The organism is Pseudomonas sp. MYb13 (genome assembly GCF_002980075.1).
Taxonomy (GTDB): Bacteria; Pseudomonadota; Gammaproteobacteria; order Pseudomonadales; family Pseudomonadaceae; genus Aquipseudomonas; species Aquipseudomonas lurida.
Genome location: NZ_PCQI01000003.1, coordinates 227,437 through 458,122, shown reverse-complemented (window position 1 = coordinate 458,122; position 230,686 = coordinate 227,437). Strand labels below are relative to the sequence as shown.

The window sequence follows — 230,686 nt, the reverse complement described above, 5'->3', positions numbered from 1 at the left end:
TGCAAAGCTGCGCGCCGGGGGCCGCAAGCGACGAAGTGCTGCAGCGCGCCGGGGTTGACCCGCACCTGCTGGCCGAGCCCACCGCGCGTGTCTCGGCCACTGCCTACGCACGCTTGTGGCGCCTGTTGGCACGGCGCATGGATGATGAGTTCTTTGGCATGGACCCGCGCAAGCTCAAATCCGGCAGCCTGGCCTTCCTGTGCCGCACCGCGATGGCGCAACCGACACTCGTCACCAGCCTGGAAAGCGGCCTGGGGTTCCTGTCACTGATGCTGGAGCGACTGCCCGCGCAACTGGTGCGCCAACAGAGCCTGGCGGAGATCGTGTTGCTTGAGCCCGAGTCTGAGCCCAACCGAGCGTTCACGTACTTTACCTACTGGATGATCGTGCACGGCGTCGCCTGTTGGCTGGCAGGGCGACGCATCCCGATCCTGGCGATTGAACTGCGTTGTCCAAAACCGGCCTTCTGCGACGACTACCAGGTGATGTTCTCTGACAACCTGCGTTTTGATCGGCCGCGTACCCGCATGATCTTCTCCGCCGACTGCCTGGACCTGCCGATCAAGCGCAGCACTGAAGAACTCAAGCGTTTCCTGGCCCACGCGCCCGCCAACATCCTGGTCAAATACCGCGACCCCGACAGCCTCGCTACCCGCATCAAGCACGACCTGCGCCAGATGCCTCCCGATACCTGGCCGGAAACCGACGGCCTCGCCGCCAGCCTGTGCATCTCCGCCTCCACCCTGCGCCGCCGCCTGGCGGAAGAAGGGCAGACCTACCAGGGCCTCAAGGACAGCGTGCGTAAAGAACTGGCGATTGTCTGGCTCGCCGAGCCGCAGATCAGCTTTGCCGAGATAGCCGAGCGATTGGGCTTTGCCGATACCAGTTCGTTTTATAAGGCGTTTCGTAAATGGGTCGGGTCGAATCCCGGGCAGTACCGTAGTTTGATTTTGAACGAGACAAATCGGTTGTAATGGCGTGAGTGGGCTGGATTAGGAAATAACTTACCGAGTGCTTCTCGCGTACTACAGAACAGTCCTTCATGTTTTTGGGAAGTTTGCGGCTTACCCACAGTGATAATTCGTGCATAGTCAGTGGCACGGTTCCTAATACTTCTATTGAACAGTTCGATTCATGTGCAGTGTATCTGCGTCGGCAGCGCGGCACGGCTAAGTCGAGGGCGGCTTATGGAGAAATAACAAAACGATAGGTAAATAGTCGCAAAAAAATCTTGAAGGTTCGACATTTAAGGTGAAGATCATGAAAAGTCTTTTTGCACTGCCTTTTTTAGTGTTGACGTTGCTGTCTGCGTCCGTGTCCGCGGTGTGCTTGAATATCACGGATAGCTACAGTGGGATAATCCAACCTGACTCCGAGGCCATAGCGCTCGGTCCATTTACTATCGCAGGGACTAACGGCTGCTCTAATGCAAACATTGATGCGATGGTGTCTGCTGCAGGAAGCGGTAGAGCACCCCATATCTACATTCAACAGCAGGTCGGTGGCGCTTGGAAAACAGTCGCTCACAATCCTTTGTCAGCCTATGCCTCATGGCTTGGCCCCTTGGGTACCTACCGCGTGATGCTGGACAACCGCGAACCGGTCTCCAAGTCCTATTGGGGGACGGTCAGGTTTGGTCGGTGATGCGCTGATAGACCAGGGTGTCAAAAGGCGGGTTGGCACCCTGTATGACATGGCCAGGTTCAGGCACGCTCCTCTATCGAGAGATCACTTCGGGAAGAGTTGACAAAATACGCGAGTGCATTTATTGCGTGATTGGCAGCGATCATGCCCTGGACATATTCTGGGATACCTTGTGAACGCTTCACGTCGGGACGACTTTCAAGAAACGAAAGGTAGTCTTCCAGTGTTTCGTTAAATAAAGCGATTGCATTGTATTTGACGTCGGTTTCGGCTTGCTGGCCGTTGGCATCAAAAGCGCCAAGGCCAGAGATGAACACATGAAACGCCTCGCCATCAATGACGTTATCCTCATACAGCCGCCTGCCGACTTTCTTTAGTTCGTTGGTGGTAATGGATGTCATGTCGTAGTCTTTCAAGAATGCTTTCAGATCATCGATTGACTCTTGTTTGCGAAGCTTCAACGTGTCCGCAGCGTTTGCCTCCTCTGTTATCGTGAATTTATTGACCACCTGTTCCGGGTTTTTTATCTGGAACGGGTTAGACGCCTTGGTATGCCTCATTTGTTCTGCAGTCAATAAAACGGCCATGATCGGATACTCCTTTAGTCGAACGTTATACCTGCTTGTCGACAGCTGGATAAGTTTCTTGAGAGCTGAAACCGGCCCGTCAGAGTTTGGAAATATTGTTGGCCTTGAATGAAATGGCGAATTCATAAAGGCAGAGTTTGAGATTAGGAGCTTTCCTACATGGGACTGCTTCTATATCCGACGGAGTCGTCTGCATTTCTTTAAAGAAAAGACCTACAAGTTTTCCATAAAAAAAGCCCCGTGACCGAATGGACCACGGGGCAAAAAATTGGCTGGATGCGACCAACCAAAGGAGCTCTTTACATCACTTGGCGGTAGCGACCACCGTGTCCGGCTGCCAGCCACCCCCCAGTGCCTTGTAGATCGCGACGATGCCGCGATACAGGTCGACTTCGGCCTGGGCCTGGGAGTCTTCGGCGGCCAGGCGCTCACGTTGGGCGTCGAGCAGGACCAGGAAGTCCACAGTGCCTTCGCGGTAGCGGATCGCGGCCAAATCGGCGGCGGCGCGGCTGGATTCGCTTTGGCGGATCAGCGAGACCAAACGTTGCTGGCGCTTGCCGTAGTCGCTGAAGGCGTTCTCGGACTCTTCCAGGGCCAACAGCACTTGTTGCTCGTAGGTTGCCAACGCGCCATCGGCCTCGGCATCGGCGCCGCGCAAACGGGCGCGCACACTGCCCAGGTCAAATGCTGCCCAAGTGATGCTCGGGCCAAGGGCCCAGGCATTGGCGGCGGACGAGCCGATCTGCGAACCGCGCCCGGCGGTAAAGCCGAGGAAGCCGCTGAGGCTGACCCGTGGGAACAGGTCGGCCTTGGCTACGCCGATGCGTGCAGTGGCGGCGGCCAGTTTGCGTTCGGCGCTGAGGATGTCCGGGCGGCGTTGCAGCAGTTGCCCCGGGTCGCCAATCGGCAACGCCTTGGCAATCGCCGGCAGGTCTTTCGGGCTCAGGTCTACGGTGAGCTTGTCGGGCCGCTGGCCGAGGAGGGTGGCGATGCGATTGCGCTCGCGCACTTGCTCGGCCTGCAATTGCGGCACGCTGGCTTCTACCGCCGCCAGGCGCGCATCGGCACGCTCCACGTCGAGTTGGTCACCCACACCGGCATCCCGCAGGCTGATGGTGATGGAGCGAGATTCCTGCTGGTTCTTCAGGTTGTCCAAGGCAATGCGTTCACGCAGTTGCGCGCCACGCAGTTGACCGTAGGCGTCCACCAGTTCGGCGATCATGGTGACTTGCAGCTGGTACAAGTCCGCCTCGGCGGCCTGCTGGTCGGCGTCGGTGGCTTCCAGGTTGCGCTGGATGCGACCGAACAGGTCCAGTTCCCAGGCCATGTCCAGGCCGAGGTCGTAACGCTCACTGTTGACGCGCTTGGTGGTCTGGCCCGGGATTTGTCCCTTGGCCAGGTCACTGCTGGCGCGGCTGGTGATGGTCGGCATGGCGTCATTGCTGGCGTCATCGCGGATCGCCCGTGCCGCCCGCAGGCGGGCAAAGGCGACGCGCAGATCCCGGTTACCTTGCAGCGACTGGGTCACCAGTTGGTTGAGGGTCGGGTCCTCGAACTGCTGCCACCAGATGCCTTCGAACTTGGCATGGTCATACTGCTTCGCATCGGCAGCGGCCGTGATATTGGCCGCCTCCGGCGTCTGGGTTTTATAGTCCGGGCCTACGGCACAGGCGCTTAGCGCCAGTACCAGCAAGCTCGGCAGAAAGACTTTCACACTCATTGCAGTGTCTCCAGCTTCAAGGCCTTGGCCGCTTTGCGCGCGTCCTGGCGCTCCACATAGCGACGGATCAGTACGTAGAACACTGGCGTCAGCAACAGACCGAAGAAGGTCACACCGATCATCCCGGAGAACACCGCCACGCCCATGGCATGACGCATCTCGGCACCGGCGCCGCTGGACAACACCAGAGGCACCACACCCATGATGAAGGCGAACGAGGTCATCAGGATCGGCCGCAGACGCAGACGGCAGGCTTCCAGTACCGCGGCGAGCGGGTCGAGGCCTTCTGCCTGTTTATCCTTGGCGAACTCGACGATCAGAATCGCGTTCTTGCACGCCAGGCCCACCAATACGATCAAGCCGATCTGGGTGAAGATGTTGTTGTCGCCGCCCGAGATAATCACCCCGGTAATGGCCGACAGCAGGGTCATCGGCACGATCAGGATCACCGCCAATGGCAGGCTCCAGCTTTCGTATTGGGCGGCCAGTACCAGGAACGCCAGCAGTACGCAGAGCGGGAATACGAACAGCGCGGTGTTGCCCGAGAGGATTTGCTGATACGTCAGGTCGGTCCACTCGTAGGTCATGCCGTTGGGCAGTTCTTCTTTCAGCAGTTTCTCGATCGCCGCTTCAGCCTGGCCCGAGCTGTAGCCCGGTGCCGCGTTGCCGTTGATTTCGGCGGTGATGAAGCCGTTGTAGTGCATCACGCGGTCCGGGCCCGAGGTGTCGCTGACCTTGATGAAGGTCGCCAGGGGGATCATCTCGCCTTTGTTGTTGCGCACTTTCAGCTGGCCGATCTGGTCTTCATCCAGGCGGAACTGCTGCTCCGCCTGCACGTTGACCTGGTAGGTCCGGCCGAAGCGGTTGAAGTCGTTGGCATACAGCGAGCCCAGGTAGATCTGCAGGGTGTCGAAGATGTCGCTGATCGCCACGCCGTGGGTCTTGGCCTTTTCACGATCGATGGCGGCATCGACCTGGGGCACGTTGACCGTGTAGCTGGTGAACAGGCCGAACAACTCCGGCGTGGTACGGCTCTTGGTGATGATGTTCTGCACTTCTTTGTACAGCTCGTCGTAACCCAGGTTGCCACGGTCTTCGATTTGCAGGCGGAAACCACCGATCGTACCCAGCCCCTGCACCGGCGGTGGGGGGAAGATCGCCATGTAGGCTTCCTGGATGTTGCTGTATTTGCCGTTCAAGGCACCGGCAATCGCACCGGCGGACATGCTCGGGTCTTTACGCTCGTCGAACGGCTTCAGGGTCACGAACACGATGCCGCTGTTCGGGCTGTTGGTGAAACCGTTGATCGACAGGCCAGGGAACGCTACGGCGCTTTCCACGCCTGGTTGTTTCAACGCGATGTCGGACATGCGCTTGATCACATCTTCAGTGCGGTCCAGGCTCGCGGCGTCCGGCAACTGGGCGAACGCCACCAGGTATTGCTTGTCCTGGGCCGGTACGAAACCGGTCGGCGTGTGGGCAAAGCCCAGCCAGGTCAGGACCATCAGGCCGGCATAAAGGAACAGCGCGATGCCACTGCCACGGATCACGCGGCGTACGGTGCCGACGTAGCCATGGCTGGCCTTGTCGAAAAAGCGGTTGAACGGTCTGAACAACCAGCCACCCAGCAACTTATCGAGGAATTTGGAGAAACCATCCTTCGGCGCGTTGTGGCCTTTGAGCAAGACTGCAGCCAGGGCAGGGGACAATGTCAGCGAGTTGAAGGCCGAAATCACCGTCGAGATCGCAATGGTCAAGGCGAACTGCTTGTAGAACTGCCCGGTCAAGCCGCTGATGAACGCCGCTGGCACGAACACCGCACACAGCACCAACGCCGTGGCGATGATCGGGCCGGTCACTTCGCTCATGGCTTTTTCAGTGGCCGGGAACGGTTCCAGGCCCAGTTCGATGTTCCGTTCGACGTTCTCCACCACCACGATGGCGTCGTCCACCACGATACCGATGGCCAATACCAATCCGAACAAGGACAGCGCGTTGAGCGAGAAGCCGAACAGGTGCATCACCGCAAACGTACCGATCAACGATACCGGCACCGCCACCAATGGAATGATCGAGGCGCGCCAGGTTTGCAGGAACAGGATCACCACCAGGACAACCAGGATCAGTGCTTCGAACAGCGTGTGCACCACCGCTTCGATGGAGCCGCGCACGAAGATGGTCGGGTCATAGACGATGCTGTAGTCCATGCCCTGGGGGAAGCTCTTTTTCAGCTCTTCCATCTTGCCGCGCACTTCGTTGGAGATCTCGATGGCGTTGGAGCCAGGGCGCTGGAAGATCGGAATCGCCACGGCCGGCTGGTTGTTGAGCAACGAACGCAGGGCGTACTGGCTGGAGCCAAGCTCCACCCGTGCGATGTCTCGCAGGCGGGTGATTTCACCGTTGTCGCCGGAGCGAATGATGATGTTCTCGAACTCTTCCTCGGTTACCAGGCGACCCTGGGTGTTCACTGACAACTGGAACGCGGTGGCCGTCGGTGCAGGTTGGGCGCCCAGGGTACCGGCGGCGACTTGACGGTTCTGCTCACGGATCGCCGTCACGACATCAGTGGCGGTCAGATTGCGTGAAGCGGTCTTGTTCGGGTCCAGCCACACGCGCAGCGAGTAGTCGCCCATGCCGAACAGCTGTACGTCACCCACACCGCCCAGGCGCGCCAACTCATCCTTCACATTGAGCAGGGCGTAGTTGGACAGGTACAGCATGTCGTAGCGCTGATCCGGGGAGGTCAAGTGCACCACCATGGTCAGGTCGGGGGAGGCCTTGTCCACGGTGATACCGATGCGTGTCACTTCCTCAGGCAGCTTCGGCTGAGTACGGGTCACGCGGTTTTGCACCTGCACCTGCGCATTGTCCAGGTCGGTGCCCAGGGCGAAGGTGATGGTCAAGGTCAGCTTGCCGTCGGCGGTCGACTGCGAGGACATGTACAGCATGTTCTCGACGCCGGTGATAGCTTGCTCCAGCGGAGCGGCCACGGTTTCACCGATGACTTTGGGGTTGGCGCCCGGGAAGTTCGCGCGCACCACCACGGTCGGCGGCACCACTTCCGGGTATTCGCTGATCGGTAGTTGGAACAGCGAGATCGCACCGGCAATCAGGATCAGCAGCGAGAGCACCGCTGCGAAGATCGGCCGCGAAATGAAGAACTTGGAAAAATTCATCTTGAGTCGTATCCCTTAACCGCGTGGAGTCGCAGCGCTGGCAAGTTTGGGCGCGGCTTTATCCGGCGCCACTTGTTCCAGGTTGCTGGCTTCAAGCGCTTGTCGTTGTTGGGCCAAGGCGGCGAGGGTTTCCTTGCTGGCCATCGGAATGGTTTCCGGGGCGACCGGCGAGCCAGGGCGCACGCGCTGCAGGCCCTTCACGATAATGGTGTCGTCCTTGTTCAGGCCGCTGCGCACGATGCGCAAACCTTCGATCTTCGGACCCAGCTCCACCGCGCGATAGGCCGGCTTGTCACCGTCCATCACCAGTACGAATTTCTTGCCCAGGTCGGTGCCGACGGCTTCATCGTTGATCAACACGGCGGAGTAGGTGCCGCTGCCCACCAGCTTCAGGCGTGCGTACAGGCCAGGGGTGTATTCGCCCTTGCTGTTATCGAACACGGCGCGACCACGGATGGTGCCGGTGGCGGGGTTGACCTGGTTGTCGACGAAGTTCATCTGGCCCAGGTGTGGGTTGCCGGTCTCGTTGGACAGGCCCAGGTAGACCGGGGTCGTCGCACCGCGACGGCCTTGGCGAGCCAGTTCGGTGTACTTGAGGAACACGCGTTCATCGGCGTCGAAGTAGGCGTAGACCTTGTCGGTGGAGACCACGCTGGTCAGCGCGGTGACGTCGGCGGTCACCAGGTTGCCGGCGGTGATTTCGGCACGGCTGACGCGGCCGCTGATTGGCGAGGTCACGCGGGTGAAGCTCAGGTTCAGCTTCGCCAGGTCCAACTGCGCCTGGATCCCGGCGACGGCGGCGCGGGCTTCCTGGGCAGAGGTGGTGCGCGAGTCTGCCAATTCGGCGGAGATCGCGTTGCTCTGGCGCAGGCGCTCGCCACGTTGCGCTTCGTTATCGCTGCGAGTGGCGGCGGCTTTGGTCTGGGCAAGCTGGGCCTCAAGGCGGCGCACTTCGGCCTGGAACGGACGCGGGTCGATCTGGAACAGCAGGTCGCCTTTTTTCACCAGGGCGCCTTCGGTGAACGCTACCTGATCGATCTGGCCGGACACGCGCGGACGGATCTGCACGGTTTCCGGGGCTTCCAGGCGACCGGTGAATTCATCCCACTCGTTGACCGGTTGTTCCAGCACCTTGGCCACGCTGACTTTGGCAGCTGGCATGGCGGCCGCTTGTTCCGGGGTCTTGCCGCACGCGCTCATCACCACCACGGCCAAAATCGCCAGGGGGAAGCGCAAATGTTTGAGTGACTGTTCCATGAGGTGCATCCGCCAATGTATTTGAGATGGGCGGATCATGCGCGGCGATGTGCTATGTCACGAATCGAATGAAGCAAAGGTAACTATCATTCGGAATGATATAAGCGAGCGATTAGCCCTCTAGCATGGGGGTTTCGTTAGGGGGCTATCAATGGGCTTAATGGCAAAGGACTGTTGCTGAGCGTGCAAGGAACCTGCGTCGCCTCATGAAGGTCTCGAAACCTACCCTTGGTTATCGGGGCGGCGGGTAGCTCGTACGCCGTGCCGATGCCACCAGGACTGGCCCACCGGCATCGGACTTGAAATGGACTCCCAAGGCGATTCCTTGCACATCGTCGGCCGCTGCTGTCGCAACTCAAAGTGACCTGCGCTGTAATTGGGACAGCGCCTGCGAAGAGGTTCGATGTGTTCTTTGGCGGTTTGTTGCAACTGTCGCAGTTGCAAATGGGTGATCACGCCGCCGTTGCCGTGACCTGCCGCCCTGGAATCGCCGCAATCAGTTCCCGCGTGTAGTCACTCGCCGGCTGGTTGAATATCCGCTCCACCGAACCCTGTTCAATCACCCGGCCATTGCGCAGCACCAGCACGGCATGGGCGAAGTTGGCCACCACCGACAGGTCGTGGGACACCAGCACATAGGCGATGCCCATCTCCCGTTGCAGCTCTTGGAGCAGATCAAGAATGTGCGCCTGCACCGAGACATCCAAGGCGCTGACGGGCTCATCCAGCAGCAACAGGTCAGGTTTCAACGCCAGGGCCCTGGCGATGGCGACGCGTTGGCACTGGCCGCCAGACAGTTCACGCGGCAGGCGGTCCAGGTAACTCACCGGCAGGTGCACACGGCTGATCAACTCCCGCGCCGCCTGTTCCAGGGCCGGCCCCTTGAGCAAACCGAACGACACCAGTGGCTCGACAATGCTGTCGAACACCGTGAAGCGTGGGTCGAGCGCGGCAAACGGGTTTTGTTGCACCAGTTGCAGGCGCTGGCGCAGCGGACGGAATTCGCGCCAGCTCAGGTCGGTGACGTCCTGCTGTTCGAACCAGACCCGACCCCGTGTGGGTTTTTCCAGGCCGAGTGCAATGCGCAACGCGGTGCTCTTGCCCGAGCCGGACTCGCCCACAATCGCGAGTGTCTGGCCGGGATAAACCTGCAGGTTGAGGTCCTCAAGGGCCACGAACGTCGAGTCCTCCCCCTTGACCTTGGGCAGCACGAACGTCTTGCCCACATTGTGCAGGCTCAGTATCGGTTCCTGCGCCGGGTCAATGCGCACCAACGGCTCGCGACGCTTGGCGAAGGCCGGAGCCGCGGCAATCAGCGCGCGGGTGTAGTCATGCTTTGGCGCGCCGAGGATCTGGCCTGGCGGCCCTTGCTCGACGAGTTCGCCTTGCTGCATCACCAGGATCCGGTCGGCGCGGTCGGCAGCCACGCCCAGGTCGTGGGTGATGATCAACAGCGATATCCCACGCTCACTGACCAGGCGTTGCAGGTGGTCGAGGATCTTGCGCTGTACCGTAACGTCGAGGGCACTGGTAGGCTCGTCGGCGATAATCAGGCGCGGGTTGCCCGCCAACGCGATGGCGATCAGCACCCGCTGGCGCATGCCGCCGGAGAGTTCATGGGGATACTGGCGGGCGCGCAGCACGGGTTTGTCGATGCCCACCTGTTGCAGCAATTCGACAATGTCGGCATCCACCGCAGGGTAACGTTTGCCCTTGGCCAATATCAGCGCTTCGGCGATTTGCTGGCCGATGCGCAGGGTCGGGTTGAGGCTGACCATCGGGTCCTGGGGCACCAGGCCGACGGTACGACCACGCAGGGTGCGCTTCTGGCGCTCGTTGGCGTGCGTCAGGTCGTTGCCGTCCACCCACAGTTGCCCCGCGCTGATCTGCGCGGTGTCCGGCAGCAGGCCGAGGATGGCATTGGCCAGGGTCGACTTGCCGGAGCCGGACTCGCCGACGATCGCCGCCGTCTCGCCCTGGGCGATGGCGAGCGACAGCGTGCGTACCGCGTGATTGACGTGCCCGCCGGAACCGTAGGTGACACTGAGTTGGCGAACGTCCACTAAAGCGCTCATCGCTGGATCTCCTCGAAAGTGCGGGCGATATGGTTGAGGCTGAACACCACGGCGACCAGGAACAGACCGGGCAACAGTGACACCCACGGGGCTGTGATCAGGAAGTGCCGACCGTTGGCAATCAAGGTGCCCCATTCGGCTGCCGGTGGCGCGGCACCGAAACCGAGAAAACTCAAGCCGGCCGTGGCCAGGATGGCCGCGCCAAAGTCCAGGGTCGCCAGCACGGCCACCGGCCCCCAGGCATTGGGCAGGATATGCCGCAGCAAGGTGCGCCCCCAGCTTGCGCCGCCCAATCGCGCGGCCTCGACGTAGGGCAGGGTCTTGACCCGCAGCACTTCGGCGCGAGTGGTACGAGCAAACCCCGGGATGATGCCGATGCCCACGGCGATGGCCACCGGCACAGTGCCGAAGCCGATTGCCGTGACGATGGCCAGCGCCAGCAACAGTCCGGGCAGGGCGAGCAGCACGTCGACGAAGCGCATGATCACTGCATCGATGCGGCCACCGGCAAAGCCCGAGAGGATGCCCAGGCCCAGGCCGCCCAACAGCGCGATACCGACAGCCAGGACTGCCGCGAGCACCGACAGGCTGGAGCCAAATACCACCCGAGTGTACAGGTCGCGGCCCAGCTCATCGGTGCCGAACCAGTGGCTCAGGTTGGGGGCGCGCAGCTTGTCGATGGGAGACGTGGCATAGGGGTCGAAGCTGCTCAACCAGTGCGGGGCCACGGCCGCCACCAGCGCAAACAGCACCACCAGCAGGGCCAGGCTGAACCCCGGTCGACGCAGCAGTGGCAACACCACTGCCGTCGCACGTTGCAGGCGGCTGCGGCGCTGCCATAGGGCAGGACTTGCCGGGCGGGCGTTGCGCCCCAGGTTCTGCTCAAGGATGGTCATGATCTAGGACACCTTTGGCGTGTGAGAGATACGCGGGTCGAGCCACGGATAGAGCAGGTCGACCAGCAGGTTCACCAGTACGAATGCCGCCGCCGACACCGCGACGATTGCCAGCACCACCGGAATGTCCTGGCGCAACACCGCTTCCTGGGCGAGGCGACCGATGCCGGAGCGGGCAAAGATCGTCTCCACCAACACCGCGCCGGACACCGTATTGCCGACCTGCAAACCGATCAGGGTAAGGACCGGCAGCGCAGCATTCTTGAAACCATGGCGCGCCTGCACCTGGCGCCGGCTGAGGCCCTTGGCGTAGGCAGTGGCGATATAGGACTCTTTCCAGACCCCCTGGAAACTGCGTTGCAGCACCTGGGCGTACACCGCCGCGCTGGGAATCGCCAGGGTGATAGCCGGCAGCACAAGGCTCTCAACGCCCCGGCTGCCGGTGGCGGGAAACCAGCCGAGACCGAAGGCAAAGACCTGGATCAGCAGCAACCCCATCCAGAACACCGGCACCGAGAACCCCAGCGATGGCAGGCGCGCCAAGGCTTTTTTCAGCGGTTGCCAACGGATGTAGGCGGTCAGGTAGGCCAGGCCGATCCCGCCCAGCAGTGACAGCACAATGGCCAGGCCGGCCAGGGACAAGGTCTGCGGCAGCCGTTCGGCAAGCAGCTCGGCCACCGGGCGATTGAGCGAGAGTGACTGGCCGAAGTCACCACGCAGCGCCCCTAGCAGCAGGTCGACATACTGTTCGAACAGGCCCTTGTCCAGGCCGTAGTAAGCCCGCGCCTTGGCCAAGTCCTCTACCGACAGCGAGTCGGCCTCCATGCCCGACGCGCTGAGCATGATCGACAAGGTGTCACCCGGCAGCAGATACAGGATGAAGTACGTGATGCTATAGGCCCCCCACAGCACCAGCAGGGCCTGGCCAACGCGGCCAATCAGATAGCGGCTCATGGTGTGCCGATCTCGATGTCGCCCAGCAGCGCGAAGCCCTCGGCGGTCCAGCGGAAGTTCTTCACCTTGGGCGAGGTCGCGGCTTGCCACACGCGCTCATACACCGGGAAAGCCGAGCTTTCGTCGATCAGCAGGTCCTGCAGGTCACCATAGGCCGCCGCGCGCTGTTGCCCTTGGGTCGCGGTGATGCCGGCATCGAACAAGCCCTTGGCTTTTTCCAGCACCGCCGGCTCATAGGTGTTGGTGGCGACCGTGGAGCTGTTGGCACTGCGCGGATCGAGGATGGTTTGCAGGATGATCGGGTCGGCGCGGGTCATGTAGTTGATGGTCAGGTCATAGTTGCCCGCAGCGTTGTTAGCGACCCATTCGGCGCGAGTGACCACGCTGAGCTTCAACTCGATGCCGACCTTGCGCAGTTGGTCCTGGATCAGCACGTCGCCGGCGGTTTCGGCCGGGGTGATGTTGTAGCTCAGTGTCAGGCGCTTGCCGTTTTTCTGTCGGTAACCGTCCGCGCCCTTGGCCCAACCGGCTTGATCCAACAATTGCTCGGCACCGGCCGGGTCATGGGCGAGCTTGTCGCCCTGGCTTTTGAAATACGGGGTGGTCACATCGAAGATGCCGTCTACCACCGGGAACTCGGCGTTGTAGACGGTGCTGGCGTAGCTCTTGCGGTCGAGGGCCTTTTGCACCGCTTGGCGCACGTGCTGGTCCGCCAGGATGCGCTCGCCACGGGTGTTGGGGTACAGATTGAGCGCAGGCCCCGGCAGCGAACGGCTCTGGATGGTCGCGCCCTTGGACTGGAACAGCTTCAGGTCGACTTCCGAGAACGGGTTGCGTGGCCACAGGATGTCGGCCTTGCCTTGCAGGAACAGGCCATTGCGCACGCTCTCTTCGGGGATGTAGCTGATGTCCACCGCGTCCAGGTGCGCTTCGCCCTGATTCTTCATATTGGCCGAGGCCCACACGTAACCCTTGCGCTTGGTCAGGTGGGCGCCGACTTCCGGCGTGTAGCTGGCCAGCACGAAAGGCCCGGTGCCGATGATCTTGCCCAATGAGCGCTCTTTCACAGTCAGTGCGTAGGAGGCGGGCGCCAGGATCGCCAGGTTAGTGGTCGAGGTGGCTTGCAGGAAACCCGCGTTGGGCTTGGACAGCACCAGCTTGACGGTGAAGTCGTCCACCACCTCGGCATGGTCGAAGCCCGCCAGGTAGGTGGCGCCGAAGGTGGCCGGCAGCTGCGTAGCCAGGGCCTTGTCGCTGTCGAATGCGGTTTTTACCGCCTTGGCATCGAAGCGTTCGCCATTGCTGAAGGTGACGTCATCGCGCAGGTGGAAGGTGTAGGTCAGCGCGTCGTCACTCACTTCCCAGCTCTTGGCCAGCCAGGGAATGATCTTGCCGGTGTCCGGGTCCTGGTCGGTCAGGGATTCGGCGACGTTGCGCAGCAGTACCCGGTGCTCCAGCCAATAGACCTGGAACGGGTCGACGCTGACCAGGGTGGTGTTGTCGCCGAAGAACGCGATGTTCAGGGTCTTGCCAGCCTGGGTGTCATTCCCGGGCGAGCAAGCGGCGAGGCTGAGCGCCAAGACGCAAGGGGCCAGCAGACGGCTCATCAAGTTGGAGGTATTCAATGGGGTGCCCTCATGTGGCGTTTCGGGTGCATGCAAGGTGTGGATCAGAAGTCGTAGGCCAGCTTGGTGTACCAATAGCCGCCGCCTGGATAGAACGGCGGGTTGCCGTACGCCGCGAGGCCGAGGTTGCTGTACACCGCATGTTTGTCGGGGCGTACGTCGAAGATGTTGGTGCCGCCGATGCTGACGGTGACGCTGTCGACGAAGGTGTAGCTAATGTCCAGGTCGGTGATCCATTTGGCGCCGAAGCTACGGTCGCCCGTCGGGTTGACGGCCAGGGTCTTCACCGCGCCGTAGCGGGCGGTTTGCAGGTTCACGGCCAAGTCCTGGACCTTCCAGTTGGCGCCCAGGATCCACTTGGTCTTGGGTGACGCGTCGGTCAGGTCGCCTTCGCGGTCGCGGCCTACCAGGGTCACGCCCGAACCCGCCAGCGCACCCGGCGTGTCGCGTGTGCCTTCGATAGTGGTTTTGTTCCAGTTGAAGCCCAGGCTCCAGCGCACATCACCCCAGGCGTCCAGCGGCGTGGTGTGGTCGGCGACCACGTCGAGGCCCTTGGTGCGCGTGTCGAAGGCGTTGGTGTAGTAGTTGACCCAGGTGCCGGTGGGCACGCCCTGGGCGGCAAGAATGGCGTTGATCGCACCGTTGCCGCGGTCATAGAGGTTGCTGGTCAGGGCGATGCGGTCGTCGATGTCGATCAGGTAGGCATCGGCGGTGATGCTGGTGCGTGGCGCTGGCTGCCAGGTGAGGCCCAGCCCCAGGTTGCGGGATTTCTCCGGCTTGAGGTCGTCGCCACCGAGGGCCTTGGCCAGGTTGCTGCCGGACGGCGTCAAGCGTGTAACCGCCGGCACCACGTTGCCATTCACATCGGTCGCCACACGGTTGTCGGCCACGGTGTAGCCGATCTGGGTCAGGGAGGGCGCCCGGAACCCGGTGCCCACCGTGCCGCGCACCGCCACGGTGTCGGTCAATTCGTAGCGCGAGTTCACTTTCAGGCCGAAGGTATTGCCCGAGTCATCGTCGTAATGCTCGACCCGGCCGGCCACGTCGAGAAACCATCGCTCGGTCAGGTCGAAGCCCAGGTCCAGGTAGCCGGCGTAGTTGTTGCGGATCAGGCTCACTTCATCTTCCGGGCGAATCGTCACGGCGGCCTGCGCGCCGGAAGCGGCGGGGTAGGTGCCGGTGATGTACGCCTCAGGGTCGCCCGCGAACGTGCTGAAATGCTCCCAGCGATGCTCCAGGCCCGCCGATACCTGCACCGGCGGCGTCAGGTTGAACAGGCTGTCGTAGCGGCGGGTGAAGTCCAGGTTATTGACCCACTGCTCAAAGCGAAAGGTCGCCAGGTTGTCGAATTTGGTCGGTGATGCGGTGCCCAGCGACGGGTTGATATTCAGGTCGCTGGAGTGGTGCACGTTGTTGCGGCCGTAGGTGGTGCTCAGGTCCCAGTTCCAGTCCGCCAGCAGGCCCTTGCCGCCAAACAGGAACTGGTAGTCGCGGTCCTTGATGTTGTTGAGCGGGAAGTACCCGTCGGGGAACACCTCGGGCACCGCTGCCGTGCCGGTGGGTAAGCGAAAGTAGTTGGCGGCCTCGGCATCACGCTCGCCGTAGGTAGAGAACGAGTACAGCGTCAGGTCTTCCAGGGGCAATTCGGCGTTGTAGGCGAGGTTGAAGGCCTTGAGGTCGGGGTCGCCGTTCTTGATCGCCACCCGGTCCCAGGCCGCTTGCTTGGCCGGGTCGGCGAACGCTCGCACGGTGTTGTCGGCCTTGTCGTTCCACGAGGCACTGCCGCGTTTGCGCGCGTCGGCCGAGAAATGGAAGAAGCCGCCTTGGCCGAGTTCGAAGCCCTGGTCACCCGCCACCTTGATGGTCTCTCCCTGGCCGGAATACAGCTGGCCGTAGCTGGTTTCCAGGTGTCCGCCACTCTTGGTGTTCTTGAGGATGATGTTGATCACCCCCGCTACGGCGTCGGAACCGTACTGTGCCGCAGCGCTGTCCTTGAGCACTTCGATGTGGTCCACGGCACTGACCGGGATCAGGTCGATATCCACCGCATTCGCGCCGCTGTTGTCGATGGAACCGCGCTGGCCCGTGGCGCCGTTATGCCGACGTTTGCCGTTGACCAGCACCAACGTGTAGGCCGGTCCAAGGCTGCGGTTGCTCAATGGGCGGGTAACCGAGTTGTAGCCGGCGATGTTGGTGCCGAAGTTGAACGAGGGCAACAGCTTGGCAATCGCCTCCGACAACTCGGCGCGGCCGGTCTTGAGCAACTGGTCGCTGTTGATCACATCGATCGGTGCCGGGCTGTCGGCCACGGTGCGCTGCTGGCCACGCAGGCCGGTGGAAATCACGGTGACGGTGTCGAGCTTGGCGTCTTCGGCAGCGGTCTCGGCGAAGGAGGGCGCGGCGGCCAATAGCAGGGAGCTGGTCAGCAGTGACAGGTGAAATTTCTTGATAGGGGCGGGGAATGCGATGTCTGGCATGGAGGCAACCTGGAGGCTAGGGGGTACGTCCTCCGCCAGGCATGGGGTCGGTCTGTGATATGAAGATATCTCTATAAAAAATCGCGGGGAAAGTCTTTTTTGGAATAAGCTAATTATTAGAAATTGTTATTTTGAGATTTAATAAGATCAGCTGTTTTTATTATGTTGGTGGTGTTCGTGCTGCATGACCAGCGCGGGTCACTCTATCGGCACCGAGGTGGATACGTATCAAGACGTTTCGCTGCACACGGCGCCGATGCGCGGCCTAGTGCGTATCATTGAGCGGCGTTGTAGCACCATACCTCCAGGGTATCCCTTCAGACCTTATCCATATTGGACGGTCGCCACACCAGGCGTCAGCCTGAGGCCAATAACTATAAAAGAGGCGCAACCATGACCGTGCTATTGAGTGAGCGCAGCCAGATTTTCCAGCGTGCCGATGCCTATGCCGTGTCCGACTACGTCAACCAGCATGTCGGCAGCCATTGCATCCGCCTACCGCCCAAGGGCCGACCGCAGGCGAGCATCAGCCACCGTACCTTTTCCAGCCTGGACCTGTGCCGCATCAGCTATGGCGCGCCGGTGCGGGTCACCTCGGTGGCGCTGGAAACCATCTACCACTTGCAGATTCTGCTGACCGGGCATTGCCGTTCCAACGCCCGTGGCGTGGAGTATGTGTTCGGCCCGGGCGAGATCCTGCTGATCAACCCGGATGACCCGGTGGACCTGACTTATTCCGCCGACTGCGAAAAATTCATCATCAAACTGCCGGTGCGCCTCCTGGAAAATGCGTGCCTGGAGCAGCAGTGGGCCCTGCCGCAGCCGGGCATCCGCTTTGCAACCGGCCGTCACGCGCTCAGCGAAATGGGTGGGTTCGCACAGTTGCTGGGGCTGATCTGCCATGAGGCGGAAAACGCCGCCGAGCCGCATATGCAGGGCCTGTACGAGCGCATCGTGGCGAACAAGCTGCTGGCATTGTTGGGCAGCAATGTGCGGCGCGTGGTGGCCCAGCCGGCCCAGGGTGGCGGCTTCGAGGCTGTGCGCGAGTTCGTCGAGCAGCACCTCACCGAGGACATCAGCCTCGAACAACTGATGGCAGTGGCCAAGGTCAGCGAGCGCTCGTTGTACAGCCTGTTCGAACGCCAGGTGGGCTTGTCACCCCGCGACTACGTAAGGCGGCGCAAGCTTGAGCGGGTGCACGCACGCCTGCAACTGGGCACCGCGCGCAGCGTCACCGAGGTGGCGCTGGACCATGGCTTCATGCACTTGGGACGCTTCTCCGAGGCCTATCGCCAGCGCTTTGGCGAGTTGCCTTCGCAGACCTGGAAACGCCACCGATAAGCGGCGTGCGCCCGGCGGATAGTGATTTGCAGAAAAGGGATATTGGCCAGTAGGACGGCCACGTACGGTGAGGGCGCCTGATACAAGAACAACGGAGGGCCTGCCCCATGACCAGTACACTCGACCGACTCGCCCGGCAACTGCGCGAGTCCGTTCAGGAAGATCCCGCCACCGGGGTGTTTCGCTGCCGCCGCGACATCTTCACCGACCCCGAGCTGTTCGCCCTGGAGATGAAGCATATCTTCGAAGGCGGCTGGCTCTACCTGGCCCATGAAAGCCAGGTGCCCGAGATCAACGACTACTTCACCACCTGGATCGGCCGCCAGCCCGTGGTCATCACGCGCGACAAGCACGGCAGCCTGCATGGCCTGGTCAACGCGTGCGCCCATCGCGGCGCCATGTTGTGCCGGCGCAAGCAAGGCAACAAGGGGTCGTTCACGTGCCCCTTCCACGGCTGGACCTTCAGCAATGCGGGCAAGCTGCTCAAAGTCAAAGACGCCAAGACCGGTGCCTACCCGGACAGCTTTGACTGCGACGGCTCCCACGACCTCACGCGCCTGGCCCGTTTTGAAAACTACCGGGGTTTCCTGTTCGGCAGCCTCAGCGACAACGTGCCGGAATTGAGCGATTACCTGGGCGAGACCCGCGTGATCATCGACCAGATGGTCGACCAGGCACCGTTGGGCCTGGAGGTGTTGCGCGGCAGTTCGGCCTACGTCTACGACGGTAACTGGAAGCTGCAGATCGAGAACGGCGCCGACGGTTATCACGTCAGCTCGGTGCACTGGAACTACTCGGCAACCATGGGCCGGCGCAACTACGAGGCCGAAGGCACACGCACCGTAGACGCCAACGGCTGGTCGAAAAGCCTGGGCGGCGTCTACGCCTTCGAGCATGGGCATATCCTGCTGTGGACGCGCCTGCTCAACCCGGAGGTGCGCCCCGTGCACGCCCACCGCGAGGCGCTCGCCGAACGCCTGGGCCAGGCGCGTGCCGACTTTATCGTCGACCAGACCCGCAACCTGTGCCTCTACCCGAACGTGTACCTGATGGATCAGTTCTCCACCCAGATCCGTGTGGTGCGGCCCATCGCGGTCGACAAGACCGAAGTGACGATCTACTGCATGGCCCCGATTGGCGAGAGCGCCCAGGAGCGCGCCACGCGTATCCGCCAGTACGAAGATTTCTTCAACGTCAGCGGCATGGGCACCCCGGATGACCTGGAAGAGTTCCGCGCTTGCCAGACCGGCTACCAGGGCGCGAGCACCTTGTGGAACGACCTCAGTCGTGGCGCCAAGCAATGGGTTGAAGGCGCGGATGAAAATGCCAAGGCCATGGGCATGCACCCGCAGCTCAGCGGGGTCAAGACCGAAGACGAGGGGTTGTTCGTACGCCAGCATGCGCATTGGGCCCAAAGCCTGCAGCGCGCAATCGAACGCGAGCAGCAAGGCCTGATCGCCAGCGACCGGGAGGTGTTGTGATGAGCCAGTCCCGTGACCGCCTGCTGGATTTTCTCTACCGCGAAGCGCGCCTGCTGGACGACCGCCAGTGGGATGAGTGGCTGGCATGCTACTCATCCAAAGTCGAATACTGGATGCCCGCCTGGGACGATCACGACACCCTCACCGAAGACCCGCAACGTGAGATCTCGTTGATCTATTACCCGAGCCGCGACGGCCTCGAAGACCGCATCTTCCGGATCAAGACCGAGCGCTCCAGCGCCAGCACACCGGAGCCGCGCACCGTGCACATGATCAGCAACCTCGAAGTGCTCGCCGACGATGGCGCGCAGGTGGAGCTGCGATTCAACTGGCACACCCTCAGTCACCGCTACAAGACCACGGACAGCTATTTCGGTACCTCGTTCTACCGCCTCGATACGCGCGCCGAACAGCCGCTGATCACGCGCAAGAAGGTGGTGCTGAAAAACGACTATATCCACCAGGTCATCGACATCTACCACATCTGAGGACACTGCCATGACGTACGCCATTGCCCTGAACTTCGAAGATGGGGTCACGCGTTTCATCGATTGCAAGGAGGGCGAGAAGGTACTCGACGCGGCCTTCCGCCAACGCATCAACCTGCCCATGGACTGCTCGGACGGCGTGTGCGGCACCTGCAAATGCCATTGCGAAACCGGCACCTATGACTTGGGCGACGATTACATCGAAGACGCCTTGAGCGCGGATGAGGCGCAGGCACGCCAGGTGCTGACCTGCCAGATGGTGCCGCAGTCCGATTGCGTGATCGCCGTTCCGGTGCCGTCCAGCGCCTGCAAGACCGGCACCACGCATTTTGCCGCGACGCTGACCGGAATCACCCGCCACGCCGATGCCGCACTGGAGGTCAGTTTCGAACTGGATCAGGCGCCGGTGTTCCTGCCCGGCCAGTACGTGAACATTGGCGTGCCCGACAGCGGGCAGACGCGCTCGTATTCGTTCAGCAGCGGCCCGGGTGAGCGGCGCACGAGTTTTCTCATCAAGCACGTGCCGGGCGGGTTGATGAGCGGCTGGCTGCAACGCGCCCAGCCGGGTGACAGCGTGCCGATGACTGGGCCACTGGGTAGTTTCTTCCTGCGTGAAGTGGCGCGGCCACTCCTGTTGTTAGCCGGTGGCACCGGGCTGGCGCCGTTCCTGTCGATGCTTGAAGTGCTCGCACAGCGTCGGGAAACCTGCCCGATCACGCTGATCTACGGCGTCACGCGGGACCAGGACCTCGTGATGGTCGAGGCACTGCAGGCGTTCAGTGCGCGGTTGCCCGGCTTCAACTTCGTGACCTGCGTGGCCGACCCACAGACCGCGCATCCCCGCCAGGGCTATGTCACCCAGCACATGGCCAGCGAGGTGCTCAATGACGGTGATGTCGACGTGTACCTGTGCGGGCCGCCCCCGATGGTCGATGCGGTGCGCCAACACTTCAGGACGCACGGCGTGAGCCCGGCCAGTTTCCATTACGAGAAATTCACCCCCAACGCCATTGCCAGCAGCGATGCCGCCTGAGGACCTGCCCATGACTCAACGTTTCAACAACAAAGTCGCGCTGGTCACCGGCGCCGCCCAGGGCATTGGCCGTCGCGTCGCCGAGCGCTTGCTGGAGGAGGGCGCCTGGCTGGTGGCAGTGGATCGCTCCGAGCTCGTGCATGAGTTGCAGCATGCACGCGCACTGCTGCTGACTGCGGACCTTGAACAGCACGCCGAGTGCGCGCGGGTGATGGCCGCGGCCCAGGCGCAGTTCGGGCGTATCGACATTCTGGTCAACAACGTCGGCGGGACTATATGGGCCAAGCCTTTCGAGCATTACGCCGAACGAGAGATCGAAGCTGAAGTGCGCCGTTCGCTGTTCCCGACGCTGTGGTGCTGCCATTGCGTGCTGCCGTACATGCTGGCACAGGGCAGCGGCGCCATCGTCAATGTGTCGTCCGTCGCCACCCGTGGAGTTAACCGCGTGCCCTACGGTGCGGCCAAGGGCGGTGTGAATGCACTCACTGCCTGCCTGGCCCTGGAAACCGCCGGCAGCGGCATTCGCGTCAACGCCACCGCGCCTGGTGGCACCGAGGCACCACCACGGCGCATCCCGCGCAACAGCCAGCCGCAGAGCGAGCAGGAGCGCGTGTGGTACCAGCAGATTGTCGACCAGACCCTCGACAGTAGCCCGATGAAGCGTTACGGCAGCATCGACGAACAGGCCGGCGCGATCCTGTTCCTGGCGTCCGACGAAGCTTCCTATATCACCGGCGTGACCTTGCCGGTAGGCGGTGGCGACCTCGGCTGAAGCGCGTTCTACCTGCAGACACTGACTCACAACAACAATAAAGAGAGCACTGCCATGCGTACCCATGATGTCCATTCGATTATTGATAACGCTCCGTTCAACCGCTTCCACTGGTTGATCGTGAGCCTGTGTGCGGTGCTGTTGATCTTTGACGGCTATGACTTGTTCATCTACGGCGTGGTCCTGCCCTCGATCATGCGCGAGTGGGGGCTCACGCCCTTGCAGGCTGGCGCCCTGGGCAGCTACGCGTTGTTCGGCATGATGTTCGGTGCGCTGATTTTCGGCACCCTGGCGGACCGTTTCGGCCGCAAGAAAGGCATTGTGTTCTGCTTCGCGCTGTTCAGCGTCGCCACCGTGATCAATGGCTTCGCCAGCAGCCCCACCGAGTTCGGCATCTGCCGGTTCATCGCCGGGCTAGGCTGCGGCGGGCTGATGCCCAACGCCGCCGCGCTGATCAATGAATACGCACCGAAAAAAGTCCGCAGCACCCTGATGGCGTTCATGTTCAGCGGTTACTCCCTGGGCGGCATGCTGGCCGCCAGCGTAGGGATTTTCATGCTGCCGCACTTCGGCTGGTCGTCGATGTTCTTTGTCGCGGTGATCCCGCTGCTGCTGTTGCCGCTGATTGTGTACTGGCTGCCGGAATCCATTGGCTTCCTGATCCGCCAGGGCCGCACGGAACAGGCCCGCGCTCTGCTCGCTCGCCTGTCGCCGGGCACCCTGATCAACGCCGAAGATGAGTTGGTCGTCACCGGCATCAAGGGCAAAGGCGCCTCGGTGGTGGAGCTGTTTCGCCATGGCCTGGCGGTGCGCACGGCAATGATCTGGACGGCGTTTTTCTGCTGCCTGCTGATGGTCTACGCACTGAGTTCTTGGCTGCCCAAGCTGATGGCCGGCGCCGGTTACAGCCTGGGGTCGAGCCTGTCGTTCCTGGTGGCCTTGAACTTGGGGGGCATGGCGGGCGCCCTCATAGGCGGGCGCCTGGGCGACCGCATGAACCTGGTGACCGTGACGATCGCGTTCTTTATTGCCGGGGTTATCTCGATCAGCCTGCTGGGCATCAACAGCCCGATGCCGGTGTTGTACCTGCTGATCTTTGTTGCAGGGGCGACCACCATCGGTACGCAGATCCTGTTGTATGCGGGGGCGGCGCAACTGTATGGCTTGTCGATACGCGCCACGGGCCTGGGCTGGGCCTCCGGCATCGGCCGCAACGGTGCGATCGTCGGACCGCTGCTGGGCGGTGCGCTGATGGCGATCGAGCTGCCGCTGCAACTGAACTTCATGGCCTTTGCCATTCCTGGTGCCATGGCGGCACTGGCGATGACGGTGTTCGCCCTGAATGAGCGACGCAACCGCGTGGCCTTTCCGACCGCACAGGCGCTGTGACCTGCACCCACCGTCGATAACAATAACTAAGAGCAACGACATGCACACACAACGTATCTGGCTTGCCCTGCTGGGCATGCCCCTTGCGGCGACGGCTGGCGAGGGTGGTTTCTTCAAGGATTCCACGGCCACCTTGCAAGCCCGCAACTATTACTTCAGCCGCGACTTCTCCGACATCGTCGGGGCCAACAAACAATCCCGGGCAGAGGAGTGGGGCCAGGGTTTCATCCTCACCTACAAGTCCGGTTATACCGCAGGCCCGGTAGGCTTTGGCCTGGATGCACTGGGCACCCTGGGCCTCAAGCTCGACAGCAGCCCCGATCGCGTCAATACCGGCTTGCTGCCGGTGAAGGACGACGGGCGCGCCGCCGACGACTACAGCCGGCTGGGCCTGACCTTCAAGGCGCGCCTGTCCAAGACCGAGCTGAAGGTCGGCGAACTGCAGCCCAACCTGCCGGTGCTTGCCTTCAGCGACATTCGCCTGCTGCCGCCGAGCTACCAGGGGCTGAGCATCAGTTCCAGCGAGATCAGCGGCCTCACACTGCAGGCCGGGCACTTGACCAGTACCCGCCTGCGTAACGAGGCCGGGGACGAAAAGATGATCGCCATGCTCGGTCATGTGCCGCAACGCACGGCCGACAGTGATGCCTTCAACTACCTGGGCGGCGACTACGCCTTCAACAGTAACCGCACCAGCGTCAGCCTCTGGCACGGCCAACTGAAGGACATCTACGCCCAGGACTTTGTCGGCTTCAAGCACAGCCAGCCGATCGGATCGTGGGTGCTGGGGGCCAACCTGGGCTACTACGATGCCCGGCAGGACGGTGACCAATTGCTTGGCAAGATCGACAACCAGGCGTTTTTCTCGCTGCTGTCGGCCAAGCGAGGCGGCCACACCTTCTACCTCGGTTATCAGGCGATGTACGGCGACAGTGCCTTCCCGCGTGTGTTTGCCAACATCACCCCGCTGGGTAACGAGGTGCCCACCTACGAGTTTGCCTACACCGACGAGCGTTCGTGGCAAGTGCGCTACGACTATGATTTTGTCGCGCTGGGCCTGCCGGGGCTGACCACCACCGTGCGCTACATCACCGGCGACAACGTGAACACGGGGGCTGGCTACGAGGGCAAGGACCGCGAGCGTGACCTCGACATCGGTTACGCGGTGCAAAGCGGCGTGCTCAGCGGCCTGGGGATTCGGATTCGCAATGTGATGGCGCGTTCCAACTACCGCAGCGACATCGACGAGAACCGGCTGATCCTCAGCTACACCTGGAAGCTGCTTTAAACCCCGCCCTGGCAGGTGCCCATCACCGTGTATTCCACGGTGTGGCTTGTGCCCTGGCTGTCGAGGTAAACCAGGGTGGCGGGCTCCACCTGGCAACTGCCGGGCACCGCTGTGATGGAAACGATGTGCTGGATATCCAGCGGCTGGCTGTCATTGCTGCCGGCGGCGAAAGCCCCGGTGGCGGTGAACAGCAGGATAAGGCTGAGAAATCGAATATTCATGCTGGGGTCCTCTGTCAGTAGGCTCCAGTGTAGTGGCTGCAGCGCCGCGTTAAAGACAGGAACCGGTAAATGACCCGTACGCATTATGTAGCAATAAAGGCCCGCCGCTGATGGACCTGTTCAACGGCATGCGGGTATTTGCCCAAGTGGTCGACAGCGGCAGTTTTGCTGCAGCGGCAGAGGTGTTGAACCTCTCCGGAGCGCAAGTCTCACGACTGGTCGCCGACCTCGAACACCATCTGCAGGCGCGCCTGCTGCAGCGCACCACCCGGCGCCTGAGCCTCACCGAGTCCGGCGAACGCTTCCTGCTGCGCTGCCGTGGCATCCTCGACGACGTCAGGGACGCCAGCGCCGAAGCCAGCGGTGCCCACCTCAACCCCCGCGGGCACCTGCGCGTGCACTGCATGAGCGGCCTGGGCGTACTCATCACCCCCTTGATCGCACGGTACAGCGAACTCCACCCCGACGTATCCCTGGAACTGACCCTCTCCCAACACACCCCCGACCCCCTCGAAGAAGGGCACGACGTCGTCATCTCCATCGCCCACGCACTCCCGGATTCCGCCCTGGTCAGCCAGACTATCGGCCAACTGTTCAGTGTGCCCTGCGCAGCCCCCGGCTACTTGGCCAAGCACGGCGTACCGGAACATCCCCGCCAACTGCTGGAGCATCGACGCCTGCACCTGCAGGACTTCCAGGAGGATGAATGGCTGTTCCAGGACGAGGCGGGCGCCATCAGCATTCCGCCCGGCACCACCTTCAGGACCAACGTTGCCGATGCGATGGTCAAGGCTACGCAAGAGGGGATGGGGGTCAGCCTGCTACCGTTTTTCAGCGCGTACCCGGCGCTGAAGGACGGCTCGCTGGTGCGGCTGCTACCGGAGTATCGGCTGCGTGAGCGGACGATTTTCGCGGTGTACCCGTCGCGGCGGTTTTTGGATGCGAAGGTGCGTACTTGGGTGGTTTTTTTGCAGGAGAGGTTGCCGGTGGTGTTGGGTGGGTGTATTGGGGTAGATAACTAGGAGGGGTGGGCTGGTTTAATTGGCTCCTATCGGCCAATAGTTGACGTTCAAAGCAGGGTAGAGAAATCCGTTCCCTTTCTTCCTTTGGTCTCGTTTCCTGTCATCAGACTTCAGGTTGCTCACCGAGCACTTCGATAGAATCAGGCAATACTAAAATCCAATTCGGCATAGTCCCCAACCCCTCTCCGCCCTAGCATGGCCTCACCTTATATCTTCAGGAGTGCGTCCCATGAGTGCAGAAAAAACCATTTTTATCACCGGCGTGAGTAGCGGCTTTGGCCAGGCCCTGGCTAAGGAAGCTCTCGCCCAAGGCCATCGAGTGATCGGCACTGTCCGCAGCGAATCATCTTTGGCAATCTTCCAGGCGCTCTCGCCTGGTCGGGCCCATTGTGTGGTGCTGGACGTTACCCACTTTAATGCCATTGACGCAGTGGTCGCCGCTGTTGAGGATCAGTTTGGCCCTGTGGATGTGCTGGTTAACAACGCGGGGTATGGCCACGAGGGGATTTTCGAGGAGTCGTCGTTGGCGGAAATGCGCCGCCAGTTCGACGTCAATGTATTCGGCGCGGTGGCGATGACCAAGGCATTCGTGCCGTATTTTCGCCAGCGGCGGGCGGGGCATATCCTTAATATCACGTCCATGGGCGGGTATATCACCATGCCGGGCATTGCTTATTACTGCGGCAGCAAATTTGCGCTGGAGGGCATCTCTGACACGTTGAGCAAGGAGCTTGCACCCTTCAATATTTTTGTCACGGCTGTGGCGCCGGGGTCGTTCCGAACGGACTGGGCAGGTCGTTCGATGCAGCGTACGCCGCGCAGCATCAGTGACTACGATGCGACTTTCGACCCGGTACGAAAAGCCCGTGAGGAAAAAAGCGGCCATCAACTGGGCGATCCACAAAAAGCTGCACGCGCGATGCTGACGATTATCGCGAGCCCCAACCCACCGGCTCACCTGCTGTTGGGCAGCGATGCCCTGGCTCTGGTGCGTGACAAGCTGCACCGGACGGCGGAGAGTATTGAGCAATGGGAGACGCTTAGCTGTTCTACGGACGGCTGAGCATGAAAGGGGAGGACGTATAGTTGATGCAGAAACCCGAGAACCCGAGCACAGCGCGTATCGTGCAGTTGATGAGCCAGCTTGCACCGTTGGAGGGTTACAACCTGAGCCCGCTGGATGATGTGCGTTTTCTGCGTTCCAACCGGCCGCTGACGCGCACGCCGGTTTTGTATGAGCCGGGAATTGTCATTCTCTGTCAGGGGCAGAAACGCGGTTATCTGGGTGATGAAATTTACGTCTATGACGCCCAGCATTATCTGGTGGTGTCGGTGCCAGTGCCTTTTACAATGGAGACCGATGCTAGCGAGGCGGAGCCAATGCTGGCGATTTACCTGCGTCTGGATTTCGCCCTGGCCGGCGAGCTAATTGAGCAGGTAGATAACGTATTCAACATAAGAGTGGCTCAGCCTATGGGCATGTACGCCTCGCCCATGGATGAACCGCTACGCCAGTCCACCCTGCATTTTCTGGAAGTCATGGGCGACCGCACCGACGCGCAAATCCTTGGCCCGGCGATGTTGCGCGAACTCTACTACCGCATCCTCACCGGCGAACAAGGCGGCACCCTACGCGCGGCCATCGCCCAGCGGGGTCAATTCGGCAAGGTGACGCGTGCCATTTACAAAATCCACCGCTGTTACCACGAGCATCTGGATGTAGAAGCCCTGGCCCAGGAAGCGCAGATGAGTGTGCCTAACTTTCATCTACATTTTCGTAAGGTGACGGATTCCTCGCCTATGCAGTACCTCAAGTCGACGCGGTTGCATCAAGCGCGATTACTGATGCTGCGTAATGACCTGACAGCGGCCAAATCGGCATTTCTGGTGGGATATGAAAGTGCTTCGCAATTTAGCCGCGACTTCAAGCGCCTCTTCGGCCGCACACCGATAGCGGAGGTGGTATGGATGAAACAGACTTATGCGTTGCCGGCACCGACAACCCCGTCGCCATTCGTGTCATCACACTGAGCCTTAATCAATCCTGTCTTGCCCGGCGCCAGTAGGCTTGTAAACGCCGTGCTGTTTCAGTCTGCGGAGAAAGGGGAGGAATTTATTTACCCTGCTCTAACGTCTGCTAAGGGTCGTTTCCTGCCCCTAGGGACAGACAGAAAACGTCCCATTGCTGACTGTCGTAACAGTTGCCTGCCTAGCGTGGATATCTTTGCCAGCGCTATTGTGCGCACCATTTACCCACAAAAAAATGGAGCCCAATGATGAGGGCAAAACGCTATCGAGTTCGCTTAATGTTCGAATGGGGCGGAGGCTGCCTTTGGTGTGGAAACACTATTTCCCGGGAAAAATTTTCTGTAGGGCCTATTGAAGAGAGGCTACCACTCAGTAACGAAGTCCAGGCAATGCTTAACGAACTTTCACAGTGGCATGACACCTCGCTGAACTGGGACTATCCACCTGATCCCGGCCCTTGGAGTGCAGACGATTACGCAAGATTTGACGAGGCCGCCGCTAAATTACTGAAATCCGTCCAACAGGAATTGGGTGAAGAATTCGAGGTGGTGTACGAAAAACTTTAGCTTATCGGTGTGAGCCTTCGACCTGATTCTGATAACGAAAGGATGCAGCTATAGATCGGTAGCTCACCTTTGCAACAGGCCGCCACAACCCAAAGCAGACATATTAGCTTCTTGATCAGTAGGTAGCCCCCGCCAGTCCTAAAATCGAGACGGCGGTTCATTTCCAGCTTTGATCTGTGAAAAGACATGGTCTGGATCTGCCTGGCACCAATATCTGAACAGAAGGCGAGGTTCGGTATCCCCAAAATACTGACTCAGGAAGCTCTCGGCGGGGATTAACAATTTAGTTTCTGGCCATTGCTGAGCTAAAACACCTATGTGTTTGCCAGACGAACAAATAATCCACGTCGCCTTGCCTCCACTGATGCCAGGCAGGTAACCCATACCTTGGATCGTTTCGAACAAAGCGCGCAGTGTTACTGCTGGATCAAGCCTGATTGAAGTCCTACGACTTTCCAGATCATCCCCTGCATGCACGCTATCCCGATCAATTTGAATGACCAACATGAATGTTCCTTTTCAGCGTTGTGTGATTACTAGAATGCCAGCGTAGGAATGCCAGCAGCTATCTGTCTACAGTCCGCTTTGGGCCGGTTGCTGCCTTTCGCGACCGGCAGCAATCGACCCAAACCAGTCAGTCGAAACAGACCGGAATCGACCCACAGCGGCCTTTCGGAAACACTGACACCACGGTCGTCACCCCGCCCATTTTCGCTTATGCACTGCTCAACGTCAGAAGTTCTCGAGACTGACTTTAATGCCCGCACGGCTGGCCAACTCAATGGTCTCTTCCACCCGGTCAGCGTCAACAATAAAACCATCGTAATTTTCACCACCGGAGTCCAAGTGAAGATAACGTTTACCAAACCGAACCAACCATCGGTCGAATTCATCAAGCACCTCTGGCATTGATGAGGCACCGTTTCGCACGTAGACGTAGGGCTCTTTCAATTGGTTGGCGCTAACCAGATAAGGAACCTGATATTCAAACCCATCAAAACCTTTCCAATCCAGGCTCATTAAAACGAGGTGTTCAAGTTTTTGTGCCTTTGAACCATCCAACAATCCATCTGTGAAAGCACTGCATGCGTCATCTCCCATCGCGTATCTGCGCATGACGCGCCTGACAAGTCTGGCGCCTTCTTTTTCTGGAACCACCGCCAACAGCGCCAGGGCAAAAGTCTCGAGTGCCTTTTTCTGTGCGGGATCGGGTGGGCCGGGCCGTAATTCTTTCATGATCGCTGAAGCGCTAAGGTTAGTTTCCTCGGGTGGAGGCATGGTAAAGCGCCCACCAAACAACCGATCCAAAATGCCCATACCACTCCTTGGAATACCTTGGGGCAAGCGACTTTTCTTTTACCGGCGACAGTCGCTGCTTGTTTTAAGATTTGTGTTGTAGTTGAGCCTAAGGCTCCAGGTGAGGTTTGTCGATCGACCGCCTTTTTTAGTGCCAAACTGGACCTGATCCGACCGTCCGCTTTTGGCCGATTGCTGCCCCTCACGACAGACAACAATCGGCTACCTGCCGCCAAGCGCCAAATGCGCCCGACTCGGGTACAGCAACGCCAAAGGGCGAGGGGCTGGTCTATGCGGCCTCAGAATCTCTACCAGGCTGACACTGTCCAAATGCTTGGCCACGGTGATCCCAGCGTTACTCTCAAACGCCCGATCCTGGCCCTTTATCGAGAAATGCCAGGGCAAGGTCCTGTTGCTCTGACCGGACAAGAAGTTGACGCCGTGATGGGAGGCCAGGTCGTCGAGTGTCTGTGGTTCGCCATGCCGTACAGGTACTCGAACGCTGCACACGTCACCACGGTGGCCATCGCGATAGGGCGTGCGATCGATGTTGAATCCGGTAGCTCGCCAATACGCAACGTAAAGTCGATACCTTCACCGACAAACTCGACAGCCCGGTCGGTCACGCCAAGAATCATGTTGATGCCCGGATAGGCGGCGGTGAGTGCGACCTTTTAGAGCTGCATGACGGCCAGCGCCCTGCGCAGGGGCTCGTCGGATATCTGGATGGGGCCATGGAAGGGCACATCCATGTCCAACACCAGGTAAACAGACGCTGCGATCAGCAATGACGAGATGATGAACATCCCGATGACCATCGGGTTCCTGGGGGCGCGGTAGCCAAAACTCGCGAAGATCAGCGTCAACCAGGCGGCCAGCATCCCGATCAATGGGCCGGGAATCGCACCCTCCGACTGCTCGACGATCCTCCAGCGTTGCTCGATGAGCGAACGGTATTGCTGGCGAATATCCTGGAGCATCGTTTCGTGAAAACGATCCGGGGGTTTTATACCGGTCAATGACTTCCCGATGTCGTCCAGGTATTTAGCCGCCTCACTGTTACGGTGCTGCAATGCTTCGTCACCGCGATAGGGGGTCTCGATCGCTCGCTCAAGATAAGTGACCAGGCGGCTCCTTGTGTCTTGTGTCGCTTCTCCGTAGGCACGTAGCGTCCGGTCAAAAATGATCAGGCTGGTTGCGTACCCGTGGAAATTCGCATCAATGGACTCAAAGGTGTTCTTGGCGGAGTTGATCATCAGCCCGAAGACCAGTGACGTCATGACCACAAAAATATTCGCGACCAGACGAATGACCGTGTTGGTCTCGTCATCCCTGTGGTGGGCCGCCAGCTTGGGGTACCACTGCATCATGAGCAGTGAAGCAGCAACCAGGCATCCAAAAATGGCCAGTGCGATCCAGAGTGAGTTCATGCGTCAGCGCCCCGATCAAGAGGATTCAAGTCTTGCAGAATAGACTGTCGACGGTATCCTTGTTCTCGATACGTCCGTACAGGTGCGCGTGGCACGCAGTGCAGGCGTGGCGCGGAATGGCTGCGTTCTTGTCCACAATGGCGAGCTTGTCGGCATGTGCCGTGATGCTGACAGCATCGCCCGAGGGATTTGCCGCCCCCGGACCTCACATCAGTACTTGATGACGGTGCGGATCGACTTGCCTTCATGCATCAGGTCGAACGCTTCATTGATGCGTTCCAGTGGCATGGTGTGGGTGACAAAGGGCGCCAGCTCGATTTCGCCTTTCATGGCGTGCCGCCAGCGTTGAGGAAGTGGCTAACATGATCGTGTATGTCTGCTCCACGCAGGCATCGGCGACCACCGGCGCTTCGTTAAGAGTCGACGGTGGCGTAGTGGACGATATCGTCTAGCCGGCCTTCAGGGCTGGCGGGATACGTACAGGTTCACCCCGATACAGACCAGCAAGGCGAACGCAGACAACAGCATTGCGTTCGCCATCCCTTGCGAGAACGACGCCACGTCATCATGCGCAATCAATATTCCCGAGACGGCAACGCCTAACACGCCGCCCAACTGCCTGGCAGAAGCCATCAACCCCGAGGCGATCCCTGCATCGTGCTGGGATACAGACGACAACATCGAATTGGTAATGGACGGCACCGACATTGCGCTGCCAATGCCGACCAGCATCAGTGCGCCATTGAGCAGCCATGGGGAGGCTTGCGCCGTGATTTGCGACAGTACGAGAAAACCTGCGATCTGAACGCTAAAGCCCGTGGTGATGATGCGTGTGGCGCTGAAGCGTTTGGCGAAGCGTGAGGAGAGCAGGGTTGAAAGGGTCAGCACCGCCGTCAAGGGGATGAATGACACCCCGGTTTTGAACGCGTCGTAGTGCAGGAAGGTTTGAAAGTAGATACTGAACACGAACACTGCGCCATAAAACGTCAAATTAATCGCAGCACCGGCCAGCGCCATGCTGCCGAGCACTTTATTGCGGGCAAGGCGTGTCGGTAGCATGGGATCCTTGACGTGACGTTCGATCACAACGAACGCTGCCGCACAGGCCAGCGCAACAGCCATGGCTGTCAGCGTCTCAGCGCTCCAGCCTTGCGCACTCGACTCGGTCAAGCCGTAGGTTAAGGATGCAAGGCACACAGCAATACTGATCTGGCCCGGAATATCGATGTGTTTATCGACCCGAGGGGATGCGGGTGCGTAGCGCAGGATCAGCATGATCGCCAGCAGACCGATTGGAATATTCAGCAGAAAGACACTTCGCCATCCAAAGTACTCGATCATCAAACCACCGATTACCGGCCCGGCAGCCAGCGCTATTCCGCCGCAAGCCCCCCAGAGCGCGACGGCAGATCGACGTCGGTCCGGGTCTTGAAATGACACACGGATCAGCGTCAATGAAGTGGGGATCAGCAACGCGGCTCCGATGCCCTGGATCACCCGCATCGTGATCAGGACACTCATGCTGTTGGCCAAGCCGCAGCCGATGGAGGCTAGGGTAAATATCGCAAAACCCGCCGCGAAGACGGTTTTTGCACCCCACTTGTCACCCCATGCGCCGCCCAGAATCAGCAAGGCAGAGAAGGGCAAGGCATAGCTGTTAATGACCCACTGAAGGCCGGTGAGGTCGGCGTTAAAGGCGGCTTTCAGGGCTCCCAGCCCGACGTTCACTACGCTGACGTCGAGTTGCACGACAAGAAAGCCCAGGCAGGCAGCGATTAAGATGGCGCGTAACGAAGCAGGGGTTTGAATCATGGCATTTGTGTTTCACAGCCTGTGGCAGGTCAGGGTTGAGGCGATTGATCCAGGCCATGGCATGCCTGGCGTGAACCAGGCACGCACAGTGGCGAGGGCTTACACGAACTGCAATACGTCGTTCACGGCTTTACGCGGTTTTTGTGGCCAGTTGGCCGAGCCCGGGTAGCCAACGGTGATCAACATCACAGGTACTTCTTCCTCCGACAGACCGAACTCCTTGGCCACCGCAGCCTGATCGAACCCGATCATGGGGGTCGATACCAGGCCTTGGCCCTTGGCGGCCAACATCAGGGTCATCGCGGCGAGCGAGCCAGAGCGAATGGCTTCGTCGCGCTGCAATTGGGCGTTTTCCTGGTACATGCCTTGGGCCGCACCCAACCACATGTCGTAGATCGACTGGTCAATGATTCCGGCATCCAGGGTCGGCTTCAATGCGGCGGGCAGGGTGACATGCGGGTTCAGGGTGCCGCAGACAATAAACGTCACGGCGGCGTCCATGATCTTTTGCTGGCCGAATGCCAATGGCAGCAGACGCGCTTTGGCTTCGGTGCTGCGTACGGCCAGGAACTTCCAGTTTTGCAGGTTGAAAGCGGAAGGGGCGTGGGTGGCCAGGTTGACCAGCTCGGCGACCTGGGCGTCCGTCAAGGAGCGTTCAGTGTCGTAGCTGTTGGCGGAAATGCGGGACTTAATTACTTCGGCGATAACGGACATGGTGATCTCTGTGCGGGCGGGTGATGCGCAGGACACGGTTGTCACTCTTGAGCCTGCGCCCTGTTTCAACTCAGCGGCTGAAGCCGTCGAATGGCGTCATGTAGACGGCGCCGAACGGGTCCAGGCGCTTGCGGATTTCAGCGTCGGGGGTGCCGTACACCACCAGGCTCTTGATGGTGCACAGCTCCAGGAAACGCTGGCCGAAAGGCGCAAACGTGGTGTCGACGTGGCTTACCACGGCATCGACGTTATAACGCTCAAGGATGTGCACGGTGCTGTTGTCTTCGTTGACGCTGTATTCGTAAACCAGTGTGCCCGGCTCAGCCTTGGTGGCCGCAACGATCGTAGCAATCAGTCGTTTGAATTCAGCGAACTCGGCGGGTTTTACCGCAAGTGAGAACAGGCAGGAAATATAGGGATGCATGATAGTGGTCTCCGGCAGAGGGATGACAAAAACCTGCAAGGCAGCATCGGTGGATTAGCCAGAGCATGCGGTGCAGGTCGGGGCGTCAGGATTTCTCGGGGGCTTCCCCGAACAGCTTGCCGGCGCCTGCCCAATCCGATGCGGCTACGTCTTCGAAGATCACGTAGATGTAACTGGCATCGGTACCGGTGTGTTTAACAATGCTTTCGGTGATATCGGCTGCAACAGCCGCTTTCTGCGCGTGTTCTTTACCTTCGAACCAGCTCACACGTACGACGGGCATGATGTATTCCTTCTAGGACATTGATCTGGAAGCGGTGCGCGAAGTGCACCGTTGTCTGACTGGAATCCATCGTACTGTTGAATACTGTGGCGATAAACGGCCTTCAGCTATAATCTGGGTAGACCAAAACTCTACAATGGCAGTGCGTCATGGTACCTATCGACTCCTTCCAAGGCGTCATCACCTTCGTCGTGGCGGCGCGTTCATCCAGTTTCACCCAGGCAGCGGAGCGCTTGGGCCTGTCGAAGTCTGCCGTGGGCAAGGCCATCGCGCGGCTGGAAGAGCGGTTGGGCACGCAGTTATTTCATCGCACTACGCGAAGGATTTCCCTGACCGCTGATGGCGAGGCCTACTTCGCAGCGTGTTCAACGGCGCTGGAGGAAATCGGCACCGCAGAAAGCGGGCTGGGGCCAGGTGGTGGTGAACCTTCAGGACGTTTGCGGGTTGATGTTCCGGTGGCCTTCGGACGGCGGGTCGTCGCGCCACTGTTGTTTGAGATCGCCAACAAATACCCGGCGCTTCAATTGAGCCTGACGTTTTCCGATCACTTGGTGGACCCGTTTGAAGAGGGTATCGATTTGTTGGTGCGCTTCGGCGAATTGCAGGACACCAGCGGGCTGGTAGCACGGCGATTGACCCGTCAACGCTGGGCAGTTTGTGCGTCACCTGACTATCTTGCGCGCTTCGGCATCCCGCAAACCCTGGAAGAGCTGACCCAGCATCGTTGTATCGTCGGCCATCGCCGCGGGCAACCGCTTGCGTGGAGAGTGATGCAGGCGGGCCAGACCGTCCGTTACGCCCCCCCTTCAACGCATCAGATTGGCGATGGCGAAGCCATGATTCTTGCCGCGGTGGCTGGCGCCGGCCTCTGCCAAATGCCCCGCAGCCTGTTCCAGGATGATATCGAGGCGGGCAGGCTGGTCGAGGTGTTGCAAGCCTATGAGCCTGAAGCGGTGGACGTGCATGCGGTGTGGCCCAAAGTGTCGCACCTGCGCCCCAAGGTGCGTTATGTGGTCGACGAGTTGGTCAAGTTGTGCGCGCATTGGCAGTGAAGGCTGCACGCGCCGTTAATCGCTGAACAGCTCGAACATCAGTTGCCGGAACCATTTATTGGCGGGGTCCCGGTTGTATTTGCCGGGCCAGAATAAGTTGATGGCAATCTCGGGCAAGGGCAAGGGCAACGGGACCGGCAGGCTGGTAAGCCCAAACGGCTGCGCGCAGCTGTTGGCGAACCGCTCGGGAACGGTCGCGATCAAGTCGGTGTTTTGCAGGATATGCCCGACCGCTACAAAGTGCGGTACTTCCAAGCGAATCTCACGTTGCAGACCCGCACGCTGCATATGCGTGTCGATTTCGCCATGCCCGGTGCTGGCCGCAACGATCCTGACGTGCCCAAACTCACAGAAACGTTCGCGGGTCATGGGCTGTTGGGTCAATGGATGGTCTTTTCTGCACAGGCACACATAGCGATGGTGAAATAAACGCCGCTGGTAAAAGCCCGCTTGCAGGTCTGGCAGCAGCCCCACGGCCAGATCCACCTCGCCACTGGCCAGGCTTTCGGATAGCTGGGCATTGCTTCGCAGCGTACTCACCGAAATGCCAGGGGCCAGTTTCAGCAGCGCGTCGATCAGGCGCGGCACGAAATAAATCTCCCCGATGTCGGTCATCGCCACCACAAAGCGTTTTCGGCTGGTCGCTGGATCGAATTCGTCGTGGCGGTTTATCGCACCGTGCAACAGGCCGATCGCTTGGGATACCGGTTCTGCCAGTTGCACTGCGAATGGGGTTGGCTGCATGCCGTTGGGAGTTCGCACGAACAGCTCATCGTTGAACGTGATGCGCAGACGCTTCAGCGCATTGCTGACGGCCGGTTGAGTCAGGCCGAGGCTTTCAGCCGACACAGAAACACTTCGGTCTACCAGCAGTTGGTTAAAGATCACCAAAAGATTCAGGTCCAGCTCGCGCAGATTCATCGTGGGTTCTCTTGGACACATGTGCGGGTGAAGTCATTTTTATATTCACGCTGGTGATAGTTTGTATGGAGGGCAGGGCATTTATCAATGGTTTGTGAATAGTCATGATCGGACTATTCCAAAAACAAACATAAGGTTTTTTCCATGACTAGCCCTCATTCTGTCTTGCAAGTGGGCATCGTCGGCGGCGGTATCGCTGGCGTGGCCTTGGCACTTGATCTCTGCCGTCATCCGCACCTGGACGTGACGTTATTTGAAGCCGCACCTGCCTTCGGTGAAGTCGGCGCCGGTGTTTCGTTCGGTTCAAACGCAGTGCGTGCCATCGAAGGCCTGGGCATCGGCACGCCCTATGAGCGCATTGCTGACCGCACGCCACAACCCTGGCAAGACATTTGGTTTGAATGGCGCCGCGGCGTGGATGCCGGCTACCTCGGTGCCAGCATCGCCGATGGCGTGGGTCAATCGTCGGTGCATCGCGCCGATTTCCTTGATGCGCTGGCCCAGCAATTACCGGACGGAATTGCCCGCTTCGACAAGCGCGCGGTCAGCGTGCATGAGGCAGGGGAAAGGGTCAGCGTTCAATTCACCGATGGTACTGACTACGAATGTGACCTGCTGATCGCAGCCGACGGTATCAAGTCATCTCTGCGCGACTATGTACTTGAGGGGCTCGGCCTGCCTGTGGTCGCACCTCGATTCAGCGGCACCTGTGCCTACCGGGGCATGATCGACAGCGAGCAACTGCGCCAAGCGTATCGCGCTGCCGGCGTCGATGAGCACCTGATCAATGTTCCGCAGATGTACCTGGGGCTCGATGCTCATATCCTCACGTTCCCGGTCAAGCAAGGTCGGTTGATCAACGTGGTGGCCTTTGTTTCCGATCGCTCGACCCCCAATCCTGTATGGCCGCAAGGCACACCCTGGGTCAAAACCACCAGCCAGGCGCAAATGCTGGACGCCTTCGCACATTGGGGCGATGCCGTGCGCGTATTGCTTGAGTGCATTCCCGCGCCGACGCTGTGGGCGCTTCACGAGTTGGACGAGCTTGCAGGCTACACACATGGCCGTGTCGGGCTGATTGGCGATGCTGCTCACGCCATGCTTCCCCATCAAGGCGCAGGGGCCGGCCAAGGGCTCGAAGATGCTTGGCTGCTCGCGCGATTGCTCGGAGACAAGCGGGTGCTGGAAAGCAACGCCCAGGATGTTCTGCAGGTATATGACGCGATCCGTCGTCCTCGCGCTTGCCGTGTGCAGCGCACGTCCTGGGAAGCCGGTGAACTCTACGAGTTTCGAGACCCCCAGGTTGGAGACCGTGAGCCTCTCCTGTCGACCACCCTGGCCAGTCGCTTCGACTGGTTATGGAGCCACGATATGCAGTCGGACCTTGCGCAGGCCCACAGGCAGCTGGGCTGGACCGAAGACGGCGTCGCTACCTGCTCTTTCTGATTGTGCTGCGAGTGTTCTGGCGTCTGCTAAAGCGACCACCCGCCTTGCCGGCCAGCATGAGCCCGCTGGTGGCGGCATGGGAGCATCAGTGTATGACTTTTCGAGCATGGGCCAGTGGGGCATCCTTTTGAAACCACCCGAAGCATGCCCTCAGATGAGCCCCCAATGTAGCAATCCACTGGAAGTGAATGGAGCTACATGGTTTGTGGAAAGGCAAAAATGATCAGAATCACAGCCTGTCCTAAGATCACTACAGACTCTCAGGGTCGCCAAAGAACATCTGAATCCGCGACCGCAACCAACGCTCTCCCGGATCATTATCCTGCGACCCACGCCACGCCATGTGCAGCTCGAAGCTGCGCACCGGCAACGGTGGGTCTTCTGCGCGCAAGCCGCCTGCCGAGGTCAATGCCTCGGCGGCGTAGTCCGGCACGGTTGCCAGGATGTCCGTACCCGCCAGCAACGTGCCGAGGCCGTTGAACTGTGGTACGGCCAGGACTACGTGGCGTTTGCGGTCGAGTTTTTCCAGTTCTTCATCGATGAAGCCGCTCAGGTCGCCGGCGAAGGACACCAGGGCGTGGGGGCGGGCGCAGAAGTCGTCGAGGCTCAAGGAGCCCGGTACGCTGTCGGCGCGCAGCAGTTTGGGCAGGCTGCGGCGTAGTACCTTGCGCTTGGCGTTGGCCGGGAGGTCGGCGGTGTAGCTAACGCCAATGGAGATTTCGCCGGACGCCAGCAGGCCGGGCATCAGGATGTAGTTGACGCGGCGTACCACCAACACGATGCCGGGGGCCTCGGCGCGCAAGCGTTTGAGCAGTTGCGGCAGCAGGGCGAATTCGACGTCGTCGGAGAGGCCGATACGGAACACGGCGGTGCTGGTCGCCGGGTCGAACTCGGCGGCGCGGCTGACGGCAGTGGAAATCGAGTCCAGGGCCGGGGAGAGCAGGGCGAAGATCTCTACTGCCCGGGCAGACGGCTCCATGCTGCGCCCAGTGCGCACGAACAGCGGGTCGTCAAACAGCCCGCGCAGGCGTGACAACGCCGCACTGATCGCCGGTTGGCCAAGGAACAGTTTCTCCGCAGCGCGGGTTACACTGCGCTCATGCATCAAGGTTTCGAATACGATCAAGAGGTTAAGGTCGACACGACGCAGGTCGTTACGGTTCATCTTGTGTCCTGGAAGAGTCAGCAAACTTGACGAGAGCAGCCATGTAAGAAGAATGACCGGCATGAATCTTACGGGTAAAGGCTGTTACTCTGCACAGGAAAATTGAGTTTTCTTACAAGCTCTGAGGTCTATTCCTCAGTTGCGGAATCAATGACAGGCATGTCGACTATTAATGGCGACCGGTGGTCTTACCCGGAAAGCCCAGATAGAGTTCATGGCATTAGAGGTTACTTTGACGAGGTTTGCGATGTCCCGCACGATCCGTTTTCACAAGTTTGGTCCGGCCGAGGTGCTCAAATGCGAAGAGCATGCAGCCGCGCAGCCCGCACCGGGCGAAGTGCAGGTGCGTGTCGAAGCGATTGGCATCAGCTGGTATGACATTCTGTGGCGCCAGAACCTGGCGTCTTCCCATGCACGCTTGCCGTCCGGCCTTGGCCACGAGATGGCCGGTGTCGTGGTCGCCGTAGGCGATGGCGTGGACGACTTGGCAGTGGGCGATAAGGTGGCCAGTTTTCCGGCCGAGAGCCCTAATGATTATCCGGTGTATGGCGAGCAGATCGTCCTGCCCCGTTCGGCCCTGACCCGTTATCCGGATGTCTTGAGCCCTATCGAAGCCAGCGTGCACTACACGCCGCTGTTGATTGCGTACTTTGCCTACATGGATCTGGCACGGGTCAAGCCTGGGCAATTCGCCCTGGTGACTGACGCCAGTCACTGCGCCGGCCCATCCTTTGTGCAACTGGGCAAAGCCCTGGGTGTGCGGGTGATTGCGGCTACCAAGGACAGCGAGGAGCGTGAGTACCTGCTGTCCCTCGGCGCAGAGAAGGTCATCGTCACCGAAGAGCAGGACCTGCTGATGCAAATCAACAAGTTCACCGACAACCGCGGCGTGGACGTGGTGTTCGATGGCTTGGGCGGCCCTCAGATGTCGCTGCTCGGTGATGTGCTGGCACCGCGTGGCAGCTTGGTCTTGTATGGCTTGCAGGGCGGTAACCAGACACCGTTCCCGGCGTGTGCGGCGTTCCAGAAGAATATTCAGTTCTTTGTGCACTGCATTGGTAACTTCACCGGCAAGCCCGAGCTGGGCATTATCCAGGACCAGGTTGCCTTGCAGCGAGCCCTGCGGGATATCAACCAGCTGACGGCCGACCGCGTGCTGGTACCGCTGAAAACCACGGTGTTTCCGTTCAGCCAGTTCGTGGAAGCGCACCGCTACATGGACGAATGCCCGTGCCGCGAGCGTGTCGCGTTGCAGGTTGAAGCTGTTTAGGATGTAGGAATATTCGCAAACGAGTATTCCTGTCACCTGGCGTATGGGGCAAATACGCCATTTGACAGGGCTGAACCCTTACCGCTGTTGTGCTACCTGGTTGTTTATTTAACCCCTGAATCCTGACTTTCCCCCTGACGCCGCCCTGAATTCCAGTGCGGCGTCTTTGTGTGCGCGTCATTTAAAGGTTGGCCGTTATTCATCTGCACTGGTTTTCGGCGGGGTTCTGTATCTATTAATCATTATTCCAGCACTGATAATTGCAGCTTCACTTTCATCTCAAGGACTGAGCAATGATTGAATATCTGACATGCCTGTCACGGGCGACTGAAACTTACGTCGCACGGTATGCGTTGCCCCAGGGAAAAACGTGCGCTCCGCATAAGCCTCAACCCGATAAGTGGGAAAGTTGGTTCAATTGCGGGTCGGACGTTTCTTTAAATAGTTGGTTAAAAGTGCGTAAGAGTTTGTCGGAACGGTCCTAGGACTGCGGCTGGGTTTATTTATACCCAGTAAATTCGGTGGTTTGCGTGCTTGCAGGGCCAAGCCCTTGCCCGACTGCAGCCGTGTCGAAGTGTTGCGCGGTGCTAGTGTCTAGATATTGGCGCACACGGCTGTGCGCGAATTTATTACAGACATGACAGGCCGAACAAACACTGTCAGCAGTTGCTTGAAACTCATATTTCAACTCAGGTAGTAAAACGATGAGCACTATTCACGAACAGGCTATGAATTATGTTTACCAGCAAGTTCTGCAACGCTTGATCGGTTACTTTAATCGCGAAGAACGAACAGCACTCCAGTTATTGGTCCAGCGAATCGTTGTGGCGGCGGGAGGCATGGAGCAGGTCGGGGATTACAAGATACTGGTTGCCCACGGTGGTGGCGAAGTCAGCAGCTACACCCTGGCGATGTTGCGTGCTGCGCAATTGACGATTGCAGGCCGGGCACCGCGCACCTTTCACTTGCGGGTTGCGACATTACGCTACGCGGGGATGACGGAGGGCCGGCTCAACAGCCTCAACCAGGGCTACGGCCGCCTGTTTCTCCACGATGATCCAAGGGTTGAGCTCCTGATGGTGGAAAACCAGGAGGTATTGCCCTTCAACGCCTTGCGACCGGCCTCTGCACTTGGCCGGGAGGCCAGTCAACGCAACATGTTGATGGTGGGTCACCTGAGTGCCGGTGATTGCCGCGCGACGTTGTGCAGTGATACCTACCTGGCACTTGGCGATTTCTACCAGCGCGTCACCACTTGGAACGGCGGGGTGCATGCGCTGGTCAGCGGCGACACGCCACGCAAGCAAGGCCAGTTTCTGGCCTGGCTCAAGAACACGTCACAAGGCGCCGGGGTCGACGTGAGGGAGGCCTGGCCGTCCTCCCTCACAGGGTTGTTCGCGCGCATGGAGGAACTGAGCATGGGGTATTACCGTGAGGTGTACGGCGAACACTATGTTGCCCATGAAAACCCCAGCAAAACGGGTTACCGCCACTTGTCCTACATTGGCGTTGCCGATTTACTGGACGGCGTAGACCTCCCGTCCTCGCCCATGCTCACCGAGTTCATGGCCTTCGCCCCAGACCCACTGGGGTTTCACTTCAGCCATCCAGCCTATTCCAACCCGCTGCTGATGGCGCATCTGCGGGGGTTGCAAGCCCAATGCCTGCGAGACCTGGACTATGAAGAGGGCGTGCAGGGGTTTCTCCAGCAAGCGGCCCACTACCTCAGTCGCATGCGCATGCCTGAGGCGGTGCTCGCCGAAGCGGGTACCCGTGAAGGGCGCATCCAGGCGAGCACCTACGCCCAGCAGTTCTTTGGCCATGACGAGACGCAACTGATTTGCCTGTTGTTTTCGCCGTTCATCCACCATGGGGAGCGTCTGGAAGGCTATCTGCGCCACTGTCATCCTGGCATGCTGGTTGCCCTGCCTGAGCTGCACAAGGTCCTGCAGGGCAAGCCTTGCGCCGACATGCTGCAACAGTGGGTCACCGACACCAGCGGCTTGCCAATGCCCTTGCTACAGCACCTCTACCGCAAGCGTCCAGCGGTTATCACCAGCGGCAAAGACCTGCACAGCAGCGGTGCCCTGGCTTATGACAGCGTCCACGCCTGTCAATCGTCCGGTCGATGACACTGCGCGGCGAACGGCCGGCCGACTTCGCTTATCAGGCGGTTTACCGCTACATGATCAGCCTGATCAACGAAGTCAGCACTGATGCACGGGTGAAACTGCCTTCCCTGCGGCAATTGGCGGGGCGCCTTAAGGTATCGATCTCGACCGTACAGTACGCCTACTCGCTGCTGGAGAAGGAGGGCAGGGTCTATTCGGTGGCCAAATCGGGCTATTACGCCTGGCCCCTGTCGGCCAACCCGCTGGCGTGGGCCGGAGGCGATCTGCTCGATCGGCTCTACGCTGCGGCGCGCCGGCCGGGCATGGTGGTGCTCAGTGGTGATGAACCGGCGTTGCTGGCTTCGCTGGATGGCAGCCTATTGCGCCTGGAGCGGGAGCTGGTACGCCACTACCCGCGCCAACTGCAACCCTGGTCCCAGCCATGCGGTGTCTGGGAGCTGCGTGCCGTGCTGGCGGCGCGTTACACCTCGTCGCCCACGCGTTGTTGGCATGCCGATGACGTCTACATCGGCGCCGACCTGCGCGGTGTGCTGGACATCCTCATCGACGTACTGGGCCTGAGGGGGACTACGGTGGTTGTCGAATCGCCCTGCGACTGGCTGGTACTGCGCCTGTTCCAGGATGCTGGCGTGCGCGTTATCGAATTGCCCTGGACGCTGGAAGGTCGCCTGGACCTGACGACGCTTGACCGCTTGTTATGCGATGAACCTGTGCAGTTGGTGTTGCTGTCAGCACGGGTCAGCCTGCCGTCAGGGCTCGTCCTGTCGACCCCTGAGCGTCTGGCCGTCGCGCAGATGCTGGAACGCTACGGCTGTTGGTTGCTGGAAAACGACACCTTTGGTGAGCTGGGTTTCACAGAGCCCCAGACAGCCCTGCGCGAACTGGTCAACCCAGAGCGACTGATCGTGTTTTCTTCTTTCGAGAAAGTACTGGGTTCGGAAGCGCCCTATGGTTACCTGTTGTCTCGACGCATGAGCGGCGAATTGCAGCGCCAATTCCTGCTGCGGTCCTTTCGGCTGTCGTCGATCCGCCAGCGCGCCATTGCGCGCCTTTGTCAAAGCGGGCGAATCGACGTGCACTTGCGAGCGCTGCGTCTGCAATTGAGCCAGCAGGCACAGGACATGTGCCAGCGCCTGGACCTGCACCTGGGGGAACAAGTGGCCTACCGTCCGCCAACCGCCGGGGCGACGTTCTGGCTGGGCGCCACGCGGGCAGTCGACATGCGCCAGGTGTTCCAGCGCCTGCTCACCCAACAGGTGGTGATTGCGCCGGGTGAGCTATTCAGTCTCAGCGGCTTGCACCAGCAACATTTGCGCTTGAGCCACACTTTTCATGGGCATCCCGACCTGGATGTTGCCTTGGCAGCCATCAGTGACGCGCTGCGTCAGGCCCAGACGTGATGACTACGTGAAGTTTCTCTTGCTGCTGTAGGATCTATAACGTCGCGCAGCAGTCGAACTCTCAGTAAACTGCCATTTTTTCCGAATCCTTCTTTCCGAGGTTTATGCATGACAATCAGTCCTTTTGCGGGCAAGCCGGCGCCAGCCCAGTTGCTGGTGGATATCCCGCGACTGGTCACGGCCTATTACACCGGCCAGCCTGATGCAGCAATCTCCACCCAGCGCGTCGCGTTTGGCACCTCCGGGCACCGTGGCAGCTCGTTCGAATTGAGCTTCAACGAATGGCATGTACTCGCCATCAGCCAGGCCATCTGCCTGTATCGCGAAGCCCAGGGTATCAATGGCCCGCTGTTTGTTGGCCTGGATACCCACGCCCTGTCGACGCCTGCCGGTGCAAGTGCCCTGGAAGTACTGGCCGCCAATGGCGTGCACGTGATGCTGGCGGAGGGCGATGAGTACACGCCGACTCCGGCCATTTCCCACGCCATTATCTGCTACAACCGTGGTCGCACCAGCGGTCTGGCCGACGGCATCGTCATCACGCCGTCGCACAATCCGCCGCAGAGTGGCGGCTACAAGTACAACCCGCCCAATGGTGGGCCAGCCGATACCCACGTCACCAAGTGGATTGAAGCCAAGGCCAACGAACTGCTGGCCAACAAACTGGCCGGGGTCAAGCGGATCACCCACGCGCAGGCGCTCAAGGCCGACACCACCCATCGCCATGACTACCTCAACAGCTATGTGGCTGACCTGGTCAACGTGATCGACATGGACGCTATCCGTAGCGCCGACCTGCGCCTGGGCGTAGACCCGTTGGGCGGAGCAGGGGTGCGCTACTGGTCGGCGATTGCCGAGCACTATCGCCTGAACCTGGACGTGGTGAACACCGAAGTCGACGCGACCTTCCGCTTCATGAGCGTCGACTGGGACGGCCAGATCCGCATGGACCCGTCCTCGAGCTACGCCATGCAGGGCCTGATCGGGCTGAAGGAACGCTTTGACGTAGCGTTCGCCTGCGACCCGGACCACGATCGCCACGGCATCGTCACCCCATCCGGTGGCCTGCTGGCACCAAACAACTACCTGGCGGTGTCCATCGACTATCTGTTCCAGAACCGTCCAGACTGGCGCGCTGACGCGGCCGTGGGCAAGACCGTGGTCAGCAGCGGCCTGATCGACCGCGTTGCCGCACGCATTGGCCGTCGCCTCTACGAAGTGCCAGTTGGCTTCAAGTGGTTTGCCGATGGCCTGTTCGAAGGTTCATTGGGTTTTGGTGGTGAAGAAAGCGCCGGCGCCTCGTTCCTGCGCAAGGACGGTACGGTCTGGAGCACTGACAAGGATGGCCTGATCCCTGCCTTGCTGGCGGCGGAAATGACCTCGCGCAAAGGCCAGGACCCCAGTCAGATCTACCGCGGTCTCACTGATGCCCTGGGCGAGCCGTTCGCGATCCGTGTGGACGCCAAGGCCACTCCGGCACAGAAAGCCTTGCTGGGCAAACTGTCGCCAGACCAGGTGACGTCCACTGAGCTGGCCGGGGAGCGCATTCAACAAATCCTCAGTCACGCGCCGGGCAACAACCAGGCGATCGGCGGCTTGAAAGTGATGACCGAAAATGGCTGGTTCGCTGCACGGCCGTCGGGCACCGAGGATATCTACAAGATCTACGCCGAGAGTTTTATCGGTGAGGATCACCTCAAGCAACTCGTGGAAGAGGCGCAGGTGCTGGTAGACGGCGCGATCTCAGAGTAACGGCGCAATACGCCAGTGGGAGGGGGCATGCTCCTCCCACCGGTGCTTGAAATCAGGCCAAATCGACCAGGACAATCTCGCTGTCCTCAATGGCCGTCACCCGCAACACCTGCTCCTCCTCGATTGCCACGCCGTCTCGGGCGTGTGCCCGCAAGCCATTGACTTCAATCACCCCAGTGGCCGGCACCAGGTACGCACGGCGTCCGTTGTCCAAGCGGTATTCCGCGCTTTCCCCGGCTTTCAGGTTCGCGGCCACCAGGCGTGCATCCGCACGGATGCGCAGGCTCTCGCTGTCCCCGGCCTTGCCACTGGCCAGTGTCACAAAGCCTTCGCGATCGCCTTTCGGGAACGGCTTGGCGCCCCAGGACGGTGGCAGACCCGCCTCGTTCGGGATAATCCAGATCTGGAAAATCTTGGTGGGCGTGCCTTCCAGGTTGTACTCGCTGTGGGCGATCCCGGTGCCTGCGCTCATGACCTGCACATCACCGGCCTCGGTACGGCCTTTGTTGCCGAGGTTGTCGGCATGACTGATCGCACCTTCACGCACGTAGGTGATGATTTCCATATCACGGTGCGGGTGCTGGGGAAATCCGGTGCCCGGCGCAATGATGTCATCGTTCCAGACCCGCAAGTTACCCCAGTGCATGCGCTTGGGGTCATGGTATTCGGCAAATGAGAAGTGGTGATGAGCGTCAAGCCAGCCATGATGGGCGCCGCCCAGGGAAGTGAAAGGTCGAAGTTCTAGCATGATCGTCTCCTGTGGATGGTGCTTATGATCCAGCAGGTCATGATCGATAAAAAGCCTGAAAAGTGCCTGATTCCTATCAGTCGATTAGATTGGTTAGTGGCGTTTTGACTTTCAGTTCAGCGCCTAACTGCATGACAGCAAAGCAATTGGCTGGAACTGAACGTCGATTCCGGCGACCATGGTGCCCTTGTAAGAACCCGCCCATCGCAGGAGTCCGCGTGTCGCAACAAAAGCCTGATCTTCCCCCCGAACTGCGCCCCCTGGCTGACATGCCGTTATTGAAGCGCCTCGCTGCGCGTCTGTTTGGCCATGGCCTGACCCGCCTGCGCGCCCAGCACCGGTTTTCCTGGTTGCACGGGCAGGCTGATGGTTTCCGCAGCGGGCACGAGGCGGGCGTGGAATACGGCTATCGCGAGGGCAAGGCCGATGGCCTTGAGGAAGGCCGCCAGGTGTTGCTGATTCGTGACTATCGCCCGGATGAGCATCGTGCACCGGGGGTGGATGACAGCCTGTTCGATGATTGGCGCCTGCCGCTCACCGCCGACTTGAAGAAGCGCATCAAGGCGGACGTTGCACGTTTGCTGCCGGCCCACGCCCAGCCCAGCGCGGCGCAGTGGAAGATGATTTTCAGCGATACGCCTTCTACCTCAGTGATCGCGGGGGCCGGGGCGGGCAAATCCACATCGTTGGTGCTGCGTATCTTGTTGCTCACCCATTATCTGGGCTTCGAGCTCAGCTCGATGACGGTGGTGACTTTTACCCGCGAGTCGCGCAAAGACTTCATCAACAAGCTCATGGAAATTCTCAGCCTGTGGGGCCAACCCCTTGGCATGAAAGAAGCACAGGCCGTGGTGCGTACCTTTCACTCGCGCATCCTGCCCATGGTTCGCAGCCTGCCAGGCTTTGAGCGCCTGCAAGCGTTCGAGAACCTGAATGCGGGCTTTGAAGACGCTGACAGCAACCCCTTCGACTTGCGTATCAACGATGCCCAGCGCCAGCAGATGAATGCCTGTTATCACCGGTTGCACGGGCAGCACCCACGCTTTCGTGAGTTGATTGCGCCGCTGGCACGCCATGGCCTGCAGCTCAAGGAACTGGAGCGTGATCACCCCGACGTGCAAAAACGCGTTGCCGTGACTGAGCTGGCGGCCAAGCGCGATGAAGAACTCTGCGATGTGATCGAGGACCTGTGGTTCCGGGCCGGCGCCTGGCCGATCAAGGGCATTGAACCCAGTCGCCAGGCGTTGGAAATCAACGGCGCGCAGTTTCACTGTCATGGCTATATACCCGAGCTGGACGCCTGGGTGGTGCTGGGCTTCGATTCGCGGGAGAACGCCCAGATCAGCCGGCCCAACGCGAAACTGTCGGTGCGTGCGGAATGGGCGGTAAAGCGCACGTTGTTTCAAGCTTTCTGCCGTAAGCCATTGATATGGCTTGATAGTTACGATTCTTCGAAGCGGCTTTTAAGCAGTTTGGCGGATGATGCCGCGGCCGGGCCGGGCTTTGATTATAAGGTCAAGGGCGAGTTGGCCTCGGCGCCGTTGCTGGACAGCTTCGTGATGGCCGCCGGGTTTATCGAAAACCTCGGGCTGGACGTGCCCACCGCAGTTGGGCAGATGAGCTTTGCCAAGGATGACCCGGACCGTTTCTTCTTCGAAGCCCTGAGCATCTTCTGGAAAGCCCTGGAAGATCACTTGCTGGACCAGTCGCCACCGATCATGACCTACAACCGCATGTTCTCGCTGTTCGGCGAAAACACCCCGGAAAATCTCAAGCTGCTCAGTGATCCGTTGTTGCGGCCGCTTTCGCACTTGATGATCGATGAATTCCAGGACGTTTCACCGCAAATCGTCTCGTGGATCCGCGCCAGCCTGCGCGAGATCCGCAGCCGTGGCCCGGCGATGCATGTCGGGCGCGGTGCACAGCACTCATCGCTGTTGTGCGTGGGGGATGACTGGCAATCCATCTATGGCTGGCGCGGGAGTTCGCCCAAGTACTTCATGGAGTTCAACAAGGAATTCCCGTCACCTGCCACCACGCGCGTAATGCTGGGTGAGAACTACCGCAGCCACCAGCACATCATCGATGCCGCCGAGCACATCGTGCGTGCGGCGCCGGCGATTCCAGGCAAGAAGGCCAAGGCCAGTGGCACGCATAAGGATTTGGTGCCCGTCAAAGTCCTGGAGCGCGACGACGCAGCGTTGGGGCGGCAACTGCTGGAGCATTATCAACGCGGTGAATCGGTGTTGATGTTGTATCGAAAAAGCAGCGATAAGTTATTGATTCAAGAGCATATTCAGCCTGCAGTTAATGTGGATTCTAACTTGCCGCCCCAGGCGCGCAGGTTGAAGCAGCTGACCTATCACAGTGCCAAGGGGCTGCAAGCCGACGCAGTGTTCCTGCTTGGGGATTGCCAGCACGTGACCCGCTCTCCCTACAAGAACCAGGTGTATCGCATGGCAGGCCTGGGTAAGGATGGCGACAGCGAGCCCTACGACAATGCGCAAAAGGACGAAGTGCTGCGCCTGGCCTACGTGGGCATTACCCGCGCAGTGAGCCATTGCTACTGGTATGTGGAAAAGCCCGAAGGCCAGGCGGTGAATGTGCCGAAGGCGTCGGAGCGGGTCGATGGCAGGAAAACCTTCTTTGACGACCAGCGCAACTGATGGGGCGCCGGAACTGATGTGGGAGCGGCCTTGCTCGCGACTACCAGGGTTCAGCCCCACATGTGCTGGCTGAACCATGGTAGTCGCGAGGGAACCCGCTCCCACCTTTTCACCCTGTTTCCATGGAGAAGTTGAGTCAGGCCCGCAAGGAAAGCGGCGGTACGAACGACTCCAATTCATCCTCCACCGCCTCGATAATCCGCTCCACATCGGCTGCATTCATCACGGTAGCGCAGGGGATGCCGGCGATAGCTATCAGTGTCTCGCCGCTGGCGCGGTCGAACAGGCGCGCGATCATACTGCCAGGGGCGTCCATGCTGCCCTCGAAACCCATCGGATGAAAATGCCAGCGCATCAGCTGGCAGGCGTTGGGGAACGTCACTTTGTTCATGTTGCCCACCTTGGTCATTGAGCGCTTCCTTTAGCTCGCGGTAGGGGGGCCATGACCTTCACTGGTCGTGGCGTCTGAGAGCTTAAAAGTAGCATTCGTTCGCAACCCCGAGGTGAATTTTTTGGTTCCGTTCGGCGGTTGTCTTCACATAAGTTGACGTGGGTCATCTCCTACCCGGATTCAGGCAAAAGGCCATTAGTCAGAAGGTCCATTTGGCCATTGAAGACCTTGGCAAAATTCGGCAATCTCCAGGGTTTACCCGCCCCAGAGCCATTCATGCCCGACATCGCCCCCGCCGATGATGCCCAGCAATCCCAGGCCACACGCGAGCTGGTACTGCGCCACCACCTGTGCTGGCGCCACCGGGACCTGGAGGGCGTGATGTCCTACTACCATCCGGACATCCAGTACCACGACTTTTTCCAGAACCGTGTCATTGGGTTCGCCGACTTGCGTGACTACCTGCAAGCCAGCATGCCGCGCGAGGCCGACGAGGCGATCGAGCACAGCGACCGTATCCGCGCCGATGGCGATACCGCATTCATCCAGTACCGCATCACCTTGCGTGGCGGCCAGGGCCTGGTGTCGTTCCGCACCAGCGAGGCCATCACGGTACGCGACGGGTTGATCTGGCGCGTCAACGAATACGCCTCCCTGGTGCATGAACAACCCGCCCAGGCCGCGCGGCCTTCGGTCAGCCGCCTGGGCCTGTCGCCCCAGCAATTGGGGCACATGGCCAATGACCTGCAGCAGTATTTCGAATGCAAGCAACCCTACCTGGACCCGGAGCTGGACCTGCAACGGGTTTCCAAGGAATGTGGCTACAGCCGCAACCAGATTTCCTACCTGCTCAACCAGGTGCTGGGCCAGAGCTTCTATCGCTATGTGAACCAGGCACGGCTCCAGCATTTGTTGGCCGCCCTGGATAAGGCCGTGCCGCCGTTAAAGATCGACGACCTGGCGTTTGCCGCAGGTTTCAACTCGTTGTCGGCGTTCTACAGCGCGTTCCGCCAGCACACGGGCCAGTCGCCCAAGGCCTATGTCAAACAAATTTCCCTGCGTGCACGCGCGCAAGACAACCCATGACGGCGCGCCCTAGGATCGACCCTATCGAAACGAGGTGGGGGAACCTGGCATGCCGGCATGGCGCACTATCAGTTTATGGATGGACCAGTTGGACGACCCGCTGCACGCGCGGCCGGCCCTGGAGCATGACCTGGACGTCAACGTGGCCATTATCGGCGCCGGTTACACCGGGCTGTGGACCGCTTACTACCTGAAACGCCAAGCCCCCGAGCTGAAGATCGCGATCATCGAAGCGCAAACCGCCGGCTTTGGCGCGTCGGGTCGCAACGGCGGCTGGCTGATGGGCAACCTGCTGGGTGAGGACCGCTTGCTCGCCGGCCTGGCCCCCGAGCAGCGCCGCGCCTCCTTTGACATGCTGCACGCCATCCCTGACGAAGTCGCCCAGGTGCTGGCGCGTGAAGGCATCGACTGCGACTACCGCAAGGGTGGCGCCTTGTACTGCGCGGCGCGCTACCCCGAGCAGGAGGGCAGCCTGCGCCGCTACCTCGACAAACTCTACGCCCAGGGCCTGACCGAAGCCGACTACCGTTGGCTTGGCCCGCAGCAATTGGCCGAGCAGATCCGCATCGCCAGGCCCTATGGCGGCATTTATGCGCCGCACGTTGCAACCATCCACCCAGCCAAGCTGGTGCGTGGCCTAGCGCGGGTGGTGGAGCGCATGGGCGTGGCAATCTACGAAAACAGCCCGGTTACCCACTGGCAATCCGGTAGCCTGCGCACTGCCAAGGCGAGCGTCCGGGCAGCCTGGGTGGTACCGGCAGTGGAGGGCTACGCCAATACCTTGCCACTGCTGGGCCGCTACCAATTGCCGGTGCAGAGCCTGATCGTCGCCACCGAGCCGTTGCCGGCCAGCACCTGGGACGACATCGGCCTGAGCCATGGCCAAGCCTTTGGTGAAAGCAGCCGCCAGGTCACCTACGGGCAGCGTACGGCGGATAACCGACTGGTGTTCGGTGCGCGCGGCGGTTACCAGTTTGCCGGCAAGCTGCGCCATGACTTCGATTTGACCGACAGCGAAGTGGAGCTGCGTCGCTACCTGTTCGGTGAGCTTTTCCCACAGCTAAAGAGCGTGAGGATTACCCATTCCTGGGGCGGCAACCTCGGCATGTCGCGCAATTTCCGCCCGCACATGCTCTGCGATCACAAGACTGGCATCGCGCTGTCCGGGGGATACGGCGGGGAGGGCGTCGGCGCGACCAACTTGGGCGGCCGCACCCTGGCCGACCTGATCCTGGGCCGCGACACGCCGTTGACCCATCAACCCTGGGTGATCCGCGAACGCGGCCTGGACGCGCTCAAGCCCTGGGAGCCCGAACCCTGCCGCTGGCTGGGCTACAACGCGATCATTCGCAGTTTCGTCCATGAAGACCAGGTGTTGGCCAACCCCAACACCGCCCCTTGGCGCCGCAAGCTGGCGACCGGCGTGGCCGGATTCATGGAAGGTTTCATGCACTAAGACGTTTCACTCACACGGGAAAATCCCATGAGCATCACGCAATTCAAAGACACGCTGAACGCCCACCTACCTGACTCGTCGCCCGTTGCTGTGCCGCTGGGCGAGCCCATTGCCGTGGCCTCGACCCTGACCGTCGAGCGCAACGATGGCGTCGAAACCGGCATCTGGGAATGCACCCCAGGCGTTTGGCGTCGCCAGATCAAATCCCAGGAGTTCTGCCACTTCATCCAGGGCCGCTGCACCTTCACCCCTGACAGCGGCGAAATCGTCCACATACAAGCCGGTGATGCACTGATGTTGCCGGCCAACAGCACCGGCATCTGGGACATCCAGGAAACCGTGCGCAAGACCTACGTATTGATCCTGTAACGCTTTGATCCTTGATCGCCTGCCATAAAAACAGCCCTAAAACCGCCAGGAAATCGAACCATGAAAGCCATTGCCCTGTTGCCCTTGATGTTGGTGGCCTCTATCGGCCAGGCCGCCGAGACGGTGAAAATCTACAACTGGTCGGACTACATCGCACCGGACACCACCAAGAACTTCCAGAAAGAAACCGGCATCGGTTTCACCTACGACGTGTACGACAGCAATGAAACCCTCGACGGCAAGTTGATGACCGGTAAATCCGGCTACGACGTGGTGTTCCCGTCCAACCATTTCATGGCCCGGCAGATCCAGGGCGGCGCGTTGAAGAAGCTCGACAAAAGCCAGTTGCCCAACTGGAAGAACCTCAACCCGGTGTTGCTCAAGGCCCTGGAAAACAATGACCCGGGCAATGCCCATGGCTTTCCGTACCTGTGGGGCAGCACCGGCATCGGCTACAACATCGACAAGGTCAAGGCGGTACTGGGCGACAACGCACCGGTCGACTCCTGGGACCTGATCTTCAAGCCGGAAAACATGGCCAAGCTGCAGAAATGCGGGGTGGCGATTCTGGATAATGGTCCGGAGCTGCTGCCCGCTGCGCTCAACTACCTGGGCTTGCCGCACCACAGCAAGAAGCCCGAGGACTACAAGAAAGCGCAAGACCTGATGATGAAGGTGCGGCCTTATGTGGCGTACTTCCATTCCTCGAAGTACACCGCGGACCTGGCCAACGGCGATATCTGCGTGGCAGTCGGTTTCTCTGGCGACATCCTGCAGGCTGAAAGCCGTGCCAAGGAGGCCAAGAACGGCGTGAACATCGGCTACAACATTCCCAAGGAAGGCGCTGCGATCTGGTTCGACATGGTCGCCATGCCCGCCGATGCCCCCAACGAAAAAGCCGGCTACGCGTTCATGAATTACCTGTTGAGCCCGCAAGTGATGGCCAGCATCACCAACTACGTGCACTACGCCAACGGTAACGAAGCCGCCGACAGCCTGGTGGACCCTGCGATCAAGGCCGACACCAAGATCTACCCGAGCCCCGAGATGATGGGCAAGCTGTTCGCACTCGAAGCGATGCCGCTGAACGTTGACCGGGTGCGCACGCGGGTGTGGAACACCATCCGGACCGGGCGCTGAGGTCAACGCAGGCACGGTAGGCGCCCGGCTTGCCGGCGATGGCCATCTCACCGGCGCCATCGCCGGCAGGCCGGGCTTCTAGAGGGTCAAGGATGCTCCAGGTCATGCCCCAACGACTGGATAAACAACGAAAACAGCTCGGGTTGTGACGAGATATCCAGCTTCGCGTACAAATGCCGACGGTGCACTTTCACCGTGTCCGGCGAAATGTTCAGGCGTTCGGCCATGGCCTTGGATGAGAACCCGCGCAGCACCAGGCGGGCTATTTCCAGCTCGCGGTCCGAGAGCACGCCGCAGCCGAACTGACTCAGGGCATCCCTGATCTGGCTGTCCATCGCCGGCGCACGCCGGGTGCTTTGCTGCCAGTGCTGCTGCATCAGCGGCAATACCCAGGCCGCCACGGTCGTCATCAATCCCGTCTCCTCGAGGCTGAAGCGCCGCTGCATGCCCAATGACAGCGACAAGGTCCCCGAGCCGGGCAATTGCAGAATGAATTGCACCTCGTCTTCCAGCACGTTGTCGTGGAAGTAGCTGAGGAAGTACTCACTCTGGCGAAAATGGTCCGGGGCCACTTCCTCCAGGCGGTACACACCGCTGGCATACCCCTCGCGGCAGGCCTGGAAAAACGGGTCGAGCAAATACAAGCCATTGAGGTACGCCAGCATCGACGCCGGCTTGCTGCTGGGCTGGGCGTCGTATTCTTCCAGGGCCTGGGGCGCGCCTTCCAAGGGGTAGTAGATCGCCAGGGCGTTATCGAAGGGCAGGCACTGGTGCAGCAACAGCACGAGCTGTTTCCAGAAACGCTCGGTACCGATGTACGCGACGGTGCGGCCCAGGCCGGCGTGCATCCCGACCTCCCGAAACAGGCTCATGTGTCAGGCTCCCGCCAACAAAAGATTGGCCAAGGGTTCGGCTTTTGCCCGGTGGCGTCAAGGGGAGTACGCCAATAGGGGAATTGGCTGACATAAACCCAATGTTTATCTTCGCCATCATTCAGCGGGAAACATATCCCGTGCCTCTCAGACTTTTCGTTTCTGCCTCACACCAAGAACAACGACAGAGGATAACGATATGAGCACTTCCCCTGCGCCCAACGGCGTGCTGAAACCCACCTTGAGCGTCTTCGAAGTGGTAGCTATTACCGTGTCGGCGGTGACACCGGCCAGTTCCGTGTTCGTGATCGCACCGTTTGCCATCCAGCAGGCCGGCAGCGGCGTGTTCCTGGCGTTTGTAATGGCCGGTTTGCTCGCGCTGATGTTTGCCTTTTGCTACGCCGAACTGGGGCGTGCCCACAACAGCGCCGGCGGAGAGTACGTGTATGCCAAGCGTGTGTTCGGTGGCATGGCGGGCTATGCGACGTTCCTGACGGTGCTGGTCATGTTGCTGTTTATCCCGCCGGTACTGGCCACGGGCGCGGCGACCTACCTCAATAACGCCCTCGGCACGAAGTTCGACGCCCAGACCGTCGCACTGGTGATCGTGGTGTGCAGTTACGCGCTGGGCATCCTCAATATCAAACTCAACGCCTGGATCACCGGCACCTGCCTGCTGCTGGAAGTGGCGGCATTGCTGGTGATCGTGGTGATCGGCTTCGGCAACCCGGTGCAGCCGGCCAGCGTGCTGTTCCAGCCGCAAATCGTCGAAAACGGCGTGCTGCACCTGGCACCCTGGGCACTGGTGATCGGCGCGGTGGGGGTCGGCCTGTTTTCCTACAACGGCTATGGCCCGGCGGTGTTGCTGGCCGAAGACATGAAATGCGGCGGCAAGGGCGTGCACAAGGCAGTGCTGTGGTCCCTGGGCCTGGTGGTGATCATCGAACTGGTGCCGATTACCGCGCTGTTGATCGGCGCGCCCTCCCTGAGTGCGATGATCAGCAGCCCGGACCCTATCGGTTACCTGTTGAGCAGCCACGGCAATGAAACGTTGTCGCGGCTGGTCAGCGCCGGGATCTTCCTGTCGGTGTTCAACGCGATTGTGGCCATCGTGATCCAGATCGGCCGCGTGGTATTCAGCAGTGGGCGCGATGCGCTGTGGACACCGAGCATCAACCAGCTGTTCACCCGCATTCATCCGCGCTGGGATTCGCCGTGGTTGGCTACGCTGTTCCTGGCGATTCCTTCGGCGCTGCTGAGTTTCAGTTCCAACCTGGCCGACCTCACCTCGTTCAGCGTGCTGCTGATCATGCTGGTGTACCTGGTGGTGGCCTTGAGCGCGTTGATGAGCCGAGTGTTGCTGCGTGATCGCGAGCATCCCTATCGCATGCCGTTGTGGCCACTGCCGGCATTGCTCGCGGTACTGGGCGCCGGCTATCTGTTGGTCACCCTGGTGGCCGCCGCCTCGGTGCGGGACATCATGGTCATCATCGGCCTGCTGGCCCTGTCGGTGATTCTGTATTGCATCAGTGGCCGGTCGAGTCCGGTCTTCCAGAAATTGTAAGGAGTGGTTATGCGCGCACGTCAATTGGGCATCACATTGGGGCTGGGCACACCCGGTGAATGGAACGCCATCACCGATGTGCCCGGCGTTCGGGTCGGTCACAGTACGCTCAAGACGCACCATGAGGGCAAGCACGTGCGCACCGGTGTCAGTGTGATCCAGCCACGTGCCGGGGAAGCCCGCCAGCAACCGTGCTTTGCCGGGTACCACGTGCTCAATGGCAACGGGGACGCCACCGGTCTTGAATGGATCAACGAGGCGGGGTTGCTGACCACGCCGCTGGCCATCACCAACACCCACAGCATCGGCGTGGTGCGCGACAGCCTGATCGCGCTGGAGCGCGAGCGTCTGGCAGACCCCGCCGTGTACTGGTGCATGCCGGTGGTGATGGAAACCTATGACGGCCTGCTCAATGATATCTGGGGCCAGCATGTCGGCCCGGAGCATGTGCGCGAAGCCGTGGGCAACGCCGAAACCGGCCCGGTGCAGGAAGGCGCTGTGGGCGGTGGTACTGGCATGATCTGCCATGAGTTCAAGGGCGGCATTGGCACGGCCTCGCGGCGCTTGCCAGCGGAGCAGGGCAGCTGGACCGTCGGCGTGCTGGTGCAGGCCAACCACGGCAAGCGCCAGGAACTGCGGGTGGATGGCTACCCGGTGGGGCGCCACTTGATGGAGATCCCGTCGCCGTTTGCCGAGCAAGGCACGCCGGGCATGGGCTCGATCGTGGTGATCCTCGCCACCGACGCGCCGCTGTTGCCACACCAATGCCAGCGGCTGGCGCAACGCGCATCGATCGGCATCGCCCGTACCGGCGGCGGTACCGAGGACTCCAGCGGTGATCTGTTCCTGGCCTTTGCCACCGGCAACCAGGATTTGCCGCCCGCCGACTACGGGCGCAAGCATCTACCCTTCAGCACTGCATTGCAGATGGTCAACAACGACCACATCTCGCCGCTGTTCAGTGCCGCGGCGGAGGCGGTGGAAGAGGCAATCATCAATGCGATCCTGGCGGGGGAGGACATGCTCACCGATCAAGGCGTCCTGGTGCCCGGCCTCACGGGTGACACGTTATTGTCGGCATTAAGCAAGGCGGGCTGGCATGTGTCCCGGTAATAGGGGCCAGCCGAACTTATTAATATAAGTAATGGCTGTTTAATGTTGCCAATGACACCCTGTCAATATAATGGATCCAATAACTAACGGCGCCGAACACATGCACAAACGTTAGGACTATTTAATATTTAAATAACGGGGCGGTTTTTTTGTCGGACAAACGCGGCGCTGCCCAACAAACATTGATTGATACTTCCTTGAGTTGAGTGTCCGGGGAGTTTTAGTGCAGGAAAAGATGTAGACGAAAGATTTCAAGTTGTGTCAGTTTTCTTACGCCTTCAAAAGAGGCGAGTGATAGGACGATCTCGCCCGCGGGGTTCCTATCGATCAAAGACTGATGCACTTGCAAACAAGGAAGTACGTTTATGTCAAAAGTAAAAGACAAGGCTATCGTGTCGGCGGCGCAAGCCAGCACCGCTTACTCGCAAATCGATAGCTTCAGCCATCTGTATGACCGTGGCGGCAACCTCACGATCAATGGCAAACCCTCCTATACAGTTGACCAGGCGGCCACACAGCTGCTGCGCGACGGCGCCGCGTACCGGGACTTTGACGGTAACGGCAAGATCGACCTGACCTACACCTTCCTGACTTCGGCCTCCTCGAGCACCATGAACAAACATGGCATCGCGGGCTTCAGCCAGTTCAACGCACAGCAAAAAGCACAGGCCGTACTGGCCATGCAATCCTGGGCGGACGTGGCCAACGTCACCTTCACCGAGAAAGCCAGCGGCGGTGACGGCCACATGACGTTCGGCAACTACAGCAGCGGCCAGGACGGCGCGGCAGCGTTCGCCTACCTGCCCGGCACCGGCGCAGGCTACGACGGCACCTCGTGGTACCTGACCAACAACAGCTACACGCCGAACAAGACCCCGGACCTGAACAACTACGGCCGGCAGACCCTGACCCACGAAATCGGCCATACCCTGGGCCTGGCTCACCCTGGCGACTACAACGCCGGGAATGGCAACCCGACCTACAACGACGCGACCTATGGACAGGACACGCGCGGCTACAGCCTGATGAGCTACTGGAGCGAGAGCAACACCAACCAGAACTTCAGTAAAGGCGGAGTCGAGGCCTACGCGTCCGGCCCGCTGATCGACGATATTGCGGCGATCCAGAAGCTCTACGGTGCCAACTACAACACCCGCGCCGGCGACACCACCTACGGGTTCAACTCCAACACCGGGCGTGATTTCCTCAGCGCCACGTCCAATGCCGACAAGCTGGTGTTCTCGGTATGGGACGGTGGTGGCAACGACACCCTGGACTTCTCCGGCTTCACCCAGAACCAGAAGATCAACCTCAATGAAGCGTCGTTCTCCGACGTGGGCGGCCTAGTGGGCAACGTGTCCATCGCCAAGGGCGTGACCATCGAGAACGCCTTCGGCGGCGCGGGCAATGACTTGATCATTGGTAACAACGCGGCCAACGTCATCAAGGGCGGGGCCGGCAACGACCTCATCTACGGCGGCGGCGGAGCAGACCAACTGTGGGGCGGCGCGGGCAGTGACACCTTTGTGTTCGGTGCCAGTTCCGACTCCAAGCCTGGGGCGGCGGACAAGATCTTTGACTTTACCTCGGGTTCGGACAAGATCGACCTGTCGGGCATTACCAAAGGCGCAGGCCTGACTTTCGTCAATGCCTTCACCGGGCATGCCGGCGATGCTGTACTGACCTATGCCGCAGGTACCAACCTGGGCACCCTGGCAGTGGACTTCTCCGGTCACGGCGTGGCGGATTTCCTCGTCACCACCGTCGGCCAGGCTGCAGTCAGCGACATCGTGGCGTAATGCACGGGCGCGGCGCTTCGGCGCCGCGCTTTAAGGCTGGAGCGTGAAGATGCAACGTTTTTTCAATCGGGTCACTTGCATATTGCAGGTGATGTTCGTGTCGGCAGGAGCCCACGCAATGGCGAGCAGTCTTGTATTACCCACCACCGCCCAGTTGGCCGGGCATTGGCAGTTGCACCAGCAGGACCAGATGTGCGCCCTGGACCTGCTGGAGCAGGCCAATGCCTTGGGCGGTGATGTGGCGTGTGTCGCGCAATGGCTGGGGGACAAGCCCCTGACCTGGACGCCAACGCCGGATGGTATATGGCTGATGAATGCCGAGGGCAGCGGGATTACCCACCTCAATCGGCAGAAAGAAGGCGAATATAAAGGTCGCACACCGACCGGCCTTGAAGTGGTATTGCAACGCACACCTTAGTTGCCGTTATAAGCTAATAACTTGATGTCATTAGTTGACCACCCTGTTGTGAGGGGCTGGGTCGACTATTGCGCGCAATTTGCTTCAGGGAAGATCAGAAACCATGGCGAAGTCCCATGCCGTCGCGCCGTTATTCAAGGCGCTGGGTGAATACAAGCGTATTTTGATCAGTGTGGGCTGTTTCACCGCATTGATTAACCTGCTAATGCTGGTGCCGTCGATTTACATGCTGCAAGTGTATGACCGTGTGCTGTCCTCCCAGAACGAAACCACCCTGGTGATGTTGACGTTGATGGTCGTGGGCTTCTTTGCATTTATTGGCCTGTTGGAGGTCATCCGTAGTTTTATCGTGATCCGTATTGGCAGCCAATTGGAGCAACGCTTCAACTTGCGCGTGTACAAGGCGGCGTTCGAACGCAACCTGCAGCGTGGTCAGGGGCATGCCGGGCAGTCCCTCGGCGATTTGACCCATATCCGCCAGTTCATCACCGGACCTGCGCTGTTCGCATTTTTCGATGCGCCTTGGTTTCCCATCTACCTGTTTGTGATTTTCCTGTTCAACGTGTGGCTGGGCGTATTGGCCACGGCCGGTGCCGTGCTGCTGATCGGCCTGGCATGCCTGAATGAGTACCTGACCAAAAAGCCGCTGGGCGAAGCCAGCGGTTACTCCCAGCAATCCACGCAATTGGCCACCAGCCACTTGCACAACGCCGAGACCATCCAGGCCATGGGCATGCTCGGCGCGCTGCGCAGCCGCTGGTTTGCCGTGCATTCGCAGTTCCTTGGCCTGCAGAACAAGGCCAGCGATACCGGCTCGGTGATGACTTCCCTGAGCAAATCCCTGCGCCTGTGCCTGCAATCGCTGGTGCTTGGCCTAGGCGCCTTGCTGGTGATCCGAGGCGATATGACTGCCGGGATGATGATCGCCGGCTCTATCCTCATGGGCCGGGTGCTCAGCCCCATCGACCAGTTGATTGCAGTGTGGAAGCAATGGAGTTCGGCCAAGCTGGCCTATCAACGCCTGGATGACTTGCTGCGCGAGTTTCCCCCGGAGGTCGAGCAGATGAAACTGCCGGCGCCCAAGGGCCAGGTCAGTTTCGAACAGGTCAGTGCCGGCCCACCCGGACGGCGCGTGGCGACCTTGCACCAGGTCAGTTTCAACCTGGGCGCGGGTGAAGTGCTTGGCGTTCTTGGGGCGTCGGGCTCCGGCAAATCGACCCTGGCCCGTGTGCTGGTGGGAGTATGGCCAACGCTGGCCGGCACCGTGCGCCTGGATGGCGCAGACATTCACCGCTGGGACCGCGACGACCTTGGCCCGCACATCGGTTATTTGCCCCAGGACATCGAGCTGTTCAGTGGCAGCATTGCCGACAACATCGCGCGCTTTCGCGCGGCCGACCCCGAGCAGGTTGTGCGTGCCGCGCAGCAGGCCGGCGTGCATGAACTGATCCTGCGCCTGCCCCAGGGCTACGACACGGTGCTGGGAGACAACGGTGGCGGCCTGTCCGGTGGCCAGAAACAACGGGTGGCATTGGCACGGGCCCTGTACGGCGGGCCGCGCCTGATCGTGCTGGATGAGCCCAACTCCAACCTCGACACCGTCGGCGAGGCCGCCCTGGCCAGCGCCATTGTGCAGATGAAAGCCCAGGGCAGCAGTGTGGTGCTGGTGACCCATCGGTCGTCGGCGCTGGCCCAGGCCGACAAGTTGCTGGTGCTCAGCGAGGGGCATCTGCAGGCGTTCGGGCCCAGCCAGGAAGTGCTGCGGGCATTGTCCGGCCAGCAGGAAGCGCCGAAGGAGAAACCCGGCGTGAGTTTCAGTCGTCAGTACCCGGCCGCAAGGAACCCAGGCGCATGAGCAGCATCACTTTTGAACAACGCGACGCCACCTTTTTCGCACGCATGGGCTGGCTGCTGACGCTGGTCGGTGCCGGCGGATTTTTCCTCTGGGCCAGCCTGGCGCCATTGGACCAGGGCATTCCGGTCCAGGGCACGGTGGTGGTGTCCGGCAAGCGCAAGGCGGTGCAAACGCTCAGCCCCGGTGTGGTCACCCGGATCCTGGTGAAGGAGGGCGAACGGGTGAAGCAAGGCCAGCCGCTGTTTCGGCTCGACCAGACCCAGCACCAGGCCGACGTGCAGTCCCTGCAAGCCCAGTACCGCATGGCCTGGGCCAGCGTGGCGCGCTGGCAGAGCGAGCGCGACAACCACGCCAGCATCCGCTTTCCCGCTGAGTTGAGTGCCAACCCCGACCCGGCCCTGGCGCTGGTGCTGGAAGGCCAGCGCCAGTTGTTCAGCAGCCGTCGCGAAGCCTTTGCCCGCGAGCAGGCCGGTATCCGCGCCAACATCGACGGCGCCACGGCGCAACTGGGTGGCATGCGCCGCGCCCGCAGTGACCTGACCGCCCAGGCGCAATCCCTGCGCGACCAACTGAGCAACTTGCAACCCTTGGCCGACAACGGCTACATCCCGCGCAACCGCTTGATGGAATACCAGCGGCAATTGTCGCAGGTGCAACAGGACCTGGCGCAGAACAGCGGTGAAAGTGGCCGCGTGGAGCAGGGCATCCTCGAATCGCGCCTGAAATTGCAGCAGCACAGCGAGGAATACCAAAAGGAAGTGCGCAGCCAGCTGGCCGACGCGCAATTGCGCAGCCTGACCCTGGAACAGCAACTCACTTCGGCCGGGTTTGACCTGCAACACAGCGAAATCAACGCGCCGGCGGATGGCATCGCGGTCAATCTCGGCGTGCACACCGAGGGCGCCGTGGTGCGTGCCGGTGAAACCCTGCTGGAAATCGTGCCCCAGGACACGCGCCTGGAGGTGGAAGGGCACTTGCCGGTGCACTTGGTAGACAAAGTCGGCACGCACCTGCCGGTCGATATCCTCTTCACCGCTTTCAACCAAAGCCGCACCCCCCGAGTGCCGGGGGAAGTCAGCCTGATTTCCGCCGACCAGATGCTCGATGAAAAGACCGGTGCGCCCTATTACGTGCTGCGCACCACTGTCAGCGACGCGGCACTGGAAAAACTCCATGGGCTGGTGATCAAACCAGGCATGCCCGCCGAGATGTTCGTGCGCACCGGCGAGCGCTCGCTGCTCAACTACCTGTTCAAGCCGCTGCTCGACCGCGCCGGCTCCGCGCTGACCGAGGAATAGACATGAAGTACGTGTTTATCGCCTTGTTGTTGACCGGCACCACGGCCCAGGCCGCGATGGGCCCGTTCGATGTCTACGAGCAGGCCTTGCGTAACGATCCGGTATTCCTCGGTGCAATCAAGGAGCGCGACGCCGGCCTGGAAAACCGTGCCATCGGCCGCGCCGGCCTGCTGCCCAAGCTGTCCTACAACTACAACAAGGGCCGCAACAACTCCCAGGCCACGTTGCCGGACGGGCGCGGTGGCAATTATCACGACGACCGCAACTACAACAGCTACGGCTCCACCTTCAGCCTGCAACAGCCGCTGTTCGACTACGAGGCCTATGCCAACTACCGCAAGGGCGTGGCCCAGGCGCTATTTGCCGATGAAAGCTTTCGCGACAAGAGCCAGGCGCTGCTGGTGCGCGTGCTGACCTACTACACCCAGGCGCTGTTTGCCCAGGACCAGATCGATATCGCCCGTGCCAAGAAGCGGGCTTTCGAGCAGCAGTTCCAGCAAAACCGCCACCTGTTCCAGCAGGGCGAGGGCACTCGTACGGACATCCTGGAAGCCGAGTCACGTTACGAGCTGGCCACTGCTGAAGAGATCCATGCGTTGGACGAGCAGGACGCGTCCTTGCGCGAACTCGGCGCGTTGATTGGCGTGCAGAGCGTCAACATCGATGACCTGGCGCCGCTGAACCAAGGCTTTGCCGCGTTCACCCTGACCCCAGCCAGCTATGACACCTGGCATGAACTGGCGATCAGCAACAACCCCACGCTGGCGTCCCAACGCCAGGCCCTGGAAGTGGCGCGTTATGAGGTGGAGCGCAACCGCGCCGGGCATTTGCCCAAGGTCACGGCGTATGCCAGCTCGCGCCAGCAGGAGTCCGACAGCGGCAACACCTACAACCAGCGCTATGACACCAACACCATTGGCGTCGAAGTCAGCCTGCCGCTGTACGCCGGTGGCGGTATCTCGGCGTCGACTCGCCAGGCCAGCCGCGCCATGGAGCAGGCCGAGTACGAGCTTGAGGGCAAGACCCGCGAAACCCTGATCGAACTGCGTCGGCAGTTCAGCGCCTGTCTGTCCGGGGTGAGCAAGTTGAGGGCGTATCAGAAGGCGCTGGTGTCGGCCGAGGCACTGGTGGTGTCGACCAAGCAAAGCATCCTCGGCGGCGAGCGGGTCAACCTCGATGCACTGAACGCCGAGCAGCAGCTCTACAGCACCCGGCGCGACCTGGCCCAGGCGCGGTACGACTACCTGATGGCCTGGACCAAGTTGCACTACTACGCCGGCAACCTGCGGGATACCGATTTGGCCAAGGTGGATGAGGCGTTTGGGCGTTGACGTTGGTTTTTGAAAACAACAATAAGAGAGGCAATACCATGGGTGTTTTTGACTACAAGAACCTCGGCACCGAGGGCTCCAAAGCGTTGTTCGCCGATGCAATGGCGATCACGCTGTATACCTACCACAACCTGGATAACGGGTTTGCCGTGGGTTACCAGCACCATGGCCTGGGCGTCGGCTTACCGGCCACGCTGGTCGGCGCGCTGCTGGGCAGCACGGATTCCCAGGGAGTGATCCCGGGCATTCCCTGGAACCCGGATTCGGAAAAAGCCGCGTTGGACGCGGTGCAAAAGGCCGGTTGGACGCCGATCAGCGCGAGTGCCCTGGGCTACGGTGGCAAGGTCGATGCACGGGGTACGTTCTTCGGCGAGAAGGCGGGCTACACCACGGCCCAGGTCGAGGTGCTGGGCAAGTACGATGACGCCGGCAAGCTGCTGGAAATCGGCATCGGCTTTCGCGGCACCTCCGGGCCTCGGGAAAACCTGATCAGCGACTCCATCGGTGATGTGGTCAGCGATCTGCTCGCGGCGCTGGGGCCCAAGGACTACGCGAAGAACTACACCGGCGAAGCCTTTGGCGGCTTGCTCAAGAGTATCGCCGACTACGCCAGCGCCCACGGCTTGAGCGGCAAGGATGTGGTGGTCAGCGGGCACAGCCTGGGCGGCTTGGCCGTCAACAGCATGGCGGACTTGAGCGCTAACAAGTGGGGCGGCTTCTACACGGACGCCAACTATGTAGCCTACGCATCGCCGACCCAAAGTGCCGGCGACAAGGTGCTCAATGTCGGCTACGAGAACGACCCGGTGTTCCGTGCGCTGGATGGCTCGTCGTTCAACCTGTCGTCCTTGGGTGTGCATGACAAACCCCATGAATCGACCACCGACAACATCGTCAGCTTCAACGACCACTACGCCTCGACGTTGTGGAATGTGCTGCCGTTTTCCATCGTCAACCTGCCGACGTGGATATCGCACCTGCCCACCGGCTATGGCGATGGCATGACGCGCATTCTCGAGTCCGGGTTCTACGAGCAGATGACCCGTGACGCCACGGTGATCGTCGCCAACCTCTCCGACCCGGCGCGGGCCAACACGTGGGTGCAGGACCTCAACCGCAACGCCGAGCCGCACAAGGGCAATACCTTCATCATAGGCAGTGACGGCAATGACTTGATCCAAGGAGGTAAGGGCGCTGACTTTATCGAGGGTGGCAAGGGTAACGACACGATCCGCGATAACAGTGGGCATAACACCTTTTTGTTCGGCGGGCATTTTGGCCAGGACCGGGTGATTGGGTATCAGCCAACGGATAAGCTGGTGTTCAAAGGGGTGGAGGGGGACGTGGATTACCGTGAGCACGGTGGGGATACGATAATCAGTGTTGGTGGGGACTCGGTGACGCTGGTAGGGGTGAGCGGCGGGTTGGGAGAGGTGCTGATCGGCTAGGGCTGGGTTGCGCTTAACCCTGTGGGAGCGGGCTTGCCCGCGATGGCGGAGTATCATGCAGCGCTGTGTATGTGACACACCGCCATCGCAGGCAAGCCAGCTCCCACATTTGATTGGCGGTGTTGCTTAGTCTTCCTTGCGTACGGTGGCGACGTCGTCGGCCTTGACCCGTACACGCTTGCCGGCGATGTCGGTGAATTCATAGAAACCGTCGGCGGTCTTGGTTTTTGGGGTGTCCTTGGTCAAATATTGTGTGCCGTTTTGCAGTGTCACTACGGTTTGCGTCGTGCAACCGGCCACTACCAGAAAAGTGAGTACAACCAGTGGCAGACCCAAATTCTTCATGTTCATAACCCTTACCTTAACCTTGAAAAGTCCCACGCCAGACGCCGTGGGCGACAAATGTTACGCCATCGACTTCCCCATCTGATCACTTTTATGCAAAAAGTTGCAGGCGCCATTTATCTGTTACCGATTGCAACCTGGCATTTGCGACGGCACTCTGTATGCATAACCAGTATTTGATCGCTGCGCGCCATGGCCAATCCCCTCGAAGAACCGCTCTATTACCTGCATAACTTCCGCCAGGTCCTGCAATGGCTGGGGCAACGCTATGCGGATCTGCTCGACGCGGACGAACAGCATTTCATTCAGCAATTTGACAGGTTGCCGCAAGCGTCCCAGGCGCTATTGGTGCGCATGGTGATGCGCAAGGGCGTGCATTTTCGCGCGGGCAAGCTCAATTACGGCGAGATAGGTTGCACCCACGCGGCGGTCGGGCCATTGCTTGCACTGGGATGGGTTGACGACGAATGCCTGCTGGCTTTTGAAGAACTGTTCGCCTTGCTGCAAAAAGGCGAAATCCTCGCTGCGTTCAAGCCTTGGATCGACCAGCCCAAAGGCAAGAAAGCCGACTGGCTGGAAGGGTTGTCGGCGCACTTTACCGACAGCCGCTGCTTTGCCAACTGGTGCCCCGACCTTGCCGACACGTTGTACAGCCTCACGGTGATGGCGCTGTGTGATCGCCTGCGCCTGATGTTCTTTGGCAACCTGCATCAGGACTGGTCCGAGTTCGTCCTGGCTGACCTGGGCATCTACACCTATGAAAAAGTCGAGTTCTGCGCCGAATCCCGTGGCCTGCGCAGCCGTGACGACGTGCATGGGTTTCTGTTCCTGCACCAGTGCCAGCAGGCCTTTGAAGCCGGTGATGCGCTGGAGGAAGTACTGGCACAGGTCGCAACGTTGGAAACGGATAACCCCTGGTTGGAAAAACGCCGCGCCAAGCTGTTATTCCAGGTGGGTCAATATTGCGAGCGCACGGCCCAATTGGCACTGGCGCAACGCATTTATCGCACCTGCGCCTATCCCGGTGCTCGCTCGCGGTTGATCCGTGTGCTGGAGCGCCAGGAGGACTACGTACACGCCATGGCCCTGGCGAACATCGCCCAGCAGGCCCCGGAGAGCGCCGCCGAACAGCAGCACTTGCTGCGTGTGGTGCCACGCCTGCGACGCAAACTCGGGGAGCCGGCATTGCCCAAGGTCAAGCCACGGCCCGTCACGCGCCTGGACCTGGCTCTCGCGTTACCGGAGCCGTCGATGTCGGTGGAGTATTGCGTGCAGGCACATCTGAGCGAGCCCGATGGGCCGGTGCACTACGTTGAGAACGGCTTGATCAACTCGTTGTTCGGCCTGCTGTGCTGGGACGTGATCTTTGCGCCGCTGCCAGGTTCGTTTTTCCACCCGTTCCAGCGCGGGCCTGCGGATTTGCACAGCGAAGACTTCCACCTGCGCCGCGCACCGCTGTTCGCCGCGTGCTTCGAGCAACTGCAGGACGAGCGCTACAAGACCACCATTCGCCAACGCTATGCCGAAAAGTGGGGCATCCAGTCGCCCTTCGTGTTCTGGCACCTGCTCAGCGAAGAGCTGCTGGAACAGGCCCTGGCCTGCCTGCCCGCTGAACACCTGCGCTACTGGTTCGAGCGGCTGCTGCTGGACATCCGCGCCAACCGTGCCGGCATGCCGGACCTGATCCAGTTCTGGCCCGCGCAAAAGACGTACCGCATGATCGAGGTCAAGGGCCCCGGCGACCGGCTTCAGGACAACCAGTTGCGCTGGCTGGAGTTCTGCGGCGAATACCAGATGCCGGTGACGGTCTGCTATGTGCGCTGGGCAGCGTCCGCTTGAGCTACAGCGTTGCCGTGCGTGCACTGTGTGAGTTCACGGCCAAGGTCGGTGACCTGGACCTGCGCTTCACGCCGTCGCCCAGCGCCCAGGAAGGCATTGTCGGCCACCGCACCGTCGCCTCGCGGCGCAGCCAGCACTACCAGAATGAAGTGGCACTCGAAGGTGAGTACCAGCAACTCAAAGTGCGGGGCAGGGCAGACGGCTACGACCCGGACGCCAACCGCCTGGAAGAAGTGAAAACCTATCGCGGCGACCTTGATGCGCAGCCCACCAACCACCGGCAATTGCATTGGGCCCAGGTCAAAGTCTATGGCTGGTTGATGTGCCAGAAGCTTGGCCTGCCTGAGATCGACCTGGCGCTGGTGTACTTCGATATCGTCGGCGAAGGCGAAACGGTGCTCAACCAACGCTTTCAAGCCACCGAGCTGGAACCGTTCTTCAACCAGCAATGCGCACTGTTCCTCGGTTGGGCCCAGCAGGAAATGGCGCACCGTGAAGCGCGCAACAGCGCCGCGCAGAGCCTGGTGTTCCCCCATGTCGGTTTCCGTGCCGGCCAGCGTTCCCTCGCCGAATCGGTGTACAAGGCCGTCAGTACTGGCCGCTGCTTGATGGCCCAGGCACCGACGGGCATCGGCAAGACCATCGGCACGATTTTCCCTTTGCTCAAGGCCCTGGCGCCCCAGCAACTGGACAAGCTGTTTTTCCTCACCGCCAAGACGCCCGGCCGCAAGCTCGCCCTGGATGCCGCCCAAGTGCTGTATGCCAGCAGTCCCCACCTGCCTCTGCGCGTGCTGGAGCTGGTGGCGCGAGACAAAGCCTGCGAACACTTGGACAAAGCCTGTCACGGCGATTCCTGCCCCTTGGCCAAGGGCTTCTACGACCGGTTGCCCGCTGCGCGTATCGCCGCGTCCAAGGTGCGCCTGCTGGACCAGCGCAACCTGCGCGAGGTGGCGCTGGCCCATGACGTCTGCCCCTATTACCTGAGCCAGGAAATGGCGCGCTGGGCCGACCTGGTGGTCGCCGACTACAACTACTATTTCGACTTTGGCGCCATGCTGTTCGGCCTGGCACAGCTCAACCAGTGGCGCGCGGCCGTGCTGGTGGACGAGGCGCACAACCTGGTCGAGCGCGCCCGCTCCATGTACAGCGCCAGCCTGGACCAGTACCACCTCAAGACCCTGCGTGACACCGCGCCCGAGCCCTTGAAGAAACCCTTGCAGCGCCTCAACCGTGAGTGGAACGCGCTGCACAAGGACCAACTTGCGCCGTACCAGGCCTATGCCGTGCGACCGGAAAAACTGCTGCTGGCCCTGAGCATGTGTGCCAGCAGCATGGGCGAGTATTTCAATGACCATCCCGACGCGCTCAGTGGCGACCTGCAAACCTTCTATTTTGACGTGCTGCAATTTGCCAAGGTCGCCGAGCTGTTCAACGAACACTTCATTTTCGACATCAGCAAGCGCCAGCTCAGCGGCAAACGCAGCAGTTCTACCCTGTGCCTGCGCAACGTGGTGCCCGCTGAGTTTCTCCGCCCACGGTTGACCGCGGCCCGCAGCAGCGTGTTGTTCTCCGCGACCCTGAGCCCGCGGCATTACTACGCCGACTTGCTGGGCTTGCCGGCTGACACGGCGTGGGTCGATGTGGAGTCGCCGTTCAAGGCCGAGCAATTGCAGGTGCGTATCGTCGCTGAAATCTCCACGCGTTTTGTCCATCGCCACGCCTCGCTGGCACCCATCGTTGAGCTGATCGCCCGCCAGTACACGCAGCAGCCTGGCAATTACCTGGCATTTTTCTCAAGCTTTGATTACCTGCAGCAGGTGGCGCAACTGCTGGCCGAGCGGCATCCGCACATCACCCTGTGGCAGCAGTCGCGTGGCATGGCCGAGGCCGAGCGCCAGGCGTTCCTCGACCAATTCACCGAACACAGCCAGGGCATCGGTTTTGCCGTGCTCGGCGGCGCCTTCGGCGAAGGCATCGACCTGCCCGGCGCCCGCTTGATCGGCGCCTTCATCGCCACGCTCGGGTTGCCCCAACTCAACCCGGTCAACGAGCAGATGAAACTGCGCATGGGCGCTATCTTCGGCGCGGGCTATGACTACACCTACCTGTACCCCGGCCTGCAGAAAGTGGTGCAGGCCGCGGGCAGGGTGATCCGCAGCCAGCAGGACCGTGGCGTGGTGGTGTTGATCGACGACCGTTTCGGCGAGGCGCGGGTACGTCAGTTGTTGCCCCGCTGGTGGGCGGTTGCATGAGTTATTCCCGCCATCAATGATGCTGGTGGCTGTGTAAGCCATGCTGCACGCTGGGCAACACCTTCGAAAAGGTTATGCCCATGAGCGAGCAACTAATCCACGTCAACGGTATTGAGTTAAGCGTTCACATTGCCGGCCCCGAGCACGGCTCGCCGATTTGGCTGCTGCACGGTTTCCCGGAGTGCTGGCATTCCTGGCGCGAGCAGATTCCTGCCCTGGCGGCGGCGGGCTATCGGGTGTTTGCCCCGCAAATGCGCGGCTACGGCCAGTCAAGTTCGCCGGCCGAGGTCGCCGATTATGATCTGCTGAAGCTGTGTGGCGATATCCAGCAGGCCATGGACTATTTTGGCCATGCGCAAGTGGTGATGGTCGGCCATGACTGGGGGGCGGTCGTGGCCTGGCACCTGGCATTGCTCGAACCTGAGCGGGTTGCGCGCTTGATCACGATGTCAGTGCCTTTCGCCGGGCGTGCACGACGGCCGGTGATTGAAATCATGCGCGAGCTGTACGCCGATCGCTTCAACTACATCCTGTATTTCCAGGAACCAGGCGTCGCCGAGCAGGAATTGAACGCCGATATCGAGCGTACCTTGCGCCTGTTCATGCAGGATCAGGATGTGTTCCTGCAAAGGAAACCGGCGAACGCCACGTTGCTTGAAGGCGTTGCGGCCCCCGGTGCCTTGCCGCAATGGTGTTCCCAGGCGGACCTGGACGTCTACGTCAACACCTTCGTCGCGCATGGGTTTCGCGGCCCATTGAACTGGTACCGCAACTTCGAACGTAACTGGCAACGTACCGAAAGCCTGGCCGGCAAGCAGGTGCTGCAACCTACGCTGTTCCTGATCGGCGACCGTGACCCGGTCGGGGTGTTCGAGGCCCACACGCTCAAGCGCATGCCGGACTCAGTGCCTCACCTTGAGCAGCATGTGCTGCCCAACTGCGGGCACTGGATCCAGAACGAGCAGGGGCAGCGGGTCAACGCGCTGATGCTCGGGTTTCTAGGGAGAACATAAAGGTCGCCCCATGGCCTGGGCGGTCCACCAGGCCAATGCTGCGCCCGTGCAGTTGCAGGATGCGGTGCACGATGCGCAAGCCCAGGCCACCGTCGCGTCGCGCGCCACCGATGGTAAACGCCCTCAGGAACAAACCTTCGCGCAGTTCGGTGTCGATACCCGGGCCGCTGTCACTGACAGTGATGGCGACTGCGCAGGCTTGCGGCGACAGGATCACCTCGATTTCGCCATTCACCGGTGTATGGCGCAGGGCGTTATCCAGCAGGTTGGTCAGCACCCGTTCGATCAGGCCCAGGTCAGCGAATACCGTCGGTACCTGCGGCGGCAGGGTCGCGGTGAGCGTGATGGCCCGCGCTTCGGCGGTCAGTTCGAATTTCTGGAAGATGTCCTGCACCAGGTCCGGCAATGAAAAACCTTCGATCACCGGCTGTACGAAGCCATGCTCCAGACGCACCAACTCCAGCAGCGACTGGGCCAGGCCGCCGACCTTGCGGCTCTGGTCCAACGCAATGCCCAGATAGCGGCGACGCTCCTCAGGGCTCAGGCTCGCATCTTTGAGTGACAGGGTTTCCAGGTAGCCGTGCAGCGAGGCCAACGGCGTGCGCAGGTCATGGGAGATATTGGCGACCATCTCCCGCCGTTCCTGGTCCTGGTGGGTGATGGCGCGCCATTGTTCGCCGAGGCGGTTTTGCATCTTTACAAAGGCGTGGTCGAGTACGGCAATTTCGTCGCCGCTGTTGAATTCGCGTGCAGTCGGTTCGGCGGGTTCGGGGGCGCCGTTGATGTCAAACTGGCCCACTTTGTCGGTGAGCTGGCGCAATGGCCGGGTGATCCAGGCAAAGGCAATCAGCCCGGCCATCAAGCAGAGCAGGGCGACCAGGCCGATGGACCACAGTGCGATCTTCAGCGCCATGCCGGTGGCGTCCTTGGCGTCGTACACGTCATGGGCTTCGCCGAGCAGCACTACATACAGGAAACCGGCTTGCTGGCCGCCGACCTTGAGCGGCGCCGCGCTGAATACCTTGCGGCCATCGGCGCTGCGCGGGTCGTCCCCGAGAATCGGCAGCATGGCACCGCTGAGGAAGCGCCGAATGGGCGCCAGGTCCACGTGGTCACGCCGCATATGCCCGCTGGGCGCTGCGTTGCCGACCACGCGGCCATCAATGTCGAGCAGGTACACCTCGACGCTGGGGTTGACCAGCATCAGTTGGCTGAACAGATTGCGCACTGCGTCGGGCTTGAGGCCGTCGGCGTCCATGAGCTGGGTGTCGCGGGCAATATGGGCTGCCAGGTCGCGGGACAGGCCTTGCACCACCTCCAGCTCGTGCATGTGATTGGAGCGTACCTGCAGCCAGGCGGAGGTGCCGCTGCAGATCAGCAGCAACACGGCGAACACCACCGACAGGCGCTGGGTCAGGCTGAGCTTCATGGCGGGCTCTCGGCAAACTTGTAGCCACGGCCCCACACCGTGAGGATGCGTGCCGGATTGGCCGGGTCGGCCTCGACCTTGGCGCGCAGGCGGTTGATGTGAGTATTGACCGTGTGCTCGTAGCCTTCGTGACTGTAGCCCCACACCGCGTTGAGCAGGTCCATGCGCGAAAACACCTTGCCTGGCTGGCGAGCGAAGAAGTACAGCAGGTCGAATTCCCGTGGGGTGAGGTCCAGCCGTTGGCCTTGCAAGGTGACGTCGCGGGTCAGCGGGTTGATGAACAATTGGCCGAGATCGAGGCTGCCGGCGTCCATCTTCAGGTTGCGCGCCATGGCGTCTACGCGGCGCAACAGGGCCTTCACGCGGGCAACCAGCTCCGGCAGGGAGAACGGCTTGGCCAGGTAATCATCCGCACCCAGCTCCAGGCCGAGGATGCGGTGCAATTCGCTGGAGCGCGCGCTGGTGATGATGATCGGTGTGTAGCGCGTCATGGCGCGGGCACGACGGCAGATCTCAAGTCCGTCGACGCCGGGCAGCATCAGGTCAAGGACCAGCGCATCCCAACCGCCTTGCTCCAGCAGGCGCAGGCCTTCGTTACCGTCGGCACTGTGCACCACTTCGAACTGTTCATCACGCAGGTGCAGGCAGATCAGGTCGGCAATATGCGCATCGTCCTCGACCACCAGGACACGTTTGGGCTGTTCCATGCAGGGAAACCTTCGCTTGTCGTCCGCCTATTGTGCGGCTTTTGCAACCGTGTAGTTATCACGAATTGTTTAACTCTGCGTGAGGATTCCGCGACCGCCATACGCGCATGATCACCTCACTGCCAACAGTGAGCACTGCTCATCACGGGTGCCTTGCCTGCCATGAATGGGAGAGCCCCATGGACTCACGCCGACAAATCCTCCTGGCCAGCGGCCTGCCCAAGCAGCCCAACAGGGTCACCGAGGCTTAAGCCGATGTTTTTTCATTCGTATAAGGGAAGATCCCATGTGGCTGCTGGTTCTCGCGTATCTGGGCGGTGTGCTGACCATCGTCAGCCCGTGCATCCTGCCTGTTCTGCCTTTTGTCTTCGCTCGCACCGGGCAGCCGTTTTTGCGCAGTGGCTTGCCGCTGTTAGCGGGGATGGCGGTGACATTCGCCCTGGTGGCCTCGCTGGCGGCAGTGGGCGGCGGTTGGGTGGTGCAAGTCAATCAATACGGGCGCTGGCTCGCGTTGCTGTGCGTTGCCCTGTTCGGACTCACGCTATTGCTGCCGCAACTGTCGGAGCGCCTGACGCGCCCGCTGGTCGCCGCCGGCAGTCGCCTGTCGGCAGCCGCCGGGGCCGATGCCAGGCCGCGACCGGGGGCGTCGTTCCTGATCGGCGTGGCCACCGGGCTGCTGTGGGCACCCTGCGCCGGGCCGATCCTGGGGCTGGTGCTCACCGGCGCCGCGCTGCAGGGCGCCAGCATCGGTACTACCTTGCTGTTGCTGGCCTACGCCGCCGGTGCTGCCACCTCCCTCGCGCTGGCCTTGCTGGTCGGCGGTAAAGTCTTTGGCTTGATGAAGAAGTCCCTCGGCGCCGGCGAATGGCTGCGCCGTGGCTTGGGTGCGCTGATGCTGGCCGGTGTGGCCGCTATCGCGCTGGGCCTGGACACCGGCGTGCTGTCGCGGCTATCGACCGCATCCACCGGTGGCCTGGAACAGAGCCTGGTGGACAAGCTCAGTGCCAAGCCGGAACAAAAGGGCGGGGCGATGATGGCCGCCGCCAACCACAGCGACACGCTGCCGATCGAAGGCACGCTGCCACCGCTGGAGGGCGCGGTGCAATGGCTCAACAGCCCGCCACTCACTGCCGAAGCGCTCAAGGGCAAGGTAGTGCTGGTGGATTTCTGGACCTATTCCTGCATCAACTGCCTGCGCACCTTGCCGTACGTGAAAGCCTGGGCCGAGAAATACCGCGACCAGGGCCTGGTGGTGATTGGCGTGCATGCACCGGAATTCGCCTTTGAACGTGACTTCAGCAACGTCACCAAGGCCATGCAGGACCTGGGCATCACTTACCCGGTGGCGATCGACAACGCCTATAAGATCTGGCGCGCGTTCGACAACCAGTACTGGCCGGCCCACTACTTTGCCGACGCCAAGGGCCAGATTCGCTATCACCACTTTGGAGAAGGTGACTACGCCGAGTCCGAGCGTGTGATCCAGCAACTGCTGCGTGAAGCCGGTGCCAGGAATGTCGCGGGTGGCTTGATCCAAGCCGATGCCAAGGGCGTACAGCAGGCGCCGGACATGAACGAAGTGCAGTCGCCGGAAACCTACCTGGGCTACCAGCGCGCCGAGAACTTTATCAGCACGGGCACCCTGGCCACCAACCAGGTGGCGAACTACCCGGCCGCCGGCAACCTGGCCTTGAACCACTGGACCCTGGAAGGCCAATGGAACGTCGGTGGCCAGCAAGCCACCCTCGACCAGCCGGGTGGTCGCATCGTTTACCGTTTTCACGCCCGTGACCTGCACTTGGTGCTCGGCCCTGGCGCCGATGGCAAGCCGGTGCGGTTCAACGTCACGGTCGACGGCCAGGCCCCCGGTGATGCCCACGGCACCGACGTAGCACCGGATGGCAGCGGCACCGTCACCGAACAGCGCCTGTACCAACTGGTGCGACAGCCAGGGGCGGTGCAGGACCATACCTTCACTATCGAATTCCTCGACCCGAACGTGGCGGCCTACGCCTTCACCTTCGGCTGACCCACTCGAAACATGAAGTGAAGACCCAACCCTTGTGGGAGCGGGCTTGCCCGCGAAAGCGTTAGAAATGTGAATACGTCTGTGACGTTCAGACCGCTTTCGCGAGCAAGCCCGCGCCCACAATTTGGCCCCATTTATTCAGTTGCACTGGAGTGACTGCGATGAAACTTCTGAAGTATTTACCCGTGTTTGCCTTCGCCGCCTTTATCGGCCAAACCCCAGCGTTCTCCTTCGGCGCCTCCGAGGATGTCGTGGCGATCGCCCCCCCTGCGCTGGACCTACCCAGCGACTCCGGCAACCTGCAAACCGCTGTATTCGCGGGGGGGTGTTTCTGGGGTGTCCAAGGGGTTTTCCAGCACGTTCAGGGTGTAAAGAACGCCGTCTCCGGCTATGACGGCGGCGCCGCGAGCACCGCGCAATATGAGTCCGTCAGTGACGGCGATACCGGCCATGCCGAGTCGGTTGCAGTCACCTACGACCCGAGCACAGTCAGCTACGGCAAATTGCTGCAGATCTATTTCTCGGTCGCCCACAACCCAACCGAACTCAACCGCCAGGGCCCCGACACCGGCACCCAATACCGCTCGGCGATCTTCGCGCAGAACGCCGAACAGCAAAAAGTCGCTCAGGCCTACATCGCCCAACTGGACGCGGCCAAGGCCTTCGATAAACCCATCGTCACCCAGATCGAGATGGGCAAGCCGTTCTACCCGGCGGAGTCCTATCACCAGGATTTCCTCACCGAGAATCCGGCGTACCCCTATATTGTGATCAACGATTTACCCAAAGTGGCACAGCTCAAAAAACTGTTCCCCGACCAATACCGCGCCGAGCCCGTGCTGGTAAAGAACCAGTAGGCACACACGTCCTGCAGGCGTCCGGCTTGCCCACGCTATCGCCGGCAAGGCAGACGCCTGCAAGGTTGTGGTCTACACGACTTCCAGATACGAACTGTGTATCGCCCGTGCCAGCTCGCGCACCATGTCGATGAAGTCCGTGAGGCGGCTATGCAGCCCATCCTCCAGGATCTCATCAATGCCCGTATACCTCAGTCGAGCTTCGAATTCGGCGGCGAGTCGCTGCGCGGTCCTGCCATAACTGCCGGGTAGATCGGCCAGGATATGGCTCAATTCCTCAATGCACGCATGCAACGAACGCGGCACGTCGCTGCGCAGCAACAGAAGTTCCGACACTGATCGCGCATTCAACGCGTTCGGGTACAGCTCGGTGTAGGCCTCGAACGACGACAACGCGCGGAGCAGGGCACTCCACTGGTAATAACCGCGTGCCGACAAGTCGCTGACTTCTTCCGACTCTTCGCCAAACATCTCGTAACGCGCGTCCAGTAACCGCAGGGTGTTATCCGCGCGTTCGACAAAGGTGCCCAGGCGGATAAACCGGTAGGCGTCATTGCGCATGATCGTCCCGGAGGTCGCTCCGCGAAACAGGTGCGAACGCTGCTTGACCCAATCACAGAAGTGGCTGATGCCGTGCCGCGCCAGGCCGCCAGCGGCGATGCTGCGCATTTCCAGCCAGGTGGCGTTGAGGTTTTCCCACATGTCGGCGGTGATGCGCCCACGGACCGCGTGGGCATTGCCGCGTGCGGCGCGCAGGCAGTTATAGATGCTGGCGGGGTTTTCTTCGTCGAGGGCGAAGAAGTGCAGCATGCGTTCGGCGTCCAGCTGTTTATGACGCTCCAGGTAACTGTCCAGGGTGCCGCTGCTGAGCAACGACATCGCCAGCTCATCCAGCCCATCGCTGCGCCCGGCCTGGGGCATCAACGACAGCGAGTAACTGACTTCCAGCATGCGCGCCAGGTTCTCGGCACGCTCCAGGTAGCGGGACATCCAGTACAGATCTGCGGCGGTTCTACTCAACATACTCAGCCCTCCACCACCCAGGTGTCCTTGGTTCCGCCGCCCTGCGACGAGTTGACGATCAACGAGCCTTCCTTCAATGCCACGCGGGTGAGGCCGCCGGGCACCAGGCGGGTTTCCTTGCCCGAGAGTACAAAGGGCCGCAGGTCGATATGCCGTGGGGCGATGCCGTTTTCGACAAAGGTGGGGCAGGTGGACAGGCTCAAGGTCGGTTGGGCGATATAGGCATGGGGACGGGCCTTGATACGCTGACGGAAGTCCTCGATCTCGGCCGCGGTGGAGGCCGGGCCGACCAGCATGCCGTAGCCGCCGGAGCCCTGGGTTTCCTTGACCACCAGTTCTGGCAGGTTGGCCAGTACGTGGGACAGCTCGTCGGGCTTGCGGCACTGGAAGGTCGGTACGTTTTGTAGCACCGGTTCTTCATCCAGGTAGAAACGGATCATTTCCGGCACATAGGGGTAGATCGACTTGTCGTCGGCCACGCCGGTGCCGATGGCATTGGCCAGCACCACATTGCCGGCGCAATAGGCGGCGACCAGGCCGGGCACGCCGAGCATCGATTCGGGATTGAAGGCCTTGGGGTCGAGGAAGGCGTCGTCGATCCGCCGGTAGATCACGTCCACCGGCTTGGGGCCATCGGTGGTGCGCATGAACACTTTGAGGTCGTGCACGAACAGGTCGGCGCCTTCCACCAATTCGACGCCCATTTCCCGGGCCAGGAACGCATGTTCGAAGAACGCGCTGTTGAAGCGGCCGGGCGTCAGTACCACCACGTTGGGGTTGTCCAGGCGGCTTGAACTCTTGAGGGTCTTGAGCAGCAGGTTGGGGTAGTGGTCCACCGGCGCGATGCGCTGCTTGGCGAACACCTCGGGGAAGAGGCGCATCATCATCTTGCGGTCTTCGAGCATGTAGCTCACGCCGCTGGGGGTGCGCAGGTTGTCTTCGAGCACGTAGTAGGTGCCGTCGCCATCACGCACCAGGTCAACCCCCGAGATATGGGAATAAATGTCACGGTGCAGGTCCAAGCCGACCATCGCCTTCTGGTAACCCTCGTTGCCCAACACCTGGTCCGCCGGGATGATCCCAGCCTTGATGATGCGCTGGTCGTGGTAAATGTCGGCAAGAAACATGTTCAGCGCGTTGACGCGCTGGATGCAGCCGCGTTCGATCACGCTCCATTCGCTGGCGGGGATGCTGCGCGGGATGATGTCGAAGGGGATCAGGCGCTCGGTGTCCTGCTCGTCGCCATACAGGGTGAAGGTGATCCCGGCGCGGTGGAACAGCAAATCGGCTTCACGGCGACGCTGGGCCAGCAATTCCGGCGGCGTATTGCCCAGCCAGCGGGAGAAATCCTGATAATGCGCACGGCACACGCCGTCTGCATCATTCATTTCATCGAAGAAAGATCGAGCCATTCCAGTACCTTGTCAGTGCCGAGGGAAGCTTGGGTGGCACTGCCGTTTCAAAAAACGCATTTTTATAAGGGCCGTGGCTGAGGGTGCCCACGGGCCTGGTCCTTACTTTCTTATGGGATCGGCTCTGGGTCGGGGGGTAACGAATGCTCCTGAATCCGGGCAGATGAAAGGATAAAGCAATGCCTGTGCCGGAATGCCCATGCACGCTGTCGATTACTCGCTGCAGGGCCAAGGGTTTTGGGGCGGGGCCCGGCTTGCCGGCGGTGGCGGTGTCACGGCCGCCATCGTCGGCCAGCCGGGCGCCTGCAGTGGGTATACCGCACATTGCCATAACGGCGCATGGCTCGCACCAAGGCAGTGCACGAACAAACTTGAACTTCACCGCCCCCCCATTCTTCTAATAGGACTCGAACCTGCGTGGAGCACTGTCGTGCCCAGAATCATCTCTCCCCACACGCCGGAAGCGGCCCTGGACGACCACAGCGAGCATAATGCCAAGATCTTCGGCTCGCCCAAGGACCGCCTGGATTTCTACCGGCGTGAAATCCAGTACGAAACCACCATCCTGGCCAACCGCACCGACGCCTACCTCACGGCGCAGTCGTTCCTGGTCATCGCCTTTGTCTCCGGCATGGGCAACCTCAACCCGGAGTGGGGCAAGCTGTTCACCCTGGTGGTGCCGGTGTTCCTGGTCTCGCTGGGCATTCTCAGCTCACTGAATGCCTGGCCAGGCATTCGGGCCGCGTACGAAATCATTGACCACTGGCATTACAAACAGAGCGAACTGCTGCGCAGCGAGCCGGTGATGGGTATGGCCTACGATGAATCGCCGCTGTTTTCCGAAATGGAGTCGTCCCACAAGGGCTATCGCAAGTCGCTGCTCTTCTCCATGCGAGCCCCCTGGTTGTTCATGGTGTTCTGGCTGCTGCTGGGGATTTACGCGTTCTATATCCAGGTCGACAACCCGATCCGGTGAGCAATCGAACGGAACTTCACCGTTCGGCGCGGCGCCTTACCTTCAGGCCCTGCTGATTTCCCACCGGCCTGCCAAGAGGTGACCCATGAGCACAAGCAAAGACCCGCAAATCGATGACCGCAACGATCCTGCCATCGACGGTGGCGAACCGGCCCCCGGTACCGCTGCAGACGCGCCCAAGGACCCGGTCCCGGCCAAAGACCCCAAAGCCAAGGAAAACGACTACAGTCCAGACTTCAAGCCTGAGCGCGAGCCCAAGCCTGAAACCGATGCTGATATCGACACCCAAGGCGGTTAGAGGAGACGATCATGTCAAAAGAACTCGATGACGAACTCAACGACCCGGGCAATGAAGATCCCGGATCGCTGATGGATGATGCAGAAGTGCCGCTCAACGATCTGGATGATGCGGCAGACTTCGGCAATACCGAGCGTCAGGACTGAGCTTTCGCCTTGGCTCGTCGTTCATACCACACCAGCATCGGCTGGGTACTCAGGCCATGAACGACGATGCTCAGGGCTACCACTGACAACGTCAGGTTCACCGCCACCGCGCTGCTGGTGCCGATCAGCCCGTGATTGAGCGCGTAGAACAGGTAGTAAATACTGCCGATCCCCCGAATGCCGAACCATCCCATCAGCCCGCGTTGGCGCCTATCGATCAGGCTGCCCCAAGGCATTGCCAGCACGCCTATCGGGCGAATCACACAGAACAGCAACGCCGCCACCGGCAGTGCGCGCCAATCCCAGTGGCTCACCAGTACGATGCCCAGCACCGTCACCAGGAACACCTCCATCGAACGCTCCACCAGGCTGCCAAACGAGAGCATGTCGCCCATCATCACGCCGGCAGCGATCTGGGTATCCTTCAGTTCGCTGACATCGCCTTGCAGCGCGCGGTCGGGCTCGACCTCCAGGTGGCCCACCACCGGCAGCGCGAGATGCTCCGACGGCGTTGTCGAATGCCCCGTGGAGCGAAATTCCGCCTGCCGCAACCCCAGCCCTGCCGCAAACACCGACAGGAAGCCATAGCCACCCACCGCCTCGGCGACCACGTAGGCCAGCGCGATCAGCGCGAGCGTCAGGTAGTCATTGGGCGAGAGCGTGCTGTCACTGTTGGTGATGCGCAGCCACAGCGTCACGCGGCCAATGCCGCGGCCCATCCAATAGCCAATCAACAAGCCGGCCGGCACTGCCCACAGCAGGTTTTTCAGCACCCAACCGCCCAGCCAGTCACCGTCGAACCCGCCATGCTGCATGAACAGCAGGGCGAAGATCACGAAGGGGAAGGCGGTGCCGTCGTTCAACCCCGCTTCGCCGGACAGCCCAAAGCGCAGTGCGTCATAGTCCTGGGCATTATTGACCTGCACCAGGCCCGCCAGCACCGGGTCAGTCGGTGCCAGAATCGCGCCCACCAGCAGCGAGACGCCCCAGGACATCGCAAACAGGTAATGCAGCGCCAGGCAGATGCCGAGGATGGTCAGCAGCATCACTGGCCCGGCCATGCCGAACGCGATGCGCCAGGTGCGGTGCTTGAGCGGCAGGCGCAACTTCAAACCGCTGACAAACAACGAAAACAGCACGGCGACTTCGGTCAGGTGCTCCATCCAGCGCGCGGAGTTCTTGATATCCAGGTGCAACAGGTCAACGCCCAGCGGGCCAATCCCCACGCCCAGCAGCAGGCACACTGCCGAGGTGGTCACTGGCATCCAGCGCAGGTAGGAGGAGGTGAGGGCAAGGGTGAGCAATACGGCGCCCAGTACGGCCATCCATAGAATAAAAGTCATCAAGCGTGCGCCAAGGCCGTGGTCTGTTCCGGTTGGAGGACCATAGCCGGTCACGGGTTCAATGTGATTGGGCCAACTGCGAGCCGATGGTTTTCACACTGGCGCAGCCCCGACTGCGACAGCGGCCTGCGCCCGGGCATCTTTATCGCGCTCAATCACGTGGCGCTCTTCAAGTTCAACCTCGGCGCGGCCGGCGAGTTGCCGGGTTGTCGCTGCGGCCTGATGAGCCAGGTGCGAATCCGCAGGAATCACCACAACGACCTCTTTGGACGATAAACGACACGGGGCTGGATTTACCCATTGAACGACTGTTCAGTTTGAACTATGTTGACCGCATCCACCCCTTGCACAGCAACGGGGTCGCGCTTTTTCTTCTTGAACGAGAGGCTCTGGCATGCGGTTTTCCCCCTTCGTCGATCGAATTGCAGGGCAGGGCGTAGCCGCCTGGGACATCCACCATGCTGCATTCCAGGCCGCCAGCCAGGGCGAAGACATCATCATCCTCAGCGTCGGTGACCCTGATTTCGCCACGCCCTCCTTCATTACCGATGCCGCCGTCACGGCCTTGCGCGAAGGCGACACCCATTACACCGAAATCCCGGGGCGCCCGGCGCTGCGCGAGGCCATCGCCGCGCGCTACAGCAACACGCTGGAGCGTGCGCTCAATGCTACGAACGTGATCACCGTGGCCGGTGCGCAGAACGCCTTGTTCGTGACGTCCTTGTGTCTGTTGCAGGCCGGTGACGAGGTGCTGGTGCTCGACCCGATGTACGTCACCTACGAGGCCACGCTCAAGGCAAGTGGTGCAACACTGGTGCGCGTGCCGTGCTCGCCGGCGTCGGGTTTTCGCCTCGATGCGCAACGGCTCTGCGCCGCGATCACGCCCCGGACGCGGGCGATTTTCTTTTCCAACCCGAACAACCCGACCGGCGTGGTGCTCAATCCGCAGGAGTTGCAAGCCATCGCCGACCTGGCCATCGCCCACGACCTGTGGGTGGTAGTGGACGAGGTCTACGAAAGCCTGGTGTTCGACGGCGACTACCACAGCCTCGCCGCGCTGCCGGGCATGGCGGAGCGCTGTGTCGTGATTGGCAGCTTGTCCAAGTCCCACGCCATGACGGGGTGGCGCATCGGCTGGATTGTCGCGACGCCGCAAATGGTCGCCCATGCCGAAACCCTGGTGTTGAGCATGCTCTACGGGCTACCCGGTTTTGTGATGGAAGCCGCGACCGCGGCGGTGCTGGCCCATGATCAAGTGACCCAGGGCATGCGCGAGATTTACCGGCGCCGGCGCGACCTGGTGGTAGCGGGGCTGAGTGCATGCCCTGGAATCAAGGTGCAGGCGCCGCAAGCAGGCATGTTTGTGCTGGTGGATGTGCGCGATACCGGCCTGGGCTCCCTGGATTTCGCTTGGCGCTTGTTTCGCGAAGCCGGGGTTTCAGTGCTGGACGCTGCCGCGTTCGGCGAGCCCGCCCAAGGGTTCGTGCGGTTGTCGTTCACGCTGGGGGAGGAGCGCCTGGCCCAAGCCTGCCAGCGCATCGCAGGGTTTGTCGCCAAGCTGGCCGGTGAACCGCGTGCCGCTGCTGCGCCCAGGATTGAAGTGGTGCAACCCTTGGCAGCCAAGAAGATGATCGAGGTCATCGACCTGCATAAGCGCTTCGGCAATATCGAGGTGCTCAAGGGCATTTCCCTCACCGCCCACGAAGGCGATGTGATCTCGCTGATCGGCGCCAGCGGGTCGGGCAAAAGTACCTTGTTGCGCTGTATCAACATGCTCGAAGTGCCAGACCAGGGCAGCATCCACGTCGACGGCGAAAGCATCAAGCTCAACTACGGTCGCCCCGGCGCGCCCTTGGTGGCGGACGCCAAGCAACTGGTGCGCATCCGCTCGACCCTGGGCATGGTGTTCCAGAACTTCAACCTGTGGCCGCACCGCACGGTGCTGGAAAACCTCATCGAGGCCCCCACCCAGGTGCTGCGCGAAAGCCGCGCCGAGGCCATCGAACGCGCCGAAGCGTTGCTCGACCGCGTCGGCCTGGCCGCCAAGCGCAATGAGTACCCGGCGTTCCTTTCCGGTGGCCAGCAACAGCGCGTGGCGATTGCCCGTGCGCTGGCCATGCGGCCCAAAGTCATGCTGTTCGACGAACCCACCTCGGCCCTCGACCCGGAACTGGTGGGCGAAGTGCTGCGGGTGATCCGCTCCCTGGCCGAGGAAGGCCGCACCATGATCCTGGTCACCCATGAAATGGCCTTCGCCCGGGATGTGTCGTCCAAAGTGGCGTTTCTGCACCAAGGCATGATCGAAGAAACCGGCTCGCCGGATGCGGTGTTTATCGACCCACGCAGTGAGCGTTGCCGGCAGTTCGTCAACGCGCATCAAACTCGCTAACTCCAGAAAAAGACGGGGCAAAATCATGAAATCCAAGCGTATGGCAACGTGGTTGAGCAGTGCAGTGTTGATGATGGCCGCAGGTTTCACATGGGCGGCAGACAAACCGATCGTGTTCGCAGTGGCGGCCGAACCTTACCCTCCGTTTACCGTGAAGGGCGGTAACGGCCAGTGGTCAGGGTTTGAAGTCGACCTGATCCACAAGCTCTGCGAGGGCATGAAAGCCGAATGCCAGATTAAGGAAGTGGCGTGGGACGGCATCATTCCCTCATTGCTGGCGAAGAAGATCGACGTGATTTTTTCATCGATGTCGGTGACCGATGAGCGCGAAAAACAGATCGCCTTCAGCCGTGCCTACTACGACTCGCTGCTGGGTGTCGCCGGGCCCAAGGGCAGCGAAGTCGAGATCTCCCCGGCGGGCCTGAAGGGCAAGTTGATCGGCGTGCAGATCTCCACCGTCAGCGCCAATTACCTGAAGAAGTACTACGAAAACATCGCTGACCTCAAGTACTACGATACCCAGGAATCGGCCAACGCCGACCTGATCGCCGGGCGTATCGACTACATGATGGCCGACGACACCGCCATCGCCATGATGGTCAAGACCCCCGAGGCCAGCGGCCTGGCGCACATAGCCAGCGTGCCCTACGACCCGATCATCGGCCGTGGCGTCGGCGCCGGCTTGCGCCAGGAAGACACCGCGCTCAAGGCCCGGTTGGACAAGGCCATCGGCGAGCTGCTGGTGAGCAAGGATTATGACGACCTGTCGCAGCACTACTTCGGCCTGTCGGTCAGCCCGTGCAAACGCACCGACACCCCGGCGTTTGTGAGCAAGACTTGTGACAGCCCGTACCAACAAGTCGCCCAGAAGAGCGAATGATGTTCGACCTTCTCAGCTTCGGCGAACAGGGGTGGGGCAATGCATTGCTCAAGGGGTTATGGATGACCCTGCAGATCTCCGCCGGCTCCTTTGCGGTGGGTTTGCTGATCGGCCTGGTGGTGGCCTGCGCGAAGCTCAGTGCGCCGCGCCCGATTGCGCTGCTGATGCGCGGCTACACCACGGTGTTTCGCGCGGTGCCGGAACTGCTGCTGATCCTGCTGCTGTATTACGCAGGCTCCATGGGGCTCAACGCGCTGATGCTGTGGATGGGCGTCGAGCAGGTGAATATCAGCGGCCCGCTGGTGGCCATCCTGGTGTTGGGCCTGGTGCAGGGCGCCTACGCCTCGGAGATTTTCCGCGCGGCGATCCTCGCGATTCCCCACGGACAGATAGAAGCGGCACGGGCTTTTGGCTTGAGCGGGTTCGGCCTGTTCCGGCGGGTGACCCTGCCGATCATGGCGCCCTTCGCCCTGGCCGGCATGTCCAACCTGTGGATCAACCTGATCAAGGACAGCGCCTTGATCAGCGTGGTGGGCACCAACGAGCTGCTGTACACCGCCAAGCAGGCGGCGGGTTCCACGCGCCACTACCTGCTGTTCTACCTCACGGCCGCCGCCCTGTATTACCTGGTGACGCTGGCTTCCAATTACCTGTCCGGGCGCCTGGAGCGACGTATCCGTCGCTGGATGCCGGTTGTCGAGTGAGCGGCCCATGCCTGAATGGATAAGCTATTACGCCGGCCTAATCGCCAAGGGGTTGCAGACCACCTTGTCGCTGCTGGTGGTGTCGGCGGTACTCGGGTTTGCCCTGGCGGTGCTGGTCGCGCTGGCGCGGTTGTCACGGCGCAAGTGGCTGGCGCGTGGGGCGTTGGCTTACACCAGCGTATTGCGCGGTACGCCACTGCTGATCCAGATCTACATTTTCTACTACGGCCTGGGCAGCCTGTTCGCCCAGTTCCCGATGATTCGCGCCAGCGTCCTGTGGCCGTACCTGCGCGATGGCTACTGGTACATCGTGTTTGCCCTGGTGCTGTCGGTCGGCGCCTACGTGGGCGAGGTGATCCGCGGCGGCCTGCTGGCCGTGCCCAAGGGTGAAATGGAAGCCGCCTCGGCGTTCGGCATGACCCCACGCCGGGCGCTGCTGCGGGTGCGCTTGCCACGCGCGATGCGCCTGTTGCTGCCGACCCTGGCCGGGGAGACGGTGATGCTACTCAAGTCCACCGCACTGGCCTCGACCATTGCCGTGGTTGACCTGCTGGGCGCGGCCAACGTGGTGCGGGCACAGACCCTGCAGATCTACCAGCCGCTGTTGCTCGTGGCGGGCGTCTATTTGTGCCTGACCTTCCTGATCGAAGCTGCATACGCGATTGCCGAACGGCGTGGCACGCCACTGCGCAGGTCGGCCGGATGAAACAGGACCGATCGCTGCAAGGGATTGCCCTGTGTTCCCTGGCCTACGCGTTCTTGGCGTTGCAGGATGCGGTGATCAAATGGCTGGTGGCCGATTACTCGGTGTTCACCATCCTGTTCTGGCGCAGCCTGGTGGTGGTGGCCGCCTGCGTGATGGCTGGGCGCATGGGGCTGTTGCGGCGCGCGTGGACCTCGGCCAGCCGCCGCTTGCTGATCATCCGCGGGCTGTTGTCGTTGCTGGCATGGTTGCTGTACTACACCGCTGCCAAGGACCTGAGCCTGGCGGAAATGACCACGCTGTATTTCTCCGCACCGATCATGGTCACGCTGCTCGCGGCGCTGATCCTCAAGGAACGTGCCAGCCGCGGCCAGTGGATCTCGCTGGTCATCGGCTTTGTCGGCGTAGTGATCGCCTGTCGCCCCAGCCAGATGATGGACCCGCTGCCCATCGCGCTGACCTTGGCCGCGGCCTTGTGCTGGGCGTTTACCTACATCCAGTTGCGCCAGGTCGACCCGGCCACCTCGGTGCTGGAGCAGATGCTGATCACCAACGTGGTGTTTGTGCTGTGCATGGCGGTGACCTTGCCCTGGACCCATACGCCGTCGCCCACCCCAGCCTGGCTGGGCATGTTGGCGGCGGGCCTGGTCGGCGGGGTTGGCCAGTTCCTGCTGTTTGCCAGTTTCCGTCGTGCCACGGCGACTTTGCTGGCGCCGTTTGAATACACCGGGTTGATCTGGGCGTTCCTTTTGTCGAGCCTGGTGTGGGGCACGCTGATGGATGGCTCGCTGATTGTCGGCGCAGTGTTGATCGCGGCCAGCGGCACCCTGGCCATGCTCAGTGCGCGGCACCCGGTGTCACAGGATGTGGTCGGCGCCGAATGCTCCGTGACGCAACCCCTGTACCCAGCAGCGGCAGATGTGCAGGCCGTTGGCGGGGCTGAAAGTGCCGGGGTTGAGGCACCCCTCGAGCCAGAGTCCGTCGAGCATCGCCGATAGGCCAATGGCGGCCAGGCGGCTGTCGTGGATCACCAGGTTTTCGCTGCGGGCCAGGTCGTCCAGCAGTTGTTGGATCAACGCCAAGTAGGCGTGGTAGCTGTTTTCGTGGGACTGGTTCACGTGGGGCGAGTGGCGGATCAGGCTCCAGAACACCACCCACACGCCCAGCAGGTCGGGGTCCATGACCCTGGGCGAGAACGAGGCACTGAGAAACGCATCCAGGCGCGCGGCGGCGCCTTGAGCCAACTCGACCTGTTCCCACAGGGCGCTGGTCAGCTCGTTGGCCAGCTTGTGGTAGGTCTCGGCGATCAGTGCGTCGATGGTGCCGAAATGGTGGTTGAGCAACCCCACCGACACCCCGGCCTCGGAGGCAATGCGCCGCACGGAAATCCCGGCGTGCCCATCGCGGGCCAGGCAGGTGAGGGTGGCGGCAATCAGCAGGTCCCGGCGTTCGTCGGGGTTGGTGCGGCGCAGTTTGGGAGGGTCGATGGTCATGGGCAGGCCTTGGATGAAATACCACAGTGCTCAGGTTAGTTGAACATGTGTTCAATCTCTACCGAATAGTTGATGAGAGGAGGGCAAGGCATGGCAAAAGACCTTTCGTGGCAGGAAACCGGTGATGCTGGCAACGCGCTGCACATCGGCGCCTGGCGTTTCGACGGCGACGGTAGCGGGCCCAAGGTGCACCTGCAAGCGGGTGTGCATGCGGATGAAATCGCCGGCATGCTGGTCCTGCATCAGTTATTGCCGCGCTTGCAAGCGTGCCAGGATCAGGGCCGCCTGAAGGGCAGTGTCACCGTGGTGCCCCAGGCCAACCCATTCGGCATCGGCCAGTTCCGCCAAGGCCGATTGCTCGGGCGCTTCCATGAGGCCACCGGGCAGAACTTCAACCGCGCGTTCGACCACTCCCTGGTCATGGAACGTCCGGCAAGCAACCTGGCGCACTGGCAGAGACGCCTGGTGCAATTGGCCGCCGAGGCCGAACTGGTGCTGGACCTGCACACCGATGACGAGGCGTTGCCGTACCTCTATATCCACCGTCGCTTCTGGCCCGACCAAGGCCTGGCGCTCGCGGCGGCCTTGCAGGTGGACCTGGTGATTGTCTGGGATGAGGGCGGCGATGGCTCTTTTGAAGAAACCATCATCAACCACGCATCGCCGCAATTGGCCGCCACCATCGAGCTGCGCGGGCAGGCCGACGTCAGCGACGCCCTGGCGCAGCAGGACGCCGATGGCCTGTGGGCCTGGTTGTGCGTCAATGGTGTGATCGACGAGGTGGCAAGCATCGCCCCATGGCCAGGCGACGTGGTCGACATGGGCTGCATGGAAACCATACTCGCGCCGTGCGCAGGAGTGCTGGTGTTCGAAAAGGGGTTGGGTGATTACGTCGAGGCAGGCCAGCGTTTTGCGCGCATCATCGGCCGACCCGGCGACCCGATCTCGGAAGTGACCCTGCACGCCGCCCAGACGGGGCGCATGATCACCCGGCACCGCGAACGCCTGGTTGCCCAGGGCTCGGTGGTCGCCAAGTTCACCGGTACACGCTTATCCGACAGCTACAGTGGCGGTGTGCTCGACCCTTAGCGGCGCCTGCAGCTGTAACCATTCACGCGGGCTGGTGCCGGTCTTGCGCCTGAACGCACGGGCCAGCGCCGAAGGGCTTTCGTAACCGACCTCATCGGCAATCAGGGCGATGGGCCGGCCTTCACGCAGGCGTTTCTGCGCCAGGCTGACGCGCCAACTCAGCACATAGTCGGCCGGGGTCTGGCCGACCACCTTATGGAAGTGCGCAGCAAAACTGGCACGGGACATGTTCGATTCCGCCGCCATTTCCTGCACGGTCCATGGGCGCTCGGGGTGGTTGTGCAACAGCGTCATGGCCCGCGCCAGTCGCAGGTCTGCCAGCCCCGACATCATGCCAGTGGTCATGCTGTGATAAGCCATCATGTGGCGCAGGAACTGAATCACCATCAGCTCGAACAGGCGGTTCATCACCGCTTCGCGTCCACAGTGTTCGGCAAAGGCTTCGCTGAACAGCCAGTCGAGCGTCCCGGCGATCATCGGGATCTGCTTGAGCGGCATCACGATGGTGTCGGTCAGCGCCACTGACAACGGGTTATCCAGGCCACCATCAAAACGCAGGGACGCCGCCACCACCTGGGCACGGTCTGCTTTTGACGCCAGCAGGCGATGGGGCAGGGGGCGCGGCACCAACACCAGGCTGGGCTCGGGGAGCCGCAGGGTGCCGTCGGGCATCTCCAGGCTGGCCTGGCCCTCCTTGAGCAGGTACACGCGGCCGCGCTGCTGCACGTCGCGGGTGTCGAGCACACCGTGCAGTAACCCGCTGTGAAAGGTCTCGGCACCAATGCCGAAGTGCACCAGCAGTGTGGACAAACGATCCATGACTCACCTGAGCGTGAAAAAGCGCTGTTGTTTAGACGATCTGCGCCATATCGTCGACTATTAGCCTCCATTTGTAAAATGCGTTTCGGCATCATGGCCTCACGTTCAACGCCTTGAGCGCCTACCCTAACGGAGCAAACGTCCATGAAAACCTTCAAGTTCTCCCGCGTCGCCGCCGCCCTGATCACCGGCGCACTGGCCCTCGGTGCTGCTACCGCCAGCTTTGCCGCCCCGCAAAAAGCCACCGTGGTGCTGGTACACGGCGCCTTTGCCGACGCCTCCAGCTGGAACGGCGTGATCGCCGGGCTCAAGGCCGAAGGCTACCCGGTGGTCGCCGTGGCCAACCCGCTGCGCAGCGTCAAGACCGACTCGGACTACGTCGCCGACATCGTCGAACACACCCCGGGCCCGGTGATCCTGGTCGGTCACTCCTACGGCGGCTCGGTGATCTCCAACGCCGTGCACGACAGCAAGAAGGTCAAGGCGCTGGTCTACGTGGCCGCCTTCGCCCCGGAAAAAGGCGAGACCGCGTTTGAACTGTCCGGCCGCTACCCTGGCGGCACCCTGGGCCCGACCCTCGACAAACCAGTGGTGTCCAAGGACGGCGTGACCGACCTGTATATCCAGCAGGACAAGTTCAACGCCCAGTTCGCCGCTGACGTATCACCCAAGGACGCCCAGTTGATGGCGGCCGGCCAACGGCCGATCACCGAGGCTGCACTGAAGGAACCGTCGGGCGACCCGGCCTGGAAAACCGTGCCGTCCTACTTCATCTACGGTTCGGCAGACAAGAACATTCCCGAGGCTGCGCTTAAATTCATGGCAGACCGTGCGGGCTCGAAGGAAACCGTGGATGTCAAAGGTGCGTCGCATGTGGTGATGGTGTCGAACCCGGCGCGGGTGGTGGCGATCATCAACGATGCGGCCAAGGCCAACGCGCAATAACCAATCGCTGTAGACGCAGGCTTGCCGGCAAGCCTGCGTCTACAGATATCTGCGCTTGATCCTAGGCGCCCCCGGCAGGGATCTGGATAGGCGCTCAGGTCACCAGGTCACTGATCAAAGCGCGATCCCAACCCCCTCAGTCGCCGCATGGCACTGTCCAGATGCGCCCGCGCACTCGCCGGGTCACCCTCACGCATCTGCTCATATGCCAACTGCGCCACCGCTGGCTCGATTGGCTTGAGCGGCTGCCCACTGGCCATGGCCTTCAGCTGCACCTCGGCCGCGCGCTCCAGGTAGTACAAATCGTCCCAGGCCTCGGCAATGTTCGGCGCAGCCACCATCACCCCATGATTCTTCAAGAACAGAATATCGGCATCACCCAACGCCGCCGCGATGCGCTGGCCTTCGCGGTTATCCAGGGCCAGGCCGTTGTACGCTTCATCCACCGCCGTGCGCCCATAGAACTTCAACGCCGTCTGCCCCAGCCACAGCAAGGGCGGGCCTTGTAGCAGGCACAGCGCGGTAGCGTTGGGCATGTGGGTATGGAAGGCGGCCTTGATGCGGGGCTGGCACTGATGCAACTGTGCATGGATATAAAACGCGGTGGCTTCTGGCGTGCCATCGCCGTCGATCACATTGCCGGCGAAATCGCACACCAATAGATGGGAGGCGGTGATCTCCTCGAAGGCGTAGCCGAACGGGTTGACGAAAAACAAGTCGTCATGCCCCGGCACCGTCGCCGAGAAGTGATTGCAGATGCCTTCTTCCATGCCATGCAGCGCCGCCAGTTGCAGGCACGCGGCGAGTTCCATCCGCGCCTCGATGGCCGCGAGGCTGTCGAGGTTCAAGCGCCCGGCGCGCGGGCCCAGGGAAGAGGGCGTAAAGGTATGGGCCATGGTTCACCACCCCAGGGATTTGAATAATTCGGGCACGCCGTCGAGGGTTGGCAGGATGGCGTCCGGGGTGTAATCGGCCAACAACTGACGGCCGGTGCCACGGTCGATCCACACACAACGGAAACCGATATCCCGCGCCGCGGCATGGTCCAGATGCGGGCTGGCACAGATATGCACCACCTGGTCGAGGCTCACGCCGAGTTGCTCGTGAGCATAGTCGAACAGGCGACGATTGGGCTTGTAGGCCCGCGCCTGCCCGGCGGTAATGACCCGGTCGATATGGCCACCCAATTGCGCCACGTTGCCGGCGATCACGTCATCGTCGGTGTTGGAGACGATGCACAGTTTGTAACCCTGATCCTTGAGCTGCTTGAGAGTCGCCACGACTTCCGGAAACGGTGGCATGGCACTGATGCTGTCCGTCAGGATCGCGCCGTCGTGCTCATTGGTCGGCAGACCCAGCTCTTTCAGGGCGAGCTGCAAGCCCAGACCCGCAAGGGTGCGGAAGCTGCGGTGCGGTGGGGTTTGTTCCAGGGCGTGTTCGTGGTGGTCGTAAACGCTGATCAGCGTTTCGCCGTCGACATGATGTTCGCCTTTGTCGTCGAGGATCCGGTCAACGGCGGCACGCAGGCCCTCATCCCATTGGATCAGGGTGCCGTAGCAATCAAAGGTCAGCCACAGGGGGCGAGGGGAGTGGTCGAGCGACATGGGGCACCTTTAGCCAAGAATGGGCGACCGCTGCAGCATAGGAAACCTGGCGTTCAGTTGGAAATTAAATTAGCCTCTGTGTCACAGTTGAATTTCCGATAAGTGGGTGGCTACCATGTTTGACCTCGAACTCCTGCACACCCTGGTCTGTGTGGTGGACGAAGGCAGCTTCACCCGCGCCGCCGAGCGCGTACACCGCACCCAGTCCACGGTGAGCCAACAGATTCGCAAGCTTGAAGAAAGCGTGGGGCAGGTGCTGTTGGTACGGGACCGCTCAGGCCAGCAAGTCAGCGCCACCGAACACGGTGAGGTGCTGACCCAATACGCCCGGCGCTTGTTGAGCTTGTCTCGGGAGGCCCGCGATGCCTTGAACACCGAGGCCAGTGTGGTGCCGGTGCGCTTGGGCGTGCCCGAAGATTTTGACGCAGCGCGCATGGCCTCGATGCTTTCCGGCTTCGTCCGTGCTCGCCCAGAAGCGCGCCTGGAGACGGTCAGCGGCATGAGCACCGACCTGCGCCGGCAACTGGAAAGTGGTGAAATCGATATCGCTCTGGTCAAGCGCGAGGCCGGCAGCGGCGAATGCCACGCCAGTTGGCCGGAGCCGTTGGTGTGGGTGTGCGGCCACGGCCAGGACCTGCAGGCCGAGACCTTGCCCCTGGCGCTGTTTCCCCAAGGCTGCATCTACCGCCAGCGCGCTATCCGCACCCTGGACAAGGCCCGGCGCAGTTGGCGCGTGGCGTTCGGCAGCCACAGCCTGACCGGCATCCAGGCGGCGGTGACGTCCGGCCTGGGCATCAGCATCTTGCCAAAAAGCGCGGTACTGCCCAGCCATCGGATCTGCACGGAGTTGCCTGCCGTACCGCCCTCGGAACTGGCCTTGGTCAGTGGTGCGGAGCGGTTAAGTGCGACCCACCGAGGGTTGATCGAATGCTTGAGCGTGGAGATTTCACGGACGGTCTAGGCGCTCCAGCAACAAGCGCTCCAAGGTCTCCACTGGCAGCGGTCGGCTGAACAGGTAGCCCTGGATCTGATCGCAGCCGGCGTCTTTCAGGAACGCAAGCTGCGCCTGGGTTTCCACACCTTCAGCCACGACGCGCAGGCTGAGACTGTGGGCCAGTTCAATGATGGTGCGGGTGATCGCCGCGTCCTGTGGGTTGCTGGTGACTTCGCGGATAAACGCGATGTCGATCTTCAGTGTGTCGATGGGAAACCGTCGCAGGTACGCCAGGCTCGAATAGCCGGTGCCGAAGTCATCGATGGAGATCTTCACGCCCATGGCGTGCAGGCGCTGCAGGCTGTCGATGGTGTGTTGGGTATTTTCCATCAGCGAGCCTTCGGTCAGCTCGACTTCCAGCCAATGCGGCGCGACCCCATGTTGTGCAAGAAGGCGTGCGATGTCGGCAATCAGGTCGCCTTCGATCAATTGATGGCCGGAGACGTTCACCGACACTTCCACTGCGCCAATGGCACCGCGTTGCCACTCGGCAATCTGTTGGCAAACGGTGTCGATCACCCAGCGGCCCACCGGAACGATCAATCCGATGCTTTCCAAAACCGGTACAAACACTCCCGGGGACACCGCGCCGTAGTCCGGCCGTTCCCAGCGCAGCAGCGCTTCGAGGGCGCAGAGCCGGCCGTTGGCAACTTCGACCTTGGGCTGGTAATGCACGGTGAATTCCTCACGCTCCACAGCCAGGCGCAAGGCCTCCTCCAGGTCCTGGTGGGCCAGGTCATGCACGTTCATGCCGGTTTGCTGTCGCGTGAGCTCGCGTGAAGGGTTCACCCGGTCGCCGCGTGCCTTGAGCCGCAGCAGGTTGCGCACCCGCAACCACAGCTCGACACGCTCCACCGGTTTGCTGATGAACTCCTCGGCACCGGTCTCCAGGCCACTGACCCTGGCGCTCGGTTCACTGAGGGCCGAGAGCATGATGATCGGGATGCCCGCCGTGGTTTCGTCGCCTTTGAGCTGGCTGGCGACTTCGTAGCCGTCCATGCCCGGCATCATGATGTCCAGCAGGATCAGGTCCGGGGGCTGTTGTGCCACCAACTGCAAGGCTTCTTCACCGCTGCCGGCGCACACGGTCTGGTAGCCCTCATGTTGCAGCAGGGTTTCCAGCAGCTTGCGCACCTGGGGTTCATCATCGACGATCAACAGCGTTGCGGGTTGGCTGGCCATGGAGAGGACTCATATAAGAGGGCGGATGTGCTGTTGCAGCAATGTGTCGATCACTTGGTACAGCTCTTTGTAGCGTAGCGGCTTGATGATGTAGGCGTCGCAGCCGGCCAGGCGGGTCTTTTCGCGGTCCTCTTTCATCGCCATGGCCGTCAGGGCGATCACCGGGATGTGCGCGGTGAGCGGGTCACACTTGAGCAGCGCGGTGGCGGCCAGGCCGTCCATGCCTGGCAGTTGGATGTCCATCAGGATCAGCGCTGGCTGTTGTTCGCGGGCCAGGGTCAGGCCGGTTTCGGCATCGGGAGCCCACAGTACGCTGTGACCCGCATTCACCAGCAACAGGCGCGCCAGGCGCATGTTGGCTTCATTGTCTTCGACGATCAGGATGTTGGCCATGCGGCCTCCGGCGCGCGGTGCAGCGGCAGCCAGGCGACAAATCGCGCGCCCTGGCCCTCACGACTGGCCACGGCGACGCTGCCGCCATGCAGGTCGGTCAGGCGCTTGACCATCGCCAGCCCCAGGCCGGTGCCTTCGAATTTGCGCGCCAGGCTGCTGTCGATCTGGCTGAATGCCTTGAACAGCTTGCCCATGTCGTCCTCGGCAATCCCTATGCCCGTGTCGCTGACGCTCAGTTCGAGGAACTGCTGATGGGGGCTGTCTGGCAGGTCGAAGCTGTAAACCGGCCAGTCGCCTGCAATATGCCCGACCTGTTCGCGGGCCACTTCGCGTACCGTCAGCGTCACTGAGCCTGCGTGTTCGCTGAACTTTACGGCGTTGGCCAACAGGTTGTAGACGATCTGCTTGGTCTTGCGCAGGTCCAACTCCAGGCAGCCGAGGTCCTCGGGGCTTTCCAGTTTCAACTGGATGCGTTGCAGTGCGGCTTTTTCGCGCACGATCAGCAGGCTGTTGGCCAATAACCCCGCCAATTCCACCGCCTCAAGCTCAAGCTCCATCATCCCGGCCTCCACCTTGGAAAGGTCGAGGATGTCGTTGATCAGCGACAGCAAGTGCTGGCCGCTGGTGAAGATATCGCCGATGTATTCGCGCTGCGTGTCACTCATGTCGCCGACCAGCCCATCCTTGAGTGCCTCGGAAAAGCCGATCACTGCATTCAACGGTGTGCGCAGTTCGTGCGACATGGTCGCGAGGAATTCGGATTTCATGTGGCTGGCGTGTTCCAGCTCCAGGTTCTTTTCTTCCAACGCCCGCTCGAAGCCTTTGCGCTCGGCTTCTTCCTGCTTGCGCGCGGTGTTGTCGGTACCGATCAGCAGGTAGCCGATGATGGTGTCATGCCGGTTGCGCAGGGCGGTGACCGACACCATGGCCGACAGGCGACTGCCATCCTTGCGGATATAGGTCAACTCGTAGATGTCTTCGATGCCACGGGAGGCCTTGAACACCAGGGCTTCGAAACCCGGCGTGATCGGCGTTTCCAGCTCGAGGCTGAGGGCGGCGGCGCGGGTAATCAGCTCGACAGGGTCGGAAATGTCGGCAGGGGTGATGCGGTTGACCACGTCGGCGGCGGCATAGCCAAGCATGCGTTCGGCGCCGACGTTGAAGATCTGGATGACACCTTTCTCGTCAGTGGCGATGCTCGAGAAGTAGGCGCTGTTGAAGATCGCGTCTTGCAGGGCGCCGGTCTTGAGCAGGGTTTTCTGCCGTTTGAACTCGACGATTTTTTCGGCGCGTGATTGCAGTTCAGGTGAGGTACCGATGACTGGTTTGTCCACTGCGTAGCGTTCCGTGCAGATCGGGCCCGGACGCGTCGATGACACGGCCGCAGAGCATGCTCACAGAAAATCGCTGGAATGCGATCAGGAGGAGATGAGGTCCTTGGACAATAGCAGATACCGTGCCTCGCACGGTACGAATACACTCAAACGGATGGGTGTCGGTACCGGGCGGCGTGTAGCCTGCGAACGGCTTACCCATCCACAGGTATTTCCAGGGTCGCTCTCAGGCCACCGGATGCCAGGTTTTCCAGGTGCACCCGGCCGCCGAGGTGTTGGGCGATGGTGTGCACGATGGTCAGCCCCAGGCCAGCGCCTTCGGCATTGCCCCGGCTGTAGAACAGTTCGAACAGGCGGTCGCGCTCGCTCTCGTCGATGCCTGGTCCCTGGTCATCCACGGTCAGTACGAAGTGTTTGGCGACCTGGCCCAACCTCACGGTGATGACCCCGTGTTCCGGAGAGAAGTTTGCCGCGTTGGTCACCAGGTTGGTCAGGGCAATGTTGATCGCGCCAGCATCGGTCGTCACGCGGCAGGGGGCAGCGTCGGCGTCGAACACCAGTTCGAGGCCTTTGCTCAGCAACCAGGGTGTTAGCTGGATCAGTGTTTCGCGCACGGTTATCGCCAGGTCGATCGTCTGTACCGTCAGTTGCCCGGCGCTGGGTTCCAGGCGTGCCATGGTCAGCAATTGGTTGACCAGGCGGCTGGTGCGGTCGACGCCTGTGATCAAAAAGGCCAGTGACTCACGCCGTTCGGCTTCGGTGCCGGCTTCCTGCAGGTTTTGCGCGTGCACCCGCAGAACCGCCAAGGGCGTGCGCATTTCGTGGGCGGCGTCGGCAATAAAGCGTCGCTCACGGCCGAGCATTTCCTGGATCTGCGCCAGCATGCGGTTCAACGCCGCCTGCATCGGCTCCAGCTCCGTGGGCAAGGGCGTCAATTGCATCGGCTCCAGTGAGCCGGAATGTCGGGCCCGCAACGTGCTGGCCATATCGGCCAGCGGCTTGAGCCCCCAGCCGATGGCGAGCCAGACCATTGCTGCCAGGACCAGGCTACCCAACACGTTGGGCCACAAGGTATGTCGCACGATCCGCTGCACCAGGTCGGAGCGCACGTCGTCGCGCTCACCCACCCAGATGCGCAGGCCATTGTCCTTGTCCTTGAGCACGAAACCGCGCCATTGCCGGCCGTTCAGGTCGTCTATATTGCTGTACCCCGGTTGTGCGGGGGGCGTGGCGAATGACGGGGCGCTGGCGGTAAACACCAGCAGTTCGCCTTTTGGGTTCCACACCTGGAAAGCGATCTTGCTCTCGTAAGGGTGCCCGTCCACCCGGGGCATGGCCTCGCCCAGGGCTTTATTGAAGGCGCGATACAGGTCCGCCTGGTCTTTGCTGGCCAGTGGCATGCTCATGACCCCTTGGAGCAGGCGCGCGTTCTGCGCCAGTTGTGCATCGTAGACTTCGGCAATTTCGTGGTTGCTGTCATGCAGGTTCAGCACGCTGATCACCAGCAAACCGGTGAGCAGCAGGCCGATGATCAGCGTCAGGGTGCGCCGCCGGATCGAGGTCATCGGTGCTCCTCCACCAGGTAGCCAACGCCGCGAATGGTACGGATCAGCTCGCTGGAAAACTTCTTGCGCAGGTGATGGATATGCACTTCCAACGTGTTGCTTTCGGCTTCTTCGTTCCAGCCGTAAAGCAACTGCATCAACTGGTCACGGGTCATGACACGGCCGGGCGGTGACAGCAATTCGTGCAGCAGTTGATATTCCTTGGGGGTCAGCAACACCGTTTGGCCATGGTAACTGACGTGCTGCGTGCTCGGGTCCAGGCAGATGCCCGCGTGTTCGATCACCACCCGTGCACGGCCGGCGCTGCGGCGCAGCAGCGCGCGTAGGCGCGCCTTGAGTTCGGCCAGGTCGAACGGCTTGATCAGGTAGTCATCGGCACCGGCATCGAGCCCGGCGATGCGGTCCTCGGTGGCATCGCGTGCGGTGAGGATCAGCACGGGCACGGTGGCGCCGCTGTCGCGCAGGCGCCGAAGCACTTCCAGCCCGTCCATGCGTGGCAGTCCCAGGTCCAGCACCACGGCGTCAAAGGTTTCGCTGAGCAGGGCGTGCAGGGCACTGCTGCCGTCTTGCAGCCAATCGACGGTGTACCCTTCGCGAACCAGCGCCTGGTGAATACCTTCCCCCAGCGCCACGTCATCCTCGATCAGTAATAGGCGCACGCAGACTCCTTGTCAGCTGAGTTTTTTAGTGGTGTCGGCCAGCAGGCTTTCGATCTCTTTGCGCCGTCCGGCATCGGCTGTTTCCCGACCGGGGCGTGGCGCGGCCAGCAGGGCTTTTTGCAGGGCATCGCGGGCTTCGCCATAACGTTTTTGTCGGTAGAGGTGGTCACCCCAGAAGTACAGACTATCAATGCCCGTCGGGTTGAGTTGCAAGGCCTGTTTGAGCAACTGCTCAGCCTTGTCAGCATCGCCGAAGCCGATCGGCCAGCCAGGTACGCGGTCGTACAGGGCCGCCAGGCTGGTGTAGGCCGAGCCTTGCAGGGCCTTCGGATCCAGGGCGAGCGCGTTTTCCAGGTCAGCCTTGGCCGCCTTGACCTTGCTCAAGGCGCCGAGCCCGCCCTGGGCGCCAGCCCAGCTGCTGGTGACAATCCCCGACCAGATCCACGCCTCGGCGGCCTGTGGTCGGGCCTGTGTGAATGCTGTTGCCTGGGAGGCCAGCCGTTCGAACGCTTGGGTACGCTGCTCCTCCGGCAGGTTGTACTGGATATGGGCCCAGCGCGTCTGGATATCGTTCAGGCGCTGCTGGTCGGCGGCGTCCAGCGCCCAAGTGAAGGGGCTCAGAGCACTGAGCAGCAGCGCGGCAACTAGTCGTTTCATGGGTTCAGGTCCTTATTCGCGGGTTTATTGCTGAAGCGGCGTATCAGCGGCAGTTGTTTACGCAAACCGCGGTCAACCAGGTTTGGCAACACGCTGTTGAGCTTTACGAAGAAGCGTTCTGGCCAGCCCAGGTAAAGGTCGCGACGTTCGTTGGCAATTGCCTGGACCACCGCAGACGCTACGGTGTTCGGGTCGTCGACGTTGGACTTGAGCGCATCATTCAAGGCCTGCGCCGCTGGACTGTTCATCTGGGTCCGGGTCGCGCGCGGCGCCACGTACAGTACGCCGACACGCGTGTCAGCCAGCTCCCGGCGCAAGGCTTCGGAAAACCCGCGCAAGGCAAACTTGGTGGCGCAGTACGTGGCGTAGCCGGGGTAACCGATAGAGCCATAGGTCGAGCCGACATTCACGACCATGGCGCTTGGTGCCTGCTTGAGCAGCGGCAGCAGCAGGTTCGTCAGGCAGATGGGTGCGCCGATGTTGAGCGCCAGCATGCTGTTGATTTCGTCATCGTCCAGCTGTTCGAGCATGGCAAAGTGGTTGATGCCGGCGGCGTTGATCAGCAGGTTGACACCCCCAATGGCTTCGGCGGCGGCCAGCACTTTACGGCGGTCGGCGAGTACGGTCAGGTCGGCACCTATCCAGCACAGTTGCTGCGGGTAGCGTTCAAGCAAGCCCTCCAGCGGCACACGGTGACGAGCGACGGCCAGCACCTGCGCACCACTGGCGCACAGGGCAGTGGCGATGGCCAGGCCGATGCCACCGCTGGCACCCGTCAGCACTACGCGGGCGTCAGATAGGCGCATGGAGCGCCTCCCCGATACGCGGCAGGCTGCGAAACATGTCGGTGTAGAGGGCGTACACCACTTTGGATGCGCGGATTACCGCAGCCTGGTCGTCGGGGTCTTCCAGGCTGTTCATCAAGTGGCGATAAGTGTCCATGTGGCCGATGTCCAGGGACCCGTGCGAGCTGAGGTAGCTGAAGGCTGTGGCCGGCAGTTGCAGGCGCTCACGGATGCTGCCAGCCGCATGGGTGGCAAGGGCGATGCTGGTACCTTCCAGCACGTTGACCATGCCGAACAGGCCGACCGGGTTGTCACGGGCGATCAGGTCGTAGAGGTAACTGACCATCAGCTCGATGGGCAAACCCGGGCGGCCGTCCCGCACCGCGTCCTTGTCACCGCCACAGGCGGCGATGTCATTGAGCACCCATTGCTCATGGCCATATTCGTCCTCGATGTAATCGCAGACGGCCTTGCGCAACCATTCCAGGCGGGTTGGCAGGCGTGCACCGCAGCCCATCATCAATGGCACGGTATGCCGCACGTGGTAGTAGGCCTGGGTCAGGAACGCTCGGTAGCTTTCCAGGCTGACCTGGCCTTCCAGGGCATCGCGAATGATCGGCAAATTGAACAGCGCCTGGCGTTCCTGTTGGGTGGCTTCTTGCAGTGTGTCGAAAAAATTCACGATGAGGTTTCCTCGGTGAGTGCAGGGGCAAGTTGGGCTTGATAACGGGCGACGATGGCATCACGCCGTGGGCGACCATTGGCGGTGAGCAAGCCATTGGCGGCGGTAAAGGGTTCTGCCAGGCGCGTCCAGCGATGCACCTGGGCGTAGTCGGGCAGGCCGGTGTTGGCCTCGGCCACGGCGGCGGCCAACTGGGCATCGCTGCAGTCGGTACGCAGTGGCCAGAGCAGGGCGTGGTTTTCCGGCAGGGCTTCGCCATAGACGAACGCCTGGGCGATGGTGTTGCCCTGGGTCAACTCGGCCTCGACCCAATCCGGGTTGACGTTGCGCCCGTAACTGGTGACGAACTGATGTTTCTTGCGGCCCTTGAGGTAGAGAAAGCCGTCCTCATCAATGTCGCCGAGATCGCCCGTGGGCCACCATTGTTCGGGTTGGCCGGGCTGGTCCAGATAGCCGAGCAACGTCGACCCCTTGATCAAGACCTCATCGTCTTCGGCCAAGCGGATTTCAACATGCGGCAGCGGCCGCCCGACACTCCCGGGGCGCTGCGCCTCGGGGCGATTGAGGCACACCACAGACGCGCATTCCGACAGTCCGTAACCTTCATAGACCGGCATGCCCAAATGGTGGGCGCGTTGCAGCAAGGACCGGGACACGCGTGCGCCGCCGACGGCGGCAAACCGCAGGTTCTGTGGGCTGAAGGCGTTCTGCTCGGCGGCGATCACCAGCATCAACAACAATTGCGGTACGAGGATCAGGCTGTGGGGCTGGCGTGTCGCCAGGCAACCGAGTAATTGCGCGGCGTTCACGGCACTGGCGCCTTGGATACCCAGGCGCTTCTGGCTGGGCAAGCTCAAGGTGGCACCGGCATACAGCGCCGCGTAGCAGCCGAGGTTTTCCAGCAGTATTGCAATGGGTAACAGCGCCAGGTGATGGCGTGGGTCAGCGGAATGGCTTGCCTGGTATAACTCGCGAGCCACCCGCAGCAGGCTGTCGGCGCTCAGGCAGACGCCCTTGGGCGCTCCAGTGGTGCCGGAGGTAAACGTCACCTTGGCGGTGCCCGAAGGCATGGCAGGCTGATGGTCAAAGGTGCGGCACCAGAACTCGCCGTTCTGACAGTAACCGCTGGCCAGCAGTTCTGCCTCCAGGTAGGGCTCGGCGATTACCCGTTCGGCGTGACTCTGTTCCAGGCAGTGGGCACGCTGGGCGGGGCTGAAGAACGGCGGTAGTGTCAGGCAGGTCAGCCCTTCGAACAGTACCGCAAGGTCCCACAACATGGCGTCGACGCCGTTGTCCAGAGCCAGGGCCACCACCTTGACGCCTTCCTCGCGCAGGCGCTCCTGTCGATACGCCACTTCGGCGAACAACGAGGCGTAGTCGATCTTCAGCGTGTCCCCCCACAGGGCGACGGCGCCATCGTTGCGTTCGGCATGGCCGCGCAACACGGCGTGGAAACGGCGGGTTTCAGGCGACATGGCTGGCGTCCTCGAGGGTGGTTGGCAACCCCAGGCGCGCGAACAGGCCCATGTTGCGCAAATGGATGAAGCCGGCGCGGATGTTGCCGACATGCACCCAGGGTTGGCTTTCGTAGTAGCTGCCCCAATGGTGGCGATCATCGCCGAGGCGCTGCGGGTCGGCCGCACAGAGGGTGACGGGCTTCAAACCCAGGCGATGGAAACTGTTGACCAGGCCGATGTTGCCGGTGAACGCCACCCACTCCAGGCCGCCCATGGCGAGCAACCAGGTAATGGCGATGATGCTCAGGCGTGCACTGCCGGTATCGCTGGCTGCGAGATTGCCGACTTCGGCGATGGCGCTGCGCTCCACAGGGTGTTCGGCGGCGGCACTGATCAGTGGATCGATCGCATGGTCCAGATACCGCTCCAGGAACAACCGCTCGACACTCGCCAGGCGTACGCCAGCGACGGCGCACAGGTCGCCGTTGGCCTGGCTCACGCCAAATAACTGCGGCATGAAATGGCGAATATCGGCACCGTGCGCGATGCGAAAACGGTGTTGGATATACGCCTCGAAAGCCGGTCGCTGAGGGTCGTGGGGCAGGGCGCGAGCCAGGCGCAACGGTGCGCTGTCGGCTTGGCCAAACAGCAGTGGCAATGGAATGTTCCAATCGATATCGGGCATTGGCGTTGCGCCTCCCCAGTGAAGTTGGGAGGAGTATCAAAGGCATTTCTTAACGAAGTCTGAAGGTGACGAAAAATCGGCGCATTGCCGACCTTCAGATTGGCTTAAGACTCCTAGGGCAGGGTGGCGCCGACGCTTTCAGGCCGCGTGAGGCCACCCTCCTGCACAAGGTATCTTTTCCATGGACAACTCCCTGATGACGCAGCGCTATGCAAGGCTGTCGATGACCCTGCACTGGCTGATGCTGGCGCTGTTCATAGGCGTGTATGGCTGTATAGAAACCAGAGGCCTGTTGCCTCGGGGCCACGCGCTCAAGGGCGTGTTACTGGGCAGTCACGCACTGTTCGGCATGGGCATTTTCCTGCTGGTCTGGCTTCGCCTGTTGGGGCGCCTGGCGAAGCGGCCACCGATCGTGCCGCGCCCACCCGCCTGGCAGGCGGGTGTATCGCAGCTCATGCACCTGGCGCTGTACGGCCTGATGATCGTGACGCCATTGCTGGCGTGGATGATGCTCAATGCTGCCGGCAAGCCGGTGCCTTACTTTGAATTCGCATTGCCCTCGCTGGTGGCACCAGACCCGGACCTGGCCAGGCAGTTCAAGCACTGGCATGAGTGGCTGGGCAATGCCGGTTATGCATTGATCGGCCTGCATGCAGCAGCAGGATTGCTCCACCATTACTGGGTCCGCGACAACACGCTCATGCGCATGCTGCCAAAACGTTAGAAAGGGGGGAATAGCCAATACGATGCTTGATGAAACGTTTCACTAGTCGACAAACGGAAGAAGCAAGCGCTTGCGTAAGCAAATGTATCTGATTAGAGTCGGTGGCAATCGGCTCTGATCCAAGGGGCCCGAATACAAAAATAATAAAATCCAGGAGCTCATTCATGAGCCTTGAACCCTTGCTTGAGATGCAGGGCATCAGCAAAACCTTCAATGGTTTGCGCGTGCTCAAGAATGTCGGCCTGAAAGTCTACCCCGGCGAAATCCACGCCTTGATGGGGGAGAACGGCGCTGGCAAATCGACGCTGATGAAGATCCTCTCTGGCGCCTACCAAGCTGACCCCGGCGGTGAAATCCGCATTGCTGGTCAGCTCGTTCCCTCCTTCGACCCCGCTACCGCCAAAGCCCTCGGCATTGCCGTGATTTACCAGGAACTGAGCCTGTGCCCGAACCTGAGCGTGGCTGAGAATATTTACCTGGGCCGCGAACTGCGGCGGGGCTGGACCATCGACCGCAAGGGCATGGAGGCCGGTTGCATCGAAGTGCTGCAGCGCCTGGGTGCCGAGTTCACTCCGGCAACGCGGGTCAGCAGCCTGTCGATTGCCGAACGCCAGTTGGTGGAAATCGCCCGCGCCCTGCATGCCCACGCCAAGATCCTGGTGATGGATGAACCCACCACCCCCTTGTCATCCCGCGAGACCGACCGCCTGTTCGCGCTGATCAAACAGCTGCGCGGCCAGGGCCTGGCGATCATCTATATCAGCCATCGCATGGCCGAGATCTATGAATTGTCGGACCGCGTGTCGGTGCTGCGCGACGGCCAATACATTGGCGAACTCACCCGCGATGCGCTGTCGGCCGAAGTGCTGGTAAAAATGATGGTGGGCCGCGACCTGTCGGGTTTCTACAAGAAGGAACATGCCGCGTATAACCCCGGCAACGTGGTAATGCGGGTGCGCGACATGGCCGATGGCAAGCGCGTACGCCACTGCAGTTTCGACCTGCACGCCGGTGAAGTGCTGGGTATTGCCGGCCTGGTCGGGGCAGGGCGCACCGAACTGGCGCGCCTGATCTTTGCCGCCGACCCACGCACCTCGGGCACCCTCGAAGTGGTCGGCAAGCACGTCACCCAATTGCGCACCCCGGCGGATGCGATTCGCGCCGGGGTCGTCTACCTCACCGAAGACCGCAAGGCCCAGGGCCTGTTCCTGGACATGAGTGTGGCGGACAACATCAATGTCTGCGCCTGTGTACCGGATGCCCACGCTGGCGGCGTGCTGGACCGCGGGCATGCGGCGCAACGCGCCACGGATGCGATCAAGTCGCTGTCGATTCGCGTGGCGTCGGGCAAGGTCAATGTCGGCGCCTTGTCTGGCGGCAACCAGCAGAAGGTGCTGCTGGCACGGCTGCTGGAGGTCAAGCCGCACGTGCTGATCCTCGACGAGCCCACACGCGGCGTGGACATCGGCTCCAAATCCGAGATTTACCGCATCATCAATCAACTGGCCCAGGCCGGCGTCGGCATCGTGGTGATCTCCAGCGAGCTGCCGGAAATCATCGGCACCTGTGACCGCGTGCTGATCATGCGCGAAGGCCAGTTGGTGGCTGAAGTCGGCGGCGCGTCGGGCCAGGTTATTTCCCAGGAACGCATTATTGACCTCGCCACCGGTGGCGATCAGGTGGTTGCCCATGGCTGAGTTGAATGTTGCTACAACCGGTAAAGCTGAACGCGCACGCGAGTTGATGCGCACGGTCGGCATGTTGCCAGTGCTGATCCTGTTGCTGGTGGGCTTTGCCCTGGCCAGCGAGAACTTCCTGACGGTGCAGAACCTGTCGATCATCACCCAGCAGGCTTCGGTGAACGTGGTGCTGGCGGCGGGCATGACATTTGTGATCCTGACGGCGGGGATCGACCTGTCGGTGGGCGCGATCCTCGCGGCCTCGGCCGTGGTGGCGTTGCAGGCGTCGATGTCGCCACAGTTTGGCATGTTCGGGATTGCCGCCGGCATTGGCTTCGGGCTGTTGCTGGGGCTGGTCAATGGCGGGTTGATCGCCTTCATGCGCTTGCCACCGTTTATCGTCACCCTCGGTGCGCTGACGGCCATGCGCGGCCTGGCGCGCCTGCTGGCGGACGACAAGACCGTGTTCAACCCGGACCTGCCGTTTGCATTTATCGGCAATGATTCGATCCTCGGCGTGCCCTGGCTGGTGGTGATCGCCGTGGCGGTGGTGGCGCTGTCGTGGTTCATCCTGCGCCGCACGGTGATGGGCGTGCAGATCTATTCGGTGGGCGGCAACCCAGAGGCGGCGCGGCTCTCGGGCATCAAGGTGTGGAAGGTGCTGCTGTTTGTCTACGCCATGTCCGGTGCGTTGGCCGGGCTGGGGGCGGTGATGAGCGCGTCGCGCCTGTTCGCCGCCAATGGCCTGCAGCTGGGGCAGTCCTATGAACTCGATGCGATTGCCGCAGTGATCCTGGGCGGCACCAGTTTTACCGGCGGTGTCGGCACTATCGGTGGCACGCTGATCGGTGCGCTGATCATCGCCGTGCTGACCAATGGCTTGGTACTGCTTGGCGTCTCGGATATCTGGCAGTACATCATCAAGGGCATCGTGATCATTGGCGCGGTGGCGCTGGATCGGTATCGCCAGTCCGGTGCGCGGACCTGATTTCACTCCTACAACAATCACAAGAGAGACCCGCATGAAACTGACCCGCATGTTTCCCGTCATTGCCTTGGCCGCCCTGATGTCCCACGTCGTCGAAGCCCGCGAGTTGAAAGCGCTCGGCATCAGCATGGGCTCGCTGGGCAACCCGTATTTCGTGACCCTGGCCGATGGCGCCACCGCTCGTGCCAAGGCGCTCAACCCCAACGTCAAGGTCACGTCGGTGTCGGCCGACTATGACCTGAGCAAGCAGTTTTCGCAGATCGATAACTTCATCTCGTCCAAGGTCGACCTGATCCTGATCAACGCCGTCGACCCCTCCGCCATGGCCTCGGCGATCAAGAAAGCCCGTGATGCCGGGATCGTCGTGGTGGCGGTGGATGTGGACGCCAAGGGCGTGAACGCCACCGTGCAGACCGACAACGTCGAAGCGGGCAAGCTGGCCTGTCAGTACCTGGTGGACAAGCTCTCCGGCAAGGGCAATGTGATCATTCAGAACGGCCCGCAAGTCACCGCGGTGACCGACCGCGTCAAAGGCTGCAAGGCCGCGTTGGCCGGCGCACCGGATATCAAGGTGCTGTCCGATGACCAGGACGGCAAAGGCTCGCGCGAAGGCGGCCTGAACGTGATGCAGGGTTACCTGACGCGCTTCCCGAAAATCGACGGCCTGTTCGCGATCAACGACCCGCAAGCCATCGGCAGTGACCTGGCGGCCAAGCAGCTCAAGCGCAGCGGTATCATCATCACCTCGGTGGACGGTGCGCCGGATATCGAGAACGCGCTGAAGACCGAATCGCAGATCCAGGCATCGGCCAGCCAGGACCCTTGGGCCATGGCGCAAACCGCGGTGAATGTCGGCAATGACATTCTCAACGACAAAGCCCCGGCTGAAGCGGTTACCCTGCTCACGCCAAAATTGATCACCCGTGACAACGTCGCTACGTACAGCGGTTGGTCGAGCAAACATTGATTCACTGAAGGGGAAAGCGTCGTGGTCACCATGGATGACGTGGCAAGCCGGGCGGGGGTGTCGACGTCGACGGTTTCGCACGTGTTGAACGGCACCCGCAAGGTCAGCCCGGCGACGGTGCTGGCGGTGCAGCAAGCGATCCAGGCGCTGGGTTACATCCCCAACACCCTGGCGCGTTCGCTGGCCCGCTCGAGCACCAGCACGATTGGCGTGGCGATTTCGGCGCTGTCCAACCATTACTTCAGTGAGACCGTGCACGCGATTGAAACCGAGTGTGCCAAGCACGGTTACATGATGCTGTTTGTCGACACCCACGACGACCCGGAGCAGGAGCTGCGGGTGGTCACGGCGCTGCATCACCGGCGGGTGGATGGGATATTGCTGGCACCGTCCTCCGAGTCCAAGGCGCTGGAGTACCTGCAGGCCAATGAGGTGCCTACGGTGCTGGTGGACCGCATGATGAGCGCGCAATTCGACCAGGTCGGGGTGGAGAATACCCAGCCGACCCAGGCCTTGGTTGAACATCTGATTGCCCATGGTCACCGCCGGATCGGCTTTATCGCCGGGCGTGAGGGGTTCAGCACCACCGACGAGCGCGTTGCCGGCTATCGGGCTGCGTTGCAGGCGGCGGGGCTGGCGTTTGATCCGCAACTGCTGGTCAACGGCGGCTCCAATACTGAGCCCGCCCGCCAAGCCACGGTGCAGCTGCTCGGCTTGGCGCCACCGCCCACGGCGATCATGGCCGGTAACAACCTGATGACTCTCGGCGCCATGCAGGCGCTGCGTGACGCCCGCATCGACGTGCCGGCGCAGATGGCCCTGGTGGGCTTTGATGATTTTGACTGGGCGGATTTTTTCGTGCCGCGCCTGACCTTGATCGCGCAGCCGGTCCAGGCCCTCGGCGCCCAGGCCGTGAACCTGCTGTTGCAACGCATGGCTTCGCCCGGCGCGCCAACCCACAGCGTGCGCCTGACGCCGACCCTGCAAGTACGTAACTCATGTGGCTGTATTGGATTGGAATGACCCCCGTATGAGCAACCCTGTTTCCCTCGGCATTGACCTCGGCACCTCGGAACTCAAGGCCATTTTGATGGACCTCGACGGCAAGGTGCTGGCCCACGCCGGCGTGCGTCTGACTGTGTCGCGGCGCCACAGCGGCTGGTCAGAGCAAGCGCCGGAAGCCTGGTGGCAAGCGTGCGTGCAGGCGCTGACCGAGTTGCGCGGGCACGCGGCGTTCGCCCAGGTGGCCTGTATCGGGCTATCCGGGCAGATGCACGGCGCGGTATTGCTGGGGGCGGATAACCGCGTGCTGTACCCGGCGATCCTGTGGGACGACTCCCGCGCCATCGCCGAGGCCGGGCAGTTGGGCGCGGCCTTCGCGCACGTTACCGGCAGCTTGCCGATGGCCGGGCTGACTGCGCCAAAACTGCTATGGCTGCAACAGCATGAGCCAGAGGTGTTCAAGGCCATCGACTGTGTGTTGTCGCCCAAGGATTACCTGCGGTTGCGCCTGAGCGGTGAGCGTGTCAGCGAGATGTCGGATGCTGCCGGTACGTTGTGGCTGGACGTGGCCCGGCGTGAATGGTTCGCCCCTATGCTGGGCGCAACGGGCCTCGCGCCGGAGCAGATGCCCAGGTTGGTTGAGGGCGGCGCCGCCAGCGCTGTGTTGACGGCGCAGGGGTTGGGCTTGTCGTCCTCGGTCGTGATCGCCGGCGGCGGTGGTGACAACCCGGTAGCGGCTGTGGGTATTGGGGCGATCAATGCGGGCGACGGGTTTATCACCCTGGGCACCAGCGCGGCCATCGTCGCCATCACCGATCATGCTGCCGGCAACCCCGCGAGCGCGGTGCACAGTTTCTGCCATGCATTGCCTAACCGTTGGTACACCATGGGCGCCATGTTGGCGGGGGCCAGTTGCCTGCGCTGGGTCACGCGACTGACGGGCACTGCGGATGAGCAGACCTTGCTGGACCAGGTGACCGCACAATTGCCGATCACGCAGGCAGTGCCGCTCGGCACGCCCTTGTTCCTGCCCTACCTGGCGGGTGAACGCACACCGCATAACGACCCGCTGTTGCGCGGTGGTTTCATGGGCCTGGGCCATGACTGCACACCCGCGATGCTCGGTTATGCAGTGATGGAAGGCGTGGGTTTCGGCCTGTTGGATGCGTTGCACGCCGTACAATCAGCCGGTGCCGACGTGGGGGCCTGCGCATTGGTAGGCGGCGGGGCGCGCAGCGCGTATTGGGCGCAGTTACTGGCCAATATCCTGCAGCGTGAAATCTTCACCTTGCACGGCAGTGAGTTGAGCGCGTGCATTGGTGCGGCGAAGCTGGGGTTCCTGGCGATTGGCCAAGGGGCGGCGTTGGTGCAGGCGGGGATGCCGGTGAAGGCGCGGTACGTGCCGGATGCTGGGCAGCACGCGGTGTTGGAGGCACGTTATCGCAAGTTCCGGGGTTTACTGGGAGCAGCCCAGGCATTGCACGACTGAACGACGAGGCTTGATAGGGGGGAGCGGGACCGCTACCTGACGGTAACCCCGCCCTCCAAAAAAGTGGGAGCTGGCTTGCCTTCGATGCCGGCGACTCGGTACATCAGGTAGGTCGGGGCCGAGTTGTTCGGTGGCAGGTTCAGTGGCTCAGTTCACGCAAGACTGTCAGCAGCGTCGTGTTGCCCTTGAGCACTTTGTCATGCTCGAAACAGATCCAGCCCTCGTTGAACCCATCCACCATGCGCATGCGGGGCATCGGGTTCTGTGCGCCCTGTGCACGCAGCAGGGTTTCCCAGGTATCGCGCGCGACCACTTCGGCGCGTACGTCGCGTTGCAGCAACTGGGCCAGGGTGCGGGCGATGTCGTTCGGGCTCACCCATTCGCCTTCCAGTTCCACCACGCGTTGGCCTGTCCAGTCTTGCTGCAATAACTGTGCGGCCACTGCGCCGATGTCCGCCGTGGCGATCATTGGCACGGCCTTGTCCAGCGGCTGCAGGAAGCTGTGGATCACTCCTGTTTCACGGGCGGCGATCACGTCGTACAGCGCATTCTCCATGAACCAGGCCGGGCGCAGGAAGGTAACAGGCATGTCGAGTGCGCCGAGGGCTTGTTCCATCAAGGTGCGCTGGGTCAGCAGGTTGAGCGGCTCGGCCTGGGCACCAATGGTCGACAGGCACAGTACCTTCTTCGGCCCTGCGGCCTGCAGCGCCTGGCTGACGGCACTGATCACCGCGCGGGCTTCGGGGAAGCCAGGCAGAGGATCGAAGCCTGGTGGCGGCAGGATAAACACGCCAGTCGCGCCCTTGAACGCGGCGGTGAGCGCCTGGGCATCTTCCATGTGTGCAAACGCCACGTCGCAACCCTGGTCAGCCCAGTAGGCCGCCTTGGTTGCATCGCGCATGACCGCGCGAACGGGTTGGCCCGCCTTGATCAGGGTATGCGCCAGGGCGCCGCCGACTTTGCCTGTGATTCCGGTAATGACGTACATGAGCTGTTCACCTGTTGTTCTAAAGAGTGGAGCCAGGATAAATACCGCCCAGTCGTGACAGAATACCTATTCAGGCACCGCGCTGATGACGCGCAATCACTAATCCCCCAAGGGTGGCAATCGGCGTTTCACCGGGGTTTTCTTGACGATGGCCGTGTTGGTTTCGGCGTAGGCGTTAAGCCGGTCGAGCAAGCTGTCCAGATGGTCCATGGTGCGCACATGCAACCGTGCGATGAAGCAATCATCGCCGGTCACCTTGTCGCACTCGGTGAATTCGGGGATCGCCTGGATCTGCCGCTCCACCTCGTGCAACTTGCCGGGCAGCGGGCGGATGCGCACGATGGCTTGCAGCAGGTAGCCGAAATGCCTGGGGTCGATGTCGACGGTGTAGTGGGTCAGCACTCCGCGTTCTTCAAGACGGCGAAGGCGCTCGCCGACACTGGGCGAGGACAGCCCCGTGATGCCCGCCAGGGCCTTGAGAGACAGGCGCGAGTCGTCCATCAAAGCGGCGATCAGTTGCTGGTCGATGGTGTCAATCATGGTATTCGCCTAATAAGTAAAGGTAATCCAGGCGTATGGCCTATTTTAGTCGCTGGAGCCGGTCGCAAGCAGATTGCCATAATTGAGCCTCACTTGAGGAGCCTCAAACATGGACACATCCATCCGTCGCGGGTCGTGGGAAATGATCGCCGCCATGCTGATCTCGGGCACCATTGGCTGGTTTGTACTGGTGTCTGGCGTGTCGGTGATCGAAGTGGTGTTCTGGCGCTGTGTAATCGGCGGGCTCACGTTGTTACTGGTGTGCGCGTTGCTCGGTTACCTGCGCCTGGACCTGCTCAGTTGGGCCAAGCTCGGCCTGGCGATGCTCAGTGGCGTGGCGATTGTGGGCAACTGGCTACTGCTTTTCGAATCCTATTCCCGCGCGTCCATAGCCATCAGCACGGCGGTGTACAACGTGCAGCCGTTCATGCTGGTGATGCTGGCGGCGTTGTTCCTGGGCGAAAAAATCACCGTGCAGAAACTGGCATGGCTGAGCGTGGCGTTCCTGGGGATGCTGGCGATTGTCACCGCCCACGGCGATCAACACACCGGCGACGATTACCTGGTAGGCATCGCATTGGCGCTGGGCGCGGCGTTCCTGTATGCGATTGCGGCGCTGATCATCAAGCGCTTGAAAGACGTGCCGCCGCATCTGATGGCGTTGATCCAGGTGAGCACCGGCGCGCTGTTACTGGCACCAATGGTGCCGTGGGATAGCCTGCCGGCCACGACCAACGCCTGGGCGGCGTTGGTGACACTTGGCGTGGTGCACACGGGTTTGATGTATGTACTGCTGTACGGCGCGATCCAGAAACTGCCGACCGCCCTGACGGGCGCACTGTCGTTTATCTACCCGATTGCGGCGATCTTCGTCGATTGGATCGCCTTCGGGCATCGCCTGGGCTGGCTGCAATGGCTGGGGGTGGTGGCTATTCTACTGGCGGCCGCCGGGTTGCAGCGGGGCTGGTGGTGGCCCCGCGTTCACAAGGTCAGTGCGTGCCCTGAAAGATGATGTTTTCCGGGTTGAAATGCTCGACCACGCTGCCCGGCTGCGGCAGACCGAGGATATGCCCCTTGATCTTGCCAACCACGTGCATCTCGCAGGGCTTGCAGTCGAACTTCAGGGTCAGCACTTCATCACCATGAATCAGTTGCATCGGCGCAACCTTGGTCTTCACGCCCGTCACGCCCTTGGCCTGTTTGGGGCACAGGTTGAACGAGAAGCGCAGGCAGTGCTTGGTGATCATCACCGGGACTTCACCGGTTTCTTCGTGGGCTTCGAAGGCGGCGTCGATCAGCTTCACCCCGTGACGGTGGTAGAAGTCGCGGGCTTTCTGGTTATAGACGTTGGCCAGGAACGACAGGTGCGCGTCCGGGTAGACCGGTGGCGGCGAGGTCTCGGCCTTGCGCCCACCGCGTGGGTGAGCGGCTACGCGCGCAGCGGTCAGCGCTTCGATCACTTCGCGGCGCAGCGCCTTGAGCTGTGAGTTGGGGATGAAGAACGCTTGCGGCGCATCCAGCTGGATATCGGTGGCGTGGTACTCGGTAGTACCCAGTTGGCCGAGCAGGTCGCGCAGGGTATCGAGCGCCTGTTCCGGCTTGTTGGCCACACCGAACGGGCCGGGCAGGGTGACGCTGGCGCTGATGCCTTCTTCGCTGGTGGCGATCACTTCAAGCTGCTCTTCACGCAAGCGTGCGACCCAGGCCAGGCCGATACGGCGCTCGGCCGAGGTCTTCAGCAGCGCTTGTTGCCAGTTGTGGTCGAGGTTGCGGTTGAGCGGGTGGTTCGGACGCAGTTGATGCAGGCCGACCGGCATTTCGTTCGGCTCGACGCGGTAGCGGTAGCGCTTCTCGCCGTCTTCTTCGAACTCGCCTTTAGGCTCGGCGATGTTGGCGCGGAAGCCGACCACTTCGCGCTTGACCAGCACGTTCAGGCCATCGCCGTTGGACAGCGGCTCATGGGTGACCACCTGCAAGTCGCGCTTGCCGGCTTTTTCCACCACACCCACCGGCAGGCCGGTGAAGGTCGGGGTGTCGAAGGCGCCGATATCGATCTTGCGGTCGCTGACGAAATAGTCGGTGCTGCCACGGTGGAAGGTCTTTTCCGGGTCGGGCAGGAAGAAGTGCGCGGTGCGGCCGCTGGAGGCACGGGCCAAATCCGGGCGGTCTTCGAGGATCTCGTCGAGGCGCTGGCGGTAATAGGCGGTGATGTTCTTCACATAGCCCATGTCCTTGTAGCGGCCTTCGATCTTGAACGAACGCACGCCGGCTTCGACCAGGGCGCGCAGGTTGGCGCTCTGGTTGTTGTCTTTCATCGACAGCAGGTGTTTTTCAAAGGCCACGACGCGGCCTTGGTCGTCCTTCAGCGTATACGGCAGGCGGCACGCTTGGGAGCAATCGCCACGGTTGGCGCTGCGGCCGTTCTGCGCGTGCGAGATGTTGCACTGCCCGGAGAACGCCACGCACAGGGCGCCGTGGATGAAGAATTCGATGGCGGCATCGGTTTCGTCGGCGATGGCGCGGATTTCCTGCAGGTTCAGCTCACGGGCCAATACCAGCTGCGAGAAACCGGCCTGGTCGAGAAACTTGGCGCGGGCCAGGGTGCGAATGTCGGTCTGGGTGCTGGCGTGCAGCTCGATGGGCGGAATATCCAGCTCCATCACGCCCAGGTCTTGCACGATCAACGCATCGACGCCGGCGTCGTAGAGCTGATGGATCAGCTTGCGCGCGGGTTCCAGTTCGTTGTCATGCAGGATGGTGTTGATGGTGGTGAAGACGCGTGCATGGTAACGGCGGGCGAATTCCACCAGTTGAGCGATGTCGCTCACGTCGTTGCAGGCGTTATGGCGCGCGCCGAAGCTCGGGCCGCCAATGTAGACGGCGTCGGCGCCATGCAGGATAGCCTCGCGCGCGATGGCGACATCGCGGGCAGGGCTGAGCAATTCCAGGTGATGCTTGGGCAAGGACATAGTTTTTTTAGTCAGGCTTGTCACGGTTGAGACGCGCATTGTAGCTGTGAAATGCCTGACCGGCACCCACTCAGGCTTGAGCGGCCATCGCAGTGACTTCGACGCGCATGCCGTCTACTGCCAAAGCAGCTACGCCAACCGCCGCGCGTACAGGCCAGGGCTTGGCAAAGAAGCGTTTGTAGACCTCGTTGAAAGCGGCGCGGTCGGCCATGTCCGTCAGATAAATGGTCAAGTGCATCACCCGGTCCATGGAGCTGCCGGCTTTTTCCAGGGCGACTTTCAGGGCTTGCAGGGTGCATTCGCTTTGCTGGGTGATGTCGCCCAGTTCCAGGCTACCATCGGCTCGGGTTGGAATCTGGGTGGACACCAGGATGCCGTTGAAGCCGATCACATCCGAAGAAATCGAGTCGGCATCGGGATCGGGGGTGTAGTGCAGGTCGTGGTTGGCCATGGGCGCCTCTCGTTGGCAGGTTAAGAAAGGCGCCATGGTCCCTGAAAATCACAGCACGGGCAAACTACCCCCAGCGGCGGAACAGCACGCTGGCGTTCACGCCGCCAAAACCGAAGCCATTGGACAGCGCGTATTCCATCGGCATCGACCGGGCTTGGCCACGCAGCATGTCCAGGCCATCGGCGAGGGTATCGGGGTTCTCCAGGTTGAGTGTCACGGGCGCCACCTGGTCGCGCAGGGCGAGTACGGTAAAGATCGCTTCGATACCGCCTGCAGCCCCGAGCAAGTGACCGGTAGCGGACTTGGTCGAGCTGATTGCCGGGCTGCCGTTGGCACCAAAGACCGTTCTGATCGCGGCCAACTCACCCTTGTCACCCACTGGCGTTGAGGTGGCGTGGGCATTCAAGTACTGCACCGCAGAGGCTTCTATTCCTGCCTGGCGTAATGCCTGCAGCATCGCACGTCGTGCACCGTCGCCGTCTTCCGGGCCGGCGGTCATGTGGAAGGCGTCGGCACTGGTGCCATAGCCGACCAACTCGGCAATCGGCTGCGCACCGCGCGCCAGGGCGTGCTCCAACGCTTCGATGACCAGGATGCCGGCACCTTCGCCCATGACGAAACCATCACGCGCCTGGTCGAATGGCCGTGACGCCAGCTCCGGTCTGTCATTGAAGTCACTGGACAAGGCGCGCGCTGCCGCAAAGCCGGCCAGGCTGACCCGATGAATCGCCGCTTCGGCACCGCCGCACACCGCCACATCGACTTCACCGGCGCGGATCATGCGCGCAGCGTCGCCGATGGCCTGCACACCTGCCGCACAGGCGGTCACCGGCGCGCCCAGCGGCCCTTTCAAGCCGTAGTTGATCGACACATGCCCGGCGGCCATGTTGCTCAGGAAGGAGGGGATCGTGAACGGCGACAAGCGCCGTGGGCCCTTGCTGTCGGTGGTACGCACCGCATCGGCAATCGCCGGAAAGCCGCCCACGCCCGAGGCGATGATGGTCGCGGTGCGTTCCTGCTCGTGCGCGGTCTTGGGTGCCCAGCCGGCCTGCTTCAAGGCTTCATCTGCCGCTGCCAGGGCGAACAGGATGAAGCGGTCCATCTTGCGCTGTTCCTTGGCCGCCAGCAGCCGGTCGGGGTCGAAGCCGGCTTCGGGGTCCTGCAGCACGCTCTGTACCTGGCCGCCGATGCTCACGGCCAGGTCGCCGATCAGTGTTTGCGGCAGGCGACGAATGCCCGACTGGCCGGCCAGCAGGCGTTGCCAGGTTGACTCCACGTCCGCGCCGAGGGGCGTCAGCGCGCCCATGCCTGTCACAACGATGCGTTTACTCATGATCAATCGACTCCGGTTGCGGTGAGGGAACAGACCCTATGGACGTCACTATCATAATGAAAGTAACATGGGGGCACGCAAATTTGCACTGCCACACAGGAGCCGCCATGCAACGCAAGTCCCTCACCCGCGACGAATGCCCCATCGCCCGCAGCCTTGACCGGGTAGGGGAGTGGTGGAGCATCCTGATCATGCGCGATGCACTGCAGGGCCTGCGTCGGTTCGATGAGTTTTCCCGCAGCCTGGGCATCGCGCCCAATATGCTCACGCGCCGCCTGAACGCCTTGGTGGAGGCGGGGATGCTGGAGCGCCGCGCCTACAGTGAGCGGCCGCCGCGCTACGAATATGTGCCGACGCCCAAGGGCGAAGATTTCCGCATGGTGCTGATGTCGCTGTTGGCCTGGGGCAATCGGCACTACGCCGTGGAGGGCACCAGTGTGGAGTTGGTGGAACGCGAGACAGGCTCGCCGGTGCAGCCGATGTTGGCCCGTGCGGATGGGCAGTGCGTACCGCTTGACCAGTGCGCGTTGCAGGCCGGTCCGGCGGCCAGCCCCGGCATGCGCGAGCGCCTGGCGTCGCTTGATGCAAAACGCTGACCGCGCAAGTCGTTGACGCCAGAAAATAATCCCTGCAGGGCGCGTAAAGTCGCGTATTTCCCAGCCGATAGCGAATCGAGACACAGGGTTTCTCCGCACGGCTGAGGGTACGTCCATGTTCAACACAGCACTCAAGACAGAACTGTCGGCCAGGACGGCCGAAGTCACCGAGTACAAAGGACTGATCGCCGCACTGGAACGCTCAATGGCCGTGGTCGAATTCGACCTCAATGGCAAGGTGCTGCGGGCCAACGACAACTTCCTCAAGACCCTGGGTTACAGCGCCGGTCAATTGGCCGGTAAAACCCACCGTGACTTTTGCTTGCCGGCGCTGACCAGCAGCTCGGCCTACAGCCAGTTCTGGAGTGATTTGAAGGCGGGAAAATTTGTCTCCGGCACCTTCAAGCGTGTGGACAGCAGCGGCAACACCGTCTGGTTGGAGGCCAGTTACAACCCGGTGCTGGATGAGCGCGGCCAGGTGCTCAAAGTGGTTAAGTACGCGCTGGACGTGACCAGTAAGGTCGAGCAAGAGGCAGCCACCCGCAGCAAGCTGACGGCGCTGGACCGGGCGATGGCGGTCATCGAGTTCGATTTGAGCGGCCAAGTGCTGGACGCCAACGCGAATTTCCTCAACGTGATGGGGTACACCCTGGCGGAAATCAAAGGCAAACAGCACCGTCTGTTTTGCGAGCCGGCGCTGATCAACAGCACTGAATACGCCGACTTCTGGCGCCGCTTGAACAACGGCGAATTCTTCACCGGGCAATTCAAGCGCGTGGGCAAGCACAGCCGTGTGGTATGGCTGGAAGCCAGCTACAACCCGGTGTATGACGGCGACGGCAAGCTGATCAAGATCGTCAAGTTCGCCAGCGACATCACCGAACGCGTGGAAAAATTCGAAGAAGACTCGCGAGGCGCATCGCGGGCCTACCATATTTCCTCCGAGACCGAGCGCTTTGCCGAGCATGGCACCCAGGTGATCCAGGAGACTGCCAGCGAAATGCGCCGCATCGCTGACAACATCGGCGCCTCCGCGCGCCTGGTGGGGCAACTGGGCGATCGTTCCGAGCAGATCACGGCCATCGTCAACACCATTCGCGGTATTGCCGACCAGACCAACCTGTTGGCGCTCAACGCGGCCATCGAGGCTGCGCGTGCAGGCGACCAAGGACGCGGCTTTGCGGTGGTGGCCGACGAAGTCCGGCAACTGGCCGGGCGCACCAGCCGCTCGACAGCGGAAATTGCCGAGATGATCGGCATGATCCTCTCGGAAACCCGCGACGCGGTGACCAGCATGAATGCCACCCAGGAGGGCGCGCAACGCGGTGTCAGCCTGGCCGATCAGGCAGGGTCGGTGATCCTGCAGATTCGCACCAGCACCAGCGATGCGGTGCAGGCGGTGAGCATGTTCGCGTCGAAACTCGACGAGTCCGAGGTCATTCCCAAGACGGCCATCGGCTGGGTAGGTTAAGACTCTTCTCCCTGCAGGCGCGAGCAGGCTCGCGCCTGCAGGGAGTGCGGCGTTTCAGAGCAGGGTAAACGGGTAGTCGACGATCAGGCGCAGCTCATTCAAATCACCATCGCGCTGGTCGGCGTTCGACGCGACGATCGCATCGCGCACGCGCAATGACAGGTTTTTCGCCGGGCCGCTCTGGATCACGTACTTGGCTTCCAGGTCGGTCTCGTGGTGGGCGCCATCGGCACCGTAGTCACCCACGTAGGCGCTGTGGTCGGGTGTGTGGGTGCCATTGATGTCCGAGCCATTGATATAGCGCGCCATGAAACTCAGTCCCGGCACGCCATAACTGGCCACATTCAGGTCATAGCGGATGCCCCAGGACTGCTCGCCCGGGCCGTTGAAGTCGCCCCACTGGACGGAGTTGGCCAGGTACACCGAATCACCGCCTTCGCCTGCGCCGTTGTTGCCGGTGCCGATGTAGTCAAACGGTGTGTCGCCATGCACCTTCTGGAACGACAGCGTCAGCGTGTGCGCTTGCAGGAACGAGTAGGCCGCCGCCACCGAATACGTGGTGTTGTTGATGGCCCCGGCCTTGGCGCTGCCAGTGTCGAGGGTGCGGTACAGGTTGCCGTCCAGCGCCAGGGACTGGTCATGTGGCAACGCGATCACATAGTTGAGGTTGGTGTAGTACTGGCGCCAGATATCTTCCAGCTCACCGGCATACAGCGTTGCGCTCAGGGACGGTGTGAAGGTGTATTTGCCGCCGACGAAGCTTGCACTGTTGGCGGCGACGTTGGCGTAGGTGGCGTAGATATCGTGGTCATGGTTGCTCGTCATGCCGCTGTTGGTGCTGGTGAAATGCCCGGCCTCCAGGTCCAGGCCGGCGATTTCGCTGCTGGTCAGGTCGAAACCGGTGGCGGTCTGCGGCAACAGGCGCGTGCCGCCGGTGGCGAACACCGGCGCGGTGGGCTGCATGTCACCAAATTTCAGTTGGGTCTTGGAGATCTTTATCTTCACTGCCGCGCCCACCGAACCGTAGGCATCTTCGGGATCGCCATGCCGATCGGTTGGCAGGTTGCCCGTGCCGGCGTCCGCGTGGGTGGCATCAAGTTTCAGCCCGCCGTAGGCGTAGGCGTCCACGCCGAAGCCGATGGTGCCCTGGGTGAAGCCCGAGGCGTAGTTGAGCATCGCGCCCTGGGTCCAGTCGATGTTATCGGCACGGCCGCCCTCGCGATTGCGGTTCATGTAGTAGTTGCGCAACAACCCGGTGACGCTGCTGCCCTCGATAAACCCCTTGGCATCCGCCTGGTCGCTGACGGACTCGGCAAATGCCATCTGGCTGATACCGGCACACACCGCCAGCGCTAACAGGCTCGACTGTTTAATCATGTTATGACTTCCCCGGATAATGAACGCGCGCGCAGAGACACCGCACTTATTGGATGGCGCACAAAGATGTTTGGGCAGGTGGTTACAGGTGAGCGATTACGGTTTTTATTGTGTTCGGCATGGTTGCCGAGGCTGATTCTAAGCACAGTCGACGTGGCCTGCAGCCCGGCAATGGATGAAACTCGATTAATTAAACTTCACTCTATTTAAGCGGCCGCAGGTGTAGCGTTGGCCCTGTCTTAGCCGCTCTGCTTCGACAAAATCCTTTGGTTGCCGCCGCAGATTCTGCGGCGGATTTTTTTTGCGTCGCGCACGCGGCAAACATGAATTTTCATTTCACTTAGTTGCTCGTGCGTCGACTATCAGAAATAACAGGTGCGGGAATGTATCGATCAGTTGTTGCCATGCGCGTTTGATCAGCACCCGGAATGTCGACGCCCAGGCCGAGCAGTGGCTGGGGAGGAGGGCAGTGCTGGCTTCAAATGTGATGTGCCGGTGGTTGCCGGGCGGTTTGGAAGGTCTTGTCGACCAGGGCGCCGCGAGTGAAAGGAAGGAGGGGCGTTGCACCCCTCGTTCCGGTTTGAGTTTTACTCTTTGACGTCCATGAACTCTTCAGCCCAGGCCACGTAGCTTTCCGGCAAGGTATACGTGTGGGTCAGCTCGGTGGCACTGAGGTTATCGGTGCTATGGGTCAACTGGCGCTGGGCGCGCAGGCTGTCGTAGGTCGCCTTGATCGCGGCGAAGTAAGCACCGTGGCCGGCAACCACCACGCGCACGCCGAGGCTGGCCAGACGCTGGGCGTCGTTCAGTTTAGGGTTGCCATACGTCACCAGCATCAGCGGCACCGTGAGGTTCTCCGCGATTTTCTCCAGGTGCTCGAAATCAGCCACGCCGACCATGCAAATCCCATCGGCACCGGCTTTTTGATAAGCCTGGGTGCGCTCGATCACGGCTTCGGTCGGCAGCACGCCGGCGTTGGTGCGGGCAATGATCGACAGCTGCGGATCAACACGTGCCTCCAGCGCAGCGCGAACCTTCCCGATGCCTTCGTCGATGGAAATCAGGTCAGTGGACTTGCGCCCGAATTGCGCCGGCAGCAACGTGTCTTCAATGGTCAACGCGGCCACACCGGCACGCTCAAGCTCCTCGACCGTGCGCATCACATTCAGCGCGTTACCGTAGCCGTGATCGGCGTCGGCAATGAACGGCAACTGGGCGACACGACCGATGCGGGTAGCTTGCTCAACGAACTCACTCAGGGTGATCAGCGCGAAATCGGGCGCGGCCAGTACCTGCAACGAAGCCACGGAGCCACCGAGGATGCCGACTTCAAAACCCAGATCAGCAGCGATACGCGCCGACATCGGGTCAAAGACGGACGCGGTTTCAACGCAGGTTGGGGTGGCAAGCAATTCACGGAATTTGCGGCGCAGGGCTGAGTGAGAAATCTTTGGCATGGGCTTTCCTGGTTCTGGTCATCGTCTTGTGACGATCAATGTCTATTCGTGGTGGTGCGAGATTAACATGCAGGCGAGCCAGGGATGATGACGTTTCAGCTGTAAGGGTCGTCAGATAAGTGGAATTGCATAACTATATGAATTGGTTGAGAAAAAATAGACGCGATCGACATAGAGTGGAATTTTTTATGGATTTTCCACCGATTGGCTTAAAAATATGGCGTTTCCACTAATTGTCGAAAATATTGACAGCCCACAATTGCCTACGACCCCCATCGTTCAAAATGGGGGGGGGTAAATTTTTAGAGTTTTTTGGAATTAAAATCCACATCATCTGCTTGTGATTCAAGTCTGAGATTTTATACGCCTCGTAGCATGTTGAAAGCTAAGCAATTAATTTATATATGAATAGATCACGCGCAGGGGGGCGAGAAAGTTGAGTAGGGTCAGCGGGAGAAGACGAAATTAATAGCTTCAAAAAATTAAGAAAATGACCCTGAAATCACATCAATAATGACCCCATTCGAACAATTGCGTATTCGTTTCGCACATGATTTCAGCAAAATGAACGGAATTTGCACTACGCCATCTACTGCCTATATAGACATTTGACGAGGAGGATATTCAGGCGCTGCATGGTTTGGTGGGCCACTCAAAGTGGCTTGAGTTTTCCAGAATCCGCTCTTGCAAAGAGATTAGCAATATTGGGCAGTTTCGATAAGCGCCCGTTCAGAACTCCGGAGAAAAATCGCCCCGCACAGTTTATTTTCTAGAAAGAGTGTAAGCACTGGGTCACTTCAAGCGAAGTCACGGGGTCATTTTTAAACCGTTAAAACTACGTAGATTCACAGCAACATCTTGATTGACGAACCCGCTTCCGTGGTGTTTTATCCTAAGCAACTGGGGCTGGTTGATTTGGATGAGTGCATTTCGATGGGGAAGTTAGATAAGCTTTCAAATCCTAAAGAAACAGCGCGCCACCGCCTGGCTATGGAGCGCTATCAAACACTAAAATTGTTCGATAGTGGCGAAATTAGCTCGGACGATGCCATGGCGACGCTGCGAATTAAAAAAAGCCGATTCTACAAAATATTATCTATATACAAGAAGAATAAAAATCACCTTGCTTTAGTTCCAGAAATACCAGGACCGCCAGCGGCCGGTTATAAATCGCTGTCTCCATGCATAGAGAGTATTATTGAGGAAATGTATCAAAAGCACTATAGAGGTGCTTCCGCGTCTTTCATGGAGGTCTGGCGCCAAGTACAATTAAAAGCGCAACAGGAACTTGTGCCATGTCCAAGTTATCACGCGGTAAGAGAACGGATAACCGCAAAAAAGGAAGCAGAAAGATTCCTGAAGAAATATGGTAGAGAAGCGGCGAATCAAAAATACGGAGTTAAAGCTGGTAGGAAAGTATGCGTGCGTCCGCTGGAATGGGTGCAAATTGATCATACGCTAGTGGACTTGATTCTGGTGCAGGATGACGACAGGTCGAAAATCATTGGACGCCCATGGATTACGCTAGCTATTTGTTTGTATACAAGAGCAATTGTGGGGTTTCATATATCGTTACTGCCACCCAGTGCTATAAGCGTTGCGATGGTCATAGCAAATGCAGCATCTTCGAAAAAGACTCTATTAGAGTTTCTTGATGTAAAGTTCGATTTATTACCCATGTTTGGCAAGATGGAGACCGTGCATACCGATAATGCTAAAGAATTTGTTTCTGATTTACTGCGTGGAGCATGCATGTCGCACGGTATTGACCTGAAACAACGACCTATTGGAAAGAAACACTTCGGCGGACATGTCGAGCGCCTGATTGGGACAATGATGACCACACGCGTTCACTTTTACAAAGGTACAACGCTCTCCAATATCAGGCAGCGACGGGGGACATCACCCGAATCAGCAGCTAATCTGACCTTCAGAGAGTTTTTCAAAATTATGGTACTAAATATCAAGATTTATCACGACACCCAACATGCCACGTTAAAAATGTCTCCTTCAAAAAAGTGGGATAATTATTTTCAGCATCACCCCCTAGTCAACCAAATTAAAGAAAGCGAAATAGAGGCATTCCGCTTGGATTTTTTCCCGGAAGAAATCCGGAAAATTCATCCCTATGGCTTGGAACTACTCAACAGGAGGTACTACGATTCTAGACTTACAGATTATGTTGGGGCAAAAGTCCTTGTGAAATTTGATCCGTATGATCTAAGTCATGTGTATGTGCTGATCAAGGCGCAATACGAAAAAATAGGTGTGTCGCACAACTCTTATAATCGGAGTGACATATTCGAGCAATATCGTCATCAGCGCGCGTGTAGCGGACTACGACCAGGAACGATTACTACTGCGGAGGCGCTGAATTCGTTGGATGAAATAAATGGTATTCGGGATAAAGCCGAAAACCAGAAAAAAACAATGGCTAAACAAGCTAGAAAACATCTTGCAGAACGAAAGCACAGCGAATACAAAAATACGAGCAGAGGAAACTCGCTACCTGAGGTAACAAAACCTAAAAATGGCTTGAACAAATACATCGATTTGTATAAAGGTGCGCAGGAGCATAGTTTAATCGATTTTAGTACAGAGCCAACACTCTACGAGGTGGATCGTAAATGAATTCAAGTGCCTATGTTCCCCTTTATCAAGCGTGTCTGCTACAACTGTTTGCTAAATGTTGTCGGCGAATACTGTGGGTTCGTACAGCAGTGTCGAAGATCCAATTAAGAATGTTTCGATATTTCACAATCAACGGCCAGTTCGCTTTTCACTCTCAGATCTGTCGACCGAGAAATCGGTTCGCTTAGCAAGTTGCAAGATGGTTGCCGTTATCAGTTTCCGATATCTATGGTTTTGTGGCCACTCAGCGCCGATCAGGTCGGCACTCCAGCCCCTCGTGCTCTGTCAGTTAATTGGAATAGCACCGGATGTGACGGCAACTTATCGAACAGATATCAGAAATGGCATGCTCTCCATTCATTTTAAACCGCTTTGGGCCTAAGTGATCGCGGCATCTGACATTCTTGAATATTTTTCACCCAAGGAGAGAACCATGATTCCATACGGTCATGTTGATGTACATCGACGGTACCTATTCGACTTGCCGGATAGTGAACGCAGCGCTGCATGTAAGCATGACCTATGGATTAATGCACCCCATGTGGAGCAATTGATAAGCAAGATTGGCTTGATGTTAAAGGTCGAAAATAAGGTGCAGGCTCCTTGTTTGCTTGTGCATGGCAGAGGCGGTGCGGGTAAAACCAGTGTCGTTCAACGCTTGCAACAAATATACAGCGGCGCCAATGAAAAGCTCATTTTTGTCAATATGCGACAGAACCCGAATAACTACAACTTTCGGGAATTGCTGTTCTCTCAATTTGGCATATCGGTGAGCAAGCATGCCCGAGCGACTGGAGATGTATCCGCACAGCTACAAGTTTTAATTGCTAGTCAAGGGATCAAAGGCATTGTAATCGATGAAGTGCACGATGCGCTTACCCTGACCGCACTTCAGCAAAGAATTAACCTGTCACTGTTAAAAAACCTATCAGGCGCAGATTTTAGAATGTCGGTTTTTGCTTTCGGTACTGAAGATGCGCATCAAGTCCTTCGTGCAGATCCACAGCTAGCTAGGCGTTATGCAATGCATCATTTGTCTGATTGGGAATGGGGGGCGGCCTTACGAAATTTTATTGCTACTTTCATTACCAACCTTCCCCTTAAGAATAAGACAAATACATCTGACGAAGTTTTATTGCTATCCATATTTAAGCAATCGGGTGGAATTATGGATAATGTGGTTAAATTGCTTCAAGTTTGCGCCGCGGCAGCAGTTTTAGATGGTACTGAATGCATTGATCTCGCTCTAGTTGAAAATACGCCGGAGTTATGTGATGCGTTTGGCGTAGCTTGGGGTACTTTATGAAAAAAATTGTCGACAGAACTATTCTGTCACACGTTTTATCAGTGGAGCCTTATTGGCTGCTACTAGACGGACATGATAAAAATATTTATGCCCTAGAAAGTTATTTGGATGCCAGTCAAGCCATATCTTTTGTGCTGATGACAGGTCCCCCAGGGAGCGGTGTGACCAGTGCAATGATCTCTATGTTTAGAAAAGACCCACGCCGCAGCATATGGGTAGCGCCTAGAGTGATTTTTGAAAAAGCATCTTTCGTGCAATTTTTGACTGCCTCGCTACACTTGAGCTCGCCTGATTTTGCGGATCGCTCAGTCCCAGAGTACCTTCTACAGGTGATCGCTTTGAGAAAAACCAAAGCGATCTTTATCGATGATATCGATGCTTTCTCCAGTTCTAGCAGTTTCATGTTCGAGACTTTTGAAATAATAAACGCTATACGCGGCGGCGTGCCTTGCTTAAAGTTCGTAATCTCGATAAGTTCACCGCAAATGTTGAGTGCGGCCAGAAAGCAGTTGGCAAGTATCGAGCACAAAGTATTGTATTTCACGGCGGTGACAGCGATTGAAGCTGACAAATTGCTAAGGGCGTATGTTAAGCAATTGAATGATAAGACGGGAGCGAACATTTTAGTGGAAGGCTTCCCAGAGGATCTGATTTTGTCGGCAGGTGGTAACATCGCTGAAGTGGTAGCTTGGTCTCGCCTCGCATATATCTTGACTGCTTTCAGAAGTGAATCAGTTCTGTTTTATTCTCCCATACGAACTTTTTCATCTCTTTGGAGAGATATCGATGAACTACTATTCTGAGTCAAGCATTTATGATGAAACACTTTCATCTTATGCCTACCGAATGGCCGAGAATGCCGTAAATAAGCGATTGGTTTGGCGTTTATGGAATGCTTTTGAAAAAATGGGCGCATGCGATCCTGACTTTTCTCGAAAGGGGGCATTGGCGCAATTACTGATTAAAGAACAGATGATCAATGAGCAAATTTTGGATCACAGATTTTTAATACGTGGCGCTCTGGTAATCCCGCGCTATGCGCGTAGAGCCTACTGCATCCACTGCATGAATGAAGATATAGCGAATCATTCGTTTCCTGCTTGGCGCAGGACATGGTGCCTGATATTGCGCCCATTTTGTGATATCCATTCAGAGTTACTACTCGATGCGCCTAGCCGTTACGCGAATGCGCTAGATATGTCTGGCCGGGTTTACATGTGGCACTATCAATGCTCCGCTTATCTGAGAAGAGGTGTTTCCCTTTCTGAAAAAATCCTTTCTATTAAGGAGCGCGCATGGGTCGAAAATTCTTTACGAGCTCAACGATACTCCCGTGCTCTGTATCACAAGCGGTTGTGGATAATGGTGTTTGTAGCGATTTTGTGCTGTCGCAAGGCCCTCTTGGGTCAGTATTGTGATCGATTAGATGGAGGCCATTTTCGACTTATCAATCTTCATGGACCAATCATAGCGGTCGCACTGGAAACTGCTATAAACTCATCGAGTTTAGCGCGCGCGAGGGCTTTGTATTATTGCGGGCTGATCTTCGGGTTGTATAAGGTAGAACACCCAGATGACGCGATTTTCTATGCGTTCCCTGCGGATCCGAAGACCATTGGAAAAGTTCTAGCTCGCGAGCAACCACATTTAGCCCGCGCAATTATTGAGTGCAGGTCGGTTCAGCCTGTACAACAACGCGCTGTTTTTGACGAGTTTTTGTCAGGTTTAAAAATGTACACGAAATTTATTTCTTAAGAGCGTTGGAGACCACGCATACCTAACAGCAGGTAAACCTCTCATACGTAGTACTCAGTCAGTACTATTTGTCGATGTGCGGGATTAGGGTGGAGTGAACCAAATTACCTGATGATCCCGGCAGAAGGTATTGCGCGCACCTTCATCTTCGTAATATTTATCCTCGTTGGTCATTTTGTAGATCAGGCTTAGCCTTTCGGATGACCGCACTTGCGCGATTTCACTCAGTTCATCCATACGCCAGCATCCGGTACCATTCAATTCTCCAGGGCTCACCAGAATCACCTGAGTGATCCTCAGGTTGTGACTATCGCTCCGATGTAACTCCTGCAGGTCTTCTAGCGTAGAAATCAATAAGGTGGTAGGCGTCCATTCATCGTCGCTCAGCTCAAGGATGCTTACGTAGAACCAAGGGCGCGCTGGCCGATATTCGACATAACGCCACACGTGCCCGCCTCTCATGAGGGCTCCACCCGGCGCCTCAGCATGCTCGAAGGTCAAAAACATACGCATTCCTCTTAAATGAACACTATAGATTGTAGCTCTAAAGTGTTCGTTGGCGCCTTATCGTTCCTTTTGTTAGGTAGAACAAATGGAACTCAACGTCGCCTTTGGTTTGGCCTTAAAGCGCATCCGGAACGCCCGCGGTAAAACACAGGAGGATTTTTCGGATGTCAGCAGCCGAACCTACGTCAGTACGCTTGAGCGCGGCTTAAAATCTCCGACGCTCGACAAACTCAGCGAGATCAGCGGTGTACTGGAGATCCACCCACTGACCTTGGTCGCAGCGGCTTACTTGATACAGCAACCAGATAGAACTGACGTCACTTTGGCCTGGCTGCGAGACGAGTTGGCTTTGTTTGGCTTCGATGTTGCTGGAATGAAGTAAGGTCAACCTCGTTTGAAAACGACTCTTCTCAGGCTGCCAATTCTGTCGATGGGCTCTTTTTAATGTCCTGTGGCCGTGTATTCGCTTCAGCTCACAAAGCAGCGGAAAATGAGTGGCGATTGGATGTCGTTGAAGGAAGCTTTACGAGCTAAATTCGTCCGTACCTTCCATCAAAATGGTCGCGCGACTGTTCAGCAGTGATCCTGCCTGGAAGTACCCCATTACCGTACTAATGCTGCGGTGCTCAGTCATCGCCATCACTTCGCCCAGTGGAACGCCTTGGCGTCCGGATTCGGTGACGAAGCCCGAGCGCAGGCTGTGAGCTCCCCAGTCCCCGTCCAAGCCCGCTAGGTTCGCACGACGCTGAACTATCCGCGCTACTTGGTCAGCAGATAGACCTGCCGTTCCAACTCTGTCGCCTTTGTACATACGCCGAAACAAGGGCCCTGACTCTGCGGGCGCAGCCTTTAGCCAAGCTGTTAGCGCCTCGGCCGCAGTTCCGCCGAGAGGTTTTTCCCGACGAATCCCGCCGGTATCGGTTTTGGTCGCGCCCAAGGTATAGAGCCAGGTGTCAGTATGCAGCTGTCGGACATCGCTAATTTGTATACTTACCACCTCCGAACGCCTCCGACCGCCACCGCTCCAGGCAAGGAGTAGCAGGGCGCGGTCACGAATGCCACGCACACCGTCGTCGCAGGTGGCGAGCAGCGCCTGTAAAGGCTCGAGCACGATGGCGGTCTTCTTACGCACCGATAGCCCCTGACGTGATTGCGCCTTGCGTGCTTCGCGTAGCAAGCTCTTGAGCGCCGATGCATCGGTGGGGCTATCCCAGCTATTCAGTCGATGCTATTTGCCCAGCACCGAAAGTCGATGACTGACGGTGTTATAGGCCAGTCCACCCGGCTTGGCTTTGACCTTTGCGCGGATAAGCGCAGCATCAATGGACGCTGGCAACAAATGCACCCATTCGCCGTCGGCCGTTGGACGAGCAAGGTGATCAACCACAAACTGCACCGCCACTGTGGCGGGCAAGGGCGCATCCCCGAGCACATGCCCGTAGCGCAGTTGCAACTATGCCGACCAGTCGGCGAGGGCGCTGCGATAACTGCGCACGGTATCTGCTGCGGTGCCGGCAGCAATAAAGGCGGCGGCCGCCTCCTGGGCGTTGAGCGCCAGAAAATGCGGATTCAGCGGCGTTTCGTCGACCAGCAATAACTGATCTGTAATATTTAATACGTTCAACGTATTGTTAATCCATATTTTGAAAAATAAGGTCGGATAACATTCTATTATCAGACTTAATATACGCTGAGGTGAGCCGTGCCGCGCGCCAGGCCAAAAGAAGCGCCCTTGATTCAATCGCCGGACCGCAAGCCAAATCCCCACTCTGTCAACCGGAGCGCCAATCGCTTGAACGTGCTGGTACATGACGGCTTTGGAATATGGCTGGCGGCGCGCCAGTTGAATCAAGGCAAGTTCCACTGACCTAGCATGCGCCATGGCTCTGGAATGGAACTGGATACCGAGCAACTTCAGGCATTAGTGCTGGGTCTGCCAAGAGTATCGGCGAGGACGTCAGTGAGAGGCTGGACTAAACGTCTGGCGTATTTACCGTTGAACGTCATGTGCGTGGCAAGTTGGCCTGGCGATCCCACGCTCAACCTTGACCCAATGGGTCGGTAAGACTGGGGTTCAGTTGCAGCCGCTGGCTGATGCGCTGCGCGACGTGGTGCTAGGGGTATTCAGTATTCTTGTTGCTGTAGCGTCTCTGTACGAGTTAAATAGCCGGAGAGTGACGGGGAGTGCGATGACAATTCAGACACCACACGACACCGGTGACCAGAAGTGCAATCGCCGCAATTTCATATGAGTCGGGCAGCCGATGCTCCCATAGAAATCCAAAAACCAGCGCCGCTAACGTCTCAATCACGAGCACTTGTCCGCTTAGTGCCAGTGGTAGAAGTCGGCTCGCCTGATTCCAGCACGCATTACCCACAACCGAAGATAAAAACGCTACGCCACCGGCTACCATGACAAAGTGTAGCCATTCGGAGTTGCCATGCGTTCCGACCTGCCTGCCCAGGACAGGTACCGCCAAAAGCAGTGACTGAGCGCCAGTCATGACCCCTGTCAGCAGTGCCCAGTCATGGGCGGAAACACTGGCTACCTGAACCAGCCGCCGAGCGTTGCTCACTGCGAACCAACTCCATGTCACTAACGCGCCCGCTGCGCATAGAATTCCGGCGAGGTTTGTCAGTATATCTGGCTTGTCGCCGTTGATCAGTGCGTGCCAGCTGATGAGTACGACCCCGCCCACAGCGCAGAACAGCGAGGGAGTGAGCTTGCGCAAAGAAATAGCGTTGACGTCATGACGACCTGCCAACGTGACGAACACCGGAATGAGTCCGACGATCAGAGACGTTGTGGCAATCCCAACCAACTGCACACCGGTGCCCACTAGCGTGTAGTAAATGAGATTCCCAATCAGGCTAAGCCAGAAGAGTGACTTCCAGTCGGCGATAGTGAGATTGGCGCAAACGCGCCTCCAGCGGGGCATAAGCAAGGCCACCGAAATTGCGCCGTAGCAGAGAAATCTCAGAACGGCGAATTGCAGGCCGCTCAGCCCCGGGGTGAGCTGGGGGCCGAGGAAGATCACTCCCCAACACAGGCCCGCGCAAACTCCGTAGACAATGCCGTTTAGCAGTAATCGATCAGCAAACATTTCATCCGCGCTCCAAAGCGTTATGGGTAAAGTCTGGAGCAACTGATTCGGGGAGTATTGTCGGTAACTACGGGATTTTTTACCCAGACTGTTTTTGCGTTTTACGATAAACCGCCGGGGTCGTGGCCCTCACGCGCTGCATTGCACGGGTAAGCGATGCCTGGTCGCAAAAGCCGGCACGCAAGGCAATCTCGGCTATGGTCAATGAGGTTCCACGCAACCATCGTTGAGCTTCTTGCAGGCGTAAATCAGTCAACCAAGCTTGCGGACTCATCTCGAACATTAGCCGGAAACGTTGGTGCATCTGACTGATGCTCATTTTTGCTACTTGAGCCATGCTTTCATTGCTCCAGTTCGCTCCAGGATCCGCCTGAACACGAGCGATCAACTGCTTCATGGGGTCTGGAAAGCGGGAGATTCCCGGATTTAGGGACGACAAAAGCAGAGGCCCCAATTGGGAGGCCGCGATGGACAACTGTGCGTTGCCGATTAGCTCAGCGAACTCTATAAGCCGACGAGTTGCGGGAGAAATGGGCACATATATTTTCTGAGCAAGACGCTCGATCTGGAGCGTTTCAAAAGTCGTCGGCGCACAGTCCAAAACTAAAAAACGGCTATCGAGGTTAGTCTGCTGCGAATGGATCGAGCCAGGTGTCACAAGCGCTGCCAATGACTGATCAATGCAGCCGCCGCAACCGTTTACGTCAATTTTCATTTCGCCACGAATCGGCAGTACCAATTGAGCATGCTCGTGGTGGTGGTGACGGTCTTCCCTCTCATAGCTGCGAACTTCAAGACTTAGAAACATTACTGCACCTTCCGGCCCGTCTGGTTATCCGAGATTGACGTTCCACAACGTCCAGTGCGAACCCGCGTCAGGTCAGGCTTGCCACTGATTCTAACATCTGCGGATCAGACCGTTGATCCCACAATCTGTATTGGCCATACGCTTACGTCTAGCTAGACTTCGGCAATCATAGGTTGGCCCACCATATTTATCCATCAGACATTACGAACCTGACTATGGAGCGATAGAAGGCCGAATGCCAGAAGCGGTTCTGATGGCTGAACTGTCTTATGTCGAAGTGCTTGACCTCAAGGACCCGCTATACCGCAAAGGACGAATACCTGGCTTGGCTGTTTGGTATATCGATTTAGGTAAATGTCGTCCTGCGCATGTTCACTAAGGTAGCGACCGCAGCGCTTCCCCCCTAAAGAGCTCTTTTGAAACGGTGATGGCTCGACGACATCACTGCTCTCAAGGGGTTCCAAAACTGTACAAAAATAAATATCTGTACAAGTTTTCATAAAGTTCTCAGTCTCAATGCCGACAGGATGTCTGAAACGTTTAATTACATAAAACGTGATTAGCCGAATGAGCCAGATAGAGCCAGGCATTCGAGAAAATGGAGTGTTCTCAACTACACATCAACTACAAACCGTCCCATCCGGGCTGTGAGAACTCCATGAACATCCTTGCTCCTGCCGTACATCTGGCTGACCGATTACGCTTCTCCACGAAATTCGGTGTGCTCGCAATCATTGTCTTCATCCCTCTGGTTCTACTCGGTACGCGCGTCATCCATCAGATAAACGAGAGCCTTGAGGTTATTCGCTCGGAACAATTGGGCCAGCGCTATCTGTTGGACGTCACACCTGTGCTGCGCTTATCAATGTTGCAACGCGCACTCACCAACCGCTTGCTCAGCGGGGATAAAACCGCTCAAGCCGATCTGTCGGCCAACCAGTTGAAGTTGGAGGACGCGTTTTCGAAACTGGCTGCAACCGACCGACAACTCAACACACAGCTGGAAACCGGTGATCGAGTGCAGCGTCTGCACTCTGGGGCGCAGCGTTTGATTGAGCTGGCGAAAGCGGATGCCAACCAGAGTGCCATCTTCGACGACTGGAACGATCAGCTCACCGAGACGTTGAACTTCGTGTACTACGTATCGGCCACGTCGGGCATGGTGCTGGATGAAGATTACGCATCGTTGTTCATGATCGATCAGAGCACCTTGAGGCTGCCACGACAAATCAATATCGTCGGGCAATTGCGCGGGCTGGCCAGCGGGCTGCATGACGGGCAAACGTTGAATGCGGGTACGCGCAGCGTCGTCAAGTCGATGCTCAAAAATGAGTTACTCATCCATAAAGAACTGCAGCAAAGCCTGGCACTTTTGCGTAGAAGAGAACCCGCCCTCGCCGACAGTATTCAGGCGCCGATCACCCGTGCTTTTACCAGCCTGGACAGCTTCCGCGCCGACCTCGAAGTATTGATTGACGCGCCAAGCGACATCATCAGCGGCGTGCAGAACTTGCCGGGCAAGGGCAATGCGGTGGTGGCTGAGTTGTACAAAGCGCAAGACACGCTGCAAGACGCACTGCTGAATGCGCTTGAACGCCGAGTTCAGGAAAAAACGTCGGAACGCCTATTCATTCTCGGCATGTTTGTCGTTCTTGGCCTGTTGCTGGTGTATGTGTTCAGCGGCATCTACAGCGCCATGCGTCGCACTATCAACGATGTGTTGATTGCCACCCAACTGATTGCTCAGGGCGACCTGAGCGTGCGCATTCAAGTGCGTGGCAAAGATGAAATGGCCGATGTGGGCAACGGCCTTAACCATATGGTGCAGGCCTTTAGCTCTTCGCTGGCTCAGGTCGAGCGCAGTTCACAATCGGTCTCCGATGCGGCGCAGCGCATTGGGCTGTCGATTGACCGGGCTAAACGCGCGATGAGCGCCCAGCAAAGCGAAACCGAACAAGTCGCTACGGCTATCAACGAGATGACAACCAGCGTTGCGGACGTGGCGCAAAACACCGAGGGTGCCGCCCACGCCGCTGGGCACGCCAGCCAGTCCTCAAACACCGGCCTGGCGAAGATGCAGGAAACTCGCGTGACTATTGAAGCCTTGGCCGATGAGGTAGAGCGCAGTGCGCAAAAGGTTTCGGCACTTGCGCAACACAGCCAGCAGATCGGCGGCGTGATTGAGGTGATCCGTAACATTGCTGATCAAACCAACCTGCTGGCGTTGAACGCGGCCATTGAGGCGGCCCGCGCCGGTGAGCAGGGTCGAGGATTCGCGGTGGTCGCCGACGAGGTCAGAACTCTGGCCTCGCGCACACAAAACTCAACCGAAGAGATTCGCCGGATTATCCAAGAGCTGCAACTGGCGACAGGCGACGCCGTCGAGCAAATGAAAGCGGGCAAACTGCGCGCGCAGGAATGCATCGAATCCGCTGATCAGGCGTCGACTAGCCTGGATGCAATCAATGACGGCGTTGAGCAAATCGTAGGAATGAACACCCAGATAGCCAGCGCGGCGGTTCAGCAGCACGCCGTTTCGGAGGATATCAATCGCAATGTGACCGAGATTCGTAACGGTAGCGTTGCGCTGATGGAGGGCATAGAGGACAACGCTGTGACTGCGGAGGAGCTCACGCTGCTGGCAGGGGAACTGCGTACTGTCGTTTCGCGTTTCAAGCTGTAACGCGACGGAGGGGGAGCCCAATTTGTTGCCTCCCCCGGCTTTTGCTTACGCGCCTACCGATAGGAATACTCACTCGATTAAGTTGCACCATGGAGCAGGCCAAGGTTTATGGATAATCCAGCGCTCGATCACCCGGCAGCCTGCGTTTCGTTGGCAATGATGGCAAAGTCGTCGTGAATGAAAAACCGAAGTGTTGCCTCACTTGATCTGTGAATCGTTGACTATGGCGGTTTGGCAGAGCTTGTGTCGGCTACATTGATCGAAATTACGCTCACCGCTCCGAGTGCAGTAAAGCGAGTGCAAAGTATCTCGCTTGGGGATGGCTAAAGCACTTACATGCAATGGGAATACCTTGTAAATAGTCTGCTGGACTTATTAATTTTTAAGCACTAATTGAAAATTTTCATTTGATACCATCGGCATGCCCTGAATCCTAATTTTGGCGACTTTTCGGGATAAGGCTTCAGCTTTACATCTAGAAACACAATACATCGAGTAAAAGGCCAACCTTTCCGGGCTAGATCGTATTGCTCGACGAACGGTACTTAAGAGAGCCTGAGGATTGACGACACAGCTTGTAATTCAAAAGAGGCTCTTATTATGATACTGCGCAAACTCAACCTTGCTCCACGTTCGGCTCTGTGCTTTGGTTTATTTTGCCTTATGATTATTACTCTGGGGATCATTGCCCTCAAACAGGCTTCAAGCTTGAAGGACTCTGAAAGCTTCGTTGAAATAAATGTTGTTCCCAGCATATCTATACTTGGGGTGATTGACAGAGAGTTTGTAAGCATAAGAGGTAGCAACGCACGTTTGCGTAACCCTGTAGAGCCCGCAAGTCGCAAAGCTCAAGCTCTAGAAGAATTAAATAAGGCTAGAGTTAATATCCAGAATTCGCTGTCGAATTTGCAACCTCTCATCGTAACCCCGATAGGCAAGCAGAAAATTGATGAGCTTTCAAAAAGCCTTGCCAGCTATCAATTGGTGCAAGATCAATATTTGTCTTTGATTTCTTCAGGGAGTTTAGATGAGGCAGTCAAGCTTTCCAGCGAGTCGATGAAACAATCTGCTGACGTTGTTGAAAACTATATCAAAGAAATAATAGAAGTGAATAATAACAAAGCTAAACGAGCCGGGGAGGAAGCTAGCAGAACCTATGAGCAAGCTAAGTTGGCAGTTGGGGCATTTATATTGATCAGCATCTTGGCTGCTATTGCATTAGCTCTGATGTACACACGAAGCATTACCAGCCCGATAAGCCAATCACTCGCTATTGCTGAGCGCATTGCTAAAAACGATCTCACCGGAGTTATTGAGGCTCAAGGTCACGATGAGGTTGCTAGGCTTATGCGGGCTTTAAATGTAATGCAGCAGGGTTTACGTAATACTCTTTCTTTGATATCTGATTCCTCCAACCAGCTGGCGTCGACTTCTGAAGAAATGCATGCTGTCACCGAAGACGCAAATAAAGGCATGCTGCGTCAAAACAACGAAGTTGAAATGGCCGCAACTGCCGTTACTGAGATGAGTGCAGCGGTAGAAGAGGTAGCTAGAAATGCCTCGCAAGCGTCTGAAGCAGCCAATCGATCCAACTCCGCAGCGTTGGCTGGTCGTGCACGCGTCGATGAAACCGTGCAGGCCATCAGCCTGATGGTCGCAAATGTTGAAGACGCATCCCAAGAGGTACAAGGGCTCGCAGTAATGGCCACCGACATCAGCAAGGTTTTGGATGTGATACGTGCTATCGCCGAACAGACCAATCTTCTTGCGTTGAATGCGGCTATCGAAGCCGCTCGCGCCGGTGAGGCGGGTCGAGGCTTTGCAGTAGTCGCTGATGAAGTCCGAGCTTTAGCTCATCGTACTCAGCAATCAACCAGTGAAATTGAGCAGATGATTAGCTCAATTCAAAAAGGCACTGGCTCTGCTGTGTCTGCAATGACTCACACAAACACCCAAGCCCAGAAAACGCTGGACACTGCTCAAGGAGCTGGTTCCGCGTTGGTGGAGATTACCGAATCTATCGACAATATTACTGAGCGCAACGTCCTGATTGCGACCGCTTCGGAAGAGCAGGCCCAGGTTGCAAGGGAGGTAGATCGCAGCCTGGTGAGTATCCGTGATCTTTCATATCAAGCGGCAGAGGGCTCAAGTCAGACAGCTATTGCGACGTCCGAACTCACAAAGCTAGCGGTCGAATTGAACAGGCTGGTAAAGCAATTTCAGATGTAGTGATAGCCCTCTTTACTGGATGGGTGCATTCATAACCTAACGACATCTACCAGGCAGCTCTCAACTTCGAAGTAAGAATCCGGTGTTCCGTGTCTTCGGAGCATCGGTAGGATAATTCTTTGATTTTAATCTTTTCGTTGCCATCCTTGGCTGGAGCGGAATGGGTGTGAGCGTCCTCACAAGTCCTCCGTCTGCAGCGTGAGAGCTCAAATAACCACCAATCCAATGCCCTTAATGTAAGTGCCTTAGCTAAGTCCGACTTTAAGGAATGTTCATGACCACCATGAACGAGCCCCATGAATGACGTTTCGGTAGATCTACAGCTCTGTACAGCTGGCCGATGGCGAGCAACTGCCTTCGCCATCAAATCCAGTATGCGATAAAAGCTGCCGAACTCAAGAAACACTGTATCGCCGAGGTTCCATTGCAGTTGCTCGCTCCACCTGCGACCTTGCAAGTGGGACGGGAAGGGCTGGCGGGTCTGCTTGATCGGGGCGTCAGCACTGATGTGTTGGTGTGCGGCTCTGACACCGTCGCGCAGGGGGGGGCTGGCTGAGACAGCAGTTCGATCGCTGGTAGCGGTGACTCTGACGCCGAATTAGACCAATACATGCCATTTCGTGGACTGCTCGAAAGTGATCGCAGAGCGGCAATCGATTTACGCAGTCATTTAAGTTGATTATCCGCGTGAAGGCGCCTCGCGTTTGTGGCGCCAGCGGGGAAGTAGGAATCAGAACTTGAACCGGCCCACCAACCTCTTGAGCTGACCGGAGATATCGGTCAACCGACTCGCTCCGGTCTTCGCCGAGACGGCAAAACCCTCGACTAATTGCGCATCGGCATGGATCTGCGCGATGTGCCGGTTTATTTCTTCGGCCACCAGGTGCTGCTCTTCAGCGGCGGTGGCGATCTGGGTGTTCTGGTTACGGATCGAGTCTACCGAGCCACGGATCTTGTCGAAGCTGTCGCGAGCTTGGTGAATGCGTTCTACGCTGGTGTGAGACACCAGCAGGCTGCCTTGCATTTGCTGTGTGACTTCCAGGGTACGACGGGCTAGGTTGCCGAGTAGGCTGTCGATTTCGCCGGTGGAGTCGGCGGTGCGTCGGGCCAAGGCGCGGACTTCGTCGGCGACCACCGCGAAGCCACGGCCCTGGTCACCGGCGCGTGCGGCCTCGATGGCAGCGTTGAGCGCCAGCAGGTTGGTCTGTTCGGCAATCGAACGGATGGTGTCGAGGATGGTGTTGATGTTCTTGCTGTCCTGCTCCAGCAGTTGCATGGTTTGGGTCGACTTCTGCAGGTCTTCGCTGAGCTTGAGCACGCTACCGGTGGCTTCGCCGATATGCTGTTGGCCGCCGTGTACGTCGCGGTAACCTTGGTCGGCACTGACGGCGGCGGCGCTGCAGGAGCGCGCGACTTCGTTGGCGGTGGCCACCATTTCATTGAACGCCGTGCTCACCAGCTCCACGGCTTCGCGTTGACGGCCGGCAGCCTGGTTCAGGTTATGGGCCACTTCGCTGGTTTCTGCGGCGGCGGTCTGCAGGTCCGAGGAGGCGTTGCCGATGCGCTGCACTAGTTGGGCGATCATGCCCAGAAATTGATTGAACCAGCCGGCCAGGCTGGCGGTTTCATCCTTGCCTTGCACCTTGAGCTGGCGGGTGAGGTCGCCTTCACCTTCGGCGATCTCTTGCAGGCCGTCGGCCACGTCGCGAATCGGACGCACGATCATGCTGGCGAAACTGGCACCGACAATGGCGAACACCACGGCAAATGCAGCGGCGATGGCCGCGATCAGCCAGGTCAGCCGGGTGGCGCCGGCCATCACTTCATCGCGCTTGATCAGCCCGATAAAGCGCCAGCCCAGGTCTTTGGAGCTGACCACGTTGGCCATGTAGGCCACGCCGTCGATGTCGATCTGGGTCACGCCGTCGCCGCGCTTGGCCAACTCAGCGTAGTTGGGGCCCAGGTCGGCTAAGGGCTTGAAGTTGTGCTTGGCATCGCTGGCGTCCACCAGCACGTTGCCGTTACCCTCCACCAGCATCAGATAGCCGCTGTCGCCTAGCTTGAGCTTTTTGACCAGTTCGGTGAGTTGATTGAGCGACACATCAATTCCCATTGCCCCCACAACTTTGCCGTTCGCGTCAATAATGGTGTGCACGGTGCAGATCAGCGTCACGTCATCGGGTGCCCAATAGTAGGCGTCTGTACGCAGGGTACTGCCCGGTGCGCTCATCGCAGTTTTGTACCATGGACGCAAGCGTGGATCATAGTTGGCTATGGTCTTGTCATCAGGCCAACCGGCGAAGCCGCCGTCATCCGTTGCGACGGATAAATACGCGGTGTTCGGATGGCTTTTGGCGAACCTGTCGAAGATTTCCAATAGCTGTCGATTGGTTTCAGTAAGGGGGATCTGTGCAGCGCCGGCACCACTGTAATTTTTCAGGTCCCTGGCCGCGATGACCCGCGGATCCTTGGCGAAATATTCCACGTTCTGGCTGATGCCGTCGAAAAACTGCTTCATGCCATTGTCGATCTGGCGGATCTCGCGGCCGCTGCTGTCGAGGAAGCTGGTCACGGCCCCTTCACGCAGATTCAACACGACCAGCACGGCAACCAGAATGACCGGCACGCACGCGATAGCGGCAAACGCCCAGGTCAGCTTTTGTTTGATATTCATGACTTCACCTGCAGGTATTTATAATTTTAGGAGGTGTACTCATGCGTACCCCTGTATCGACTTTGGGGGTATGCGGATTAAAAACATAAACGCTCATTTGCTTCGGACCTCCATTCTTTATAGGAAGGTCTCTCACCGATTTTTACGGTGACTTGTCTCGACAAGCCCACCACCAGTGTCGTTTTGACAATCGCTTGCGCTGGCCTTGCTCCATTTCTTCAGTTCAATCAGGCCTGTATTTTGGCCTGATGCTCGTCGCTACTTGTCAGCAAAAAAATGGTTTGTGTGGATGACCGCGTAAGCTGCTTAATCCTGCTGGACGAGGGCCAAGCTAGCCAGTGGAATTGGTTTGACCGGTGCTTGAGCGGTATAGGCACCCGTCTGATTGACAGCGATATTTCGTTCAGCCGACACCAAATGGGCAACAGTGTGTTGGCAATAACGACCTTGGCATGGGCCCATGCCGCTGCGGCAGGCGAGTTTTACGCTGTTGACTGAGGAAACATGGGGATGCTTTTTGAGAAAATCGCACACTTGACCGGCGGTTACGTCTTCACATCGGCAAATCAGCGTTTCGCTATCAGCGAGTTTGGTGAGTGCATCCAGGCGAGGCGCAAAAAAAGTCGCAACAGTGTCTGCGAAAGGCTTTGCACGTCCGAGTGCCCTGCGAGCGGATATTGCGGATAGAGTAGAGTCAGGCCTCAGCGCTGCGACTATGGATGTGCCCGCCAGTCTACCTTGGCAATGAGCCATTTCGGCACCCGCTACACCGCAAGGTTCTCCGGCGACGTAAATATGCTCCAGAGAGGTGCGCATCGTGTCGTCATGATCGACAACCCATCCACCACGTTCGGGATTCCAGTTGACACTGCAACCGGCCTGACGGGCAAGTTCGGTACTCGCCAGTAAGCCATAGCCGATGGCGAGTCCGTCGACAATATGATGGCGTTCGGTACCTGGCAGGCTGGCCCAGTTGGTATCGACGCTGCTTAATGTAACGCGCTCTACACCTTCCTTGCCTTGAACCCGGGTGACGATAGTCGAAAAGCGTAAGGGCACCCCTTTGCGCCACAACTTGAAGAGTATTCCTGCAAGTTGACCAAACATTCGCCAGTGACCTGGTAGTGCACGCCAACCTTCCAATAGTTCACAAACCTTTGGTCGAGGTCGCGCGATCGCTACTTCCTCGATCTGCGCGCCGGCGTCTACGAGCTGCCCCGCCAGCAACAGCAACAACGGGTGGGATCCGGCGAGCACATAACGCTGTGCCGAACAAAGAAACTGACTTTTAAGAAGCGTTTGGATTCCTCCAGCCGTCATTACACCAGGGAGAGTCCAGCCAGGGAACGCTACGGGTAAGTCATACGCGCCTGTAGCGATCAGTAGTTTGCTGCAGTCAAGCAAATAAGAGTGTTCTCCCTCGACAATCGCCAGTTGAACTCCACCTTTTTCAGGATGGAAGACCCCCCAGGCACAGGTCGAGAAATACCATTTTATACGAATGTCGTTGCGTGCCTGCTCAAGCAGTTTTTTTCCGAATGGGTAACTGGCAAATGCACTACTCGGAGGGGCGTTGAAGGTCGAGGGAGGCTGGCGAAAAATCTGTCCACCGGGCGCCGCCTGCTCATCAACGACTGCGACGTGCAATCCGGCGTCACTGGCCAGAAGTGCCGCTGTCAGGCCCGCCGGCCCTGCGCCGACCACTACAAGATCATAGTTAAGGGTTTCAAGCTTCATCGGTCACCTCTATGCACATTCCCGGACTAACGAGGGTCATACAACTGCGTTGGGCTTCCAGTCCGTTAATCTTGACCATGCATTCGTAACAGACACCCATGTTGCATACCGGTATGCGCAAGGTGTCGGTCACACTACGGCGGAAGCCGCGAATACCGGCACCCAGTAATGCGGTCGCTACGGTTTCACCCGGATAACACAACGTCTGATGACCATTCACGAGTATTTGGATGGGAGCAGGGCGTAAATCCGCCACGAGCTCAATGCGTCTGGAATCAGGCAAGGGTCAGGCTCCCGAAGCGACGTGGATCGAAAGGCGTGATGTCCAGCGTTGCGGGTCGGCCGAGAATGCGTTCGGCGAGCAGTCTTGCGTAGGTGGGGCCCAACGTAAAAGCTGACCCTCCCGTGGCAATGTATAAGCCGTGACTTTTGGGAACTTCACCCAGCAACGGAAGTTGATCCGCTACCAGGGCCGTAGTACCGGTCCATACCCGCAGGATAGAAAGTTTTTTCAGCGCGGGGACCACTGCCAGCGCGGCACTCATATTGCCAGTCAGTGAGCTGATCAAAAGCTCGGGTCGGCGATCCAGGTCGATCACGCCATTAACATGATGCAAACGTGCAGGCCAGCCGCCGCCGATGAGAATGTTACCGTCGCCGGTTTGCTTGAGCGAAAGACGACGCCCGGCGTGTTGAATCAGATGGTTGATCATAGGAGAAGTGCGCACGGTCGTGGTCATGGTCAGCGCGACTGGACTGACAGGCAGGCTGATGCCGGCCATGGCCGCTAATCTTCCTGACCAGGCGCCGGCGGTAATGGCCAGTGTGCGAGCCTTGCATTCGCTGCCATCACTGAAATGCACTCGCCACACACCTTGTTCATAATTCAGTGTGCTTACGCCAAGGCCGCTATTGATGCGGGCGCCAAGGCGGGCAGCTGCCGCAGCATAGGCCAGAACGCAACTGCGCGGATCCGCTTTACCCTCTGTTGCACAAAATGCTGCGCCCAGTATTTGTTCACTGAGGTAGGGCGCACGGCTACGCACTTGAGCTCCATCCAGCAGCTCTACGTCCAAGCCACTGGCGCGTTCGAGCATTACTTTCTGCTTCAAGGTTTCGATCTGTTGAGGCGTCTCTGCAACCATGAAACCACCGTGCTGAGAGACGCCCACTGGCATGCCAAGCTCCTTCTCCAGGCCGGCCCAGGCGTTTTGCGCATCAAGGTGCAACGGCATCGCCTCTGCTGCCTTGCGGGCGGCTTCGGAGCCATTCTCGATCATGCGGTATTCGAGCTGAAAGTGCAGGCTGCCAGCATTCTGGCTCGACGCTGCGCTGTTCAGTTGCGCGCGCTCGACCAGGCGCACTGTGGCGCCGGCCTTCGCCAGGTAGTAGGTCACCGCGCTTCCCAGCAGGCCGCCGCCAATCACCAGGCAGTCAACCGTATCCTGTGTCTCGGCCTGTTTGGACATGACAGTCATTAGCGCGTTCACTGTGCAGTCGGGTTAACGATTTCGATGCCCAGACTGGTCAAGGTTGCCGCCACCGACGCGACTTCAACCTCGTTAAGCTCCATCAATGGCCGACGCACGAAGCCTGCCGGCACCCCACGCAGACGCAAGGCAGTTTTGAGGATGGCTTGGGCACTCCCGAAGTTCCCGGCAAAATCCTTGTTGAACCACGCTTTCATGATCACCCGATCACGTTCGCCCAGCTCGATTGCGCGGGTCTTTTCGCCAGTGCGTATCAGGTTCCAGAAATCCGGGTGGTCGCTTCCCAGAACGCCGCCAGCGCCCATCAAGCCGTCGCCGTGCCCTAGTTCAACCAGGTCCGCCCCGAGCTTTGAGGTTGGAACATTGAAGTAACGAACCTTGCCCGACAGTCGATAAAGCCCGTCGAGAAAAGCCGCGAAATTCGGTGTCGAATTCTTGATGGCAACTACATTTTCGATGTCGGCCAGACGATCCAGCAAATCGACATCCATATCGACAACACATCCCCGCGGCCAGTTGTAAATACACATCGGCATATTGGTAGCGTCGGATACGTCTTGGTAGAACTGCACCAGCTCATTGGCACTAGGAACGATGTAGGGGGGAGGGGTCAGCAGAATTCCGTCCAGCCCGGCGCGTTCGGCGGCATGGGCGTGGCGGATGGCTTCAGCCGCAGTGAAGGCATTACAGCTGCCAATCACGGTCATTCGGCCGTCGATGGTGCGTGCAGACTCACTGAACAATTGGGCCCGTTCCGATTCGCTCAGGCTGAACCATTCTCCCGAGGTGCCCGCCAGCACCACACCATGCATACGCTGTTGAATATACCATTCGAGCTGGCCAGCCAAACCATTCAGATCTAAGTCGCCTTCACGGGTAAAGGGGGTGGTTATTGCCGGGATGTAGCCGTACCAGTCGACATCGTTTCTGTTCATCTGCAAACCCTTCGGATGGTCTCAAAATATCAAGGAACCGGAGGGGTGATCGACATGATGATCTCCACATCCTCTTGTCCTTCGTTCATGTATCGATGTGCAGCGCTAGCGTCGAATGTGATGCTTTCACCGGTGGTGACGACGTAAGGCATGTCGCCAATGACGGCTTTGAGCGTACCTCGAACCACGTAAACGCTTTCGAGCGACGGATGCCTCAGCGGGATTTCAGACGAAAACTGACCCGGCTGAAAAACCGCCCGCAAGACTTCCATTTGCCCGTTTCCCCGGGTCAGGCGTTCGTAGCTCACGCCACCCTTTGGGCCGATGAGAGTGGTTCGATCGCCTGGGCGACTAATCCACACGCTCGGGGCGCTTGGATCGGAGAAAAGAGCCGACATGGACTCTCCGAACACACTGCTGAGTCTGCGCAGGGTCATGAGACTGGGTTCAGTCACTTCTCTTTCAATCTGACTCAGCAAAGTCGCAGACAATCCTGTCTCGGCAGCCAAGGCTCGCAACGACAATCCGCGCGAGACACGCAACTCATTCAATCGTTTTCCTAGCACGCTCTGTTACTCCAAGCGATAGATGTTTTGTACGGTATGAGTGCACGATAATCAAGTTTTTTGTGCAGTCATGCTGCACATTTGTGCTGATCTAAAATATTTATCCATTTTTTCACGGGTTTTATCCAGTATTTGCTTAATTCTTCCACTTTTCATCAGAAACGTTTTGACAGGTAGGCAGCTTAGCCTTACGTTCCAGGTGTGCACTGTGACTGCACAATAATAAAAAAGGTAATCGATCATGACCGAACGCGCCTTACCGCTCATACGCGATCGCAAAAGCAAGCGCCCGCATCTGTGGATGCTTTGTTTGCCATTCTTATGGCAAGTGGCTGCAGTGCCATGGGCCAACAGTGTTGACTACGCGCCTCTAGGCCTACCGTTTCCGATGGTCTGGCAAATGCTAGGGGTGATTTTCTCCAGCGTCGTATTCGCCGTCATTTTTCATTTGGATCGCCGTGCAGGCGTCGATGATGAGGAGCAGGCATTTTTGCTGGCACAGACCCACTCAAACGTTGAGTAGCATCGATGAAACTATTGATTGTAAGTCTTATTCTAATAATAGCGGTCGTAGGTTCCATCGTTTTTGGTCGTGTCCGACAGGCTCGCAAACGTAGCCTTGCCGATTGGGCAGTGGGGGGACGTAGTCTTGGTGGGTTGCTGTTCTGGTTTGTGAACGCCGGTGAAATCTACACGACATTTGCGGTGTTCGGAATTGCCGGCTACGCATGGGCTCTGGGCGCGCCTGCATACCTGGCTTTTTGTTCGGTGTCTTTGTCATACGCCATTGGATACTGGCTGATGCCCAAGATCTGGAAAGCCGGACGTTTACGAGGCCTTATCACTCAGGCTGATTTTTTCGCCAACCGCTATGACAGTCGCTGGCTCGGAATTACGACCGGTGTCATCGGAATAGGTGCACTAATTGTCTACGTGCAAATTCAACTGGTCAGCTTGGGGCTGATCGTTTCCTTGACCTTCGATGGTGCACTTTCCACTACCGCTTCGACTATCGTAGCGGGCTGCTTGATGGTTGCATTCGTTTTGTTCGCCGGGCTGCGTTCCGCTGCTTTTGCCGCGGCAGTCAAAGATATCTTGATGATTGTGCTGGTCGTGGTGCTTGCCTGGACGGTGGCAGACGCGGTCGGTGCGAGTTCTTTGATCGATATCTTTACGAAAGCTGAAGCTGCTCATCCAGGTATTGGAAAATTTCCAGGACTGGATCTGAGCTCTCCAACGACCAGTGTCTGGCTGATGACGTCGGCCATCAACATTGCATTGGGCAATTGGGTTTTCCCTCACCTGTTTCAGGTTTCCTATTCGGCTAATAGCGCGACGTCTATTCGTCGAAACGCCATCTGGCAACCGATTTACTCACTGGCGTTCGGTTTCATTATTCTGCTCGGATTTGCCGCACTGGTAGCGGGAACTCAACCACCCGATGGCAACATGAATGCTGTACTGCTGCAATTCGTGACTGACAAATACCCGCAATGGGTCATAGGCCTATTGGCCGGAACAGGCTTCTTGTTGGCGTTGGCACCAGGATCGGTATTGCTGCTCACCGCGGGCTCGATCTTCGGGCGCAACATCGTTGCTCCTTTTAAACCGCAACTCAGTGAAAAACAGTCGCTGCGTATATCCCGTACCAGTGTGGTGGTTTTTGCGGCGATTGCCGTCGCCATTACCCTTACACAAAAAGGTTCGCTGGTTTCGATTCTCCTGAGCGCCTACTCAGCTATCGGAATGCTTGCACCCGGCGTATTCCTGGGCTTTTTGTGGAGGCGGACCTCGGCCGCGGGTGTTGTATGCGGGATTATCGTAGGTTTCATGATCTTGCTGCTGCCTTCGTCGAGTGCTTACCTGGCTACTGCGCTACCAAATTGGGAGCCAGGCTTGATTGCCATGTTGGCCAATGCATTGGTTGTGATGGGGGTTAGCGTGTTGACCAAGGCTCCGTCTGCCAAGCATGTGGAACTGGGGTTAATGACACCTGCTGGTGGCCACTTTATTGCACCTTAAGAGGAGTCCGGTCATGGGTAAGTCTCTCATTGGTTTTTGTCGGGTCGATCACGCCTCCTGGACCGTCTCGGAGCTCGAACCGGTCATTGAGTTTTACACAAAAGTTATCGGCGCCCGGCTTCTGTATCAAATGGGACCGCTGGATGCGGAACAGATGCCACGCGATGCCGCCGGGCGGGATTGGACCGATGCGCACCTGGGAGTCGCCATGGCCCGGTTCAGCCTGGCAATGCTCGAATTTCCCGATGGCTTCAAGGTTGAGCTCTTTCAGTATGAGCGGCCGGTAGGCACCAGCGCCGCGCCGCTGAGTAGCAATCACGTTGGTAGCCATCACATGGGTATCGAGGTGGAGGACCTTGAACAGGCCGTCAAGGTATTGAAAGAGTACGGCTGTACGGTAATGGAGCGTATTGAAATGGATTCTGGTCCGACTGAGGGTAGGAGTTTTCGTTATTTCAAAGATCCTTGGAAAAACATTTTCGAGCTCGTCGAAGTTCGCGCAACAGCCCCTGTAACCGTTAACTAACAGTCGAGAGCAACCATGAGCAGGCGTGCAATTAATCCCAAGTCAATGTACCCAAGCGTACCCTTTGGCTTTTCTCACGCAGTTGAACAACAACCCGGTCGCACTTTTCACTTGGCCGGGCAGGTAGCGTGGAACGCCAAAGGCGAGTTGGTGGGTGCACAAGATTTACTTGCGCAAACCCGTCAAGTGCTGATGAATTTGAAAGAAGTACTGCATTGTGCGGGTGCTGTACCGGCGGACGTCGTGCGCTTGCGAACTTATGTCGTCAATCACTCACCGGAACATCTGGCTGATGTGTGCGCGCTGATAAGCGAATTTTATGAAGGCGCCGAACCGGCAGCCAACTCTTTTATCGGGGTGCAGGCGTTAGCACTACCTGAATTTTTGATTGAAATAGAGGCCACTGCCTGTTTGGACTGATTAAGTTGTTACGCTGAAGTTGCCTGTAATCAACAGGAATGCCTTTCTCTTTAAGCACCCGCTGGACAGTTTGGTAAGTAAAACGGCATCGTTCCCTAACAATAATAAAAAGGATACAACATGAAAGTAATCATGTGGAGTACGATTGCGCTCGCTGTAAGCGCGAGTCAGATTCAATGTGCATCGGCTGCGGCCTATGTCACAGATCAGGCTGAATCCAAAGGCTTTATCGATGACAGTAAGCTTGATCTACTGATGCGTAGTTATTACTTCAATCGGAACAAAAAAGACGGTGCGGTCGACGATAAAGACTGGACGGGAGCCGTGCAGGGCGTCTATAGCTCTGGTTTTACTCAAGGAACAGTAGGTTTCGGCATCGATGCCTTTGGTTATATGGGCCTGAAGCTTGATGGTCAGGACAAATACGCCGGATCGGGCAACTTGACGACCACTACCAACAGCTTGGGGCAGATTGATGGCAATCATGATAGCTATGGTAAAAGTGGTGCCGCGCTAAAAATCAGAGTCTCGAAAACAGAGTTAAAAATTGGTGACATGCAACCGTCAACCAGTCCGGTTTTTGCGGTGGGGGGCACACGTCTGACGCCTCAAACAGCAAGCGGTATCAATCTAATGACCAGCGAAATCAAGGGGCTGGACCTGGAGGCTGGACACTTCTATTCAAGCACCAGTCAGGATCAGACGAATCGCGATGGCGAACTGTGGGCTACATACGCCGGTGTCAGCGCCAAGAGCATTGATTTCGCGGGAGGTCGCTACGCTGTTACTGATCGCCTCACGACATCTTTGTATGCCTCGAAATTGGAGGATATCTGGGGCCAATACTACACTAACGTTAACTACGAACTCCCTATAAGTGAGTTTCAATCGTTGAACGTTGACTTCAACTACTACCATACCGCAGATGAGGGGCGCGCCAAAGCCGGTGCTATTGATAACAATACCTACTCGTTAGCGGCTGCCTATTCGTTCTTATCCGCACATCGCCTCACGCTGTCCTTTCAGAAGGTTAACGGCAATACGCCATTTGACTATATCGGGGTTGGCGACAACAACCGCGGCGGTAACTCGATGTTTCTTGCTAACTCCATTCAGTACTCTGACTTCAATGGCCCTGGAGAAAAATCCTGGCAGGCACGCTACGACTTGAATATGGCTTCTTATGGGGTGCCGGGTTTGAGCTTTATGGCTCGATATGCTAATGGCTTCGATATTGATGGCAGTCACACTCCGGCCAATAGCCCTTACACCGGCGAGTATGGTGCTGACGACAAACATCACGAAACTAATCTGGAGGCCAAGTATGTTGTTCAGGCTGGCCCTGCCAAAAATTTATCGGTTCGGCTGCGTCAAGCCTGGCACCGTTCCACCTCTACCCAAATTGATGGTGATGCGGATGAGTTTCGGGTGATTATCGATTATCCACTGTCTATTCTGTAATTTCATTACGCAGAAACTTCAGGGCTACACGATGAAAACGTTTGGCCCTGTTCGTATTCTGGCGGCGGTAGGCATCTTACTACAAAGAGATCGAGTGGCCGTAGCATCTGGAATATTCGGTACACCTGCCGGATGCCCCAGGGTCAGCAATGCAGGCATCAGTTGTATAACCATTTAACCCAATGGCCGGAGAGTTCTTGATGACAACCTCAACTACAACAATATTGTCAGCGCTGACGGCGCAGCTAGCGGGTGGCGAGCTACGCGTTGTCGACCTGACACAAACCTTGTCGCCTTCCTTTCCAAGCTTGCAACTGCCTGCGCAGTTTGGCCAGGTCCAGTCGTTTCAAATCGAACGTATCTCGCAGTACGACGAAGCCGGGCCTGGCTGGTACTGGAACAACTTCACTTGCGGGGAGCATACGGGCACTCACTTTGATGCGCCGGTGCACTGGATCAGCGGACGCGATTATCCTAATAACAGCGTTGACACGATAGACGTGGAGAATTTTATTGCCCCTGCTGTGGTACTCGATGCCAGCGCCGAAGTGGCGGGTAATGAGGACTGGTTATTGACCGTCCCGTTCTTGGAAGCCTGGGAGCAATGCCATGGCCGCATCCCGGCCGGAGCGTGGGTGTTTTTGCGTACCGACTGGTCGCTACGGGTCGATGATGCGGCGGCATTTCTCAATATGCGCGAGGATGGCGCCCATACACCCGGTCCCACGCAGGAAGCTGTCGAGTGGTTGATTGAGCGGCGTAACGTACACGGTTTTGGCGTCGAGACAATAAATACCGACGCTGGCCAGTCTTACTCGTGGCCTATGGCTTACCCCTGCCACACGTTAATGCACGGTTCTAATCGCTATGGTTTGCAATGCCTGAAAAACCTTGACCGGTTACCGGCACAGGGCGCGTTGATCATTTCTGCTCCGCTGAAAATCGAGGGTGGTTCTGGTAGCCCGCTGCGGGTTCTGGCGTTGGTCGCATAGGAGATAAAGTGCCTGCTTGATCCTCAGGTTATTTTCGTCGGTAGTGGTATCAATTAGCTGGTAGGAGCAGCGCTGTTAGCTATGCGATGTAAGCGAGTGCTGATGCTTGAGCGCAATAACCGGCCCGGCGGCTGTATTCGTACAGAGCAGTTGTTTGCAGGCTATCAGCATGAAGTGTTGTCCCTCATGGCATCCGCTTTTTGTCGGTAGCGTGCGTATGCCGAACTCAAGCCCGCGTTGGACAGAGTCGGTCTGCAAGTGCTGTCCTGTGATTACTCAACGGGCCTGGGGCCAGGCGATCAAGGTTATGGCCAAGAACATGTTCGGTCGTGATGGTCCGCTGGGTAAAAAACCGTACGCTCTGCGGCTGCTCAAGGTGTGTGTGTTCGCCGGATCAGTTTTTTTGGCTGCGGCCCTTCGCCAGTGCAGGGCGAGCTCGCGCGAATCGGACCTCAGTAAAAAATCTGTTTCATATCGGCGCTTCCATCCAGCCCGGCCCTGCGATTAAACGATCACAGTGCCGAACTGCGTTTGGACTAGAGAGCGGCCTTTGCCATAAATCGCCTGGCGGCTTCGCCCATTGGATGGCCGTGCTTGCTCACTCCGAGGGGGCCTGCGAGCAGGCGAAACCCGAGTATAACGACATACCAGTCAATGGCCGCATCGACTTCGAGAACCGTGAGTCCGATATGTGGGGCAGTAAATTACTGAGTGGCCAAAGTGGAACCTCCAGAAACGCGGGAATCAGGGTTGTTGGTTTAATGGCGACGCAAGGTCTGGCTCGGTGTTTCGCCGTAGCGTAGCTTGTAGTCGTTGCTGAACCGGCCCATATGCGTGAAGCCCCAGCGCAGCGCGACGCCCCCGATGTTGGTGACTTCCCCACTGGTCAGCTCGGTATGCACCTGTGCCATGCGCAGGTCGCGCAGATAGTGCATTGGACTGACGCCCAGGAAGTCCTTGAAGCCGGTGTAGAGGCTGCGCAGGCTGACTCCGGCGGCCAACGCCAGCTGTTCGGCAGTGATCGGCTCGTGAGCATGGGACTGGAGGTAATCCTGAGCTCGGCGTACATGCCGGGGCAGGATGGTGCTGCGCCTCGCCGGTGCGGTTTCACTGTAGTTGTGCTGGTGGGTCATCAACAGGGTCGAGGCGGTCAGTTGCTCGATTTGAGTCATCACCAGCTTGTGTTGCGTGAGCTGAGGGTAATGGGTCGCGCAGTCCAGTAGGTAGGAGAGCAAGCATCGCCAAGGTGCGCACTCTTGCCAGCGAAAACCCAGCTCAAAGCGCAACGGCTGTTCCAGCGGATGGCCTAAATACCCAACCAATGTGCGCTCAACCAGTGAGCGCGAGATGCGCAACATGATCTGATCACTGTCCCCATTCCAGTGCATTTTTGCACTGTCGCCAGGGCTCAGGACCGAGGCCAGCTCCAATGACGATTCAATGCGCTGACTGCCGCTTTCGACGGCAGCGACACCCTGCAGGGGCATTTGCACCAGGAAGCAGTTCTCCAGGGCGCCGCGCTCGATCTGGACACTCGCGCCATAGCGCAGACGACTCAATGAGATGTCGCCCAGGGTCAGGTAGTGCATGCGTGCGTCCAGGCGTTCGGCACCATTGGTTTGCTTGAGGTGATGGTTGGCGATGACCTGACCCACCATTGATCTGACCTGGTCCAAATCCGTGGACGCGAACAGCAGCCGCTCCGGCTCGCACAGTGCTCGCTCTACAGAAAAGCTTGCGGTCTTGCTATGTGTGGGTGGATAGGTCGAGGCTTGAATGTTCAGCACGGTTTATACCCCTCGCGGAGTTTGGCTGCTTTGCAGCCTGATTATTTTTATATGAATATTCATATTCTACCTCGTAGGAAATATATTTCTCATGGTTTGCGGGAAAAAGCAATGCATGACCTTCACTGTCGATAGACGGCGTGCGTCCTCAGTCGACGGATGACTACGAGCGGTTAACGATCAAGCCTTTTCAGCAGCAACGGGTATTTTTTTGCGCCGCTTTGCACGTTTTTTGCTGCACCCGTTTTGATGAGCTTCCTTCTACTAAAGGCTGCCAGCCAGTCCTCTCTTTATCCTCGTACCGCTATCCATATCCGAATTTGGCTACAAGATGGTTTGCATGATTAATCATGCATTGACGCATCGTTTTGTCCGTATGAAGGTAGGGGACATAAGAAAATTTGTTAAACAGATCTGAGAGATAACCGACATGGCCGAACGATCCTTTGTCCAGGAAGTGAAGAAGTTACGCGCTGGCGCCGGAGAGGTTTTCAACGGCGAGGGCATCCTGGCGGTAACCAAGGCGTTACTGGAGTCGGGCGTGGCTTATGTTGGGGGATACCAGGGCTCTCCCATCTCGCATTTGATGGACGTGCTTTCTGATGCCCAGGACATTTTGGGCGAGTACGGAATTCGCTTCGAGAACAGTGCCAGCGAGGCGACAGCGGCGGCGATGCTGGCAGCCTCGGTCAACTATCCATTGCGCGGCGCGATTACATTCAAGGCGACCGTTGGCACTAACGTGGCTTCCGATGCTCTGGCCAACCTGGCGTCGGGCGGTGTGACCGGGGGGGCGTTGATTATTGTCGGCGAGGACTATGGCGAGGGCTCCTCAATCATGCAGGAGCGTAGCCATGCGTTTGCCATGAAGTCGCAAATGTGGCTGCTTGATCCTCGTCCCAACCTGCCGAGCATCGTACAAGCGGTCAAGGACGGCTTCGATCTGTCCGAGGCGAGTAACACCCCAGTGATGTTGCAGATGCGGATTCGCTCCTGCCACTTGCATGGCCAGTTTTTGACCTCCGATAACCGTCCGCCAGCGTTTACGGTCAAGGATGCGATGGAGAGTCCGGCCCGAGACATCGACCGCATTGTATTGCCCCCGGCGAGCTTTCGGCATGAGCGTGAAAAAATTCAGCTGCGCTGGCCAGCGGCTATTCGGTTTATCAAGGAGCGCCAGCTCAACGAGTTTTTCTCCGAGGACGGTGCCGACGTTGGCATCGCGTTGCAAGGAGGCAACTACAACACGCTGATTCGTGCGTTGCAAAAGCTTGGTCTGTCGGATGTCTACGGGGTCTCGAAAATTCCTCTCTACGTCATGAACGTGGCCTATCCGCTGGTCGACGAAGAGTACAAACGCTTCTGCAAAGGCAAGCGCGCGATCCTGATTCTGGAGGAGGGCCAGCCCAATTTCGTAGAGCAAAACGTCTCGGCGATTTTGCGACAGTTGGGGCTGGATATTGCGCTGCACGGCAAGGATATGTTGCCGCTCACAGGGGACTACAACACCGCGACGATCCTTGGCGGGGTGCGGGCTTTTCTGGAGCGCTATGGCATCGTCGAGCCCAAGGCCCCGGTGGTTGACCCTCTGAGCCTTGGCATCCCGATTGTGATGCTACCGGTTGAGGCATCTGCTGGTCCGTCGCTGGATCAGATCGTCCACCCTCGACCACCAGGATTGTGCACGGGGTGCCCCGAGCGGCCGATTTTCACGGCGATCAAGTTGGTTGAGCGTGAGCTGGGTAAACATCACATCAGTGCCGACATTGGCTGCCATCTTTTTTCGATTTTACCGCCGTTCAACCTCGGCAGTACGACGATGGGTTATGGCCTGGGCGCGGCGAGTGCGGCTGCCTTCAACGTGGCGCCGGGCAATGCACCCTCCAGCAAGCGCGCCATTTCGCTGATGGGTGACGGTGGCTTTTGGCACAACGGTTTGACCAGCGGGATTGCCAACGGCGTCTTCAACCGCAGCGATAACCTGACCATCATCATCGACAACAACTACGCCTCGGCTACGGGTGGCCAGGACCTGTTGTCGTCGCGGGCGGTCAATGCCTCGCGCAGTACGGGTCATGAGATCGAACGCGCGGTCAAGGGCGTGGGGGTCGAGTGGGTGCGCACGATCAAACGAACCTATGACCTCAAGGCGATGGTCTCGACCCTGCGCGAAGCCTTAACCACTCAAGAAACCGGACCCAAGGTCCTGATCGCGCAGAGCGAATGCATGCTCAATTTGCAGCGGCGCGAGAAGAAGGTGGTGCGCAAAGCCATCGCCGATGGCAAGCGTGTGGTGCGCGAGCGTTTCGGCATCGACCCGGACACCTGTACCGGCGATCACTCGTGCATTCGTTTGTCGGGCTGCCCCTCGTTGTCGATTCGCGATAACCCGGATCCGCTGCGACTCGATCCGGTGGCAATGGTGATGGACAGCTGCGTGGGGTGTGGGAACTGCGGCGAGGTCGCCCATGCGGCGGTGCTCTGCCCATCGTTTTACCGCGCCCAAATAGTCAGTAACCCCACACGTTGGGACATCTTCAGCCAACGCCTGCGTTCGGCGGTGATCGGCTGGTTGCAGAGCGCTGATGCCCGGCGTCGCTCGCGGTATGCGTTCTGATGAGGGATGCCATGAACCACGATCAGCCGTTGATAAGCACCGTCGGTGTGCCAGGACATTTGTCTGCACGTTACACCTTTCACGTTTGCCCGGAGTTTTTCCATGTCCAGTGAGCCTATCAAAATTTCCATCCTCGCCATGGGGGGGGAAGGCGGCGGCGTACTCGCCGACTGGATCGTCAACCTGGGTGAAGAAAATGGTTACTTCGCGCAGACGACGTCCGTTCCCGGGGTCGCGCAGCGCACCGGGGCCACTATTTATTATGTGGAGCTGTTCCCTGGCGCCGATGTACCGCAAGCACGTGTACCGGTGCTTTCGCAGGCTCCGCTGCCGGGCGATGTCGATATCGTGCTGGCCTCGGAGTTGATGGAAGGCGGGCGCGCAGTGCAGCGCGGTCTCGTTACCAGCGACCGCACGACCTTCGTGACCTCGACTCACCGGGTGTATTCGATTGCCGAGAAGTCAGCCATGGGCGATGGCCGGGTCGATAGCGCTGCGCTGTTGCTCCAGGCCCGTCGAGCGGCCAAGACGTTCGTCAGCTTCGATATGGAGAAGGCGGCCGAGAGCGCCGGCAGCGTGATCAGTGCTGTGTTGTTTGGCGCTCTCAGCGGCACCGGGGTGCTGCCCTTCAATCGGGCGCAATTTCAGCAGACCATTGAGCGCGGCGGCGTGGGAGTCAAACCGAGTCTCAAAGCGTTTGAGCTCGGTTATGCCATGACGCGCGAGACGCAGGATCAGGAGCGAGCACCGAGCGTTTCAGCCAAAGTCAGCCCTGCTATTGCTGCGCAGCCCCAGCACCCAGTGGTTGCCGGCTTGGTTGAGCGTGCACGGCGTTTACCGGTTGCGGAGCTTGCCACAGAGGGCGTGCGGCGGCTTATCGATTACCAGGATCCGGCCTATGCGCGTTTGTACCTGGACCGTCTTGAAGCACTGGCCGCTGCTCCCGGCGGCCAGGATGTCGAGTTGCTGCGTGAGACCGCTCGTTACCTGGCGCTGTGGATGTCCTATGAGGACACCATTCGGGTGGCAGACCTTAAAACTCGCAGCAGCCGCTTTGATCGGGTGCGGGGTGAGGTTCGTTCCCGTGATGATCAGGTACTCGATATCGAAGAGTACATGCACCCGCGCATCGAAGAAATTTGCGAAACCCTGCCCGCAGGCCTGGGCCGCTGGCTGGCGCAACCGAACTGGGCGCACCGCCTGGTGGCTCGTTTCACCCAGCAAGGGCGAACGATCAAGACCAGTGCCTTGAGCGGTTTTCTCCTGCTTTACGGCTTGTCGCGCGTGCGTCGCTGGCGCCGTGTGACGCTGCGTTACAGCCAGGAAAACAGCCGTATTGAAACCTGGTTGCAGCGTCTGCATACGCTGGCTGCGTTGGACCCTGCGTTGGCGCTTGAAGCGGCTCAGTGCCAGCGTCTGGTCAAAGGATACAGCGACACCCACGCCCGAGGTTTGAAAAATTACGAAACCGTGATGGCGGTGGTGGATAAGCACCTGCGGCTCATGGCGCCAGCGACTCTGCGCGAACTGCGCGACGCGGCGTTGGCCGATGAGCACGGTCACAAGCTGCGCGAATGCTTGCAGCGCCACGCCTTACCCCTCGAAGGATAGTTGCTTATGAATGCGAGCACATTTACCCGCAAACACCGCATCCGTTTCTCAGAGTGCGACCCGGCCGGCATCGTGTTTTACCCGCAGTACTTTGTGATGTTCAACAACTTGCTGGAGACCTGGATCGACGAGCTCCTGCCTGAGGTGGGATTCGCCGGCTACATCGGCAAGCTGCATTTCGGGTTGCCGACGGTGCGGCTTGAAGCCGACTTTCGGGCCATCAGCCGGATGGGCGACGACGTTATTCTGAGCCTTGAGGTGGTCAGGCTTGGCGGTAAGTCGTTGACCCTGGCACTGGCGTGTACGGACCTTGAAGGTGAGGTTCGGATGAGCGTCACACAGGTGCTGGTATCGACCTCGCTGATTAGTCACCAGGCCATTGAATTGCCGAGCGTGCTTCGCCAAGCGTTGAGCGCTTCCCCTTCCCTTGAAAAAGACAAAAATGAAAGGAGCGCAATGTGAAAATTGCCTGCATTGGCGGTGGTCCCGCCGGCTTGTATTTCGGCCTGCTGATGAAACTGCAGAACCCGGCCAACGAGATTGTTGTGCTGGAGCGCAATCGACCTTACGACACCTTTGGCTGGGGCGTAGTGTTCTCTGATGCAACCCTGGACAACCTGCGCGAAGCCGATCCGGTGTCGGCGCAAACCATCGTTGATGAGTTCAGCCGTTGGGACGACATCGACATCCATTTCAAGGGTCGCCAGGTGCGTAGCGCAGGCCACGGATTTATCGGAATCGGTCGAAAAAAGCTGCTCAATATCCTGCAGGCGCGCTGCGAAGAAGTGGGGGTGAAGCTGGTTTTCGAAACCACGGTGCTAGACGATCAGGAGGTCGCTCGTCAGTACAACGCTGATCTGGTGATTGCTTGCGATGGTATCAACAGCCCTGTGCGTACGCGTTATGCCCAGACTTTCCAGCCCGACATCGACCAGCGAGATTGCCGTTTTGTCTGGCTGGGTACACACAAAGTGTTTGACGCGTTTACCTTTATCTTCGTGCAGACCGAGCATGGCTGGTTCCAGGCCCACGCTTACCAGTTCGAAAATGGCTTCTCCACATTCATCATTGAAACCACGGATGCTACCTGGCAGGCATCGGGTATCGAGCAGATGTCTCAGGAGGAGGGCATTGCCTACTGTGAAAAACTGTTTGCGCCTTGGCTGGACGGTGAACCGCTGATATCTAATGCCTCGCACCTGCGCGGCGCGGCCATCTGGATTCGTTTTCCGCGAGTGATCTGTAACAAGTGGGTGCAGTGGACGCAGCCTCTGGGTGCCGACGGTGGCGACGTACCGGTGGTGCTGATGGGGGATGCCGCACATTCCGCACACTTCTCTATCGGCTCGGGTACCAAGCTGGCGTTGGAAGATGCCATCGAGTTGTGCAACACCCTCAAAGCCGGCGGCGATCTGCGTGAGCGCTTGGCGCATTACGAGCAAGTACGCGGCATTGAAGTGTTGAAGATCCAGAATGCGGCACGCAACTCCACCGAGTGGTTCGAGAACGTAGAGCGTTACGCCAGCCTGGAACCGGAGCAATTCGCCTATTCACTGCTCACCCGCTCGCAGCGTATCTCTCACGAAAACCTGCGTCTGCGCGACGCCCAATGGCTTGAAGGTTACGAGCGTTGGCTCGCGAAGCGTGCTGCGGTGGCAACGCGTGAAGACGAACGACCACGGCCACCGTTCTTGACCCCTTACACCGTGCGCGGTGTGACGCTGAAAAACCGCGTCGTGGTGTCTCCGACGTTGCTGTATTCCAGCCAGGATGGGGTTCCTGGCGACTTCCACCTGGTCCATCTCGGCAGTCAGGCCCTGGGTGGTGCAGGCCTGGTGCTGGCGGAGGCCACGGCCGTGAGTGCCGATGCGCGAATCAGCGCGGGGGACCCCGGCTTGTGGAACGCCGAGCAGGTGTCGGCGTGGAAGCGCATCACCGATTTTGCCCACGCTCAAAGCAGCGCGCGCATTGGCGTTCAGCTCAATCACGCGGGGCGTCGCGGGTCTACTCAGTTGGGCTGGGAAAAAACCGATCACCCGCAGGCTGAAGGTAATTGGCCGCTGCTCAGTGCCAGTGCGCTGCCCTATCTGGCAGGCGTTTCTCAAGTACCTGCCGAAGCTACGCACGCTGACCTGGCGCGTATCTGTGAACAGTTTGCCGAGGCTGCAAGTCGCGCCGCACAAGCAGGTTTTGACTGGCTTGAATTGCAGGCCGGACATGGATTTTTGCTCTCAAGCTTTCTATCGCCGCTTACCAATCAACGCAGCGACGAATACGGCGGTTCGTTAGCCAATCGCCTGCGTTTCCCTTTGCAAGTATTGGCTGCGGTGCGTCGAGCCTGGCCTGAGCACTTGCCGATCTCGGTACGGATCTCGGCCACTGATTGGGCGCAGGGTGGCACGAGTGTTGATGAAGCCGTGGAGATCGCCCGGAGCTTGAGCGCGGGCGGTGCGGACATGATTGACGTTTCTTCGGGCGAGGTGGTGCCGGAGCAGCAGCCGGTTTATGGCCGTATGTACCAGACCCCCTTCGCTGACCGCATCCGCAACGAGGCGGGCGTGCCGACTATCGCGGTGGGTGCGATTACCGAGGCCGATCAGGTCAACGGCATCATTGCCTCGGGTCGTGCCGACCTGTGCGCAGTGTCTCGACCGCACCTGGCGGACTCGGCCTGGCTGCTGCGAGAAAGCGCCCGGTTGGGCTGGCATGACGTCGAATGGCCCAAGCCCTTGCTGTGGGGCAAGGACCAGCTTGAGCGCAGCTTCACCCGGAGCAAGTCCTGAGGTCCGAGAGCCCACTGCATCCTTGAGAAGGAGAAGATTATGACAAACTCGTATGACCAATACCGTGAAGGCATCGAAGGGCGTGCAGACGTGGAAGACACGGCTGAACTGGTAGCTTACTACCGCGAGCTGGACCAATTGCAGACGGGTGCCCTTTGGACCGTGGCCAACAAGATTGAGCCTTGGGAGCCCAAGTCGAGTTCAGTGCCGGTGATCTGGCGCTATCGCGATCTGCGCGAGCATGTGCTGCGTTCAATTGCACTCGTGACCCCGGAAAAAGCCGGGCGCCGGGTGATCTACCTGAACAATCCAGGACGCACTGAGGTTTCGGCAGCGGTGGGCTGGCTGTACTCGGGCTTGCAAGTCATGAATCCGGGCGAATGCGCCTCGGCGCATGCACATTCGGCCTCGGCCTTGCGCTTCATCATGGAAGGGGAAGGCGCCTACACCGTTGTCGACGGCCACAAAATGACCTTGGGCCGAAATGACTTTGTATTGACCCCCAACGGCACGTGGCACGAGCACGGGGTGGAGGCGGGTGGCCAGCCGTGTATTTGGCAGGACGGCCTGGACATCCCGCTGGTGAATGCCATGGAGGCCGGTTTTTATGCCGTGCATCCAGACTTGCGGCAGGCCGTCGGCTATCCCGTCGATGACTTGGTGAGCCTGTGGGGGGCTGCGGGTTTGCGCCCCGACAACATCGGCTGGACCAAGCCCTATTCGCCGCTGTTCAAGTACCAGTGGGAGCCGACCTACGAGGCGCTGCTGCGCTACTCATCTGCCCGCGACGACAACCCTTTCGATGGTGCGTTGATGCACTACACCAACCCTGTGGATGGCGGCCACGTCCTGGCAACGATCGGCGCCAGTATGCAGTTGCTGCGTCCGGGATTCGTCGGCAAAGCGCATCGTCATACCGGTAGCTTTCTGTATCAGGTCGCCAAGGGCCAAGGCTACTCGATCATCAACGGTCAGCGCTTTGATTGGCAGGAGCGTGACATTTTTTGTGTGCCGTCCTGGGCCTGGCATGAGCACGTCAACACCAACCCGAGTGAAGACGCCTGTTTGTTCTGCTTCAGCGATTTGCCGGTGATGGAAAAGCTCGGCCTGTACCGCGAAGAGGCACTGGCGGACTTCGGCGGTCATCAGCCGGTTTTGCCATCGGCCTAGCGCCGGAACGTTGAATCAACCCTGAATTTTTTATCTGGAGATTTTCGATTATGCGACTCGTAACCTATCGCGCCCACGTAAACGCCGCCGCTCGACTGGGGGCCATTGTGGGCGACCTGGTCATTGACCTGCAGTACCTGGGGGCTCACGCCGGCCAGGCATTGCCGGCGGATATTCTGGACTTTATCGACCTGGGGCCGCACGCCGTGACGAGCACCACGGCGTTGCTCGAGAGCTACGCCGGCAAGTGGCCACTGAACAGCGCTTTACCGTTGGTTAACGTCAAGCTGTTGGCGCCCATCCCCAAGCCGCGCAAAAACATCTTCGGCATTGGCCTGAACTATGTTGAGCACGTTGAGGAATCAAGCCGCACGCTGGATACGTCCAAAGAGCTTCCCAAGCAGCCAGTGATTTTCTCCAAACCGCCGACGACAGTGATCGGTCCGGGCGATGCGATCGAGCACAACGAAGCCATTACCCGCCAGATGGATTGGGAAGTTGAGCTGGCGGTCATCATGGGCAGCCGCGCCAAGCGTGTAGGTGAGGGCGACGCGCTGAACTATGTGTTTGGCTACACCGTGCTCAACGACATCAGCGCGCGGGATAACCGCCGCGCCGGTCAGTGGATCTACTCCAAGGGGCAGGACACCTACGCCCCGTTGGGGCCGGTCATCGTCACAGCGGATGAAATCGGCGACCCGCACAACCTGAAGCTCACCCTCAAGGTCAACGGGGTGGAGAAACAGAGCTCCAATACCCGCCACCTGCTGTTCAATATTCCGACGCTGATCAGCGACATCAGTGCCGGTATCACCCTGGAACCGGGCGACATTATTGCCACCGGTACCCCGGCAGGCGTGGGCGCCGGACGTACGCCGCAAGAGTGGCTGTGGCCGGGCGACGTGGTGGAGGCGTGGGTCGAAAATATTGGCACGCTGCGTAATCCCGTGGTCGCGGTCGGCAACGAACCCCGCACCGGCAAGAGTCAGTAAGCATCGGGCCGGTCCAGATGGACCGGCCCGAATTCTCTGCGCATTTCGGATGAATCGCCATGCTTAAACTACCTAAATTCAAGGCAGCAGCCGTACAGACGGCCCCTGTTTTTCTGGACACTGACGCCACAGTAGACAAAGTGATTCGTCTCATTGAGGAGGCCGCTGGCAACGGCGCGCAATTGGTGGCCTTCCCTGAGGTTTTCGTTGCGGGTTATCCGTACTGGAGTTGGATTGGCAATCCGATTGAAGGCAGTCCCTGGTTTGAAAAACTGGTGCGCTCAGCGATCGAGATTCCAGGCCCCGAGATCAGCAAGATCGCCCAGGCTGCTGCACGTCATCGCATCAATGTGGTGGTGGGCGTCAATGAGCGCAGCAGCAAAGGCATTGGCACTATCTACAACACGCTGGTCACTATCTCCGATGAAGGCCGGATTCTGGGTCGCCATCGCAAGCTGGTGCCCACCTGGGCCGAGAAACTGACCTGGGCGCCGGGCGATGCTTCAGCGCTGCGCGTGCATGACACCTCTGTCGGCCCTCTGGGTTCCCTGGCCTGTGGTGAAAACACCAACACCCTCGCACGTTTTGCCTTGATCGCAGAAGGCGAGTTGGTGCACGTCGCCAGCTACATTTCGTTGCCGGTAGCGCCGCCCGAGTACGACATGGCCGAGGCGATCAAGGTACGTGCGGCCGCCCACAGTTTTGAGGGCAAACTGTTTACGGTGGTGTCCTGCTCTACGGTTTCTGAAGAGATTATCCAGGCGCTGGAGCCAGACTTCCCGAAGGCGCGCGAGTTGCTCACACGTCGCAACAGCGCATTTTCCGGCATCCTCGGCCCGGATGGGCGCGTGATTGGCCAGCCGTTGATCGACGAGGAAGGCATCGTCTACGCCGATATCGACCTGTCGCGCTGCATTCAGCCACGCCAGATGCACGACATCTCGGGTCATTACAATCGCTTTGACATCTTCGATCTGCGGGTCAATCGCCGTCCGTTGCAGTCCGCTCGTTTCGAGGATGCAAGTACCGTGGACAATTTCGATACACCGGTCGATCTCAATCAGGAACCGCAGCCATGAGCGCCCCACGCTATTACCGTATCGGCCAGATTGTGCCGAGTTCGAACACCACGATGGAAACCGAAATCCCGGCCATTTTGCGTGCACGCGAATTGATCTTGCCCGAGCGATTCACCTTCCACTCAAGCCGCATGCGGATGAAAAAGGTAACCAAGGAAGAGCTGGCCGCCATGGACGGGGACAGCGATCGCTGCGCGCTTGAGCTTTCCGATGCCAATGTGGATGTGCTGGGTTATGCGTGCCTGGTCGCGATCATGAGCATGGGGAACGGCTACCACCGTATTTCCGAACAGCGCCTGCACCAGCGCACCGTCGAAAACGGCCATCCGGCGCCCGTTGTCACCAGTGCCGGTGCATTGGTGCAAGGCTTGCAGGTGATCGGTGCGAAGAAGGTGTCGATTTTGACGCCTTACATGAAACCCCTGACGCAGTTGGTGATTGATTACATCGAAAGCGAGGGGATCGAAGTCGTGGACAGCATCTCGCTGGAGATTTCTGACAATCTGGAGGTCGGCCGGCAGGACCCGCGAGCACCGATTGAAATCACCCGCAGGCTCGTCACCACTGGCGTGGATGCAATCGTGGCGTCCGCCTGTGTGCAGATGCCGTCGCTGGCCTCGATCCAGCCCATTGAAGATCGAGTTGGGCTGCCGGTGATTTCGTCTTCGGTGGCCACGACGTATCAGATGCTCAAGAGCCTGGGCCTTGGCACTGATGTGCCTGGGTTTGGTTCGCTGCTGTCCGGGAGGTATTGAGGTATGGCGCGGGGTAGGGGTAATTCCCCCCCGCATGAGCCAAAGCAGATAGAATCGTCGCCGGTTGAGAAAGAGGACGAGGCGGCGATTGGCATGGCGAAGACGAAGGCGTTTGTAGACAATTATTTGCCCGCACTCTTGGGGCAGGCCTGGTACTTGGTATCCACCCAGTTTCATGCCGTTGTTGAGCAGCACGGGCTTTCCGTGTTGGAGTGGCGAGTGCTGTCTACGTTGGCCCGTGACGGTGCAATGACTATTTCTTCGCTGGCTCAGACCACCGTGAGCAAGCAGCCGACGGTCACTCGGCTGTTAACGCGTCTTGAAGCGCAAAAGTATGTAGAGCGTTCCATCAGCCTTGATGATCGTCGCTATACCCTGGTGCGACTCACTCGTTCAGGGCGACGTTTGGTGTCCGGTTTGGTTGTCCTGGCCGAAAAACACGAGCGTGAGATTCTTGCTCCTTTCGAGGCAAAGAAGATCGAAGCGCTCAAGGAAGTCCTGCGCGAACTCATCGATCAGCATAGCCCGAGACTTTGAATCTATAGGGCGCGCGTCTATCACCCGACAATACGCAGGTGTTTTGTCGAGTGATGGTGGGCTGTCAGACCATGGGCTTTAACCCGCTGTGAAGGCGCATGAAAAAGTGATTAGTGGGCGTTGCGTGACGACAAGGGGGCGGGCTCGCCAGTGACTACTTGGGCCGTGTCATGTGAAACAGTCCTTCGGGTAGAACCTGGAAGTAATCGGCCGGACCACCGCCTCGCAAGATATGTTGTGCTCGGCTGGTATCGTAGATGCCGTCACGAAGACTTGCATGATCGATGTGCGCCACAATCACTTCACCAAAGACCATCCAGGTATCCAGAGGAGCACCATCCAGGCCGACCAGCTGTTGAACCTGGGTGACTTTACATTCCAGCGCAACTGGGCTCTCCATGACGCGCGGTGCTGCGACTTCAAGCGAAGGGACCGGCGTCAACTCTGGCAACGCAAACTCATCAACACCGATTTGCTCTGTACTGCTCAGGTTGACCCGTTCAGCGAGCGGTCGGGTCGCCAAGTTGTAGACAAACTCACCGGTAGCATCAGCGTTGCGAACGCTGTCCTTTTTACCCACGCTGGAGAAGGCAACCAGCGGCGGGTGATAATTGAAGATGTTGAAAAAACTATAGGGGGCAAGATGCCGCGGCAAGAAAGCGAGGCATTTGCCGACGCAGCGGGTGAGCGAGATTGACAAGTTGATTCCGCATTAGTGGGTTAACCGGCCAGAAGCAGTCACTCGTTAAAGCACCTTTAACAGACCCTTCCTGCCGCTGGACCTAATCCAGGCCTCGGAATGGCTAGACGTCATTGAGCAAATTGGTCATAGTATTTTTCGATTAGGCCAAAGCCTCATTTTCCGTCCGAGGCACTACGAGACAACATGTCTAACATTGCAATCACCGATCTAATTGTGCCTTGGGACGTCGACAGCGTCTCGCGCCCCGTCGTGGCCTTGAGTGCCACATCAGTAACAAAGGACTGGGAAAATGCAAGGCATCAGCACCGCAAGGCGCAGCTGATCTACTCTCTACGCGGCATCCTCAATTGCGAAATTGAAGACGGCGTCTGGATCGTGCCGCCGCAGTGCGCCATATGGATACCGGGAGACTTGCCGCACGCGGCGCGGGGGACGGGTGAGACGGAATGCTACTGCCTGTTCGTCGAGCCAGACGCCGCACCGGATCTTCCGAAAGTCTGCTGCACGATTTCGGTATCACCATTGCTACGCGAGTTGCTACTGAAGGTGGCAGGCTTTCCTGAATTGTACGTGCTGGGGGGACGGGAAGATCGGCTGATTGCCGCCTTGCTCGATGAGTTAGTGGCGGCGCCAGTGGAAGATCTGCATCTGCCCATGCCGCGCGACTCCCGATTACGTCGCCTCGCGGAAATGATGCTTGCCGATCCCAAGGACAAAACCTCGAAGGCCGATTGGGCTACTCGTATTGGCATGAGCGAGCGAAGCATGAGCCGTCTTCTGCTGCACGAAATTGGAATGAGCTTCGGGCGCTGGCGCCGGCAGTTGCATGTGATCCTTGCGCTTCAACATTTGACCAAGGGTGAAAGCGTGCAAACGGTTGCATTGGAGCTAGGGTACGAAAATGCCAGCGGGTTCATCACCATGTTCCGCAAGGCAGTGGGCAAGCCTCCGGCACGATATCTCTCGGATCGCATGAGCGGCGCGGAGATTGATTCCGTCCCCAGCATTATGCTCCCAGATGAAATCTCACCCTGATTGGGTCAGGCCTTTTTAGCCTGGGACTTCCGACCGCCCTGCATCGTCTGCTGCCCTTCCTTGCAGAATTGCCGACATTTCGCACACGTCGTGGTGATGGTGAAGACTGACTCCTCGTCGAGAGCGAAGCCCTCCTCGGACGCCAGCGACTGCAGGTGTTCATGCAACGCCAGGTCTTCAATGAAAACCAGCCGCGCACCACAATGACATCGCAGTGTGTCGTGCTGGTCGTTTAGCGCCTTCGGTTTGATTGCATAGAACGCGCCCCCACGTATGCCGTCCGTGCGAACCAGCAACTCAGCAGTCCATAGATCATTCAGCGTTCGGTAGATCGATCCCGGCGCGAAGTTGTTGAATTGCGAACTGAGGATACGAGACATCTGGTTGGCATCTAGACAGTTCGGGGTCGCCTTTTCCAGCGCGTTCAAAATTCTGGTACGAGCGATCGTCGGTCGCAGTCGGCTCGCCAGCAACCGTTGTTCCTGAGACGATGTCGGCGTTCCGGTCTCTGGATTGGCTGCTGCGGTGTGCTTCATCATGTGTTTGCCTGACGTCAGGTTCTTGCTACCGAATGATGTAATCAGGTCAATGATCCGGGGTGGCCCATCGTGCGGTTCCATCTCTGTATTCCTTCGCTATGCCAGATATGAGATTGCAGTGTGACAATGCGGAGCGGGGCGGCTAATCGTTGGTCTCGGACGTGGGCGCGATGTTAGGGCCGTCACCGCGATCCATGTCCGTAAGAGTTACTGCGCAGTAACCTGTTCCCATCCGCCGCCAAGCGCCTTGAAGACGCTGACCCGCGCGGAACCTACGCGCTGGTCAGCAACGGCTACCTGCGACTTGGTGTCGATCAGACTGGTCTGCGCGACGATCACGTCGAGGTAACTGATAGACCCGGCGTGGTAACGCTGGTCTGCCAACTGGAAGGATTTTTCGGCCCGGTCGCGCGCTTCGATCAGTGCCTCGCGCTGCTGCATCGCAGCGCCGTATGCACTCAACGCTTGTTCTGACTCCTTCAAGGCATTCAGTACGGCGCCGTCGAAGCTGGCCAGCGATGCCGCGTTTTGCGCCTTTGCCTGTGCGATGCGGCTACGAGCGACCATCGTGTTGGGAAAGCTCCAGGAGATCAGCGGCCCGAAGGAGAACGACCAGGTACGATTGCCTTTTAGGTAGTCGTTGCGCAGGTAGTTGCCGGAGGCGCCCAGCGTGACGCGCGGATAGAGGTCGGCAACGGCCACGCCGATGCGGGCGGTATCGGCGGCCAGTTGGCGCTCGGCCTGGCGCAAGTCCGGGCGGCGGCGCAGCAGCGCGGTGCCATCACCGATCGGCAGCGCCCCCGCGATCTCAGGTGTCTGGGTGCAGTTGCGCGCCGACTCGGGTATTTGCGACGGCGTGCGGCCCACCAGCGCGGCCAGTTCGAACAACGCGGCATCCCGCTGACCCTGTAACGGCGGCAAGGCGGCCCGGGCCTGGGCCAGCGTGACACCGGCCCGTTCCACATCCAGATGCGACGCCGAGCCGGAGTGTTCCTGGCGGCTGACCAGATCCAGGCTGCGCTGAGCCAGGTCAATGGATGAGTGTGCGACCCCGATGGATTCGCCATAGGTGCAGGCGTCCACATAGGCACGTGTCGTCTCGGCGACGACGACGACCTTGGCGGCATCATGGGCTGCGGCGACGGCATCGGTGTCGTCGCGTGCGGCCTCGATGTCGCGCCAGACCCGGCCGAACAGGTCGAGTTCGTAAGAGACGTCGAGGCCACCGCTGTAGCTCCATTGTGTGGGCGCCTGGCCGGTACCCGTCCACGTGGACTGGTCGCGGCCATAGCCTGCGCCCGCCGACACGTTGGTTGAGGGGAACAGGCCACCGCGCGCTTCCTTGTAGATGGCCCGTGCGCGGTCGAGTTTGGCCAGCGTCACGCGCAGGTTGGTATTGGCCGACAGGGCTTCCTGCACCAGATTGTCGAGTGCCGGATCGTCATACAGCTTCCACCAGTCCGCCGGCAGTGACACGGTGGACTCCGTATCGGCGGGTTTGCTGACGAAGGGGCCTGCCGCGGTTTCCGGCGTGGCCGGAGCACGATAGTCGGGGCCGCTGGCGCAACCTGCGGTTATCAACGCAATGGCAATGGCCATTAAGGCAGCGCGCCGAGGGAAAAACATGGCTGGATGCGAAGCAGTCGTCATGGCAGCAATCGCTTTAGAGTCAGACATCGGGGGCCTCCGCAGTGGCAAGTTCGCGGGCGCGGGGACTTTCCGCTGCCGCCCGGTGATCCTCGGCGAGGAAGCTGTATATGGTGGGCAGCACGAATAGCGTGAAGAAGGTGCCGACCAGCATGCCCATCACCACCACAATGCCGATGGAGAAGCGGCTGGCCGAACCCGCGCCATTTGCGAACAGCAGTGGCACCAGGCCGGCGACCATCGCCGCGGTGGTCATCAGCACGGGGCGCATACGCACCGCCGCGGCCTTCTCGATGGCCTTGATGCGGCTCAAGTTTTCGTGATGCTGGATGTGGTTGGCGAAGGTGACCATCAAGATACCGTGCTTCGAGATAAGGCCGATCAGCGTAACCAGTCCGATCTGGGTGTAGATGTTGAGCGTCGCGTAGCCCAGCCATAGCGGCACCAATGCGCCACAAATCGCCAGCGGCACCGTCACCAGGATCACCAGCGGGTCGCGCAGGCTCTCGAACTGCGCCGCCAGTACCAGGAAGATGACCACCAGCGCGAAGCAGAACGAAACCAGCAGGCGGTTGCCTTCCTGCACGAACTGGCGGCTGTCGCTGAGCCAGTCCACGCTGGTGCCGGGCGGCAAGGGTTGCGATTGCAGGAACGCCACGGCGTCACCCATGGTCACGCCCGGGGCCGGCAGCATTTCCAGCGTGGTCGAGTTCATCTGGCCGAATTGGGTAAGCTGGTTGGCCTGCGAACGCATTTCGACGCGGGTCACGGTTGATAGCGGTACCAGTGCGCCGGAGGTCGCCTTGACGTAGAAGCGCCCGAGGTCTTCCGGTGTCATGCGTTCGCCGCCGCGCACCTGCGGGATCACGTCGTAGGAGCGGTCGTGGAAATTGAAGCGGTTGACGTAGTTCTCACCGACCAGCACGGCCAGGGTGTCGGCGATGGACTGCATGGTCACGCCCATTTCGCTTGCCTTCGCATTGTCGATGCTGATGTGCGCCTGCGGACTGTCGTAGGACAGGTCGTTCTGCACGTAGAGGAACAGGCCGCTGGCATAGGCGGCGAACTTGATCTTCTCGCCAGTCTCGTAAAGCGTCTTGAAGTCGTCCGGCGAGCGCAGCACCATCTGCACCGGCAGGCCGCCGCTGGAACCCGGTAGCGGGGGCAACTGCACGGCGGTCAGCGTCTCGCCGTCAATGGCGCCGCCGGCGGCCTGGATCTGGCCTTGGATTTCGGTGGCCGATCGCTTGCGTTCCGACCAGTCCTTGAGGATTGCACCGCCGATCATCATGTTCTGGCCGCCGGCATAGTCGCCGATATTCATGAAGCTGCTGTCGAACTCCGGAATCGACTCGAACAGCTTTTCGATCTGCTGTGCATAGTGGGCGGTATAGCCCACGCCGGCATACTGCGGCGCCTTGGTGACGACGATGACGGCGCCCTGATCCTCGGTCGGCGCCAGTTCGTGGCGGATGCCGGTGAACAGCACCACGATGGCAGCCAGCACGGCCGCGCCAACCAGCAGCACGGCACCGCGAGCGGCAAGCGTGCGGGCCAGCAGGCGTCCATAGAATGCGGTCAGACCTTCCATGGTGTGTTCGACGCGCTTCGCCAGCCGCCCCTCGCTTTGCTTGGAACTGAGCAGCATCGAGCTCATCAGCGGCGAGAGCGTCAGCGCAACGATCCCCGAGACGATCACAGAACCGGCCAGCGTGAACGCGAACTCCTTGAACAGCGTTCCGGTCAGCCCGCCCATCATGCCGATCGGCGCATAAACCGCCGCCAGCGTGATAGTCATGGCGATCACCGGGCCGACGATTTCGCGTGCGCCGAGCAGTGCCGCACGCACCGGTGTCAGTCCTTCCTCGATGTGGCGATGGATGTTCTCCACCACGACGATGGCATCGTCCACCACCAGCCCGATCGCCAGCACCATCGCCAGCAGCGTCAACAGGTTGATCGAGAAGCCGCAGGCGAGCATCAGTGCCGCCGTGCCGACCAGCGACAGCGGAATGGTCACAACCGGGATGATGACGGCGCGGAAGGTGCCGAGGAACAGGAAGATCACCACGATCACGATCACGATGGCTTCGATCAGCGTGTGTTTCACTTCCTCGATGGAGGCGTTGACGAAGCGTGCCACGTCGTAGTTGGGTGCCACCGTCAGTCCCGGCGGCGCCATCGCACGGATCTTGGGCAGCAGTTCGTTGGCCTGCTTGACGATCTCCAGAGGATTGCCATCGGGCGTCGGCTGGAGTGCAACGAAGATCGCGGGGACGCCGGTAGCGAACGAGAGATTGTTGTAGTTCTGGCCACCGACTTCCATCGTGGCGACATCCGACAGCCGCACTACGCCGCCCCCGGGGCTGGACTTGATGACCATCTGGCGGAAGTCCTCGACGCTGCGCAGGTCGGTGGAGGCGCTGATGTTGGTGACCGTCAGCGCGCTCTTGAGTTGGCCTGGCGCAGCCTGCACGTTGTTGGCGCGCAGTGCGGCCGAAATCTCGCCGGCCGACAGTCCATGTGCGGCCAACCGTACCGGATCGATCCAGACGCGCATGGCCAGCGCCTGACCGCCAAAGACGTCGGCCGAGGCCACGCCGGGAATGCTCGTGAATAACGGCTGCGCTACCCGGGATGCGAAATCCGTTACCTGTGGGATCGACAGGGTCTTGCTATAGAAGGCGACGTATTGCACGGCGGTGCCGCCCTCGGTGGACTTGGCGATGACCGGATCGGTGACGCCGGCCGGCAACTGGTACTTGACCTGCTGCACCTTGGCGAGGATCTCGGTCATCGCGCGATCGGCGTTGGCGTTGAGTACCAGCCGCGCCTTAATCTCGCTCTTGCCCTGCGTGGTGGTCGAACTGAGATATTCGATGCCGCTGGCCGTGGCAATGGACTGCGCGATCGGGTTGGTGACGAAGCCCTGCATCACGTCCTGGGTCGCCCCCGGAAGCGTGGTGCTGACCGTGATGGTGGCGTTTTCAAGATAGGGGTACTGCCGCACGGGCAGCAGGAACAAGGCGGTGGCGCCCATCAGCAGGATCAACAGGCTGACGACCAGCGCGAGAATGGGCCGGCGGATGAATATGTCGGTGAAATGCATGGTGCCGTCCTCTATCGTGCGCTGGCGGCGGAGGCGACCGCCGGGGTGGCGGGCGGCGCTGCGGCGGCAGGCGCGGGCGCGGGCGTATTGATCTTCACCGTCGCACCGGGCGGCAGTCGATTCTGACCAGCCATCACTACGATGTCGCCAGGCTTGACGCCCTGGGTCACGAGGACTTCCTCGCCGAGCCGGCGACCAGTGACGACCGGCACGGCGACCGCCTTGCCGATGCCCTGCGAGTCGACATCCCGCACGAGCACCACACTGTCACCGGAGGCCGAAGTCTGGATCGCCGTCAGCGGCAACACGATGGCGTCGGTGGTCGCGGGCAACGCCAGCCGCGCCGTGGCGTACATGCCGGACTTAAGCAGCCTGTCGGCATTGGACAACAGTGCCTGCACGGCCACATTGCGGGTTTCGCCGTCGATGCGTGGTTCGATGGTGCTGATCTTGGCGTTGAATACCTGACCTGGTGCTGCATCTACCGTCACATGCACCAGTGCGCCCGGCGTCAGCTTGGGCAAGTCCTGCTGGGGCAGCGTGAAGTTTACGTAGAGCGGGTCAAGCTGGGTCAGCGTGGCGATCACATCGCCGGCATTGAGGTACTGGCCGGGATTGATGCGCCGGATGCCGAGCTGGCCGGAGAACGGCGCACGGATGGCCTTCTGCTGGATGCGCGCGTCCAGTTGCCGCACCGCCGCAACGTCCTGGGCGGCTTGCGCCTTACGTTGTTCGAGCAATTCGCGTGGCTCGGCGCCGGTAGGGGCAAGTTCCTGCGAGCGACGTAATTGCGCCTGGGCAAAATCGGCCTTGGCTGCAGCAGCGGCACGATCCGCTTGCTCGGGAGCGTCGTAGAGCTGAACCAGCACCGTCCCTTCCTTCACGGACTGGCCGGCGTCGAAATGAATGGCTGTCACGCGGCCCGACGTGTCGGGGGCCAGCAGCACTTCGCGAACGGCTTGCAAATTGCCGACGGCCTGCAACTCCTCGGCCACGCCGCGAGGTTCGGCGCGGATCGTCGAGACGGGCATCGGCGGCATAGCGTAATGTTCCGCGCCACCGGCGCGGGTGGTGCGCCAGGCATATAGCATGCCCAAGACCATGACGAGCGCAACAACGCTTACGACGATGGGTTTGGCACGGGAGATAACATCGGTGCTCATGCGTTCCTCCCGATGACAATGGAGATTGGGGTGGCGCGTGACCGGCGGTGCGGGGCCGACCCACCAAAGCAAAGTGAGTGCATAGGGGGAATTTCCTCGGAAAGAAATGGGGAATCGGCCCGCCAAGCAAGCTGGATTGAGGCATGGCAGACCACGATGAAGCGCAGCCTATCCGCCTGGACACACTTCTACATTGCGTAAAAAGGTCAATTTATTTCGCAATACAGCCAAAGGTATCAAGCAGTTGAAATTGGCCTAATTGAATAACAATCTGGCTTGATTTAGCCATGCATACTCATCCAGCTCTATTGTTAAATACGCCACCTAAATGCAAATGAGTATTGTTGATGACCACCCTCACAACTACTGGGAAATCTCGTCGGCCAATTGATATACACGCAGAGCCCGCCTTCTATTCTCATTTGGATGGGCCGTACAAGGGCGCAGCCAGGAGCGCGCCCCTCACCGTGCTGGGCTCGGCAGTCGCTGCGGCAGTTCTCATTAGTGCGCAGGGCGCATTCGCGGCCGAGCCAGGGCAGATTCAGACCAAGGCCGGTGGAACGCCTCAAGAGGAGATAGCCTTGCCGGCCATCACCGTAACGGGGCCTATGGATACGGCGACCACCGAAGGTACTGGTTCCTACACTACGGGTCAGACATCGGTGGCGACGCACCTGCCACTTTCGTTACGAGAAACACCGCAGTCGGTGACGGTGATCACCCGTCAACGCATGGACGACCAGCAACTGAACTCGGTGCAGAGCGTGCTGGATAACACCACGGGCGTCTCGTCGTACCAATCCGACAGCGAACGGACGAGTTTCTATTCGCGTGGTTTCTTGATCAACAACGTTCAGTACGATGGCATACCCACCGTCGTCGGCGACATCGTCAGCGGGAGCGGGATCAGCTCCCTAGATACCGCGTTCTACGATCGTGTCGAGGTCGTGCGCGGCGCCTCTGGCTTGCTGACCGGCACCGGCAATCCCTCGGCCGCCGTCAACCTGGTGCGAAAACGACCGACCCGCGACTTCTCGGCGTCCGCCTCGCTCGGTGCAGGGAGCTGGGATACCCACCGGGAAATGGCCGACGTATCGACTCCGTTGACCGAGGATGGCCGTATCCGCGCCCGCATGGTCGGGACGTCCCAGGAAGGAAACTCGTACATTGATGGCTACAAACCGCAGAGGAGGGCGTTCTACGGCATCATCGAGGCAGATCTGACACCAGACACGACGGTGAATCTGGGCTATGACTACCAGGACAGCACGCCGAAGGGCTCCACCTGGGGAGGTTTACCGCTATGGTTCAGCGACGGCACGCAGGCCGAGTATTCACGCTCCAAGAACTACGCGCAGAAATGGAGCCATTGGGACAACACCCTTAAGACCGCGTTTGCCGGGGTCGAGCACCGCTTTGACAACGGCTGGAATCTCCGGGCCGTCGCTAATCAATACCGCACGGAATTCGATGCCGAACTGCTCGGCCTGGTCGGCCGCCCCGATCGCGCCACGGGACTGGGCTCTTTTCCCAACGGGGCTCTTCCGGTGGCACTGGCGTCCGAAGGTAGCAGCCGTCAAAACACCTTCGACGTGATGGCGAGCGGCCCCTTCGAACTGCTCGGCCGCCAGCATGACTTGGTGTTGGGGGCGACGAGTTCGCGCCGCACCTCCAGCCAGGAAGCTATCGCTCCGTTCTATGCAGGCTTCACGCCGGTCAATGTCTATCAACTGAGCCCGGCCTTTCCCCGTCCCAACTTCGATGTCATGGCTTCGATACCGACTCGCACCCTGATCAAACAGAGCGGTGTTTATAGCGCAGCCCGGTTCTCGCTGTCCGAGCCTCTGAAACTGATTGTCGGCGGCCGCTTCAGCAACTACGAAATCGACGACGCGGTCGGCGCCTCGTCGTTGCACTACAAGAAGAGCAGTGAATTCACCCCGTATGCTGGTTTGATCTACGACATCGATAAGACCTATTCGGCCTACGTGAGCTACACGGGCATATTCAATCCGCAAACCGACTATCGAGACAGCAAGGGCAACGTGCTCACGCCGACAAAGGGAAAAACCAAGGAACTCGGCCTTAAAGGCGCTTACTTGGATGGGCGTCTGAATGCGTCGGTAGCCTTGTTCCATACCGAGCTGGACAACGCTGCACAGATGGTCGCAGGAACCTATACGCCAAGTGGTGCCCAAGCCTATATGGGTTCGGATGGGACGAAGTCGCGGGGTATCGAGCTGGACTTGCAGGGCGAGCTGGCGCGTGGCTGGAACATCTATTCAGGCATCGCCCATTTCACGGCACAAGATGGCGATGGCGTCCGCTTGAATTCGCAAATACCGCGCACCACTGCCCAGCTTTTCAGCACCTACCAGTTGCCGGGAGAGTGGAACAGATTGACGCTGGGCGGAGGCGTTAAATGGCAAAGCCGCTTCTACGAGGCGCCCAACACCGGCACCAGTTCGTTGGGCGGGGAACAAGGCTCTTATGCGCTGGTATCCGTGTTGGGGCGCTACGCCGTCACGAAGCAGATCACCGCGGCAGTCAACGTCAATAACGTGCTCGACAAGAAGTATGCGTTGCAGAAGGGCGATTTCGACACCGTAGGTTATGGCGCCCCCCGTAACTTGATGGTGACGATGGATTATAAGTATTGATGACCCGCAGGCGGACGCTTCACCCGTTAAAAGCCCCCACACCTAGAACAGCCCATTAATTATCGAGAACGCTCCTATGTCTCTTCAGACTACCCTGCACTCCAGCGAAGCGCTGGTCGTGAACAACGCAAACAGAGTCGCCTTGTTCTGGCTGACCACCGCCGCGGGTGCCGTACTTTTTGTCACTTTCCAGTTATTTTTCTACGTAAACGACTTTGCGAGAGCACCCGGAGCGATACCGGCGATTACGTTTGAGCCCGATGTACTGTGGATGTTTTCAGCATTCTATGGCTCTTGGTTCGTAACGGTGCTTATCGCTCTGAGAGGAACCCGTAAGGCTCAGTGGGTTACCCTGGTTCTGGGCAGCCTGCTTGTCGCCCTGAATACCCTCGGGGGAATCACTGACGGGCTGCGCGACGGTTGGCACATTGCCTTTTCTGCAGCGTTCTTCATTACGTTGCCCGGCGTGTTTGCCATTGCGGCCACCTGGCGTAGCATCAAAAGCAGAGGAAACGGCCATGTCGGTGAATAGTTCTGACTTCCCTTATGTCTGGATGAGCCTTACGCAAGAACCCGGACACGATCACCAAAAGGACTTCGCCGAATTCGAGGCCAATCTGCAGCGCGGGGAGTCCTTCGTAATTTTGACCGATACCGTACCTGCCGAAGACCACGAGCACTCGCCGGAAGAAAAGAAACGCACCGCGCTTTGGATGAAAAAGCACAAGGTCGAATTGCGAAGGTTAGTTCTGGCTATGATCATGATCGAGCCCAACTCTGCAAAACGTCTTGGTTTCAGGGCATTCGCGATCGTTTTTGCCAAGTTCTGGGGCTACCCTTTGCTTCTCGCTGCTTCACGTGAGCAGGCAATGGAGATGGCAAAAGAACTGCTCTCAAAGGATGGAAAGCCATCTCACTGATGGCCCATGCCGGCATCCGATTTCCCATGAGACTCTGCCGCCTCGCAATGTGGCGGCGAGCTACTGCCTTAACTGTAGTGGTCAACTAATCCCCGACACGACGTGAAATTTTTCCTCGGGCCGCGCTGGTGCCAACCCATCGTTGAATTGATGAGGCCGAATCCAGTTGTACCGATGCATCAAAAAATGACTGATATCGCGCTGTGCTTCCTGCGCAGTTCGATAGCCCACGGTCGGTATCCATTCTGTTTTCAAGCTGCGAAATACGCGCTCCATCGGTGTGTCATCCCAGCAGTTTCATCGTCGACTCATGGTCTGGCGCATTCGGTATCGCCACAACCGCTGGCGAAAGAGTCGGCTTGCATATTGCGATCCCTGCCGAGTGGAATAGCAGATCGTCACACAAGTAACGATCATCAACCTCGACGACACGCCGCCACCTGAATGGTACGGCCATGAGAGCCTTCGCTACTTGGACATCCAGTACCAACTATGGGTTGAAAGCTGGCATCTGGTGCCTGCTACTTGCATTCCAGCACCTACGCGTGTTGGCTCATGTACTACCTGGTGTGCTTGCCGCTGCATCGGTGTTGGAGCACCCATGTCGCCCCCGCAACTAGAACGTGCTCCACTCTAGCCAATGTCTGCGTTTGCTGAACGGCTGCTTTTGGCCGAATCTGTTGAGAAAGTCGGCTTCGAATTCCAAGCCAGAAAAGTACGCGCCTGAGATTGAAATCTGAATTTTTGGCAGGCGGTTCAGTACTCGGATTTTACGTAGCAGCGGGCAACAGATGTTTTTCATCCATCAATATTCGAGTGCTTTGGGAAAACCGACTTTTTCAACACAATCGGCCAGAACCGGTCATTCATGCGCGTCTACCAAGTTGGCATTCAGAACGGCGCGACAGGCTAGAACCCACTATTCAGTGCAGTCGTCCTGTAAATCGCTCTTCAGGGAATCCGGCAGTTGCAACGGCTTCGGCTTTTATCAGCGTGCCATCGAAATCTGCCGGCTTATCTAGCCCTATCCGTGCGCTGGTGCAGTAAAGCGTTTCATAACCAGCTCCCGCTAACACCGGGCAAGTTGTCTGAATACACGGGGAGTCGATCACGCTGTCAACTTTGCCGTCAGTCGCATAACGCACGACTCTGCTACCGCCCCATTCCGCATTCCAGAGAAAGCCCTGCGCATCAATACAAGAACCGTCTGGAGCACCCTGACCGTTGACTGTAGTGAATACACGCTGGTTTTCTAGCGACGGGTAATCGCAGCAGAAAATGCATCCTTGCAGGGAGTCCGCGTAATACATGGTGGAACCGTCCGGGCTAAAACAGATGCTGTTCGGGATCGCCACATCGGGAAGGTCCAGCGTTTCTGTCTCGAGCGTCGCGGCATTGAGCTGGTGAAATCTGCCTATGGTTTGCACCGGCACGCCGGTGTCCATAGTGCTGAATACGAAGTTTCCCATACGGTCGCAGCGGCCATCATTGATCCGGGTTCCTGCCACGCCAGGGGTGGCTGTGATTTTGCTGAAACGACCAGTGCTCAGGTTGTAGTAGCCCAGGCAGGATGCCAGTCCCATCAGCAATATGTCTTCGTCTGACGTGAGGGCAAATGACCCTAGCGGCTCTGGCAGGGACCAACGCTGCACTTCGCCGCTTTCGGGGTCCAGAGCACGCAACTCGCAGCCGGGGATGTCGGTCCAGAACAGGCGTTCGGTTCTTTCACACCAGATAGGGCACTCGCCAAGAAGACTGGTGGTGCCGATTAGGGTTTTAAACATGGTTGCGTCCTACGAAACAGGATGGGGCAAACAAGACTGTCAGTTGGAGAAAAGCGCTGACCACCTGTCACCGAACAGGGCGATAGCCAAGCCTGCTAGCATCACCATCGACCCGGCCAACTTGACGAGAGACACCGGCCTTTCCGATGCCCCCATCAATCCGAAATGATCGATAACCAGTGACGAGATAATCTGCCCTGCTATAGCGAGGCCCAGAAGGGCTGACAGACCGATTTTTGGCGCAAGCACCACATAACTAAGCAAGGCACCGGCACCCAGCAGACCGCCCAACAGGCTCCACCAGGGCTGGGCAGGTATAGCCGCCAGTGAGGCCACTATCCCGCCGCGCATCAATGAAAAGAAGCCCAGGCATACCGCACCGGCAGTAAATGAGAACAGCGCCGCCGCTACGGAATCTCCACCCACACCTTTAGCGAGTTGACCATTCAGCGTGGTCTGCAGGGTTATGCCAAGCCCTGCGGAGATGGCCAGCAGGTAGTAGGCTGCGTTCATCTCGCGTCTCCTTACTTGGCTGACTCAAGCGGCATGAATGTCTCGGCAAAAATGTCCGGCTGGTAGCCTGCGGCAGCAAACAGATGCTCACGGGACTCGTCGATTGCTGCACGCAGCCTTGCGCTGTCCACGCCCAGCACCTTGCCGCCGCGCTTGACGATGCGCCCGCCAATCATGACTGTGTCGACATTGCTGCGTTCGGCCGCGTGTACCACGGTGCCGAATGCGTTGCCTGACGGGTAAAGGTTGATGTCCTGCGTGTTTATAAGGATCAGGTCAGCCTGTTTGCCGGGGGCCAGGCTGCCGACATTGTCCTGCAATCCGGCGCAGGTAGCGCCGTCGAGAGTGGCGGCTTTGAGCAGGCCATGAGCAGGCAGGGTCACCGGATGATGTTCTGCACCGCAGCAGCGCTGCTGGTGCATGCCCATGACGCGTTGCAGGTAGAACGCCACCCGCATCTCCATGAACATGTCACCGCTGTAGGAGGTTTCGTTATCGACACTCAGCCCCGGGCTGATGCAGTGGCGCTGGGCCGACTGCATGGCGAACATTCCATCTTCAATGCCGTAGTGGGCATCTGAACGCGGGCATACGTTGACCCGCACGCCAGCCTCGCTAAGGATTTTCCAGCCGGCGTCCGGCAGCGAGGTGCAGTGGTTGAAGATGTTATCGGGACGCAGCAGGCCCTCGCGATGCAAACCCTCCAACTCAGCTGCCATGTCCCCGCCAAAAAATTCGGTGATGATCGGCAGCCCCAGACGCCTGGCCTCAGCCCACAGCTCAGGTTCAAGCTGTGCCATCACCGCCAGCGAGAGCAGCGGGTTGTCACCGTTATTGACGTATTTTTCCTGGAGACGCTCCAGGTTGCCGGGCCAGTGGGCTTTGTCCCACTCACCGGAAACTGGCGCACCGGAGGCGTGTACAGACCGGATACCAGCATCGAGCAGCGCCTCGACCGCGGCGTCGGAGTGCGCGCCGGTGCGGCTGTTGTGCGAGTTATCGACCACGGTCGTGATGCCCGCATCGATGCACCCCAATGCAGTCAGTAGATTGCCGATATACATGTCAGCCGGGCGATAGTATTTGGCGAACGAGAAGTGCGTTGCGTTGCAGTAGTCTTCCAGGGTTTCGGCATTCGGATTGATTCGACGCAGTTGGCCCTCCCAGGAGTGACGATGCGTATCGACCATGCCGGGCATGGCAATCATGCCGGATGCCTCGATAACCATAGCGTCGCCGGCCTCGATGTTTTCACCTATGGCCGTGATGGTGCTGTCTTCGATAAGGATATCGCCGCGCGCCAGATTGCCGATATCACCGTCCATGCTCAGCACAGTGGCGCCGCGGATAAGGGTGCGGGCGGCCGGAGCGGCCGGGGCCTGCACAATGCTGCGGTTATATTCAGCCATTTTCTGTACACCTCTTCAAATTTCGTTGGAAGCAATGTACGCAATGCGATACTGCGGGAAAAAGATGGTTAAACTGTTTTTATTATTCAATATCTACGAATAATAACGACTTTACCCGATCACTGCTTTGAGGCTGCTAACAGTCATGGACCGTATTCAAGCGATGCAGGTTTTCGTACGTGTGGCTGAAGCAGGAAGCTTTATCCAGGCGGCGCAGACGCTCTCTCTGCCGGCCTCGACAGTTACCAGCAGCGTCAAAAATCTTGAGAAGTACTTGCAGGTGCGCCTGCTGAACAGAACAACGCGTCGGGTCAACCTGACCTCTGAGGGCGCACAATATCTGGCGCAATGCCGGGAAATATTGGAGCTGATCGAACACACAGAGACCAGCCTGACGGATTCCGTAAAACGGCCACAGGGGCGTTTGCGTGTCGATATGCCGGGTGGCATTGCACACTTCATCGTCATGCCAAACCTGCAAGACTTCTACAGGCGCTACCCGGATATCTACCTGATGATAGGCGTCAACGATCGGCAGGTTGATCTGGTTCAAGAGGGTGTCGATTGCGTTATTCGTACAGGCGAGCTCGATGACTCAACGCTCGTTGCGCGCCCACTCGGTCGGTTTCGCTGGGTAACCTGTGCGTCTGCCGCCTATCTCGAAGAGAACGGCACTCCGCAAAATCCGCAAGATTTGTCTCACCACCGGGCCATCCATTACTTCTCGGGCCGCGCAAGGCAAGCAGGTGAAATGCGCTTTGCCCGTGGTACCGAAAAAATCTCAGTCCCGGTGAACGGCACAGCGGCCGTCAACGAGACTGGGCTTTACATCAAAATGTGCCTTGAAGGCTTCGGGCTGGTGCAGCTCGCTGAGAATGTGGTCAGCGAGCATCTGCGAGAAGGGCGACTGGTCGAAGTGCTTGCTGGCTGGCAGCCCGCATCGGTTCCTGTGCACCTGCTATACCCGCATCAGCGCTTTTTATCGCCAGCTGTGAGCGCATTCGCTGACTGGATTGCTGGGCTTGTTCGCGACGATGATTCAGCAGATTCAAGTTGAACGTTGCGCCCGGCCAGCATGCCGGTGAATGCGCCGGCTACGGAGATTGCGGCTGTGATCAGCAGCGGTGCTGTCCAGCCACCGGTCCAGTCGTGCAGTTGGCCCAGTAGCAATGGGCCTGCGGCTGCCATCAGGTAGCCGACGCACTGCGCCATTCCTGAAAGTGCCGCCGTGTCACCGACATTTTTTGTGCGCAAGCCGATGAAGGTCAGGCCGAGCATCATGCTGGCACCAGAGCCGAAGCCCAGGACCACGGCCCACAACATGGCGTAGTCTGGCGCGTAAATGAGCCCGATCAGGGATGAGGCGGTTAACAGGCTGACGGTAGCGGCTGCCAGTTTCTGGTCTTTGAGACGGCGAAGCGTGGCCGCCAGAATCAAGCCGGGAATTGCCGTGGTCAGTTGAAGCGTGCCGTGTACCGTGCCTGCTTGCTCCGGGGATATGCCATGGTCCATCAGAATGGTCGGCAGCCAGCCGACGGCGACATAAAAAGGCATCGCGTTCAGCCCCATGAACAGTGTGACCTGCCATGCCAGCGGCGAACGCCATACGGCCACGGTTGGCGCTTGTTTCGGACCTGACAGATTTACGTGTTCGTGTTTTTTCAACTGCGGCAGCCACACCACCAGCGCCAACAACGGGGCTGCGACCAACAAACTCAGGGCAATCGGCCATCCCCATGATTGGGTCAGCGGAATTATTACGGCTGAACCGACAGCGCCCGCTGCACCCATCGTGATGGAATAAGCGCCGGTCATGGACGCCATTTTTGTCGAGAAGTCGCGTTTGATCAGGCCGGGCAGCAGCACGTTGCCCAGGGCGATCCCAGTGCCTATCAATATCGTACCGGCGTACAACGCCCACGCGCTGCCTGCGGAGCGGAGCAGGATGCCCGCTGAAATGACCAACAGTGCACCGAAAAGCGTGCGCTCGATGCCGAACCTGCGGGCGACCGATGCGCTGAGCGGGGAGAAGGCTGCAAAGGCAAGTAATGGCAGTGAAGTAAGCAGGCCTAGAGCTGAGGCGCTCAAGCCAAAATCATTCTGGATCAGCGGCAAAACGGGCGCGATGCTGGTAAAGGGAACGCGCAGGTTCACGGCGATAAGCAGAATGCCTGCGACGAGCGCGATGGCATGCCACTTGTTTTTTGTATCTGACATATTCTTTATCTGTCCTCTTAAAAGAAGACAACTGTAGAGAACTTCAGAACCGTCTAATATAGATATCAAGACACCTGATATCTAAATTATGCCAAGCTCAAAAAATGTCGTTTCCTCGCCGGAAGATTTCGATTCAGACCTTTTCGCCCAGGCAGCGATTGCCCTCAAGGTTGCGCCTGACCTCAATGATTCGGGTGCCCGTCCGCATGATCATCGCAAAGGCCAGCTGATCCTGTCTTTGCATGGCGCAGTGAGCTGTGAGGTGCAAAATGCACTCTGGCTTGTCCCTCCCCAGCACGCCGTATGGATCCCTGGCGGCACGCCGCACAGTTGCCGAGTGACCGCAAACGCCCGGACCTGCTTTCTGTTCGTTGAGCCCGGTGCGGCAGCCATGCCTGAAGAATGCTGCACGGTTGCCATTACGCCCCTTGTTCGGGAGATGGTCCTGCATCTCGCTGAACAGGAACCTGCTTACCATTCCGAGGGCAAGACAGCTCGGCTGGTTGCAGTGCTGCTTGAGCAGCTTTCCGATGCCCCGCTGAAAGAGCTGCATTTGCCGATATCAGACCACCCCAAGATCAAACAAATCGCGGATACGCTCTTCTCAGATCCAGGCGACCGAACCACGTTGCGCGAGTGGGCCACTCGGCTTGCAACCAGTGAACGAACGCTGGCCAGGCTTGTAGAAAGCACGACCGGGCTGAGCTTCGGACGCTGGCGTCAACAATTGCATTTGATGATCGCACTGAGTCATTTGGCGGAGGGGGTTTCAGTGCAACGTGTGGCAGGCATTCTGGGATATGACTCTGTTAATGCCTTCATCACGATGTTCAAAAAAGCCCTGGGTAAACCGCCTACTCAGTATTTTTCCTCGCTGCGTTGATGCTCCGGTGGCTGATATGATACAGAGCGCCAAGGTTGTAGAGTGATCACGGTATGTCCGCTTCTGGCCGATTCTGTTGAAAAAGTCGGCTTCGAATTCCACGCCAGAAAAGTACGCGCCTGAGATTGAAATCTGAATTTTTGGCAGAAGGTTCAAAACTCGGATTTTACGTAGCAGCGGGCAACATAGATGTTTTCATCCATCAATATTCGAGTGTTTTTGGGAAAACCGACTTTTTCAACACAATCGGCCGATTGCTGCCCGCTACGACAGGCAAAAATCGGCCAAGAGCGGACGTCTGTAAAGAGCAGACTCAAACTAAAGTTTATGATCCCAATAGCGGACGACAGCTCGATAGTCTGATTGGACTCGGGACGATACCACCTACCTCATGAAGATCAATTAGATCGCCTCGCGAAAGCGCGGTTTTATAGAGATTTCCCATGACTACCTTTACGCCTCTGTGCAGTTGTCGGAACTAGTTCAAGCCGCCCTGACACAAGTATTTGATGTGCATGTAGTCTTCCAGGCCGTAACGTGAACCCTCACGGCCATACCCCGACTCTTTGACACCCCCAAACGGCGCGGCCTCTGCGGCGATAGCTCCTTCGTTGATGCCCACGATGCCGTACTCCAGCGCCTCCGATACGTGCCAGACGCGTTTGACATCCTGGGTGTAAAAGTAGGCCGCCAACCCGAATGGAGTGTCGTTGGCCAGTTCGATCACTTGCGCTTCAGTCGCGAAGCGGAAAATGGGTGCCACGGGGCCGAATGTCTCTTCATTGCAGAGTTCCATGTGCGAGGTCGCATTGATCAACACTGTCGGCGCGTAGTAGTTCGGACCGTCTGCGACAGCATCGCGAATACGTCGACCGCCAGTGGCGATTTCTGCGCCTTTAGAAACAGCGTCATCCACGTGGCGGGCGATCTTGTCGATGGCGCGCCCGTTGATCATCGGACCAATCTGAGAATCGCCGTGGGAGGCTGGCCCAACCTTCAGCGCACTGACTCTTGCTACTAGCTTTTGCACGAATTGATCATGAACAGCGCTCTGCACGTAGATCCGATTGGGGCACACGCAGGTCTGACCGCCATTGCGAAATTTGGAGGCCATGAGGCCGTCCACTGCAGCATCGAGGTCCGCATCGTCAAAAACAATGAATGGGGCATTGCCGCCCAGTTCAAGCGAGCACTTTTTCAGGGTGTCGGCTGACATTCGGGCCAGATGTTTGCCCACTGGCGTCGACCCTGTAAAGGTTATTTTGCGCACCCGTGAATCCGCCAGCCAAGCGTTTACCACTTCGGGGGTACGTTCGCGCGAAGCGGTGACGATGTTCAGTGTTCCTGCCGGAAAACCTGCTTCTTCTGCCAGGCGCACAAGCGCCAGGGACGTCAGTGGCGTGTCTTCGGCGGGCTTGCAGACGACGGTGCAACCGGCTGCCAGTGCTGGCGCGATCTTGCGGGCAATCATCGCCGCCGGAAAATTCCAGGGGGTGATCGCTGCGACCACGCCAACAGGTTCCTTGATTGCAGTCATGCGGCGACCCGAGACCGGTGTCGGGATCACATCGCCATAAGAGCGCGTCGCCTCCTCGGCGAACCACTCAACATAGCTGGCGGCGTAGATCACTTCGCCGCGCCCCTCTGCGAGCGGTTTTCCCTGCTCCAGCGATATGAGCCTGCCCAAGTCTTCCTGATGCTCCAGAATTAGATCGTTCCAGCGTTTGATCAATTGCGCGCGCTGCTTGGCAGGGGTGCTTCGCCAGGCAGCAAAAGCCGAATGAGCGGCATCGACAGCTTCACGCGCGTCAATGGCGTTGCTGTCGGGCACTTGGGCGATATAGCTGTCGTCAGCCGGGTTAGTGACAGTCAGCAGCGCCTTTGGATCTCTGGTGGCCCAACGACCAGCGATGAAATTCTGTGTGCGGATCAGGTCAGTGCGAGTCAGTTTCAAGCTCATGCCGAGGTTCCTTAATATGTGTAGGCGGTTTGGATCACCTGACGATGCCCAGGCACGAGCTCGTGATCCCAAGTTCCAACAACTCGCTCTTGGTCGAGGCGCCTGAGGCCGCTTCCAGGATGTGCATCGAAGATGCGTTGTCCCATCTGCTCAACCGATAACTCATCGTCCAGAATGAGGCAGCAATTAATGTCGCTATTCTCGGCTTCAGACCGCAGCAGTGATGGCCTTGCCCAGCGATTCAGTGTTGCCGGTGCCACCGATGTCGGCGGTCAAGGGTGCATTCTCCGGACCCATCGCAAGCACGGTTTCGATCGCTGTCAGCACGGCGGCGCCGGCTTCGGGATGGCCCAGGTGCTCGAGCATCATCGCACCGCACCAGATCTGCCCGATCGGGTTGGCGATGCCCTTTCCGGCGATGTCGGGCGCCGAACCATGCACCGGCTCGAACAGGCTCGGGAAGTTGCGTTCCGGGTTGATGTTGGCCGAGGGCGCAATGCCGATGGTGCCGGTGCAGGCCGGACCCAGGTCGGAAAGGATGTCGCCGAACAGGTTGCTGGCCACCACCACGTCGAACCAGTCCGGGTGCAGGACAAAGTTCGCCGTAAGAATATCGATGTGGTACTTGTCGACGTTGACGTCCGGATATTTCTTGCCCATTTCCACGACGCGCTCATCCCAGTAGGGCATGGTGATCGCGATGCCGTTGGATTTGGTGGCCGAGGTCAGGTGCTTCTTCGGACGGCTTTGCGCCAGGTCGTAGGCGAACTTGAGGATACGGTCGACGCCGACGCGGGTCATCACGGTTTCCTGCAGCACGATTTCGCGATCGGTCCCGGGGAACATTTTGCCGCCGACGCTGGAGTACTCGCCTTCGGTATTCTCGCGCACCACCCAGAAATCGATGTCGCCGGGCTTGCGGTTCGCCAGTGGCGCCTTCACGCCGGGCATCAGACGGCAGGGACGCAGATTGACGTACTGGTCGAATTCACGACGGAACTGCAGCAGCGAATCCCACAGGGAAATATGGTCAGGCACCACGTCCGGCCAGCCCACGGCACCGAAGTAGATCGCATCGTAGCCCTTGAGGGTGTCGAACCAGTCGTCCGGCATCATCTTGCCGTGCGCCAGGTAGTAATCGGCGCTGGCGAAGTCGAACCAGTCCCATTTCAGCTCGAGGTTGAACCGGGCAGCCACCGCATCGAGCACACGCACGCCTTCGGGCATAACTTCCTTGCCAATGCCGTCGCCGGGGATCACTGCAATTTTGTACTGGGTTCTGCTCATGGATTCGACTCCTGGGTTGACTGGGGCATGGATTTCGGTGTTTGCAGTGTCTTTGGATTAATAATTAGTCTTGCTAGAAGGCCAATCCTAGTTTTTAGGAAATCTATGAGTATGCTCGATGACCTTAGTTTCTTTCAGGTTCTGCACTGGCGTACTCAGCGACCTAGAATGGCTACCAACAGATCACAAGCTCTGCGCGACATCGGATTGGGCGATTTTTTGTCGTTTAATCGTCAAACAAACTATACAAATGAGAGGGTGGCAGGACTGTTTCTGGCATGGACTTGCCGACAGAAAGGAAGCGATGCCCGGTGCTCCCAGAGTTTCAGAATTGCATCCATGCAAGCGCTGCTGGCGCGCGCGACCTGGCCTGCATCCTCAGCATCCTCAAGCTCGCGCATCAACCAGGCGATGTAACTGGCTAGCCACCTGGTGAGTGGATCGTCGTTTCGTTCCATTAAATCGGCGGTCAGATCAGCGCCGAGCTTTAAACAATGGATTTCATTTTCCAACAGCATGACCATGTCTTCACCTCCTTATACGCAGGCAAACGGCTTGCCTGTGTCAGATGGTTTGTACTAGAAGACCCGGATCAACGTCCGACGGCATTCAGAAACTGATACCAGCCCGCAACGATCCGAACCACGAGTACCCGTAATGGATAAAAAGGGATTGGGCGAGCTCGGTCCGCCCACATCTACCCCAACTCCGGTGTGCTTCCTGTAACTACTTCAGCCACGTGTTTGCCGATGTACGAAGACATCGCCACACCCGTGCCGTTGTAGCCCATCGCATAGACGACCCGATCATCCAGATGCACCACCTGGGGTACGCTGTCGACCGTCAAAACCAAAAGTCCCGACCATAGAGACTGATCGCAGTTATCAGGTCAGGTAGGACCTGCGGGGTTAAACACCACATAGATCTTTCTCAGCGTTTCCTGAATCTCCCAGACACCTGAGGTATTTCGAGGAAAAAACAGCGTATCTCCGCCTTTTATAGCTAGAGGTTCTCCATCAGTGGGTGTAAACGTACAAACCCCCGTCAGGATATGCATGACCTCAGCTTCGATTAATTGACGCTCAAATCGTCCCGGGGTGCATTCCCATATTCCCGTTTTGTTCTCAGACGCACCTTCAAGGTGAACCTCCATGCCACTCATGTTCTGGGCAGGTGTGCTCAGCGAACTTGAAGGCGCGCCAAGAGACTCCAACCCCTGTGCGGCAGACGATTGAGCAATAATTTTTATCGTCATGGGCAGCCGATCGATTTGAATGATGAGTGGATGGCTGAGCCGTTTCTGAAACGGTTCTGCCCCAGGGAGGGAAACGATGCCCGGTGCTCCCAGAGCTTCAGAATGGCGTCCACGCAAGCGTTGCTGGCTCGCGCGACATGGCCTGCATCCTGCGCTTGCTCCAACTCGCGCATCAATCTCGCGATGTAACTGGCCAGCCACATGGCGAGTGGATCATCGTTTAGTACCATTAACTCGGCGGTCAGATCAGCGCCGAGCTTTAAACAATGGGTTTCATTTTCCAACAGCACTACCATGTCTTCACCTCCGTATACATAGGCAAACGGGCTGCCTGATTAGATGGTTTGTACAAGAAGACCCGGATCAACGCCCGATGGCATCCAGAAACTGATACCAGCCTGCAACGAGCCGAACCACCGGCACCCGTAATGGATAAAAAGGGATACGGCGAACTCGGTCCGCCCATACCAATCCCAGCTCAGGTGTGCTTCCTGCGACGACCTCGGCCACGTGCATACCGATGTACGAAGACATCGCCACACCAGTGCCGTTGTAGCCCATCGCATACACGATCCGGTCATCCAGACGCCCCACCTGCGGCACGCTGTCGACCGTCAATGCCACCAGCCCCGACCATCGATGGCTGATCGTAGTCTCGGCCAACGTCGGGAACTGCTTAATCATCGCCCTATGAAGCGCCTCGTATGCGGTACTCGAATCATCGGTACCAAAAGCTCCGCGACCGCCGTACAGCAGACGGTCGCCAGCCATGCGAAACCAGCGCATCATTCGGCGGGTTTCGGTGTAGCTGCGAGCATGCCTCAGCAACTGCAGCTTCTGCCCTGTCAGAGGCTCCGTCGCCAACATTGCTGAGCGAAAAGGCACCACACACTTGCGAACTGCATCTGTTGCAGAGGTCAGCGTGGAATATCCATTGGTAGCCAACACCACCTGCTTTGCGGTGACTGTCCCGTGCGAGGTGTGCACTACGACGCCATTCGCAACCCGGCGTATACCCGTGACAGGTGATGACTCACTTAGCGTTATTCCTTCTGCCTGCAGGCCACGGGCAAAGCCTCTTGCGAAATTCAGCGGGTGAAGCAGACCTCCGCCAGTGTCCAGCACCCCGCCGACAAAGTCTGGGGAGCCGGTTTCTTCCTGCATCTGCCTGGCAGACATAACGTGCAAAGAGCGCTCGCCCAGCTCGGCAGCCAACCAATGCGCCTCCTTTGCGCAGTACTCCAGAGAAGTCGCGTTGTGCGCGCAATGCAGGCTGCCATTCTTGCGATACTGCGCAGCCTCCAGCGAGTAAGCCGCCACCAGCTTTTCGATGTGTTCCACTGACTCAAGGGACAGCCGCCGCATGATCTGCGCCATCTCAAGGCCATGGCGCGCGGCGACTCGGCTCAGAGGCAGGCGGTATTTAGCCGACACCACACCTCCGTTACGACCACTCGCTCCCCATCCGATCCGGCTGGCCTCCAACACAATCGGAGACAGTCCTTTCGCGGCCAGATACCTCGCTGTAGACAGTCCGGTGTAGCCACCACCGACGATCACGACATCGTATTGATGATCTCCCTCCAAAGGCTTGAGGGCCGGTGGATCGATGGCCGTTTCCTGCCACAGTGACGCTATATCTGGGAACAGGGCGCGCGCAGTCATGACGGGGCGTCCTTAAGAAAAGGCGGCGGCGGGGTTAGCCAGTTCCGCTTCGACAGCATCTGCAAACTGCTGCATCGAATGGAAATGGAAGTCTGGCTTGGTGACTTTCGGAGGGACCGGCGTTGCGCCATAGCCTCCGATGTCATGGCGACGCTCAATCCAGCAGGTTGTGTAACCCGCTTCGCTCGCCACGCCGATATCGTGATACTGGCTCTGAGCGACATGCAGGATGTCGCGCTTCTGGAAGCCTGCTGCCGATTGACGCCCTTCGTTGAACGCGAAGTACAACGGATCGGGTTTGTGAACGCCGGTCTCTTCCGAGGTCAGGCTGTCGTGAAACGGGTGACCCAGTGTGTACTGGTACGCCGAGAACGACGTGCGGTCGACGTTGGTCATGGCCACCAGACGAAAATGCTTGCGCAGGCGTGCCAACGCATCCACCGAGTCGGCGAAGGCAGGCCAAGACACCACCGACGCCTGGAAACGATCACCTGCCGCCTTGTCGCTGATCAAGCCCAGTTCGGCAGCGAAAGCCTGGTAGATGTCGCTCATGGTGTACATGAAGCGATTAGGTGCACGCATCTCCCCCCGATATACATCATCGGCACGCTTGTAGGCATCGAAGATCGCGTCATCCGAAATATCATGGGCCTTGGCCCCGCCAATATTGCGCACTGCGGCAAGGATGCCAGCTTCGAAGTTAATCAGTGTGCCAACGACGTCGAACGTCAGTACTTTAAAATCTGTCATTTTCATGATGTATCTCCTGGTCAGAATGGTGGGGTTTGCCTTTGAAGCAGTGAATTGCGGGCACAAGAAGGCGTCACAACGGCGCGACCGTGTGCTAGGTGTCGATTCAAAAGGGTTGAAGCATCAGGCTGGGCGTAGTGCCCCGGTCAATTGAACATCGCAGCGAAGCGCGCTTTGTTTTTGAGGTAGTAAGCGTCCACAACCTTATCGGCGGAACTGTCCTTAGCCTCCATCTGCATCGCTTCCAGATCGCTCAGCGGTAGCGTGTAGTGCCGCAGGAATGTGGCGACCTTCGGTTCGTCCTTGGTGAAGCCCAAACGAGAAACCACGTGAATGTGTTCGGTGCCACCAAAGATCTGTTTCGAGTCGATGAGGTAGCGAAGCTTCCATTTGGCGAACATCCAATGGGGGTTCCACGCGTTGATGATCGACCATTTTTCGCGACTCTGATCTCGCGCAAGCTCAGACAGCATGCCCGCCTCTGAAGACGCCAAGAGTTTGTAGCCCTTCAGGCCGTATTCGGTGATCGCCTTTTCCGACAATTTGTACTGACCGTTGCCGGCTTCGGCCGAGAGGATGCGATTACCGAATTTCTCGGCGATGCCGGGTTTATTCAGGTCCTCAATGCTCGACACTTCACTGGCTGGAATGCTATCGGGTATGGCCCAGCCGATCTTTCCGTCGTATATCACGCCGAGATCTTCCACCTGACTGCTGTATTTCTCCCAGTAGGATTTATGAGCGCCGGGCAGCCACACCATTGGAATGACATCGACATTCTTGTTGGCCAGCGCCTGAAACTGGATGCCCAGATCAGCCATGACCAGCTTGACCGACCGACCGGTCTGATCCTCGATCACTTTTGCTGCCAGCTTGGCGGTGATCTCCGCGTCTGCCCAATTGATCCAGCCGATTCGGATCGGTGGCTGCTCAGCGCTGGCTGGCATCACGTGCAACACTGAACACGCTAAGACACCCAATAAAACCTTGAACGCTTGCTTTACGCGCATTTGCTTATCTCCAAAAATTAAGATACTGCTTGGTAATGGCACGGAGGCAGATCGAATAGTGGGCAACGTAAGCATGGGGGGCGTGCCTGCCGCCCTGATGGCTATCTGGCCATGATCGAGACGGCGGAACAAACAATTAATTGATCAGCTTTGGATGACTTCTGGTAATGGAAAAACTTCGGCGTCGCCTTCCCCCTCTAAATGGCCTCGTGATTTTCGAAGCGGCCGCGCGTCTTTTGAGCTTTACCGCAGCGGCCAATGAAATCTGCATCACGCAAGCAGCGGTTAGCCGTCAGATACGACAGGTCGAGGATTTTCTCGGCCATGATCTGTTCGTGCGCGAGCATCGCAGGGTCAGCCTCACGGCCTCCGGTCGGAGGCTTTATGCTGCAGTAGATCAGAGCCTTGAGCGTATCGCCCAGACCGCGAACGATATTCGCAGCGGCACTCAGGAAGCGTTGACCATCACCGCCACCATCGGATTTTCGACGTACTGGCTGATGCCGCGCCTGGAGGCGTTTCAGGAAGCGCATCCCGAAGTGCCGATCCGCATCCTGGCACTGGACCGCGAGGTGAGTTTGCGCGAGGAACAAATCGATGTGGCGTTCACCTGCGGTGATGAAGGCCAGTCTCAACACATCCGAATGACTCGGCTTTTTGACGAGAACATGGTGCCCTTGTGCAGCCCCGCTTACCTGCAAGGCAAACGTATCGAGAGCCTGGAACACCTTGTAGGTGAGCGACTATTGCATCTGGATCACGAACACTGGCGGGGCTTCAACTGGCCGGTAGTGGACTGGTCGACCTGGTTGAGTCAAATGGGCTATGAGGGACCGCTGCCGCCGTCGCGCTTTGCCTACAACAATTACGCACAGCAGATCCATGCCACATTGTCGGGACGGGGTATCGGGCTCGCTTGCGTCGGGATGCTCAAGAGCTATATCGACAGCGGGCAGTTGGTTCAGCCATTGGATCTGGAGCATCGCACTGCACGGGGTTATTACATGGCGATCAATGAGGCGAGTAGCAATATGGCGGCTCTGAAAATCTTTAAGACTTGGTGGGATCTATCAGTGACCGAGCAATTGCCTTGATCGCAAGTTATCGGCATAGGGCTGGCCTATTGCTATGCTACAGATGCGTAATTGTTGACGCCGATGCCGTGGTGACCCAGTTGCTGAGATTTCTCTGCCCCATTTGACTCCTCGTAAATCACTGTCTGTGGTTTATTTTTGCAGGTTTGAAGATGGGCAGTCTTGCGTCGGGAGCTAGTTCAATCTAGGGGCAGCGCCAACAGACCAGATCTCTGCCACCTAGTAATCCCTGAAAAGACGAGGCACTCCTAGGGTGGATCTGGCTAATGTGAAGTACAGCAAACGACCAACTTCAGCCTGCCTCGAGCGGCCGCTTTGGGTCGAGAGCTGTATGCCACGAAAGGCAGCAATTGGCCGACCACCACCCCTCAGGACGGCAGATTGCCAGGCAGTTGCCTTCGCATAAAAATAATCATGCGCGCTAACGGCCCCAACAAAATTTCACCGGTTACGCAATGCACCTGCTTTCTCGTCGTCCCTACCATCACTCCGCAAAAGGACAGGCACCATGTCGATACGCTCTGCCAACGCTGCCGCCGTTCGCAGGCTGCCAGTATTTCCCCCACTCCGAGCACTTCACAGCCCCAGAAAACGAGCTTAACCCCGCGTGGATACGCATCGTCAACTCCACTCAGTACGCCGAACTGTACCAATACGAAAACGGTAAGCGTTGGGCGGCGTCATTCGCAGTGGTCCGCTTCCGTCCATTCGCAAGACGCCACTTTGGTCCGGGACGCCGTCACTTGGCAGCGTGTTTGGTTCGAACTGGAAATCATCAATGGGGCTGCATTGGCGCAATGGGACATCAGGGCAGGCCGAATGATTGGTCATGCGCCTGGAATAACGAATATCGACAAGAAGCGGCCACTCTGGCGACTGAACTGATGGCCATGCTTTGCGATGCATATGACTTCTGAATGCACGAAATCAAAATCGTCTATCACGTCGCTACCGATACGTTGCCAAGAGTTCGGATCCAGGTATACACACGTTCCCCAAGACTCTTTCCGAACTGAACACGAGTGCGGACGATGAGCAGCGTAAAATCACCGTCGTGGGTGTTCTTCTACCGGCGCAGCGGGTAATGGTTTCCACCTGCCCACACAAAAACCGCACTGGCTTCAGGAATGGGGGCCTTTTGAACATAGGCGGTGTTATCAGAAGTGGTTGTATGTAAAAGATATTTTCGAAATTCAACGGAACAAAAATCGGATTCCCGTATCTTCTACAATATGTAATATTTTGTAGAGGGTTTCTATGTCAGCCAAAGACGATTTGCTCGACTGGAGCAGCCGATGGCGAATTTCTAACAACGTCGTATTCTGCAAGTCCTGCAATTCACAGCAGCAAGAAAATGAGGGCACTCAGGTGTTTTCCCACGCCAAAGGATGTAGCTACGAGAAAAACAAGTACAGGCCATGGGAGGAGCTGAACGCAATCTCTAAAAAACTGCGCAGCTCATAGACTCTACATTGAGATTTGCGAGATGAAGGCCTGCAGCCAGGCAACCCAGTCCTGCCTGGCGTCTGTACTAACTTATATAAACGTCAGTTCATGCAGACGCTTTTCAAGCGCCATCCGGAAGACAACTCCAAGGTTGGCTGAGTCGAGTTGGGCCAGCGCCCCGTGAGCCTCAAGGTCCCATAGAAGGGCATGAGATGAATACTCAAGTTTGATTGCTTCGATCCGCGTGGCTGCCGTTCCAATATCTGCGAGCAGACAAAACGCTTTTCGACTGCCTGCATGAGCATGGTTTCCGTCGTCGATCATAATTCGTCCTACGCTCTCACCGCTGATTAACGATCTAATGACGACTGTACGCTCATTTGTACAGGTAATACCCTCGCTTTTTAATGGATTAGTGCGCGCACTCCGGCATAATGACGCCGATGTGAGCGGCGCCCCGTCAACACGTACAAAAGATCAACTTCAATCTCAGCTAAGCGCGCAAGGTACACCGCGCTCGGGCTTCGTAAACCCGCCTCATATTTATGCTGCGCATTTGCCAAGACACCCCCCACTGCAGCGAAAGCAGCCTGCGTGTACCTCAATCGCTGGCGCTCTTCCCTAAGTCGCTCACCGAGCTTATCCATACACGTCCCTCTCCTGATCAGATAACGCTGTGGGCACTGATCGCCCATATTAGTAATTAAATGATGTGCGCTAGGCGATTTTCAAGCCATGTCACCACGCTCGTCATTTCGCACCAAAATAGTGCGCCGTTACCATGGCGGTCCCCTAGGCCCGTTTTTAGTACGTAAAAAACCACGAAACCCAGACTTTATCCAGTAAAATCATGGGCTTGTGCTTTATCAATTTGGCGGTGAAGGAGAGATTCTGACCCTGATCAATTCAGGCGTCCGCAGCGTACGATTCACCGCCTAAGCAATGAATGCTATTGGCCGATTGTGTTGAAAAAGTCAGTTTTCCCAAAACACTCGAATATTGAGGGATGAAAACACCTCTGGTGCCCGCTGTTACGTAAAATCCGGGTACTGAACCTTCTGCCAAAAATTCAGATTTCATCTCAGGCGTGTACTTTTTTAGCGTGGAATTCGATGCCGACTGTTTTCAACAGAGTCGGCCAAAAGCGGTCATCATGAGCGACCGTTTGCGAACCAAAGCTGTGCGCGTCCAGGTGACACAACCGAACGCTTCTGACCGAATTTGTCTGTCGCGAAGGGTCGAAGTCGGCCAAAGCGGGCGTGATCGTATTTTGTACTATCTGCGTCTCATTCAACTGCAGACCTGTCTGATACCTGCCCTTAAAGACGGTAAGTCGATTCACGGGTTTATTAGCCCCCTAACTCGAGAACACAAAAATTGCGAAGTAAAGGGGGGAGGGGGTGACCCTATCGATTGTACAGGAGCCTCCGTCAGCCAGCTTCAAAGCCACCGTCGAAACCCGTGGCACCTTTATCTACCCTAACCAAGGCGACGCTGTCGTAATATCTATTGATGCGCGATCGCCAACAATTATTTTTTTGTGCACCAGAAAAATTCTATATATTCTCTAAGCGCTGACTTTTTCAGCATCTGGATGATCTAAATATCATGATTCTCATCAAACAACTTACTCATAAAACCTTCAGCATTAGAAAAGTAACTTTTCATGATGAGATAATTCTCCGTATCTGTATAATGCTTTTCTACCAATCCAATCTCGGTAAACTCCCAAATTCTTGCGCCGGGATAAGCAATTAAAACCGGTGAGTGCGTTGCAATGATAAACTGAGACTGCTGTTTTGCGAGTTCAGCTATACGAACGAGCAGAGATAGTTGACGTTGGGGAGATAGCGCAGATTCAGGCTCGTCTAGCAAATACAATCCGTTTCCTCTGAATCGATGTAAAATCAGATCCATAAAAGCCTCGCCATGAGACCTCGTATGAAGATCGTTACCCCCGTATGAGTCCTTAATGGGTGGCCCGCCAGGCCCGCAATCCAAATTGTTCATCTCGGTAATTACATTATAGAAACTTTCTGCGCGATAAAAATAGCCATCTCGAGGTCGCTTCGCTGTGCGTGACAAACGCAATGCCTTAGACAGTAAAGAGTTTTCATCGCTGGAAGAAAATCTAAAATTCTTACTGCCTCCCTCATGATTGAAGCCACATGACAGTGCAATAGCCTCAAGCAAGGTTGACTTACCACTACCGTTTTCGCCAACGAAAAAATTTATTGTGGGGTGGAGCTCGATCTTGCTAATTGATTGAATTGAAGGCAGATAGAATGGAAAGCTATTTTTTTCTCTATAACTCTCCAGGATTTCAATATTTTTAATATAAGGCATTAATATCCTGGCTGTAGCTTTCTTATGTAGTGATTACACTTATATAAGTGATGGGTAAGGCTATCATAAATAGCCTTTCTTTAGGGCGGACATTTTTTTACAAGCGCCAGATATCTCCAACACTCTGCGCTCGGGTCAATTATAAAGTTAGGTGCGCACTAATGCGTTCGGCTAGCATGATCGTAGTAAGATTTGTCGCCACCGACGGGATATCCGGGATGATAGAGGCATCCACAACACGCAGCGCCGCGATACCGCGCACCGCGCCCCAATTGTTGACTACGGCGGCCTTGTCACCGTCCGCGCCCATCGGCACGCTCGACGTGGGGTGCTGATAGCCGGCGACATTGTTTACGATGTTTTGTCGCAAAGCCTTGCCTTCAAGTACGCTGCTACCCGGTGTCATTTCATGGTCAACCAAGTCAGCAAACGGTGCACTGCGGCCAATCTTGCGAGACAGTTCTACTGCTTCGACCATGCGATCCAAGTCATTTTCCTGTTCAAAAAAGTTGTACCGAATGTTCGGCGCAACTCGGGGGTCACGGCTGGTCAAGCGTACGCTACCGTTGGATTTAGGTAATGTGACGGCGCATGCCAGCACTATCGCACCGCCGGTAGGGCTTGCCTTTGGGTCGATCAGGTGTGTACCGGAGATATGTAAGTCCAGATCGTCCGGTGCGGCGTGTTGCGAGCGAGTCCAGGCGATGGCGCCGCCGGCTGGGGTCATAGCAATTGCGGAGGTCTTCAGCGCGTAGACGTTGAAGAAAAACGGATGTTCTTGCAACCGTTCACCTACCGGTAGATCAGCGACGGTGGCGATTCCCATCTCGCGAAGATGGCCTTGTGGGCCTATACCGGAGCGCAGCAGGATAGCGGGGCTGCCTATGGCACCGGCCGACAAGATCACTTCGCCGGCTGGAACCATCTCGCCGTCTACTAGCAATACACCTATGGCGCGTTCTCGTTCTATCAGGACGCGGTCGGCTTCAGCGTGGCCGCGGATAGTGAGGTTGGTGCGAGCCCGCACGTCTGCACTCAGGTAAGCCATGCCGGTATTGATTCGGGTGCCGTTGATGACATTCAACGGGTAGGGACCTACGCCGTGCTGGCGTGCGCCGTTGAAGTCATCCACGTGCGGCAGTCCAACTGACTCGGCAGCCGCCACAAAAGCACGCATTGAGACAGTATTCTGCGCAGCAGTGCGCTGACGCACTGGAAATGGGCCGGTACGGCCATGCCATGCATCTTCGCCAGTGGGCGTGTTTTCCATCGCTCGGTAGGCGGACAGCACTTCCGGCCAAGCCCAACCGTCGATTCCGCGGCCGGCCCAGCGCGCAAAGTCGGCAGGACGCGCACGCATCGCCACAGCAGCATTGACCGCGGAGCTACCACCGATCACTCGGCCGCGTGGGATGGCTATGTCGTGACCTATGCGAGCTGAGTCGTCACTATGGTAATGCCAGTCGTATTCGGGAGAAGCGGCAACTAGGTCGGCGTTCGTCAGCACTGCTGGATACCGGTCGGGCGCAAAGTCGGGACCTGCGTCGAGCAGCAGCACACTGCGCAGCGGGTCGGCACTGAGACGTGCTGCAAGGACGGCACCGGCAGATCCACCACCGACGATCACCACGTCAAACTGCTTGCCAGTCCGAGGGTTCTCTTTAGTTTTACTGGAGCTGCGCGTTGCACCAGAGGCAAACGTAGCAGCGCCTGCCGTCATTGCAACCAGCACTGCCTGTGCTCCCAGAGCTATCGCGCCGCGTCGTGTGATTGTCAAAGTCATAGATTCCAGATCAGGTATCGTTAGTGCCGTCGAGGATGAGAGGCAAGAAACCATGGTAGGAACGCGTACCTGACCCAGCAAGATGGGGTTTCTGGAATCTGTGTCCGGTGGAATGGACGTCGAGAACTCCCCCTATCTTCGGCGCCTACCCGCTCGGTAGTGCCGCCGTAGTTGCTGTATTCGGTAAAAAAATGTGCTGTATTCATGGAGAAGCCGCTGCAACGATTTGCCCAGCGTATTAAGGATGGCTTTACAGCTAGAGGATCTTGGGAAACTCCGAAGCCAAGTGATCCAAGAAAACACGTACTGACGGCAGCAATCCTTTGCGGGAAGGTACCAGTGCAGTGATCCTGGCATCGCCAGCTATCCATTCGGGCAGAACTCGATGAAGCTCACCACGCGCAACGGCCGCCCGCGCGATGTAACTCGGCAGGGCCACAATCCCAAGCCCGCTGATAGCCGCATGTTGCAGGCTGAGCATGTCCTCGCTTTGCAGCCGCGGCATGATGGGCACAGCAATTTCTTCGATCGATAGAGTGACATGGCGCAACCGCCAGTTCATGGGGGCATTAGCTCGCGCAAAGAAAATCGAGGCGTGGCTGCTTAGCTCCGCTGGCGTGGCCGGTGCGCCATGTTCGGCCAGATAGCTTGATCCGGCGAACAGAAACCAGGGAGCGACCCCGAGCATGCGCTGGACAAGATCGGAGTCCGGCAATGGAGCCTCATGCGCCCGGATGGCGACGTCGTAATTTTCGCCAACAATATCGATGGTTCGATCGGCCGCATGAGCGACCATATTGATCTTGGGATAGACACGAAGGAAGTCAGCGATCATGCCCGCCATGGCGAAATTCATGGTCGCGACTCCAGCGGTACACCGGATGGTCCCGACGGGCTCCAACAACCGCTGACGCACTGACATTTCTGCCATCTCTGCTTCTCGCAGCGCGGCCAGCGCGTGTTGGTAAAACTCTTCTCCTGCCTCGGTCATACCGAAGCGACGCGACGTTCGGCTGAGCAAACGCACACCTAATTCGCCTTCCAATTGTTGCATGCGGTGGCTAAGCGTTGACTTGGGCATACCGGTACTTGCAACTGCGGCAGTAAACCCACCGCGATCGACCACGTTGACAAAAATAAACAGATCGTTCAGGTCCAGCCGATTCACGTATGGCCCAATCATAGGAAGGCAATTTTTAATCTTGAAGAGTTCCAAGGGTACCGTCTAGAACTATGTGGTTTTTTGGCAATGTTTCGCTGGGAAGGAGCGTCCAATGAGCGGGAAGTTGAATCTGGCCAAACCGGCTTGTTGGGGGGAGGCCCAATACCTAACATCCGGTGAATAGCCAAACCCCGGAGCAGAGAATGAAATCAATAAATGGCAAAGTCGTCCTCGTTACTGGTGCCTCATCGGGATTGGGGCGCGAGTTAGTGCATCAACTGCTGGAAAAAGGTGCGCTAGTCGCAGCCACCTTTCGCAAACAAGAAGAAGTTGATTTCTATAACGGTAAACATGCCGCGCAGGGCATGGGCGTTTTGGTAGACGTGACAGACGATGTGGCGGTCAAAACGGGTGTGGCCCAGGTGCTGGCTCACTTTGGCCGTATCGACATTGTCGCCAACTGTGCGGGTGCTGGCACAGTGGGTGCAGTTGAAGAAATGACGGATCGAGAAGCGCGGCGTGTATTCGATCTGAATTTCTTTGGCGGCCTGAACATCATTCGCGCTGTAACCCCTGCGATGCGCAAGCAGCGCAGCGGGCACATCATTCAATTCTCCGCAATCGGTGGCTTCATTGGCTACCCGGGCATGGGCGTGTACTCGGCCGCGAAGGGCGCTACTGACATCCTGGGTGAAGCACTGGCAGGTGAACTTGCACCCTTTAACATCGCCACGACTGTGTTGACCATCGGTGTATTCGAAACCCAATTTGCGGGTCGCTCATTGGCTTACGTCGAGCAAAAAATCGATGACTATGAAGGCACACCCGTCGGTAAGTTCCGTGTAGCTATAGGCGGTCTGCAAGGTAAGCAGCCGAATGTTCCAGGAAAAGGGGCTTTGGCGATTATCAACCTGATGGAGGCGGATCATCCACCCGTACACGCGGCCTTAGGTGCCGATGCGATGGGCGGAATGCGTGCAAAAATGGCCAAAGTCGAGCAGGAACTTGTCCAGTGGCAGGGCAACGCAACCTCTACAGAACGCAGCATCAACGGAATCTGATCATGCGAATGACCAACAAAGTTGTACTGATTACCGGCGCATCGCGCGGGCTCGGATTATCCCTGGCACGTCGTTTTGCCAGAGAGGGGGCTTCCGTTGCGTTGACGTACAACACTGACGCTGCCGCAGCCGGCCGAAATGTCGAGGCGCTCGTTGCTGAGGGTGCTCAAGCAATGGCCATCGGGGGAGACATCAGCGACCCGGACGCTGTCAAAGCCATATTCGCAGCAGTGCTGGCTCGATTTGGGCGCATCGATATTGTCGTGGCCAATGCCGGGCGGGAGCTTATCGACACACCGATCACGGAAATCGATAACGCGATGTTCGAGGCTGTCACCAAAACCAATGTGTTTGGCACCTTCTATACGCTTCGCGAAAGTGCGCGACATGTTACCGATGGCGGGCGCATCATCGTGATTTCGTCCACTACGACGATCGTACCGAACGCAGGCTTCACCGCGTATGCCGGAAGCAAAGCCGCTGGCCGGCTATACGTTGAATGTCTCGCGCAGGAAATGGGCAAGCGTAACGTCACGGTGAACGGTGTGGTACCGGGGCCGCTACGTGACGCCGGTGTCATCGCTAACCTTCAGGAAAATGACTATCAGGCATTGGCACAGTTGTCGCCATTTGCGCGCTTGGGCTCTGTCGCCGATGTCGAAGGCGCCGTGCTTTTCCTGGCAAGTGACGATGCAGCTTGGATTTCCGGTCATCACCTGGTTGTCAACGGCGCCGCCAAAGTATAGGGCAGACCCGCATGACCAGGCGGTGGGGCAGTCCTCATCGTTCGGCCACCGTTCGACGTCCGTTTTTTTGTTCTTTTCAAATTGATTCCCCCCCTTTAAAACCACTTAAATCAAGGTCCCATCATGTCGCCTAAAAAGATTGCCGTCATTGTCGGCAGCCTGCGCAAAGAGTCGTTGAACCGCCTATTTGCTCAAGAAGTAATCGCGCTTGCGCCACCGAGCCTTTTATTAGAAATAGTCGAGATCAATGAACTGAATCTGTTTAACCAAGACTTGGAAGAAAACGGTAAGAGTGCCCCTGAAGCCTGGACTCGTTTTCGCCAAAATATGGCGTCGAAAGATGGAGTACTGTTTTTCACTCCCGAATACAACAGGTCAGTTCCTGGTGTATTGAAGAATGCCATTGATATTGGTTCTCGCCCTTATGGAGAGTCTATATGGGCGGGCAAGCCAGCGGCTATCGTAAGCGTGTCGCCGGGCGCCAGCGGCGGCTTCGGTGCTAACCACCATTTGCGTCAATCCATGGTGTTTTTGGACATGCCACTTTTGCAGCAGCCGGAAGCATATATCGGCGGTGCGGCAAAGCTTCTGGGAGAGGACGGGAATTTGAATGATGACGGAACTACTCAGTTCTTAAAAAAATTCATCCACGCCTTTGCCGCGTGGATCGAACTCAATACCTCCAAGTCAACGGGTTTAATTTAAGGCGGTAGGCAGTCTCTGCTTTGGATGATCAAGGGCGTTGTATGAGTCGCCTCAGGTTTCACATACAGTCTTAGTGTCCGCTAATGGCCCAGAGTGTGTAAAAACGCACCGATGAACTGTTGGCGGGCAGCGCCGAAGGTTGTTAGCTGAGTAATTGCTCAGAACAAGGCCTACTGATCATCACGAGGGCCTGGGGGCCCATAGCGCCGCTGGGTGGCCAAAATACAGACCTATTCAAGCCGACAGCGCCTTCATTAAACCGCTGGTGCCGAGAATTTTCATGACTCGCTTAAAGTTGTAGGCGAGGACGTTTAACTAAAATTGTGGTACGGTCCTACGCTGCTGCATAAAGGGTGCATGGAGCGCTCACCTCAACAGAGAGGGAGCCCCATCATGCAAGTAGGTGTTTATGGATGACGGGATTGCCACCGCGTGAAAATTCTCTCGTATAACCCGGGCCATGATGGCGCCATCGTACTGCTTCAAGATGGACATTTAATAATGTCTATCGAAGCGGAAAAAAATTCGAACTATCGGTATTCTTCACTTTCTATTCCGGATGTTTTGGATGCGATCGGTGAGCTAGAAGAGATCCCTGATGTCATTTGTGCTGGGGGGTGGTGGCCTCGTGATCATAATGAGTATCTATATGGCTCCAAAACGAATGTCGGATATCGTGGTGTATCCGATAACGATGTCATAGTAAGCCAAAGACGTTTCCTAAAACGAGATGTGAAGTACTTTTCATCCTCACACGAACGCGCACACTTACTTTGCGCCTTTGGCATGTCTGCTTTCCCAAAAGGAACTCCTTGCTATGCCTTAGTGTGGGAGGGCGGCATCGGTGCTTTTTACGAGATTGATTCAGAACTGAACATCACACTGGTTGCCGACGTTCTAGGTCAGCCGGGTAATCGATACGGTCTGCTCTATGGCCTAGCCGATCCGACCTTTCCAAAAAATGGAGCGTATCCCCGGAACTCAGATGCGGGGAAACTCATGGCGCTGGCATCATATTCGAATCGGAGCACGCCTTCCGCTGAAGAGAAGAAGTTGCTTAATTTTCTATTAAGTGGCCCGTACCAAGCACTCGACTCTTACGAGGGCATTGAAAGCGCGCCTCACTTCAATGTCGGCCTGGAAGACTATGAGTTTAGAAACTTTGCAGGAATTTATAGCGATGCGATATTCGATATTTTCTATCGGTTCGCGAAAAAACATTTGAAAAAGAAGCTTCCACTAGTCATTTCCGGTGGATGCGGGTTGAATTGCGACTGGAACACGAAATGGAAGGAGACTGGTCTTTTTTCGGAGATATTCGTGCCTCCGGTAGCCAACGATTCTGGCTCCGCCATAGGCACGGCCGTCGATGCGCAGTTCCGCTTTACTGGCAATCCTAAGATCGAATGGGATGTCTATGCTGGGTTGGCGTTTGGTACGCTCGGCGCATTCAATGCTGAGAGATATGACATCCGAAATGTCGATTCCGCTGCAATCGCCGATATGCTGGCGAGCGACCTCATCCTCGGATGGGTAAGCGGCCGATACGAGATCGGCCCACGCGCACTTGGCAACAGGTCCATCTTGGCTGCCCCGTTCCGAGATAGTACTCGAATCCGACTGAACGAGATCAAGCAGCGCGAACAGTTCCGTCCGATTGCTCCTGTATGCCTCCAGGATGATGCTGAGAGATGGTTCGGATGCACACACGAAAGTCCGCACATGCTTTTCACTCATTGTGCAACGACGAAAGCTCTAGCAGCCGTCACGCATGTGAACGGGACGGCCCGTATCCAGACCGTCACCTCTAAAACCAACAAAAGACTTTATGACTTGCTTGTTGCGTTTAAAAATCGCACTGGGTACGGAGTGTTGTGTAACACGTCCCTAAATTTCAACGGGAAAGGCTTCATCAACAACATTGCTGATCTCGATGCCTACAGCGTGGAGCACGGATTGGACGGGTTCGTGGTTGAAGGGCGGGCCTATCTGCTAAAGGTTTCCCAGCGATATCAAGCATACAAAGCGGTCGCGGATTCTTCAGTTTTGACGACCCGCTAACTGGGCGAAGACTAGCGGTAGTTGCGCCACGCGTCACGCCGGAAGGGGCATCAGTCGGACGTCCCAATCCGATGTATACCCCTTACTGAGTAAGCGAACATTATGGATTCATACCCACTGGGATTCGAGGAGGACGATCGTCTGCGATCCGCCTTTATCCGAAACCTCACGCTGCATCAGCTGAACCGCTCGGCATTTTCGAATGTTACCGGATCGAACCTGGCTTCGAGTATTCCGAAGACACTCGTACAGTACTGGCACGATCCGCATGATGTGCCGGAAGACGTTCAAGCCTGTATTAACAGTTGGAAGAGGCTAAGCGCGGAGGGCTTTGCATTCCGGATGTTTAACGACGTATCCGCTGCCGAGTACATTACTGAGTGGTATGGAAAGTCGGAGCAAGAGGCATTCGCCCGATGTCGCCATCCGGCAATGCGCTGCGACTATTTGCGGATGTGCGTCTTGGTTGCAGAAGGTGGACTTTATGTCGATGCAGATGACGTACTGCTTGGAGACAACTGGAGATACCTTTTCCATGACAGCGCGCTTAAGGTCCAGCCGCTTTGCTACGACATCCCATCTTGCAGCATGGTGCCAGCGTCAGAGATCTGGCGAAGTGATCTGCCGACAGACGAACGCATCTTTTATGTCAACAACGATCCAATAGCTGCGCCAGCCCATCACCCCGTACTGAAGCGAGCGCTGTCTCGCTCGACCGAGAAGCTTTTAGGCAAAGCTCGTTTCCCAGAGATCCAAGAGACGACTGGTCCCGGAAATATCACCGCTTCTTTAGCCGCGCACGCACGTGATCTGATGATTAGGGGGGCACCTCTCGACTTCGAATTGTTAAATGACTGGGAGTCAATTGCGCGAACACGTTGGGACCTTTCCTACCGTAACGACGCCCGCAACTGGCGCAACATGGACTCCCATTGAGGCTATCTGGAGTAGGAAGTTTCGATGAATCTTAGGGACGCCTCTGGCATGTTGCGTGGGATAGTATTTCGGTTTCTACGTGCCATAGCGAGCATTTTTCCGGGTGGGAAAATCTCGGCCTTTGGTACGGGCGAAGGGCTGATCAACTCGATTTTAATCGTCAACCTTGACCGGCAACCGCGTAGATGGCGGCGTGTGGTCCGAGAACTTCGGCGGTTCCGTACGGCCGACGATGTTTCCCTTGCCTCTATAGCTCGACGATTCGCGGCAGTGGATGCTCGCGACGGCCGCGCCGTCGCCGCAACTGCCGATGTCGACTCGACATATCGCATTGGTGACCAACTTTACGTCCAGCCGGATGCAAGGCTTGAAGAGTGTTTTCCTATCAACGAGCCGATAAAAATGACGCGGCAGGAGATAGCTGTAGCGAGGTCGCACGTGGAGGTTTGGAAGACCATCGCATGCGGGGCAGACAATTATGTGCTGGTGCTCGAGGACGATGTTTGGTTCAAAACAGGTGCAGCGGCAGCAATCTCCTGCGGCTGGCGTGCTGCCATTCAACGCTGTTGTGCTGAAGGAGGTCCGCGTTTGTTGTATCTGTCCTATGAAGATGCCGGGGGAACAGCAGAACGTGTTGACCTCTGCGATGCACTGTTCCGACCGGTGCGGGGACTTTGGTTTCTCTCCGGCTACATCTTGTCGCGTGAGGGTGCGGCAGCGCTGCTACGGGCAATGCCCGTTATTGGACCTGTGGACATGTGGTTAAACTATCGCTTTGGTGAGCTCGGTGCACTCGCCCTATCCTCGCCTGTGATATTACAGCGACAGGACAGCGGCTCGGACAATTCCTATTCCGTGCTTCCTTACCTAGCGCGAGCGGGGATTGTTGATGCAGGCTCGGGCCCTATGGCACCCGAACGGGCGGGGGCGTTGTCGGTGTTGGCTTGGACCACCCGTGGTGAGCATGAACCGCTCGCAATGGCTTTGTCGATGTTGGGGTTGCGAGTGCGAGTATTCGATGGTGATGAAGACGCAATTCGACCGCAAGACTTGCTGGAGCTTTTCGAGATGTTCGACGCTCTTGTTGACGCTCCACTAACTCCGGAGGCCATGGAAGCCATGACCGCAACGACTGACGTAAGATTTCTTATGGAAGCGAAGGCAGTGTTTCGGTGCGAGACACGGCAGGGGGTTCTACCGCCTTCGCGCACCGCGATTCTGTCGTATGACGAGTCAGAGAGTGGATTGTGGGAACCGATCTGCAGGCTTCTCAGACTCACCGAGCCCGTGCAGTCTTTCCCGGTTGGAACACCACGGAGCCTGAGGATGTTTCGAGTCGGTAGAGAAGACGGCGCGCACCGGATTACCCCGTTGCATCCCCAGCAGATTTCTTTGCTAGATGAGTCACCTTGGGTCCTCTCGGCAAAATATGGATGGCAGCCGAAAATACCCTCGAATCGCCCCGTACCACCTGTAGGGGAGCTGCTCGTTTTCTCCGAAATGACTAAAGCGACCTCGTCTTTTCCCACGCTCGTCGAGACTTTCCCGGGGAATTTGGTCTCGTTTTCGCAGGATGCTCTCGTTCATGATAAGGACGGTGCCCATCTCATCGTCAGCAAGGTTGCCACTGGTACCAGGCAGTACCGTTCGGGAGCCTTCGCGTCAAAACGACTGTTCGGATACGGTCGCTTTGAGGCTGAGATAAAAGCCGCCAGCGGATCTGGCCTCATCACTGGTTTTTTCCTTCACCGAGATGCACCGAGGCAAGAGATTGATGTAGAACTGGCAGGAGATGATCCTCGAAGCATACTGGTAAACGTCTACTTCAACCCAGGTGACGATGACGCAGCAATGAACTTCGGCTATAGGGGTTCGCCTTGTCGTATCGACCTCGGCTTCGATGCTACTTCGGACTTCCATGTCTACACGGTTGACTGGCGACCGGACCGTATCATGTGGTCAGTGGACGGCCATGTCGTGCATGAGCGCGTAGGCTGGGACCCCACTCCAATTCCACATCTTCCAATGCGACTCCACGCAAATCTCTGGGCTCCTCGGTCCGAAGAGCTCGCAGGACGACTCGATCCCCATCTCTTGCCAGCGACAGCGCGTTTCAAAAATGTCTCGGTGTGGGCGTGACTCCAATCGTAGTTACACGGTGGCGTGTGCAAAGTAAGGTTAAAACCCTCTAGCTGGAATTAGTCGCACCAGGTCCACCCAAGCCGCCCGTACCCAAAGATGGATTCTGACCTAGGAGTTGCTGTGTATGCGTGCGTAATTGCATTCCACTTGACCACCCGTTTGCAATGCCACTGACCAGTCAATTGCATTCGACCTGACCAGGAGTATGCGAGAATGCTCGCCAGATCGAGGTGTCAGATGACCAAACAACGCCGCGCCTTTACTCCTGAATTCAAGCGCGAGGCTGCCGACCTCGTGCTCAAACAAAACTACAGCTACATCGAAGCCAGCCGTTCACTCAGCATTGGTGAGTCAGCATTGCGCCGCTGGGTTGACCAGATTCAGAAAGAACATAAAAGCATCACCCCGCAGAGCAAGGCGCTGACGCCGGAACAGCAAAAAATTCAGGAGCTGGAGGCCCGGATCGCTCGGCTTGAGCGAGAGAAATCCATATTAAAAAAGGCTACCGCGCTCTTGATGTCGGAAGATCACGAGCGTTCGCGCTGATTGACCAGTTGAGCGCCCATGAACCGGTTGATTGGCTGTGCAAGGTGTTTAACGTCACTCGCTCGTGTTACTACGCCCAGCGCCTGCGGCGCCGCACGCCCGATGTTGAACGGCTTCGATTACGTAGTCCCGTCAGTGAGCTGTTCTCGCAAAGTCGCAGCTCTGCGGGCAGTCGCAGCATTCTGTCGCTGATGCGTGAAGACGGTGAGCAGATCGGTCGATTCAAAGTGCGCAGCTTGATGCGCGAGCTTGATTTAGTCAGCAAACAACCCGGCTCCCATGTCCGGATGTCCGTGGGCTGAGTGTCCGAATGGCGTGGAATCCGCACGCTGTGGACTCATCCGATATCGGCGAGCAAATGGTCGAGCATTTTTTGAACTGAAACGGGCAGCTCTTCGTCGCGGCAACAGATATACATCTGTCGAATAGCCCAAGCATCGGCAAGGGGTACCAGGCGAAGGTTCAACTGTTGGGCGAAGGCTTCTGCGGCAATCTTGGGAAGTATACCGACGCCCAAGCCAGCCTCGATCATCTTGCAGATCGCTTCGAAGCTCTTTACCTGCACCCTTAAACGCAGTCTCTTACCTTCGGCCTCTGCCGCTCCCTCCAGAAGCTTGAGCATTGCCGTATTACTCTCCAATACAACGAGATCTGAATCGAGCAGGTCGGTCAGGCTAAGGCGTCGCAACCCCAAAGCAGCATCCCGTGGCAAGACGGCGACCAGGCTGTCAACCTTGTATGGCAACAGTCTCAACCCGCTGCATGGGAGATCGCTGGTGAACACCACTCCGATGTCAGCCAGGCCTTCAGATACCGCTTGGATGATCTCGCTACTCAATCGCTCGGTCACCTCGACCCGGATGCTGGGGAAGGAGGTAGCGAATGCGGCGATCTCCCCCGGGAGGTATTGAGTCAATGATGAGGTGTTGGCATACAGGCGAACGATACCTTTAACGCCCCGAGCGTAATCTGAGAGGTTGGTTTTGAGTCGCTCTGCTTCGCTAAGCAGTCGTCGGGCATGCGCAGCGAGTGCAAAGCCTGCCGGGGTGGGGGTGACCCCTCGTTGACCGCGATCCAGCAATTTCACGTCAAGTTCGTTTTCGAGCAGCGTAATTCGCCTACTTGCAGCGGAGAGAGCGATATGGGATTGCTCTGCGGCTTTGGAGAGGCTGCCGCTATCGACTGCCCGCAGAAAAAGGGCGAGTGAAACAAGGTCTGGAAGCATTGTCGTGACTCGAACTAAGCCAAGTGATCTGAGGCGGATCACTCGCCGCAGGTTTCTCTTAATTAGAAGGTATGTTGACATTTAACTAATAATATTCGCAATGGTGCGGAGTTAGAATCGGAGCGGTGATACCCGTTGCTACTACCCGTCAGTTAGCGTGTGAACGTTTTTAGCTGAGTTAGCAAGGCTAGATACCTGACAATGGCAATAGGTTAATCGCAAGAACGCCTGCGCTGTAATTCGTTAGATGCGACCCTCACGTGTACTGGTCTGGATAGCGCTTTTGCAAAGCCGATGGAGTAGACCGATGAATACCGTATCACCCCACGTCCGCCCTCTGGACGGCCTCACCGTGGTCAGCTTGGAGCATGCAATCGCTGCGCCGTTCTGCACCCGTCAACTTGCAGATATCGGCGCTCGGGTCATAAAGATCGAACGTCCGGGCGTGGGCGATTTTGCGCGTGCTTACGACACGCGAGCGGAAGGCTTGGCATCTCACTTCGTCTGGACGAACCGCTCGAAGGAAAGCCTGACACTCGATCTCAAGAAGGATGGGGCTGACGAGGTGTTGTATGAATTGCTTGAGTCTGCCGACGTACTTGTGCAGAACCTCGCTCCTGGTGCAGCAGATCGCATGGGGCTGTCTTTCGAGCAACTGAATGCTCGGTTCCCACGATTGATCGTCTGCAATATCTCAGGCTACGGTAAGGGTGGTTCCTACGAGAAGAAAAAAGCCTACGACCTTTTGATTCAAAGTGAGGGCGGTTTCCTCTCGGTCACTGGCGGGGCTGGAGACGATGAGTTAGCGAAAGCTGGCTGCTCGATTGCGGACATCGCTGCGGGCATGTATGCCTACACCAACGTGCTCTCGGCTTTGCTCCTGCGCGAAAAGACAGGTGTCGGCAGCAGCATCGACGTCAGCATGCTGGAAAGCCTGGTCGAGTGGATGGGATACCCGTTGTACTACGCCTACAAAGGAGCACCACAACCACCGCGTGCTGGCGCTTCTCACTCGACCATCTACCCCTATGGGCCATTCCCGGTTGGGGGAGGTCAAACGGTGATGCTCGGCCTTCAAAACGAACGTGAGTGGGTGCAGTTCTGTGAGCATGTGCTGAGGCAAGCCGAGCTCGCTGTGGATGAGCGCTTCTTGGCGAACGCTAGGCGCTCCGAAAATCGGGATGCTTTACGGGCCATCATCGTTGAAACATTTTCGGTTTTGTCTATTGATGAAGTCGTTGCGCGCCTGAAAATGGCTCAGATCGCCAACGCCGAAGTGAACGACATGAAAGGTGTATGGGAGCACCCTCAGCTTAAGGCGCGTGAGCGCTGGGTTCAGGTTGGCAGTCCTGCAGGTGAATTGCCTGCGCTGCTCCCTCCAGGCTCCAACAGTGCGTTCAAGCCGCGCATGGATGCCATCCCTGCTCTGGGAGAGCACACCGACTCGATCCTGCGTTCGCTGGGACGCACCGAGCCCCAGATCGAAGCCTTGCATGCTACGGGTGCCGTATGAATACTAAAAAGTGTGCAGTGAAGTCTGTTCTCTTCGTTCCCGGTAGTCGCCCTGAACGTTTTGACAAAGCGTTTGCAACCGGCGCTGATCAAATCATCGTCGACTTCGAAGACGCTGTTGAAGAAGCGCTAAAGTCGCAGGCTCGACTCAATCTTGATCAGTACCTCAAACAGAATCCGTTGGCACGCGTCGTGGTGAGGATCAATGCGGTCGATCACCCCGAGCACAAAGCGGATCTGGAGTTTTGTAAACGTACGCAGGGTGTTGCTGCTGTCATGCTACCCAAAGTGGAAAGCCAGGCCCAACTTCGTGATTTGAATCTGACCGAGAAACCACTCTGGCCGCTGATTGAAAGCGCGAGAGGCGTCTTGGGCATCTCTGATATTGCGCACGTGCTGGGTGTCGAAAGGCTGACGTTTGGTGCCTTGGACTTGGGCTTGGATCTGGGATTGAAAGCCGGGAGTCGTTCTGCCGGAAAGGTCATGGACCAGGTGCGCTTTACCCTGTTGCTGGAGTCGGTAAAGGCCGGCTTGGCCAAACCCATCGACACGGTTTTTACAGACATTGCGAATGTCGACGGTCTGCGGCAAATCGCTAATGATAGCCGCGATATGGGGTTTGGCGGAATGCTTTGCGTTCATCCAAGCCAAGTGGCTGTCGCCAATGAGGTGTACTTGCCCACCGAAGCAGAAATTGAGTGGGCCAAGAAGGTCGTTGCTGCCGCCAGTATGCAATCGGCGGGTGCTTTCACATTGGACGGACGAATGGTGGACGCGCCCGTTATACGTCAAGCCAAATTGCTTATCAGCGAGCTATCCCATAGCTTATAAACAGTTTCCTAAAAAGGGGGCTCGCGTTTGTAAACGAGGGTCTCTATAGACTGGAGGGTTTCAACCTGAGCTAACCGATTGCCAACGGCGCCAGCGAGGCTGTTTTTTCAGTTGTATGGATCAGGCCGCTTCTGCATTGTGCACGTTCGGGACGGTTTTGTTGGGTCCTCCCGCTGGGGGTTGATATTTACGAAGACGATCCCCCCGCCCGAGTATTTCTCAGCGATGAGGGCTTCCGTATAATGGGTGGAGCGGATTAATGCGCTGGGGATGCCTTGTTTGGTGGTGAAGGAGGGCAGCTATGACATCGCCACGCTGGATGAAAATACCTCGCGATTCTTCGCAGGCATAACTGAGTGACATAACAATCGGATGACTCAGGTCACATCGCTAATCATCAATGCCATCAAATGTGACAGGCCAGGTGATCAGCCACATTGGTTTTACGTATCCGCATGCGCGTCTCGTCACATTTCGCCATCGGCGCTGTTGCAGTACGTCAGCAATTTTCCTACGGCTGTCGTGAGTAAAGTTTGCAATAGTTCTTCGCGAGTTTGCTTTTCCAAGGTCGAATCTATTAGCCAGGCAGGCGTGCTATTCAGGAGGCTGGCGACAAGCGCGGCAATCGTCAAATAGACCGATTCTGATGCTTCAGAAGTGGTTCCCAAAACGGTGTGCAGAGACCGTTCATATCGCTCTCGCAATGTTTTTATCCTGCATTGCTGCTCTACAGTAAGACAACAAATGTCCCGTTCAGCCAGGCAAGAATGCCAAGGCATGTCATCTTGTAATTTTAAATGAGCGATGATCAGCGCATTGAGTCGGTCTTGTCTATTTTTGAGTCGGTCGCCCACTTGGGCCACGAGTCTCAGCCTCTGTTCGTATAATTCTTCAATAACCTCGAACAGCATCTCTTGTTTACTTGAATAATAGTGGTAAAGCGTGCCTGCTGATAAACCCAAACAGGCGGCCAGCTCACGCATCCCCACCTGCATGAAGCCCTTTTTGGCGAACAATTCTACGGCCTTTTCGCGTCTTTCGGCAAAGCGTGAGCAGCGCTCAACCATAGAGATGAAAGCCTCTACCGATCTTGCGGCCCAGATAACCGGCGGCGACCATTTCCTTGAGCAGTGGTGCAGGACGGTACTTGCTGTCGTTGAAGCCGTCGTAGAATGTTTGCAGGATCGCCAGTACGGTATCGAGGCCTATCAGGTCGGCAAGTGCCAGAGGTCCGATGGGCTGGTTACACCCTAGGCGCATGCCTGCGTCGATGTCTTCGGCGCTGGCCAATCCCTCTTGAAGTACCATGATCGCTTCATTAATCATGGGCATCAGAATGCGATTTACGACGAACCCTGGACGATTACCAGTGGTGATCGCAATCTTGCCCAAGGTTTTAGCCATGGCCAGTGCCAGCATGTGAGTGGCATCGCTGGTTTGCAAACCGCGAATTACTTCGACCAACCCCATAAGTGGCGCCGGGTTGAAAAAGTGCAAACCTATAACTCTATGAGGATGGTTTACGTTGGTGGCCAACTGGGTAATCGACAGCGATGATGTATTGGAAGCTATCACACAGTCGGCACTGACATGCGTCGCGATCTGTTGAAGTATGCCCAGTTTAAGGTCGATGTTTTCGGTGGCGGCTTCGATCACCATATGCACATATTGCAGGCTGACGTAATCGGTGCTGGTACTGATTTTCCCGAGCGCAGTCAGCCTTTGCTCTGGTGTCAGGGTGCCTTTGGTGACTAATCGGGTGAGGTTGCTGTCAATGGTCGCCAATGCCTTTTCCAAGGCAGCTTCACAGATATCGATCAAGATCACGTTAAGGCCGGCCTGCGCGCAGACTTGCGTGATGCCATTGCCCATAATGCCGGCACCAATGACGCCGACTTTTTGTTGATTCATTTGTATTTCCTTATCATCAAACACGACGAGTCCTTGGCTGCTGCCAAAAAAACGCGAATCAATGGATGGTGCAGGAACGACCTCTGCAGGTCGTACCTATGGATGTTAATCCAGCCGTTAACCGCCCAGGTACGCCTCACGCACCTTCGGATCGGTCAGCAATTGCTTGCCAGTACCCTGCATCACCACCCGGCCGTTTTCCAGCACGTAGGCACGGTCGGCGATCTTCAGCGCCTGGTTGGCATTCTGCTCCACCAGGAACACCGTCACACCGTCCTTGCGCAGCTGTTCGATGATGTCGAAGATCTGCTGGATGATGATCGGTGCCAGGCCCAGTGAAGGCTCGTCCAGCAGCAACAGCTTGGGCTTGCTCATCAGCGCGCGGCCGATGGCGAGCATTTGCTGTTCGCCGCCGGACATGGTGCCGCCGCGCTGGCTGAAGCGTTCCTTGAGCCGAGGGAACAGGTGCAGCACCTTGTCCATCTGCTCCTGGTAGTCGCCCTTGTCGGTGAAGAACCCGCCCATGGCCAGGTTCTCCTCGACGGTCAGGCGTGCAAACACGCGACGCCCTTCCGGCACCACCGCGATGCTTTTACGCATGATCTGCGATGACTGCTGGCCCACCAGTTCTTCACCCATGTAGCGGATGCTGCCGCTGTGGGCCTGGGGCGAACCGCACAAGGTCATCAGCAAGGTCGACTTGCCGGCGCCGTTGGCACCGATCAGCGTGACGATTTCACCTTGGCGCACTTCCACGTTGACGCCGTGCAAGGCCTGGATCTTGCCGTAGAAAGTGGAAACGTTTTCGAATTGCAGCATTTTACGCTTCCCCCAAATAGGCTTTGATCACTTCAGGATTGTCGCGGATCTGCTCCGGCGTCCCGTCGGCCAACGGCGTGCCCTGGTTGATCACCACGATATGGTCGGAAATGCTCATGACCAGTTTCATGTCGTGTTCGATCAACAGCACCGTGGCGTTGTTTTCCTCACGCAGCACCGTGATCAGTGCCTTGAGGTCTTCGGTTTCCTTGGGGTTCAGGCCGGCGGCCGGTTCGTCGAGCATGAGGATCCGCGGGCGGGTCATCATGCAGCGGGCGATTTCCAGGCGACGTTGCTGCCCATAGGCCAGGGTGCCGGCGGGGCGGTTGGCGAACTCGGTCAGGTTGACCTTGTCCAGCCAGTACTCCGCATATTCCATGGCCTCGCGCTCGCTTTTGCGGAACGCGGGGGTCTTGAACAGGCCGGCGAAGAAGTTGGTGTTCAAGTGACGGTGCTGGGCGATCAGCAGGTTTTCGACCGCCGTCATGTCCTTGAACAACCGCACGTTCTGGAAGGTGCGCACCACGCCCTTGCGGGCGATTTCGTGGCCGGCCAGGCCCTGGATCGGCTGGCCGTCCAGCAGGATGCTGCCGCCGGCCGGCTTGTAGAAGCCGGTGAGGCAGTTGAACACCGTGGTCTTGCCGGCGCCGTTCGGGCCGATCAGCGCCACAACCTGTTTCTCTTTCACGGTCAGGGCCACGCCATTGACCGCCAGCAAGCCGCCGAAGCGCATGCTCAAGTTTTCGACTTTCAGGATCTCGCGGCTCATTTGCGCAGCTCCATGTGTGGACGTTGCATGGGCAGCAGGCCTTGAGGGCGCCAGATCATCATCAGCACCATCATGGCGCCGAACATCAACATGCGGTATTCGCTGAACTCACGCATCATTTCCGGCAGCAGGATCATCACGATCGCGGCCAGGATCACGCCCAGTTGCGAGCCCATGCCACCCAGTACCACGATGGCGAGAATGATCGCCGACTCGATAAAGGTGAACGACTCCGGGGTCACCAGGCCTTGGCGCGCGGCGAAGAAGCTGCCGGCAAAACCGGCGAACGCGGCGCCCAGGGTGAACGCGGAGAGCTTGATGATGGTCGGGTTCAGGCCCAGGGCACGACAGGCGATTTCATCTTCGCGCAGCGCTTCCCACGCACGGCCGATCGGCATGCGCAGCAGGCGGTTGATCACGAACAAGGCGGCCAGTGCCAGCAGCAACGCCACCAGGTACAGGAACACCACTTTGCTCACCGGGTTGTAGGCGATCCCGAAGTATTCGTGGAAAGTCTGCATGCCTTCGGCGGCGGTGCGGTCGAACGACAGCCCGAAGAACGTCGGCTTGGGAATGCTGCTGATGCCGTTGGGGCCGCCGGTGATGTCGGTGAGGTTACGCAGGAACAGGCGAATGATCTCGCCGAAGCCCAGCGTCACGATCGCCAGATAATCACCGCGCAGACGCAGGACCGGGAAGCCCAGCAGGAACCCGAACGTGGCGGCTGCCATGCCGGCCAATGGCAGGCAGATCCAGAAGCTCCAGCCCAGGTAGTGCGAGAGCAGCGCGTAGGTGTAGGCACCCACGGCGTAGAAACCCACATAACCCAGGTCAAGCAGGCCGGCGAGGCCCACCACGATGTTCAGGCCCAGGCCCAGCAACACGTAGATCAGGATCAGGGTGGCGATGTCGACTGCACCGCGCGAGCCGAAGAACGGCCAGATCAACGCGGCCACGATCAGGCCGATGATGATGTAGCGCTGGGTGCGCGGCAGGGTCAGGAATTGGCTGACCTTGGGCGATACCAGCGGGCCACGGTTGCCCTTGAACAAGGCACCGACCTGCTGGGTGAACAGCACGCGCAGGAACATCAGCACCGAGCACAGGGCAATGATGGTCAGGGTCACGGGACCGGTGCCATGCACTTCCAGGTTGATGCCGACAATGCTCAGCTTGAGGCCGAGTACCGGGAAGGCCACGGCCCACACCAGCAAGGCGCTGAAAAACGCCGATTTAAGATATCTGCTCATACTTTCTCAACCTCCGGACGGCCCAGGATGCCGGTCGGACGGAACAACAGCACCAGAACCAACAGGCCGAACGCCACGACGTCCTTGTACTGGTCGCCGAAGATATCGGCACCAAACGCCTCGGCCACACCCAGCACCAGCCCGCCGAGCATGGCGCCCGGAATGCTGCCGATGCCGCCCAGTACCGCCGCGGTGAAGGCCTTGAGGCCTACCAGGAAACCGGCGTTGGGGTTGATCACGCCGTACTGCATGCTCAGCAACACGGCAGCGACCGCTGCGAGTGCGGCGCCGATCACGAAGGTCATGGCGATGATGTTGTTGGTGTTGATGCCCAACAGGTTGGCCATCTTGATGTCTTCGGCGCAGGCCCGGCAGGCGCGCCCCAGACGGGAGCGGGAGATGAACAGGGTCAGGCCCAGCATCGCCACCAGCGTGACGACGAAGACCAGGACCTGCATGTACGAAATCAGCACTTCTTGTGCGCCACCTGGGCCGAAGGAGAAGCTCCCCGGGATCAGGTTGGGAATGGACTTATCCTTGGAGTCCTGGGACAGCAATACGGTGTTCTGCAGAAAAATCGACATGCCGATAGCGGAAATCAGCGGGATCAATCGGTTGCTGCCACGCAAGGGACGGTAGGCAACGCGCTCGATACTGTAGCCGTAGGCACTCGTTACGATGATCGACGCAAGGAACGCAGCGGTCATCAACAGCGGCAGGGAATGGATCCCCAGCATGGCCAGCCCGGCAAGGGCGATGAAGGCCACGTAGGAACCAATCATGTACACCTCGCCATGGGCGAAGTTAATCATTCCAATGATGCCGTAAACCATTGTGTAGCCAATGGCTATCAAGGCATAGGTGCTGCCAATGGTCAGGCCATTAACCAGCTGTTGGAAAAAATGATAGATGTCAGACATTACAAGTTCCTCATCCCCAGGCTGTCAGAAAAGAAAAAAGCCATGGAAACCTCATTGAACGTCACGTGGGTTTTGCCACGTTTGATGAGTTTTATTTTTTGTGGATGCCTTGTCAGAGACACTTAAGTAACGCGGTCTCGCAGCACTGGATAGATTAAGCGAGGGGAGGATTGCGAGCGCACGGATAGGGAACTTCATGTTTGACTCCAACTACTGTTTATATTCAGACGATGCGCATTGCCGAGCGGCATGTCAGGCGCGGTCTATGATTGTTGTGGGCAGTTGTGGCGTGCCGAGAGAAAATGCAAAAAAGCAATGAATTACGAATTTTTTAATTGAGTGTCGCATCAGATTAGGGTGGGTGGCGAGTCCGGTCCAGTATTAAAAACGCATCAGTGCGCCGAATGTCCTCGCTATACAAAAAATGGCAGTTTTATACCAGTGGACAACTATGAAATTCCATGGAGACAGTGTTCACTGTCTGGGCGCAGAGCGCCATCATCTAGTTTGAGTTCATGAGCTCTCTACGGGTCGCCAGGCAATAGGCCGATGCGATTAATTATAAAAAAATGCGAGATCAATGATGAAAAGAAAAGCAGTCTGTCGATGGCTTAAATCTGTTTGCATGAAAGGTATTTTGGCATTGTCGAAGTTGCCGGCCTACGCATAATCAGAGTTAAAACCTCATGCTGACTTCATGTATGATGAGGTCAGCTTTTTTACCGTTGTCTTGTGTTGCGGTTACCGAACAATACCGTCGCGATACAGCCCGTTTATAGTGTTTTCATCGAGTCCAAGTGTGCAAAGGGTTTCTCGGGTGTGCTCACCAAGGCGAGGCGCCCGGCGCAGGACTTCGCCCGGGGTCAAGCTCATCTTGATGGGGATTCCCGCAACGCGCGCGGGAATACTGGAGTTGGGCTGCTCAACTTCCACGATCATCTCGCGAATAGCGTAGTGAGGGTCTGCATAAATCTCATCGGCGGTATAGACGGGCCCAAAGGGAACCAGGCCGCCCAGGCACGCCTTGATTTGCTCTTTGGTACGAGCGCGAGTGAAAATTTCAATCGCATCAATGACCTTGTCTACGTTTACCAGGCGAGCGGCATTAGTCGCGAAATTCGAGTCAGTGGCCAACTCACGACGATCAATGGCCGTTGCAAGCTTCACCCAGAACTCATCGTGGGCGCAGGCGATGGATACCCAACCATCTTTTGCTCTGAACAACCCGAAAGGACACAGCAAAGGGTGACGGTTGCCTTCTGGCGCAGGGCTGCGATTTTCGTATGATTTCTGATAAATGATGCGCTCACATACCGACAATACGGCATCGGTCATCGCCACATCGACAAACTGTCCCTCGCCCGTGCGGCGGGCATAATGAAGCGCGTTCAACAAACCGATTGTCAGCATCAGGGCGGGAATCGTGTCGCCCACACCAGGGCCGATCTTGGTCGGTGTGTTTTCATCGGGTCCGGTAATTCCCATGATGCCGCCCATTGCCTGGGACACCACGTCATATGAAGGCCAGTCACTATAAGGACTGTTGCCGCTACGTGGATCACCGAAGCCGCGTACAGCGCCGTAGACCAACCGGGGATTGAGCTCGCGCAGTGACTCGTATGAGAGGCCCAGTCGGTCGAGGACGCCCGATCGAAAATTCTCCACCACAATGTCTGCAGTTTTGACCAAATCACGAAAAATCGTTTTGCCTTCTTCTGTTTTAAGGTTGATCGCAATCGAGTGCTTGTTGCGATTGACGCTCTGAAAATAGCCGCCGTATTCGCGAACCTTATCGTCTGCCATGTAAGGGCCCAGCTTGCGCGTGCCGTCGCCTTCGAATGCTTCGACCTTGATTACTTTGGCTCCGTGGTCCGCAAGGATCTGAGTGCCGAAAGGGCCTGCAAGCATTTGGGTCAGGTCAATAACAACAACGTCATCCAGGGATTTGGCAAGCATGGTCATTTCTCATTATTAGGGCGCTTTTCAGGCGGGGAAGTGGCTTCTATCTCTGATCTCAATGTACGTACATTACTATCCAAATTTCAAAAATAAAACATATTTATTAGATCTGAGTATTATTAAAAAAGGGGTTTTGTGCGATTTTAAACGCTTGACGTTGATTTTTACCCGCGGATACTATGTACGTACATATTGTGTTTGGCTGAGATATCGGTGAGGGTGTGATGAGTAAGGTGCGGCAGGGCAATTTTTTTGAAGACTTTTCTGTGGGGATGCATATCCAGCACCCGACACCTCGTACGCTCACAGAAGGAGATCGCAGCCTCTACATCGGATTAACCGGTAGCCGCGATGCCATTGGCAGTGCCGAAACGGTGAGTGCAGCCTTGGGTTTCGAAAAACGGCCCATGGAGGATTTCCTTGTCTTCAATATCGCGTTCGGAAAGACAGTTCCTGATATTTCCTTGAATGCGATCGCTAACCTCGGCTATGCAGATGTGCGGTTTGTCAGACCTGTCTATGCGCAAGACACACTTCGCGTTAGCAGCGATGTGATCGGTCTGCGGGAAACGTCGAATGGAAAAGCCGGGATTGTTTACACCCGGTCAGTCGCCACTAATCAGCGAAACGAAGAGGTGTTGACTTGGGTGCGTTGGGTGATGATTCATAAAAGAAATAAAGATGAAGTTTCAGGTATCAACGTTGTCCCCCCGCTGCCTCAGGAAGTCGCGGTACAACATTTCCCAGCATTGCAGGTGAACGCTGCCGCCGAGGTCATGTTTGAAGCGACTCGCTCACGTTTTTTTTGGGAAGACTACAGCGCGGGTGAGCGTATCGATCACATGAGTGCAATGACCATCAATGACAGTGATCATAGTCAGGCGACGCGCTTGTACCAGAACACTGCCAAGGCACACTTTGACGCTTATACAATGGCCGCGAGCGGCATGCGGCAAAGGCTGGTATATGGCGGGCATGTGATATCCCTCTGTAAGGCACTTTCGTATGACGGATTGGAAAATGCTATCTGCGTACTGGCGATGAATGGAGGGAATCATGTGTCGCCCACGTTCTCCGGCGATACTCTGGTATGTGCCACGCAAATAAAGGAACAGATAGAACTTGGTCATCCGCATATGGGCGCGTTGCGCCTGCGTCTGATCGCCGCCAAAAATATAGGCGCTGCGAGCAAGATAATCTTTACGGAAAAACATCAAGGCAAAATTGAATACCCTCCCGAGGTCGTACTGGATCTCGACTATGTGATCGCAATCCCGAAAAAACCCAATAATAAGGTGTGACGTCATGAGTAATCAGGTACATCCTCGCGAAGCGTTGTTCGATGGCGAAAAAACGTTCCCGGTATTATCCGTGTGCGAACACTTCGCCGGCAGTGAAAAGCTGATTGGCAAGGCGATGGAATTGCAAGCGCAGCTAGGTCCTGTCTTCGATATTACCTGTGACTGCGAAGATGGGGCGGCCGCGGGTGATGAGGAGGATCACGCGCAAATGGTGGCCAGGCTTGTGAACTCTGAAAAGAATCTTCATGGCAAGTTGGGTGTGCGTATCCATGACTATACCCACCCGTTCTGGAAGCGCGATGTCGATGTTATCGTCGGTCAAACGGCGGAGCGTATTGCGTACGTCACGCTGCCTAAGGCAATTACGGCCGCGCAGGTAGTCGAAATGTCGAATTACATTCAGGCCGTTGCGGCGCGTACGGGCGTCGAGCGTAAAATTCCAATCCACGTCCTGGTTGAAACTCATGGCGCGTTGAGAGAAGTATTTGAAATCGCAGGCCTGCCGGATGTTGAAGTGCTGGACTTCGGCCAGATGGACTTTGTGAGTGCTCACCAGGGCGCTATTCCAGCGTCGGCGATGCGCAGCCCCAATCAATTTCAGCATCCGCTGATTGTTCGCGCTAAAACCGAAATGGTCGCCGCCGCCATTGCCAATGGCGTGGTGCCTTCGCACAACGTGTGTTTGAGTCTGAAAGACGCTGATATTATCGGCGGTGATGCTTCAAGGGCGAAGCGTGAGTTCGGCTTCCTGCGCATGTGGAGTATCCACCCCGCGCAGATCAGCGCCATTGTCAGCGCCATGCAGCCGGCCTTCGAAGAGATTGAAGACGCCACTGAAATTCTGTGTGCGGCCCAGGACAAGGATTGGGGCCCGATCCAGTACCAGGGCGAGTTGCACGACAGAGCGACTTATCGCTACTTCTGGAGCATTCTGGAGCAGGCCAAGGCCACAGGTATGAATATTCCCGAGAAAGCCCTCAAACGCTTTTACTAAGGGCTTGCTAAGCTAAATGCCATGGCACCGATGGTGGCATGGCATTTTTTATTTGGCCGCGTTGGTCACTCGCTTGAGATGAGTCGATACGCTGATGCGTTTGGCTGGGTAGACCGTTTCAGTCAATTCAACGAGCTGACCTTGATCGTCTTTATAGTGCCGCAGAATCCGCAACCCCGCGGAACGGTCTTCAACGTTTAAGCGCTGGGCCATGTCGCCCTCAATGAGCACTGCAAATACGGTCTGGCGTACTTCAGATATCGTAATTGCGTAGTGCTTTTCGAGGATGTCGCTGATCATCATTTGTGGTTGCTGCCGGATAGTTTCCAGCGCGCCTCCGTATGCAGTATTGATAAAGATATTGGCCCAGCATCCGGCCTGCGTGCTCTTGGCGTCAATTCTTGGGCCTGACATATGAATCCATTCTGAACCGACAGGGGCTTCCAGTTGCCGGGCCAATACTCTGTCGAGTGCTATCGAATTGGTACTTTCGATGCTACGCACTTCCGACATCGCTACCTGGATCAAGTCTTCGATTGTGCTGACGGACTGTGAGTAGGCCACGCTCGGATTGATGCTCTCGACAAGGCTACCGACCGCCTTCTTGCGCGTGATGTACCCCCGATCCTTCATTATCGTCAACGCAGCACGAACGGTCTGTCGGCTGACGGCGAAATGGGTTGCCAGTTCATGCTCGGTAGGGAGTAGCGTGCCCAGGGTATATCGGCCATTCACTATTTCAGCAATCAGCGAATTGGCGACTTCTACATAGCGTTTGATTTTACTTGTGCCTTTGGCCTTGACTCCCACTTACTTATACTCCTGGTGTATCAATATCAACGTCTCCCAATCGGCAACTTTTGGGTCATTGCATCAGGCTTTGCCGTCATCTGGACAGGCTACATGTTCTTGTGGGCAAAGGTAACCGAATGATTAGTGAATGCCAGGGCCGTGCCTAATGTGCCACTGTCAACTAGTTGGTGAAGGGTAGGACGTTGAGGCGCCGATAATGAACGCCTCAGCGTGGGTGACGGGAGCGGGCAGGTTAGGGATCAGAATTGCTCTGGGTCCAAGAGATAAAGTGACGTCGAGCCGTTACGTATGCTCGCTTCCAGGCTTAGGGTACGAGGCAGCAGGCGTTGAAAATAGAACGCGCCAGTTGCCAGTTTCGCTCCGTAGAACACCGGGTCGTCGCTGAGTTTTTGCGCGGCCACGATGGCCATGCGTTCCCACATGTATGCGTAAGCGACGTAACCCAGCAAGTGCAAGTATTCGACCGAAGCGGCGCCTGTCTGACGGGAGTCGGACTTGGCCGCCTTGAGCACCCAGGAGGTGACCGACTCCAGGCGTTCCACGGCACACACCAACTCATTACTGTGGGGACTTTTTCGAGTATCCGCAAACGCGCGTATTTCCTCGCAGAAGCGATAAAGGTTCGCACCCGCGTTCGCGATCACTTTACGCCCCAGCAGATCAAGCGCCTGGATCCCGTTGGTGCCTTCATAAATCTGAGCAATACGCACATCACGGACCAACTGCTCCTGGCCCCATTCACGAATGTAGCCGTGACCACCGAATACTTGTTGCCCGTGAACGCAGCTGTCCAGGCCGGTATCGGTGAAAAATGCCTTAGCCACAGGTGTGAGCAAGGCCACCATCGCCTCGGCGTCATGGCGCTCATCGGCCAGGTCAGAAAACTTTGCCAGGTCCAGTTGCTGACCGACGTAACAGGCAAATGCCCGTCCTCCCTCGGTCATGCCCTTCATGCTGAGTAGCATCCGCCTGACATCCGGATGAACGATGATGGGGTCGGCCACCTTTTCGGAGCCGACCACGGTGGTGGTTGACCGACCCTGCAAGCGTTCGCAGGCATAGGCCCGTGCGCTCTGATAAGAAGCTTCGGCGCAGCCTATGCCTTGGATGCCGATGGAGAGTCGTTCGTAGTTCATCATGGTGAACATTGCCGCCAGTCCTTTGTTGGCTTCCCCGACCAGCCAGCCACGGGCTCCATCGAAATTCATCACGCAGGTGGCAGATGCCTTGATGCCCATCTTGTGTTCGATCGAACCGCAACTCACCGCATTGGCTGCCCCCAAGGAGCCATCCGTATTCACCAATATTTTGGGGACCACGAACAGCGAGATACCCTTGGGCCCGGCGGGGGCGTCCGGTAGCTTGGCCAACACCAGGTGAATGATATTTTCGGTCAGGTCCTGATCGCCACCGGTGATGAATATTTTGCTGCCCGTGATGGCATAACTTGCATCGCATTGAGGTTCGGCACGGGTACGAATGATCCCAAGATCTGTGCCCGCATGCGCTTCAGTCAGGCACATGGAACCTGCCCAGCGGCCTTCGTACATTGGTGGTAAATACAGCTTTTTCAGCGCTTCGTCAGCGTGGGCATCCAATGCCAGGCAGGCGCCGGAACTGAGGGTGGAGTACAGCGCAAAACTGGAGTTGGCACCGTAGAGCATCTCTTCGAACTGTACAGCCAACATTTTGGGCATGCCCATACCGCCGAAGGCGGGATTACCACTGAGCCCGACCCAGCCCCCTTCAATGTAAGTGGCGTAGGCTGCTCTGAAACCTGCGGGTGTGCTGACCTGGCCTTGTTGCCACTGTGCGCCTTCTTCGTCTCCACTTCGATTGAGTGGGGCGATCAAACCGCTTGTCACCTTTGCCGCTTCTTCGAGAACGGCGTCTGCCGTATCGGCATCAACAAACTCCGACAGCGCCGGTAAGCGAGCCCAGAGAAGTGGGGCTTGGAAGACTTCATGGAGCACGAAGCGCATGTCGCGCAGGGGGGCAGAATAAAGCGACATTAGAAAACTCTTCTTTTGTATGATTAAGCCATGAGTAACGTGTGAAGTATCAGGCTTGAAAAAAGAATGCCCGCAACAAGTGCGAGCATTCCTTGGCGCTATCAGTTTGCTAACGTTTTGGTGCCGTCCTTGTGCCACGTGTAGACCACGTAACTGAAGTCTTTCAAGTCACCTTTCTGATCGAAAGAGATTAGGCCGATAGGCGTATCAAACGTTTTTTTCTTGAGGGTTTCTGCAACTTTTTCGGTGTCTTCGCTACCGGCTGCCTTGATGCCTTCGGCAATCACTTCAACTGCGGTGTAGGCGGGCATTACAAAGTTGCCGCTGGGGTCTTGGTTTTGTAGTTTGAACGCTTTGACCAACGCCGTATTTTTTGGATCTTGGTCAAATGCCTTTGGTTGAGTGAACAGTAATCCTTCACTGGCGGCTCCGGCAATGGCACTAATTTCGCTATTGCCCGCACCGTCGGTACTGACGAATGTGGGCTTGAAGCCCTTTTCTGCGGACTGACGAAGAATCATGCCCATTTCAGGGTGATACCCACCGTAATAGAGCAGATCGACGTTCGCTCTCTTGAGTTTGGTGATCAGTGATGAGAAATCTTTTTCACCAGCGTTAATGCCGTCAAATATCACGACATTCACGCCCTTGGCGTCCAGACGCTTCTTCACTGCGGTGGCTATGCCTTCTCCAAACTGCTGCTTGTCGTGAATGATCGCGACGACATGTGGTTTGAGTTTATCGGCAATGTAGTCGGCGGCGGCGGGTGCCTGAAGGCCATCAAGGCCGATGGTGCGGAACATCATCTTATAGCCACGGTTGGTAATGCCTTCGTGCGTGGCTGAGGGCGTTACCATAAGAATTCTTTCATCTTCGTAGATGTCCGAAGCTGGAAGTGTGGAGCTGGAGCATACGTGGCCCACAACAAATTTAATGCCATCGTTGACCACTTTGTTAGCGACCGCCACCGCTTGCTTCGGATCGCACGCGTCATCATAGGTCACCAACTGCAGTTTTTTACCGTTGACGCCGCCAGCGGCATTAATTTGCTCCGCGGCCATTTTTGTTCCCATAAACACCATATCGCCGAACTGGGCGACAGCGCCAGTTGCGGGGCCGACGACAGCAATTTTGATGACATCATCTGCCAGGCTCAGTGGTGCAATAGTTGCGGCTAGCAGGAACACGCTGAGTTTCGCCAGTGCTGGCCATTTAACGGGTCTTTTACTGAACTTCATAACACCTCCAATGCGCCTGTTTTTTGACTGCTCAAAGCAAATTACGCAGACGAGCAATCAGTTATTGTTATTCTGTTGGCAGTGAATCAAATGACTACTTGGTTTTTCTGATATGGGTTTTATAAGGGTGCTATTGCAGCTTACCGACGTGTTCGCGAGAGCGTCCACAGGACGTGCGCGGTATTTTGTATCGCGCGTCTGTATCGGATAATAAATGGCTGAATAGTGTTATTTGCAGCACGTGGCCGACGCTCGCATGCTTGTTGAGTGTTATGACTATTCAGTTGCCCGCCAGCGTCCTGGTGGTTTCCCGACGATGTCTTTAAACACCCGACTGAAGTGACTCTGGTTGGAAAAGCCACACATATCTGCGATTTGCGCGATATCCATTTCGTTTTTCAGCAAGAGCTCTTTGGCCCGACTGATTCTTTTGAGTGTCAGCCAACGGTGGGGCGTCAGCCCCAGCTCCTCACTGAACGCTCTGGAAAAGTGGCGACCGCTCAGACCACATGCCTCTGCCATACCGAACACGTTAATCTCTTCATGGAGATTTTCGTCTACGTAAGCCTCGACTTTCTTTTGTCGCCATACGGGGAGGGCGATGGATTTGTCATCCGCTTGAGTATCACCTCCAATGATGAACAACCCGCTTATAATGCTGGTGAGTGTGGCATCGGCCAAGATTCTATGCGCTGGACCGTCACTGTTTGTTAAGCCCCAAAGGGTAGTAATGGCTGACGCGAAGAAAGTGCCTTCCCAGGTTTTTTCGCCAAGCCTGGAAAAAACCTCCGTTATTTTACGACTGGTAATGGAGTAGAGCACTTTGCTCAACGTTGCCGTAGGCACAGTAATTAGCAACACTTCTCGCTCACCGCTGACTTTCCAATGGCTCTCCTTACACGATGGAATAACCATCACTCTTCCGGGTACCGCGAGCTCATTGCGCCAGCCTTCGCCCATATTCCAAGAGTAAGTGCAGTTCTCGGCGACGGAGAGTGGCATTGCGATAACGACTTCAGGTACTGAAGGGTCCATAAAGTCATGGGTGTCTTGTTCAACACGAATCATTTCGAACTGAAGGTTACCCGGCGCGCTGCGATGTTCCTGCGGAAACCTGGAGTAGGTGGACGATTTATAGAAGTCTGAGTAGCTTGGCCAACGAAATGCTTGTGTCATCGCTATCGCTCTCCGGTTGTTGCAGGGGCACTGCGAATGAGCGGTCAGCGGATCGCTCATTCGATATCCGCGCCGGTCAAGGCGTCGGACGCATGACTCCAAGGCTGTCGCGTTTGAGCGGGAATTTCTGGGTCGGCAACGGAGCGCCCGGTGATGCGCGCAGCGTCTCTCCTTGCTTCCAGGTCGAGGGGGCAATGGCGATATAGCGTGCATACCCGCCGGTCCCGCCCAGCGGTTTGGCAAAGCCGATAGAAATCAGGGCGCCTGCTTCAGGGACTTTATCCAGGTTGGCTACACCTTCTGCTTGAGCGAAGTTGTTGTGCATCAACCATGCCTCGCCTTCGGCCGTTGGTGTGGTATCGGTATCCAGTGCCTCATGGCCATGGAACAGAATTTTCCGGTCCAGATGCAGGAACTTGAGTGCGTCAAGACTCACGCCAGGGAATGGGGCGGTTCGGAATCGTTCATGTTCAGCCCAGTGTTTGTACCAGTCCGAGCGAACCATCACGACCGAGCCTGCCGGGATTCGGCCATGTTTGGCTTCCCATGCCAGGATGTCTTTGACCTGCAGGTGATAGCCCGGGTCTTTGGCAGCCTGAGGGGCGATGTTGATCACTACAAGTGGACGTACGCTGAACGTCGCGGGCAAGTCGCTAATCGTTGCTCCAAGGGGGTTCCAGTGCGCGGGTGGGTCTAACTGAGTGCCGTACTGGTCTGTAGGCAAGTCGTAGGCCGTCGCGACGAAACCATGTTTCTCGTAGGTGAACTCATCACCTTTATTCACAAAGTCGGGAATCGTCGCGCCAGCGGTCGCAGCTTTGAACGTTGCACCACCGAAACCCGGCCACACGGCAATGTCAGGCTCGAATGCATGGGTCAGGTCGATGTATTTCGCTTCTTTGAAGGATTGCTCGTAGGTTTTCCATAAAGACATGTCGTCCGCGTAGCTCGCGCCTGCCGCGAAAAGTACGGTTAGAAACAAAGACGCAGTGCTTACTTTTAAGCCTTTCATAACAGTACTCCGCATTTTATTTTTAATGTTTAATTAAAGGCAGATTTCTATTCAGGGTTAGGGCTTTTTATTATAGGAACAACAATTTCAGGTTTTTCGGTGGGGGGGAATATGCATTCCCCCGCGGCGTCATGAGTTGGAGCGGGCCTCGGCGATTCGCAGGGCTCGGTTCATTTCGTTGAAGACTATGTTGTAGCCCTCATCAAAGCCCATGCCGGGCTTGGCCAGCATTTGGCTTACAGCGGTTGCGATGCCGATATGGGCGGTGACACGGGCGGACTGATCTGTCTCGGCACATGTGCCACCCAGTACCGGGCCGATACCGTATTTCTGGCAATCGATGATGGCGTCAATGGCGTTATGAATGGAACCCAGGTCGGGGGTTTTGATTTGCACCATGTCTGTTGCGCCGGCGACTGCGAAAAGATGCACATCTTCGACTGTGTTGGCCCACTCGTCAGCGATGACTGAGACTCGGCTGCCGCGGGTTTTCAGAATCTGGCGCAAGGCGGCCATTGTTTCAATCTGGGCATCGCGGCTGCCGGCATCGATCGGATGTTCTAGGCGAAGTTCATGGGGCCCGGCCGCACGCTCCAAGCGCTGAATGATGTTTGCGGTGTGTTCAAGCGAGCCTTTCGCTTCGGCACCAATCAAGCCATACACGTCCAGGTGGATGATCGGCTGGTAGGTGTCGCAGACGCGCAATTGACTGATTCGCGCGCGAAGCCAGCCGATGTATTCTTCAATGGCGATGCCATCAACGCCCACAAGTTCAGGAGTGTTGATCAGCCCGTGCGGCAGCACCTCAACACTTTTCATGATCATTTTGTCGACGTTGGTATAGCGGTCATCGCCCGATTGCCCGTAGATCGGAACTGCGGCCAAAGGAGCTGCGATGTTCCATTCATCCTTGATGACTTGAGCCATCAAGTGGTGGCCGGCTGCGTGGGCTGCGGCATTGAGGAGTGCTTGAGACACGCCATATGCCGTGGCCCGCTTGGACTCAAACAGCTCATCAATCAATGCTTCTGCTTCGAGGGCTGCTTTACGAAAGACATTCACCTGCATGCCCACCAGGCGCGGCCCCAGCTCCTGCTCGATTTGCGTGGCCAGCTCGCGAGCGTGGAAGCGCGGTTCACGTCCGCCTACGCCGGTGTATTGAACGCTTGCGCAATCGCCCTGTGCAATGTAGCCATCGCTCAGCACCAATAACACTGAAACGGACTCCGAAGGCTCCCGTACGGATTTGAAGCCCGGTGTTACCGCGGTTCCCTTATAAGTGGCGCCGTCGCGGATCGCCCCGGCTTTGATGGCGGTCTGGTCGTCGAAGAAAAAACCACCGATACCTGGGGAAGCAATTACTTTTGCGATGGTGATTGGCGTTGTCATATCAACCTCTGAATAGGACCGCTACGGCGGCTCTGCGCTGAAAACAGGGTGCTTTTGCGGGCGATACTGACCCGCGGCCTGTGTGTGGCAACAGGCCGTTCCCGCATCCCTGGGTTTATTTATTCGGTAATTGGTGAACGCCTGCCTGTTCGGCTGGAGCGTCATGCCGCAGGTGGTGCATTGCGCCACTCAAATTGCGGATTGGCTGATCAGCCTCAGTTGGGTGTAGGCCAGTACGCCTTCTGTGCCGCCTTCATAGCCATAACCGCTATTGCCCAGGCCGCCGAGCGCGACATCGGGCAGTGACGGTGCGGTCTGGTTGACGCCGATGTTCGATGCGTTCAGACCGCTCACCACTTGATTACGCACCCGCATTGAGTCCGTGAACAGGTAAGCGGCAAACGCGTAGGGCCCGGCATTGGCATGTTCCAGCGCCTCGTCTACCGAGCTGATTTTCTGGATGGTCGCAATAGGCCCGAACGGTTCTTCAAACAGCACCTCGGCATTCAACGGTACATTGCTCAAAATTGTAGGTTTGAAGAAGAAGCCCGGGCAGTCCAGCTGATAGCCGCCGGTTTCCAGGGTTGCGCCCTTGGTCACGGCATCATCAATCAAATGCATGAACTCTTTGATACGCCCTGCGTGCGCGACGGGTCCCAGTGTGCTTCCTTCTATCGTGCCGTGGCCCAACTGGTAAGACTCGGCCTTTTCGACGAGCGCACGTACGAGTTGATCATGCACCGCGTGGTGGACCAGATAGCGTGTAGGTGCCACGCATGATTGGCCGGCAGAGCCGAATTTGGCGGGCGCGGTAACCCGTACTACGTTCTCGATATCGGCATCGCTCCAGACTATGACTGGAGCGTGTCCTCCGAGTTCGAACACGCAACGCGTGAGGTTTTTGGCCGCCAGGCTGGCGAGGGTTTTGCCCACCTGAGTGGAGCCGGTAAAGGAGATAACCTTTACCGTGTGCGAGCCGAGCAACTGCTCGCTGATAGCGGCCGGGTTGCCGTACACCAGATTGACGACACCCGCTGGCAAGCCCGCTTCCATCAAGGCCTGAACGATAACTCTGGCACTGCACGGCGTAAACTCGGACGCCTTCAGCACGATTGTGCAACCCGCTGCAAGTGCGGCCCCCAACTTACGTGCGACCAGTACTGCAGGGAAATTCCACGCGGTGATCGCGGCGGCTACGCCAAGTGGGGTGGGCACTGAAAAGCGCGTGCTCCCTTCAACCAGGCCGGTGTGAACCTTACCGAAAATTCGCGTGGCCTCTTCGCCATTCCAGGCAAAGGTTTCAATCGTACGCTGGGCTTCGCCATATGCATCGGCTTTAGTCTTGCCGCCTTCCAGAACCAGTACGGATGCCAGTTCGTCGACGCGTTCGGCCAACAAGGCAGAGGTCTTCTTGAGAATGGCGCTGCGGGTCGGTGCCGCAGACCGACTCCACATCGGGAAGGCGGCGGCGGCGGCATCAATCGCAGCTTTTACCTGCGAGGCGTCAGCCAGACTGACTATGCCGATGGTCTCTCCGGTGCCAGGATCCACGTTATCGCGCGTACCCGAGTGACCTTCTTGCCACTGACCATTTATGAAGAGATGAGCATCCAAGTTACGAGCGGGCATAGCAGTCTCCGTAATACCGACCAATATTTCATACTTGAACATTATTCTACACACGGCTATTCGATTGACAATCCGTGAAAGTTTTGATCTTTCAGATGAAAAAATATACGCATAAATAGTTTTGTTTTGATGGGCTCAACGTCTGGCCGCAAATGCTAATCTCCACCATTATTTTTGATGAGTTCAGCGATCGGGGGCGGGCAGTGATCGAGCAACAAGCATCATTGGCGAGAATAAGAGAGGTGGCGGCACCCGTTGGTGTAGCCTACAAGTTGGATGAACTTGATGTGGCACTTTTGCGTAGCCTGGTCGCCGACGCCCGCATGTCTCAGCGTCAGTTGGCGGTGGCGCTCGGAATCTCCGCACCGACCGTGAGCGAGCGAATGAGCCGGCTGGAGCGCGCGGGTGTCATTACCGGTTACTCGGTACAAATCAACTGGGGCTTGGTGGGCTATACGCAAACGGTCTACTTGTCGATCACCGCTGTTGCCGGCCACGATCTGGCGGACATCATGTGCCGTTTATGGGGAATGCCCGAAGTGCAAGAGGTCACTTTGATTACGGGGGATCTGGATTTGCTAGTGCGTCTGAAGGTGCGTGATCACGAGCATTTGCGCAGTCTGTTGATGGATCATATCTGGCAGATTGCTGGCCTTCAGGGAACCTCAACGCAAATATCCATGGCCGAAATGCCGGCTAAACGATTTGCCGATGGGTTGCTGGAGCAAATCGAACAACTGTTTGGCCAGACGGGCATCTAAGTCGCGGATCGGGGCCGCAGACTTCATCAGCGGGAATTGAGCAGCATCTCCTATTGATGCGTTGCCCAATGGGTGACGTACCGCACAATCTGGTCGTGCATTTCCCGGGCTGCTGGCGAGAGAGCCTCATAACCGAGTGATGCCAGGGCAATCGCGCGGCTTTCCGCCGGAGCGAAAGGAAACACTTGGGCGGTTGTCTGGTAGTGCTGCAGCGCCAGGCGCGGGATGACGCTAACGCCCAGACCGCTTTCAACCATAGCAATAATTGCCGCGTCATCGACCGCCTTGGCGCAGGCTCGCACCACCACCTTGTGAGTGTTCAGCAACTGGTGCAGGTCCTTGCCACAGTCTTCGCGCTGCATCACTACATTGGTTTTCGAAAGCTCCGCGACTGTCATGTAAGCCTTATTCAGCGGTTCGAACGCTTGGGGCGTGATGCACAACAAGGGGTCTACATAGAGCGGCATCAACTCAAGACCTGGCGCACCTGGTGAAGTTACGAAACCCAGGTCTACCCTGTTTTTCAAAATGCCATCGGTAACGTCGTCATAGCCCCCTTGTTCGATGACTATCTTGATTCGCGGAAATCGCTCCTTGAATGATCGAATGATACTTGGCATCCACATCACGCTGACTGAGCTGATCGTGCCGATAGTCACGGTACCTGTCTCCAGGCCCTGCAGTTGTGCCACATGCTGGCGCAGTTTTTCGTTGGCCTGAAGCACTTCTCGCACCGTTAACAGCAATTCCTCTCCGCCAGCCGTCAGGCGAACACCCGTCCGGCCGCGAATGAACAGCGAAAAGCCAAGTGATTGCTCGAAGGCGGCAAGTGCATGGCTGACTGCGGAAGGCGACAAATTCAATTGTTGCGCGGCGGCGGCCAGACTGCCGCGCTCTACGATGGCAACAAAGACCTCATATGATCCGAGTGACATGAAGCCTCCGAGTGAAGTGAATTCATTTGAGCGAGGGGAGTGAAACTTTCGTGATGCTAACATGCTTGGATGTCGCAGCAGCCTTCTAATAAGTCGGTGAGTGCACGCTGATGGGAATTTAATCAACTCGACCCAATGAAAAAGTGGCGGTGAATTTTTTGCACCTGTGATTCAAAAAAAATCGTTTTTGTTGCGTTGGCAGGCTTGTTAGCATCGACCCCGTTCAAGAATGCGTTTGTTTTTATCCATAAAGTTTGATGGATTGCACTACTTGGGTAGTTGTGATTGTGGGACCGCTCGGTTTTTAAATATGAATCCTTAGTAGGGTTTTATTTTCTCTCCAGCGTTCATTGTCTTTAATGTTTTTGCTCAACCTGCCACAGGTATAAAAAATGAATGCGCACGCTCTAAAGGCTGAAACTTTTGATTATGTGATTGTTGGAGCTGGGGCCGCTGGCTCGATTTTGGCTGCTCGATTGGCAGAAGACCCGTCAGTGTCTGTGTGCATTCTTGAGGCGGGGCCAGGGGATTTGCGGCCCTACGTGCATATTCCCGCCGGTTTTGTAAAAACGCTGACCCAGCAAGCAATTACCTGGCAGTTCAAAACACAACCGTCCCATGGCTCTGGCGGGCGACCGATTTCAACTACACAAGGTCGAGTTGTTGGGGGTTCCAGTTCCATCAATGGCATGATCTATGTTCGTGGGCAGCCGGCCGACTACGATAACTGGGCGGCTCTGGGCAATCCGGGCTGGAGTTACAACGATGTGCTTCCCTACTTTGCCAAGACAGAACGCAGGGTCGGGCCGGGTGATGATACGGTGCGCGGGCGCACGGGCGGCATCCCTGTGACGGACATGGACTGGTTCCACCCTGTATCTGAAACTTTTATCGACGCTGCGGTCCAGCACGGCTATCGGCGAAACCCGGATTACAACGCAGGAGATCAAGAAGGGGTCGGCTATTTTCAGCGCACGATTGACCGCGGTTATCGTGTCAGCGCTGCCGAAGGATTTCTTCGCCCCGCCTTGAAAGGAGGGAACATAAAGCTCCTGACTAACGCACGCGCCAATCGAGTGCTTTTCGAGGGGAAGCGGGCCATCGGCGTAAGCTTTCTGCGCAAACAGGGTGGAGAGGAAACTGTAGTTCTGGCGAAGCGTGAAGTGATCATCAGTGCCGGTACCGCTAATACGGCCCGTTTGCTTCAAGTGTCCGGGCTTGGGCCGAGCGAATTGATCGCCAAGCTGGGCGTTGAATTGGTACATGAACTGCCTGGTGTGGGTGAAAATCTGATCGATCATTACTCTGCGCGCATGGTCATGCGTGCACGTTCCGATGTCGTCACCCTCAATGAACTTGCGCGAGGCCCTCGCCTGGGGATGCAAATCATGCGCTGGGCAATGAAGCAGCCGAATATCCTGGCATTGGTTCCTTCACAGGTATTTCTGTTTTGCAAGTCGAAGGACGATATCCAGCTGCCTGACCTCCAATGCGTCTTCACTCCTGGAAGTTACAAGGAGGGTAGGCACTACGTATTGGATAACTACCCTGGCGTGACGGGCGGTTGGTGGCAGCATCGGCCAATGAGCCGAGGCTACGTGCGTGCAGTGTCCAAGGATGTTTTTGTCGACCCGATCATACAGCCTAACTATCTCGAACACTCGACGGACCAGGATGTAATGGTGGGGGGGATGAAGATTATCCGAGCATTGCTGCATTCGCCGCTGCTATCCAAATACCTGGTGGAAGAGACAATACCCGGCACGAAGGTGCAAACCGATGAGCAGATGTTGGATTTCTGTCGACTGAACGGCTCAACGGGTTACCACCTGGTCGGCACCGCACGCATGGGGCCGGCTTCCGACAAGATGTCTGTGGTTAGTCATGAACTAAGAGTGCATGGCATGCAGAACCTGAGGGTAATTGATGCCTCTGTTATGCCGATGATGCCTTCTGCAAATACCTACGCCGCGACGATGATGATTGCAGAAAAGGGAGCTGATTTGATACGCGGCTACTCCCGATTTCCAGAGCGTGCAGGGGCCTTATAAGTCTTCAGATTGTATGTTTTCTGGGCAAGCCAGCATCGAGATGCTTCAGAGCCACAGCGTGGCAATCGCGCTCCAACCTCACTCATCCCTAAGGGTCTGTCGTGAGCAGGTGCAGAACCCCGTCCGGATGAGGCCACAGTGTACTTCTATCGCACGTCGGCCAGTATCGGTAACGGGGTCGCCCCGACCATTCTGGTCGATGGCCGCGCCATCGGCACCTTGCCCTCAGGTAGTTTTTTCAAAGCAGGTATTCCCGCCGGCAAGCACAGTCTCGCCTCCACCTCGCCACCTTTCATCAGCGGTATGGTTAACAAACGTTTCGATATCACCGTCGAAAATGGAAAGGTGTATTACATCGCAGACCAACTCAGCACTTCTACCTAAAAGGACGGACGGACCTTGGGCGAAGTCGACGACGGTCGTTTCGGTGGAACAATGTTTTATTCGCGCTACGCGCTTGCGCCTGCCGAGGAAGCGCTGCGCTCTATCAATTGGTGCCAAGAGCTGCCGGCAACCGCACCGTAACCATGCGTAGCCCATGCTCCGGCCAGCCCCGTTCCAAACCGTGGCAGGATAGGTTGTTGAGGGAAAATCCGACCTGCCCTACGGGGCTGCTTTGGAGAGCGGTCTGGAGTACCGATTGCCAGCTATGGACACGCCGTCAGATGGAAATCAAGCGTCAGGCCAGGACGCGCAATGGGTATCCGGGGGGCGGAAGAGGTAGCGACCCTATATCTGCTCCTTAAATTGAAACCAATCGAGGGACTGGATTCTTTACTCGTCCTTCTTTGGTCGAGCAAGCCCTGACGAGGTGGTTTCTGTTCAGTCTGTCCGAAAGACCTATTTGGCTGAATTCACTCGACGATGCACGTCAGTATCACATCGCGACTGTCAAACAGGACGTTGGTGAGCAATACATGATGGCCCACGGGTTCCAGGTGGGCAAAGAGTTACAGTCTAGCAGCATGTACGAGAACACTTACCGCAAGCTCAAGGTCGATCACGTTGAGCTGTGGATCTCCAATGAGCTCAACGCCATTCACCTCATGCGCAAG

At 58.3% G+C, this 230,686-nt stretch carries 194 protein-coding genes and 14 pseudogenes (2 of these 208 running past the window's edge); 105 read left to right on the top strand and 103 right to left on the bottom strand.

Annotated features, from left to right (window positions below):
• Both CQ002_RS09005 and CQ002_RS28135 read left to right on the top strand, forming a co-directional pair.
• Positions 1-974, top strand: the 3' portion of a protein-coding gene (locus CQ002_RS09005; protein WP_098467673.1) for an AraC family transcriptional regulator. It extends 49 nt beyond the left edge of the window; only the last 974 of its 1,023 coding nucleotides appear in the window; its start codon lies beyond the left edge, outside the window; it ends in the stop codon at positions 972-974.
• 286 nt (positions 975-1,260) lie between these two features.
• Complete coding sequence (locus CQ002_RS28135; protein WP_105702682.1) at positions 1,261-1,644, top strand: hypothetical protein; 384 nt, start codon at positions 1,261-1,263, stop codon at positions 1,642-1,644.
• Positions 1,645-1,703: 59 nt separating this feature from the next.
• On the opposite strand, the gene CQ002_RS09000 is transcribed toward CQ002_RS28135, so the two are convergent.
• The 9 genes from CQ002_RS09000 to CQ002_RS08960 form a co-directional block, all read right to left on the bottom strand.
• The gene (locus CQ002_RS09000; RefSeq protein WP_034103512.1) at positions 1,704-2,231 is read right to left on the bottom strand and encodes a hypothetical protein; all 528 of its coding nucleotides are present in this window, start codon (positions 2,229-2,231) and stop codon (positions 1,704-1,706) included.
• Between the two features lie 304 nt (positions 2,232-2,535).
• Complete coding sequence (locus tag CQ002_RS08995; protein WP_105162137.1) at positions 2,536-3,951, bottom strand: efflux transporter outer membrane subunit; 1,416 nt, start codon at positions 3,949-3,951, stop codon at positions 2,536-2,538.
• The gene (locus tag CQ002_RS08990) at positions 3,948-7,127 is read right to left on the bottom strand and encodes an efflux RND transporter permease subunit (RefSeq protein WP_105162138.1); all 3,180 of its coding nucleotides are present in this window, start codon (positions 7,125-7,127) and stop codon (positions 3,948-3,950) included. Before CQ002_RS08990 ends, CQ002_RS08995 begins: the two co-directional genes overlap by 4 nt.
• A gap of 15 nt (positions 7,128-7,142) precedes the next feature.
• Entirely contained in the window at positions 7,143-8,384 is a 1,242-nt protein-coding gene (gene mexE, locus CQ002_RS08985; protein WP_034104225.1) for a multidrug efflux RND transporter periplasmic adaptor subunit MexE, read from the bottom strand.
• A gap of 452 nt (positions 8,385-8,836) precedes the next feature.
• On the bottom strand, positions 8,837-10,459 hold the full coding sequence (locus CQ002_RS08980; RefSeq protein ID WP_105162139.1) for an ABC transporter ATP-binding protein: 1,623 nt from the start codon (positions 10,457-10,459) through the stop codon (positions 8,837-8,839).
• Entirely contained in the window at positions 10,456-11,355 is a 900-nt protein-coding gene (locus tag CQ002_RS08975; protein WP_098466456.1) for an ABC transporter permease, read from the bottom strand. Before CQ002_RS08975 ends, CQ002_RS08980 begins: the two co-directional genes overlap by 4 nt.
• Positions 11,356-11,358: 3 nt before the next feature.
• On the bottom strand, positions 11,359-12,309 hold the full coding sequence (locus CQ002_RS08970; RefSeq protein WP_034103507.1) for an ABC transporter permease: 951 nt from the start codon (positions 12,307-12,309) through the stop codon (positions 11,359-11,361).
• On the bottom strand, positions 12,306-13,916 hold the full coding sequence (locus CQ002_RS08965; protein WP_105163126.1) for an ABC transporter substrate-binding protein: 1,611 nt from the start codon (positions 13,914-13,916) through the stop codon (positions 12,306-12,308). Before CQ002_RS08965 ends, CQ002_RS08970 begins: the two co-directional genes overlap by 4 nt.
• A 62-nt stretch (positions 13,917-13,978) precedes the next feature.
• Positions 13,979-16,411 carry a TonB-dependent siderophore receptor gene (locus CQ002_RS08960; RefSeq protein ID WP_034103506.1) on the bottom strand — a complete coding sequence of 811 codons (2,433 nt, stop codon included), beginning with the start codon at positions 16,409-16,411 and terminating at the stop codon, positions 13,979-13,981.
• 393 nt (positions 16,412-16,804) lie between these two features.
• Here CQ002_RS08960 and CQ002_RS08955 point away from each other — a divergent pair, with 393 nt between their 5' ends.
• The 7 genes from CQ002_RS08955 to CQ002_RS08925 all read left to right on the top strand — a co-directional run bounded on the left by CQ002_RS08955 (position 16,805) and on the right by CQ002_RS08925 (position 24,203).
• Positions 16,805-17,752 carry an AraC family transcriptional regulator gene (locus CQ002_RS08955; RefSeq protein ID WP_105162140.1) on the top strand — a complete coding sequence of 316 codons (948 nt, stop codon included), beginning with the start codon at positions 16,805-16,807 and terminating at the stop codon, positions 17,750-17,752.
• A 107-nt stretch (positions 17,753-17,859) separates the two neighbouring features.
• Entirely contained in the window at positions 17,860-19,233 is a 1,374-nt protein-coding gene (locus tag CQ002_RS08950; RefSeq protein ID WP_034103504.1) for a Rieske 2Fe-2S domain-containing protein, read from the top strand.
• Entirely contained in the window at positions 19,233-19,721 is a 489-nt protein-coding gene (benB, locus tag CQ002_RS08945; protein ID WP_105162141.1) for a benzoate 1,2-dioxygenase small subunit, read from the top strand. The genes CQ002_RS08950 and benB overlap by 1 nt, the downstream gene beginning before the upstream one ends.
• A 10-nt stretch (positions 19,722-19,731) precedes the next feature.
• A complete protein-coding gene (gene benC / locus CQ002_RS08940) occupies positions 19,732-20,754 on the top strand; it encodes a benzoate 1,2-dioxygenase electron transfer component BenC (RefSeq protein ID WP_069023912.1) in 1,023 nt (340 codons plus the stop codon).
• Positions 20,755-20,764: 10 nt separating this feature from the next.
• Positions 20,765-21,526, top strand: coding sequence for a 1,6-dihydroxycyclohexa-2,4-diene-1-carboxylate dehydrogenase (locus tag CQ002_RS08935; RefSeq protein WP_098467676.1), 762 nt, complete (start codon positions 20,765-20,767; stop codon positions 21,524-21,526).
• Between the two features lie 54 nt (positions 21,527-21,580).
• Positions 21,581-22,915 carry an MFS transporter gene (locus tag CQ002_RS08930; RefSeq protein ID WP_105162142.1) on the top strand — a complete coding sequence of 445 codons (1,335 nt, stop codon included), beginning with the start codon at positions 21,581-21,583 and terminating at the stop codon, positions 22,913-22,915.
• A gap of 40 nt (positions 22,916-22,955) precedes the next feature.
• Positions 22,956-24,203: an OprD family porin gene (locus tag CQ002_RS08925; RefSeq protein WP_105162143.1), complete on the top strand. Its 1,248-nt coding sequence runs from the start codon at positions 22,956-22,958 to the stop codon at positions 24,201-24,203.
• Here the strand turns inward: CQ002_RS08925 and CQ002_RS08920 are convergent.
• A complete protein-coding gene (locus CQ002_RS08920; RefSeq protein ID WP_069023906.1) occupies positions 24,200-24,424 on the bottom strand; it encodes a DUF2790 domain-containing protein in 225 nt (74 codons plus the stop codon). The genes CQ002_RS08925 and CQ002_RS08920 overlap by 4 nt on opposite strands.
• Before the next feature lie 110 nt (positions 24,425-24,534).
• On the opposite strand from CQ002_RS08920, the gene CQ002_RS08915 reads away from it, so the two are divergent.
• From CQ002_RS08915 to CQ002_RS08900, 4 genes are all read left to right on the top strand, one after another.
• Complete coding sequence (locus CQ002_RS08915) at positions 24,535-25,446, top strand: LysR family transcriptional regulator (RefSeq protein ID WP_034103492.1); 912 nt, start codon at positions 24,535-24,537, stop codon at positions 25,444-25,446.
• Positions 25,447-25,675: 229 nt separating this feature from the next.
• On the top strand, positions 25,676-26,509 hold the full coding sequence (locus tag CQ002_RS08910) for an oxidoreductase (RefSeq protein WP_105162144.1): 834 nt from the start codon (positions 25,676-25,678) through the stop codon (positions 26,507-26,509).
• 26 nt (positions 26,510-26,535) lie between these two features.
• Positions 26,536-27,477 (top strand): AraC family transcriptional regulator, encoded by a 942-nt coding sequence (locus CQ002_RS08905; protein WP_105162145.1) that lies wholly within the window; start codon positions 26,536-26,538, stop codon positions 27,475-27,477.
• A gap of 245 nt (positions 27,478-27,722) precedes the next feature.
• Positions 27,723-28,040, top strand: a complete 318-nt coding sequence (locus CQ002_RS08900; RefSeq protein ID WP_105163127.1) for a hypothetical protein — start codon at positions 27,723-27,725, stop codon at positions 28,038-28,040.
• Positions 28,041-28,178: 138 nt separating this feature from the next.
• Here CQ002_RS08900 and CQ002_RS08895 read toward each other — a convergent pair whose 3' ends face one another.
• The 6 genes and pseudogenes from CQ002_RS08895 to CQ002_RS08870 form a co-directional block, all read right to left on the bottom strand.
• Positions 28,179-28,547: a hypothetical protein gene (locus tag CQ002_RS08895; protein WP_098466578.1), complete on the bottom strand. Its 369-nt coding sequence runs from the start codon at positions 28,545-28,547 to the stop codon at positions 28,179-28,181.
• Positions 28,548-28,772: 225 nt separating this feature from the next.
• Positions 28,773-29,357: a hypothetical protein gene (locus CQ002_RS08890; protein WP_105162146.1), complete on the bottom strand. Its 585-nt coding sequence runs from the start codon at positions 29,355-29,357 to the stop codon at positions 28,773-28,775.
• 216 nt (positions 29,358-29,573) lie between these two features.
• Positions 29,574-29,998 (bottom strand): annotated as a pseudogene (locus tag CQ002_RS28505) (LysR substrate-binding domain-containing protein); the annotation flags it as partial.
• A gap of 12 nt (positions 29,999-30,010) precedes the next feature.
• Positions 30,011-30,766, bottom strand: a complete 756-nt coding sequence (locus CQ002_RS08880; protein WP_069023898.1) for a DUF4239 domain-containing protein — start codon at positions 30,764-30,766, stop codon at positions 30,011-30,013.
• Positions 30,767-30,821: 55 nt separating this feature from the next.
• A pseudogene (locus CQ002_RS28500) lies at positions 30,822-30,944 on the bottom strand (glutathione-dependent formaldehyde-activating protein); the annotation flags it as partial.
• A gap of 32 nt (positions 30,945-30,976) precedes the next feature.
• Positions 30,977-31,099: pseudogene (locus CQ002_RS08870) on the bottom strand (S-(hydroxymethyl)glutathione dehydrogenase); the annotation flags it as partial.
• Between CQ002_RS08870 and CQ002_RS08865 the strand changes: the two are divergent.
• Positions 31,099-31,218 (top strand): annotated as a pseudogene (locus CQ002_RS08865) (SDR family oxidoreductase); the annotation flags it as partial. The pseudogenes CQ002_RS08870 and CQ002_RS08865 sit on opposite strands and share 1 nt — an antisense overlap.
• A 7-nt stretch (positions 31,219-31,225) precedes the next feature.
• On the opposite strand, the gene CQ002_RS08860 reads toward CQ002_RS08865, so the two are convergent.
• From CQ002_RS08860 to CQ002_RS08845, 4 genes are all read right to left on the bottom strand, one after another.
• The gene (locus CQ002_RS08860; protein WP_105162147.1) at positions 31,226-32,578 is read right to left on the bottom strand and encodes an MFS transporter; all 1,353 of its coding nucleotides are present in this window, start codon (positions 32,576-32,578) and stop codon (positions 31,226-31,228) included.
• A gap of 99 nt (positions 32,579-32,677) precedes the next feature.
• Positions 32,678-33,292, bottom strand: a complete 615-nt coding sequence (locus CQ002_RS08855; RefSeq protein ID WP_069023895.1) for a nitroreductase family protein — start codon at positions 33,290-33,292, stop codon at positions 32,678-32,680.
• 70 nt (positions 33,293-33,362) lie between these two features.
• Positions 33,363-33,716, bottom strand: a complete 354-nt coding sequence (locus CQ002_RS08850; RefSeq protein WP_034103479.1) for a putative quinol monooxygenase — start codon at positions 33,714-33,716, stop codon at positions 33,363-33,365.
• Between the two features lie 85 nt (positions 33,717-33,801).
• Positions 33,802-33,999: a 4-oxalocrotonate tautomerase family protein gene (locus CQ002_RS08845; RefSeq protein ID WP_034103477.1), complete on the bottom strand. Its 198-nt coding sequence runs from the start codon at positions 33,997-33,999 to the stop codon at positions 33,802-33,804.
• 149 nt (positions 34,000-34,148) lie between these two features.
• Between CQ002_RS08845 and CQ002_RS08840 the strand changes: the two genes are divergently transcribed.
• On the top strand, positions 34,149-35,051 hold the full coding sequence (locus CQ002_RS08840; protein ID WP_034103475.1) for a LysR family transcriptional regulator: 903 nt from the start codon (positions 34,149-34,151) through the stop codon (positions 35,049-35,051).
• A 15-nt stretch (positions 35,052-35,066) separates the two neighbouring features.
• On the opposite strand, the gene CQ002_RS08835 is transcribed toward CQ002_RS08840, so the two are convergent.
• Positions 35,067-35,972, bottom strand: coding sequence for a LysR family transcriptional regulator (locus tag CQ002_RS08835; RefSeq protein WP_105162148.1), 906 nt, complete (start codon positions 35,970-35,972; stop codon positions 35,067-35,069).
• A gap of 144 nt (positions 35,973-36,116) precedes the next feature.
• Between CQ002_RS08835 and salA the strand changes: the two genes are divergently transcribed.
• Complete coding sequence (salA, locus tag CQ002_RS08830) at positions 36,117-37,418, top strand: salicylate 1-monooxygenase (RefSeq protein WP_105162149.1); 1,302 nt, start codon at positions 36,117-36,119, stop codon at positions 37,416-37,418.
• A 250-nt stretch (positions 37,419-37,668) separates the two neighbouring features.
• On the opposite strand, the gene CQ002_RS08820 is transcribed toward salA, so the two are convergent.
• Positions 37,669-38,583, bottom strand: a complete 915-nt coding sequence (locus tag CQ002_RS08820; protein WP_010210548.1) for a LysR substrate-binding domain-containing protein — start codon at positions 38,581-38,583, stop codon at positions 37,669-37,671.
• A 247-nt stretch (positions 38,584-38,830) separates the two neighbouring features.
• On the opposite strand from CQ002_RS08820, the gene CQ002_RS08815 reads away from it, so the two are divergent.
• From CQ002_RS08815 to pgm, 4 genes are all read left to right on the top strand, one after another.
• Positions 38,831-39,853: a zinc-dependent alcohol dehydrogenase family protein gene (locus tag CQ002_RS08815; protein ID WP_034105416.1), complete on the top strand. Its 1,023-nt coding sequence runs from the start codon at positions 38,831-38,833 to the stop codon at positions 39,851-39,853.
• Positions 39,854-40,557: 704 nt separating this feature from the next.
• The gene (locus tag CQ002_RS08810) at positions 40,558-41,985 is read left to right on the top strand and encodes a hypothetical protein (protein WP_105162150.1); all 1,428 of its coding nucleotides are present in this window, start codon (positions 40,558-40,560) and stop codon (positions 41,983-41,985) included.
• Positions 41,982-43,385: a PLP-dependent aminotransferase family protein gene (locus CQ002_RS08805; RefSeq protein ID WP_105162151.1), complete on the top strand. Its 1,404-nt coding sequence runs from the start codon at positions 41,982-41,984 to the stop codon at positions 43,383-43,385. Before CQ002_RS08810 ends, CQ002_RS08805 begins: the two co-directional genes overlap by 4 nt.
• 108 nt (positions 43,386-43,493) lie before the next feature.
• The gene (pgm, locus tag CQ002_RS08800) at positions 43,494-45,137 is read left to right on the top strand and encodes a phosphoglucomutase (alpha-D-glucose-1,6-bisphosphate-dependent) (protein ID WP_069023853.1); all 1,644 of its coding nucleotides are present in this window, start codon (positions 43,494-43,496) and stop codon (positions 45,135-45,137) included.
• Between the two features lie 52 nt (positions 45,138-45,189).
• On the opposite strand, the gene CQ002_RS08795 is transcribed toward pgm, so the two are convergent.
• Entirely contained in the window at positions 45,190-45,885 is a 696-nt protein-coding gene (locus CQ002_RS08795; protein WP_034105409.1) for a pirin family protein, read from the bottom strand.
• A 218-nt stretch (positions 45,886-46,103) separates the two neighbouring features.
• Here CQ002_RS08795 and CQ002_RS08790 point away from each other — a divergent pair, with 218 nt between their 5' ends.
• Positions 46,104-48,551, top strand: a complete 2,448-nt coding sequence (locus tag CQ002_RS08790) for a UvrD-helicase domain-containing protein (RefSeq protein ID WP_105162152.1) — start codon at positions 46,104-46,106, stop codon at positions 48,549-48,551.
• A gap of 136 nt (positions 48,552-48,687) precedes the next feature.
• Here CQ002_RS08790 and CQ002_RS08785 read toward each other — a convergent pair whose 3' ends face one another.
• Complete coding sequence (locus CQ002_RS08785; RefSeq protein WP_034105405.1) at positions 48,688-48,960, bottom strand: DUF1652 domain-containing protein; 273 nt, start codon at positions 48,958-48,960, stop codon at positions 48,688-48,690.
• A 258-nt stretch (positions 48,961-49,218) separates the two neighbouring features.
• Between CQ002_RS08785 and CQ002_RS08780 the strand changes: the two genes are divergently transcribed.
• Genes CQ002_RS08780 through CQ002_RS08765 form a run of 4 tightly spaced genes read left to right on the top strand, consistent with a single transcriptional unit; the run spans position 49,219 to position 52,993 of the window.
• A complete protein-coding gene (locus CQ002_RS08780) occupies positions 49,219-50,028 on the top strand; it encodes an AraC family transcriptional regulator (protein WP_034105403.1) in 810 nt (269 codons plus the stop codon).
• Between the two features lie 49 nt (positions 50,029-50,077).
• Complete coding sequence (locus tag CQ002_RS08775) at positions 50,078-51,484, top strand: FAD-binding oxidoreductase (protein WP_105162153.1); 1,407 nt, start codon at positions 50,078-50,080, stop codon at positions 51,482-51,484.
• 27 nt (positions 51,485-51,511) lie between these two features.
• Positions 51,512-51,853 (top strand): cupin domain-containing protein, encoded by a 342-nt coding sequence (locus CQ002_RS08770; protein ID WP_034105399.1) that lies wholly within the window; start codon positions 51,512-51,514, stop codon positions 51,851-51,853.
• A 60-nt stretch (positions 51,854-51,913) separates the two neighbouring features.
• Positions 51,914-52,993 carry a polyamine ABC transporter substrate-binding protein gene (locus tag CQ002_RS08765; RefSeq protein WP_034105397.1) on the top strand — a complete coding sequence of 360 codons (1,080 nt, stop codon included), beginning with the start codon at positions 51,914-51,916 and terminating at the stop codon, positions 52,991-52,993.
• Positions 52,994-53,079: 86 nt separating this feature from the next.
• On the opposite strand, the gene CQ002_RS08760 is transcribed toward CQ002_RS08765, so the two are convergent.
• Complete coding sequence (locus CQ002_RS08760; protein ID WP_105162154.1) at positions 53,080-53,865, bottom strand: helix-turn-helix transcriptional regulator; 786 nt, start codon at positions 53,863-53,865, stop codon at positions 53,080-53,082.
• A 199-nt stretch (positions 53,866-54,064) separates the two neighbouring features.
• Between CQ002_RS08760 and CQ002_RS08755 the strand changes: the two genes are divergently transcribed.
• From CQ002_RS08755 to CQ002_RS08720, 8 genes are all read left to right on the top strand, one after another.
• The gene (locus tag CQ002_RS08755) at positions 54,065-55,429 is read left to right on the top strand and encodes an APC family permease (protein WP_105162155.1); all 1,365 of its coding nucleotides are present in this window, start codon (positions 54,065-54,067) and stop codon (positions 55,427-55,429) included.
• 9 nt (positions 55,430-55,438) lie between these two features.
• Positions 55,439-56,542, top strand: coding sequence for a P1 family peptidase (locus CQ002_RS08750; protein ID WP_105162156.1), 1,104 nt, complete (start codon positions 55,439-55,441; stop codon positions 56,540-56,542).
• 365 nt (positions 56,543-56,907) lie between these two features.
• Positions 56,908-58,341: a serralysin family metalloprotease gene (locus tag CQ002_RS08745; RefSeq protein ID WP_034105390.1), complete on the top strand. Its 1,434-nt coding sequence runs from the start codon at positions 56,908-56,910 to the stop codon at positions 58,339-58,341.
• A 49-nt stretch (positions 58,342-58,390) separates the two neighbouring features.
• Complete coding sequence (locus tag CQ002_RS08740; protein ID WP_105162157.1) at positions 58,391-58,759, top strand: protease inhibitor Inh/omp19 family protein; 369 nt, start codon at positions 58,391-58,393, stop codon at positions 58,757-58,759.
• Between the two features lie 103 nt (positions 58,760-58,862).
• Positions 58,863-60,614 (top strand): type I secretion system permease/ATPase, encoded by a 1,752-nt coding sequence (locus tag CQ002_RS08735; protein WP_105162158.1) that lies wholly within the window; start codon positions 58,863-58,865, stop codon positions 60,612-60,614.
• The gene (locus tag CQ002_RS08730) at positions 60,611-61,912 is read left to right on the top strand and encodes an HlyD family type I secretion periplasmic adaptor subunit (protein WP_069023846.1); all 1,302 of its coding nucleotides are present in this window, start codon (positions 60,611-60,613) and stop codon (positions 61,910-61,912) included. The genes CQ002_RS08735 and CQ002_RS08730 overlap by 4 nt, the downstream gene beginning before the upstream one ends.
• Positions 61,913-61,914: 2 nt before the next feature.
• On the top strand, positions 61,915-63,243 hold the full coding sequence (locus tag CQ002_RS08725; protein ID WP_034105382.1) for a TolC family outer membrane protein: 1,329 nt from the start codon (positions 61,915-61,917) through the stop codon (positions 63,241-63,243).
• Between the two features lie 38 nt (positions 63,244-63,281).
• Positions 63,282-64,691 (top strand): lipase, encoded by a 1,410-nt coding sequence (locus CQ002_RS08720; RefSeq protein ID WP_105162159.1) that lies wholly within the window; start codon positions 63,282-63,284, stop codon positions 64,689-64,691.
• A gap of 126 nt (positions 64,692-64,817) precedes the next feature.
• Here CQ002_RS08720 and CQ002_RS08715 read toward each other — a convergent pair whose 3' ends face one another.
• A complete protein-coding gene (locus CQ002_RS08715) occupies positions 64,818-65,042 on the bottom strand; it encodes a YgdI/YgdR family lipoprotein (RefSeq protein WP_034105378.1) in 225 nt (74 codons plus the stop codon).
• A gap of 186 nt (positions 65,043-65,228) precedes the next feature.
• Here CQ002_RS08715 and CQ002_RS08710 point away from each other — a divergent pair, with 186 nt between their 5' ends.
• The 3 genes from CQ002_RS08710 to CQ002_RS08700 all read left to right on the top strand — a co-directional run bounded on the left by CQ002_RS08710 (position 65,229) and on the right by CQ002_RS08700 (position 70,140).
• Positions 65,229-66,875: a VRR-NUC domain-containing protein gene (locus CQ002_RS08710; RefSeq protein WP_105162160.1), complete on the top strand. Its 1,647-nt coding sequence runs from the start codon at positions 65,229-65,231 to the stop codon at positions 66,873-66,875.
• Positions 66,872-69,127, top strand: a complete 2,256-nt coding sequence (locus CQ002_RS08705) for an ATP-dependent DNA helicase (RefSeq protein ID WP_034105374.1) — start codon at positions 66,872-66,874, stop codon at positions 69,125-69,127. The genes CQ002_RS08710 and CQ002_RS08705 overlap by 4 nt, the downstream gene beginning before the upstream one ends.
• Positions 69,128-69,207: 80 nt before the next feature.
• Positions 69,208-70,140: an alpha/beta fold hydrolase gene (locus CQ002_RS08700; RefSeq protein ID WP_105162161.1), complete on the top strand. Its 933-nt coding sequence runs from the start codon at positions 69,208-69,210 to the stop codon at positions 70,138-70,140.
• On the opposite strand, the gene CQ002_RS08695 is transcribed toward CQ002_RS08700, so the two are convergent.
• Both CQ002_RS08695 and CQ002_RS08690 read right to left on the bottom strand, forming a co-directional pair.
• Complete coding sequence (locus tag CQ002_RS08695) at positions 70,103-71,569, bottom strand: HAMP domain-containing sensor histidine kinase (protein ID WP_105162162.1); 1,467 nt, start codon at positions 71,567-71,569, stop codon at positions 70,103-70,105. The two genes, CQ002_RS08700 and CQ002_RS08695, sit on opposite strands and share 38 nt — an antisense overlap.
• The gene (locus tag CQ002_RS08690; protein WP_034105368.1) at positions 71,566-72,276 is read right to left on the bottom strand and encodes a response regulator transcription factor; all 711 of its coding nucleotides are present in this window, start codon (positions 72,274-72,276) and stop codon (positions 71,566-71,568) included. Before CQ002_RS08690 ends, CQ002_RS08695 begins: the two co-directional genes overlap by 4 nt.
• Positions 72,277-72,562: 286 nt before the next feature.
• On the opposite strand from CQ002_RS08690, the gene CQ002_RS08685 reads away from it, so the two are divergent.
• Both CQ002_RS08685 and msrA read left to right on the top strand, forming a co-directional pair.
• Positions 72,563-74,305: a cytochrome c biogenesis protein DipZ gene (locus CQ002_RS08685; protein WP_105162163.1), complete on the top strand. Its 1,743-nt coding sequence runs from the start codon at positions 72,563-72,565 to the stop codon at positions 74,303-74,305.
• Between the two features lie 161 nt (positions 74,306-74,466).
• Positions 74,467-75,162 carry a peptide-methionine (S)-S-oxide reductase MsrA gene (gene msrA, locus CQ002_RS08680; protein ID WP_105162164.1) on the top strand — a complete coding sequence of 232 codons (696 nt, stop codon included), beginning with the start codon at positions 74,467-74,469 and terminating at the stop codon, positions 75,160-75,162.
• A gap of 72 nt (positions 75,163-75,234) precedes the next feature.
• On the opposite strand, the gene CQ002_RS08675 is transcribed toward msrA, so the two are convergent.
• Both CQ002_RS08675 and CQ002_RS08670 read right to left on the bottom strand, forming a co-directional pair.
• The gene (locus tag CQ002_RS08675; RefSeq protein WP_034105362.1) at positions 75,235-76,185 is read right to left on the bottom strand and encodes an alpha-E domain-containing protein; all 951 of its coding nucleotides are present in this window, start codon (positions 76,183-76,185) and stop codon (positions 75,235-75,237) included.
• Positions 76,186-76,187: 2 nt separating this feature from the next.
• Positions 76,188-77,597, bottom strand: a complete 1,410-nt coding sequence (locus tag CQ002_RS08670) for a circularly permuted type 2 ATP-grasp protein (RefSeq protein ID WP_034105360.1) — start codon at positions 77,595-77,597, stop codon at positions 76,188-76,190.
• 430 nt (positions 77,598-78,027) lie between these two features.
• Between CQ002_RS08670 and CQ002_RS08665 the strand changes: the two genes are divergently transcribed.
• The 3 genes from CQ002_RS08665 (at position 78,028) to CQ002_RS28495 (ending at position 79,017) form a co-directional block, all read left to right on the top strand.
• Positions 78,028-78,573, top strand: coding sequence for a hypothetical protein (locus tag CQ002_RS08665; protein WP_034105358.1), 546 nt, complete (start codon positions 78,028-78,030; stop codon positions 78,571-78,573).
• 85 nt (positions 78,574-78,658) lie between these two features.
• On the top strand, positions 78,659-78,871 hold the full coding sequence (locus CQ002_RS08660; protein WP_034105356.1) for a hypothetical protein: 213 nt from the start codon (positions 78,659-78,661) through the stop codon (positions 78,869-78,871).
• Between the two features lie 11 nt (positions 78,872-78,882).
• Positions 78,883-79,017, top strand: a complete 135-nt coding sequence (locus CQ002_RS28495) for a hypothetical protein (RefSeq protein ID WP_256589335.1) — start codon at positions 78,883-78,885, stop codon at positions 79,015-79,017.
• Here CQ002_RS28495 and CQ002_RS08655 read toward each other — a convergent pair.
• Positions 79,008-80,360, bottom strand: coding sequence for a sodium:proton antiporter (locus CQ002_RS08655; protein ID WP_105162165.1), 1,353 nt, complete (start codon positions 80,358-80,360; stop codon positions 79,008-79,010). The genes CQ002_RS28495 and CQ002_RS08655 overlap by 10 nt on opposite strands.
• A 394-nt stretch (positions 80,361-80,754) precedes the next feature.
• Between CQ002_RS08655 and CQ002_RS28705 the strand changes: the two genes are divergently transcribed.
• Genes CQ002_RS28705 through CQ002_RS28480 form a run of 5 tightly spaced genes read left to right on the top strand, consistent with a single transcriptional unit; the run spans position 80,755 to position 86,034 of the window.
• Complete coding sequence (locus CQ002_RS28705) at positions 80,755-82,749, top strand: aminotransferase class I/II-fold pyridoxal phosphate-dependent enzyme (protein ID WP_034105350.1); 1,995 nt, start codon at positions 80,755-80,757, stop codon at positions 82,747-82,749.
• A 25-nt stretch (positions 82,750-82,774) separates the two neighbouring features.
• Positions 82,775-83,629: a transporter substrate-binding domain-containing protein gene (locus tag CQ002_RS08645; protein WP_034105347.1), complete on the top strand. Its 855-nt coding sequence runs from the start codon at positions 82,775-82,777 to the stop codon at positions 83,627-83,629.
• Positions 83,629-84,333, top strand: coding sequence for an ABC transporter permease (locus tag CQ002_RS08640; protein ID WP_034105977.1), 705 nt, complete (start codon positions 83,629-83,631; stop codon positions 84,331-84,333). The genes CQ002_RS08645 and CQ002_RS08640 overlap by 1 nt, the downstream gene beginning before the upstream one ends.
• A 7-nt stretch (positions 84,334-84,340) precedes the next feature.
• Positions 84,341-85,039, top strand: a complete 699-nt coding sequence (locus CQ002_RS08635; protein WP_105162166.1) for an ABC transporter permease — start codon at positions 84,341-84,343, stop codon at positions 85,037-85,039.
• A complete protein-coding gene (locus tag CQ002_RS28480; protein ID WP_034105344.1) occupies positions 85,036-86,034 on the top strand; it encodes a DMT family transporter in 999 nt (332 codons plus the stop codon). The genes CQ002_RS08635 and CQ002_RS28480 overlap by 4 nt, the downstream gene beginning before the upstream one ends.
• Here CQ002_RS28480 and CQ002_RS08625 read toward each other — a convergent pair.
• Positions 85,990-86,529, bottom strand: a pseudogene (locus CQ002_RS08625) (TetR/AcrR family transcriptional regulator); the annotation flags it as partial. The gene CQ002_RS28480 and the pseudogene CQ002_RS08625 overlap by 45 nt on opposite strands.
• A gap of 90 nt (positions 86,530-86,619) precedes the next feature.
• Between CQ002_RS08625 and CQ002_RS08620 the strand changes: the two are divergent.
• Complete coding sequence (locus CQ002_RS08620) at positions 86,620-87,618, top strand: succinylglutamate desuccinylase/aspartoacylase family protein (RefSeq protein ID WP_105162167.1); 999 nt, start codon at positions 86,620-86,622, stop codon at positions 87,616-87,618.
• Here CQ002_RS08620 and CQ002_RS08615 read toward each other — a convergent pair.
• Complete coding sequence (locus CQ002_RS08615; protein ID WP_105162168.1) at positions 87,580-88,437, bottom strand: AraC family transcriptional regulator; 858 nt, start codon at positions 88,435-88,437, stop codon at positions 87,580-87,582. The two genes, CQ002_RS08620 and CQ002_RS08615, sit on opposite strands and share 39 nt — an antisense overlap.
• Before the next feature lie 144 nt (positions 88,438-88,581).
• On the opposite strand from CQ002_RS08615, the gene CQ002_RS08610 reads away from it, so the two are divergent.
• Positions 88,582-89,382, top strand: a complete 801-nt coding sequence (locus tag CQ002_RS08610) for an alpha/beta fold hydrolase (protein ID WP_034105336.1) — start codon at positions 88,582-88,584, stop codon at positions 89,380-89,382.
• A 107-nt stretch (positions 89,383-89,489) separates the two neighbouring features.
• On the opposite strand, the gene CQ002_RS08605 is transcribed toward CQ002_RS08610, so the two are convergent.
• Positions 89,490-90,278, bottom strand: a complete 789-nt coding sequence (locus CQ002_RS08605; protein ID WP_105162169.1) for an aldolase — start codon at positions 90,276-90,278, stop codon at positions 89,490-89,492.
• 3 nt (positions 90,279-90,281) lie between these two features.
• Positions 90,282-90,986 carry a haloacid dehalogenase type II gene (locus tag CQ002_RS08600; RefSeq protein WP_098466498.1) on the bottom strand — a complete coding sequence of 235 codons (705 nt, stop codon included), beginning with the start codon at positions 90,984-90,986 and terminating at the stop codon, positions 90,282-90,284.
• Positions 90,987-91,101: 115 nt separating this feature from the next.
• Here CQ002_RS08600 and CQ002_RS08595 point away from each other — a divergent pair, with 115 nt between their 5' ends.
• Complete coding sequence (locus CQ002_RS08595) at positions 91,102-91,947, top strand: LysR family transcriptional regulator (protein WP_034105330.1); 846 nt, start codon at positions 91,102-91,104, stop codon at positions 91,945-91,947.
• Here the strand turns inward: CQ002_RS08595 and CQ002_RS08590 are convergent.
• The 10 genes from CQ002_RS08590 to CQ002_RS08545 form a co-directional block, all read right to left on the bottom strand.
• Positions 91,933-93,162 (bottom strand): EAL domain-containing response regulator, encoded by a 1,230-nt coding sequence (locus CQ002_RS08590; RefSeq protein ID WP_069023826.1) that lies wholly within the window; start codon positions 93,160-93,162, stop codon positions 91,933-91,935. The two genes, CQ002_RS08595 and CQ002_RS08590, sit on opposite strands and share 15 nt — an antisense overlap.
• Before the next feature lie 9 nt (positions 93,163-93,171).
• Entirely contained in the window at positions 93,172-93,555 is a 384-nt protein-coding gene (locus CQ002_RS08585; protein WP_034105326.1) for a response regulator, read from the bottom strand.
• Positions 93,540-94,889 carry a HAMP domain-containing sensor histidine kinase gene (locus CQ002_RS08580; RefSeq protein WP_069023825.1) on the bottom strand — a complete coding sequence of 450 codons (1,350 nt, stop codon included), beginning with the start codon at positions 94,887-94,889 and terminating at the stop codon, positions 93,540-93,542. The genes CQ002_RS08585 and CQ002_RS08580 overlap by 16 nt, the downstream gene beginning before the upstream one ends.
• Positions 94,890-95,083: 194 nt before the next feature.
• Positions 95,084-96,454, bottom strand: a complete 1,371-nt coding sequence (locus CQ002_RS08575; protein WP_034105322.1) for an ATP-binding protein — start codon at positions 96,452-96,454, stop codon at positions 95,084-95,086.
• The gene (locus CQ002_RS08570; RefSeq protein ID WP_034105320.1) at positions 96,451-97,113 is read right to left on the bottom strand and encodes a response regulator; all 663 of its coding nucleotides are present in this window, start codon (positions 97,111-97,113) and stop codon (positions 96,451-96,453) included. The genes CQ002_RS08575 and CQ002_RS08570 overlap by 4 nt, the downstream gene beginning before the upstream one ends.
• Before the next feature lie 12 nt (positions 97,114-97,125).
• On the bottom strand, positions 97,126-97,770 hold the full coding sequence (locus CQ002_RS08565) for a tetratricopeptide repeat protein (protein WP_034105318.1): 645 nt from the start codon (positions 97,768-97,770) through the stop codon (positions 97,126-97,128).
• Positions 97,767-98,576 (bottom strand): SDR family oxidoreductase, encoded by an 810-nt coding sequence (locus tag CQ002_RS08560; RefSeq protein WP_105162170.1) that lies wholly within the window; start codon positions 98,574-98,576, stop codon positions 97,767-97,769. The genes CQ002_RS08565 and CQ002_RS08560 overlap by 4 nt, the downstream gene beginning before the upstream one ends.
• Positions 98,563-99,237 (bottom strand): TenA family transcriptional regulator, encoded by a 675-nt coding sequence (locus tag CQ002_RS08555; RefSeq protein WP_098466500.1) that lies wholly within the window; start codon positions 99,235-99,237, stop codon positions 98,563-98,565. Before CQ002_RS08555 ends, CQ002_RS08560 begins: the two co-directional genes overlap by 14 nt.
• Positions 99,234-100,712, bottom strand: a complete 1,479-nt coding sequence (locus CQ002_RS08550; RefSeq protein WP_098466501.1) for an AMP-binding protein — start codon at positions 100,710-100,712, stop codon at positions 99,234-99,236. Before CQ002_RS08550 ends, CQ002_RS08555 begins: the two co-directional genes overlap by 4 nt.
• Positions 100,702-101,379, bottom strand: coding sequence for a thermostable hemolysin (locus tag CQ002_RS08545; protein WP_105162171.1), 678 nt, complete (start codon positions 101,377-101,379; stop codon positions 100,702-100,704). The genes CQ002_RS08550 and CQ002_RS08545 overlap by 11 nt, the downstream gene beginning before the upstream one ends.
• A gap of 181 nt (positions 101,380-101,560) precedes the next feature.
• Here CQ002_RS08545 and CQ002_RS08540 point away from each other — a divergent pair, with 181 nt between their 5' ends.
• The 6 genes from CQ002_RS08540 (at position 101,561) to xylB (ending at position 108,228) form a co-directional block, all read left to right on the top strand.
• Positions 101,561-102,103: a cytochrome b gene (locus CQ002_RS08540; protein ID WP_098466503.1), complete on the top strand. Its 543-nt coding sequence runs from the start codon at positions 101,561-101,563 to the stop codon at positions 102,101-102,103.
• 164 nt (positions 102,104-102,267) lie between these two features.
• Positions 102,268-103,800, top strand: a complete 1,533-nt coding sequence (locus CQ002_RS08535) for a sugar ABC transporter ATP-binding protein (protein ID WP_069023824.1) — start codon at positions 102,268-102,270, stop codon at positions 103,798-103,800.
• Positions 103,793-104,770 carry a hypothetical protein gene (locus CQ002_RS08530; protein WP_034105304.1) on the top strand — a complete coding sequence of 326 codons (978 nt, stop codon included), beginning with the start codon at positions 103,793-103,795 and terminating at the stop codon, positions 104,768-104,770. The genes CQ002_RS08535 and CQ002_RS08530 overlap by 8 nt, the downstream gene beginning before the upstream one ends.
• Positions 104,771-104,804: 34 nt before the next feature.
• Entirely contained in the window at positions 104,805-105,737 is a 933-nt protein-coding gene (locus tag CQ002_RS08525) for an ABC transporter substrate-binding protein (protein ID WP_034105302.1), read from the top strand.
• 21 nt (positions 105,738-105,758) lie between these two features.
• Positions 105,759-106,760: a LacI family DNA-binding transcriptional regulator gene (locus CQ002_RS08520; protein ID WP_098466504.1), complete on the top strand. Its 1,002-nt coding sequence runs from the start codon at positions 105,759-105,761 to the stop codon at positions 106,758-106,760.
• A 7-nt stretch (positions 106,761-106,767) separates the two neighbouring features.
• Positions 106,768-108,228, top strand: coding sequence for a xylulokinase (gene xylB, locus CQ002_RS08515; RefSeq protein ID WP_105162172.1), 1,461 nt, complete (start codon positions 106,768-106,770; stop codon positions 108,226-108,228).
• Positions 108,229-108,367: 139 nt separating this feature from the next.
• On the opposite strand, the gene CQ002_RS08510 is transcribed toward xylB, so the two are convergent.
• Both CQ002_RS08510 and CQ002_RS08505 read right to left on the bottom strand, forming a co-directional pair.
• Positions 108,368-109,216, bottom strand: coding sequence for an NmrA family NAD(P)-binding protein (locus tag CQ002_RS08510; protein ID WP_034105296.1), 849 nt, complete (start codon positions 109,214-109,216; stop codon positions 108,368-108,370).
• Positions 109,217-109,315: 99 nt separating this feature from the next.
• Positions 109,316-109,756, bottom strand: coding sequence for an Lrp/AsnC family transcriptional regulator (locus CQ002_RS08505; protein WP_034105294.1), 441 nt, complete (start codon positions 109,754-109,756; stop codon positions 109,316-109,318).
• A 109-nt stretch (positions 109,757-109,865) separates the two neighbouring features.
• Between CQ002_RS08505 and CQ002_RS08500 the strand changes: the two genes are divergently transcribed.
• Complete coding sequence (locus CQ002_RS08500) at positions 109,866-110,768, top strand: DMT family transporter (protein WP_069023819.1); 903 nt, start codon at positions 109,866-109,868, stop codon at positions 110,766-110,768.
• On the opposite strand, the gene CQ002_RS08495 is transcribed toward CQ002_RS08500, so the two are convergent.
• The 3 genes from CQ002_RS08495 to fabF all read right to left on the bottom strand — a co-directional run bounded on the left by CQ002_RS08495 (position 110,746) and on the right by fabF (position 114,509).
• Positions 110,746-112,725, bottom strand: a complete 1,980-nt coding sequence (locus tag CQ002_RS08495; RefSeq protein ID WP_098466508.1) for a U32 family peptidase — start codon at positions 112,723-112,725, stop codon at positions 110,746-110,748. The two genes, CQ002_RS08500 and CQ002_RS08495, sit on opposite strands and share 23 nt — an antisense overlap.
• A 70-nt stretch (positions 112,726-112,795) precedes the next feature.
• Positions 112,796-113,176 carry a RidA family protein gene (locus tag CQ002_RS08490; RefSeq protein ID WP_010210464.1) on the bottom strand — a complete coding sequence of 127 codons (381 nt, stop codon included), beginning with the start codon at positions 113,174-113,176 and terminating at the stop codon, positions 112,796-112,798.
• Between the two features lie 64 nt (positions 113,177-113,240).
• Entirely contained in the window at positions 113,241-114,509 is a 1,269-nt protein-coding gene (gene fabF, locus CQ002_RS08485) for a beta-ketoacyl-ACP synthase II (protein WP_105162173.1), read from the bottom strand.
• 107 nt (positions 114,510-114,616) lie between these two features.
• On the opposite strand from fabF, the gene CQ002_RS08480 reads away from it, so the two are divergent.
• Both CQ002_RS08480 and CQ002_RS28700 read left to right on the top strand, forming a co-directional pair.
• Positions 114,617-115,105, top strand: a complete 489-nt coding sequence (locus CQ002_RS08480; protein ID WP_034105285.1) for a helix-turn-helix domain-containing protein — start codon at positions 114,617-114,619, stop codon at positions 115,103-115,105.
• Between the two features lie 115 nt (positions 115,106-115,220).
• Positions 115,221-116,576, top strand: coding sequence for a PAS domain-containing methyl-accepting chemotaxis protein (locus tag CQ002_RS28700; RefSeq protein WP_105162174.1), 1,356 nt, complete (start codon positions 115,221-115,223; stop codon positions 116,574-116,576).
• Between the two features lie 54 nt (positions 116,577-116,630).
• Here the strand turns inward: CQ002_RS28700 and CQ002_RS08470 are convergent, their stop codons facing one another.
• Together CQ002_RS08470 and CQ002_RS08465 are read right to left on the bottom strand one after the other, a co-directional pair.
• Positions 116,631-117,953, bottom strand: a complete 1,323-nt coding sequence (locus tag CQ002_RS08470) for an OprD family porin (protein WP_069023815.1) — start codon at positions 117,951-117,953, stop codon at positions 116,631-116,633.
• Between the two features lie 587 nt (positions 117,954-118,540).
• Positions 118,541-119,410, bottom strand: a complete 870-nt coding sequence (locus CQ002_RS08465) for an oxaloacetate decarboxylase (protein WP_034105279.1) — start codon at positions 119,408-119,410, stop codon at positions 118,541-118,543.
• An 858-nt stretch (positions 119,411-120,268) separates the two neighbouring features.
• Between CQ002_RS08465 and CQ002_RS08460 the strand changes: the two genes are divergently transcribed.
• The 4 genes from CQ002_RS08460 (at position 120,269) to CQ002_RS28130 (ending at position 125,102) form a co-directional block, all read left to right on the top strand.
• Complete coding sequence (locus tag CQ002_RS08460) at positions 120,269-122,041, top strand: Mu transposase C-terminal domain-containing protein (RefSeq protein ID WP_146117462.1); 1,773 nt, start codon at positions 120,269-120,271, stop codon at positions 122,039-122,041.
• A gap of 433 nt (positions 122,042-122,474) precedes the next feature.
• The gene (locus tag CQ002_RS08455; RefSeq protein ID WP_105162176.1) at positions 122,475-123,347 is read left to right on the top strand and encodes a TniB family NTP-binding protein; all 873 of its coding nucleotides are present in this window, start codon (positions 122,475-122,477) and stop codon (positions 123,345-123,347) included.
• A complete protein-coding gene (locus CQ002_RS08450) occupies positions 123,344-124,150 on the top strand; it encodes a hypothetical protein (RefSeq protein ID WP_146117461.1) in 807 nt (268 codons plus the stop codon). The genes CQ002_RS08455 and CQ002_RS08450 overlap by 4 nt, the downstream gene beginning before the upstream one ends.
• Positions 124,134-125,102, top strand: coding sequence for a TniQ family protein (locus CQ002_RS28130; RefSeq protein ID WP_122767822.1), 969 nt, complete (start codon positions 124,134-124,136; stop codon positions 125,100-125,102). The genes CQ002_RS08450 and CQ002_RS28130 overlap by 17 nt, the downstream gene beginning before the upstream one ends.
• 84 nt (positions 125,103-125,186) lie before the next feature.
• Here CQ002_RS28130 and CQ002_RS08445 read toward each other — a convergent pair whose 3' ends face one another.
• Positions 125,187-125,609 carry a hypothetical protein gene (locus CQ002_RS08445; RefSeq protein WP_105162178.1) on the bottom strand — a complete coding sequence of 141 codons (423 nt, stop codon included), beginning with the start codon at positions 125,607-125,609 and terminating at the stop codon, positions 125,187-125,189.
• 85 nt (positions 125,610-125,694) lie between these two features.
• Here CQ002_RS08445 and CQ002_RS08440 point away from each other — a divergent pair, with 85 nt between their 5' ends.
• Positions 125,695-125,991, top strand: coding sequence for a helix-turn-helix domain-containing protein (locus tag CQ002_RS08440; protein WP_105162179.1), 297 nt, complete (start codon positions 125,695-125,697; stop codon positions 125,989-125,991).
• A gap of 141 nt (positions 125,992-126,132) precedes the next feature.
• Here CQ002_RS08440 and CQ002_RS08435 read toward each other — a convergent pair.
• Positions 126,133-127,233 (bottom strand): annotated as a pseudogene (locus CQ002_RS08435) (site-specific integrase).
• A gap of 320 nt (positions 127,234-127,553) precedes the next feature.
• Between CQ002_RS08435 and CQ002_RS08420 the strand changes: the two are divergent.
• Positions 127,554-127,726: pseudogene (locus CQ002_RS08420) on the top strand (transposase); the annotation flags it as partial.
• Positions 127,727-127,768: 42 nt separating this feature from the next.
• Here the strand turns inward: CQ002_RS08420 and CQ002_RS08415 are convergent.
• Positions 127,769-128,713, bottom strand: coding sequence for a DMT family transporter (locus CQ002_RS08415; protein WP_105162180.1), 945 nt, complete (start codon positions 128,711-128,713; stop codon positions 127,769-127,771).
• A 79-nt stretch (positions 128,714-128,792) separates the two neighbouring features.
• Entirely contained in the window at positions 128,793-129,521 is a 729-nt protein-coding gene (locus tag CQ002_RS08410) for an AraC family transcriptional regulator (RefSeq protein ID WP_105162181.1), read from the bottom strand.
• Positions 129,522-130,119: 598 nt separating this feature from the next.
• On the opposite strand from CQ002_RS08410, the pseudogene CQ002_RS28805 reads away from it, so the two are divergent.
• The 3 genes and pseudogenes from CQ002_RS28805 to CQ002_RS08400 all read left to right on the top strand — a co-directional run.
• A pseudogene (locus CQ002_RS28805) lies at positions 130,120-131,340 on the top strand (HAMP domain-containing protein); the annotation flags it as partial.
• A 327-nt stretch (positions 131,341-131,667) separates the two neighbouring features.
• Positions 131,668-132,204 (top strand): annotated as a pseudogene (locus tag CQ002_RS28800) (methyl-accepting chemotaxis protein); the annotation flags it as partial.
• A 600-nt stretch (positions 132,205-132,804) separates the two neighbouring features.
• Positions 132,805-134,433 (top strand): methyl-accepting chemotaxis protein, encoded by a 1,629-nt coding sequence (locus tag CQ002_RS08400; RefSeq protein WP_105162183.1) that lies wholly within the window; start codon positions 132,805-132,807, stop codon positions 134,431-134,433.
• Positions 134,434-135,163: 730 nt separating this feature from the next.
• Here CQ002_RS08400 and CQ002_RS28795 read toward each other — a convergent pair.
• The 7 genes and pseudogenes from CQ002_RS28795 to CQ002_RS08370 all read right to left on the bottom strand — a co-directional run.
• Positions 135,164-135,700: pseudogene (locus CQ002_RS28795) on the bottom strand (methyl-accepting chemotaxis protein); the annotation flags it as partial.
• A gap of 324 nt (positions 135,701-136,024) precedes the next feature.
• Positions 136,025-137,107, bottom strand: a pseudogene (locus tag CQ002_RS28790) (cache domain-containing protein); the annotation flags it as partial.
• A 306-nt stretch (positions 137,108-137,413) separates the two neighbouring features.
• Positions 137,414-138,844: an NAD(P)/FAD-dependent oxidoreductase gene (locus CQ002_RS08390; RefSeq protein ID WP_105162186.1), complete on the bottom strand. Its 1,431-nt coding sequence runs from the start codon at positions 138,842-138,844 to the stop codon at positions 137,414-137,416.
• Complete coding sequence (locus CQ002_RS28785) at positions 138,834-139,100, bottom strand: (2Fe-2S)-binding protein (RefSeq protein WP_371919447.1); 267 nt, start codon at positions 139,098-139,100, stop codon at positions 138,834-138,836. The genes CQ002_RS08390 and CQ002_RS28785 overlap by 11 nt, the downstream gene beginning before the upstream one ends.
• 19 nt (positions 139,101-139,119) lie before the next feature.
• Positions 139,120-140,322, bottom strand: a complete 1,203-nt coding sequence (locus CQ002_RS08380; protein ID WP_105162187.1) for an FAD-binding oxidoreductase — start codon at positions 140,320-140,322, stop codon at positions 139,120-139,122.
• Between the two features lie 8 nt (positions 140,323-140,330).
• Positions 140,331-141,269, bottom strand: coding sequence for a dihydrodipicolinate synthase family protein (locus CQ002_RS08375; protein ID WP_105162188.1), 939 nt, complete (start codon positions 141,267-141,269; stop codon positions 140,331-140,333).
• Positions 141,270-141,298: 29 nt separating this feature from the next.
• The gene (locus tag CQ002_RS08370) at positions 141,299-141,820 is read right to left on the bottom strand and encodes a helix-turn-helix domain-containing protein (RefSeq protein WP_189655518.1); all 522 of its coding nucleotides are present in this window, start codon (positions 141,818-141,820) and stop codon (positions 141,299-141,301) included.
• A 256-nt stretch (positions 141,821-142,076) separates the two neighbouring features.
• On the opposite strand from CQ002_RS08370, the gene CQ002_RS08365 reads away from it, so the two are divergent.
• From CQ002_RS08365 to CQ002_RS28395, 7 genes are all read left to right on the top strand, one after another.
• Positions 142,077-142,358: a DUF3311 domain-containing protein gene (locus tag CQ002_RS08365; RefSeq protein WP_105162190.1), complete on the top strand. Its 282-nt coding sequence runs from the start codon at positions 142,077-142,079 to the stop codon at positions 142,356-142,358.
• 5 nt (positions 142,359-142,363) lie between these two features.
• Positions 142,364-143,857, top strand: a complete 1,494-nt coding sequence (locus CQ002_RS08360; RefSeq protein ID WP_105162191.1) for a sodium:solute symporter — start codon at positions 142,364-142,366, stop codon at positions 143,855-143,857.
• A gap of 13 nt (positions 143,858-143,870) precedes the next feature.
• Positions 143,871-144,383, top strand: coding sequence for a VOC family protein (locus CQ002_RS08355; RefSeq protein ID WP_105162192.1), 513 nt, complete (start codon positions 143,871-143,873; stop codon positions 144,381-144,383).
• A gap of 15 nt (positions 144,384-144,398) precedes the next feature.
• On the top strand, positions 144,399-144,803 hold the full coding sequence (locus CQ002_RS08350) for a RidA family protein (protein WP_105162193.1): 405 nt from the start codon (positions 144,399-144,401) through the stop codon (positions 144,801-144,803).
• A gap of 120 nt (positions 144,804-144,923) precedes the next feature.
• The gene (locus CQ002_RS08345; protein WP_105162194.1) at positions 144,924-146,264 is read left to right on the top strand and encodes an OprD family porin; all 1,341 of its coding nucleotides are present in this window, start codon (positions 144,924-144,926) and stop codon (positions 146,262-146,264) included.
• A 200-nt stretch (positions 146,265-146,464) separates the two neighbouring features.
• Complete coding sequence (locus CQ002_RS08340; protein WP_105163129.1) at positions 146,465-147,256, top strand: cyclase family protein; 792 nt, start codon at positions 146,465-146,467, stop codon at positions 147,254-147,256.
• Positions 147,257-147,337: 81 nt separating this feature from the next.
• On the top strand, positions 147,338-147,466 hold the full coding sequence (locus tag CQ002_RS28395; protein WP_329608472.1) for an NAD(P)-binding protein: 129 nt from the start codon (positions 147,338-147,340) through the stop codon (positions 147,464-147,466).
• 548 nt (positions 147,467-148,014) lie between these two features.
• Here the strand turns inward: CQ002_RS28395 and CQ002_RS08335 are convergent.
• Positions 148,015-149,043 carry an AraC family transcriptional regulator gene (locus CQ002_RS08335; RefSeq protein ID WP_199777311.1) on the bottom strand — a complete coding sequence of 343 codons (1,029 nt, stop codon included), beginning with the start codon at positions 149,041-149,043 and terminating at the stop codon, positions 148,015-148,017.
• Positions 149,044-149,473: 430 nt separating this feature from the next.
• Between CQ002_RS08335 and CQ002_RS08330 the strand changes: the two genes are divergently transcribed.
• From CQ002_RS08330 to CQ002_RS08290, 9 genes are all read left to right on the top strand, one after another.
• Positions 149,474-151,660 (top strand): indolepyruvate ferredoxin oxidoreductase subunit alpha, encoded by a 2,187-nt coding sequence (locus CQ002_RS08330; protein ID WP_105162196.1) that lies wholly within the window; start codon positions 149,474-149,476, stop codon positions 151,658-151,660.
• A 102-nt stretch (positions 151,661-151,762) separates the two neighbouring features.
• On the top strand, positions 151,763-153,271 hold the full coding sequence (locus CQ002_RS08325; RefSeq protein WP_105162197.1) for an indolepyruvate oxidoreductase subunit beta family protein: 1,509 nt from the start codon (positions 151,763-151,765) through the stop codon (positions 153,269-153,271).
• Positions 153,272-153,277: 6 nt separating this feature from the next.
• Complete coding sequence (locus CQ002_RS08320) at positions 153,278-153,733, top strand: thioesterase family protein (protein ID WP_105162198.1); 456 nt, start codon at positions 153,278-153,280, stop codon at positions 153,731-153,733.
• On the top strand, positions 153,730-156,054 hold the full coding sequence (locus CQ002_RS08315; protein ID WP_105162199.1) for a bifunctional salicylyl-CoA 5-hydroxylase/oxidoreductase: 2,325 nt from the start codon (positions 153,730-153,732) through the stop codon (positions 156,052-156,054). Before CQ002_RS08320 ends, CQ002_RS08315 begins: the two co-directional genes overlap by 4 nt.
• A gap of 39 nt (positions 156,055-156,093) precedes the next feature.
• Complete coding sequence (locus tag CQ002_RS08310) at positions 156,094-157,224, top strand: cupin domain-containing protein (protein WP_105162200.1); 1,131 nt, start codon at positions 156,094-156,096, stop codon at positions 157,222-157,224.
• Between the two features lie 50 nt (positions 157,225-157,274).
• Entirely contained in the window at positions 157,275-158,216 is a 942-nt protein-coding gene (locus CQ002_RS08305; RefSeq protein WP_105162201.1) for a fumarylacetoacetate hydrolase family protein, read from the top strand.
• A gap of 59 nt (positions 158,217-158,275) precedes the next feature.
• Positions 158,276-159,295 carry a carbon-nitrogen hydrolase family protein gene (locus tag CQ002_RS08300; RefSeq protein ID WP_105162202.1) on the top strand — a complete coding sequence of 340 codons (1,020 nt, stop codon included), beginning with the start codon at positions 158,276-158,278 and terminating at the stop codon, positions 159,293-159,295.
• A complete protein-coding gene (locus CQ002_RS08295) occupies positions 159,292-160,050 on the top strand; it encodes an Asp/Glu racemase (protein WP_105162203.1) in 759 nt (252 codons plus the stop codon). Before CQ002_RS08300 ends, CQ002_RS08295 begins: the two co-directional genes overlap by 4 nt.
• 93 nt (positions 160,051-160,143) lie before the next feature.
• A complete protein-coding gene (locus CQ002_RS08290) occupies positions 160,144-160,587 on the top strand; it encodes a MarR family winged helix-turn-helix transcriptional regulator (protein WP_105163130.1) in 444 nt (147 codons plus the stop codon).
• A gap of 154 nt (positions 160,588-160,741) precedes the next feature.
• Here CQ002_RS08290 and CQ002_RS08285 read toward each other — a convergent pair whose 3' ends face one another.
• A complete protein-coding gene (locus CQ002_RS08285) occupies positions 160,742-161,287 on the bottom strand; it encodes a flavin reductase family protein (RefSeq protein ID WP_234010435.1) in 546 nt (181 codons plus the stop codon).
• 186 nt (positions 161,288-161,473) lie between these two features.
• Here CQ002_RS08285 and CQ002_RS08280 point away from each other — a divergent pair, with 186 nt between their 5' ends.
• The gene (locus CQ002_RS08280) at positions 161,474-162,325 is read left to right on the top strand and encodes a helix-turn-helix transcriptional regulator (protein ID WP_105162204.1); all 852 of its coding nucleotides are present in this window, start codon (positions 161,474-161,476) and stop codon (positions 162,323-162,325) included.
• A gap of 5 nt (positions 162,326-162,330) precedes the next feature.
• Here CQ002_RS08280 and CQ002_RS08275 read toward each other — a convergent pair whose 3' ends face one another.
• From CQ002_RS08275 to CQ002_RS08260, 4 genes are all read right to left on the bottom strand, one after another.
• Entirely contained in the window at positions 162,331-162,945 is a 615-nt protein-coding gene (locus CQ002_RS08275) for a Fur family transcriptional regulator (RefSeq protein WP_105162205.1), read from the bottom strand.
• 126 nt (positions 162,946-163,071) lie between these two features.
• On the bottom strand, positions 163,072-164,541 hold the full coding sequence (locus CQ002_RS08270) for an efflux transporter outer membrane subunit (RefSeq protein WP_234010436.1): 1,470 nt from the start codon (positions 164,539-164,541) through the stop codon (positions 163,072-163,074).
• Positions 164,534-167,620 (bottom strand): efflux RND transporter permease subunit, encoded by a 3,087-nt coding sequence (locus CQ002_RS08265; protein ID WP_105162207.1) that lies wholly within the window; start codon positions 167,618-167,620, stop codon positions 164,534-164,536. Before CQ002_RS08265 ends, CQ002_RS08270 begins: the two co-directional genes overlap by 8 nt.
• Before the next feature lie 11 nt (positions 167,621-167,631).
• Positions 167,632-168,783, bottom strand: coding sequence for an efflux RND transporter periplasmic adaptor subunit (locus tag CQ002_RS08260; RefSeq protein ID WP_105162208.1), 1,152 nt, complete (start codon positions 168,781-168,783; stop codon positions 167,632-167,634).
• 347 nt (positions 168,784-169,130) lie between these two features.
• Here CQ002_RS08260 and CQ002_RS08255 point away from each other — a divergent pair, with 347 nt between their 5' ends.
• The 3 genes from CQ002_RS08255 to CQ002_RS08245 all read left to right on the top strand — a co-directional run bounded on the left by CQ002_RS08255 (position 169,131) and on the right by CQ002_RS08245 (position 172,363).
• Positions 169,131-171,443: a TonB-dependent siderophore receptor gene (locus CQ002_RS08255; protein ID WP_105162209.1), complete on the top strand. Its 2,313-nt coding sequence runs from the start codon at positions 169,131-169,133 to the stop codon at positions 171,441-171,443.
• Positions 171,444-171,519: 76 nt separating this feature from the next.
• Positions 171,520-171,975 (top strand): hypothetical protein, encoded by a 456-nt coding sequence (locus CQ002_RS08250; protein WP_105162210.1) that lies wholly within the window; start codon positions 171,520-171,522, stop codon positions 171,973-171,975.
• Positions 171,962-172,363 carry a hypothetical protein gene (locus CQ002_RS08245; protein ID WP_105162211.1) on the top strand — a complete coding sequence of 134 codons (402 nt, stop codon included), beginning with the start codon at positions 171,962-171,964 and terminating at the stop codon, positions 172,361-172,363. The genes CQ002_RS08250 and CQ002_RS08245 overlap by 14 nt, the downstream gene beginning before the upstream one ends.
• Positions 172,364-172,444: 81 nt before the next feature.
• On the opposite strand, the pseudogene CQ002_RS08240 reads toward CQ002_RS08245, so the two are convergent.
• The 4 genes and pseudogenes from CQ002_RS08240 to CQ002_RS08220 all read right to left on the bottom strand — a co-directional run.
• A pseudogene (locus tag CQ002_RS08240) lies at positions 172,445-172,759 on the bottom strand (integrase core domain-containing protein); the annotation flags it as partial.
• Between the two features lie 527 nt (positions 172,760-173,286).
• A complete protein-coding gene (locus tag CQ002_RS08230; RefSeq protein WP_105162212.1) occupies positions 173,287-174,147 on the bottom strand; it encodes an SMP-30/gluconolactonase/LRE family protein in 861 nt (286 codons plus the stop codon).
• Between the two features lie 39 nt (positions 174,148-174,186).
• Positions 174,187-174,660 carry a DMT family transporter gene (locus CQ002_RS08225; RefSeq protein WP_105162213.1) on the bottom strand — a complete coding sequence of 158 codons (474 nt, stop codon included), beginning with the start codon at positions 174,658-174,660 and terminating at the stop codon, positions 174,187-174,189.
• A gap of 11 nt (positions 174,661-174,671) precedes the next feature.
• Positions 174,672-176,069, bottom strand: coding sequence for an amidohydrolase family protein (locus CQ002_RS08220; RefSeq protein ID WP_105162214.1), 1,398 nt, complete (start codon positions 176,067-176,069; stop codon positions 174,672-174,674).
• A gap of 145 nt (positions 176,070-176,214) precedes the next feature.
• Here CQ002_RS08220 and CQ002_RS08215 point away from each other — a divergent pair, with 145 nt between their 5' ends.
• Positions 176,215-177,126, top strand: coding sequence for a LysR family transcriptional regulator (locus CQ002_RS08215; protein ID WP_105162215.1), 912 nt, complete (start codon positions 176,215-176,217; stop codon positions 177,124-177,126).
• Here CQ002_RS08215 and CQ002_RS08210 read toward each other — a convergent pair.
• Positions 177,039-178,286, bottom strand: a complete 1,248-nt coding sequence (locus tag CQ002_RS08210) for an MFS transporter (RefSeq protein ID WP_105162216.1) — start codon at positions 178,284-178,286, stop codon at positions 177,039-177,041. The genes CQ002_RS08215 and CQ002_RS08210 overlap by 88 nt on opposite strands.
• An 88-nt stretch (positions 178,287-178,374) precedes the next feature.
• Here CQ002_RS08210 and CQ002_RS08205 point away from each other — a divergent pair, with 88 nt between their 5' ends.
• Positions 178,375-179,169 carry a helix-turn-helix domain-containing protein gene (locus tag CQ002_RS08205; protein WP_105162217.1) on the top strand — a complete coding sequence of 265 codons (795 nt, stop codon included), beginning with the start codon at positions 178,375-178,377 and terminating at the stop codon, positions 179,167-179,169.
• 478 nt (positions 179,170-179,647) lie between these two features.
• On the opposite strand, the gene CQ002_RS08200 is transcribed toward CQ002_RS08205, so the two are convergent.
• The 8 genes from CQ002_RS08200 to CQ002_RS08155 all read right to left on the bottom strand — a co-directional run bounded on the left by CQ002_RS08200 (position 179,648) and on the right by CQ002_RS08155 (position 187,096).
• A complete protein-coding gene (locus CQ002_RS08200; protein WP_105162218.1) occupies positions 179,648-181,129 on the bottom strand; it encodes an NAD-dependent succinate-semialdehyde dehydrogenase in 1,482 nt (493 codons plus the stop codon).
• Between the two features lie 207 nt (positions 181,130-181,336).
• Positions 181,337-182,416, bottom strand: a complete 1,080-nt coding sequence (locus CQ002_RS08190; protein WP_105162219.1) for a tartrate dehydrogenase — start codon at positions 182,414-182,416, stop codon at positions 181,337-181,339.
• A gap of 242 nt (positions 182,417-182,658) precedes the next feature.
• On the bottom strand, positions 182,659-182,940 hold the full coding sequence (locus CQ002_RS08185; protein ID WP_105162220.1) for a hypothetical protein: 282 nt from the start codon (positions 182,938-182,940) through the stop codon (positions 182,659-182,661).
• 365 nt (positions 182,941-183,305) lie between these two features.
• Positions 183,306-183,671, bottom strand: a complete 366-nt coding sequence (locus CQ002_RS08175) for a cupin domain-containing protein (RefSeq protein WP_105162221.1) — start codon at positions 183,669-183,671, stop codon at positions 183,306-183,308.
• Positions 183,668-183,967 (bottom strand): hypothetical protein, encoded by a 300-nt coding sequence (locus CQ002_RS08170; protein WP_105162222.1) that lies wholly within the window; start codon positions 183,965-183,967, stop codon positions 183,668-183,670. Before CQ002_RS08170 ends, CQ002_RS08175 begins: the two co-directional genes overlap by 4 nt.
• A gap of 67 nt (positions 183,968-184,034) precedes the next feature.
• The gene (locus tag CQ002_RS08165; RefSeq protein WP_105162223.1) at positions 184,035-185,336 is read right to left on the bottom strand and encodes an FAD-binding oxidoreductase; all 1,302 of its coding nucleotides are present in this window, start codon (positions 185,334-185,336) and stop codon (positions 184,035-184,037) included.
• Between the two features lie 12 nt (positions 185,337-185,348).
• Positions 185,349-186,092, bottom strand: coding sequence for an HAD-IA family hydrolase (locus CQ002_RS08160; RefSeq protein WP_105162224.1), 744 nt, complete (start codon positions 186,090-186,092; stop codon positions 185,349-185,351).
• Between the two features lie 140 nt (positions 186,093-186,232).
• Entirely contained in the window at positions 186,233-187,096 is an 864-nt protein-coding gene (locus CQ002_RS08155) for a glycine betaine ABC transporter substrate-binding protein (protein ID WP_105162225.1), read from the bottom strand.
• A 167-nt stretch (positions 187,097-187,263) separates the two neighbouring features.
• Between CQ002_RS08155 and CQ002_RS08150 the strand changes: the two genes are divergently transcribed.
• Positions 187,264-188,190, top strand: coding sequence for a LysR substrate-binding domain-containing protein (locus CQ002_RS08150; protein WP_065890976.1), 927 nt, complete (start codon positions 187,264-187,266; stop codon positions 188,188-188,190).
• 1,536 nt (positions 188,191-189,726) lie between these two features.
• On the opposite strand, the gene CQ002_RS08135 is transcribed toward CQ002_RS08150, so the two are convergent.
• The 5 genes from CQ002_RS08135 to CQ002_RS08115 all read right to left on the bottom strand — a co-directional run bounded on the left by CQ002_RS08135 (position 189,727) and on the right by CQ002_RS08115 (position 194,981).
• The gene (locus tag CQ002_RS08135) at positions 189,727-189,960 is read right to left on the bottom strand and encodes a hypothetical protein (RefSeq protein WP_105162226.1); all 234 of its coding nucleotides are present in this window, start codon (positions 189,958-189,960) and stop codon (positions 189,727-189,729) included.
• 80 nt (positions 189,961-190,040) lie between these two features.
• Entirely contained in the window at positions 190,041-190,283 is a 243-nt protein-coding gene (locus tag CQ002_RS28780; protein ID WP_105162227.1) for a helix-turn-helix domain-containing protein, read from the bottom strand.
• 952 nt (positions 190,284-191,235) lie between these two features.
• Positions 191,236-191,982 carry an AAA family ATPase gene (locus CQ002_RS08125; RefSeq protein ID WP_105162228.1) on the bottom strand — a complete coding sequence of 249 codons (747 nt, stop codon included), beginning with the start codon at positions 191,980-191,982 and terminating at the stop codon, positions 191,236-191,238.
• A gap of 139 nt (positions 191,983-192,121) precedes the next feature.
• Positions 192,122-193,714: a GMC family oxidoreductase gene (locus CQ002_RS08120; RefSeq protein WP_234010439.1), complete on the bottom strand. Its 1,593-nt coding sequence runs from the start codon at positions 193,712-193,714 to the stop codon at positions 192,122-192,124.
• Positions 193,715-194,021: 307 nt separating this feature from the next.
• Positions 194,022-194,981 carry a LysR substrate-binding domain-containing protein gene (locus CQ002_RS08115; RefSeq protein WP_234010441.1) on the bottom strand — a complete coding sequence of 320 codons (960 nt, stop codon included), beginning with the start codon at positions 194,979-194,981 and terminating at the stop codon, positions 194,022-194,024.
• A 149-nt stretch (positions 194,982-195,130) separates the two neighbouring features.
• On the opposite strand from CQ002_RS08115, the gene CQ002_RS08110 reads away from it, so the two are divergent.
• From CQ002_RS08110 to CQ002_RS08080, 7 genes and pseudogenes are all read left to right on the top strand, one after another.
• A complete protein-coding gene (locus tag CQ002_RS08110) occupies positions 195,131-195,988 on the top strand; it encodes an SDR family NAD(P)-dependent oxidoreductase (protein ID WP_105162230.1) in 858 nt (285 codons plus the stop codon).
• Positions 195,989-195,990: 2 nt separating this feature from the next.
• Entirely contained in the window at positions 195,991-196,734 is a 744-nt protein-coding gene (locus CQ002_RS08105) for an SDR family NAD(P)-dependent oxidoreductase (RefSeq protein ID WP_105162231.1), read from the top strand.
• Positions 196,735-196,857: 123 nt separating this feature from the next.
• Positions 196,858-197,439 (top strand): NADPH-dependent FMN reductase, encoded by a 582-nt coding sequence (locus CQ002_RS08100; protein WP_105162232.1) that lies wholly within the window; start codon positions 196,858-196,860, stop codon positions 197,437-197,439.
• Positions 197,440-197,940: 501 nt separating this feature from the next.
• The gene (locus CQ002_RS08095; RefSeq protein WP_199777313.1) at positions 197,941-199,500 is read left to right on the top strand and encodes a carbamoyltransferase C-terminal domain-containing protein; all 1,560 of its coding nucleotides are present in this window, start codon (positions 197,941-197,943) and stop codon (positions 199,498-199,500) included.
• Positions 199,501-199,602: 102 nt separating this feature from the next.
• Positions 199,603-200,436, top strand: coding sequence for a glycosyltransferase family 32 protein (locus CQ002_RS08090; protein ID WP_105162234.1), 834 nt, complete (start codon positions 199,603-199,605; stop codon positions 200,434-200,436).
• Positions 200,437-200,460: 24 nt separating this feature from the next.
• The gene (locus CQ002_RS08085) at positions 200,461-202,575 is read left to right on the top strand and encodes a family 16 glycosylhydrolase (RefSeq protein ID WP_105162235.1); all 2,115 of its coding nucleotides are present in this window, start codon (positions 200,461-200,463) and stop codon (positions 202,573-202,575) included.
• Between the two features lie 240 nt (positions 202,576-202,815).
• Positions 202,816-203,405 (top strand): annotated as a pseudogene (locus tag CQ002_RS08080) (transposase); the annotation flags it as partial.
• Positions 203,406-203,461: 56 nt separating this feature from the next.
• Here CQ002_RS08080 and CQ002_RS08075 read toward each other — a convergent pair.
• A complete protein-coding gene (locus CQ002_RS08075; protein ID WP_105162236.1) occupies positions 203,462-204,349 on the bottom strand; it encodes a LysR family transcriptional regulator in 888 nt (295 codons plus the stop codon).
• 307 nt (positions 204,350-204,656) lie between these two features.
• Between CQ002_RS08075 and CQ002_RS08070 the strand changes: the two genes are divergently transcribed.
• Both CQ002_RS08070 and CQ002_RS08065 read left to right on the top strand, forming a co-directional pair.
• The gene (locus tag CQ002_RS08070) at positions 204,657-205,862 is read left to right on the top strand and encodes a CaiB/BaiF CoA-transferase family protein (RefSeq protein WP_105162237.1); all 1,206 of its coding nucleotides are present in this window, start codon (positions 204,657-204,659) and stop codon (positions 205,860-205,862) included.
• Positions 205,859-206,692: a CoA ester lyase gene (locus CQ002_RS08065; RefSeq protein ID WP_105162238.1), complete on the top strand. Its 834-nt coding sequence runs from the start codon at positions 205,859-205,861 to the stop codon at positions 206,690-206,692. Before CQ002_RS08070 ends, CQ002_RS08065 begins: the two co-directional genes overlap by 4 nt.
• Positions 206,693-207,159: 467 nt before the next feature.
• On the opposite strand, the gene CQ002_RS08060 is transcribed toward CQ002_RS08065, so the two are convergent.
• The 7 genes from CQ002_RS08060 to CQ002_RS08030 form a co-directional block, all read right to left on the bottom strand.
• Complete coding sequence (locus tag CQ002_RS08060; RefSeq protein WP_105162239.1) at positions 207,160-207,759, bottom strand: TetR/AcrR family transcriptional regulator; 600 nt, start codon at positions 207,757-207,759, stop codon at positions 207,160-207,162.
• On the bottom strand, positions 207,752-208,603 hold the full coding sequence (locus CQ002_RS08055; protein ID WP_105162240.1) for a 3-hydroxybutyryl-CoA dehydrogenase: 852 nt from the start codon (positions 208,601-208,603) through the stop codon (positions 207,752-207,754). The genes CQ002_RS08060 and CQ002_RS08055 overlap by 8 nt, the downstream gene beginning before the upstream one ends.
• Before the next feature lie 117 nt (positions 208,604-208,720).
• Positions 208,721-209,422, bottom strand: coding sequence for an ABC transporter ATP-binding protein (locus CQ002_RS08050; RefSeq protein ID WP_105162241.1), 702 nt, complete (start codon positions 209,420-209,422; stop codon positions 208,721-208,723).
• A gap of 1 nt (position 209,423) precedes the next feature.
• Positions 209,424-210,191, bottom strand: coding sequence for a high-affinity branched-chain amino acid ABC transporter ATP-binding protein LivG (livG, locus tag CQ002_RS08045; protein WP_105162242.1), 768 nt, complete (start codon positions 210,189-210,191; stop codon positions 209,424-209,426).
• On the bottom strand, positions 210,188-211,441 hold the full coding sequence (locus CQ002_RS08040) for a high-affinity branched-chain amino acid ABC transporter permease LivM (protein ID WP_003231103.1): 1,254 nt from the start codon (positions 211,439-211,441) through the stop codon (positions 210,188-210,190). Before CQ002_RS08040 ends, livG begins: the two co-directional genes overlap by 4 nt.
• Complete coding sequence (livH, locus tag CQ002_RS08035) at positions 211,438-212,361, bottom strand: high-affinity branched-chain amino acid ABC transporter permease LivH (protein ID WP_105162243.1); 924 nt, start codon at positions 212,359-212,361, stop codon at positions 211,438-211,440. The genes CQ002_RS08040 and livH overlap by 4 nt, the downstream gene beginning before the upstream one ends.
• A 741-nt stretch (positions 212,362-213,102) precedes the next feature.
• Positions 213,103-214,317, bottom strand: a complete 1,215-nt coding sequence (locus tag CQ002_RS08030) for a CaiB/BaiF CoA-transferase family protein (RefSeq protein ID WP_105162244.1) — start codon at positions 214,315-214,317, stop codon at positions 213,103-213,105.
• Between the two features lie 227 nt (positions 214,318-214,544).
• On the opposite strand from CQ002_RS08030, the gene CQ002_RS08025 reads away from it, so the two are divergent.
• Both CQ002_RS08025 and CQ002_RS08020 read left to right on the top strand, forming a co-directional pair.
• Complete coding sequence (locus CQ002_RS08025) at positions 214,545-215,621, top strand: MaoC family dehydratase (protein ID WP_105162245.1); 1,077 nt, start codon at positions 214,545-214,547, stop codon at positions 215,619-215,621.
• A 4-nt stretch (positions 215,622-215,625) separates the two neighbouring features.
• On the top strand, positions 215,626-216,615 hold the full coding sequence (locus tag CQ002_RS08020) for a CoA ester lyase (RefSeq protein ID WP_105162246.1): 990 nt from the start codon (positions 215,626-215,628) through the stop codon (positions 216,613-216,615).
• A 48-nt stretch (positions 216,616-216,663) separates the two neighbouring features.
• On the opposite strand, the gene CQ002_RS08015 is transcribed toward CQ002_RS08020, so the two are convergent.
• From CQ002_RS08015 to CQ002_RS07985, 7 genes are all read right to left on the bottom strand, one after another.
• Complete coding sequence (locus tag CQ002_RS08015; RefSeq protein WP_105162247.1) at positions 216,664-217,425, bottom strand: GntR family transcriptional regulator; 762 nt, start codon at positions 217,423-217,425, stop codon at positions 216,664-216,666.
• Between the two features lie 242 nt (positions 217,426-217,667).
• Complete coding sequence (locus tag CQ002_RS08010; protein ID WP_105162248.1) at positions 217,668-219,440, bottom strand: acyl-CoA dehydrogenase C-terminal domain-containing protein; 1,773 nt, start codon at positions 219,438-219,440, stop codon at positions 217,668-217,670.
• Between the two features lie 101 nt (positions 219,441-219,541).
• Positions 219,542-220,678, bottom strand: a complete 1,137-nt coding sequence (locus CQ002_RS08005; protein ID WP_105162249.1) for a high-affinity branched-chain amino acid ABC transporter substrate-binding protein — start codon at positions 220,676-220,678, stop codon at positions 219,542-219,544.
• Between the two features lie 276 nt (positions 220,679-220,954).
• Entirely contained in the window at positions 220,955-221,914 is a 960-nt protein-coding gene (locus CQ002_RS08000) for an AraC family transcriptional regulator (protein WP_105162250.1), read from the bottom strand.
• A gap of 16 nt (positions 221,915-221,930) precedes the next feature.
• The gene (locus tag CQ002_RS07995) at positions 221,931-222,866 is read right to left on the bottom strand and encodes a cyclase family protein (RefSeq protein ID WP_105162251.1); all 936 of its coding nucleotides are present in this window, start codon (positions 222,864-222,866) and stop codon (positions 221,931-221,933) included.
• A gap of 129 nt (positions 222,867-222,995) precedes the next feature.
• Entirely contained in the window at positions 222,996-224,255 is a 1,260-nt protein-coding gene (locus tag CQ002_RS07990; RefSeq protein WP_105162252.1) for a methylaspartate ammonia-lyase, read from the bottom strand.
• Between the two features lie 189 nt (positions 224,256-224,444).
• Positions 224,445-225,884, bottom strand: a complete 1,440-nt coding sequence (locus CQ002_RS07985) for an aldehyde dehydrogenase family protein (protein WP_105162253.1) — start codon at positions 225,882-225,884, stop codon at positions 224,445-224,447.
• A 152-nt stretch (positions 225,885-226,036) separates the two neighbouring features.
• Here CQ002_RS07985 and CQ002_RS07980 point away from each other — a divergent pair, with 152 nt between their 5' ends.
• A complete protein-coding gene (locus tag CQ002_RS07980; RefSeq protein WP_105162254.1) occupies positions 226,037-226,645 on the top strand; it encodes an Lrp/AsnC family transcriptional regulator in 609 nt (202 codons plus the stop codon).
• Positions 226,646-226,695: 50 nt separating this feature from the next.
• On the opposite strand, the gene CQ002_RS07975 is transcribed toward CQ002_RS07980, so the two are convergent.
• A complete protein-coding gene (locus CQ002_RS07975) occupies positions 226,696-227,580 on the bottom strand; it encodes a LysR family transcriptional regulator (protein WP_105162255.1) in 885 nt (294 codons plus the stop codon).
• Between the two features lie 392 nt (positions 227,581-227,972).
• On the opposite strand from CQ002_RS07975, the gene CQ002_RS07970 reads away from it, so the two are divergent.
• The 3 genes and pseudogenes from CQ002_RS07970 to CQ002_RS07960 form a co-directional block, all read left to right on the top strand.
• The gene (locus tag CQ002_RS07970) at positions 227,973-229,631 is read left to right on the top strand and encodes a GMC family oxidoreductase (protein ID WP_105162256.1); all 1,659 of its coding nucleotides are present in this window, start codon (positions 227,973-227,975) and stop codon (positions 229,629-229,631) included.
• Positions 229,632-229,766: 135 nt separating this feature from the next.
• Positions 229,767-230,015: pseudogene (locus tag CQ002_RS28460) on the top strand (DUF2846 domain-containing protein); the annotation flags it as partial.
• Positions 230,016-230,419: 404 nt separating this feature from the next.
• Positions 230,420-230,686, top strand: partial view of an ABC transporter substrate-binding protein gene (locus tag CQ002_RS07960; protein ID WP_234010445.1) — the 5' portion only. It continues 201 nt past the right edge of the window; only the first 267 of its 468 coding nucleotides appear in the window; the start codon lies at positions 230,420-230,422; its stop codon lies off the right edge, out of view.

What these genes read in the sequence shown, in the direction of transcription:
- CQ002_RS28135 (WP_105702682.1), top strand. Translation starts at nt 1,261, where the DNA reads ATGAAAAGTCTTTTTGCACTGCCTTTTTTAGTGTTGACGTTGCTGTCT.
- CQ002_RS09000 (WP_034103512.1), bottom strand. Translation starts at nt 2,231, where the DNA reads ATGGCCGTTTTATTGACTGCAGAACAAATGAGGCATACCAAGGCGTCT.
- CQ002_RS08995 (WP_105162137.1), bottom strand. Translation starts at nt 3,951, where the DNA reads ATGAGTGTGAAAGTCTTTCTGCCGAGCTTGCTGGTACTGGCGCTAAGC.
- CQ002_RS08990 (WP_105162138.1), bottom strand. Translation starts at nt 7,127, where the DNA reads ATGAATTTTTCCAAGTTCTTCATTTCGCGGCCGATCTTCGCAGCGGTG.
- mexE (WP_034104225.1), bottom strand. Translation starts at nt 8,384, where the DNA reads ATGGAACAGTCACTCAAACATTTGCGCTTCCCCCTGGCGATTTTGGCC.
- CQ002_RS08980 (WP_105162139.1), bottom strand. Translation starts at nt 10,459, where the DNA reads ATGAGCGCTTTAGTGGACGTTCGCCAACTCAGTGTCACCTACGGTTCC.
- CQ002_RS08975 (WP_098466456.1), bottom strand. Translation starts at nt 11,355, where the DNA reads ATGACCATCCTTGAGCAGAACCTGGGGCGCAACGCCCGCCCGGCAAGT.
- CQ002_RS08970 (WP_034103507.1), bottom strand. Translation starts at nt 12,309, where the DNA reads ATGAGCCGCTATCTGATTGGCCGCGTTGGCCAGGCCCTGCTGGTGCTG.
- CQ002_RS08965 (WP_105163126.1), bottom strand. Translation starts at nt 13,916, where the DNA reads ATGAGCCGTCTGCTGGCCCCTTGCGTCTTGGCGCTCAGCCTCGCCGCT.
- CQ002_RS08960 (WP_034103506.1), bottom strand. Translation starts at nt 16,411, where the DNA reads ATGCCAGACATCGCATTCCCCGCCCCTATCAAGAAATTTCACCTGTCA.
- CQ002_RS08955 (WP_105162140.1), top strand. Translation starts at nt 16,805, where the DNA reads ATGACCGTGCTATTGAGTGAGCGCAGCCAGATTTTCCAGCGTGCCGAT.
- CQ002_RS08950 (WP_034103504.1), top strand. Translation starts at nt 17,860, where the DNA reads ATGACCAGTACACTCGACCGACTCGCCCGGCAACTGCGCGAGTCCGTT.
- benB (WP_105162141.1), top strand. Translation starts at nt 19,233, where the DNA reads ATGAGCCAGTCCCGTGACCGCCTGCTGGATTTTCTCTACCGCGAAGCG.
- benC (WP_069023912.1), top strand. Translation starts at nt 19,732, where the DNA reads ATGACGTACGCCATTGCCCTGAACTTCGAAGATGGGGTCACGCGTTTC.
- CQ002_RS08935 (WP_098467676.1), top strand. Translation starts at nt 20,765, where the DNA reads ATGACTCAACGTTTCAACAACAAAGTCGCGCTGGTCACCGGCGCCGCC.
- CQ002_RS08930 (WP_105162142.1), top strand. Translation starts at nt 21,581, where the DNA reads ATGCGTACCCATGATGTCCATTCGATTATTGATAACGCTCCGTTCAAC.
- CQ002_RS08925 (WP_105162143.1), top strand. Translation starts at nt 22,956, where the DNA reads ATGCACACACAACGTATCTGGCTTGCCCTGCTGGGCATGCCCCTTGCG.
- CQ002_RS08920 (WP_069023906.1), bottom strand. Translation starts at nt 24,424, where the DNA reads ATGAATATTCGATTTCTCAGCCTTATCCTGCTGTTCACCGCCACCGGG.
- CQ002_RS08915 (WP_034103492.1), top strand. Translation starts at nt 24,535, where the DNA reads ATGGACCTGTTCAACGGCATGCGGGTATTTGCCCAAGTGGTCGACAGC.
- CQ002_RS08910 (WP_105162144.1), top strand. Translation starts at nt 25,676, where the DNA reads ATGAGTGCAGAAAAAACCATTTTTATCACCGGCGTGAGTAGCGGCTTT.
- CQ002_RS08905 (WP_105162145.1), top strand. Translation starts at nt 26,536, where the DNA reads ATGCAGAAACCCGAGAACCCGAGCACAGCGCGTATCGTGCAGTTGATG.
- CQ002_RS08900 (WP_105163127.1), top strand. Translation starts at nt 27,723, where the DNA reads ATGAGGGCAAAACGCTATCGAGTTCGCTTAATGTTCGAATGGGGCGGA.
- CQ002_RS08895 (WP_098466578.1), bottom strand. Translation starts at nt 28,547, where the DNA reads ATGTTGGTCATTCAAATTGATCGGGATAGCGTGCATGCAGGGGATGAT.
- CQ002_RS08890 (WP_105162146.1), bottom strand. Translation starts at nt 29,357, where the DNA reads ATGGGCATTTTGGATCGGTTGTTTGGTGGGCGCTTTACCATGCCTCCA.
- CQ002_RS08880 (WP_069023898.1), bottom strand. Translation starts at nt 30,766, where the DNA reads ATGAACTCACTCTGGATCGCACTGGCCATTTTTGGATGCCTGGTTGCT.
- CQ002_RS08860 (WP_105162147.1), bottom strand. Translation starts at nt 32,578, where the DNA reads ATGATTCAAACCCCTGCTTCGTTACGCGCCATCTTAATCGCTGCCTGC.
- CQ002_RS08855 (WP_069023895.1), bottom strand. Translation starts at nt 33,292, where the DNA reads ATGTCCGTTATCGCCGAAGTAATTAAGTCCCGCATTTCCGCCAACAGC.
- CQ002_RS08850 (WP_034103479.1), bottom strand. Translation starts at nt 33,716, where the DNA reads ATGCATCCCTATATTTCCTGCCTGTTCTCACTTGCGGTAAAACCCGCC.
- CQ002_RS08845 (WP_034103477.1), bottom strand. Translation starts at nt 33,999, where the DNA reads ATGCCCGTCGTACGTGTGAGCTGGTTCGAAGGTAAAGAACACGCGCAG.
- CQ002_RS08840 (WP_034103475.1), top strand. Translation starts at nt 34,149, where the DNA reads ATGGTACCTATCGACTCCTTCCAAGGCGTCATCACCTTCGTCGTGGCG.
- CQ002_RS08835 (WP_105162148.1), bottom strand. Translation starts at nt 35,972, where the DNA reads ATGAATCTGCGCGAGCTGGACCTGAATCTTTTGGTGATCTTTAACCAA.
- salA (WP_105162149.1), top strand. Translation starts at nt 36,117, where the DNA reads ATGACTAGCCCTCATTCTGTCTTGCAAGTGGGCATCGTCGGCGGCGGT.
- CQ002_RS08820 (WP_010210548.1), bottom strand. Translation starts at nt 38,583, where the DNA reads ATGAACCGTAACGACCTGCGTCGTGTCGACCTTAACCTCTTGATCGTA.
- CQ002_RS08815 (WP_034105416.1), top strand. Translation starts at nt 38,831, where the DNA reads ATGTCCCGCACGATCCGTTTTCACAAGTTTGGTCCGGCCGAGGTGCTC.
- CQ002_RS08810 (WP_105162150.1), top strand. Translation starts at nt 40,558, where the DNA reads ATGAGCACTATTCACGAACAGGCTATGAATTATGTTTACCAGCAAGTT.
- CQ002_RS08805 (WP_105162151.1), top strand. Translation starts at nt 41,982, where the DNA reads ATGACACTGCGCGGCGAACGGCCGGCCGACTTCGCTTATCAGGCGGTT.
- pgm (WP_069023853.1), top strand. Translation starts at nt 43,494, where the DNA reads ATGACAATCAGTCCTTTTGCGGGCAAGCCGGCGCCAGCCCAGTTGCTG.
- CQ002_RS08795 (WP_034105409.1), bottom strand. Translation starts at nt 45,885, where the DNA reads ATGCTAGAACTTCGACCTTTCACTTCCCTGGGCGGCGCCCATCATGGC.
- CQ002_RS08785 (WP_034105405.1), bottom strand. Translation starts at nt 48,960, where the DNA reads ATGACCAAGGTGGGCAACATGAACAAAGTGACGTTCCCCAACGCCTGC.
- CQ002_RS08780 (WP_034105403.1), top strand. Translation starts at nt 49,219, where the DNA reads ATGCCCGACATCGCCCCCGCCGATGATGCCCAGCAATCCCAGGCCACA.
- CQ002_RS08775 (WP_105162153.1), top strand. Translation starts at nt 50,078, where the DNA reads ATGCCGGCATGGCGCACTATCAGTTTATGGATGGACCAGTTGGACGAC.
- CQ002_RS08770 (WP_034105399.1), top strand. Translation starts at nt 51,512, where the DNA reads ATGAGCATCACGCAATTCAAAGACACGCTGAACGCCCACCTACCTGAC.
- CQ002_RS08765 (WP_034105397.1), top strand. Translation starts at nt 51,914, where the DNA reads ATGAAAGCCATTGCCCTGTTGCCCTTGATGTTGGTGGCCTCTATCGGC.
- CQ002_RS08760 (WP_105162154.1), bottom strand. Translation starts at nt 53,865, where the DNA reads ATGAGCCTGTTTCGGGAGGTCGGGATGCACGCCGGCCTGGGCCGCACC.
- CQ002_RS08755 (WP_105162155.1), top strand. Translation starts at nt 54,065, where the DNA reads ATGAGCACTTCCCCTGCGCCCAACGGCGTGCTGAAACCCACCTTGAGC.
- CQ002_RS08750 (WP_105162156.1), top strand. Translation starts at nt 55,439, where the DNA reads ATGCGCGCACGTCAATTGGGCATCACATTGGGGCTGGGCACACCCGGT.
- CQ002_RS08745 (WP_034105390.1), top strand. Translation starts at nt 56,908, where the DNA reads ATGTCAAAAGTAAAAGACAAGGCTATCGTGTCGGCGGCGCAAGCCAGC.
- CQ002_RS08740 (WP_105162157.1), top strand. Translation starts at nt 58,391, where the DNA reads ATGCAACGTTTTTTCAATCGGGTCACTTGCATATTGCAGGTGATGTTC.
- CQ002_RS08735 (WP_105162158.1), top strand. Translation starts at nt 58,863, where the DNA reads ATGGCGAAGTCCCATGCCGTCGCGCCGTTATTCAAGGCGCTGGGTGAA.
- CQ002_RS08730 (WP_069023846.1), top strand. Translation starts at nt 60,611, where the DNA reads ATGAGCAGCATCACTTTTGAACAACGCGACGCCACCTTTTTCGCACGC.
- CQ002_RS08725 (WP_034105382.1), top strand. Translation starts at nt 61,915, where the DNA reads ATGAAGTACGTGTTTATCGCCTTGTTGTTGACCGGCACCACGGCCCAG.
- CQ002_RS08720 (WP_105162159.1), top strand. Translation starts at nt 63,282, where the DNA reads ATGGGTGTTTTTGACTACAAGAACCTCGGCACCGAGGGCTCCAAAGCG.
- CQ002_RS08715 (WP_034105378.1), bottom strand. Translation starts at nt 65,042, where the DNA reads ATGAACATGAAGAATTTGGGTCTGCCACTGGTTGTACTCACTTTTCTG.
- CQ002_RS08710 (WP_105162160.1), top strand. Translation starts at nt 65,229, where the DNA reads ATGGCCAATCCCCTCGAAGAACCGCTCTATTACCTGCATAACTTCCGC.
- CQ002_RS08700 (WP_105162161.1), top strand. Translation starts at nt 69,208, where the DNA reads ATGAGCGAGCAACTAATCCACGTCAACGGTATTGAGTTAAGCGTTCAC.
- CQ002_RS08695 (WP_105162162.1), bottom strand. Translation starts at nt 71,569, where the DNA reads ATGAAGCTCAGCCTGACCCAGCGCCTGTCGGTGGTGTTCGCCGTGTTG.
- CQ002_RS08690 (WP_034105368.1), bottom strand. Translation starts at nt 72,276, where the DNA reads ATGGAACAGCCCAAACGTGTCCTGGTGGTCGAGGACGATGCGCATATT.
- CQ002_RS08685 (WP_105162163.1), top strand. Translation starts at nt 72,563, where the DNA reads ATGTGGCTGCTGGTTCTCGCGTATCTGGGCGGTGTGCTGACCATCGTC.
- msrA (WP_105162164.1), top strand. Translation starts at nt 74,467, where the DNA reads ATGAAACTTCTGAAGTATTTACCCGTGTTTGCCTTCGCCGCCTTTATC.
- CQ002_RS08675 (WP_034105362.1), bottom strand. Translation starts at nt 76,185, where the DNA reads ATGTTGAGTAGAACCGCCGCAGATCTGTACTGGATGTCCCGCTACCTG.
- CQ002_RS08670 (WP_034105360.1), bottom strand. Translation starts at nt 77,597, where the DNA reads ATGGCTCGATCTTTCTTCGATGAAATGAATGATGCAGACGGCGTGTGC.
- CQ002_RS08660 (WP_034105356.1), top strand. Translation starts at nt 78,659, where the DNA reads ATGAGCACAAGCAAAGACCCGCAAATCGATGACCGCAACGATCCTGCC.
- CQ002_RS28495 (WP_256589335.1), top strand. Translation starts at nt 78,883, where the DNA reads ATGTCAAAAGAACTCGATGACGAACTCAACGACCCGGGCAATGAAGAT.
- CQ002_RS08655 (WP_105162165.1), bottom strand. Translation starts at nt 80,360, where the DNA reads ATGACTTTTATTCTATGGATGGCCGTACTGGGCGCCGTATTGCTCACC.
- CQ002_RS28705 (WP_034105350.1), top strand. Translation starts at nt 80,755, where the DNA reads ATGCGGTTTTCCCCCTTCGTCGATCGAATTGCAGGGCAGGGCGTAGCC.
- CQ002_RS08645 (WP_034105347.1), top strand. Translation starts at nt 82,775, where the DNA reads ATGAAATCCAAGCGTATGGCAACGTGGTTGAGCAGTGCAGTGTTGATG.
- CQ002_RS08640 (WP_034105977.1), top strand. Translation starts at nt 83,629, where the DNA reads ATGTTCGACCTTCTCAGCTTCGGCGAACAGGGGTGGGGCAATGCATTG.
- CQ002_RS08635 (WP_105162166.1), top strand. Translation starts at nt 84,341, where the DNA reads ATGCCTGAATGGATAAGCTATTACGCCGGCCTAATCGCCAAGGGGTTG.
- CQ002_RS28480 (WP_034105344.1), top strand. Translation starts at nt 85,036, where the DNA reads ATGAAACAGGACCGATCGCTGCAAGGGATTGCCCTGTGTTCCCTGGCC.
- CQ002_RS08620 (WP_105162167.1), top strand. Translation starts at nt 86,620, where the DNA reads ATGGCAAAAGACCTTTCGTGGCAGGAAACCGGTGATGCTGGCAACGCG.
- CQ002_RS08615 (WP_105162168.1), bottom strand. Translation starts at nt 88,437, where the DNA reads ATGGATCGTTTGTCCACACTGCTGGTGCACTTCGGCATTGGTGCCGAG.
- CQ002_RS08610 (WP_034105336.1), top strand. Translation starts at nt 88,582, where the DNA reads ATGAAAACCTTCAAGTTCTCCCGCGTCGCCGCCGCCCTGATCACCGGC.
- CQ002_RS08605 (WP_105162169.1), bottom strand. Translation starts at nt 90,278, where the DNA reads ATGGCCCATACCTTTACGCCCTCTTCCCTGGGCCCGCGCGCCGGGCGC.
- CQ002_RS08600 (WP_098466498.1), bottom strand. Translation starts at nt 90,986, where the DNA reads ATGTCGCTCGACCACTCCCCTCGCCCCCTGTGGCTGACCTTTGATTGC.
- CQ002_RS08595 (WP_034105330.1), top strand. Translation starts at nt 91,102, where the DNA reads ATGTTTGACCTCGAACTCCTGCACACCCTGGTCTGTGTGGTGGACGAA.
- CQ002_RS08590 (WP_069023826.1), bottom strand. Translation starts at nt 93,162, where the DNA reads ATGGCCAGCCAACCCGCAACGCTGTTGATCGTCGATGATGAACCCCAG.
- CQ002_RS08585 (WP_034105326.1), bottom strand. Translation starts at nt 93,555, where the DNA reads ATGGCCAACATCCTGATCGTCGAAGACAATGAAGCCAACATGCGCCTG.
- CQ002_RS08575 (WP_034105322.1), bottom strand. Translation starts at nt 96,454, where the DNA reads ATGACCTCGATCCGGCGGCGCACCCTGACGCTGATCATCGGCCTGCTG.
- CQ002_RS08565 (WP_034105318.1), bottom strand. Translation starts at nt 97,770, where the DNA reads ATGAAACGACTAGTTGCCGCGCTGCTGCTCAGTGCTCTGAGCCCCTTC.
- CQ002_RS08560 (WP_105162170.1), bottom strand. Translation starts at nt 98,576, where the DNA reads ATGCGCCTATCTGACGCCCGCGTAGTGCTGACGGGTGCCAGCGGTGGC.
- CQ002_RS08550 (WP_098466501.1), bottom strand. Translation starts at nt 100,712, where the DNA reads ATGTCGCCTGAAACCCGCCGTTTCCACGCCGTGTTGCGCGGCCATGCC.
- CQ002_RS08545 (WP_105162171.1), bottom strand. Translation starts at nt 101,379, where the DNA reads ATGCCCGATATCGATTGGAACATTCCATTGCCACTGCTGTTTGGCCAA.
- CQ002_RS08540 (WP_098466503.1), top strand. Translation starts at nt 101,561, where the DNA reads ATGGACAACTCCCTGATGACGCAGCGCTATGCAAGGCTGTCGATGACC.
- CQ002_RS08535 (WP_069023824.1), top strand. Translation starts at nt 102,268, where the DNA reads ATGAGCCTTGAACCCTTGCTTGAGATGCAGGGCATCAGCAAAACCTTC.
- CQ002_RS08530 (WP_034105304.1), top strand. Translation starts at nt 103,793, where the DNA reads ATGGCTGAGTTGAATGTTGCTACAACCGGTAAAGCTGAACGCGCACGC.
- CQ002_RS08525 (WP_034105302.1), top strand. Translation starts at nt 104,805, where the DNA reads ATGAAACTGACCCGCATGTTTCCCGTCATTGCCTTGGCCGCCCTGATG.
- xylB (WP_105162172.1), top strand. Translation starts at nt 106,768, where the DNA reads ATGAGCAACCCTGTTTCCCTCGGCATTGACCTCGGCACCTCGGAACTC.
- CQ002_RS08510 (WP_034105296.1), bottom strand. Translation starts at nt 109,216, where the DNA reads ATGTACGTCATTACCGGAATCACAGGCAAAGTCGGCGGCGCCCTGGCG.
- CQ002_RS08505 (WP_034105294.1), bottom strand. Translation starts at nt 109,756, where the DNA reads ATGATTGACACCATCGACCAGCAACTGATCGCCGCTTTGATGGACGAC.
- CQ002_RS08500 (WP_069023819.1), top strand. Translation starts at nt 109,866, where the DNA reads ATGGACACATCCATCCGTCGCGGGTCGTGGGAAATGATCGCCGCCATG.
- CQ002_RS08495 (WP_098466508.1), bottom strand. Translation starts at nt 112,725, where the DNA reads ATGTCCTTGCCCAAGCATCACCTGGAATTGCTCAGCCCTGCCCGCGAT.
- CQ002_RS08490 (WP_010210464.1), bottom strand. Translation starts at nt 113,176, where the DNA reads ATGGCCAACCACGACCTGCACTACACCCCCGATCCCGATGCCGACTCG.
- fabF (WP_105162173.1), bottom strand. Translation starts at nt 114,509, where the DNA reads ATGAGTAAACGCATCGTTGTGACAGGCATGGGCGCGCTGACGCCCCTC.
- CQ002_RS08480 (WP_034105285.1), top strand. Translation starts at nt 114,617, where the DNA reads ATGCAACGCAAGTCCCTCACCCGCGACGAATGCCCCATCGCCCGCAGC.
- CQ002_RS28700 (WP_105162174.1), top strand. Translation starts at nt 115,221, where the DNA reads ATGTTCAACACAGCACTCAAGACAGAACTGTCGGCCAGGACGGCCGAA.
- CQ002_RS08470 (WP_069023815.1), bottom strand. Translation starts at nt 117,953, where the DNA reads ATGATTAAACAGTCGAGCCTGTTAGCGCTGGCGGTGTGTGCCGGTATC.
- CQ002_RS08465 (WP_034105279.1), bottom strand. Translation starts at nt 119,410, where the DNA reads ATGCCAAAGATTTCTCACTCAGCCCTGCGCCGCAAATTCCGTGAATTG.
- CQ002_RS08455 (WP_105162176.1), top strand. Translation starts at nt 122,475, where the DNA reads ATGATTCCATACGGTCATGTTGATGTACATCGACGGTACCTATTCGAC.
- CQ002_RS08450 (WP_146117461.1), top strand. Translation starts at nt 123,344, where the DNA reads ATGAAAAAAATTGTCGACAGAACTATTCTGTCACACGTTTTATCAGTG.
- CQ002_RS28130 (WP_122767822.1), top strand. Translation starts at nt 124,134, where the DNA reads ATGAACTACTATTCTGAGTCAAGCATTTATGATGAAACACTTTCATCT.
- CQ002_RS08445 (WP_105162178.1), bottom strand. Translation starts at nt 125,609, where the DNA reads ATGTTTTTGACCTTCGAGCATGCTGAGGCGCCGGGTGGAGCCCTCATG.
- CQ002_RS08440 (WP_105162179.1), top strand. Translation starts at nt 125,695, where the DNA reads ATGGAACTCAACGTCGCCTTTGGTTTGGCCTTAAAGCGCATCCGGAAC.
- CQ002_RS08415 (WP_105162180.1), bottom strand. Translation starts at nt 128,713, where the DNA reads ATGTTTGCTGATCGATTACTGCTAAACGGCATTGTCTACGGAGTTTGC.
- CQ002_RS08410 (WP_105162181.1), bottom strand. Translation starts at nt 129,521, where the DNA reads ATGTTTCTAAGTCTTGAAGTTCGCAGCTATGAGAGGGAAGACCGTCAC.
- CQ002_RS08400 (WP_105162183.1), top strand. Translation starts at nt 132,805, where the DNA reads ATGATACTGCGCAAACTCAACCTTGCTCCACGTTCGGCTCTGTGCTTT.
- CQ002_RS08390 (WP_105162186.1), bottom strand. Translation starts at nt 138,844, where the DNA reads ATGAAGCTTGAAACCCTTAACTATGATCTTGTAGTGGTCGGCGCAGGG.
- CQ002_RS08380 (WP_105162187.1), bottom strand. Translation starts at nt 140,322, where the DNA reads ATGACTGTCATGTCCAAACAGGCCGAGACACAGGATACGGTTGACTGC.
- CQ002_RS08375 (WP_105162188.1), bottom strand. Translation starts at nt 141,269, where the DNA reads ATGAACAGAAACGATGTCGACTGGTACGGCTACATCCCGGCAATAACC.
- CQ002_RS08365 (WP_105162190.1), top strand. Translation starts at nt 142,077, where the DNA reads ATGACCGAACGCGCCTTACCGCTCATACGCGATCGCAAAAGCAAGCGC.
- CQ002_RS08360 (WP_105162191.1), top strand. Translation starts at nt 142,364, where the DNA reads ATGAAACTATTGATTGTAAGTCTTATTCTAATAATAGCGGTCGTAGGT.
- CQ002_RS08355 (WP_105162192.1), top strand. Translation starts at nt 143,871, where the DNA reads ATGGGTAAGTCTCTCATTGGTTTTTGTCGGGTCGATCACGCCTCCTGG.
- CQ002_RS08350 (WP_105162193.1), top strand. Translation starts at nt 144,399, where the DNA reads ATGAGCAGGCGTGCAATTAATCCCAAGTCAATGTACCCAAGCGTACCC.
- CQ002_RS08345 (WP_105162194.1), top strand. Translation starts at nt 144,924, where the DNA reads ATGAAAGTAATCATGTGGAGTACGATTGCGCTCGCTGTAAGCGCGAGT.
- CQ002_RS08340 (WP_105163129.1), top strand. Translation starts at nt 146,465, where the DNA reads ATGACAACCTCAACTACAACAATATTGTCAGCGCTGACGGCGCAGCTA.
- CQ002_RS28395 (WP_329608472.1), top strand. Translation starts at nt 147,338, where the DNA reads ATGCGATGTAAGCGAGTGCTGATGCTTGAGCGCAATAACCGGCCCGGC.
- CQ002_RS08330 (WP_105162196.1), top strand. Translation starts at nt 149,474, where the DNA reads ATGGCCGAACGATCCTTTGTCCAGGAAGTGAAGAAGTTACGCGCTGGC.
- CQ002_RS08325 (WP_105162197.1), top strand. Translation starts at nt 151,763, where the DNA reads ATGTCCAGTGAGCCTATCAAAATTTCCATCCTCGCCATGGGGGGGGAA.
- CQ002_RS08320 (WP_105162198.1), top strand. Translation starts at nt 153,278, where the DNA reads ATGAATGCGAGCACATTTACCCGCAAACACCGCATCCGTTTCTCAGAG.
- CQ002_RS08310 (WP_105162200.1), top strand. Translation starts at nt 156,094, where the DNA reads ATGACAAACTCGTATGACCAATACCGTGAAGGCATCGAAGGGCGTGCA.
- CQ002_RS08305 (WP_105162201.1), top strand. Translation starts at nt 157,275, where the DNA reads ATGCGACTCGTAACCTATCGCGCCCACGTAAACGCCGCCGCTCGACTG.
- CQ002_RS08300 (WP_105162202.1), top strand. Translation starts at nt 158,276, where the DNA reads ATGCTTAAACTACCTAAATTCAAGGCAGCAGCCGTACAGACGGCCCCT.
- CQ002_RS08295 (WP_105162203.1), top strand. Translation starts at nt 159,292, where the DNA reads ATGAGCGCCCCACGCTATTACCGTATCGGCCAGATTGTGCCGAGTTCG.
- CQ002_RS08290 (WP_105163130.1), top strand. Translation starts at nt 160,144, where the DNA reads ATGGCGAAGACGAAGGCGTTTGTAGACAATTATTTGCCCGCACTCTTG.
- CQ002_RS08280 (WP_105162204.1), top strand. Translation starts at nt 161,474, where the DNA reads ATGTCTAACATTGCAATCACCGATCTAATTGTGCCTTGGGACGTCGAC.
- CQ002_RS08275 (WP_105162205.1), bottom strand. Translation starts at nt 162,945, where the DNA reads ATGGAACCGCACGATGGGCCACCCCGGATCATTGACCTGATTACATCA.
- CQ002_RS08270 (WP_234010436.1), bottom strand. Translation starts at nt 164,541, where the DNA reads ATGTCTGACTCTAAAGCGATTGCTGCCATGACGACTGCTTCGCATCCA.
- CQ002_RS08265 (WP_105162207.1), bottom strand. Translation starts at nt 167,620, where the DNA reads ATGCATTTCACCGACATATTCATCCGCCGGCCCATTCTCGCGCTGGTC.
- CQ002_RS08260 (WP_105162208.1), bottom strand. Translation starts at nt 168,783, where the DNA reads ATGAGCACCGATGTTATCTCCCGTGCCAAACCCATCGTCGTAAGCGTT.
- CQ002_RS08255 (WP_105162209.1), top strand. Translation starts at nt 169,131, where the DNA reads ATGACCACCCTCACAACTACTGGGAAATCTCGTCGGCCAATTGATATA.
- CQ002_RS08250 (WP_105162210.1), top strand. Translation starts at nt 171,520, where the DNA reads ATGTCTCTTCAGACTACCCTGCACTCCAGCGAAGCGCTGGTCGTGAAC.
- CQ002_RS08245 (WP_105162211.1), top strand. Translation starts at nt 171,962, where the DNA reads ATGTCGGTGAATAGTTCTGACTTCCCTTATGTCTGGATGAGCCTTACG.
- CQ002_RS08230 (WP_105162212.1), bottom strand. Translation starts at nt 174,147, where the DNA reads ATGTTTAAAACCCTAATCGGCACCACCAGTCTTCTTGGCGAGTGCCCT.
- CQ002_RS08225 (WP_105162213.1), bottom strand. Translation starts at nt 174,660, where the DNA reads ATGAACGCAGCCTACTACCTGCTGGCCATCTCCGCAGGGCTTGGCATA.
- CQ002_RS08220 (WP_105162214.1), bottom strand. Translation starts at nt 176,069, where the DNA reads ATGGCTGAATATAACCGCAGCATTGTGCAGGCCCCGGCCGCTCCGGCC.
- CQ002_RS08215 (WP_105162215.1), top strand. Translation starts at nt 176,215, where the DNA reads ATGGACCGTATTCAAGCGATGCAGGTTTTCGTACGTGTGGCTGAAGCA.
- CQ002_RS08210 (WP_105162216.1), bottom strand. Translation starts at nt 178,286, where the DNA reads ATGTCAGATACAAAAAACAAGTGGCATGCCATCGCGCTCGTCGCAGGC.
- CQ002_RS08205 (WP_105162217.1), top strand. Translation starts at nt 178,375, where the DNA reads ATGCCAAGCTCAAAAAATGTCGTTTCCTCGCCGGAAGATTTCGATTCA.
- CQ002_RS08200 (WP_105162218.1), bottom strand. Translation starts at nt 181,129, where the DNA reads ATGAGCTTGAAACTGACTCGCACTGACCTGATCCGCACACAGAATTTC.
- CQ002_RS08190 (WP_105162219.1), bottom strand. Translation starts at nt 182,416, where the DNA reads ATGAGCAGAACCCAGTACAAAATTGCAGTGATCCCCGGCGACGGCATT.
- CQ002_RS08185 (WP_105162220.1), bottom strand. Translation starts at nt 182,940, where the DNA reads ATGGTCATGCTGTTGGAAAATGAAATCCATTGTTTAAAGCTCGGCGCT.
- CQ002_RS08175 (WP_105162221.1), bottom strand. Translation starts at nt 183,671, where the DNA reads ATGACGATAAAAATTATTGCTCAATCGTCTGCCGCACAGGGGTTGGAG.
- CQ002_RS08170 (WP_105162222.1), bottom strand. Translation starts at nt 183,967, where the DNA reads ATGGTAGTGCTGTTGGAAAATGAAACCCATTGTTTAAAGCTCGGCGCT.
- CQ002_RS08165 (WP_105162223.1), bottom strand. Translation starts at nt 185,336, where the DNA reads ATGACTGCGCGCGCCCTGTTCCCAGATATAGCGTCACTGTGGCAGGAA.
- CQ002_RS08160 (WP_105162224.1), bottom strand. Translation starts at nt 186,092, where the DNA reads ATGAAAATGACAGATTTTAAAGTACTGACGTTCGACGTCGTTGGCACA.
- CQ002_RS08155 (WP_105162225.1), bottom strand. Translation starts at nt 187,096, where the DNA reads ATGCGCGTAAAGCAAGCGTTCAAGGTTTTATTGGGTGTCTTAGCGTGT.
- CQ002_RS08150 (WP_065890976.1), top strand. Translation starts at nt 187,264, where the DNA reads ATGGAAAAACTTCGGCGTCGCCTTCCCCCTCTAAATGGCCTCGTGATT.
- CQ002_RS08135 (WP_105162226.1), bottom strand. Translation starts at nt 189,960, where the DNA reads ATGATCGACGACGGAAACCATGCTCATGCAGGCAGTCGAAAAGCGTTT.
- CQ002_RS28780 (WP_105162227.1), bottom strand. Translation starts at nt 190,283, where the DNA reads ATGGATAAGCTCGGTGAGCGACTTAGGGAAGAGCGCCAGCGATTGAGG.
- CQ002_RS08125 (WP_105162228.1), bottom strand. Translation starts at nt 191,982, where the DNA reads ATGCCTTATATTAAAAATATTGAAATCCTGGAGAGTTATAGAGAAAAA.
- CQ002_RS08110 (WP_105162230.1), top strand. Translation starts at nt 195,131, where the DNA reads ATGAAATCAATAAATGGCAAAGTCGTCCTCGTTACTGGTGCCTCATCG.
- CQ002_RS08105 (WP_105162231.1), top strand. Translation starts at nt 195,991, where the DNA reads ATGCGAATGACCAACAAAGTTGTACTGATTACCGGCGCATCGCGCGGG.
- CQ002_RS08100 (WP_105162232.1), top strand. Translation starts at nt 196,858, where the DNA reads ATGTCGCCTAAAAAGATTGCCGTCATTGTCGGCAGCCTGCGCAAAGAG.
- CQ002_RS08095 (WP_199777313.1), top strand. Translation starts at nt 197,941, where the DNA reads ATGTCTATCGAAGCGGAAAAAAATTCGAACTATCGGTATTCTTCACTT.
- CQ002_RS08090 (WP_105162234.1), top strand. Translation starts at nt 199,603, where the DNA reads ATGGATTCATACCCACTGGGATTCGAGGAGGACGATCGTCTGCGATCC.
- CQ002_RS08085 (WP_105162235.1), top strand. Translation starts at nt 200,461, where the DNA reads ATGAATCTTAGGGACGCCTCTGGCATGTTGCGTGGGATAGTATTTCGG.
- CQ002_RS08075 (WP_105162236.1), bottom strand. Translation starts at nt 204,349, where the DNA reads ATGCTTCCAGACCTTGTTTCACTCGCCCTTTTTCTGCGGGCAGTCGAT.
- CQ002_RS08070 (WP_105162237.1), top strand. Translation starts at nt 204,657, where the DNA reads ATGAATACCGTATCACCCCACGTCCGCCCTCTGGACGGCCTCACCGTG.
- CQ002_RS08065 (WP_105162238.1), top strand. Translation starts at nt 205,859, where the DNA reads ATGAATACTAAAAAGTGTGCAGTGAAGTCTGTTCTCTTCGTTCCCGGT.
- CQ002_RS08060 (WP_105162239.1), bottom strand. Translation starts at nt 207,759, where the DNA reads ATGGTTGAGCGCTGCTCACGCTTTGCCGAAAGACGCGAAAAGGCCGTA.
- CQ002_RS08055 (WP_105162240.1), bottom strand. Translation starts at nt 208,603, where the DNA reads ATGAATCAACAAAAAGTCGGCGTCATTGGTGCCGGCATTATGGGCAAT.
- CQ002_RS08050 (WP_105162241.1), bottom strand. Translation starts at nt 209,422, where the DNA reads ATGCTGCAATTCGAAAACGTTTCCACTTTCTACGGCAAGATCCAGGCC.
- livG (WP_105162242.1), bottom strand. Translation starts at nt 210,191, where the DNA reads ATGAGCCGCGAGATCCTGAAAGTCGAAAACTTGAGCATGCGCTTCGGC.
- CQ002_RS08040 (WP_003231103.1), bottom strand. Translation starts at nt 211,441, where the DNA reads ATGAGCAGATATCTTAAATCGGCGTTTTTCAGCGCCTTGCTGGTGTGG.
- livH (WP_105162243.1), bottom strand. Translation starts at nt 212,361, where the DNA reads ATGTCTGACATCTATCATTTTTTCCAACAGCTGGTTAATGGCCTGACC.
- CQ002_RS08030 (WP_105162244.1), bottom strand. Translation starts at nt 214,317, where the DNA reads ATGCTTGCCAAATCCCTGGATGACGTTGTTGTTATTGACCTGACCCAA.
- CQ002_RS08025 (WP_105162245.1), top strand. Translation starts at nt 214,545, where the DNA reads ATGAGTAAGGTGCGGCAGGGCAATTTTTTTGAAGACTTTTCTGTGGGG.
- CQ002_RS08020 (WP_105162246.1), top strand. Translation starts at nt 215,626, where the DNA reads ATGAGTAATCAGGTACATCCTCGCGAAGCGTTGTTCGATGGCGAAAAA.
- CQ002_RS08010 (WP_105162248.1), bottom strand. Translation starts at nt 219,440, where the DNA reads ATGTCGCTTTATTCTGCCCCCCTGCGCGACATGCGCTTCGTGCTCCAT.
- CQ002_RS08005 (WP_105162249.1), bottom strand. Translation starts at nt 220,678, where the DNA reads ATGAAGTTCAGTAAAAGACCCGTTAAATGGCCAGCACTGGCGAAACTC.
- CQ002_RS08000 (WP_105162250.1), bottom strand. Translation starts at nt 221,914, where the DNA reads ATGAGCGATCCGCTGACCGCTCATTCGCAGTGCCCCTGCAACAACCGG.
- CQ002_RS07995 (WP_105162251.1), bottom strand. Translation starts at nt 222,866, where the DNA reads ATGAAAGGCTTAAAAGTAAGCACTGCGTCTTTGTTTCTAACCGTACTT.
- CQ002_RS07990 (WP_105162252.1), bottom strand. Translation starts at nt 224,255, where the DNA reads ATGACAACGCCAATCACCATCGCAAAAGTAATTGCTTCCCCAGGTATC.
- CQ002_RS07985 (WP_105162253.1), bottom strand. Translation starts at nt 225,884, where the DNA reads ATGCCCGCTCGTAACTTGGATGCTCATCTCTTCATAAATGGTCAGTGG.
- CQ002_RS07980 (WP_105162254.1), top strand. Translation starts at nt 226,037, where the DNA reads ATGCTAATCTCCACCATTATTTTTGATGAGTTCAGCGATCGGGGGCGG.
- CQ002_RS07975 (WP_105162255.1), bottom strand. Translation starts at nt 227,580, where the DNA reads ATGTCACTCGGATCATATGAGGTCTTTGTTGCCATCGTAGAGCGCGGC.
- CQ002_RS07970 (WP_105162256.1), top strand. Translation starts at nt 227,973, where the DNA reads ATGAATGCGCACGCTCTAAAGGCTGAAACTTTTGATTATGTGATTGTT.